We start from the raw sequence: 182,952 nt of genomic DNA on the forward strand, positions 1-182,952 counted from the left end.
ATGCTCGTCTCCGTGGTTTCGCTGATCGCGGGTAGCCGGACACGCGCGTCCAGCTGGTGTCGCGCTGGCCAATCACCTGCTCGCGACTCACCCGCGACGCGCCGCCTCGCTCTACACACCGGCCGTGCGGCCGGCCGCCGATCAGCGGATCAGTTGCAATCGCCGGAAAGATACTGCCGGCCGTTGCAGTTGATTTCGACCCCACCACTGCCCGCTTCGGCAACCAGGTCGCATGCCAGCAACTCCGCCGCAACGGACTGCGCGACTTCGGGCGCCGTCTGTCCGACACCGACGTCGTTCAGACGCCGCAACGCTTCGACCGCTTCAGGACTCAAGGACTTCGACATGGCCGTCTCCGTCGGAATGCTCAATTCATCGTAGCAAGTTTCATCGGCGGATGCAGGTGTGCGCGCCTGACGAGCCGCTCCCCGGAGCGTCGAGCCTGGCAATCGGCGTCTGAAACCGGCGTGACCGTTAGGAGCACGCCTCAACGCGCCCGCAGCGGCCCCGGAACGCGGCCTGCTACTAGCTAATCTTGCACACAGCCGCGTGTCTGCAGATGGCACGCGACATCGAAGGAGAACGACATGAAGCGAGGCAATTGGGCCACGTTGACGGCCACCGCCGCCGCGCTGGCGGCGCTCTTCGCGAGCGGCGCGAGCGCCGTCGCGCAGACGGCGCCCAGCGCGCCGCCGGACAGCCATGCGCCGATGGCCAAACCGCCCGAGGCGGCATCGGGCGCCGGCAGTTCGAGCAACCCGGACAACATGCCGATCAAGCGGCCGGCGAAGCCGACCAACGACCACATGTCGCACGAGCCGCCCGCCAGCGGCGCAAACGCGAAATAGCCGCTGCGCACGCCGCTCGCATTGGCGGAGCGTCATCAAAGCCGCGCGATCGACACCTCGGTCGACTTCACGAGCGCGACCACCTCCGAGCCGACTTTCAGTTCGAGTTCGTCGACCGAGCGCGTCGTGATCACCGACGTGACGATGCCGAACGGCGTCTCTACGTCGACCTCGGACACCACCGAGCCGCGGATGATTTCCTTGACCTTGCCTTTGAACTGATTGCGCACGTTGATGGCGGAAATGCTCATTTCAGATAACTCCACAGAAGCAGTTGATAACGGAATCGGATCGATTTGCCAGGAAAACTCAGACGGCCCAGCGCACCTCGGTCGGCCGCGTGAGACGACCGGGTTCGGGCAAGCCGTACGGGTCATAGGGCTGATACGCGCGATGCGCCAGCGTGTCGTCGTTCGGCGCGTTTCTCAGCACGCGCTGCAGCACGTGGTCTTCGAGTGCGGCGAAGCCCGCCGACGCCCGCGCGCGCGGACGTGCGAGCGCGACCGGCTGATCGAGCGCGATGCGGCCTTCCTCGATCAGCAGAATCCGGTCGCCGAGCGCGACGGCTTCGTGCACGTCGTGCGTGACGAGCAGCGCAGTGAAGCGATGCTCGCGCCACAGCCTTTCGATCAGCCTGTGCATTTCGATGCGCGTCAACGCATCGAGCGCGCCGAGCGGCTCGTCGAGCAGCAGCAATTGCGGACGATGCACGAGCGCCCGCGCGAGCGCGACGCGCTGCCGCTGACCGCCCGATAGTTGCGCGGGCCAGTCGTTCGCGCGTTCGAGCAGGCCGACTTCGGCGAGCACCGCGCGCGCATCGTCGCGCGCGCCGCGGCCGAGGCCGAGCATCACGTTTTGCAGCACGCTTTTCCACGGCAGCAGACGCGCATCCTGAAACATGATGCGGGTGTCGAGCGGACCGCCGTTCCCGGCGCGCTTTTCGAGCACACCCGAGCTGGCTTCTTCGAGACCCGCGACGAGCCGCAGCAAGGTCGACTTGCCGCAACCGCTGCGGCCGACGATCGCGACGAAGCTGCCCCGCTCGATCGACAGATCGAAGCCCGACAGCACCTCGCGCTCGCCATAGCGCTTGCCGACGCCGCGCAATTGCACCGCGTAGTCGTTCGCGGGGCGCGCGTCGCTGCGGGCCAGGGCGGTGGCGGGTTGCAAGCTCGGTTGGAAGCTCGGTTGCGAGCCGCAATGCGCCACCGCCGCCCCGTCCCGCTCAACCCCCGCAGCCTCGTTCGCGTCGTGATCCGCGAGCCGCGGCTGCGCGAGTTCGGTCTCGAGATCGCTGCCCGTGATACCGCCGAACGTCGTCGATAGCGTCGTTGCACTCATGCTTTTGCTCCTCGCTGATAGGCCGGATGCCAGCGCAGCGACACGCGCTCGAGGCTCTTCGCGAGCATGTCCGCGAGCTTGCCGAGCGCCGCGTACAGCAGAATGCCGACCACCACCACATCGGTTTGCAGGAATTCGCGCGCGTTCATCGTCATGTAGCCGATGCCCGATTGCGCGGAAATGGTCTCGGCGACGATCAGCGTGACCCACATCAGACCGAACGCGAAGCGCACGCCGACCAGAATCGACGGCAGCGCACCCGGCAGAATCACGTGGCGGTACAGCGCGAAACCTTTGACGCCATAGCTGCGCGCCATCTCGATCAGGTTCGCGTCGACCGAACGGATGCCGTGAAACGTGTTCACATAGACCGGGAAGAACACGCCGAGCGCGACGAGGAACACCTTCGCTCGTTCCTCGATGCCGAACCACAGGATCACGAGCGGAATCATCGCGAGCGCGGGAACGTTGCGGATCATCTGTACGGTCGAATCGAGCACGATTTCCGCGGGTTTGAAGAGACCCGTCGCCAGTCCGAGCACGAGACCGATGCCCCCGCCGATCGCGAAGCCCGACACCGCGCGCCAGGTGCTGACCTTCACGTCGGCCCACATTTCGCCGGACTGGATCAGCGACCATGCGGCCTTCACGACCGCGAGCGGCTCGGGCAGCACGCGCGTCGACAGCGCACCGCTGCGCGCGGCGATTTCCCACGCGAGCAGGATCGCGATCGGCGCGAGCCACGGCAGCAGGTGCGCGCCGAAACGGCGCAGCGCGGCAGCGCGCGCCGTGGACGCGGGCTGCGGGGTTGCCGCCGTTCCCGCGCTCAAAGTGGTGTCACTCATGTTGGCTTTTCTCCTTGCCTGTCGATCGTCGTGCGCGTGTCGCGCAAGCCGCGCGACCCACGCTATGCGCGCGCTCAACTCGCGCTCGCCGCCTTCGGCAGATGGCTGGTGCCGACGATTTCGCCGAACGGCCCCGACAACGGCCCGTTGGCAACCTTGCTGAAGCGTTGCGGCAGCAGCGGAAACACGAGTTCGGCGAAGCGGTAGGATTCCTCGAGATGCGGATAGCCCGACAGGATGAACGTCTCGATGCCGAGCGCCGCGTACTCCTTCATACGCGCGGCCACCTGCTCCGGACTGCCGACCAGCGCGGTGCCCGCGCCGCCGCGCACGAGCCCCACGCCCGCCCACAGGTTCGGATAGATCTCGAGCTGCTCGCGCCCGCCGCGCTTGCCGCCGTGCAGCGCGGCCATACGGCGCTGCCCTTCCGAATCCATCTTCGCGAACGACGCCTGCGCACGCGCGACCGTGTCGTCGTCGAGCTTGCTGATCAGCTGCTCGGCCGCGGCCCACGCTTCCTCCCCGGTCTCGCGCACGATCACGTGCAGACGGATGCCGAAGCGGATCTGCCGGCCGCGCGCCGCGGCGCGTGCGCGAATGTCGGCGATCTTCTTCGCGACCGCTTCGGGCGGCTCGCCCCACGTCAGATAGGTGTCGATGTGCTCGGCCGCGATAGCGTGCGCGGCCGCCGACGAGCCGCCGAACCACAGCGGCGGATGCGGGTTTTGCACCGGCGGATATAGCGCCTTGCCGCCCTTCGACCGCAAATGCTTGCCGTCGAAATCGATCGCTTCGTTGCTGTGCGACGCGGCGAGCAGCTTGCGCCAGATATGCAGGAATTCGTCGGTGATTTCGTAGCGCGTGTCGTGATCGACGAACACGCCGTCGCCGGCCAGTTCGGCCGCGTCGCCGCCCGTCACCACGTTGATCAACAGACGCCCGTTCGACAGCCGGTCGAACGTCGCCGCCATACGCGCGGCGAGTCCCGGCGACGACAGCCCCGGGCGAATCGCGACGAGGAACTTCAGCCGCTGCGTCACGGGAATCAGGCTCGACGCGACGACCCAGGCGTCCTCGCACGAGCGGCCGGTCGGCAGCAGCACGCCCTCGTAGCCGAGCGTGTCGGCGGCGACGGCGATCTGCCGGAAGTAGTCGTAGTCGGCTGCGCGTGCGCCTTGGGACGTACCGAGATAGCGGCTGTCGCCGTGAGTCGGAATGAACCAGAACACATTCATGTTGTTACTCCTGCCTGTTCCTGACGTAATGAAAACGGTGAGCGCGAGCGCCGGCCGCGCGCATCGAGCCGGCAACCGGCAAGGCGCTGCGACGCGTTGAAGGATTGAGAAACGGACGATGGACTCAGGCCATCGGCAACTGCGTCAAATCGATGAAGGCTATGCGCCTGGCGGACGACACCGCGAACACGACCGCGCGCGGGCCCTGCGACCACGGAGATTCGGCGTGAGGCTCGACATTGCGACGGCTTTCCTCGACCAACGTGCGCGTGATGCGCTCGATTTATCGGACGACGGCGACACCCGAGCCGTCTGCATGAGGAAACAGTCTATGGAGCGGTCCGCGGCTTTTGAACGATTTTATTGAGCTTAGGATTTCCGCTTTCGTGATTAGCCCGGTTCTACCGCATACGGTTGTTGCGCTTTATACACGCGGCCCCGGCCGCCCAACCCCGGTCGATATAATGGCGCTCGTTTCCAATCACCCGGTACAGGTCTTGCGAGTCGCCTGTACGTTGCCGGTGCAATGCATGCAAAAAATTATTCTGCCGTTCGTCGCCGGTTTTCTGGCTTCTTTGTTCTTTCGCGAATCGACGCTGGCGCTGATGCACGCTGCCGGCATGATCGACCCCAGCGGTTTTTCGACCGCGCCGTTTTTGCCGCTCGGCCTGCCTGAGTTCATCGCGAACGCAATCTGGAGCGCGTGCTGGGCCGTGCTGATGGCCTGGCTGCTGCGCGTCGCGCCGCATCGGCGCGCGCCGTGGGTACCCGCGTTCGTGTTCGGCGGCATCGTGCTGACGGCGGCTAGCGTGTTCGTCGTCGATCCGCTGCGCGGCATCTGGCCGAGCGGCAACATGCTGCCGCGCCTCGCGGTGGGCTTCACGGCGAACGCGATGTGGGGCTGGGGTGCGCTCGTGTTCATGCGCGCGTTCATGGCGAGCGAGGCAGAGGAATAAGCGCGGCGAACATGAATTCGCGCAACGCGTAGATTCGCGCGAGCGGGTTCGCGAGGCCGCGCGTTCAGCCGCGCAGAGCGCGCAGCGGGTGCTCGTTCGCCGGCCACGGGCTGTCGAACATCTGCTCCAAATCGGCCCGGTTGACGTCCTCGATGCGCGCGAAACGCCAGCGCGGCGCGTTGTCCTTATCGATGATGCGTGCGCGAATGCCTTCCACCGTATCGCCGCGCAGAAAGCTCGAGCGCGTCAGATCGAGATCAGTGCGCAGCACGTCGGCCATCGACCCTTCCGCGCGCGTGACCACTTCGAGCGAGACCGCCATCGACAGCGGCGAGCGCTCGCGCAGCACCGCGATCGTCTGCTCGGCCCACTCCGCGGCGTCGCCACCGCGCTCGCGTTCCTGTTCGAGCGACTTGAGGATCCGCGCGACGTCGGGCAGCGCGAAATGCCGGTCGATCAACGTCCGCGCCTTCGCGAGCGCGCTCTCCTCGGGCCGCGGCGCGACCTGATACGCGAGCGTCTCACGCTCGACGCACGCAACCACATCAGCACCGCGCTCGAACGGTTCGCGGCTCAATGTATCGACGAGCGCGGGCAACGCCGCGTCGTCGATGTAGGCATCGGCGAGGCCCGCGTACAGCGCGTCGGCCGCGCCGATCGTCTCGCCGGTCACCGCCAGATAGCGGCCGATCGCGCCGGGCGTGCGCGCGAGAAACCAGCTCGCGCCGACATCCGGAAAGAGGCCGATACGGGTTTCGGGCATCGCCATCTTCGTCGATTGCGTGACGACGCGCAGGCCGCCGGTGCGATGTGCGCCCTGCGAAATGCCCATGCCGCCGCCCATCACGATGCCGTTCATCAACGCGATATACGGCTTCGGATACACGAAGATCGCGTGATTGAGCCGGTATTCCTCGCTGAAGAACGTATCGCGCGCCTCCCGGTCGCCGGTTTGCGCCGCTTCGTACATGAAGCGGATGTCGCCGCCCGCGCAGAACGCGCGCTCGTGCCGGCTGCGCACGACGACGGCCAGCACCTCGGGGTCTTCGCGCCACTGGTCGAGCGCCGCGTGGATCGCGCGGATCATGCCGGTCGACAGCGCGTTCAGCGCTTTCGGCCGCTCCAGTTCGAGGAGACCGATGCGGTTGGCTACGTGGGTCGCGATTTCGTCGCTAGTGGCGGGCGAGGCGGACGTGGACATGGAGAACTGGGCGCGGCGGCGCGGCATGAGGTGGAACTGAACGTTATCACGGGCCTGCCGCTTTGCGTTTGGTGGGGAGCTCGGGGGCCGGGTGCGTGGAGCCGGCCGACTTGGCGTGGCGCCGCGCGACGGTTTTCTTGCCGCGGACTGCGGCGCTGTTCGATGCGCCCGCCGCCACGGCCTGCGGCACACCGAGCCATGCGTCCAGCGTCACGCCGACGAGCGTCTCGAGCGGCACGCTCGGAAACACCGGGCACGTGAGATTCAGCGCGACGATGCCATGCAGACTCGCCCACAACGCCTCGGCCCAGATGGCCGGCTCCATCGATGCGACCGACGCCGACAGACGCCCCGCTGCTCGCAACTCGTCGAGCGCGTCGATCATGATGTGCAGCGCGGCCTCGTCGGGATCGTCGTCGGCAACGCCGCCGGCGGCGTTGCCCAGCGAGGCGGTCGAACCACCGGTCCCGGCGTTCGCGCTTGTGTCGCCCGTGTTGCCGTCGTGTTTGCCAGTGCCAACCCCGCCACTGAGCGCCGCGCCGGTATAGCTCGGGTCCTCCATGAAAATCAGCCGGTACGTTTCAGGATGCTCGACGCCAAACGCGACGTACGCGCGCCCGAGCGCCTTCAGCCGTTCGGCGGGATCCGCGATCTGCACGAGTGGCACGAAGGTCGCGAGCAACCGCGCGTAGCCTTCGGCGCACAAGGCCCGCGCGATGTCGTCGCGACTCGCGAAATGCAGATACAACGTGGCGGGCGAATATTCGATCGCGTCAGCGATCTTGCGCATCGACAGCGCGGCAAAGCCCTCGCCCACGACGATGCGCCGCGCGGCATCGAGGATGCGTTCGCGCAGTGCCTGCTTCTGGCGGTTTTTTCGTTCGGCGATTCCCATGACTCGCAATTTTCAGATTGACAAACTGAAAAGTCAATTTAAACTGAACATCGTTTACTGAACAATGTTCAGTAAATTTTCATCTGTCAAATCGAGCAGCCACGAGCGCGCGACGATGTCGTGCCGCCATCTGAGGGGTCGTCATGCAAGCCACGGGAAAGGTCGGTTTATTCGGTGCAGCGGGCGCTGCGGGTCAAAGCATCGCGACGGCGCTTGGCGCGGCGGGCCGCGATTACCGGGTGGTCGGCCGCTCGCGCGAGGTATTGCAACGGACTTTCGGTGACGACCCGCACGCGGAGATCGTCACCTGGAACCCCGACGACCCCGCCTCGATCCGCGCCGCGGCCGCCGGTCTGCAGACCGTGATCTACCTCGTCGGCGTGCCCTACGACCAGTTCGCGCAGCACCCGCCGTTGATGGAGAAAACGCTGGCTGGCGTGACGGCCGCCGGTGTCGAGCGCTTCATTCTGATCGGCACCGTGTATCCGTATGGCCGCGCGCGCGGCAACCCGGTCCGAGAAGATCATCCGCGCGAGCCGCACACGTTCAAGGGCCGCATGCGGCTTGAACAGGAAAAGCTCGTGCTGGCTGCGCATGGCCGGAAAGGTCTCGAAACGCTGGTATTGCGACTGCCCGATTTCTACGGACCGGGGGTCGAGCGCAGCCTGTTGCACGGTGTCTTCGTTGGCGCCGCTACCGGCAAGCGCGCGCAGGTGCTCGGTCCCGTCGACGTACCGCACGAATTCATCTATCTGCCGGATGTCGGTCCCGTGGTCGAACGACTCACGCGCACGCCCGAAGCCTACGGCCGCTGGTGGCATCTCGCGGGCGCCGGCACGATCACGCAGCGCGAGGTGGCTCGCGAGGCCTACGCGCTCGCGGGCTCCGGGCCGAAGCTGATGGTGGCCGGCAAGGGCATGCTGCGCGTGCTCGGGCTATTCAATCCGCTGATGCGCGAGTTGGTCGAGATGAACTATCTGATGACCGAGCCGGTCGTGCTCGATGATTCGGCGCTGGCGACGTTGATCGGGCCGCTCAGGAAGACGTCGTATCAGGAAGGGATCAGGCGGTGCTTCGAAGCGGCGCGCGAGGTAGTGCCGGCACGCGACATGAATTAGCGGCAAGGCGTTGGCGATGCGTAGGTGAAGTGAAAACCGCAGAGATGGACCTGCACCCGGCCTCTGGCGCCGACGGTCCGTAGGCAGGTCCGCTTAGCCTGCCATCTGCCCCGGCGGAAAGTGGCCACTCTTGAGCAGCACGGGTGTGCCGTTACTGATCTGCAGATGCTCACGCGCAACGGCCTCGATGCGCGGCCGGCCCGCATCGAACGCGCGCAGCCAGCCGTCGAGGTCCTCGCTGTAAGCGCCGAAATGATCCTCGAGCGCTTCCACCGAGATCGCGCACGGCACCGGCTCACCGTCCACCAACGCAGAAAACACGACGGTCAGGTTGGAGTCGCGGTAAGCAGGCGCGTCTTCGGGAAAACGGATTTTCATGGTCGCCTCGTCAGAAGTTGGCCGCGGGAACATAGCTTGCGCGGAAGGCCCTGCGCGCCACCGATCCTCGCAAGTCCCGCTATGGTACTCGCGCCGCCGGATCACGGTCCAGCGCGCGCGGGCGCCTGATTCAGGGCATCGCGCGCTGCCTTGGCGAGCCCATCGGCGGGCCCTTTGCACGGAAATCGCCGACACGCTCACGGCCCATCCAGCAATCGGTCGACATACTCGCGGGCCGCCCGTTCGACGAACGCGAGCGCCTCTTCTTCACTGTCGAAGCGTTGCCGGTCGCCGAGCTCGAGCAGCGTTTCCATCCGGTGCGGATCGTCCGGGCCGAGCTCGGCGAGGCTGACCGTGCCGACGTAGGTACCGTCCGCTTTGGTGTGCGCGTCGCCCGACGGGCCCGACGTGCCGCCCCCTGGCACGAGGCGCGCGGCGGCGCTGATGTAATAGCCGCGATAAGGGCCACTGACCCGTTCAGCCATCTTCGTCCTCCTGTTGCGGTTGCAGAACTGGCGCCAGTCGCAACGGCGCCGCCCTGATGCTTCAGCATGCGGCGCGCCGCTGCACGGGGTGTGTGCGGGCAGCCGTCCCATAACGATAAGGCGCGTTGCAGCGCGATAAGTTCTGCTCGCGAGACGCGCCCCCGCGCCGCGCCAAAAGATCCGCGCCGCACTTCAGCCGCGCGCGCTGGTCGAACGGTCCATACCGGCATGCTCCATGCTGTGGCACGGTACCTGTTACGACGCCATTTCGAGGCCAGCGAGCGCAATATGGGAAAATATTTTCTGCAGGATCATGAACTGCCCGAGCCGGATGCGGCGAACCGCTGGTTCGAGTACGCCGAAAGTCACGGCATCGACATCCCGAGAGCGATCGGCATCTGGGAAGACGCAGCCACTGAAGAAGGCGCGGAAGCCCGGCGGCTGCTCAACGCGGCGGGCATCACGGTCGAAATGACCTGAGCCGTAGCGCACGCCCTCGCGCTCCACAGCGGCCGACCCGGCCCGGCAGACCCCCTCTATCTGAATGAAAGGACACAACACGATGCAATTCACGACGCAACCGCGACGCGCCGGCCGATTCCACCGCCTCCGATCCAGCGCCGCGCTTGCCCTCGTGCGTCGCGCGTCGCTGTCGGCCGCCTTGCCCGCCGCGCTGCTGCTCGCCGCGGGACTGGGCGGCTGCGCGTCGTCGAACACGACCACGCTGATCAATCTGCCGAACGGCCAGACCGGCTTCGCGGTCAACTGCAGCGGCGCCGACGCCGGCTCGAGTTGGGCCTCGTGCTACGTGCAAGCGGGTAAGGCCTGCGGCGCGACCGGCTACGACATCGTGTCGAAGGACAACGACGAAGGCGGCACCGCCGGCGGCAGCGTCACGAACGTGGCGTCGGCGAACGTGAAGGGCCGCTCGATGATCGTGCGCTGCAAGTAAGCCGATTTACGTGCCTGGCGGCAATCGCGGCGGCTGGCGCGGGCGCTCAATGCGCCTGCATCTTCGAGAAGAGATTCAACACCGCGACGCCAGCGACGATCAATCCCAGCCCGATGATCGCCGGCACGTCGGGTACCTGCCGGTACAGCACTAGCGCGACCCGCGTGATCAGCACGATGCCCGCGCCGGACCAGATCGCGTAGACGATGCCAACTGGAATGCTTCGGAGCGTCAACGACAGGCAATAGAACGCGATGCCGTAGCCGAGCACGACGACCATCGACGGCAGCAGCCGTGAAAAGCCGTCCGAGGCCCGCATCGCGGAAGTCGCGATCACTTCGGCGACGATCGCGATCGCGAGCAGCGCATACGGGGGTACGCGCATCGCGTCAGTTTTTCGCGAGCGCGAGCTTGCCGTAGTCGTGACCGAGATGCGCGCACAGCGCTTCGACCACGAGTTCATGATCGGCGCGCTGCGGCAGACCGGACACCGTGATCGAACCGATCACGCCCGCCCCTTCCACCGCCAGCGGAAACGCGCCGCCGTGCGATGCGTACTCGGTGGCCGGCAGTCCGTGCTTGTCGGCGAGCGTCGCGCCCGCGAGCTGCATTTTCAGACCGATCGCGTACGAGCTACGGCGAAATTGCGCGACGGTGTTGCCCTTGCGGCGCGCCCAGTCGACGTTGTCGGGCGTCGCGCCGTCGAGCAGGCAGAAGAACAGCGGCTGGCCGAACGTGCGCAGGTCGATCGCAGCGGCAATGCCGCGCGCTTTCGCGACTTCGTGCAGATACGCACCGACTTGCCACGCGCGGTCGGCATCGAAGCGGGGAAACACGAGGGTCTTTTCCTGAATGGCGATGACCTGCAGGTCGTGAGCGATATCCATGGGGTTCAGAACGGGTCGGAGCATCAGAGTCAAAGGGGCCGCGGTCGTGAAGATCCGGCGAGCCGCGTGGAGAATCTGAATTCTAGCGCAGCGTCCGCGCACGGATTTCCAGAGCCTTTCCGATAGGCGACGTCGCGCGGGCAGAGCGAAGCGCAATGAAGCCAATTCTTACATGGCTATTGCGCTGGCCGTCTGGCTGGTCTATAATCTTTTCTTCGACGGACGCGGGGTGGAGCAGTCTGGCAGCTCGTCGGGCTCATAACCCGAAGGTCGTAGGTTCAAATCCTACCCCCGCAACCAACCGAAATCATTGAAGGGTTACAACGCATTGGCGTGTAACCCTTTTTTGTTTTTGTGGCCTTGCTCTGGCGATCCCCTTGACCGCCCCACCCTCAGGCGAAAAAAAAGCGCGTCAACTGAATGACGCGCCAAGCTACGAGGCAATGTACAAGAGAGAAAAGATGACCACGGTGGACGCGGTGGCCTCCATCGCAACCATCAGGACCGATGCTATCAGCGCATCCAAAAATCGACTGTCAATCAATGTCAGACGCGACGGCGCTCGCCGCCTTGGACGTCGTCTCGCGCAGCCCCTGTCGGCGCCTCAGTAATCCCCCGCCCCGGTGATAAACTCCTATCACCCTTTCTCGTCCCCTTTCCAATGAAATTCTGTTCTGTCTGCGGCCACGGCGTCAGTCTGAGCATTCCGCCGGGCGACAATCGCGAGCGCTTCGTATGCGGCAGTTGCGGCACCGTGCATTATCAGAATCCGCGTAACGTGGTCGGCACCGTTCCCGTGTGGGACGACAAGGTGCTGCTGTGCCGTCGCGCGATCGAGCCGCGCTACGGTTACTGGACACTGCCCGCCGGCTTCATGGAAATGGGAGAAACGACGGCCGAAGCCGCCTCGCGCGAAACGCTCGAGGAAGCCGGCGCCCGCGTCGAGGTGCAGAACCTGTTTTCGCTGCTGAATGTGCCGCACGTGCATCAGGTGCATCTGTTCTACATGGCGCGGCTGCTCGATCTCGACGTCGTCGCCGGCGAGGAAAGCCTCGAAGTGAAGCTGTTCGAGGAGCACGAGATTCCGTGGGACGAGATCGCGTTTCCGACCGTCGGCCAGACGCTGCGCTTTTTTTTCGCCGACCGCGCGGCCGGCAGTTTTGGCCTGCATACCGGCGACATCTTCCGCTCCCTGCGCGAAGGCTGAGCGGCGCGCATGGTTCCCTGGCTCGGAGCTGACGACCCGTTTCCGCCCGTCGAGCGCGCGCTCGGCGCCGCGAGCGGCGCGCCCGGTCTGCTGGCGGCAAGCGGCGATCTGCTGCCGTCGCGCCTCATCGACGCGTATCGGCGCGGCATCTTCCCGTGGTATTCGGACGGCCAGCCGGTGTTGTGGTGGAGCCCCGATCCGCGCATGATCCTGCGCCCCGCCGAGTTCAAGGTGTCGCCATCACTGCGCAAGACGCTCAAGCGCGTGTTGCGCGACGGCGCGTGGGAAATCCGCGTCGATCACGATTTCGCCGCCGTGATGCGCGCCTGCGCGCAGGCGCCGCGCCACGGTCAGCGCGGCACGTGGATCACCGCCGACGTCGTCGAAGCCTATTCGTCGCTGCACCGCCTGGGCGACGCGCACAGCATCGAAACCTGGCTCGAGGGCAAGCGTGTAGCGGGATTGTATGGCGTGTCGCTCGGGCGGATGTTCTTCGGCGAATCGATGTATACCGACGTCACCGACGGCTCGAAAATGGCGCTGGCCGCGCTGGTCGGCCACTTGCGACGTCACGAAATAGAAATGATAGACTGCCAGCAGAACACGTCGCATCTGGCGTCGCTCGGCGGCCGCGAGATAGCGCGCAAGGCGTTTGTCGCGCATGTTCGCGCGTCTGTCGGCGCGCCGGCCATCCCGTGGCGCTTCGACAAGACCGCCCTGCTCGACATCCTCGCGCGGGCGGCGTAGGAAAAATCAGGCCGAATCCGGTCCGCCGCCCATCGAATAGCGGCATCAACCGCCGGGCGTGCCGGGTTTGCATTACCAGAGACGCTTCGAGAGCTGCCAACGTGACTCATCCCAACGAGCTGCCTCTTTCTCCGCTTTCCGCGCTGCAATTTTATGCAACGGCGCCCTATCCCTGCAGTTACCTCGACGGCCGCATCGCGCGCTCGCAGGTCGCCACACCCAGTCACCTGATCAATTCGGACGTCTACACCGACCTCGTCAAGGCGGGCTTCCGGCGCTCGGGCGTGTTCACGTATCGCCCGTATTGCGACGGCTGCCGCGCGTGCGTGCCGGTGCGCGTGCCGGTCGAGCGTTTTCAGCCGAACCGCACGCAGCGGCGTGTATGGAGAAAGCACGGCGACCTGATTGCGACCGTCGCGCCGCTGCACTACGACGAGGAGCATTACGCGCTGTATATGCGCTACCAGTCGGCGCGCCACGCGGGCGGCGGCATGGATCGCGACAGCCGCGACCAGTACGAGCAGTTCCTGCTGCAAAGCCGGATCAACTCGCGGCTCGTCGAGTTTCGTGAGCCAGCGCCGCTGCAGCCCGATGGGCGACCTGACGGGCTACCTGACGCGCGGGGCGCGCTGCGCATGATCAGCATGATCGATATCCTCGGCGACGGGTTGTCGTCGGTGTACACGTTCTTCGAGCCGAGCCTGCCGCACGCGAGCTTCGGCACCTACAACATCTTCTGGCAGATCGAGCAGGCGCGCAGCCTGAACCTGCCGTACGTGTATCTCGGCTACTGGATTCGCGAAAGCCCGAAAATGGCGTACAAGGCGAATTTCCGGCCGCTCGAAGGCTTGATCGACGGCGCGTGGCGCGTGCTCGATCCGGCCAGCATCGACCTGCCGCCGGTCGATTTCGCGATGCATGGACGACGCGGGCCGCTCAGGCCGTAGTCGAGGCGCCGTCCGTCGAGTCGTTGCCGGGTCCTGCTCGTCGCCTGGCAACGCCCCACCAGTCTCATCAAAGCCCAAAGCCGGTAAAATGGCGGGTTCCCATTTTCCGGCCGTCCGGCTTCATCCCGTGCTCAGCTCCCTTTATCCGCTCGTTCGCGCCCAACTCTTTCGCATGGACGCGGAAGACGCTCACCATCTGACTTTGCGCATGCTCGGCGCCGCCGGTCGCACCGGCCTCGCCGGCGCGCTCGCGGCGCGCGTGCCGGATTCGCCGCGCACCCTGATGGGCCTGACGTTCCGAAACCCGGTCGGACTCGCGGCGGGCCTCGACAAAGACGGCGCGTGCATCGACGGTCTGGCGGCGCTCGGCTTCGGCTTCATCGAAGTGGGCACCGTGACACCGCGCGCGCAGCCGGGCAATCCGCGCCCGCGCATGTTCCGGCTGCCGCAGGCGAACGCGGTGATCAACCGGATGGGCTTCAACAACGCCGGCGTCGACCAGTTCGTGAAGAACGTCCAGGCCGCGCGCTATCGCGGCATCCTCGGTCTTAACATCGGCAAGAACGCCGACACGCCGATCGAGCGCGCCGCTGAAGACTATCTGTACTGCCTCGAGCGCGTGTACCCGTTCGCGAGCTACGTGACGGTCAACATCTCGTCGCCGAATACGAAGAACCTGCGCCAGCTGCAGGGCGCCGACGAACTCGACGCGCTGCTCGCCGCGCTGAAGGACAAGCAGCAAAGACTCGCCGACATGCACGGCAAGCTCGTGCCGCTCGCACTGAAGATCGCGCCCGACCTCGACGACGAGCAGGTCAAGTCGATCGCCGACACCTTGCTGCGCCACCAATTCGAAGGCGTCATCGCGACCAACACTACGCTGTCGCGCACCGCCGTCGCCGGCATGCAGCATGCTGACGAAGCCGGCGGCCTGTCGGGCAAGCCGATGTTCGACGCGTCGAACGAGGTGATCCGCAAGCTGCGCGCCGAAGTCGGCGAGGCCGTGCCGATCATCGGCGTCGGCGGCATTTTCTCGGGCGACGATGCGCGCGCGAAGCTCGCGGCCGGCGCGTCGCTGGTGCAGCTTTATACTGGTTTCATCTACCGCGGTCCGGCGCTCGTCGCCGAATGCGCGCAGGCGTTGCGCTAGGCATCCGCGCCGCCGCATATAGACATAAACAAACGGTATTTAGGTTGCGATAGGCTCGTTTGTTATGCTCTGGACCGTCAAAACATCAGACGTACAAGGAACACGATGAAATTCGGCCTGTTGAAGAAGCTCCTCGCCACCGCGCTGATCGGCGCGTCGCTGAGCGCCGTTACCGCGCACGCGGAAGACCTGCTCGACCAGGTCAAGCAGCGCGGCACGCTGCGTATCGGTCTCGAAGGCACCTTCCCGCCGTTCAACTCGAAAGCGCCGTCGGGCGAGCTGGTCGGCTACGACGTCGACATCGCCAAGGCGGTCGCGGCCAGGCTCGGCGTGAAGCCCGAGTTCGTCACGACCGAGTGGAGCGGCATCATCGCCGGTCTGCAGGCGGGCAAGTTCGATGTGATCGTCAACCAGGTCGGCATCACCGACGCGCGCAAGCAGACGCTCGACTTCTCGCCGGCGTACACGTACTCGGCGGCGCAACTGATCCAGCGCAAGAACGACACGCGCCAGTTCACCTCGCTCGAAGACCTGAAGGGCAAGAAGCTCGGCGTCGGTCTCGGCACGAACTACATGGACATGGCGAAGGCAGTGCCGGGCATCGACGTGAAGACCTACCCGGGCGCACCCGAATACCTGCGTGATCTGGCCGCCGGCCGGCTCGACGCGGCGTTGAACGACCGTCTGATGCTCGCGTACCTGCTGAAGAACTCGAACCTGCCGCTGCGCACCGGCGCGAACGTCGGCCCGGGCAACCCGTCGGGCATTCCGTTCAGAAAGGGCAACCCGAAGTTCGCGCAGGCGATCGACGACGCAATGACCCAGCTCGAAGCGGACGGCACCTTCACGAAGATCTCGGACAAGTGGTTCGGCATCGACGTCAGCAAGCCGATCAAGTAACACGCGTGGAGTCGAACGAAGGGCGGCATCGATCACGATGCCGCCCTTCGCGCTTTTGCGGCCCACGCGAGCTGCGGGAGCCGAGCCGCGCGTCGCGTATACCCCAAGCCGCATCGCGCGACCCGCGCCTGAACGCGCGCCAAAGTTTATGATGTGCGCTTTGTGCGTCAATAAGAACAATGCCCATGTCCATCACATCCCTGCTGCTCCAATCGCTGCCGGTGCTCGCACAAGGCGCGCTGCTGACGATCAAGTTCGCGATCCTGTCGATGATCTTCGGCCTGATCGGCGGCGCCATGCTCGCGCTGATGGGCATCAGCCACAGCCGTCCGCTGAACTGGATCGCGCGCGTCTATGTGAGCGTGATGCGCGGCACGCCGCTGCTCGTGCAGATCTTCGTGATTTATTACGGTCTGCCGAGCTTCGGCATTTCGCTCGATCCGACGCCGGCCGGCGTGATCGCGCTGTCGGCGAACGTCGCCGCGTATCTGTCCGAGAGCATGCGCGGCGCGATTCTGGGCATCCACCAGGGCCAGTGGCTCGCCTCGTACAGCCTCGGGCTGTCGCGGCGTCAGACGCTGCGCTACGTGATCGCGCCGCAGGCGCTGCGCATCGCGGTGCCGAGTCTGTCGAACAGCCTGATCAGCCTGATCAAGGACACCTCGCTCGTGTCCGTCATCACGGTGACCGAGTTGCTGCGCAGCGCGCAGGAAATCATTGCGTCGACCTACCAGCCGCTGCCGCTTTATCTTGCGGCCGCGGCCGTGTACTGGGTGCTGTGTCAGGTGCTCGAGTGGGCGCAGCGCTGGTACGAGCGGCGGCTGTCGCTGCCGACGCGGCACTGAGCGCCGCCCGCTCCTTTTCGTTGCCCCCAGCGGCTCATTCCCCAGCGAACTTGAGCCCCAACGCCGCGCGCGCCGCGTCGGCCATCGCGATCATCTGTCGCGACGTGTCGTGCGGCATCAGCGGACTCTCCAGCACACCCGCGCGGATCAGCTCGCAAAAGTGCGCGGTCTCGTAGTTCAAGCCGCCGCCTTCGAACGGTTCGTCGAGTTCGACGACGCGGCCATCCGCGTAACGGATCGTCGCGCGCGACGGGTTCCACCACGGCTCGTGCAGCGTCACGTGACCGCCTTGGGCCATCAGCAGCGCATCGCCCTTGCCATGCAGATCGAGCCCGCAGAATAGCTGCGCGATACCACCGCGCTCGTGCTGGCTGTTCAGACTCGCGAACGTATCGACGCCGGTCGCGCCAAGCCGGCCGAAGGTCTGCACGTCGCGTGGCGCGCCGAGCCAGTCGACCGCGAGAAACATCTCGTAGATGCCGATATCGAGCAGCGCGCCGCCCGCATGCTCGAACGACAGCGACGGATGATCGGCCGGCACGCCCGGCACCGAGCAGCCCGCGCGCACGAGCCCGACCTCGCCGATCGGCTCGGCCGCGAGGTGCTCGCGCAACCTGCTGTAGAGCGGATAGAACGGCGGCTTCATCGCTTCCATGAAGAGCCGTTGCGAAGCGCGCGCGGTGTCGAGCACGCGCTCGAGCTGCGGACGATTGATACACGCGGGTTTCTCGCACAGCACGTGCAGCCCCGCTTGCAACGCGGCGATCGCATAGTCGGCGTGACTGTCCTGCAGCGTCGCGATATAGAGCGCGTCGATGCCGCTCGCGAGCAGAGTGTCGAAACGGTCGCAGACGGCGCCGCCGAATTCATCGGCGAACGCCTGGGCCGGTTCCACGCGACGCGACCACAGCGCCGCGAGCCGCGTCCGCGGCACGAACGCGAGCCCTTGCGCGAAGCGGCGCGCAATCCGGCCGGTGCCGACGATCCCCCAGCGGATCTCGCGCGATGAAGTGGTGTCCTGCGCTGCCCGATCGGTCGGTTGGGTGCTGGCTGCGTGTGGTGCCGCTGTCGTATCTGTCATCGTGTGTGCAAAGGTCCATGCGGCTCGGAACAGCCGCTATTGTCACCGATGCCGCTTGCGAACGCGGCGAACCCGGCCAATCGAACCATGCGGCATCACTGCCGTGCACCGACCTTCGACACCCCACCCCGCCGCTCCCGCGGCCGGACGTTCACAGATACGCTCTGCCCGCGCTCGCAATCACGCTCAAACCCGCGCCGGCGGCTCCGAGGAAAACCGCCCGCCGACCTCCTCGGCCGCGTAATCGATCATCGCGAGCGCAGCGATCTCGGCCTCCTTCGGATCGCGCCGCTCGATCGCTTCGATGACGCGCTGATGCGATGCGATCGCACTCTCCCACAGCCCTTCCCGGTCGTGCACGATCGGATTGAGGGTCGACAGCGCGCCGCGAATGATCGCCGCCATCTGCTTGAAGAACTGGTTGCCGCTCGCGATCACGATGCGCGTATGGAACAGCTCGTCGGCTTCCTGATAGCCGGCCTCGCCCGGACGGATCATGCGAAACGCCTCGAACGCCTCGCGAATCGCCGCGACTTCCGCGGCACTGCCGCGCGCGGCCGCCTGCGCCGCCGCGCGCGGTTCGATCAGGATGCGAAACTCGATCACGTCACGCAGAAACATCGGATCGGGCTTTGCGCGGAAACGCCAATTGACGACGTCCTCGTCGATCATGCGCCAGTCGCTCATCGGCCGGATGCGCGTGCCGATCTTCGGCCGCACGTCGAGCATGTCGCGCGCGAGCAGCATCGATAGCGCCTCGCGCATCACGGTGCGGCTCACATCGAATTCCTTCGACAACACATCCTGCGGCGGCAGAATCGCGCCGTATTTTTCCTCGACGATGCCGCTGACGAGCCCGTCCATGACTTTGCTCACCAACGAGCGATCCTTGTTTGCGTGTTCCATGACATATCCCCGAAGCGGTGTTGACCCCGCGTGGCCTGTTGATTGAAGGGCCCGTACGTATCTGTTATGCCAATAGAATCGTTTTCCGATACGTTGCTAGCTTCGAAACGGATGCGCCAGCTGGGACACTTCCTGACAGGGTTATCCCTCTGAAGATTTGTTTCGTTCGTGTAACGCCATCTGTTTCGTCAGGCACAAAGCTCGCTCGTCAAGCGTGCCTGCGTTGCGGGGATTGATTTGTGCGCATTCGCACGTTGGCGTGATGAAATTGTCTGATTTGCACGGACGTGGTCGGACGCCTGCGTATTCCGGCGAACAAAGATGTCGTGCGAAGCGCAAGCGGCGCAGGTGGTTCCGCGCCGCGCTGACGCCGAACAGCTCGGTGTCCATCAGCCGTGCAAGCGCACGATGTCGTCTTCGCCGGGATCGCCGTCCGAATGCACCTCGATGATTTCCAGCGGCGGCTTGCCAGCATTTTCGAGCCGATGCCTGACGCCCAGCGGAATCAACGTCGACTGATTCTCCGACAGCAGGAAGCGCTCGTCGCCGTCCTTGCTCGACGCGTCCCATACCGAGTCCCAGGCGCCGAGGTCCGACCAGCCCGCGTCGAGCGGCACCGTCACGCCGACGAGACGCGCGTCGCTGCCCATGCGCTCCATCACCGCATAGTCGACTGAGTCGGACGGACACGCGGCGAACGCGTCGCGCGCGAGATGCAGCGCGCCGGCATCGTCGATGCTCGCGCCTGCGAATGCGTCCTTGCAGGCCGCCGCGATCAGCGGACGGCACAGGCCGATCGCGTCGAGCCACACCGACGCGCGCACCACGAACATGCCGCTGTTCCACCAGTACTCGCCCGACGCGAAGTAGCGCTCGGCCAGCTCGGCATCGGGCTTCTCGACGAAGCGCTCGATCGTCCGCGCGCCCCGGTTTCCCAAGGCCGCGGCGGTGCGGATATAGCTGTAGCCGGTCGCCGCGCGCTGCGGCGGCACGCCGAGCGTGACGATCGCGTCCCGCGAAGCATGCGCGAGCGCTTCGTTGAGCGCCGCGCCGAACGCCGCTTGATCGACGATCGGATGATCGGCGGGCAGCGCGACCAGGATCGGATCGTCGCCGGCCGCGGCCGACGCGCGCGCGGCGAGCGCCGCGACGGTCAGCGCCGGAGCGGTGTTGCGCGCCATCGGTTCGAGCAGTATGCGCACCGGCTTGCGGTACTGCTCGACGCGCTCGAGCGTCGGCAGCCGCAGTTCCTCGCAGCAGACCACCAGCGGCGCGGCGGGCGGCGTGGTGCGGGCCGCGTCGGGCGCGGCCGGGACGAACGCGTCGTCGAGCCGGCGCAGCGTCGCTTCGAGCAGCGACTGGTCGCCCATCAGCCCGATCCGCTGCTTCGGATTGCGTTCGCGCGACAGCGGCCACAGCCTCGCACCGGAGCCGCTCGCGAGAATCACCGGTTGCACGGTCAGTTCGCGCAGCGCGGCGGCGGTCCCAGCCTGCGGCGCGAGCGGATTACCTGGTTCTACCATTCGATTCATTTGCGATCCTGTCGAATCCAGATCCTGTTCACGGGCCGGCATGACGCCAGCAAGTGCCTCGTGGTCGCACGCGCGTTCAGTCGTATGCGCGCGACACACACTGCGGCCTGGGCGGCCCTGTCTGTCCGCGTGCTCCCTATGCTTCTCCGAACGGACGCAACGCCCCCGCGGCGCGATGTTCATCGTGCCTGTGCAGCTCGCCGTCGAGCGCCGCGCTGTCGGGCTGACGCAGCTTCGCGAAGCCGCCGCGATAGACGTTCTCGACGTACGACATGATGTTTTCCTGCGCCACCGACGACAGGATCGCGTGATCGGTGTGCTTGCAGAAGGCCACGTGAATGCGCGTGAAGCGCGCGAGCCGCGCGCCGCGCACGCCGAAGTAGCGCTCGAGCTCCTCGACGCCTTCGTCCAGCACACCGAACACCAGGTGCGTGTCGACGCCCCGTGCTTCGAGGTTCGCGAACAGATGCCGCTCGTCACGCGCGCCGAATTCGAGGCCACACAGTTGCTCGATCCGGTCGGCCAGCGTTTCGCCGGTCCGCGCGAGCTGGCGTACCACCAGCTCGCGCACGAGGCCCCAGCCGCCCGTCTCGCCCTTGAGCACGCGCAGCCATTTGCCCGGCTGCTTCATCGAGCGCATGTAGTTGCGCGTCGAGCCGAACGCGGACACCGGGATCATCGGCTTGCCGTGTTCGTCGCAGACGTTATGCCATCTGAACTTCTGCACGTTGACGATCACCGCGCCCACCACCGCCGCTTCGCGCGTCGCCGCATGCAGGCCGGTGTAGGCGCCCGAGCAGATGCCGAGCAGCAGCGCGCCCGCATGACCGCGCGCGGCAAGCCAGCGCGCCGCGTACGCGGCGTCGCCGGCACTCGACTGAGAGTACAGCGCGTCGAGGCTCAACGTGTCGCACGACGGCATGCTGTCGCCGACACCTCGGACGTCGATGCGCAGCGACGCGATCCCCTGGCGTGCGAGACGCCGCGCGAAATGTACGCCGAAACGCCCATTGCCGATCCGCGACACCGCGCCGGTATTGAGCAGCAGCACCGCCGGGGCGCGCGCCGCCGCGGCGCCGTCGGGCCGGCAGTAGATGCCGAACACCTTGCCCTCGTTCAGCCACACCGGCGTCTCGTGCAGCCTCGGCGCGACATAGTGGCCGCCCGCCGGCTCTTCGCCTCGCTCGGGCACGCGCGCCACCGTTTGGGCCGTTTGGGCCGTTTGCGCGCTCCCCGCCAGCAGCCAGTTCTCGATGGTTTCGAACGCGGCGTGCGGTATTTCGCTTTCGAGCGGTTCCATCATGAAGCGGCTGTATTCGTCGAACGGGTGCCGCTCGAGTTCGACACCATGTTCGCTGTAATGCGCGGCGAGCGCACCGGCGCGCGCCGGGTTCAGTGAATCGAGCAGCAGCACGCGCGCGGCCGGCCGGCTCGTCTCGCGATACAGATCCGCCGCGAGCAGGCTTTGCAGCGTGTCGCGAAACATGCGAAAGCCATACGCTTCGACGAACTCGTCGGTATCGGGCTCGACCACGCAATCCATCGCGGCCGGATCGTTCAACCACTGCCGGTAATGCGCGCGCAATTCGCGCTGGTAAGTCTTGCCCGACAGCACCGGCGACATCAGCACGAGACCGTGCACATCCCCAAGTTCCTGCGCGGCAAGCGCGGCCAGCATGCCGCCGAGACGCAGACCGCACACGCTGACACGCTCGACGCCGGTCGCCTCGCGCAGTTGCGCGACCGCCTGCTTCACGCTGTCGATCCATGCGCGCCACAGGCCGGCGTCGGTCGGGTCGCCGGCTGAATCGCCGGTCGCCGGGTAGTCGAAGCGCAGCACCGGCATGCCGCGCGCGGCGAGGCGCTCGGCGAGCCGGCGCATGCCGCGATACGTGCACAGCGTGTCGTAGCCAAACGGGGAACACATCACAACGCCATCCGGGCCGTTGGCTGGATGCAACCAGCCGAATTTGCCGTCAAAGACGATGGGTCTCACGGTCCGCTCCTTACTCTTCCTTTTCAAATGATTACAACAAAGGTGCTCTCGCGCATATGTGCGTCGCGCCACATTAGTTTGGGTTCCGAATCGCGCTGCGCTGGCGTGTGTCGATGAGCGTGCTGTGCAGTGCAGCATGCCCCGCACGTGGACCGACGCGCGGCGGATCGCGTCGGTCATGCGCTATGGTCGATGCCCGCGACTGCGTGCAGCGTGCCGCGAGCATTACGTGATGGAGACGGCGCGGGCGCGCTTAGGAATGCTCCGCAATGCGGTGCGCGCGGCCGGCTCGGGCCGACCACCGCGCTACCCTATGACCTTTGCCATTTAACCCCCTCCCGATCGCGGCTATCTGTACGGCCACCCACACAGTCACGCGGCGCCCGGGGGCAAGATGCAAGACCTGCGAAAAGTTGATGCCGCCGCGTGTTTCCGCGCGGCCCTTCTCACCGGCCCGGCAATGGAACATGGAACGAAGCATCGTCAGGAACATCTTCATCAACTTTGCCGGCGCCGTCGCGCCGACCTTCGTTTCCCTCGTGACCGTGCCCACCTACATTCATCTGCTGGGCGCCGAGCGTTACGGGGTGATCAATCTGGTGTGGGCGCTGATCGGCTACTTCAGCGTCCTCGATCTGGGCACCAGTCTGGCGACCGAAAACCAGATCGCCAAAGCTCGCGCGGCCAGCGACGATTCGATCGAACCGATCTTCTGGAGTGCGTGGTTCATGAATCTCGGTACCGGCATCATCGGCGGCGCGCTGATTTATGCCGCAGCCATCGTCTACATCACCTACGGCGTGAAAATCGAGCCGACGTTCCAGCATGAAGTGATGGCGAGCCTGCCGTGGATCGCGCTCGCTGTGCCGATCGCGAACGTGACCTGGGTGTTCGCGGGCGCGATTACCGGCGTCGAGTGCTTCACGAGCTACAACATCAACCAGACGCTCGGCACCGCGCTGTTCCAGTTGCTGCCGATCGCGGCGGTCCTCTGCTTTTCGCCGTCACTCGCGATCGCGATTCCAGCCGCCGTGATCGCGCGTTTCGTCGGCGGCCTGATGCTGGGCGTGGCCGCCATTCGCGCGCTCGGCATTCGCCGTATGCGGATGCCGCAATGGCGCTTGATGATCGGGCTGTTCCGCAACGGCCGCTGGCTGCTGATGTTTTCCGGCGCCAACATGATCGCCTCGACGCTCGACCGCGTGTTCATCGGCGGACTGCTCGGCGCGCGCTTCGTCACTTACTACGCGACGCCGCAAAACCTGATCAATCGATTGAACCTGCTGCCGCTCGCGATGGTGCGCACCCTGTTTCCGCGACTGTCGGCGGCGTCGCGCGAGGATGCGGATGCGCTCGCGCACAACGCGCTCGCGTTTCTCAATGGAGCATTTACGCCATGCGTGATCATCGCGCTGTTCGCCCTGAAGCCGTTTTTGCTGCTGTGGCTCGGACCGCAGCTCGCCGCCGCGGCGCCGGTCGCGAGCGTGCTGATTCTCGGCGTGTGGCTGAGCGGCCAGTCGAGCATCCTCGGCAGCCTGTTGCAGGCGCAGACCCATCCCGTGGCAGTGGCGAGCGTCAGCTGGCTTCAGTTGCCGTTCTTTACCGGCGCGTTGTGGTGCGGCATCCACTGGTTCGGCATCATGGGCGCGGCGGTCGTCGTCGTGCTGAAGGCGCTGCTCGATTACTCGGTGCTGCTCGCGTTCTCACGGCTGCATGCATGGACGATCGTGCGCAACATGCTCGCGCATCTCGCGTTTCTGCTCGTCGCGCTCGCGCTCGCGGATTCGATCAGCGGGTTGCTGCTGGCGATCGTCGTCGCGCTCGCGTTGAGCGCGGCGAACTTCGGCATGTCGCTGCGCGGGTCGAGCGAGTTGCGCGACGCGCTTTACAGGCTCTGGCTGCGTTGCGCGCCGTCGTCCGGACGGGCACAAGGCTGAGTCCCGGCGCGCGCAATCAATGGCGCCGGTCCACCGCTGGTTCACGGTCGGCGGACCTGAATGCCAAGGCTGAAAACACGTACCCAGCCGACGCGGCATCACAACAGTTCGAACGTATTGACGAACGATGCGCCGTCGCGCTCGCGGCGCCTCAGACCGAAGCGCGCCTGAGCGCCGCGCACCTGACGCGTGAGACCGATGAACGGCATACCGTGTTCGAGGTACGGTCCCTCCGTCTTGCGAAAGCCGAACTGCTCGTAGAACCCGCGCAAGCCAAGCGGTGCGCTCACGCGCGTGGCGCGGCCCGGCCAGCGTTGGGCGACCGCTTCGAGCACACGCTCGATCAGCATCTCGGCGGTGCCGTCGCCGCGCCGCAGCGGACTCGTCAGCACCTTGTCGATCGTCACTTCCGGATCTTCGGAATCGCCGGGCTGCACCCGCGCATAGGCGAGCACCGGCATCGGCCGCGCCATGTCTTCGACCGCGAACACATGCAAGGCCTGCTCGTCGCGACCGTCCGCGTCGAGGCATACATGCGACTGCTCGACGACGAATACCGCACTGCGCGCACGCAGCACGACATACAACTCACGTGCAGATAGCTGATCGAACTCCAGCGTTTTCCAGTTCATCACGCCCCCGGCTGTCAAAATTTTCGGCGGGTCCGGCGATGCCTGCCGTGCGCGACGGCGGGCCGATCCATGACGGTCCCTCATCATCGACTACACGGTAACGTGCGCGAAAGATGTGCTTCCGTGCGCCATCGCACTGACGCTCGGGGTTGACGAATCTTAAATACGAGCCAACGAAGCGCAGCCTTGCCACGTTCGCCCGGTAGCGCGGATGGCATCACGCAGGCCCGCCTGCAACACCGCACTGCACCATCGCGAACGCACGCCGCGGTCTTCGCACCGCACGAACCTGCACACGCAAATCAGGTGCCGACGTCATTCGACCTCGGCACCCATCGGCAGACCTTTGACCATAAGGGGAGCACTGCATGAAAACTGCATTGAGACGCATCCTTTCTGAATCCGCACGCCTGGATGTCCCGGTGGAAAGCCTCGCCGACGACGCCGACCTCTATGCTGCCGGACTCTCATCGCTCGCGACCGTGCATCTGATGCTTGCCATGGAAGACGAATTCAACGTCGAAATTCCTGACCGTATGCTGACGCGCCGCCTGTTCTCGAGCATCGACTCGATGGCCGCCGCGATGACGGAGTTGCAGCAGGCCAAGGCGGCGGCATGAGTGCGCCGCTGCTGGGTCAGGCCGCCGCAGCGGCCTGCGGGGCGGCCTCGAACTCGACTACCGACGCCCGGACCGGCGACGGCCAGGGCGCTGCCATCGGGGCGCTGAGCGCGCTCGATACCGGTCCCGAATGGCGTGCTGCAGCGCATCGTTGCGCGGCGATCGCCTCGCAGTACGCGGACGCCGTGGACCGCGAGGCGCGCTTTCCGGTCGAGGCGTTCGACGCGCTCAAGGCCGAGCGTTTGCTGTCGGCGATGGTGCCGACCGCTTTCGGCGGCGCGGGCCTGTCGCTTGCCGATATCGGTGCGATCTGCGAAACGCTCGCGCAGGGCTGCGCATCGACCGCGATGATCTATGCGATGCATCAGATCCAGGTCGCGTGCATCGACTCTCATCGCGGCGCCTCCGCCTGGCAAGCGAGCCTGCTTGCACAACTGGCCGAGCAGCAATGGCTGCTCGCGTCGGCGACGTCGGAAGAGACGATCGGCGGCAACATGCGCACGAGCGCGTGCTCGGTGGAGCTCGATGGCGCGCGTTTTCGGATCGAAAAGCTCGCCCCGACGATCTCGTACGGCGCGCACGCCGACGGCATCCTCGTGACCGCGCGGCGCACCGCCGACGCGGCCGCGTCCGACCAGGTGCTGATCGTCGCGCTGCGCGCCGATACGCAGCTCGAGCGGCGTGGCGGCTGGGACGCGATGGGCATGCGCGGCACCTGCAGCGAGGGCTTCCGGCTCGTCGCGACGGGACTGGCCGAACAGATCCTCGCGACGCCGTTCGCCGACATCGCCGATCAGACCATGCTGCCCGTGTCGCACACGCTGTGGGCGTCGGTATGGACCGGCATCGCCGTCGACGCGGTCAATCGCGCGAAAGCGTTCTTCCGCGCGCAGGCGCGCGCGAAGCCCGGCACGATGCCGCCGGCGGGCCTGCGGCTCGCCGAAGCGGTCGGGCTGCTGCAGATGATGCAGGCGCGTCTATCGGTCGCGCTGGAAGCCGCGCGCGCCGCGCATCAGGCACGCGAGGGCGCGACCCCGGCGGACGCCCCGCTCGCGGCGATGCTCGGTTTCGCGTCGGACATGAACACGCTGAAGACCAGCATTTCGACCACCGCGCTGCAGGTCGTACAGGAAGTGCTGATGATCTGCGGCATGGCGGGCTACAAGAACGGCACGCCCTATAGCGTCGGCCGCCATCTGCGCGACCTGCACTCGGCGCCCTTGATGATCAATAACGACCGTATCGCGCAGAACACCGCGAGTCTGCTGCTCGCGCAACGTCCTGCCGCGCCGGGGAGACCCTGAATGAAGCTGATGACCGATACCGCCGCTATCGCCGCGGCCGCCGCCGCCGCGGACGTGGGGCCTTCGCTCACGCTGCGCGACGAGATGCTGGCCGCCGGCCTGCTGATCGATACCGGCGAAAACGGACTGTATGGCCGCAGCCAGGTTTTCGAGGACGTGATCGACCGGCTGAACCTCGTGATTACGCAACTGGGTAAAGATCAGCAAGCCGAAGTATTGCGTTTTCCGCCCGCGATGCGCCGCACCGACTTCGAGGATAGCGAATACCTGAAGAGCTTTCCGAATCTCGCGGGCACCATCCATTCGTTTTGCGGCGACGACATGGGCCACCACCGTCTGCTGCGCGCGCTCGACGATGCGATGGCCGACAGCGACGACGACCGCGGCGACGCGTGGCTCGCGCAACAGAAACCGACGCGCGTCGTGCTGACGCCGGCCGCCTGCTATCCGATCTATCCGGTGATGGCGCGGCGCGGCGCACTGCCCGCCGACGGCCGCACCGTCGACGTGCTGTCGTACTGCTTCCGTCATGAGCCGTCGCTCGATCCGGGCCGCATGCAGATGTTCCGTCAACGGGAATACGTGCGTCTCGGCAGCCCCGAGCAGGTGATGGCGTTCCGGCAGATGTGGATCGAGCGCGGCTCGCTGCTTGTGAAGCTGCTAGGCTTGCCGGTCGAAGTCGATCTCGCGAACGATCCGTTCTTCGGCCGCGGCGGCAAGATCGTCGCCGATAGTCAGCGCGCGCAGGCGCTCAAGTTCGAGTTGCTGATCGCGGTCGCCGATCCGCGCGGCAAGACGGCCTGCCTGTCGTTCAACTATCACATGGACCACTTCGGCGCGATCTGGAAGATCGCCTGCGAAGACGGCGCGACCGCGCATACGGGCTGTGTCGGCTTCGGCATGGAACGCATCACGCTCGCGCTGTTCCGTCATCATGGGCTCGACGTCGACGCGTGGCCCGACGACGTGCGCGCGCTGCTGTGGGGCGATACCGAGACCCGCGTCGCGGATGCGCTGCAGGCAACGCGAGCGACGCCAACGGCGACCGTCGCCGAGGAGCGCGCATGAATCCATCGCCGACTTCGGCGCTTGCCGCCGCGCTCGCCAACTCGTCGCTGCCGCGACGCGCAGGCGATCTGCCAACGCATCAGCAGACCCACGCGTTGCCCGGTGCCGGCACGCAGTTGCGCGAGCACGTAGCGCACGCGCTGCATCAGGGCGAACGCGTGTGGCAGGAGACCAACTGCTATGTCGATCTGTGGATCGAGCTGCTGCACGGCTTCGGGCTCGATCCGCGCGCGGCGCTCGCGTTCACGGTCACGCAGGATTTCGAAGGCGATCAGTTCACGTTCTTCAAATTTCCGCTCGACGATCTCGAACGTCTGTATGGCACCCAGGTGCAGGAGCTCGCGATCTACGACTCGCTCGAAGAACGCGTGCTCGCGCAGACGCTGCGCGGCCACACCGTGCTCGTCGAGGTCGACGGCTACTACCTCCCCGATACGCGCGCGACCTCGTATCGCCGCGAGCATCCGAAGACCACGATCGGCATCGACTTCGTCGATACCGCCGCGCGCCGCCTCGGCTATTTCCACAACACCGGCTACCACCGGCTCGAGGGCGACGACTACGACGGCGTGTTTCGCAAGCTGCCGCATTTCACCGCGCAGCCCGATCTGCTGTTTCCCTACGTCGAGTTCGCCAAGCAGGCGCGGCCCGCGCTCGAAGGCACCGCGCTCGCGGAGGCGTCGGCGGAACTGCTGTGCGCGCATCTGGAACGGCGTCCGTTGACCAATCCGATTTCGCAATGGCGTGCCGCGTTTCCCGCGCATCTCGATACGCTGTTCGAGCGCGACGAGGCGTACTTCCATCTGTACTCGTTCAATCTGATGCGGCAGCTCGGCGCGAACTTCGAGTTCCTGTCGAAGTATCTGCAGTGGCTGTTCGCGCAAGGCTTCGAGATCCCGCCGACGATACCGGCCGCCGCGCAACGCATCGCGTCGGAGTCGATGGTGATGCAGTTCCGGCTCATTCGCGCGATCGCGCGGGGCCGTCGCGATACCTGCGAAGACTGCTTCGACGTGCTTGAAAGCGCTTATGAAAAAACGCTGCCACCGCTGGCCGCTCTGGTGCGCTAATACGGTGATGCGTTGTTGCGCGCACTTCGTGCCGCGCGGTTTTTCCGGGAATTGACCGTGGATGTGTCGACCCTCGATCCGCCCGCTGACGAGGGCGATGCTGGCCGTGCGCGCGCGACCGGCGCGATCGCGCAAGCGCATGATGCAGGCACTGCCCGCGCCGCGCCCTCGCTATGGCCGCAACGGCTCGACACCGGCTGGGCCTGTCTGAGCACCCCGCCGCACGCCTATGCGTCGCCGGCCGATCTGCCCGCGCAAGGCTGGCTCGCCGCGCAGGTGCCCGGCACCGTCGCGAGCGCGCGGCTCGCCGCCGGTCTGCTCGATGTCGATCACCCGCCACCGCTCGCATTTGACGATCACTGGTATCGCGTCACGCTGATCGGTACGGGGCGGCGCCGCTTGCGTTTTCATGGACTCGCGACGCTCGCGCAAGTGTGGCTCGACGATGTGAAGCGGCTCGATTCGGCATCGATGTTCGTCGCCCATGATCTGGATATCGACCTGGACGGCCGCGCGACGCTCGTGCTGTGCTTTCGCTCACTGACGCCAGCGTTGGCGGCCAAACGCTCGCGTGCGCGCTGGCGGCCGCGGCTCGTGTCGCCGCCGACGCTTCGCAGCGTGCGCACCACGCTGCTCGGCCATATGCCCGGCTGGTGTCCGTCGATTCAGACGGTCGGCCCGTGGCGTCCGATCGAAATGCTCGGCGACGCGCCGCACGCATTCGACACGGTTGATCTGACCAGCCGGCTCGAGCAAGAGGATGGGGTTGTTTCGTTGACTTTACGTTTCGTACGCCCCCACGACGTCGCGGCCTGCCGCGCGACACTTTCCTGCGGCGACCATGTTTCGTCTTTGCAATGGCACGATGCATATACACTCACCGGCGACGTGCGCGTGCCCCACGCGAAACGCTGGTGGCCGCATACGCATGGAGAGCCCACTTTATATCCTCTGACGTTGCAGCTCGTCGACGGCAACGTGATCTCTCAGTCTCTGGGCTCGATCGGCTTTCGTCGTATCGAAGTGGACCGCGGCGCCGATGCTGCGGGTTTCGCCTTGCGCGTGAACGAAGTGCCCGTATTCTGTCGCGGCGCGTGCTGGACCAGCGCCGATCTCGTCACGCTAGCAGGCACCGAAACGCAATTGCGCCATACGTTCGAGCTCGCGCGCGCCGCCGGCATGAACATGCTGCGCGTCGGCGGTACGATGCTCTATGAGTCCGATCTGTTTTATGCGCTCGCCGACGAGTACGGCCTGTTGATCTGGCAGGACTTCGCGCTGGCGAATTTCGACTACCCGAACGATGCCGCGTTCAGCGCATTGATCGAGCGCGAAGCGAGCCAGTTCCTGAGCCGCACGCGTCGCTTTGCCTCGCTCGCGGTGCTGTGCGGCGGCAGCGAGGTCGACCAGCAGGCGGCGATGTTCGGACTGCCCGCGGCGCAGCGAGCGCAAGCGTTGTTTACCGAGCTGCTGCCCGCGCTCGTCGCGCGCGATCGCGAGGACGTGCCCTATGTCAGCAATTCGCCATCGGGCGGCGCGTGGCCGTTTTCGACTAACGAGGGCGTCACGCATTACTACGGCGTCGGCGCGTATCAGCGCCCGCTTGCCGACGTGCGCCGCGCGCAGGTGCGCTTCGCGGCCGAATGCCTGGCATTCGCCAACGTCCCCGACGAGGCGACGCTGCACGACGCGCTCGGCACGATCCACACGCACGATCCGCGCTGGAAAGCCGCCGTGCCGCGCGATCCTGGCGCAGGCTGGGATTTCGACGACGTGCGCGATCATTATTTGCAGGCGCTTTACGGCGTCGAGCCGGCGCGCTTGCGCTATGAAGATGCGGTGCGTTATCTGGATCTGTCGCGCGCGGTGGTTGCCGAGCTGATCGGCGACGTGTTCGCCGAGTGGCGGCGCGCGGGCTCGTCGTGCGGCGGCGGCCTCGTGTGGCAGTTGCAGGATCTGCGCGCGGGCGCGGGCTGGGGCGTGATCGACGCGACGGGACGGCCGAAAAGCGCGCTGCACGGCTTCGCGCAGACACTGCAGCCGTTGCAGATCACGCTCACCGACGAAGGCCTGAACGGCCTCGATATTCATCTGATCAACGAGCGCGCGCAAACGTTTTGCGGCGAACTCGAGCTGGTCTGTTTGCGCGACGGCAGCGTGAAGGTCACCTCCGCGCGACGCGCGCTGACGCTTGCCCCGCGCAGCCTGCAACGCATCAGTGCGGCCGCGCATCTGGGCCAGTTCTTCGATTTCACGCATGCGTACCGCTTCGGCCCACGCGCGCACGATGTCACGATTGCAACGCTCTACGATGCCGCGAGTGGCGAGATCGTGTCCGAAGCGTTTCATCTGCCCGAGCGTAGCGTGCACGCGCGTGATGACCTCGGTATGACCGTCGAGGTCGAACGTCGTGGCGAGCGCAGCGGCTGGCAGCTTGCGATCGAAACGAAGCGCTTTGCGCGCTTCGTTCATATCGTTGACCCCCGTTATCGCGCGGCGCGCGACTGGTTCCATCTCGCGCCGAACCGGCGCTGTATCGTGCCGCTGCATGCGCTCGAACCGCTGCCGAGCGCCTTCGCGGCGTCGCCGCAAGAACTCGTTGCTCCCGCATCAAACGCGGCCTTTAAAGTGGATGAAACATGCGGGGCACCCCAGGGGGAAGTCCGCGCGATCAATGCGCTATCCGCCATCTTCTACGGCTAGTGGTCATTCCGAACTAGTCGCACGGACGCGAAGCGCCCCAAAGCTCGTTTCGCAGGTCTCGAACTGTCTGCCCGGCTCGCTCACTGTTGGCTCGAACGCAACTGTTGCCTGCTTTGAAAGGCCTTACGTGCGACAGCGCACGCACTCCATTTAACACTTCTGAATCATTTCCGGCACTTCACGAGGAGCGCTTCAAAACGTGCATGCGGCGCCAGGTTCAAATCTGAGACAACTTCGACAGCACCCCCGTTTTTGGTTGTGAAGCCTTTGATATCAAGGGATTCGCCCAAACCCAAAGCTTTCATACGATGCATTCCCCGTCCGGCGGGGGTGTGCAGAACTGAAACAAAAAGCCGCTTTTACTCTCCCGACGCGCTCCGGGTTTCTTCGCTGCGCCGCATCAGCAGGCGTTTTCCCTAACGTTGGCACGGTCCTCGCTACTACCTCTACGCAACAGAGTGCCACCGCACACGAGCGCAACAACAGAGGCGGTGGCAGACAGGCCTAAAACGGGGCCGATGCTGTTCATCCAGGCTGCTCGCCGGGCAGCCCACTCCCGGGGATGCGGGCATCGGATCAAATAAACGGAGAGAGTCGCGCGAGGCGCGACTTTCATGCGAGGACCGATCATGTTGACGCTTCAATCCGATTTGCACGGTAACCATCTGCTGGGCGCAATGCCGTCGCACGAATGGCAGGCACTAGCTCCCCACCTCGAACTGGTTCATCTGCGCACCGAGCAACTGCTATGCGACTCGGGTCAACGGATCCATCATGTGTATTTCCCCACCACCGCGATCATCTCGATGCTCTCGACGATGGAAGACGGCAGCTCCGTCGAGATCGCCGCGGTCGGCCGCGAAGGCATGACCGGCGTGCCGGTCCTCACGGGCGGCGAAACCATGCCCAACCGCGTACAGGTGCAATGCGCGGGCTTCGCCTACCGGATGAGCGCACAGGCGCTCAAGCAGCAGTTCGCGCGGTCCGACTTTCTGCGCCGCCTGATGCTGCTGTATATGCACGCTCTTCTGACCCAGGTCGCGCAGACCGCCGCGTGCAATCGCCATCACGCGCTCAACAAGCAACTGTGCCGCTGGCTGCTGATCGAGGTGGACCGCGTGGCGTCGAACGATCTGAACGTCACGCAGCAGCTGATTGCCGACATGCTCGGCGTGCGCCGCGAAGGCATCACCGAAGCGGCCGGCAAGCTGCACGACGAAGGCCTGATTCATCATAGCCGCGGTCATATCAAGGTGCTCGACCGCAAGGGCCTCGAAGCCCGCGCGTGCGAATGCTACGGCCTCGTGAAACGCGAATTCGATCGCCTGCTGCCGCGACTGCGCCAGGCCGAGACCGTCGAATAAGCGGCACGCGGCTCGATGACCGGGGTCGATTTTCCGATGTTCAGGATTACTGCTCGATGTCTCGACGCACTGTTCGTGATTGCAGGCGGTCTGCTCGCCCACTGGATGCGCTTTTCCGCACCGATCGCGCTCGCCGATACCGAGCGTCTTCTGATCGCGTTCAAGTGTGTGCTGGTTCTGTTGCTGTTTCCGGGCTTCGGGGTCTATGAGACGTGGCGCGGCAAGGCGCTCGCGCCGGTGCTCGCGCGAATCGCCGCCGCGTGGCTCATGGTGGTCGCGACCGCGCTCCTGCTCGCGTTCACGCTGCATCGGACGGATGCGGTGTCGCGCCTGTGGCTCGGCTACTCGACGCTGATCTCCGGCGCGTTGATCATCGCGACACGCTGCATCATGCACATGGTGCTGCGCTTCGTACGTCGCCGCGGCATGAACGCGCGAACCGTCGCGCTCGTCGGCGCACCGGGGTTTGCGCGCACGCTGCTCGCGCATCTCGAGCATGCGCCGCAAGCGGGCTTCAAACCGGTGTGCGTGTTCGACACCAGCGTGCAAGGCCACGACGCGTATGGCGCGCGTCTGACCCGCCTACCCGTGCTGACGGATCTGGAAGCGTTCGCGACGAAGGTACGCAATGACCGCGTGAACGAAGTGTGGCTCGCGTTGCCGCTTTCCGAGGAACACACGATCTACCGCTTCACGCGCACCTTCAGACACGACTTCGTCAATCTGCGCTTCATTCCCGACGTGCGCAGTCTGTCGCTGTTCAATCATGCGATCGTCGATGTCGTCGGTTTGCCGACGCTGAATCTGAGCGCGACGCCATTCTCGTCGCCGCAGATGTGGCCCAAGCTGATGTTCGACCGCCTGTTCGCCGTGCTCGCGCTCATCGTGCTCGCACCGGTGTTCGCCGTCCTCGCGATCGGCATCAAGCTCACCTCGCCGGGACCGGTGTTTTTCCGGCAGATCCGCAAGGGCGTCGACGGCCAGCCGTTCGGCATCTACAAGTTCCGCTCGATGACCGTGCACGAGGAAGAGCGCGGCCAGATCACGCAGGCGACCCGCAACGACTTGCGCGTGACGAAGCTCGGCAGCTTCATGCGCCGCACGAGTCTCGACGAGCTGCCGCAGTTTCTGAACGTGCTGCTCGGTCAGATGTCGGTGGTGGGTCCGCGTCCGCATGCGGTCGAACACGATGATCTGTACAAGGACCAGGTATACGGCTACATGCACCGTTACCGCATCAAGCCCGGCATCACCGGCTGGGCCCAGGTCAACGGCTATCGCGGCGCGACCACCAAGGTCGAGAAGATGGAAGCGCGCGTGAAGTTCGATCTCTTCTATATCCAGAACTGGTCGTTCTGGTTCGACATGAAGATCGTCTTCATCACGATTTTCAAGGGCTTTGTCGGCCGCAACGCGTTCTGACCACGCCATCGAGGGAATCGCATCCGGGAGTGTCGGTCATCGTGCCGGCACTGCGGCGCATGCGAAGTGCGGGTACTGAAGGCGGTGCGCTGAAGGATCGCCGGAATGCGCCTGCGTTCCATTCGAGAAAAACACCCAACCGGGCAACAACGCGTACACGCCGCTGCGAATAGAAGCGCCAACGCCGGCGGCCCGATCGACAGCTGCCGTGGTTGACGCAAGATGAGCCGTCGCGACGGAGCACGTCATGGACGGGTCCGCCGCGCGACACCGCCTCTACAGGAACGCGCTGACATCGGTCTGAAACCGTACCGCGAGCGCCTTGGCGACTTTCTTGCTGATCGCGCGGCGCCCCGCGAGAATATCGCTGACCACAGTCGGCGACGCGATGCCGGCCAGATCCTTCTGCTTGAGACCATGCGTGATCAGCAGATGGCGCAGGACCTCGCGCGGCTCCGCTTTTGGCATCGTCAGGTTGCGCGCTTGCCAGTGACCGACCAGTTCCGTCACGATCGCGTGCAGATCGGCGAGCGGATCGTTGTCGTTGCCGCTGAGATGATCGGACAGCGAATTGGCGACTCGGACCATCTGGTGATAATCCTCTTCGGTGCGAATCGGCGTGATCGGCAACTGGCTCTTCAGCGCAGCCCACGTTGCGGAGATGTCGGGAAAGGGTCCCGGAAGGCGATCGGCATTCATGAGTTTAAATTCGTCCTCGTCCAAAAGCCGTCGGCGCGTTAATCGGTGACGCGCGAATGACGACTGCCTGTTGTAGTGAATCGCCGTGACACGCCGAATTGCCGGCACGGCGAACTTCGCAGTGAGGAAATTCAGCGATCACGATAGCGAACGTCTGCTTCAGGTCGTTATGGCCACGCGAGGCATGCCGCGCCGGCGAATATCTCGCCCACAGCGCGTGGCGCGCACCCCGATGTCGTTTTTTGAAGTCCAATACTGCTTGCTTGACGACGGCCCGCCGCGGCTGGCCTTGCACGCGCGGCGCCTATCGCGCGATACGCGATACGCGCTGCCGACACAAAGCGCGAAGCGGACGCGCCCACACCAAGAGCCGCCCGGACGCGTTGGTCAGAACGGCTCGTTACTGCCCGTTGCGAAATCACTGCATGACGACGAAAACCTCTTTCTCTCCTATCGAAAACTCCACGAGGCGAGAACAGCGAAAGACCCTTACCTCATTGCCTCCACCTGCTTTTCGGCGCCGTGTCGCTGGCGATGCCGAGTTCCCGGGTCGCGAGATCGGGCTGCGCCCACCTCACCTGCTCCCCCAGTTCCATCGCCGGCAGACCCTGAGCGACCGCCGCAATCGTGCGCGTGACCTCGGCCATGAACGCCCGCCGGAACACCTGAGCCGAAAACCGCTCGGCATTCGCGCGACAGGCCGCCGGCGTGATGTATGCGCTCAACCGCTCGAAGCGGTCGATCGCGTCGAGCATTGACACCGCCGTCTGACGCGCGAAGAAAACGCCGGTCGGGTGCGGGTCGCCGACCGGCACTACCGTTTCGAGCGCCCCGCCCCTGGCGAACGCAATGACCGGCGTGCCGCAGGCCTGCGCTTCGAGCGGCACGATGCCGAAATCTTCCTCGGCGGCGCACACGAAGGCTCGCGCGCGCGCCAGATACTCCTTCAGTACGCCGAATGGCTGATAGCCGAGGACCGTCACGTTCGGTCCTGCCTTCGCGCGGATCGACGCCATCTGCGGCCCGTCGCCGATCGCGATCAGCTTGCGCTGCGGCGTGGCGTTGAACGTCTCGACGATCAGATCGATGCGTTGGTGCGGTACCATCCGCGACACGGTCAGATAGAAATCGTCTTTTTCGGTGCGCAGTTCGAATTCGTTCACGTCGACGGGCGGCGGAATCACCGCGGCATCGCGCCGATAGGTTTTCATCATGCGCCGCGCGACCGATTGCGAATTCGCGATCAGACGATCGACACCATTCGTCGACTGCGCGTCCCAGCCGCGCAGATAATGCAGCAATACCCGCGCAGCCCACGACTTCGGCCCGCGCAGCAGATTCGCTTCGCGCAGATACTGATGCTGCAGATCCCACGCATATCGCATCAGCGAGTGCACGTAACTGATGTGCGTCTGATGAGGGCCGACCAATACGCCCTTCGCGACTGCGCAAGAACTGGTGATGATCAGGTCATAGCTCGACAGATCGAACCGTTCGACGGCGAACGGCATCAAGGGCAAATAGGCGCGATAACGGCTGCGCGCAAACGGCAGGCCTTGAATGAACGACGTGGTGACCGGCTTACCGGCAAGCGGCGTGCGATCTTCGAGGAAATCGACGACGCTGAAAACGTCGGCGTCGGGAAAGCACTCGATGATCTGCCCGAGCACTTTCTCGGCGCCGCCGGGAGCGACCAGCCAATCGTGCACGATCGCCACTTTCATATCCCGTCCTGTCTGTCACGAATCGCCACCTGGCCTCAGAGAAGAGTGTATGTGCCACGTTCCTGACCGTGCGTGCGCGTGCCCACATTCGACGTGCGACAGTACGCGAGTAATTCGGAGAGTCCATTCGCGTCTGCAAAAACACGGCTTCATTCCGGCGCTTTCGTATGTGCACTACGCCTGACGTATCGCCCCACGCCTGCTCGCCAGTCCAGCCCACACCTTTACGATCGGAGCGCTGCGCGAGCGACGGGCGAGCGACCTCGACGGCCGTCGTGCCTCGCGTGCCGTCTGGCGATCGGAGCAGTCAGTTGGGAGGGCCGGGTTCGGCCCTGGGGGAATTCGCCGTGCGCTGCACGGCGCGCGACGCAGTGGTGCTGCTGTCGGACGGTCCGTTGCGCGTGCGCTTCGAAGCGCTTGGCGCGCGGATGATCGGCGACGCGCGCGTGTCGGACATCGCGCGGCGGACATCGGCGGCTAATTGTCTTCGCACGGTGCAAGGCATTTTCCGCCAGGTGCGCGCGATTGCCGCCGCGGCGGGTGGTACAAGCGGGATCGTGCGGCACGACCGCAACAAAAAACGCGTGTGAACCGTTGGAGCGGCTCACACGCGTCAGAGCGAACAGAAACGCAATTCGCTCAATTCTGGCCGTACGTGATCGTTTGCACGCCGGCGTCCGTGCCGAGCAGGCACAGGTTCGCGCCGCGGCCCGCGAACAGGCCGACCGTGACGACGCCGGGCCATGCGTTGATATGCGCCTCGAGCGTGCGCGGGTCGCTGATGCTCAAGCCCTTCACGTCGATGATCTCGTTGCCGTTGTCGGTGATAAACGGCACACCCTCTTTCGTCACACGCACGACGGGCACGCCGCCGAGCGCCGTCACGCGCCGGCCGATCGCGGTGCGCGCCATCGGCACGACTTCGATCGGCAGCGGGAAATGGCCCAGCGTCTCGACGACCTTGCTCGCATCCGCGATGCAGACGAATACTTCCGACACCGACGCGACGATCTTCTCGCGCGTGAGCGCGCCGCCGCCGCCCTTGATCATCGCGCCGCTGTGATCGATTTCGTCGGCGCCGTCGACGTACACCGGCAGCGAGTCGATCTCATTCAGGTCGAGCACCTTGAAGCCGTGCGATTGCAGACGCGCGGTGGTGGCGAGCGAACTCGACACCGCGCCGCGATAGCGGGATTTGGTGGCGGCCAGCGCGTCGATGAAGCAGTTCGCGGTGGAGCCCGTGCCGACGCCGATCACCGAGCCTTGCGGCACGTTGGCATTCACGTAATCGGCGGCGGCCTGGCCGACCAGTTGCTTGAGTTCGTCTTGAGTCATGGGAGAGGCGGAAAAGGCGTGAAAAACCCGTAGTTTACCGGAGTGGCGCGGAGAAGGCGCTCAAAGCAAAACGCCCGGAACCACCACCGCGTTCCGGGCGCCCACAATCGGCCAACAACAAGAACGACGACAGAAAACTACTTCTTCACCGCCCGCTGCCGCACCGCCTCGAACAGACACACTCCGCTAGCCACGGATACATTCAAACTCTCCACCGTCCCCGCCATCGGAATGTTCATGACGACATCGCAGGTTTCACGCGTCAGGCGTCGCATGCCCTCGCCTTCGGCCCCCATCACGAGCGCCACCGGCCCGTCGAGTTCCGTTTCGTAGACACTCTTCTGCGCGTCGTCGGCCGTGCCGACCACCCAGACACCCGCGTCCTTCAGTTCGCGCAGCGCGCGCGCCAGATTCGTGACCGTGATGTACGGGACCGTGTCGGCCGCGCCGCTCGCCACTTTCGCGGCGGTCGCGTTCAGTCCCACCGCGCGATCGCGCGGCGCGATCACCGCGTGGGCGCCGGCCGCGTCGGCGACGCGCAGGCAGGCGCCGAGATTGTGCGGATCGGTCACGCCGTCGAGCACGAGGATCAGCGGCGAGCCGCTGATGCCGTCGAGCAGTTCGGCGAGATTCTGCGCAAGCGGCAGATCGCCCGCGCGCGCGACCACGCCCTGATGACGTTCCGTGCGCGCGAGGCCCCACAGACGCGTTTCGTCGGCGGCGATCAGACGCACGCCCGCGTCCTTCGCCGCATGCAGGAATTCGGTCATACGACGGTCCTTGCGCGTCGCGTCGTAATAGACATCCTCGACCGTCGACGCATCGTGCCGGATACGCGCGGTCACTGCGTGGAAACCGTATAAGACCTTATGACGTGCCATGACTGAACAACCTTTGATGGGGCGCGCATTCAACGCGCGCCACTGTGATGAATATGAAACCAAAAGGCAGACCGCGCGCAACCGGCACGTGCTCACGTGCCCGCTGCGCGCGGTCCCGGCGCTGTGAAAGCCTCAGCGCTTCTTGCGTGCCTGCTTCGACGCCGCCTTGATCGCGACACCGTGCTTCCTCGCCACGCGCGCTTCCTTGAGCGCCGCGCTCTGCGCGGGCGCGGCCTTCTTGCGCCGCGGACCCGGCACCGACGCGCCACTTTCCACCGGCGGCATCACGCGCACGCGCGGGCCAGCGCCTTCTCCCTTGTCCGCCGCGATGCCACGTGCCGCAGGCGGCTTGATCGGCGTATCGCGCACAAGGCGGAAGTCGATCTTGCGCGCGTCGAGATCGACGCGGCTCACCTGCACGCGCACGCGATCCGACAGCCGGTAGCGAATGCCGGTGCGCTCGCCGCGCAGCTCGTTCTTGATCTCGTCGTACTGGAAGTAGTCGGAGCCGAGTTCGGTCACATGCACGAGGCCTTCGATGAACAGCGAATCGAGCTGCACGAAAATACCAAACGACGTGACGCCGTTGACCATGCCGCCATACTCTTCGCCGAGCTTGTCGCGCATGAAATAGCACTTGAGCCACGCTTCGACATCGCGCGATGCTTCGTCCGCGCGGCGCTCGTTCGCCGAGCAGTGCAGCCCAAGTTCTTCCCAGATCGCCACGTTGTTCGCGCGCCCGCGGGCGCCCCGCTTTTCCTCGTCGGCCTGTTGCATCGCGCGGGCGCGCGGCGACAGTGCGGTATTGAGCTCGACGCCGTGCGGCGGCTGCGGCTGATACTTACGGCCCTGCAGGATCGCGTAGATCGCGCGATGCGTGAGCAGGTCGGGGTAACGGCGGATCGGGCTCGTGAAGTGCGCGTAGGCCTCGTAGGCGAGGCCAAAGTGGCCGATGTTGTCGGGGCTGTAGACCGCCTGCTGCATCGAGCGCAGTAGCATCGTCTGCAGCATCGAGGCGTCGGGCCGGTCGCGGATCTGCGCCATCAGTGCGGCGTAGTCGCTCGCGTGCGGCGTGTCGCCGCCGCCGAGCGTCAGGCCCATGCCGCGCAGGAAGGTACGCAGGTTCTCGAGCTTTTCCGCGGTCGGGCCCGCATGCACGCGGAACAGGCCCGGATGCTTGTTGCGCTTGAGGAAGTCCGCCGCGCACACGTTCGCGGCCAGCATGCATTCCTCGATCAGCTTGTGCGCATCGTTGCGCGTGCGCGGCACGATCTGCTCGATCTTGCCCTGCGCGTTGCAGACGATGTACGTCTCCGTCGTATCGAAGTCGATCGCGCCGCGCTTCTGACGCGCCGCGAACAGCGCCTTGTAGACGCCATACAGATTCTGCAGTTGCGGCAGCAACGCGGCGCGGCGGGTCGCTTCCGGGCCTTTGGTGTTTTTCAGCACCGCGGCGACTTCGGTGTAGGTGAGCCGCGCGGCCGAATGCATGACGCCCGGATAGAACTGATACGCCTTCACGTCGCCACGCGCGGTGACGATCATGTCGCACACGAGCACACAGCGGTCGAGTTGCGGATTCAGCGAGCACAGTCCGTTCGACAGCTTCTCCGGCAGCATCGGGATCACGCGGCGCGGGAAATACACCGACGTGCTGCGCTCGATCGCGTCGGTATCGAGCCCGCTTTGCGGAAGCACGTAATGCGATACGTCCGCGATCGCGACGATCAGGCGGAAGCCGTCGCCGCGGCCCACCTGCACCGGCTCGCAATAGACGGCGTCGTCGAAGTCGCGCGCGTCCTCGCCGTCGATCGTGACGAGCGGCACGTCGCGCAGATCGACGCGATGGCGAATGTCGGCCGGGCGCACTTCGTCGGGCAGCTTCGCCGCTTCTGCCAGCGCGGCCTCGCCGAACTCGTGCGGCACGCCGTATTTGCGCACCGCGATTTCGATTTCCATGCCGGGGTCGTCGATATCGCCCAGCACTTCGACCACGCGGCCGAGCGGCTGCGAATGACGGCTCGGAAAATCGGTCAGCTCGACCACCACGACCTGGCCAACCTTCGCCTTGCGGGTGTTCTGCGTGATCAGGATGTCGTGGCCGATGCGCTTGTCTTCGGGCGCGACGATCAGCGCGCCGTTCTCGTTGAGCAGACGGCCGATCACGCGCTTGTTCGCGCGGTCGGTGACCTCGACGATGTGCCCTTCGGGCCGCCCACGCCGGTCATAGCCGACGATGCGCGCGAGCACGCGGTCGTTGTGCATGACCTTCTGCATCTCGCCGTTGGGCAGGAACAGGTCGTCCTGGCCGTCGTCGCGAATCAGGAAACCGTAGCCGTCGCGATGGCCCTGGACGCGGCCCGCGACGAAGTTCGACGGATGGGTCAGTTGATAGAGATTGCGCTGATCGAGCCGGATCTGGCCGTCGCGCTCCATTGCGCCGAGACGCTTGAAAAATCCTTCGCGCTCCTGGCGCTTGATCGACAGGGCTTCGGCGATGTCGTTCGCGGCAAGCGGCATTTCACTCGTGCGCAGCACGCCGAGGATTTCTTCGCGGCTTGGAATCGGATACGGAAATTTGCTCAAGGGCTTGTCGATGATTTTTTCTCGTTGCATGGACGTCGGTCGGCGATGTGATCCGGCCTGGAAGGCGTTTGCGTAATACGCGCAGTCGCGCTCGGCTGCATCTGCACGGCGGCTGCGCTGGCTCGGTCATTGCACCTGCTGCTTTCTGCTCTTCTGCTCCACTGCGATTTGCACCGGAAACTGCCTGGGTCCGGCTCGTTCGACGCCAGCCGACGCGCGTCTGCCTGATCGCATGTCGACACTCGCGTCGGGACGCCGGATGTGCATCGAGCCAACGAACTACTGCGAGGCATTCTAACACCCGTGTCGGGCGCCACGCGGGCCTGCGGCGGTGGTTGGGACGCATAGTGCGCCGGGCTCGCCGCGAGGTTGAATCGCGTTCGGCAAATCGCTTGACAGGTCGGAATCTGTCGCTATAATTGCGGTCTTTGCTGTTCATCACCTGCCCAGGTGGCGAAATTGGTAGACGCACTAGGTTCAGGTCCTAGCGGTGGCAACACTGTGGAGGTTCGAGTCCTCTCCTGGGCACCAACAGTTGTTCCGGCGTAAGCCGAAGTAGTCCGAGAAACCCCGTAAGATCAATGACTTACGGGGTTTTTTGTGCTCTACAGATCTCTTGCGTTCCACTAACATCGACGATTTTTGCGTATACTGTTGCGTATACCAGATTCGGGGGCAAACCCATGCCCAGACGCGTCGAACCGAAGTCCGAGTTGGTGTTCCGTGCCGCCAAAGCGCGCGCCCGTTCCTACCTTCTCGCAGATGGAAATGGGCTCGCCCTGAGGGTCCAGCCCAACGGCACCAAGACCTGGCTATTCCGCTACCGACGACCAAGCACGGGCAAGGAGAACTTCCTAAGCCTCGGCCCCTACCCCGATATCACGCTCGTTGATGCACGACGATCGGCCGCTACCGCACGCAATCTTGTACGCGAAGGTGCCGACCCGGTCGAACATCGCCGGGCGGAGTCCACGGCCCGCAAACGCGCAGCCGAGGGAGCCTTCCATCTCGTTGCTCAACGCTGGCTCGACTTCAAACGCAAAGAATGGGCAGATGAAACTTACCGGAATGCAGAGTTTGTTGTCCGCGAATATCTAAATCCCGCGCTCCGCAACAAGCCCATCTCGACGCTTGCGACGCCAGAGGTCAAGCAGGTACTCGAAGCGATCGCCTCTCACGCGCCCAACCTCGCGACCAAAGCACGGCAGTATGTCGGCGGCATCGTGACGTACGCCGTCCAGAACGGACTGCGAGAAGATGGCGCCGCCTTGACACTCCGAGGTGTTGTGCCACGCCACAAGAAAGGCCACATACCAGCGATTACCAAGCCTGCGGATATAGCCCCGCTCGCCCTGGCTATCGATGCCTACAAGTCGCCCATTACCCGCGCCGCCCTCAAGCTCACCATGTTGACTGGCCTTCGCCCCGGCGTAGTTGCCGCAGTGCCGTGGGACGAGGTGAACCTCAAAACAGCTGAGTGGCATGTTGCAGCCGAGCGGATGAAAATGCGGCACGATCACATCGTGCCATTGCCAAAGCAGGCGATCGCCGTCCTGAATGAGTTGCAGTCACTTACCGGCAAGGGGCACTTCGTCTTTCCGTCCCCTGCTCGCCAAAAGACGCCTCATTTACATCGAGATGCATTGAGCAAAGCACTGCGGGAGATGGGCTTTCAGGGAAAACACGCGACGCACGGTTTCCGGGGCATGCTTCGTACGGTCGGACGAGAACGACTCGGTATGGATATCGACGTACTCGAAGCGCAACTGGCACACGCTAAACGTGGCGATGTGCAAAAGGCATACGACAGAACAACGTTTGATGATGATCGTCGCAGGGTCATGCAGGAGTGGGCCGACTATATCGATCGGCTAAGCATGCAAACGACAGAAGCTGAATCAAGCAAGCGGACCTAAGCGGCATATCCACTCGAATAGCAACCGCCTGCCGCCAACCCAACGCTGGGCGTCGCTCCGGTTCCATCGCGCCTGCCGATACCGTCAGCGATACCGGCATTCCCTCCCGGCACTCAGCGGCTTGAGGTGGGCCGCATTGGAAAATCACCGCTGCTCGCCTAAAGAATTTCGCTTAAACCACGCATCTGAAGATGACTTGGGAGGTTGGTACCGTCAGCGATACCATCGGGTCACGGCCTTTTCAACGCGATCAACGCCGAGCCATCGTTCGAGCTTCTCTGATCAACGACGACTTGCAAGGTATAACCGCCACTTGCCTAACTGAGTCGGCCGGCGGGTGATCGACCAATGCCGACGTTGGAGAGGACGGGGTTCTACGTCGGCAGTGCGACGATTGCCGACGGTGCCGGCGTCGAGCAGCCGGGCGGCAGCTTCCTGTAGCAGCGAACTCACACTCACGACCCACTTCGGCCGTTGGACGCCTCATCATGTAGACGGCAGCTTCCGAGGCGCAACGGTCATCCCTGCCTCCGCGGCTGCCGGTACGCTCTCGGCCTTTACCTACGGTCGCGGATCGCAAAGAGCGGGTCTCACGGCTTTGTCCGGTGGCGTGGGCGAGCCGGAAAATTGTCGAGAGATGGGCCACGCTGACGGTACCCGCATGAAGTCTGATGGAGGGGCGGAGGGTCACGAACCAGGAGCGCCTCTGCAGCGAACCTCCGCGGCACGCTTCGGGTCGGCCTTGGCCACGGCGCCGAAGCCGCGTCGGTGGCGCGCCAGGCCCCACCCATTCGACGGCACAGTCCGAGTAGCGTGCAGGTTCTCATCGCGGCCCTCCGACCCAATCCCGATGGTGCCAGGTCGCCGAGGTGTATCCTGATGAGACGCTTGCGGCTGTAGAACGTTGCAGCCCATGCGATGCCGTCGCACCACCTGCTTTTCGAGCGCACTCGGCCCGTTCAGGCGGACGGATGTTAACGTCCTCTTAACTCAATAATAGGCGGCAGTCTGACGGCCGAGTGCCGACAGATAGACGCGTACGTATGGTTCCGGCGCGATGCGTAACAGCTTTCAAATCTTATGGGACGATGGCGAGCGCGTCTTCTCTCGAGGGCGGCGCCCGGGCGAGGGCGACAACGTCCTGATTGCGCGGTCCGCCGCCGAACATTCACCACCCGCCAGCTTCGATCGCCTCGCGCACGAATTCGGATTGAAGGACGAACTCGATGGCGGGTGGGCAGTGCGGCCACTGGAGCTGGTGCGCGAAGGCGGCCGGACTCTGCTGGTGCTCGAGGATCCGGGCGGTGAACCGCTCGCGCAGTTGCTCGGCGCGCCCATGGGGGTGGCCAGTGTTTTGCACCTTGCCGTGGGCATCGCCGCGGCGCTCGGCAAGCTCCATCAGCGCGGCCTCGTCCATAAGGACCTCAAGCCGGCCCATATCCTGGTGAACTGCGCGGACGGCCAGGCGCGGCTCACCGGCTTCGGCCTCGCCTCGCGGCTGCCGCGCGAACGACAGGCGCCCGCGCCGCCCGAGACCATCGCCGGCACGCTCGCCTACATGGCGCCCGAGCAGACCGGCCGGATGAACCGCTCGATCGATTCGCGCAGCGACCTCTATTCGTTTGGCGTCACGCTCTATCAGATGCTCACCGGCGCGCTGCCGTTTACGGCCGCCGACCCCATGGAATGGGTGCACTGCCATATCGCCAGAAAGCCCGTGCCGCCCAGTGAGCGGTCGGAGACGGTCCCTGCTGCGGTCTCCCAGATCGTCATGAAGCTGCTCGCCAAGACGGCCGAGGCGCGCTACCAGACTGCGGCCGGCGTCGAGCGCGACCTGCAGCACTGCCTGGCCGATTGGGAGCGTCAGCACCGCATCGATGACTTCCCGCTGGGCGAACACGACACCCCCGACCGGCTGCTGATCCCCGAGAAACTGTACGGGCGGGCGCGCGAGGTCGAAACCCTGCTCGCGTCCTTCGACCGCGTCGTCAAAGGCGGCGCCCCGGAGTTGATACTGGTGTCCGGCTATTCCGGGATCGGCAAATCCGCGCTCGTCAATGAGCTGCACAAGGTGCTGGTGCCGTCGCGCGGGCTCTTCGCCTCGGGCAAGTTCGACCAGTACAAGCGCGACATTCCCTATTCGACGCTGGTGCAGGCGTTTCAGAGTCTCGTAAGGCCTCTTCTCGGCAAGAGCGACACGGAGCTGGCGATATGGCGCAACGCGTTTCTGGAGGCGCTGGACCCGAATGCGCGGCTCATGACCGACCTCATCCCCGAACTGAAGCTCATTATCGGTGACCCGCCGCCGGTCCCGGAGCTTGAGCCGCAGCGGGCGCAACGCCGTTTTCAGCTGGTGTTCCGGCGCTTCATCGGCGTCTTTGCCCGACCAGACCATCCGCTCGCGCTCTTTCTCGACGATCTGCAGTGGCTCGACGCGGCGACGCTCGACCTGCTCGAGGATCTACTGACCCGGTCGGATCTGCAACACCTGATGCTGATCGGCGCTTATCGGGACAATGAGGTCGATGCCCAGCATCCGCTGATGCGCAAGCTTGAAGCAATCAAAAACGCAGGCGCGAAGATCGACGAAATCGCACTGGCGCCGCTCGCCCGTGCGCACATAGAGCAGTTGATCGCGGATGCCCTTCACTGCGAACCTGACCGCGCCGCGCCGCTGGCGCAACTGGTGCATGAGAAGACCGCGGGCAACCCGTTCTTCGTGATTCAGTTTCTGCACGCACTTGCGGATGAGGATTTGCTCACTTTCGATTATGACGCGGCGTGCTGGTCCTGGAATCTCGATCGCATTTACGCCAAGGGTTACACCGACAATGTCGTCGACCTCATGGTTGGCAACGTGACCCGCCTGCCGGCCGACACGCAGCAGGCGTTGCAGCTACTGGCCTGCCTCGGCAACACCGCCGCGATCGCGATGCTTGCGATCGTTCTCGGGACTTCGGAGGAGCAGGTGCATGCGGCGCTGTGGCCGGCAGTCCGTCAGCAATTGGTCGAGCGCCTGGAGGGCTCCTACAAGTTTGTTCACGACCGGATTCAGGAAGCCGCCTATTCGCTGATCCCGAAAGCCTCGCGCGCCGCGGCGCATTTGCTGATCGGCCGGTTGCTGCTGACGCACACGCCGCCGGAACAGCGGGAGGAGGCGATCTTCGAGATCGTGGGTCAGCTCAACCGAGGCGCGGCCTTGATCACGTCGCGCGGCGAGCGGGAGCAACTGGCCGAGTTCAACCTGCTCGCCGCCCGGCGCGCCAAAAGGTCGACAGCCTATGCCTCGGCGCTCACCTATCTCAACACCGGTGCGGCGCTGTTGGCGGAGGATAGCTGGGAGCGCCGGCGCGATCTGACCTTTGCGCTGGAGCTGAACCGGGCCGAATGCGAATTTTTGACCGGCCAGTTGCCGGTCGCAGAGGAGCGATTGGCGGCGCTGTCCAATCGCGCCACGACAACGGTCGAACAAGCCAGCGTCGCGTGCTTGCACATCGACGTCTTCACGACCCTCGATCAGAGCGGCCGGGCGGCCGCCGTTGGTCTCAACTACCTCCGGCAGGTCGGTATCAATTGGTCACACCATCCGACGGACGAGGAAACACAACACGAATATGAGCTGATCTGGTCGCAACTTGGTAGCCGCCCGATTGAGGCGCTCCTCGACTTGCCCTTGATGAGCGACCCGGCATCGCTGGCCACCGTCGATGTATTAATCAAGTTCTGGGTGGCAGCCATGTTGACGGATGCAAACCTGGCTTCCCTGTCGATTTGCAAGGCGGTCAGTTTGAGCCTCGAGCGCGGCAACTGTGATGCTTCATGTTTCGCCTATGTCGTACTGGGCAGGATCGCGGGACCGCGTTTCAACGACGATAGAGCCGGATTTCAATTCGGTCAACTCGGCTACGAGCTCGTCGAACGACGCGAGCTCAGGCGCTTCGAGGCGAGCACGTATGTTTGCTTCGCGGGCTTCGTCCTGCGCTGGATGAAACACGTGCGGGCTTGCTTTGATCTACTGCGTCGCGCTTTCGAAGCAGCAAACCGGAACGGCGATCTCACATACGCGGCTTACGCAAGGAACCATCTGAACACGAACCTTCTGTTCGCTGGCGAGCCGCTATCTGAGGTGCAAGCCGAAGTCGAAGATGGCCTCGCCTTCGCCGAGAAGGCGCGGTTCGGCCTCGTCATTGACATCATCGCAGCGCAGCTCGCATTGATCCGGATGCTGCGCGGCTCGAAGTTGAAATTCGGCTGCTTTGATAACGAGCATTTCAATGAGCTTGAGTTCGAGCGCCATCTGGCGGCTAACGAGGCGCTGGCGCTTCCCGAATGCTGGTATTGGGTTCGAAAACTGCAGGCTCGCTTCTTTGCGGGCGACTATGCGACCGCCATGGCCGCCGCAGAGAAAGCGCAGGGGCTGCTCTGGACTTCATCCTCGTACTTCGAGGAAGTCGAATATCACTTTTACGCCGCGCTGACTCGAGCCGCCGCTAACGATTCCGCAGAAGCGGACGAACGACAGCAGCAACTCGCCGCCCTCGCCGCGCATCACACGCAACTGCTGCTTTGGGCGAAGAATTGTCCGGACAATTTCGAGAACCGCGCGGCACTGGTGGGCGCAGAGATCGCTCGCATCAAGGGCCGCGACGCCGATGCGATGCGTCTCTACGAAGAGGCGACTCGCTCCGCGCGAGCGAACGGTTTCGTAAACAACGAAGCGCTCGCCAATGAGCTTGCGTCCCGCTTCTACGCAACGAGAGGATTCGAGAGGTTCGCGGACGTTTGTCTGCGGGCCGCCCACTCCTGCTACCTGCGTTGGGGCGCCGACGGCAAAGTGCGGCAACTTGAGGAGATGCATCCGCGCCTTAGGACGGAAACCCTCGCGCCCGGCCCAACGAGCACGATCGCGACCCCAGTCGAACACCTCGACCTTGCGACCGTAACCAAGGTATCGCAGGCCGTCTCGGGTGACATCGTCCTGGAAAACCTGATCCATACGCTAATGCGCACGGCGATTGAGCAGGCGGGTGCCGAGCGCGGCCTGTTGATTTTGTCGGACGGCGGCGGACAGCGGATAGCAGCGCAAGCGTCGACCGGCGGCGAGACTGTCCTCGTGCAGCTGCGCGACGAGCCCGTGAGCGCGGCGTCACTGCCGGAGTCGGTCCTCTACTATGTCGTGCGCACCCGGGAGAGCGTCATTCTCGACGATGCCGTGGCCGAGCCCCCGTTTGCGACCGATCCTTACATCCGTCAGCATCGTGCCCGTTCGATTCTCTGCCTGCCCCTGATGAATCAGGCCAAGCTGACCGGCGCGCTCTACCTCGAAAACAGTCTGACTGTCCGCGTGTTCAGCCCGGCCCGGATCGCCGTGCTGAAGCTGGTGGCCTCGCAGGCCGCGATCTCGCTGGAGAATGCCCGTTTGTACCGCGACCTCGCGGAACGCGAAGCGAAGATCCGGCGCCTCGTCGACGCCAATATCATCGGCATCGTCGTCTGGAATGCCGGAGGTGACATTCTTGAGGCCAATGACGCATTTCTTCGCATCGTGGAATACGACCGCGAGGATCTCGCCTCAGGTCGCGTGCGCTGGACGGACTTGACACCGCCGGAATGGCGTGAAAGCACCGAACGAGCCCTGGCAGCGGTCGGGGAAACGGGGCGCGCCCAGCCTTACGAGAAGGAGTACATCAGGAAGGACGGCAGCCGCGTGCCCGTCATGATCGGTGGGGCCAGTATCGAAGCAGGTGGCAAGGAAGGTGTCTCGTTCGTGCTCGACCTGACCGAGCGCAAGCGCGCCGAGGAAGAAGCGCACGAAAGCGAACGGCGCTACCGCGAAGTGCAGACGGAGCTGGCGCACGCAAACCGCGTGGCCACAATGGGCCAGCTCACGGCCTCGATCGCCCATGAGGTCAACCAGCCGATCGCCGCGATGGTCACCAGCGCCCAGGCGGCGCTGCGCTGGCTCGCCGCCCAGCCTCCTGACATGGAGAAAGTCCGGCAGGGCCTCGGCCGTATCGTCAACGACGGCAATCGGGCGGGGGACGTAATCGGCCGGATTCGTGAGCTGATCAGGAAGGCGCCACCACGGAAGGAACGGATGGACCTCAACGAGGCGATCCGCGAGGTGATCGAGCTCACGCGTGGCGAAGCAATGAAGCGCGGCGCCTCGGTGCAGACGCAACTCGCGGGGGGCTTGCCGCATATCGAAGGCGACCGAGTGCAACTGCAACAAGTCCTCCTCAATCTGCTTATCAACGCGATCGAGGCGATGAGCGGGGTCAACGATGGCGCACGAGAATTGATAGTCACCACTGGGACAGCCGACGCTGGCTGCGTGCTCGTGGCAGTGCTCGATTCGGGGCCGGGCTTTGCCGCGGACAGAGCCGAACACGTTTTCGCCCCGTTCTACACCACGAAGTCCGCCGGTTTGGGGATGGGACTGTCAATCTGCCGTTCGATCATCGAAGCACACGGCGGCCGATTGTGGGCGAGCGCGAACGTGCCGCGCGGCGCTGTCTTTCAGTTCACCGTGCCGGTTTATCCAGAACTTTCATCGTGATTGCACGCAGCACGAGCACTTTTCTGGCGGTTGCGGTCCGCGAGCCGGCTGAGCCGGCGATGCGGCAGCTATGGTCGATCGGCCAGCGTCCGCTGTCTGGCTCGAAGCCGACGTTGCAATGTCCGCCGCGGCGCGCCTACGAGTGTCTCAAGATGGCCGCCTGCTGCCCGACGCGCGGCCGTAGCCGACCCGCTTCTGACATTCAACGTGACGCCGCCCCGACGGCAGCTTTGAAAAGGCGGATTCATTCGGTCGATCACGTCGGCGGTATCTCCCGCCAATGTGACAGTGCTATGAAAACTTCCACTATTGAATTTCCATCTGCCTTTGCGACAGCAGCGACCAATCTCCAATTGGCGGAGCACCGTCAATGCATCGGTTGCCGTGAGTACGCTGTTCGGCCCGGACTGTTTGACCAAGGCTGAACGCTTGCGAAAATTGGCAAAACCGCTCACTAACGAACCGCACGGTGCGGGCAGTGCCATAGGCGTTGACCACTGAATTGTGGTCAATCCAGCCCATCAAAACGCGACTTGGTCCAGTTCACTCTTTTCCCTGCACGAAATCGGGCGACGCATCCAATCCGCCTCCGCCATGGCGCGCCGTTCGAAGCCATCAATGTGCGCAATCGCACACTAACGCCCGGTTTCGTCTTCGGGCTTTGCGCCCGGAGCACTACTTTTAACGCACGCCGATTGACTGACAAAACCGGTGCGGAACACGCAGGCCTGAACGGCCCGCTGATTCCACCGCGTCGGACCGCATCCAGCCGCTACGACGAAAAGCCATCCGATCACGTGATGGCAGCCGTTGCACGTGGTGCAAATGGAGGTAAGTCATGAAGGGAATCCGTGCCGCATTCCTTGCCGCAGTCCTGATCGCCACGGTTGCATCGGAGTGTCATGGACAGTACACCACCGACTGGGTGGCGAACACTTTTGGAACCAACGCCATGCGCGTGGGTAACGTCGCGCGTTCCATGTGGGTAGCGCCCGAGGGCGTCATCTATACGGCTTCCATGTGGGACGAAAACGAAGGTGGTATTGCGATATACCAGAACCGTCAAAGCGTGGGGTCCATAGGGGCTCACGGTGAGTTTCAGGGTGGCGCTCTTACTGGGAATAGCACCTACATTTTCGCAGCGCTACAGTTCAATAAGGCCTACGGCAGCGGGGTCGTCGGCCGCTACAACCGCGCAACCCATGCCCGTGACCTGATGGTCACGGTCAGCGCGGACACGACCGAACGGCGGGCGGACGTGATCACCGGGCTCGCGACGTGGGGTCAATTTCTTTACGCGAGTGACTTCCCCGGAAACCGAGTCCGGATCTATACCACTGCGGGAACCTGGGTGCGAGACCTCGTCGTCACGGGTCCTGGTGCACTCGCTATCGATAGGCATGGCAATTTGTGGATCGCACAGGAGGCTGCTGGTACGTTGCTCCACCTAAGCCCCACCGGTACGATGCTGGGCACCATCGACCTTGGCACTGCGGCGCGTCCGTCAGCGCTCTACTTCGACCCCACGAACCAGCACCTCATGATCGGTGACGAAGGGCCGGACATGAACGTCAAGTCCTACGACGTGTCGGCTGCGCCTGTCCTGACAGGAACGTTCGGGGTCACGGGCGGATACCTTGACACTACGACGGGAACGAAGGGCCAGGTGGGACCGAAGCGGTTCACGCGCGTGACGGGCCTCGGCAGGGACGCCGCTGGCAACCTCTATGTACTGAATAACCCGTGGGGCGGGACTTGGGATCTCGGCCGGAATGGTGGCACGGACCTACACGTCTACGACTACGCAGGTAATTTCCGCTACGCGCTGCAGTCACTGAACTTCGAGGGGATCGCTGCGCCCGACCCGCTGACTGACGGCACGTACTTCTTCGGCGGAACCAACATCTACACTGGCACCGCCGGGGGAACCTTCGTAGCGAACACCGTCGACCCTCTTGCCTACCCGTCCGATCCACGTATCAACATGAGCGATCCGGGCCGCGGTGAGCACTTCGGTCAACTCGTTGCGGTCGGTGCAAACCGGATCCTTGTCGCAGCCGGTCAGAATCCGGACTTCGTCTACTTCTTCCACTTCAACGCTGCGAATGGCTACATCGCCATACCGGACGCCACGATTCCTGGTCCTTCGTTCAATACGACAGCAAGGATCAGGAATGGGTTCTGCCTTGACAGCAAGGGCGACGTCTGGGCCGGTTTGGACAAGACGAACGCCATCTGGCACTACCGGCTGACCGGCTTTGATGCCGACGCCAAGCCAACATGGGGAGCAGGAACTCCAACTCCCATTCCGAGTACTATTGCACCACTGACGCGAATCATCTACCTGCCGGAAAGCGACACCATGATTCTCGCGCAAGGCATTGTTGGAAGCACGGACTGGACGGCGATCGGAACGAGGGTCGAGGTGTATCACGGCTGGCTCGCAGGCAACACCTCCGCTCCTAATCGGGTGATCAACATCAACAGCGCCAATCCCAAGTCGATCACGGCAGTGGGCAACTACCTCTTCGTTGGATACGTGCACACCGTACCCAACATCGACGCCTTCAATCTCAACTCAGGTAGTCTGGACACCACGTTGATCAACAGCAGCCCAGATACCGTGTACGTCGGCAATGACGTGGATTCGATGTACGGGCTTCGATCGTATCGTCGGTTGACCGGGGAGTACGTGATTACGAAGGATAACTACAACGGCTCCAGCATCATTGTCTATCGTTGGACTCCCTGATCGCCCGGGCTCGCCGCGCCTCCGCTGCCTGCGTCGTACTGGCTGTCGCGTTGCCCGATTCTTCCAGACATGGTCAGGGGACGGTTAATTCCGGGCGGTAAGGGCCCTGTCGGCGGAAGGAGAGAAGCGCTGGTGCCGGCGAACTGTTCCGAAAACGATCAGCCCGGGTTGGTCTGTCGATGCAGATCGCGTTGCCTGTGATGCGACGCTGTTACTGACGCCGCTCATGCGACGTTCATTGTGTTGCATCGACCGGTTGAATCCGCCAATCGAACGGCCGTTGATGGCCGACCGCTGCCTGATGCATCTGATGCATCCCGACCCAAACCCGTCCTCTACGACGCCACCAACGAATGACCACTCGTCATCATTCAGGCGCGCAGTGGACGTCGAATTTGATGAGCTTCGTCGGACCGAATGTGTTGCTGATCGCAACGTCGGCGGCATCGCGGCCGCGCGCCATCAGCACACGACCGATACGCGGCACGTTGTTGCGCGGATCGAAGGTCTGCCAGGAGCCGCCCACATAGGCTTCGAACCATGCCGCGAAATCCATCGTGCTCCACGGCGGCGGCACACCGACGTCACTGATGTAGCCCGTGCAGTAGCGAGCCGGAATATTCATCGCGCGGCATAGCGCCACGGCCAGATGAGCGAAGTCGCGACACACGCCCTTGCGTTCCTGCCACGCCTGAAACGCGGTCTTGGTCGGCCGTGCAAATTCGTATCCGAACGTGACATGGCGATGCACGTAGTCGCAAATCGCCTGCACCCGGTGGCGGCCCGGAGGCGTATTGGAAAACAGTTTCCAGGCAATGTCGGACAGCAGATCGGTTTCGCAATAGCGGCTGCCGAGCAGGAACACCAGACATTCATCCGGAAGAGTTTCGACGGCATGCTGATAGTCGAACGGCTCGCGCGTCTCGGGTTGATCGGAGACGTTGAGCAGCGCGGTGGTGGAGAGCGAAATCAGCCCCTGCGGCGCGACGATGCGGCTGCACAGATTGCCGAAGCTATCGCGATACTGGGTGATCGCCACCGGCGGATCGACCACCAGCAGATCGGCAGACAGGACATCCTGCACGCGGGAAAAATGCGTGTTCAACATCAACATCATTGGCGTCGGCTGCGCGCACTCGTAGATCAGTTCATAGCCCACGCGAAGTTTCATCTGACCATCCTTCCATTGATAAAGTCGTAACGCGCTGAGCGCTCAGGCGTCTTCGGTCACGCTCACGTCGACCTCAAGACTGCGGAACGAATGCATCGCGCCGTGCCATGTGCCCCAGAGCGGCAGCGCCTGATCGTAATTCCACGCTACCGCCACACGAATCAGATGCCGGTTGCCGACGATGCTGTTGGTCGGATCGAAATCGACCCAGCCTGCACCGGGAAGATAGATCTGCAGCCATGCGTGGGTCGCGCCGCCGCCCAGGGTGGTGTCGTGGTCCGGCACGAAGATATAGCCGCTGACAAACCGGGCCGCGAGGCCAAGCGAGCGGACGGCATCCATCATCAGCACCGCGAAATCGCGGCAACTGCCGCTGCGCAGACGTAGCGTGTCGGCAGGACGATTGACGCCCTTCTCGACGCGCCGCACGTACATGAAGTTGTTCTTGATCTCGAGCGTCATGCTGCGCAACAACGTCATCGTGCCCGTCGTGCCGCCGGGGTCGATAAAGCGTCGCGCCCACAGGTCGACATCCTCGTTCGGAAACTGTCGGCTTCGCGCGTTCACCAGATCAGAGGCTTCCTCGCTCGTATACGCGAAGGGCCAGGTCGACGCATAGGCTTCCAGCGAATAGTCAGGCAGCGGCGCCTCGTAATGTTCGAGCGTCACCTCGCTTCTGAAGAGCAGCTCGGATGCTTCGACCGAAAACGTGGCGACTGCGACCGAGTTGTCGAAGACATCGTGCAACCAATACAGCCGTTCAGGTGTGGGCGTGATCAGCAACTGCGCGGTGAGAAGCCGCAGATCATGACTCGCACGCGGGCGGAACATCATGCGATGCTCGCCGAAGCGCACTGGCTCCCAGTAGTGGTAGACGCTCTGGTGCCGCACGGTTAGACGTTGCGGCGCGCTCATTGCGTTTCGCCGCGAACAAACTTGCTCACCATTTCGCCCCCAAAAGGAAAGCCCACCGCGACAGCACGAACCGGGGCGGCAATCGGTCACGACTCAGACACGCGCTGAAAACGATCAGCAATGAGAGGCAACAAGGTGCAGCCCGAATTGCAATGACGCTCTTTCTACCGGGCCGCTGCTACACCTTCGTCGAAAGTGCGCACAAGCAAAGTGAAACGACCGCGCGTCACATGCGCGTGTCGGTTACTTCTTCGTCACGCCGCTCGACACAGAAGTCTTCGGGGTAGACGTCTTGAACAGACCTGCTCCGGGAGATGGTAACTTTTTAGGTTGTTTGGGCTTCTTTGCCTCGCGATTACTACGCAGTTGACCTTTTGCCATTTCGCTCCCCATTTAGGCGCCCACGGAAGGGGCCGCTCTTCGACTCATTCTGGGCGCATTTTTAATTACTGTCGCGATCTATTTAAAAGACCCGATCACACACCTTAAGGGGTAAGTGCACAAGTTTGCTGATAGTGCGCAAGTTTGCTGATAGTGCGTGCTCTCTTCATGCACCCAGCCGCCGGTTTGCCGATTGTGATTGTTCTTGCTTTGTCGCGCCATGCGGCGCACTCTCGGATAGCCAACTTGAGTGCGCAAGCGGCTTTCATCGACTCGCCACTCGTGTCCGGCTCGCCAGTACCGGCGGGAATACGCGTTGAATCTCGCACGCGAATGAGCATTGCGACCTTGATGTGGCGCGTCGCCGTGCTCAAGCGTGCTTTCTGGCCTCAGGCCACTGCCTTGAAGTTGCACGCTCTTTTTGCAGGCGTCCAGATGCTGAAGCGAACCCCAATGAGCCCGATCATGTCGGGCAGACCGCAAGACTATGTGGCGACCCAGAAAGCTCGCGTCGAAGCCTTGCGGCAGGCGGAGTCCGACCGCGCCCAGAAGCGGCTCGACGATGATGCGCGCATCGATATCAACGCCGCGAAGTGGCGCTACGTCTCTTCGAGAGATTAGATGGCAAAAAGCAAGATCGTGCTCAGCTTCCCAAATCCCAGTCGCTCTTACGACACCTCTTAGGCATCGTGTATGTTTCTGGGGCTACGACAATTCTCGCGAGATCGCGTTTCTCGTCGATGGTCAAATGCTGACGAAGCTCAACCCCGGAATCCGTAGCGAGGAAACCGACCTGCTCGCGGCGTTCGATCGTAATCGCGACCGGATACTGGAACTGGCCAAAACGTGATATAAGGGTGGCCCGCAGATCAGGTACACGATCTCCTGAATCGAAGATCGGGCGCGATCACTTTTTAGTTGCGGGGATGCGAGGCGCGAGCAGGGTTCGAACACGCAGCCAATATTACTCGGCCCGAACGCCCCCATACGTTCAATATGAAGCAGGCAGCAGATCGCCCAGCGCCTGATACACCGCTTCACGAAAAAGCGCAACCGCTGAAGACTGGCCAAACTCCACGGTGCGATCGACAATCTTGCCTGTCGCCTGATCCGGGCCGAGCGACACTCGCGATGTCGTGGACAATACATAGGCGGTCGGCACCCTGGGGTAAAAAGCTCACCTGAGTAGCAGTCCCGCCACGCGGCCGCGACGTGGAAGCGGTGTTCGGAGCGACCTGGCTACATTTGCGGGAGCGCCACGAGCACGCTCACACGCACGAGACACCGGAACCAAACCACCGAGGTCGCCATGACGAGCACCATCAGCACGTTCATGACTTCCCGTGGGACGGGCAGGAACCACATACCCCCACATAAGCGTGAACCCGTAACACACAAGCATCGCCACCATCGTCATTGACTTCGCGTGATTTCAATGTCCGCAGCAGCGCGATTATCGGTCGCTCACTCTATCGCTTTGATCGACTCCTAAATGGCCGACTGTACTCGCTCACAGAGGCCGCCCCTAAGCCGCCGTTGAAGTTTTCAACGGCAGTTCTTCGGAACGTTCATTGAACTGGTGCTATCGGCCATAAGCTGACTCCCACATCTCGAGCATGAATGGCCGCTCGGCCCGCCGAATACGGACGTTCGCAATTCGGTGCAGCAGCAATGTCGGCGCTCTCCAACGTCGGTCCCAATGGGCACTTGGCCAGCACCGCGCGCAATTGCTGCTGTACTACACAGAGGATGGCCTGTCGGCGTCAACTTCGCCTGAATGATTTGCAGGCGTTTCGAGCCGTCGTATAGTTGGGCGGCTCCCGAAAGGCCGCCGAGGCGGTCAACATCTTGTGGCCGGCTCTGAGCCGCCCCATCGACAAGCTCGAGCAGGCAACCCGCGTGCGGCATTTCGAGCGAACTTTGTCTTCCGAACGATCAATGTCCGCTGGTTATCAATGGACGCGGGAAAGCCCGCAACTGGCCCAAAGCGCAGCAGCCACGTGGTTGCCTTGCTCCCGCGCCGGTAAGACTTGTGCTCAGGCCACGAAGCGGCACTGGGACGCGGGCGTGCGCGTGTCCATATTGCGTCCGCGGTTGAGGTGATCGTCGATCTCCGCCGCGCAGCCGAGCATGCGCGGATAAAGGAAGGTCGTGAACGCGGCAGTCTCCAGATCGGACTCGCTGAATTCACCGCGTCGCAGCGGCTGCCACAGCATCTTCAGCAGCAATGCGGCGATCACCGCATCGACATTGACGCAATAGACGTTGCGCGAGACGCCTGCCTCGAACAATGCTTGCACCAGCTCGCGGTAGTAAGCATGGAACACGTTGTATTCACCGCGCTTCCCGCTCAAGTCGGCGATGAACACTTCGCGCGGGTCGTGGTTGACCGGTCTGTCCTTGAACACCGGATGATTCACGCCCGGAAGCTTCGCGATGTCGAGGCTGCCCGCATGCTTCTGCCGCGCCTTGTACTGCGCGTATCGCTCGACGGAGCGCTCGGCGAGCGAGCGCAGGTCCACGCCGTGGCCGGGCTTCGACGGATCGTCCAGCGCGGTTTCCTTGAAAGCATCAATCAGGAACGCGATGCCCTCGTACCCGTTCCCGCCGTGCGTGTAGCCGGTATGCGAGAGAAAGCCGACAAGCGCCTTGTTGAGCTGCACGCGCTCGGGGCCTTCCGGACCGTCGGCGGATACCGCGCCCTTCGCGCCCTGCGCCGAGATCGCACCCGGACCGTTGGTGAGCAGCAGGCCGACGAGCGTTTTGAAGGCGAACAGGTCGTCGGGGCCGGGCTTCAGGTTGAGCAGCGCGGCGAAGCCGATTTCGGTGAGACTGCGCTCGTTCAGCAATTCGTCGGTGGAGAAGCCGCAGAAACCGTCCGGGCCATGCCGCGACGCATCGGCCGATGCACCGATGAGCGTCCCAAATAGCATGCTCCACCAGGGCAGGCTTTCGGCGGTCACGCGCGAGATACGCTTGCGCATGAGCGGGCCCCACGCCAGCGTCGTCGTGATCGCGGCCAGCACCGCGTCGCCAGTCGGGTGAGCGGGCTGCGACGTCAGCCAGCGGACGAACGCCGATTTCGCGCCGCGCGCGGCGAGTCCCGCGAGCATTGCTTCGGCGAGCGGATCGTGAGAGTCGGCGAAGAACTGTTCACAGCCGCTTGCGTCGATGCGTGCGACGTCGAAGGTTTCATTCAGCGCGTCGGCAAGACCAGCGGCCGCAAAACGATCGATCAGCCACTTGGTGACGTCCCGCGCCGCGCGCTGACGTTTCGGCCCGACGATCGACGCCGCAGCCGCGAGAATTGCATTCGGGGCGTTGTCCGCTTCGCGTGCTGCCTGCGCCGCCGCGAGTTCCGGCCTGCCGTGCAGATTGACGAATGCGGCGATCGCCACATCGATGAGTTTTTCGTCATTCTCCCCGCCGAATTCGTGCAGCAGGGCAAGGCCGACGTTCGCTTCGAGCGAACGTGTCGCGGCCTCCAGCATCGACGCGCCGTGCAGGCTGCTCACTTGCGTCTTCGCGTCCATCTGCGACGCGCCCGATGCGTCCTTGAGCGTCTGGCGCGGAGCGATCACACCGATCTGTCGATTGACCTGATGGACCTGCTCGTTATACGGCGCAACAGCTTCCACGACCGGAATCGCGAGGCCGTCCGGCAGCGCGATGCCCTGATCGGAGCCGAACCACGGCTTGAGTGCGAGACTGCCCTCCGACTCGAAATCAGGCATCGTCGCGTTGGCGCGCATCACGGCGCTCAGCGCGGCCGGGATGTGCGCGATGTTCGTCACCACGGCACCCTTCGTCGAGCAGCATGGATCATCCGGCGTGAAGAGGCGCTCGACGCCGAACTTCTGCATGAACCAGCGTTCCTTGGCTTGCGCATCGTCGTTGCCGCCGGCCATCGCGCCGGCGTGGCCGACTGCCCGCGTGAGGCGGCTCTTCCACCGTCCCACCACGCACGCGACGACCGGCTTCGTGAAGACCGCATCGGCCTCGTAGTAGCCACCCGGTTCGCAGTAAAGCACCGCAGCCTTGCTGCGTGCATCGTTGGCGAGCGCGAACGCGAATTCCGGCGCGGCATAGTGGATATAGACGTCCTTGCCGCTCGAGATGACCGTCGACGTGCCCCAGCCACCCATGCGCAGGTATTGCGCAATCGTCGTGCTGAAGCCACCGGAGTTGGAGAAGATCGCGATCGAGCCCTTGCGCAACGAATCGTCGGGATTGTCGCCGCCGAGCGCTCCGCCGATCCTCACGCGATTCCACGAATCGGCGACGCCGAGGCCGTTCGCGCCGAAGATGTCGATGCCCGCCTGCTGGCCCATCGCGCGGATTTCGCGGGCGTCGTGGACTGCGATCTTCTCGGTGACGATGAAAATCTTCCGCAACTCGGGATTCACACGAATCAGTTCAGCGACGCCGTCGCGGGCCGCGGACGGCGGCAGATAGACGACGCCGCAGTTGAACCGGTGTCCCGCCTCCAGCCCCTCACGAACGTTGTTGTACACGGGTATATCGCCGGCCGGCGTCGCGAGCACTTGCCCGCCCTTGCCCGGCGCCGTGCCGAATACGACGTTACCGCCCGAGAATGCGTGACTCACGGGCGTCACGTCCGACGACTCACCGCCCAGGATGTTGAGCACGCACACGCGATCCTCGCGCGTGGCGATCTGTGCGAGTGAGTTGACGCCAACGAAATACTTGAACGTATTGCTGCCTTGCTTGTACATGTCGATCTCCTCAGGCACGAGCCGTTCCGGTTTGCCTCGGTGACGCGCCAATCCTTGCTTCGATCTGGGTGCGGCCGCCGGCGCGCATCCAGGCATCCGCCTGGCGTGCGTACTGAATCACTTCGCTGATGTCAGAGTCGAAGCCGAACAGCCGATAAGGCAGGCCCAGCGAGTCGCAGGTGTCCCTCAGCGCCGACATGCCGCGCACGAGGTTCGGACCTCCACGGCCCAGCACGACATAGAGCGGCGTCGGGCCGTGCTCGCTGAAGTGCTCGCGCAGGGCGTCGGCCATGGCGCGCAGCGTCTCGTAGATGTCCGTGTTATTGGACTTGCCGCCAATGATGAAGAGTACGTTCGCCTGTCCGAGCCAGTGCCTGAAACAGATTCGCGCCACTTCCTTCATCTTCGCGTAAGGCGGATTGCCGCCGAAGTCCGACGAGATGATCGCGGCGTCGCCCAGCATTTCGGTGACGAGCGAGTTGGCGCCGCCGCCGAAGGTCGGGGCGAGGATCGTCCCCTTCTCGTTGATGACATACACGTCGCTCTGGCCCTGATGGGTGCGAAGCTGGTTGATTTCCTGCTCAAAATCCGAGTAATCGGCGGCAAACAGATGAGGCGGCAGGCCAAGACGCGCCCACCGCGGATCGTCGCGATCGAAGCCGCACTTGAAGTCGCACGCAACCGGCGTAAGGCGACCGCTCCTGTCCTCGCGCATGCGGATCGGGTTCAACTCGAGCGTCGTCATGCCGAAGTCGTGAAAGAGTTCCCAGAGTTTCGGCAACTGCTGCACGAGCGGCGAGATGATCTCCTTCGGCGCGCCGATCTCGCTCAGTGCATTCGCTACGACGAACGCCTTCAGCCCGGTCAGCGCGTCGAACGGCACCATCGCCACCTGCTTCGGGTCGACTTCCTCGATGTCCATGCCGCCCACGTGCGAAAGCGTCATCGTCGGCGCACGAAAGCGGGTGGAATCCGTGATCGAGAAGTAGACTTCGTGCGTGGCCGGCACACCGGCTTCAAACGTCACGCCATTCGCCTTCGCCTTGATGTGGCCGACGGTATGCTCGGCGAAGTAGAGCCGCTCCTTTTCCGCGAGCGCGGTCTTCAGGTCGGTCGCGCGGCCAAGCAAACCTGCCTTGCCCTTCTTGCCGACTCCGCCCTTGAAGACGGGCTTAATGAAGATCTGGCGATGACGGTCGATCAGCGCCTTGACTTCTTCTTCGCTGGCGCTCGGACCCAGGATTTCGCTGGCCGGAAATCCGACGAATTGCAGCAGGCGCGCGCCGTGCAACATACCGGTGATTTGCATGGAAATGTCTCCTGAAGTTTAAGCAATGCATTTCGCTTGCTTACAAAACAGCACGTTGCGGGCGGACAGCGGTGAACTCAGTCGTGAGATGCCGGTTCGCCGGGACGCGGCGATCCGCGAGCAAGGGTTGTTGGAACCGAATCTTTGGGAGCGGGGCGCATATGCATTTTCATCCCGCCGCTCTGCGGGCCAGGCGACGAGACGCGTGCCTTGCGCGACTCGTCAAGCGACGGTCGCCGATCGCTCCGCTGCACCGCCTCGTCGATAGAGCACAAGCGTCGCGACGAGGCTGCATACGGCTGCGAAACTCAACCAATAACCGGGCGCCGCCTTGTCGCCGGTCACTTGAATGAGATAGGTCGACACGGCGGGAGTAAATCCGCCAAAGACGGCGGTTGCAAGGCTGAAAGCGAGCGAGAAACCAGCGACGCGAACGTTGACCGGCATGACTTCAGTCAGAGCCGCGACCATTGCGCCGTTATACATCCCGAAAAAGAACGACAACCACAGAAGCACCGCGAGCATTCGGCCAAAGCTTGGCGCGGCCGCCAACCAGGAAAGAGCGGGGTATGACGAGCATATGGCAAGCAGTGTGATCGCGATCAGGATCGGCCGGCGCCCAATACGATCCGACAGCGCACCGCCGATCGGCAGCCAGATAAAGTTGGATATGCCAACACAAATAGTGACCAGCAGGCTGTCCGCCGTCGTGAGCTTCAACACCGCCTTGCCGAAAGTCGGGGTGTACACGGTGATCAGGTAGAACGTGGTGGTCGTCATCGCGACGAGCAGCATGCCTGCAAAGACGGTGCGCCAGTTCGCCAGCATCGTTCGAAACACCTCGCCGACGCGCGGATGATGGCGCTGCTTCTTGAACTCCTCCGTCTCCTGCAATGAGCGCCGCAGGACGAAAATGAACGGCACGATCGCACAGCCGATAAAGAACGGAATACGCCAACCCCACGCGCCGATCTCGTGTGCCGTCATCCAGCTATTCAGCAAGTAGCCGAGCGCTGCTGCGACCACGATGGCGACCTGCTGGCTCGCCGATTGCCAGCTCGTATAAAAGCCCTTGCGGCCAGGGGACGCCATTTCAGCAAGGTACACCGAGACGCCGCCGAGTTCGGCGCCGGCCGAAAAGCCCTGCAGAAGTCGTCCCGCCAGAACCAGTGCAGGCGCGAGCATCCCGATCGTCGCATACCCCGGCACGCATGCAATGAGGATCGTGCCGCTCGCCATGATCGACAACGTCACGATGAGGCCCTTGCGGCGGCCGACTTCGTCGATGTACGCCCCAAGCACAATGGCGCCGAGTGGGCGCATCAGGAACCCCGCCCCAAAGGCCGAAAACGTCAACATCAGCGATGCGAACTCGCTGCTGGACGGGAAGAACACCCTCGCGATCTGCGTAGCGTAAAAGCCGAAAAGAAAAAAGTCGAACTGTTCCAGGAAGTTGCCGCTGGTGACGCGCAGGACTGCGCTGAACTTTGATGTGCGAGCGCCAAGCGGGTCTTGCACCGCCAACGATGAGGGATTCATGATTTGTCTCCATGGATGTATTTTTATGGCATGACGGCCGGTCGACAGCGTTCGACCGGTTTGCGGTCAGTCGGACCCGGTTTGCAGGGTATTAGCTTGTCGCTTTTCTATCGACGACTTCAGGAGTGCGGCCGATCGATAGACTCCGTGGGCAAATTTGCCGTACGGCAGCGTGGCGAAGAGGGCCATGACGACGCCCAGGTGTGCCGCGAGCAACCATGCCATTTGAGCGGTGTCGCGCCAGGCCAGAAGCGCCAGCCCGGTTGCACTGGCGAGCAGGAGCAGCGCAATGAAGCCTCTGTCCATGGGTCGCTGCTTCGGATCGCCGTGATTCGGGTGGCGGCGCAGGTTGAGCCATAGCAGCCCCGCCGGGCCAATGAGCAGGCCAATCCCGCCCGCGGTGCCGAGGAGCACAGGCAGGGTGAACAATGCGTAGGGAGCGTGTAGTCCGAGCGCGTAGTGATAGAAGGTCGCGACGACGGTGGCCGCGAAGCACAGCATGAAGCCGTAGAACGTGAAATGGTGAAAGCGGCGACGTGCGAGTGTGAACGCGTCGTTCGATTCATTGCAGCCGTCTCCATGCCCGCCGTCGAGGTAAGTGAGTCCAAGCACATGCTTCGTCGCCTCGGCGACGGCGGGAACCGAGGCCGCCGTCCCGGCGGACACATCACGCCAGAATCGCGTCACGCCGGCTCCGAGTGCAAGGATCGCAAAGCCGAATACCGCTCCAAAAAGCGCAGCCAGCAGGTTGTGCGGGAACACAGCATAGAAGTTTCCGCCCATGCGCTCGCCGGTGAGTGACCCTTTCAGCCAGACACCGAGAATGAGGAAAAACGCGAGACCGGCTGCAAGCGCGAGCGAGACGGTCAGGCCGTTGCGCTTGTAAAGCGCGCCCATAAAGGACGGCCATGCGTATTCGGCGTAGGTCTCTATCCGAACCTGAGCCATCGCCTTTGGTACATTGACCGCGAACTCATGCGGCGGAGCGTACTGGCATGCGTGGTAACACGCGCCGCAGTTGTGGCAGAGGTTCGCCAGATAGTTGACGTCGGCCTTTCCAAACTCAAGTCGACGTGTCATGGCCGGAAAGACGGCGCAGAACCCTTCGCAATAGCGACAGGCATTGCATATCTGCATCTGTCTTGCGACTTCAGCTTCGTTGTCGGTCAACGGAAGAACGCGAATGACCGGAGACGGCAGCTCGCTCATGGAGCGATGGATACCGGAGGGAGCCGACGCGAGTTCCTGAGCCTCGCGAGCCAGTGCTTCAAGCTTGTGCACGGTGAACTCCATTGTGTTGGGTAGCGGCCTCTGCCGCTTCAGCGCCCGCAATGCGTCCAAAAGCGGTGCCGATTGACATGCCGACGCCCGCCGTATAACCCTTGCCGAGCACATTGCCGGCCATCATTTCGCCTGCTACGAAAAGGTTGTCGCTTGGCCGGCCGCCGAAATGCACCTGCGCTTTGTCGTTGACCTTGAGCCCGAGGTACGTGAACGTGATGCCGGGCCGCAATGCATAGCCATAGAAGGGTGGCGTATCGATCGGACGTGCCCAGTGAGTCTTCGGTGGCTGCAGGTTTTCGGTGTGACAGTCATCGAGCGCAGTATGGTCAAACGTTCCGATCCTGCACGCGGCGTTGTATGCGTCGATCGTCTTGACGAAGGTTGACTCGGGCAGCTTCAGTTTTCGGGCGAGTTCTGGAAGCGTGTCGGATCTTTCACCCGGGAAGACCGGCGGCATGAATCGCCCGATGGCCTTGGCATCGATAATCGAGTAGCCGATCTGGTCGGGCTGCTGCGCCACAAGGCGGCCCCAGATCGCGTACCGCTTTGGCCAGAAGTCTTCGCCCTCGTCATAGAAGCGCTTCGCGTCGCGGTTAAGGACTACGCCGAGCGATACACAATCGATCCGGGTGCAGATTCCACCGTCATACAAAGGCGCGCGCGCGTCGATTGCCACACAATGCGATTGCGAGGGGTCGCCGATTGCATCCGCGCCCGCATCGATCATGAATTTCAGCAAGACGCCCTTGTTGAAGCGGGTGCCGCGAATCAGGAAGTTGTCCGCGGGCCACTCGCCGCGTTCATTCTGGCCCCAGGCCTCTCGCAACCATTCGCGATTGGATTCGAAGCCGCCGGCTGCCAGCACGCACGCGCGTGCTTCAAAACGTTGTTTGCCGCTTCTCGCTGCGACGAACCGGTCGCCATCGAGCTCGATCGCGTCGACCGGGGTGTCATAGCGAATCTGGACGCCTCGCGCTTCAGCGCCGCGGTAATACGCATTGACCAGCGCCTTGCCGCCGCCCATGAAAAACGCGTTGGTGCGGGCCACATGCAACGCACCTGACAGGGGTGGCTGGAACCGCACGCCGTGCTTCCGCATCCACGGCCGGCAACTGGACGACGCACGGATGACGAGACGCGCCAGATGCTCGTTCGTCAGCCCGCCAGTGACCTTGAGCAGGTCCTGCCAGTATTCTTCTTCGGGATAGGCGTCGACCAGCACATCCTGGGGCGCATCGTGCATGCAGCGCAGATTGCGTGTGTGCTGGGAGTTGCCGCCGCGCCATTCTCGGGGTGCCGATTCGAGCAGTTGCACGGAGGCGCCGGCTTCGCGTGCCATGAGGGCGGCGCATAGCGCTGCATTGCCGCCGCCTATGATGAGAACGTCGATCATCTCAGTTGTCTCCTTTGAGACGAACTGTAGGAGGCAACGACACCCGCCGCCATCAGCAAAGCGGCAAGGGGGCTTCAGGTTTCGTGAAGGGTGTCTAGCGGAGCGTCGCGCCAGGCCAGCGGTCTTCGGCTACGACCGCCCGGGCGACATCGGCAAGCACGACCCGCGCAGCGAGCCCAGCGGGAGACAACTCGTCATCGGACACGCTGACGATCAAATTCGGTCTTCTCGCGTCGGCATCCGCGATCTGGACGCTCGCGAGAGCCGCGTTCTCGGGGCGCGCCAGCGCCGCGCCGGGTTGGATCGTTGCCCCCAGCCCGGCGCGTACCGCGTCCATCAGCATGGCAAGGCCATCGACTTCGGCGACGATACGCGGCTCGTACCTTGCGCGCTTGAATGAGGCGGCTAGCAGCGCGCGCAGGCCGTGTGATCCGCTCGGCAGAATGAGCGGCAGTTCGCCGAGCTTCGCGATGTGGACTTGTGATCCGGCAGGCATGCCGTGAAGCGTGCTGGCTCCGATGACGAACAGCCGCTCGTCAAGCAACGGTATGACGCTCCAATGCTGGGCCGGCTCCTCGTGGAACAGAATCGCGAGATCGATCTGTCGCGCGCCAAGCATGGAAGCAAGATACCCCGACAAACTCTCGACCATGCGCAGCCGGACGTCGGGGTAGCGCTTGCGCATCGCCTGCATGAAGGCTAGGCCCAGTACGCCCGTCGTGCTCGGTGCGAGGCCTACGCTCACATGGCCCGAAAGACGGGCCTGGCGGGCGGCGAGCGCTGCATCGTCGACATGACGCAGTGCAAGCTGCGCTTGCCGCCAGAACGCGAGCCCAGCGTCGGTTGGGACAACGCCGCTAGACGTGCGCTGCAGCAGACGGGTCGATAGCTCACTCTCCAGCCGGCTGATCTGCTGGCTCAGCGCGGATGTGACCACGCCGAGTTCGAGCGCCGCCTTGCCCATGCTTCCGTGCTCCACGACGCTGACGAAATATCGTAACTGTCGCAATTCCATGCGATCTCCGGAGCCTGTGCATGGGCTGCATTCTCGCAGGGCAACGGGAAAAGGCAAAATATGGGGGTCCCGGAGCGTAACTTTCTGATTGTTAGGGCGCCGCAACCTCAGAATCTTGACTGTTCCTGGCGTCGAGCTTCTGCCTGTCCTCATCAATGGGTCGAAGGTTCGACTGAGATCGTCAATCCGCCGGCGCCTGTTGGACCCATTGCCTGCTTTTGACTAGCTTTCGGACACTGGCTGGCTTAGCGCGAGCGTCCGTTTGGGGTCGTGAGTACGCGTTCGCCCGCAGAGAGTGCGACATTCGCAAACGTCGACATGCGAGAGTCGGGAATGGGACTGAGAGCTGCCTTGCATACGCCGGCAGCCGAACGTCGGGTATGGCCGACTTTGAGACGGTCGCACAACGCCGCCAAAAGCTCGGGAACCAATGAAACATCTGCGCTCCTGCGCCGATCGATCCGCTCGGCGCCGGTTCCGGCGTTCCCTTTCCTTGCTTCCGACGTATCCCTTTCTCCCGCGAGCCGGATCCGGACTGACGACCATGATGAGCGCTGTCTATCACGATTCGGATTGCAAGGAGCCTCCCGAGCATATCCCTGCGCCGTTGGATCGGCTTTCGCGCATCCGTTAAGCCTCATCGGGCGTCTCGACTCTGCAGAGCGTCAATCCCCGAAAGAGACCTACCCCTCAAAGACTAGTCAGGTGAAGGCCGTACGCGGCCTCCACATTCGCGCTCGCCGCGCGGCGTTTCATTCCGCTCAACTGCGCAGTTTCGCCGCCACCAGTCTCCACCGTTCCCGCCCTAACCCGCGACCGTAGCCGACACCAGACAGCCGTCAAGGCGTTCGGGGCCGTGTCCTGCGCTTCGCTCCGTCCCGCACCCACCCCTCACTTCTTTCCTTGACGGCCGCCCGGCGCCGGCTCCTTGAGTCGCACGGGCACGAACTCAGGAGACTGGCGGCAGCAAAGCCAACCTCCAGCTTCGACCAGGATGAAACCAACCCCTACGACGGGGCGGAATCTTGGAGCCCGGTCAGCGCAACACCGATCAACTTCTTGATGTGGAGATTGCCATGCAACTCGCTTCCTCTTTCCGCTACGGCTCCCCGATGCTTCGTTCCGACTCGCCCCTCTCCGATGACCAGATCCGTCGCATCGCGCCGTCCATCTTCGCCGAAGGCAAGCATCAAAGCCGCTCGGAACGCTTCACCTATATTCCGACCATCGATGTACTGAAGGGCCTGCGCAACGAAGGCTTCCAGCCCTTCATGGTGTGCCAGACACGTGTGCACGATCAGGACAAACGCGAATTCACGAAACACATGATCCGCATGCGCCACGCCGACGAAATTACTGGCGAGGAAGCCAACGAGATCATCCTCCTCAACTCGCACGATGGCACCAGCAGCTATCAGATGCTCGCTGGCGCGTTCAGGTTCGTCTGTCAAAACGGCATGGTCGCGGGCGACACAGTGGGTGAGGTGCGCGTGCCGCACAAGGGCGACATCGTGCAGAACGTCATCAATGGTGCATTCGACGTGCTCGACGGCTTCGACCTGATCCGCGAGCAGAAGGACGGCATGCGCGCCGCCAAACTCACCCGTGACGAACAGCACGCGTTTGCCCGCTCCGCCGTCGCCCTGCGCTACGACCCGACTGACGCCAACACACCGGCTCCGATCACCGGGAGCCAGTTGCTCAACGTGCGCCGCTTCGAAGATCACCGTGATGACCTCTGGACCGTCTTCAACCGCGTTCAGGAAAACATGACCAAGGGAGGTCTGCACGGCCGCTCGCGCACTGGTCGGGCCATGTCCACGCGCCCAGTCGTCGGCATCGATCAGAACGTGAAGCTGAACCGCGCGCTCTGGATGCTTGCCGATGCAATGCGCCAGATGAAGGCGTAAGGACCGGAGGGGCGACCGTGCATCGCCGCCCTCCCAGCAGATTGGCGATCAGGATACCTACCGGGGTCCAGTCCTGACGTGATCCGTAACACCGTGTCCCGGACGATCTCTGTCAGTCATTCTGGAGTCGATCATGCAAATCCGAAGTCATCGCACAGACCAGTACAACGCCTTCCGACGGAGCAACAGCGGAAGCCACTGCCGTATCCCTGCTCGAAACGAATTTCGGTAACGAGCAACCGGTCGCGACCGTGCCCTATTCGAGTCTGTGTACCTCACCCCATAACGCCCGCACCAAACCCCTGTCGGTCATTCCAGCGCTCGCGGACAACATCCGCGCGAAGGGCCTGTTACAGAACCTTGTTGTACACGAAATGAAGGGGTCACGTGGCAAGGCGCGCAGACACGGCGTACGCGCGGGTCAGCGCCGTCATGCAGCGCTCGACCTGCTGTACGCGAACGGCCATATCACCGCCGACTATCCTGTGCCGGTACGCCATCAGCACCGCGCTGCAACTCGATATGACGCGATACTGGACGCCCACGCGCGCTTCGTATTTCGATCATGTCAGCAAAGCGCGCATCGCCGAAGTGGTGACCACTGCCCTGTCGCCCAAGGTTGCCTCCGACCTCAGTAAGATGAAGAAGGTCGACGCCGCAGCGGCAGCCGAACTGCGACTTGCGAAGTCTGCATGGCTCCCGGAAATACTCACCGATCGCGAAGTCCCGGCCACGCCCTCCTGGGCTGTCCACGAGGACGAGGACGAAGGCGACCCGGATGCTGTAGGCAACACCGGTGATACACGGGACGGCGAAGACGCCAGCAATGGTCCTGATGCGGAGAGCGCCGGCGAGCACACCAGCAGCGCGCCGCGGGACGCGCAAGTACCTCCCGCCACCGACAGTAATCAGCCGCCGTGGCCTTTCCCGACTGATTACATGCATTGACCCCGCGCAACCTGACTCGCGGGCGGCGTAAGCTCCAGCTCGTCCGGTAACCAGGCAAGGCAGTCGGCACAGTCCATTCAGGGCCTGCCGTCTGCCGACCGGAACTGAACTGCGCGACAGTCCGTGGCCGACGGTTGGCATCCCGTCCGCCGGCCAACCAGACCGCCTGCGGCGAGAAGGCAGAGGACGGCACCGCCCACCAGCAGCAGGCGATACATCGAGCGCGCGAAACGCCTTTCCACCCTTGTAGCCATCGCCTCTACCCGCTCCGTCGCTGCTTCAACCGCCCGAACGAACGTGTGGATTGTGCTTTCCAGCCGCTGGCGCTGCTCCCGCGCCGAAAGCGCCGCCGCACCGATCAGCCGGTTACCCGCCGTACGCGCGACCTGATTTGCCATACCCTCGGTCAACGCCATCATGGCAGTCTCATTGAGGGCTGCCAGTGCTGCCCGGTACCGTTCCTCATGCTCCCGCATCAGGTTTTCCGCCAACTGGATCGTCGCCTTGCATCGCTCAAGCGCGTCCCGGTGCTGCTGCATCAGCGCATCGGTCGCGCCGCCGACCTCGCGACGCGCGGCTTCGAGGCTACCCTCGCTCGCCCACCGGATTCGCTCCGGCATGGCCTCATACAGGCGCGCGTAGTATTCGAGCACCGCAATGATCGACCATAGCGCGTCATTGTCATGCAGGTTCGATGCGTTCGAGACCCGGTGCATGCGGGCGAGACTGGCTCTGTCCGGGACGTCGCCGGACACCTCGCGAAACAGGTGAATGATCGGATCGACCTTTTTCGACCGCCTATTGGTCATGGGGCGTCCTCTCGCTGCTGACGACTTTTGAGAACATGGCGTCGCACAACTCCCGCCAGCGAAACAACTCCGCCCGCTGTCCAATGTGCATGGTTTCTGCCGCCCTGCGGATCGAGTCACGTTGACTGCGTAGTTCGTCCGCAACGCGATCCGCCAGATCAGGAAAATCGAGTGAGCGGCCCTTCGTCTCGATCGTTTTGCGAACCTGAGACTCCTCATACAAAGCGAATTTGTCGGGTGCACCGAAGTAGCCGTTGCGAACGACATGCGTCACGGTATCCGGAAACGTCTGCCCGAAAATATGCAGCAACTCCAGGCTGTCGCGCTGCCGGTTGATCACCCATAGCACGACAAGTTCTCGCCCCAGTTCATCCAGTGTCCGTGCGAGTGTGCTGCCATATCGTGTCACGCCCGTCTGATTACGTGCCGCGGTATTGACAATCACTGCCGCACCCCGATGCATATCGCAGAAGTTGACGAATCCAATCCAGCCGTCCGCATCATCAAGGTCATAAGCCGCGCATGTGAACTCGTCTCTAAGCGCTTTCATGACGTCGGGATTCGACGTATCGGTTTCGACCAGAACAGCGTGAATGTCCTGCCGCTGCAGGTAATGAGCCAGCGCGAGCGTTACCATGCTTTTCCCAACACCGCCCTTACTGCCACCGACCAGATAAATGGGATGAGTTATATCCATGACCGACCTCCTAAAGGTTTTCGATATCAGGCCGGATCTCGAACGAGAACCTGTCCTGAATCTCCATTGATCCCGGCTCGCTTACTTCCCTTCCCCTTGGTTGTCGTGCATCGTCATGCCGGTCACCCGCGCGCGTGCCCTTTCGCTTTACAGTCCGCTTCTGACGGGACAACGGCCCCGCCTCGTTCTTCCCTTGCGGATTGGCCGATCTGGAGGCCGCACCGGAAGGTTCCGGACGATACAGCGCATACTTAACAGCGCCAATGCTGACATCGAGCCCGTTGCGCCCGGCTTCCTGGACGATTTCATCAAGCGTGTACCCTTTCGCCTGGGTGGCGGTGATATGCGCCCGAATCTCTTTCATCGCATCGCTCACCGTGACGCGCTGTTCGCTCCGGGGCTTCTCAGGTAGCGCATCAAGCGCACCAACAAACCCATCCCACTGCGCCCGTGTGTAGCTTTTTGCGCCCGGCACGATTCGCTCCCATGGATCATCTTCGTCACCATCATGAGAACCGGGAAAAGGCTCGTCAATACCCCTTCCAATGGCTAGGCCGCACGATCGGAACAAGTCGGAATACACAGGGAGCCGACGGAACGGAAAAATATTTTCGTTGTGCTGCGCAGATCAACCGCTTACAAGAGGCCTCGTCACAAACGCGGGTTGATGGGTAAGCAAACTGGTGCGCAATGGCATGCTGCCTTAGGACCAAAAGCTTGCGAACTCGGGGCCAAGTAGTGAGGAACTCCGAATGGAGCGCCTGAAAAGTAGAGCGACCAAACCGGCAAACATGGTCGTATAGTTCGGCGGGCCGTTTGAGCGCACATCGCAAACTTGGAAACTTGATCTGGCCGACGTTGAGCAGCGACCCGTCAGACTCATGCTATGCGTTGATACGACCCGCAGCATTGCCGTGTTCGTACTCGCATCGACAACCTCGTGATATTTACGCAGGGAGTCGACACACGGACACCGTCGGTCTCACCGACGCGCTAGACTCCATGATCAGAATCGCCCCGACACGCCGACAGAATTCTGCAAAGGGTCAACGGAATCACAGTGGTGACTTCACAAACTCAGCGGATCAGTCTCGCAGAAAATGGCGAACTGCACGCCTGAAAAACAAGATTCAAAAAGTGATGGCAGGATAGGCTTTCGCCGGTTTTGGGCGCCAACGGCTTGGTGAGTGAGATTGATCGAAACACGCGCCTAGCTAAAGCCGTTGCCCTCCATTTCACCAAGATATTCCATCATCGGCTTAGCCCAAACGTGTCCACCCGCAAATCGAAAGTCGTCTACGCCTTGTCGCCCTTTGTCGACACTCGTCCATCGACGCCGATTCGCCCGCTCACTGCTGCAGGCCGGCCATTCGTCGAGGACAGCGTCGGTCCGAAATCGGCCGAGCGTTCGCGGATGATCGAAAGCGCCCGATCGGCTTTCGACGCGTCCGACCAGTTGTTGTTGGGCTTCGAGCGCCAACGCGACACGAGACCTTCGGATCCATGGTCGCACAATCGACCGACCAGGCGCTGATCCGTGGCCGACTCCGAAATCTCGCAACGGGCCGACCAGCATGCCAGCGTTCAGAACCACGACATTTCTATCTGGCTAAAAGCGGACATTACAACTTAGCCTCTACAGCGCATGCCTCAGAGAGCGTTCAGCGATTCCTGCGGGACGCGCTCCGGGTGATCCGGGCGGCAACGGACATTTCGGGGGACGTCTGTCAGGCATTGTTCTGGTACCGGAATGAACCGTTACCTGTGTTCGATTACAAGACGGCCGAGCAGTTGGTATCGGACGGCCGGACTGACGATCTGCTTCGCTACGTTTCGTCCTTCGAGGCAGGCGCCGCAGGATGATCCTCAAAGCCCTATCCGGGGTCACGGCGTACCGGATGCATGTACCGAAGTGGGCCGTTGCCCCGACGAGCGGCGCAGGCGCTGGCAGGCACGGTGGTCGCGCCAACCGCATCGGACTCAATGCCCTCTATCTCGCGCTGGGCGTCAACACCGCGGTCCGGGAATATCAGCAGATCTCTCCCTTGATGCCGCCCGGGACGCTCGTCAGTTACCAGCTGACCGTCGACCCCGTCGTCGATTTCACGAGCGGGTATCACGGCGGCAAGTGGTCGGCCCTGTGGGAAGATTTCCACTGCGACTGGCGTGGTTACTGGTTTAATCAACGCATCGAGCCGCCAAGCTGGATTATTGGTGACGAAGTTATTGCGACTGGTGCGAAAGGGATCCTGTTCAGGTCACGTCTGTTGCCGGAAGGAGTGAACCTGCTCCTTGACGTGGATGAATTGGAGCCGGCGGATCGACTTGAAATGCACGATCCACAGGGTTCGCTTCCCCGGGACCAGCGGTCCTGGACGTAGAAACCCCTGCCCCTGCTCATCATCGATGAACTTCGCCCTCAAACCGCTGCATCCGCCTCACGATGAAGAACTTCCACGACCTGATCGCCGCCAAGTACGAGCGAGCGGCGTCGATCCTGACATCGAATCTCGACTTCAGCGAAATGGGGCGCCGCGTTCCCCGACAACCGCATCCTCGGTGCCGCCACCCTCGACCGGCTACGCCACGGTGCCTATCGCATCGTGATCGAGGGCGACAGCTTCCGCAAGCCTAAACCCATGCCGGAAAACGGCGAAAATGCGGTTGCCAAATCGGGCAAAAAACCGCATTCTTGAAGCCGTTCGAATCTGCGCATTCTGCGCGTTTGTCCTGGCTCCTTTACGCCACCCCGTGACACCCGGCGTGAAGCGGGCACAGCCCGCACGCGAAGGCGGCATCGAAGCCAGGTTGCCGCTCGACAGCGCTTCGCGCCGGTCGGGTGCCGGGAGACGGCAGCTCAAGAGCGCTCCGGGCTTCCCTCGGGAGCGTCTGAAGTAACAGAATTTTGGACGACTGCGCATCGGAGTTCCTGCATGGCTCACGATCTGATTCCTTCGAACGCGACGATCAGGGCGATCACGCGCGGATATGCTCCGCAGCGCCTTTCGGAGACAGGCCCGCAAGCGGAAACCCACCACGACCTCGCGCGCTATTCTTCAGGCGTCACCTGGCATCGGAAAGGCAGGGCCTGATGGACGGCAAGTTGATGGGCCTGGCGCTCAATGCCCCGCGAAAGAGGCCGCAGACGCTCAAGCGCTATGGCCTTGCCCTGGCGTTGGCGGGCCTGGCGCTCGTCATCCGCGGGGCGCTTCCAGCGCCGGAAGGCACGGCCATCTACCAGCTTCCGCTCGCGGCGGTGGTCCTGAGCGGATGGTTCGGCGGTCGCGGGCCTGGGCTGGTCGCGTTGCTGGCCTGCGTGGCGGGCATCCTGTACTGGTTCATCCCGCCTGCCGATTCGTTCCACCTGCCGCCGGAATACACGCTGGGCTTCGTCATATTCATCGGCCTGGGTGCGTTGCTCGTCGAATTCAGCGGCGCACGGCGGCGCGTCGAGCTCGCTCTCCAGGCGAGCGATGAGCGATTCCGCGTGCTGGCGGAATCATCGCTGACCGGCATCTACCTTACGTACATGGAGCGCTTCTCGTACGTGAACCCGGCCTTTGCGAAGATGTTCGGGTACACGGCCGATGAAATCGTGAACGGGCTCGGTACACGCGATCTGGCCTGCCCCACCGACCGCCCGCTCGTGGAGGAGAACATGCGTCGGCGCCTGGATGGCGAGGTCGACGAGCTTCGCTACGAGTTCTGCGGGTTGCGCAAGGACGGCTCGGAATTTCCGGTCGAAGTTTATGGCCGCCGCATCACTTACGGCGGCAGGATCGGTGTGCTGGGTACGCTCATTGACAATACCGAGCGCAAGCACGCGGAACACGAGTTGCGCGAAAGCGAGCAACGCTACCGAACCCTGTTCGAGAAGGCCTACGACCCGATATTCCTCGAGAACGATCGCGACGAGATCCTCGAGGTCAACGAGCGAGCCTGCACGCTCCTCGGCTACTCGCGCGACGAATTGCTGAAGATGACGGTATCCGACCTGCAGGCACCGGAAGTCCGCGGCCTCTCCGGGCAGGTCGTTCGCGATGAGATCGCCCAGCATGGCAACGCGACCTTCCAGGCTGTCGACCTGCACCGCAGCGGACGCCGGATCCCGGTCGAGGTGACGAATTCCGGCATATCCGATCGCGGCGAGAACCTCATCCTCTCCGTTGTGCGCGACATCACCGAACGCAAGCGCGCCGAGGAAAACCTGCGCGCGAGCGAAGCGCGCTTTCGCACGTTCGTCGACCATGCGACCGACGCGTTCTTCCTCCACGATGAGCGGCTGACGGTGGTCGACGTCAACCGCCAGGCGTGCTTGAGCCTCGGCTACAGCCGGGACGAGCTGATCGGGATGCAGCCGAGCGCTTTCGACGTCGGTCTCGACGAGACCTCGATCATCCGCTTGGGGGAGCGCGTCGCCGCCGGCGAAACCGTCACCTTCGAGACGCTGCACCGACGCAAGGACGGTGTCGCGTTCCCGGTCGAAATCCGCGTCCGCCGGTTCCAGCAGGGCGACGACCTCTATCGCCTGTCGCTCGCCCGCGACATCAGCGAGCGCAAGCTGGCAGAGAAGGCGCTGCGGGCAAAGGACGACGCGCTGCAGGCGGCGCGCACCGAGCTCGCTCGAGTGTCGCGGCTGACGACGCTCGGCGAGCTGACGGCGTCGATCGCTCACGAGGTCAACCAGCCGCTGGGAGCGATGGCCATGAGCGCCGGCGCATGCGCGCGCTGGCTCGCGGCCGAGCCGCCCGCCACGGCGAGGGCGCGGGCGTCGTTGGACAACATCGTCGCCGACGCCAAGCGGGCGGGCGAGGTCATCGCGCGGATTCGCGCGCTCACGAAGCGTGAGGATCCACACAAGGATCGGCTGGACGTCAACCAGAACGTCCTGGAGGTGCTCGCGCTCACGGCACAGGAGTTGCGCAGCCGCGACGTCGTCGTTCGCACCCGGCTCGAGGCAGAGCTGCCTCCGGTCGTCGGTGACCAGGTTCAGCTGCAGCAGGTGCTTCTCAATCTGATCGTGAACTCGATCGACGCGATGAGCGACATTCACGACCGTCCGCGCCGGTTGACCATTGTTTCGCGGCGAGACGGCGACAAGGCCGTGGTGGTCGAGGTCCGCGATGCGGGTACCGGGCTCGACCCCGGAAGCGCCGAACACGTCTTCGAGGCGTTCTACACGACGAAGACGGAAGGCCTGGGCATCGGCTTGTCGATCAGCCGCTCGATCGTGGAGGCGCACGGCGGGCGGCTGTGCGCGAGCGCGAACAAGCCTCACGGCGCGGTTTTCCAGTTCTGGCTGCCGGTAACCGAGGATGGATACTCATGAACGCCATGTCGAACGCTCTACCCGAATACGTGCGAGCCTCGGTCCCGAGGCCGCCCGGCGATCGCGAGCCTTGGTACAAGAACACGGCGCCGTCGTACGCGGGCATCTTCCTGTGGGTCGGGTTCTACCTGCAGCTCGCAAATGGAACGATCAGCCAGATGGCCCTGGGCCTTGCGGTTGTCGCACTGATCGCCGCGGGCTTGCTTTGCTTCGGCCTTTACTACTACGCGCCGGCAATGCTGGGCATGCAGACCGGGCGGCCGTTGTACATCGTCGGCACTTCTACGTTCGGGACACGCGGCGGGTACCTGGTGCCCGGTCTGCTGATGGGTCTGTTGCAGCTTGGCTGGTTTGCCGTCGCTACCTACGTGGCGACCGATTTCATCATGAAGGGCCTGCACCAGACGTCCGCGGTCCTGTTCACCGTCGTGGCCGTGCTGTGGGCCTATGGCTTCGCGTTCGTCGCGATCAAAGGGATTTCCTACGTGGCGCGAGCGGCGCAGTTCCTGAACTGGGTGCCACTCGTCATGATCGTCATCGTCGCCGTCGCCACCGTCGGCGGCGTGCCGAACTTCCATCCGAAGGAGCATCATCCCTGGCGCGGGTTTGCTGCCGTGCTCGAAATCGTGATCGGCTTTTCCGCCGCCGCCGGAGCTGCAGGGGCAGACTTCGGAATGAACAACCGCGATCGACGGGATATCGTGCGCGGCGGGCTCGTCGGAATCGCACTCGCGATCGTCGTCGCCGGCGCATTGCCTTTGCTGTCGATTGCGGGAATGCATGGCAGAGGCGGCACCAGCTATGACTACGCTGACGCAATCGCCAGCGTGGGAGACGTCGCACCGATCATGTTCTTCCTTTTCGCGGCCGCGACCGTCGTGCCCACGTGCTTCTGCGCGTTCATCGCTTCCAACAGCTTCGCGACGATGCTGCCGCGAATCCCGAAGACGGCCTCGACGCTGGTCGGTGTCACGATCGGCGCGCTGCTGGCCGTCACGCACGCAGCGCAGAATCTCATCGGCTTTTTCGTCATCGTGGGCGCTTCGTTCGGGCCGATTTGCGGCGCGATGGCCGCCGACTACCTGCTCGCGGGCAAGCGCTGGTCCGGTCCGCGTGCGGGCATCAACTGGGCCGGGTACATCGCCTGGGCGCTCGGGTTCATCGTCGGAATTCTCAACCACATCCCCGGCGTGCCCGCAGCCTTGGTCGCTGCCAATCATCCCGCGGGGCTCTACGCCTTCGTCGTCGGTTTCGCGGTCTATTGGGCGTTGGCCAAGGCCGGGCTTCGGCCTGCGGTGGTACCCGAGTTTCAATGCGCCGGAAACGTGGAAAGCGCAGCTCTTGTGGCCGAGAAGGGACCGTCATGACCGAGGAGCGCGCAGTCGTCTTCGTCGAATATTTCAGCCAGGCTGCCAGGCTGGCGCAGCTATACCAAGGTACGGCCACGTGCCGCCGGAATTGGACTTGCGTAGTGATCCTGCACCTTGCGCTGCCTGCAGCAAGGTTCGCGCGGCAGGTCCACGGCAGACAGGTCGGCATACAAGGCCAACGGCACGCCGGTGCGCGACGTGCTGCAGCGCTGCACCCGAAGCATGGTCACGCCAGCCTCGACGCTCTCCGCCCCGCGTATCAGTGAGAGCACCCCATCGGACTCACCTGATGAACTCGCCGCTCCACCGGTCACGGCCGCTCCAGAACGGACACTGCGGACAGATTTCGCCTTCCGGATAGTCGATGCCTTCCTCCTGCGGGGGCACCCGATGATGCGATCGACGGCGACGACCGAGCGCGCACCATGCTGTTCAATGAACCGGACGACTGCTTCGGTGCTTTCCGGATCGGTTCTCGCATCGGACGTTTCACAGAACCACCGCTCAACAGGATCAGAATCCGCGCCTTCGTACGCGACGACGCCGACCGCAACCTTTGTCGCCCGCCTGTCATCGGGCCCATAGAAGGCCACCGTTGCGACCGGGTAGCCGCAGAAGCCCTTGCGGCTTTTTTTCGCGAGCCTGTCCCGGTACCACTGCGCTTTCAATGTCATGTCGCCTCCGTGCCTCCGCGCGACTGGCCGATGCGACTACGGCATCAGCGGTAATCGGGGGCGCTTCAGAAAACGGAAAATAAAGCACGTTAGCGACGGACGAACGTCGCCAGACGACCCACTTCGGACCTCGGAGCCGGCGGGAAGTCAACGGCAGCTTTGAAGGGTACTACGGCCATGTGCGCGGTCTCGTCGCACGGCAAGTGCTCGGCGCGCTCATGACGCTAAAGTACCTCGCCGCCGCTCCATCCATCAACCATTAGAAATGCCGTCTCATACCTGCGTACGACGCGCTTACCGTGACGGCTCCCGTCACATCGCCGCCAAGACTCGAACACTCGCCCATGGACGCCTCTATGCATCCGAAAGTATGAGCGCGTTTTGCCCACGGAGGACTGCAGCGACCGTTCGTACGATGGTTTTATTTTCGTCGTCCGTCTACCTTGATTCCATGGAGTTTGAGATTTCATTTCGCGTCTGTATCCAGTGGAGTTCACGATGAGAGCGGAAGGAGAGTTGGTACAGCTGCGTCGAGACGATCGGATGTCGGCGGTAGCGACCAGCGTCTTCTACGCGGCCGGCGTCGAATGTGGCTACCTAATCCGTAGCACTACTGCACAAGGAATTCCTCGCTACTTACTCAGGTAAACGAACAACAGAGTCTGACACAACGCACCCAATGGAATCAGTTGCTTAGCGATGCCGTAATCACGTCCCGATGAAATACAGTTTCCACACAAAACCCAGCTCGACCCGATTCGCGCAGAGATCTTGCGACAGGAGGGTTTGACACAAGCGGTGGCGCTACAAGGGGGGACATGGGCGCCGACACTTTCACCCACTGCCGATCCCGCACGCCACTCAACAAGCAGGAAATCCTTACAACCGCAAACCTTCAGAAACGTAACAATGTGCCGTAAGCACATATGCAAACGTTTGCTTAACGCTTCACCGAACCTTGGAGCGTTCCTTGGAGTTCCATCCGGTTATATGCGGCTTCCCTGGCGCCGCGCTCGGAAATCGCCTTGCGGCGATGAGCAAAGCGAGGTGTCATTCAGCGATCTGCGCACCATCGCCGCACCGGTGCATGAGTTTACGTCGCTTTGCGAACGTTGGCCGTCGTGCCCACGACCGTATGCGCCAGCTCCAAGTCGGCGTCCACGTCAATACGGCACGTCGCGCCGAAGCGCCAGGTCTTGGTCTGATGCATCTCAGGGCCGCGCTCGCCGCCCTTGTTCGTCGTCGAACACGGCGTGGCAATCAGCATCGCATCAACCGCCGTGCCTTCTTTAAGCGTATAGGCGTCAGGGCTCAGTGGCGTGTGCTCATTTATGCGCATCAACGCTCCGACGGCAAACGGCGGGGTGGCCCTTCGCCCAGGCTTGCGCGTGCGGTGCAATCAGCGCCATCAATTCTTTCCACGCGCGAGGTGCGCCTTATCTCGTCGAGAAGCGCGCTTGTGCGTGCTGTGCGTCGATTGGTCAGGTCAGCATTCGGGTCGGTTTGTCTCACACGTCCTTTCGTGCCCGGCATGCGCCGGCTCCAACATCAAAGTCCAGGCGAGCTTTGGACTCTATCTATCGCTGTCCCACTGCATCACCAAAAAGGAAGGTGTCTATGAAAAAACCGAATCAAGACGCGACTCAAACGATAACGGAATACGCAGCGGCAGAAATCGGTCGGGGCGACGAGGGAGGCGCCCTGTTCGACGTGTTGTCGTCCCTAAAAAGCAACATGTCGCGCCGCAACTTCCTGCAGGGACTCGGAGCGCTTGCTCTGACGGGATGCGGCGCCGGCTCGGGGTCCGACAGCGATACGGGAGCAGCGAGTGCAGCGCGCAGCCAGCAGGCAGTCGCAAACGCACAGGCAATCGTAAACGGACCGTCTGGAAGCAGTTCATTCGTCCATCCCGGGCTGCTCCATACGCAAGCCGATCTGAACCGGATGGCCCAGAAGGTGGCAGCCAAGGCTTCGCCGTGGATCGACACCTGGAACCTGATGCTCACAAGCCCTTACGCCAGCACGTCATGGAAGCCCAGTCCCCAAGCGGTCATTTATAATGCCATGCCCGGCTACGCGGACAATTGCGGGTATCTGTACAACGACGTCGCCGCCGCCTATGCCAACGCGTTGCGCTGGAAGATTGCCGGAGACACGACGGCCGCCAATACGGCGGTGGCCATCATGAACGCCTGGGCGTCGACGCTGACGCAAATCGCCGTGTCCAACGGTAACTACGGCGGCTTCTTGCGGGCGGGGCTCCAGGGTTACGAGTTCGCCAACGCCGCAGAATTGATGCGTGACTACCCGGGCTGGGCGCCGGCGGACTTCGCGGCGTTCCAGAACATGATGCTCAACGTGTTTTATCCGTTGAACGGAGGTGTCGCCAGCGGGACTGGCGCGGCCCTCGCCGTCTACGCAAGCTGGGATCTCCTCGCCACCGCAATGGTTCTAGCGGTAGGTGTCCTCTGCGACAACCAGACGATCTTCAACCAGGCGATCAGCTACTTCCAGCAAGGCGTTGGCAACGGCGCTATCGAGAATCTGGTCGTTCACCTTCATCCTGGCTATCTGGGCCAGACCCAGGAGGCTGGGCGCGACCAGGGACACGATACACTCAGCATTGCCATGTTGGGTTCCATCTGCGAAATGGCGTGGAACCAGGGCACCGACCTGTACGGCTACGACAACAACCGGGCCTTGGCCGCCAGCGAATACGTCGCGAAGGGCAACCTCATCCAGTCAGGCACGACCTACTATTCCGTGCCGTTCGCCCCCTATTACTGCCCTACCAACAGTGCGTACGACACCGTCTTTTCGACCGCAGCTCAGGGCAGCACCCGGCCGGAATGGGCGCTGATTTACAACCATTACGTCAACCGGAAAGGCATTGCCGCTCCATACTGTCAGAAGTTTGCGACCTCGCACTCACCGGAAGGCGGACTCGGCACTGGCGGCAATTCTGATCAGTTGGGCTATGGCACCTTGACCTTCCAGCGCGACCCCATTGCTCAAGGGACTCCGCCCTCGGGCCTGACCGCGCCGACGATAGCCGGCCAGATCGTCCTGTCCTGGTGGGGAACCGCCTATGCGACCAGCTACAACGTCTACCGGAGCACGACGTCCGGCGGCCCCTACACGCTTGCCGCGAGCGGTATTTCCGATCTTCTGACGTATACCGACGCCAACCTGCCCGCAGGCGCTTACTACTATGTGGTGACCGCGATCACGCCGTCCGGCGAAACGACGCAGTCAAGCGAAGCGATGGGCGTGAGTGGCACGCTGCTATACACCAACCTGACTTTCGACCAGGGGAGCGGCACCACCGCCTCCGATGCGACGGGCAATGGCAATAACGGCACGCTGCTCGGCGGCGCAACATGGGCGGCCGGCAAGCACAACACCGCCGTGCAGCTCAACGGGAGCGGCGCCTATGTCACCCTGCCGGCCGGCTTCATCTCAGGCATCAACGACTTCACCATCGCGGCCTGGGTGTACTGGAATGGCTCCTCGAATTGGCAGCGTATTTTCGACTTTGGCAACAACAGCACTCGTTACATGTTTTTGACACCGCGAAGCGATAGCGGCAAGGTGCGGTTTGCGATTACGGACAGCGGCGGTGGGAATGCCGAGCAACGTATCGACGGCACTGCGGCGCTGCCGATGTCGCAATGGGTGCATGTCGCGGTGACGCTGTCCGGTGCGACTGGCACGTTGTACGTCAATGGAGCCGTTGTCGGAACCAATACCTCGATGTCACTTTCGCCGTTCCAATTGCGAGGTACGACGAACAACTGGCTGGGACGTTCACAATTTAATGACCCGTATTTCAGCGGTCTGATCGACGACTTCCGTGTCTATAACGGCGCCATGAGCGCCAGCGACATCGCCACGCTCGCCTCGTCCTGAGGTAGGTAGCATCGCACCGGCTTTTCGCGAGCCGGTGCGATCGGCTTCAGGAAAATGGCCAATTGGGGCAGACCACGGGCGCCAGTGTCGGCGTGGTGTACGGACCGCGAGTGCCTGATGCCAACGGGCTCAGCACAGCACAGATGAGCGCTGCGTCGTCGTTCGTTGGCTATGACTGCGGCCGGAACAGGGGTGTGCGCGCTGCGCGCAGTGCAACGCATGCTGCGCTGCGCTGGCAGATCACGCCGTGGAACCGGCAGACGCGGCAGGCGGCTTTGCCAGCCGGGTGAGTTGTGGCCGTCGCCACGCTCGCCGCATACCGGCAATGGGCCGCTTTCGAGGGGTAGCGGCCGTACGAATGTCCTCGTGCGAGACCGGGCGAACGGCGCTTGCTGGCCGGTTCCTGCCGATTGACGCCTCGGCTATACCCCGCACAACGTGACTTCGAAAGTCGCAGCCGAGTAGCGACCACGTGTTCAACGTTCTTGCGCGCGTTTATCTGGAAGATCCCACGGGCCATACCCGTGCAAGTCCCGCGGCGCCACATCAAAGGCGCGACGGAATGCACGCGTAAAGCTCGACGCACTATTGAAACCAAGCCCCGCGGCGATGTCCCGCACTTCGAGATGCGGAAAGCGGACCAGTTCATCCGCCGCCATTCGCAGCCTGCGACCGGTGATATAAGCGGCCAGGCCGCCTTCATGCTCAAATAGGCGCTACACGCTGGCGCGCGAAAAATGGAGCGACGCCAACACGCTGTCAGGCGACAAATCCGGGTCGTGCAGCTTGGCCTGGACGTAGCGTCGCACTTGTCCGTACGCAGCTGCCCGCACCGCAGCGTGGGCGTTGCCGGAAAGGCCCGCTTGTCGGCTGAAAGCCGCAGCCAGCGGGCCGACTGCGCTGAGAAGGGACTGACGTGCCTCGTCTTTGCTCAGGCCGACGATTTGTCGATTGAGCGCCACTAGATGTGCTATCAGCATGCGCGTCACGGGGATTGTGGCGTGGACCTGGCGGCCATGCAGGGCCGCGGCGTCGGGGAACGCCCTTTTCGAGCAGGGCGCGTGGCACAAAGAGCAACAGTATCCGGCCATGAAAACTCCGGATAGTACATGGCTGATCCATGTCCAGCGCGAGGATGGTTGGGACGGACAGTACCTGCGGTGCGTCGAACCGTTGCTTGCCGCCCAGGAATTGTCCGGGCGGACCTTCCAGGTATACGCTGAAGCTAACGTCGCGAATGCTTTCCGTCGATACGCGCCCCAGCGACCGCACGGCCAGTTGGGGCTGAACACTCGCTTCCGGGGCCACTCGAAGATACTCACGTATGAATGCGGCAACCGTTCGTAGAATTGTTTTCTTTCAGTCGTCAGCCTACCTTGATGCCCTGGGCGGTAGATTCATTTGAGTGGCAGCCATGTTAAGAGTTCTACATAGCTGGATTTATATCGGTAGCAGTGCGTACGACGAGTACACGTTCGTTCCCTGGCTGAATAAGAACGTGTATCGCAGGACTGTTGACCTTAGCCGCATCTGTATCCAGTCAGGGCCACGATGAGCACGAACGCAAGAGATTTGGTCGAGCTTCGCCGAGATGATCCGACGTCGGCAGAACTGCGGAAGATGGACGCGAACATCATCGCCGTCGGAGATCAATGCGGGGGCTGCTGACATGAACGCGCTCGAACAATGGCGCTCCCGACCAATGCAGGTCCGTGTGCTTCGCCAAAATGACCGGCGAATGAGCGGAATTGCAGCCTGCTAACGGTCCACAAGCGCTCGGACGTTCGCGAGGCGGACTGAGCACCAAACTGCACCTGGCGGTAGATGCTCCACTCATACGGAAATGAAAATGTCAGGAACCCAGCTCCTTCGTTCCGAGCGCAAGACGCTCCCCCTGCTGCCGTTGCGGGATGTTGTGGTTTTCCCGCATATGGTCATCCCGCTGTTCGTGGGCCGGCCGAAGTCGATCAAGGCGCTCGAGGTGGCGATGGAGGGCGGCAAGCAGATCATGCTTGTCGCACAAAAGACGGGGGCGCAAGACGAGCCGACCGAAAAGGACATGTATGACGTGGGATGTATCGCTAACATCCTGCAGATGCGGAAGCTGCCCGACGGCACGGTGAAAGTGCTCGTCGAGGGGCTGAAGCGCGCCAAGGCGTTGTCGATCGAAGAGCAGGAAACGCAGTTTTCGTGCGAAGCCATGCCGCTCGAGCCCGACCACGCGGACAGTGCCGAAACCGAGGCGCTGCGCCGTGCGATCGTTTCGCAGTTCGATCAGTACGTGAAGCTGAACAAGATCCCGCCGGAGATTCTGACGTCGTTGGCGGGCATCGATGAAGCGGGCCGGCTCGCCGATACGATTGCCGCGCACCTGCCGCTCAAGCTCGACCAGAAACAGCACATCCTCGAAATGTTCCCGGTCGTCGAACGTATCGAGCATCTGCTCGCGCAGCTCGAAGCGGAGACCGACATCTTGCAGGTCGAAAAGCGCATCCGCGGGCGCGTGAAGCATCAGATGGAAAAGAGCCAGCGCGAGTACTACCTGAACGAACAGGTCAAGGCGATCCAGAAGGAACTCGGCGAAGGCGAAGAAGGCGCGGATCTCGAGGAGTTCGAAAAGCGGATCGAAGCCGCGCGCATGCCGAAGGAAGCCAGGAAGAAGGCCGATGCCGAGCTGAAGAAGCTCAAGCTGATGTCGCCGATGTCGGCGGAAGCGACGGTCGTGCGCAACTACATCGACACGCTGATCGGCTTGCCGTGGCGCAAGAAGAGCAAGGTCAACAACGACCTGTCGAATGCGGAGCGCGTGCTCGACGAAGACCACTTCGGTCTCGAGAAAGTGAAGGAACGCATTCTCGAGTATCTCGCGGTCCAGCAACGTGTCGACAAGGTCAAGGCGCCGATCCTGTGCCTCGTGGGGCCTCCGGGCGTCGGTAAGACTTCGCTCGGTCAGTCGATCGCGCGCGCGACGAACCGCAAGTTCGTGCGCATGGCATTGGGCGGCGTGCGTGACGAAGCCGAGATCCGTGGTCACCGCCGCACCTATATCGGCTCGATGCCGGGCAAGATTCTGCAGAGCCTGACGAAAGTCGGCGTGCGCAATCCGCTTTTCCTGCTCGACGAAGTCGACAAGATGGGGATGGATTTCGGCGGCGATCCCTCTTCGGCATTGCTTGAGGTACTCGACCCGGAGCAGAACCACACGTTCGCCGATCACTACGTCGAGGTCGACTTCGACCTGTCGGACGTGATGTTCGTCGCCACGTCGAACGCGCTGAACATTCCGCCGCCGTTGCTCGACCGGATGGAAGTGATCCGTCTGTCGGGCTACACCGAGGACGAGAAGGTCAGCATCGCGCAGCGTTACCTGGTGCCGAAGCAGAAGAAGAACAGCGGCCTGAAGGAAGGCGAGATCGAGGTCGCCGAAGTGGCGATCCGCGACATCATTCGCTACTACACGCGCGAAGCGGGCGTGCGTTCGCTCGAGCGGGAAGTGTCGAAGATCTGCCGCAAAGTCGTGAAGATGCTGCTGCTGAAGAAGGCCGAAGGCCATTTGCTGGAGCTGTACGGACTGCAAGTCTCGCCCGACCTGATTTCCACCGTCACCGACGAAGTGCTGGCTGAAGTTGAGCAATGGCAGCAACGCCCGCTCGAGGCGATGTACCCGATCGTGTATTTCGACGCCCTGCGGCTGAAGATTCGCGACGAAGGCACGGTCAGGAACAAGGCGGTGTACCTGGCGCTGGGCAACGGGCACAAGCATGAGCCGGCTCGCCAACGTCCGCGTTGACCGTCCCGCCTGCTCAACGATCGGAACTGGGACGACTATAATTTTTAGTTCAGGGGTCCGCACCATTGGCAACGAGGCGAAGCTTGGCGCACTTGCACCTGGACTTGCAAAGTCGCTCACCGATTCTGCGCTACGGCTTATCCGTCGTCTGCGTTGGGGCTGCACTTGGACTGGCGCTCGTGTTCGAGACTTACGGGTTCCACGACATCTACGGGTCTGCTTTTAACTTCGCCATCGGCGTTGTTTGCTGGTACGGAGGGGTAGGACCTTCCGTGCTGGCAGTCGTGCTATCGGTGGCATCCTACGATTATTTTCTTTCTGAGCCGCTGTACACCATCGATCTTCAAAGCAAAGATTTTCCGCGTTTTTTAGTTTTCACGGCATGGGCCTTGATCTTTGCCGGTTTCGTCGCTGCGCGACGGCGAATCGAAACTGAGCTTCGTCACACCAGCGATCGCCTTCAGGCCGAATTGCAACAGAGTCAGCATAAAGAAAGCGAGATTCACAGGCTCAATCAGGAAGTCACCGCGCGGGCTGAGCAGCTTGAAACGAGTAACAAGGAACTGCAATCCTTCGCCTATTCCGTCTCGCACGATCTACGCGCGCCACTTCGCCATGTGATCGGATACTCCGAGCTACTGCAAAAACAGGCGGCTTCTTCGCTCGATGATAAGAGTCGTCGCTACATACAGACGATTGTCGAGGCGGCAAAAAGAATGAGTAACCTGATCGACGATTTGCTGGCCTTTTCCAGGGTCGGACAGGTGGAGACCACCAAGACGCCGGTGAGCCTCGATCAGCTCGTCAAGGAGGTCGTTGCGGAGATCGGGCAAGACACGAGAGGGCGAGACATTGTATGGACAATCAACGCTCTTCCGGTCTGCTACGGGGATCGTCCCATGCTCCGACTGGTTATCGCCAACCTTGTCGCCAATGCGGTCAAATTCACACGCATGCGAACGCGGGCCGAAATCGAGATTGGTTGCGTGGACCCGAATAAAGGCGTGGTGGAGGTGTTCGTGAAAGATAATGGTGCAGGCTTTGACATGCGGTATGCGCATAAGCTGTTCGGCGTTTTTCAACGTCTGCATCTCCCGGAGCAGTTTGAAGGTACTGGCATCGGACTCGCTATCGTTCAACGCATCATCGTCCGCCACGGAGGCAAGGTCCGTGCAGAGGGGGTGGTGGATCAGGGCGCTACTTTCTATTTCTCACTGCCTAAAGCACACGGTGCAACGGCAAAGACTGCGAGGACACCATGGACCAACTAGGACGCATTCTGCTCGTCGAGGATGACCCGAGAGACGTCGAACTCACTCTCGCCGCGCTGTCAGACTGTAACCTGGCAAACGAGGTAGTGGTTGCCCGGGACGGAAAGCAAGCGTTGGATTACCTGCAGGGAGGAATTTGTCGATCGCTACAACGAGAACCCTTCAGTCATGTTACTGGATCTGAAACTCCCCAAGGTCGATGGCCTGGAAGTCCTGGACACAGTGAAGTCGGACGAACGTTTGAAGCTCATTCCCGTGGTGGTGCTCACATCGTCTCACGAAGAGAAAGATATGATGCGAAGCTATAAACTCGGGGTAAACGCGTACGTCGTAAAGCCGGTCGACTTTCATGAATTTGTAAATGCCATCAAGGAGCTCGGCGTCTTCTGGGCAGTCATCAATGAGCCACCGCCGGGCAGCATGAGGAAGGGGCAATAATGTCGGGGCTTCGCATTGTGTTGCTGGAAGATGACGCGAATGACGCCGAACTCATTCAAGAGCTCCTTCAAGCCGATCATCTCTGCTGCGAAATCGTTCGCGTGCAATCGCGTGCGGACTTCGAGGCTGCGTTGAAAACCGTTGGAATCGACCTGATTCTTTCGGATTACCAACTTCCGGCGTTCGACGGCCTCTCGGCACTAGAGATCGCTCAAAGCGAACGTCCCGAGGTGCCCTTTATCCTGGTTTCCGGCACGCTTGGCGAAGAACTGGCGGTAGAGGCGCTAAAGAGTGGCGCTACCGATTTTGTTCTGAAGACGCGGCTGTCGAGGCTCGTGCCCGCAGTGCGGCGCGCGCTGCGCGAAGCAGGTGAGCGAGCCGAACGCAAGAACGTCGAGCAGGCGCTACACCGGAGCGAGATGTATCTGGCGGAAGCCCAACGACTGAGCCACACAGGGAGTTTTGGCTGGAACCTATCGAGCGGCGACATCTATTGGTCAGATGAGACTTATCGAATATTCGAGCTCGACGCTGCCATCAAGCCCACCGTGCAGGCCATCATCGACCGGACGCATCCGGACGATCGTGTCCGTCTGCAGCAAATCATTGACCGCGCCGCAAGCGAAAGGAAGGCATTTACGGTCGAGCATCGTCTGCTGATGGCTGATGCTTCTATCAAGTATGTTCGAGCTGTGGCGCATGGCGTGAGCGACTCTGATCCGGATCGCTTCCGTTTCGTGGGCGCGGTCATGGATATCACCGAGCGCAAACGCACCGAACAAACACTGCTCGAACGCGAGTCGAAGATCCGGCGCCTCGTGGATGCCAACATCATCGGGATCATTGTCTGGAATTTCGATGGTGAGATTCTCGAGGCCAATGACGCATTTCTGCGCATCGTGGGATACGAGCGTGAAGATATAGGCTCAGGTCGCGTAGGCTGGAGGGATCTGACGCCGCAGGAATGGCTCCCGCGCAGCGAACGGGCCCTGGTGGAGGCCGGGCAGACGGGGCGCGCCCAGCCTTACGAGAAGGAGTACATCAGGAGGGACGGTAGCCGTGTGCCCGTTATGGTCGGTTTGGCCACGTTTGACGCAAGCGGGACGGAAGGTGTTGCATTCGTGCTTGATCTGACCGAGCGCAAGCGTGCCGAAACCGAAGCCCACGAGAGCGAGCGGCGTTACCGGGAGGTGCAAAGGGAGCTGGCGCACGCGAACCGTGTCGCAACCATGGGCCAACTCACGGCCTCGATCGCTCATGAAGTCAACCAGCCGATCGCCGCGACGGTCACCAACGCCCAGGCGGCGCTGCGATGGCTGAACGCCCAGCCTCCTGAAGTCGAGAAGGCCCGGCAGGCGCTCGGCCGTATCGTCAACGACGGCAATTGGGCGGCGGACGTGATCGGCCGGATCCGGGAACTGATCAGGAAGACACCGCCACGGAAGGAACCGGTGGACATCAACAAGGCAATCCGCGAGGTGATTGAGCTCACCCGTGGCGAAGCGTGGAAGCACGGCGCCTCGGTGCAGACGCATCTCGCGGACCGATTACCGCTAATTGAAGGAGATCGGGTCCAGTTGCAACAAGTCCTCCTTAACTTGCTCATCAACGCGATGGAGGTGATGAGCGGTGTCAGCGATGGCGTGCGGGAATTGCTCATCAGCACGGCAAGAGCCGACTCGGGCTGTGTACTCGTGACGGTGCTCGATTCGGGGCCTGGCTTTGCCGCGGACAGTGCCGAGCGCCTTTTCGCTCCTTTCTACACGACGAAGCCGACCGGTTTGGGGATGGGGCTGCCGATCTGCCGTTCGATCGTCGAGGCACACGGCGGCCGATTGTGGGCAAGCGCAAACGTGCCGCGCGGCGCGATCTTTCAATTCACGGTGCCCGCCCATCCAGACACTTCATCGTAACTGCGAGCAGCACGAGAACTTCCTCGCGCTGCTGTCCGTCCGTTGGCGAAGGCAGAGATGCTATGTGGGACTACCCAAGCCAGACCCGTTTAGCTAAAACGGAATTTCCAACCCTGTGCAAAGGAGACGGAAATGTCGACGACCCCGACAGTCCCACAAGGCAAGGATACGGCGATCCAAGGCCAGCTCTACATGAGCTTCGAACTCGGCGACAAGTCGTGGAAGTTGACGGCCAGCGATGGCCGGCGCGGCCCGAGCCGTTTCAGCGTGCACGCCGGCGACACGGCTGCGGTGCTCGACTGCGTGCGCCGCGCCAAGGAGCGCTGCCAGCTCGAACCGCAGGCCCCGGTGCATTCGTGCTATGAGGCCGGCCGCGATGGCTGGTGGCTGCATCGCTGGTTGAGCGGGCAAGCATTGACAACCTCGTGGTCGACCCGGCGAGCATCGAAGTGAACCGACGCGCCAGGCGGGCCAAGACCGACCGGCTCGACGGCGACAAGCTGCTGGTGATGCTCAGGCGCCACCACGCCGGCGAGCGCGTCTGGTCGGCGGTGCACGCGCCCACGCCCGAACAGGAAGACGCGCGCCGCACGCACCGTGAACTGGCCCGGCTGACCCAGGAGCGTACCGCCCACACGAACCGCATCCGCTCCCTGCTGGTGCTGCACGACCTGCGTGTGCCGGTCATCGTCGGCGGGCGCGACTGGGCGGCGTGGTGGGAGCGCCATCGCGGGCAGGTGCCGCCGGTGTTGCGCGGCGAGATCGAGCGCGAGAGCGCGCGGCTGGCGCCGGTCAGGCAGCAGCTCAAGGTGCTGGAAGCGGCGCGGCGCCAGGAACTGGCCGAGGGCAAGCATCCGCTGGTGGCGCAACTGGCACGGCTGCGCGCGATCGGCCCCAAGGGCGCCTGGGTGCTGGTCAAGGAAGTGTTTGGCTGGCGACGTTTCGCCAACCGGCGCGAGCTGGCCGGCAGCCTGGGGCTCACGCCGACACCCTACGACAGTGGCGGCAGTCAGATCGAGCAAGGCATCAGCAAGGCGGGCAACAAGCGAGCGCGCACGATGCTGGTCGAACTCGCCTGGCGCTGGCTCGGCGCTCACGCAACGTGTGCAACAACGCAGCCGCGACGCCTGTCGGAAAAACCAACGCGCTAACCGCGCTCGAGCAAAGAATCCCGATCGTCACCTCGGCCGCGCGTGTCAGTGCAGCGAGGAACAAGCCATTGGGATCAGTCGCCATGGGAACGCCGATCAGCACCGCGGTGTATCCGGCAAGCACGAAGGCATACCAACGGAAATGACGGAAATGGCGGGCAAGCGCGGTGCAGGCCGCCACCCAGCAGGCGAGGCCGGCTATGTACAGCCCGGACTGCTGCGGAAAAAGCGCGCCGAGCACGATAGCCGCTACCATGCCGGCCGCTGTCCCGAGGACACGGTAAAAGCTCTTTGCGAGCACCATGCCGGTTGTCGGCTGCATCAGGACAAAGACAGTCACCATCGCCGTGCGCGGCTGTGGCAGTTCCAGCGTCATTGCAATACCCAGCGCAAGCAGAGCTGCGGTAACTGCCTTGGCGAGATGAAGCCACATCAGGCCGTCGCGCGCACCCCACTCTAACGTGTGCAGCCTGGCATTGCGTAGTACGCGTTTCCACCGCTGCTGCTGCAGCGGTGCCGGGTCGGAGCTCTATTGATACGTCACGGTTGCAGATTCCAATTTTGTTTGTCGACGACGGCAGTCGTCACGCACGACAGGAATATTCGGCACCTCGGGTTGCAGGCGAATTTCGAAAAACCGCTCGTTTGTTACGTCTGAAATCGTTGCCCAACGCGTTTGAGCAATACCGGTACGCGATCTCAGTGAGAGGACGCCGGTTGGAACGCGCGCGCGAGCGCCTCCGCAATATCGGCCTGCCGTAACGGCTTCCGCAGCACGGCGAGTACGCCCTCCTCTCGCGCGTCGCGCTCCAGTGTCGTATTGCTGAACCCGCTATACAGAATGACCGGCAACCCAGGACGCAGTGTGCGAATCCGGGCCGCCAGGGCGAGGCCTGTGGGCTCCGGCATCGTTTGGTCGGTAATTACCACGTCGAATCGGTTAGGCTCCGTCAGGAGCGCCTCCCAGGCTGCGATGCTCGAACGGAACCCGACCGGTTCATAGCCGAGTTCCGCAAGTACCTCCTCCCCCAAAGTCACGAGCGTGTCCTCGTCATCGACCAGCAGAACCACTTGTCCGTCGCCATGAGGCAACGATTCGCGCCCATGTTCGTGCGATGCCGGCGGAGCATCCGTGACGGGCAAATACACATCGAAGCGAGTGCCCTCACCCGGCGCGGTCTGTACATCGATGCCGCCGCCGTACTCGCGAACGATGCCGTCGACGAGCGAAAGTCCGAGGCCCGTGCCCTCGCCGGCTCTTCGTGTCGTGAAAAAAGGGTTGAAGATGCGCTCAAGCACATCGGCGGGAATGCCGATGCCGGTATCTTTCACCGTCAGCCGGACAAAGTCGCCGTTGCCCAACGCGCCATGCGAAAACGCGACCGGGGCGCCAAAGCGCACGCGAACAAGCGCGATGCCAAGCACGCCACCTTGGGGCATCGCATGAACCGCATTGCTGCAGAGGTTCATGATGATCTGGTGCATGCGTGGCGTCGCCCATGGCGAACGCGTCGTCTGCATCGAGACGGACATCGAGTTTGATCGTCGCGGGCAGCGTCCCTTTCAACAGTTCGATCGCTTCGGCAACAACCGGCTGCAAATGAACGTGCACCCGCGCTGTCATGCCGCTTCGACTGAATGTGAGAATACGTTCCACCAGTAAGCGCGCGCGGTCGCCTGCCCGCGTCATCTGGTCGACATACCGTCGCTCCGGAGTGCCTTCGCCCAGCACCGATAACGCCCGTTCTCCATAGCCGAGAATCGCACCCAGAATGTTGTTGAAATCGTGGGCGACGCCTCCAGCGAATGTCCCGAGCGCTTCAAGCTTTTGCGATTGTCTTAGTTGATCCTCGAGCCTGCGCCGCTTATCCTCGTCGTCGAGGCGTTGCGTGATGTCCTCCGCAGTTGCAATCAGCATGTGCTCCGTCGGGCGACCGCTCTGCGCGGCCGGCCCGTGGATAGCAAACACGCGCGCAATGCTCATGTCGGTCCAGACGACGTGTCCGTCCCGGTGCAAGTAGCGTTTTTGAAAACGAACACTGTCGCATCTTCCGGTAACGAGATCGTCGATGTTCGACTTCGTCACCTCGATGTCGTCTGGATGGGTAATGTCGATTGCGCGCAACTGGGCCAACTCCTCGCGCGAATAGCCCAGCATCCGCTCAAAGGCCGGATTGGCCATCAGATAGTTACTGTGCGCGTGCAAAACCAGAACGCCGATTGGGGCATGCTCGAACACCGCGCGCCAGCGCTGCTCGCTAGACCGCAACTGCTCGATTACGCCCTGCAGGCTGCGCAACAGCTTGATCAGCAAGAACGCGAGCATCGCTATCACAGTTGCAATCAATGCAGTTCGCACCAGGACATTGATCGAAAAGGCACGCCAATGCGCCAGGACAAAGGAATCATCGCGCAAAACCTGGATCGCCAATGGGAAGCCTTGGACGAAATGAGTCTCCGACTGGATGCGTTTTCCCATCGGCGCACTGGCGGGCTGCAGATAGGTGATGACCGGCTCGCCGTTCGTGCGCAACCATTTGCGCAGCAGCCGGTCGATCTTCCTGTCGTCCAGCCCATCGCAGATGCGCTGCAGGGCCTTGGGGTCCTCGCAGGAAAGAATGCCGTTGTCCAGCGCCTCGAAGGCGATGCCGCGCTTGCGCAACTGGCACTTGGCGTACTCGTTACCGTTGATGCACAGCTTCGCGGTGTACGGAAAGTAGGAGCAGAATTTAAGGAAGAACGGGCCGAAGTCTTCGTCCATGCAGTAGAAGTAATAGTGGTTCACCATCGCGCTGCCGTCGACCACCCACGGATAGCTCATGCCGGTGCGTGCACAACGGCGCCGCTCGGTGCGCACCACACGCGCCTTCTCCTGGGCCCGGCCGACGTACAGGATCCCTTCGTCGGCGTCGAACCGCTGCAGATACTGCTGGGTGACGTCGTCCTTGCGCTGGTGCTTGCCAAAGCTCACCAGATCCACACCCTGCCCGGCTACAAACCTCTCGATGTTAGCCACGAACGCCTCGGTCTTGGGCGCCACCGTCGCGGTCGAGGCAAAGCGCTGACCGAGATGCCCACGCAGGTACCACACCACGCCACCTACGCGCTGCAACTGCGGCACGTATACGTTCAGGTACATCCGGTCGACGCACTCGCTCTCGAGCACGACGTGGTCCCGTAGAACATCGCACACACTCTGTGATAGCGTCATGTCTGGCTCCGGTCGTCCACGGGGTCTTCGGACCCCATTGAGCTTCGAGCTCGTACATCGCTGGGCTTGTCCCAGCCGGCTCGACCGGAGCCACCCTACGTCACGCAGTCACCAATACCACTCGTCGGTCTGAGGCGCAGCCTCCTTAGTGATCGGTTCGCTAACCGCTATGGCGTCGCCTTTGGCGTGTTCGAGGTACTGAAAATACGGACGAGCGGAAATATTGATGGCCGAACCGTCAGCCGCTGCCGAGCTTGCGATCAATTTTCCGCTTGCATCGGCCACCGTAAGCTCGCGAATCTGCGGCACCCCGCCCGTTTGTCCACGTAGAAATTCTGTCGAACTGGACGACGACGTTCCCACCCGCTCCACATCCGTCAAGACGGCAGCGCGTCGCAGGAGCAGCTCGACGCCCTGCAACGATCGCGTGGTCTGCTCGGCAATCGCACTCGAGATGCTCGAAAGCTCTCGCTCGTTTTTGGCAAGCGTGTCGTTGCGCAAGCGCCAAAGACTCCAGCCCGATGTCAAGGACAAGAGCGTTACGATCAGACATGCGCCTACTACGATGACCCGATGCCAGTAGGGCCACGTAACCGTCCGCTTCGTCCGTTCTGCTTCAAACATGATATAGCCCGCGCGAATGCGACCGTTGTCTGGTAGTTTTTATATCGCTTCATGTACTACGGAAATCAATCCATCGCAACTGAACGACTCGACCGCAACACCCGCCGCTCCGAACGATTGCATGTAGGCCCCTTCGTAAAACTGAATTCGCCGAAGCTATCCCCGAGCGGTATCGCCGACAAGTTGCACAGTCGGTTTTCGGCTGCCGCGACGATTGATATCTCCGGCTACTTCCCGGCTAGCGTCGTCTCTTCGCGGGTGCGGCTTCGTCGTTGTCGAGCGCCGCAGCCTCGCCGAGACCTTCGGCAGGCATCGCACCGCTCCCCGCCCATTGCGCCGCCGTGTTCAATTTCTCGACTGGCGCAGCAAAGATGTACCCGGCGCCACATTCCGTCTTGATGTACTGCGGCCGCGAAGGGTCTTCCTCGATTTTCCGCCGCAAACGCAGAATCTGGACGTCGATCGAGCGATCGTATACGTCGTCATAGAGACGGCTGGCCTCGAGCAGTTGGTCTCGTGTCAAAATTCGCGCCGGCGACGAGAGAAAAGCATTCAGCAAACAAAACTCGCCATTCGTGAGCTCGACACGCTCGCCGGCTGGCGACGTCAGTTTGCGTGTGCCAAGAACCAGTTCCCATCCTGCAAAACGGTATGCGCGTGCATCCACCTGGCGACCCGCCTCTCCGGCCATCGCGGTTGCACGCCGTAGAAGCGCACGGATCCGTGCGAGCAGTTCCCGTGAACTGAATGGCTTCGTGATGTAATCGTCCGCCCCTAGTTCCAGCGCCATCACGCGATCGGCCTCGTCGCGCCGCCCTGACACAATGATGATAGGAAGCGACGACTGCTCGCGAAGGCGTTGCGCGATCTGCATGCCATCTTCGCCTGGCATGCGCAGGTCGAGAATGATCAGATCAATTGCGTGTTCCGCGAGCGCCGTCGTCATCTCCTTGCCGTTCGTCGCCACCGTGACGCGAATGTCGTTCTGGTTCAGGTATTCGGCGATCAGCTCGCGGGATGGCGGGGTCATCGTCGACCGCAAGTACGTGGGGGAGATTGACCATGGCTTGAGGATGAATATCTGAATGCGTCGGTTATAGTGAACCATTTCACTGGGCGGACGGACGTCAGCCCGCACGCGTGTGTACATCGCCGTCATGCGACTGCAATTCTCGCCTTTGACGATCTGCCATCGCGCTCGGCGCTCTCGCGTAGCGTCTCAACCCCCGAGGAAATTCGCTGCAACGCGTGTCGCATCGAGAGCGTGATCGAGTCATCAAGCAGCGGCGGCGGTCCACGTTTACCGGAGTTGTCCGTAGCAGAGCTTTCTCCCCGCAGTAACGCAGCACTCCATGCCATCTCATCCTCAACCCATTGGGCAAACGCACCCATCGTCTGCGCCGATGAAGACAGGCCCGCCGGATCAACTGACAGCTCGAGCAATGTCGCCGCCCCGATCGTGCGTCTGAGTGCGGCGACCACGGTCTTATCGTCCATGTCCCATCGCACACCGGCATTCGGCTCTATGCGCATACGCCCCATTGAAGCCTCCATCTGGTCGGTCGCAATGCAAGCCTGACGGCGCAATCCGGCGAGCAGGACGTCTGAGTCTGCGCCGGCCGCCGCAGCCCACAGCGCTTGAGTGACGTAGCGTGCGCTCGTCTCGATAGCCGTTGCGACAACATGGGCGATTCGATGTCTTTCCCAATGCGGCCAGACGAGAAGCGAGATGGCAACTCCCAGAGCCGCGCCGGCAACGCTATTCGCCATGCGCATTAGCGCGAGGGTCAGTTCCGAGCCGCCTGGCTGACCCAGCTCTGCCACCAGGATGAAGTGCGGTGTCAGGAAAAGCGTATAGACGATGTAGTTGACCGCCCTCCCCGCGAGCGTCCCCACGGAGAGCGGGAAGACCAGTATCGCCAGCCACAAGGGCGAATGGATGAAAAAGCCCAGCGCAGCCGCGAGCATTGCTCCGATGACGGTTCCGCCGACACGATGGGCCGATATCTTCAAGGTCGAAGCGAAATTCGGCTGCATGGTGAAAAACGTGGTGAGGATCAGCCAATAGCCGTGACCAGGCCTGAAATACAGCACCAGACACACCGAGGTTGCGCTTGCAAGCGCGACGCGCAACGCGTATCGAAACCAGCTTGAGTCGGCATTCAGGTTAGCCGACAGTTGCCTGCTGAACGAACGCCAGGAAGACTGCTCATTGCCATCCGTAAGCGTTACGGCCGAGCCATCTGCCCCGCTTGCCCGCAGCAGCGCCTGCGCCCGGCCGATGGCGCTGCGCACACGCGAAACAACCGCGGCTAGCGTCGCGACGTCGAATTGCTCATGAGGAACAGCAAAAAGCCCCGAAGTGCGCGCCTGAAGCCGGCCAATCGCCGCGTCGAGGGACACAAGCCGCTGCCTGATTTCGCCCCGAAGTGTCGGGCACGCAGACTTGCAACACAGTGCGATCTCCTTCAACAACTCCGCTGTTTCGGCGAACACGGTTGAAACCAACGCGCGCGCTCGATGCGGCATGACGGGAACCACGTCGGGCGCAAGCAGATGGTCCAATGCGACAAGTGCGACAAACGTCTGTTCGGCGGTCGTTGCCAGTTCGATCGCCTGCGAGGCGCAAGCCCGTGCCGAAGGTTGTCCTTGCGATACGATGAGGACCGTATCGCGAACGGCCTCCAGCCTCGTTCGCACGCGCGCCCGTGTTGCGCCGCGCGCATCGGCTGACGTGACTCCATCAGCGCGACTGGTCGCCGTGCACTGCGACAATTCGAAGGCGAGGTCGGCCATCTCGGCAAAGCACGCTGCGACCCCGCGTCGCACTGGGGCATAGTGGTCCCCGCGCCATAGCAGCACGCCAAATCCGATCGCCCAAAGGTTGCCATACAGGAAGTAAGCTGCGTACCGCGTCGCGTGAACGAAGTCGTGCCCGGGGAACGCGGTCGACACGCCGAATGCGGTCGCGACCAGCAATCCCGACAACCCGATCCTGGGGCCGCCGACCCTCGCAAACGCGCCCGCGAATCCGACTGCGGCAGCAAGCACAACCGCGAGCACTGGCCACTCGCCCGACCACGATGCAACGCCCGAAGCCAGCGAGCCGGCGAGGCCGAAAGACATCGCAAATGCGAGTCTTGTCCGTCGCCGGCCGCCGGAATCGGCAAAGCAGGTCCAGAAGGCCGCGATCGCCGACCAGCTCAACAGCGGCGCATGCAGAATCGCGGCCAGCACCGCGGGCACGGTGCAAATAATTCCGCCACGCAACGCGTCGGTTAGCGGGACGTGACGCAGCGCGCGCGAGGCTGCCAGCCAACGCAGGGTGTTCTGCACGAACGGGACAGAAACCATGGCAAGTCGCTTCGTTGACCCGCTATCCGACGATGGGTACGCGAGGCACCGGAATCACGGTCAACGAGCGGATCCCTTGCGCGCCGCGAATCAACACACCCTCGATGTCCGCCGTTGCCGACGGCCCACTCATCAGCACCGAATAGTTCGCCTCGAAGAATTCCCGCCGGTGATACGCATGATGCAAATTTCCCACGATGTCGGCCGGGTCCAGCAGGGCGACGAGATGCTGGGACAGGTAGCCAAGCGAATTGACCAGGTACTCGGCCTCGCTTAGCCAGATCGAGCCGGTTTCGGCAACCGCGAACGACGGCCGAACGATGCCGACGTCGACGTCGTAAAGATCATGCGGGTCGGCCACGTCACGAACACGCCGTGCCCCCGCCACTTCGGGAACCGCCGAGCAGAACACCTGCGCTTCGGGAAACCGCGAGCGGACGAAGGCCTCGATATCTCCATTTGCCGGCGCGTCGACCCAGGTGCCACCGAGGAGCGCGAGCGATTTCTTGAACGTTTCCAGTGCGGGCGGCAGCTTCTCGTCGTATAGCGGCACGTCGGGAAGCGGACGCGGAGCGGGTTGGACTGCGCGCAGCTTCGCGAGGATCATGTTTCGGTTGCTCATTTCGCTTTCCTCTTTTTCAGGTACCAGTCACGGAACGTCTGCTTCGGCGCCTCGGGCACCTCACGCTGTTTGCCCCACGCATTAAACGGGTTGTAAAGGAACGCACGCGGCAACGTGCTGACAGCGCCATTCGCTGCCTTTGTGGCAGCGCGGTAGAGTTTCGGCTCCGACAGCACCTTGCCCGCCACCTTCATCGCCTCTTTTTTGACGAACGGCAACTCGTGCTTCTCCGCGATAATCTGCCGCCACTTATAGATCTGCTCGTGGATGTTGATACGCACCGGGCAGACGTTGGTGCAACTCCCGTTCATGGTCGAGGCAAACGGCAAGGCACTGTATTTCTTGAGGTCGTAGGTCGGATTGATAATTGCGCCGATGGGACCGGAATACACGCCGCCATAGCTGAGCCCTCCGCTGCGCCGATAGACGGGACACGTGTTCATGCATGCGCCGCAGCGGATGCATTTGAGCGAGTACCAGAAGTCATCCATCGCAAGGCGCTCGGAGCGGCCATTATCGACCAGCACGAAGTGCATTTCGCCGCCTGCGCGCGGCCCCCTGAAATGCGACGTGTACTGGGTGATCGGCGAACCGAGTGCACTACGCGACAACATCCGGATAAACACGCCAAGGTGCTCGAGCTTCGGAATCAGCTTCTCGATGCCGATCGACGCAATGTGCAGCGGTGGCACGTTCGCACTCAGGTCAGCGTTACCCTCATTGGTACACACTGTGATCCCGCCCGTCTCCGCAACGGCGAAATTACAGCCCGTCATGCCTGCGTCGGCGTTCAGGATCAGCGGACGCGTCGCCTGGCGCTGCGCTTCGGCGAGGTAATAAACATCGTGATTCTTCGGATCGGTGCCGATTGTCTTTGAGAACACGTCCGCAACGTCCGCGGCGAGCTTATGGACCGCGGGTACGACGATATGGGACGGCATCTGTTCATCGAGCTGCTGGATCTGCTCGCCGAGATCGGTCTCGACGACGGCGATGCCACGCGCTTCCAGGTACTCGCGCATCTCGCACTCTTCAGTCAGCATTGACTTGCTCTTGACGAGCGTCTTCGCGTTGTGGCTGCTTAGAATCTCATGGACGATGCGGTTATGTTCTTCCGCATCCGCGGCCCAATGCACAATCACCCCGTTATTCGTCGCATTGCGCTCGAACTCCTCCAGATAATCGGCAAGGTGAGTCAGCGTGTGCTCCTTGATTCCGGATGCGAGCGTGCGAAGCTCTTCCCACTCGTCGATATCGTGCACAGCCTGATCGCGCGATGTGCGCAAGCCCCAGAGACGCTTGTCGTGGAACTGGATGTGTTTTTCGTCCGCAATGAACTCGCGGGAAGACGTGACGTGATCGACGCGCTTCATGAACTTGCTCCGTTAAGAATCTGGGCGATGTGGATGAACTTCAGTCCGAGGCCGAGCCGGTCCGAACATCCTTTTTGATGCATTAGACACGACGAGTCGGCGGAAATGATGTACTCGGCCCCCGCCTGCTTGTGGTCACGGACCTTGTCCTGCCCCATCCGCGCCGACACGGGCTCTTCGCTCACGCAGAAAGTGCCGCCAAAGCCGCAGCATTCGTCCGGGCGCTCCGGTTTCACGAACTCGATGCCTCGAACCTTGCTCAACAGCGCAAGAGGCTTCGAGAAAGGCGTTTCCTTCACTTCGGACATGCTCGCAGTGCGCAAAGCCCGCAACGTCCCACAACTGTTGTGCAGGCCAACCTTGTGCGGAAAAGACGCCCACGGAAACGAATCGACTTTCAGCACATCGTGCAGGAACTCGACGAGCTCATAAGTGTTGGCACGCACCGCCTTGCTCTCCGTCGAAGGTGCTACAGCGGTAAGGTGATCGCGTACATGGTGCACGCAGCTCCCGCTCGGGGAGACGATGTAGTCGTATCCCGAGAAATTCCTCACGAACAGCGCTTCGGTCGCGGCGGCTTCCTTCTCGCAGCCGCTGTTACCCATCGGCTGGCCGCAGCATGTCTGGTCGAGCGGATAGTCGACCTCGCAGCCGACACGCTCGAGCAACTCCAGCGTTGCGATACCCACATCCGGAAAGAAGGAATCGATAAAGCAGGGAATGAACAAGGCAACTTTCATGACACTTCCTAAAAAATGACTTCGATATCGAGGATCAGTGGTATGTATGCGCTGCATCGACCTTTCCACGGAACACCCGATACGCGACCCACGTGTAGCCGACGACCATGGGCATCACGAACAACCCAGCCCCCCAGAACATGAACGTCTGACTCGACGCAGGTGCTGCAGCCTCTCGCAACGTCACCGAGAAAGGGACGATATACGGCAGAAACGACGCGGCGAGCGCGAGGAACGACACGGCAAAGAGCAACACGGTCATGCAGAACGAAAGCCGCAGCGCGTGGTTGCGATGGCCGTAAGCGATTCCAAGCGATGCGAGCAGACCGGCCACAGGCAGTACATACAGCGCACGATGTTCGTGCCATCGCGCTGCGACCTGAGGATGCGACACGATGGTTGTCGCGAAGACCACGGCTTCCGCAAGCAGCGTCATCCAGAGGAGACGCCCGATTGCGACGTATCCGAACGCCTGCACATCGCCCTCCGTTTTGAGTGCCAGCCAGCCGGCGCCGAGCAACCCGTAGCCGAGCACGAGACTCAGTCCGCACCAGAGCGAGAACGGAGTCGCCCATTCAAGTCCAGTGCCGACAAACTCCATGTTCTGCACCGGCAGGCCTTGCGCATACGCGCCGACAGCAGCGCCCTGCATGAACGCTGCAAGCAGCGAGCCGGCAAAGAAACACACGTTCCAGATCCACCGGCCGCGGACCGTCTTGTGGCGAAATTCAATGGCCACCCCGCGCGCGATCAGTCCGATCAGCATTCCAGCGAGCGGTAAATAAAACGCCGGCAACAGCAGCGCGTAGACGTCAGGGAACGCGCCGAACAGCGTTGCACCAGCGATCACCAGCCAGGTGCCGTTGCCATCCCATACCGGCGAGATGGAGGCGACCATGACGTCGCGTCGCTGTGTGTCGCCGGCGAAGCCACTCAGTACGCCGACACCCAGGTCAAAGCCGTCCAGCACGACGTACATCAGCAACGAAAATGCAAGTTCAGCCAGCCAGAAACAGGTCATCTTGAGTTCCTGATCAGTGTAATGATGAGAACTGCCGGGCAGTCATTCGTGCTTGGCAGCGTTGGGTTCCGCAGCAAGGTCGCTGTCCTCCCGGAACGTTTTGGCAATAGCATGGCCGCCCCAGTACGCGACCACAGGACGCGCATCGGGGCCTTTACGTACGATCCGATAGATATAGAAGACCCCGCAGCAGAAGACGAACCCGTAGACCGCAACGTACGCAGCAAGCGAGAGAGCGGCGAACTGGCCGGACAGATGTGGCGTCACGGCATCGGCTGTGCGCAAAACACCCCAGATCGTCCAGGGCTGGCGGCCAACTTCGGCGGTAAACCAACCGGTCAACACCGCAATGAAGCCGAGCGGGAAACTCCAGGCGACTGGCACCAACAGCCATCGGCGCTCATGCAGCTTCTTTTTCCGGGCGACGTAGCTGCCGACCCATGCGAGCAGCAGCATCAGCATTGCGCAACCCACCATCACGCGAAACGCGAAGAATGGAATGAGCACGGGCGGGCGGTCCGATCGCGGGAAATCCTTCAGACCGATTTCTTTCGCAGTGAGCGAGCTCGATCCGATAAGGCTGCCCAGAACCGGTATCTTCCATTCGAAGCGGTTGCTCTCGGTCGCCTCGTCCGGTAAAGCGATAATCACCTCGGCCGCTGGCTGTTCGTCCGACCAGCGACCTTCGATGGCGGCAAATTTAACGGGTTGCAAATCGTGGACATATTCGCCAGCCAGGTGGCCAAAGAGTATCTGCACCGGGATCAGCACGGCGGCAAGGCCCAGCCCCATGCGCAACATGACGGTGCCCTCGGACTTGTAGCGCCCCTGCAGCAAATAACGCGCCCCCACTGAGGCGACGCAAAACGCAGTGGTCAGGTATGCGCCGATCAGCATGTGCGGGAAGCGGACCCAAACCACGGAATTGAAGATGATCGCGGCCCAGTCCGTCGGGACGTATAAACCGTTCTCAATCCTGAAGCCCACCGGATGCTGCATCCAGCTGTTATTGACGAGAATCCAGAATGCCGACAGGGTGGTCCCTAGCGCTACCAGCATGCATGCGACGAGATACAGCCACTTCGGTACCCGATTGCGGCCAAACAGCATCATGCCGAAAAACGAGGCCTCCAGAGCAAACGCGGTGAAAGACTCATAGGCTAGCAGTGGCCCTTGAATCGGACCACTCGCGCGCGACAGCACGCTCCAGTTGGTGCCGAACTGAAATGCCATCACGACACCGGACACGACGCCCATTCCGAAGGCAACCCCGAATACCTTCAGCCAGAACTCGAAGACGCGTCGGTAAGTCGGATTCTGCGTAGCCAGTGACATCGCCTCCAGCAATGCAAGCCACGCGGCCAGGCCGATCGTGAAAGCAGGAAAGATAATATGAAACGAAATGGTCGCCGCGAACTGAATGCGCGACAGGGTCAGAGCGAGCGGTTGCATGCGCGGCCTCCGTGAAGTTGGGCCTTGGTAAGGAGTGTCGCGGCCTGCAGTTGCCCGCTCGTTTCAAGTCGGCCGCACTGCGTTACATCGGTAATGTAGAAAACCGTCGACTGATATGATTTCGCGTGTCAATCGGATCGGTTTTCAGTTTCTCGAGTACACCTCCACTGAATCTCCCGAGGGCGACGTAGCAGTAAGTCTCGACGGTGGATCGAACTGATATCCGCGGGCTGGCTACCGCCCAGTGAGCCTGCCGCGATCAAGGGAAACACTGATTTATCTGGCTCGGTTGTCATCGCTGACATAGCCGACGGCCTTGTAGCGAGCCGTACTACCCAAAGGGCGAGCGAGGCCGACCACCGGTTGATCTTGAACGGATGCTGCGGATTTACTTCCTGCAACAGTGGTACGGGTTGTCGGATGAAGGACTTGAAGACGCGCTGCCCCCCCAAGGGGGACTTCTTCCTGCGGGGCGTATGACAGCATTGCGATGCGCGCCATTTCAGCCATCGCTGACCCCTGATAGGGCTGAAAATCCGCTGTGTTCGCCGGTCATTTCGGTGAAGCACTTCCCACAGCAGACGGCAGTAATATTCGGCCAATAGTTCACACGCTTCTGAACGTCTTCCTTCATCTCGCCGCATTCATCGCAGCGATCCAGGACACTGACCTGCAGCGGTCGGGAGCGCCACTGTTCGAGCGCCTTCATGTCAGCAGCCCTCGTGTTGATCTGCGACGCCGACGGCGATGATGTTCTCGGCCATCTTCCGCAGTTCTGCCGACGTTGGATCATCTCGGCGCAGCTCAAGCAAATCTTTTGCGTTCGTGCTCATCGTGGCCCTCACTGGATACCGAAGGTGGCTAAGGTCAACAGTCCGGCGATACGCGTTCTTGTTCAGCCAGGGGACGAACGTGTAGCGTCGTACGCGTTGCTACCGATATGAATCCGGTTATGGAGAACGTTTAACATGGCGCCCCTCAAATGAAATCGCAAAGTCCATGGAATCAAGATAAATGAACAACCCGAAGAAAGCCATTCTACGAACGGTCGCAGCAATCCTCCGTTGGCATGGCGCGCTCATACGTTTGGATACTCGAGGCATCCAGCAAGTGAGTGTTCAAGTACGACAGAGTGCCTGGCCTCGAGTAATACGGCCGGTCCTAAGGGCTACCCGGCACTTGCGACTGGAACTCGGAGCAGAACTTACCCGATCGCTTGCTGTCCGAGCAGCGCCTTGACCGCCTCAACCAGTTCGCTACATCCGAACGACTTCGCAAGTGCCCGGTCCACACCGAGTTGTCGAGCCACTGAGCCAGCCATCGCGGGCCCCGCATGGAAGTAACCAGAGATGGCGACGATTGACGCCGCAGGAAAACGTGCGCGCAATGCGTCGATTATCTTCATTGAGCCGCTCTTCGGATCGCTCACATCGACCATGACAACCCTGGCCGCGAAGGCTGCAGGACCATGCGAACGATAACCTGCCACCCATTTGCGTAGCGACGTAACCTCCACATCATGGCGGCGAGCAACGACTTTGAGATCCGCTGTTCCCGAAACATAATCCTTGACGACCGCGAGCTTCGTCTCTTCCGAATACTTGCCCACAATACTCCCTGCAGAAGTGTCCAACTTCTGGGGGTCGGTCCAAAATTAGGTGGACACGATCGTCGCTTTCATCCCCTGCCGGTTCAAGGTGCCTTTGCCGGGCGCTTACGATGCCTCGAGGTATCCAAAAGTATGAGCGCGCTTTGCCAGAGGAGGATTGCAGCGACCGTTCGTAGAATGGTTTTCTTTGACTCGTCCGTTTATCTTGATTCCATGGACGACGATGACCTCCTGAGACTTCAGAAAGGGACACGCCGTTTCCGGACCCAGTCTTCGAATTTCTACCCGAGAGGTGATCCCATCATGCAGACCCCGACTTCCCAGCCCACCAACACGCTGCGCGGCCTCGCACTGTTGAACGATCCGGCACGCAACAAGGGAACGGCCTTTTCCGAAGATGAACGCCGGCGGCTCGGACTCGAAGGTCTTCTGCCGTCGTCGCCGGAAAGCCTCGACCGGCAGGTTGAGCGGGTGCTCGAACATCTTCAGTTCAAGCCAAACGATCTTGACCGGTACATCTATCTCATCGGTCTGGCGGATCGGAACGAGACAGTGTTCTACGCCACAGTGATGTCCGATCCAGCTCGCTTTATCCCGATCCTCTATGACCCGACCGTCGCAGAGGCCTGCCTCACGTTCGGCCATACCTACCGGCGCGCGCGCGGCATGTACATCACCCGGCACATGAAGGGGCGGATCGCCGAGGTCCTGAGCAACTGGCCGGAGCGCGACATCCGCTTCGTCTGCGTGTCGACCGGCGGGCGCATCCTCGGCCTGGGCGACATCGGCGCCAACGGCATGGGCATCCCGATCGGCAAGCTTCAGCTCTATACGGCCTGTGCCGCGCTACCGCCATCATGCCTCCTGCCGGTGCTGCTCGACATCGGCACGACCAACGACGTTCTGCGCGCCGATCCGCTCTATCTCGGCCTGCGCCAGAAGCCCCCCTCAGCTGCGGAGCTCGACGAGCTGACCGAGGAATTCGTCCAGGCGGTGCAGACTGTTTTTCCCGACTGCTGCATCCACTTCGAGGACTGGAAGGGCACCGACGCCATCCGGATGCTGAATCGGTATAGAGACAAGGTGCTGTGCTACAACGACGACATTCAGGGCACGGCAAGCGTCGTTCTCGCAGGCCTGACAACGGCGCTACAGATCATCGATGCGCCCTTGACCGAGCAGCGGATCCTGTTCCTCGGCGCTGGCTCTGCCGGGATCGGCATCGCCAACCTGGTTGTATCGGCCATGCAGATGAAGGGCCTGTCGCAGGACGCTGCACGCAGCCGCATCTCTATGTTCGACATCAACGGGCTGCTGGAGCCGTCCCGCACCGACCTCTCGGACGCGCAGAAGCCGTTCGCGCACAAGGGGCAACCATCGCAGGACCTTGTCAAGACCATCGAGACGCTGAAGCCGACGATCCTGGTCGGCGTCAGCACCAAAGGTGGTGCTTTCAACCAGCGAGTGGTCGAGACGATGAGCCGACTCAATGAGCGGCCGATCATCTTCGCGCTGTCTAACCCGACCTACAAGGCCGAATGCACGGCAGAGCAGGCCTACAACTGGTCAAACGGCAAGGCGCTATTTGCGGCGGGCGTGCAGTTCCCGGACGTGACACTCGGTGACAAGGTCTTCCACCCCGGTCAGGCCAATAATTTCTACATTTACCCGGCAATCGGGTTGGCAACGTACGTGGCACGCCCACGGCGGCTCACCGACGCATGCTTCATCGCTGCTGCCCGGGCGACGGCCGATCAGGTAGACGCGAATCTCCGTGCGGAGGGCATGCTGTATCCGAGCCAGGCGAACATCGTGGAGACGGAAGTGACGACGGCGACGCGGATTGCGGAATTCATGTTCGACGAGGGTCTGGCACAGGTCGAACGCCCGCGCGACATCCGCGCCTGGATTGAAGGGCAGCTCTACAAGCCGGAGTACTGAGCCAGTCATTCCGATAACCGCCTATGCGTAATCCGCCGCCACGCCGTGCGGCGGATCACTAGAGATTGTCATGCACATTCTTGTCGATATCCTCCGGCACCACCCGGAAATTGCCCTGTTCCTTGCCCTGGCGTTCGGATTCTGGTTCGGCAGCTTGAAATTCGGTTCCTTCAGCCTTGGTTCCGTCACGAGCACCCTGATCGCCGGTCTGCTGATCGGGCAACTGGACATAACCGTCGCTCCGGTCCTTCAGGACACGTTTTTTACGATGTTTCTTTTTGCCATCGGGTACAGTGTCGGGCCGCAATTCATTCCCGCCTTGAAGAAAGACGGGCTGCCGCAAGTTGTCTTTGCTCTGATCGTCTGTGCGGTTGGCGTGGCCACTTCTTATCTGGCTGCCAAGGTATTGGGATATAACGCGGGCCTCGCGGCGGGGCTGCTCGCAGGGGGTATGACCAACTCCGGAACGCTCGGCGTCGCGACAGCCAACGTCCATCAGCTCGGCCTGGATCCCGGCCAGACGCGCGCCATGGCAAGCCTCATCGCGATCGGGTATGCGGTGACCTATCCCTTCGGTACAGCCGGTGCCGCATGGTTTGTGTCGTCATTGGCACCGAAACTCCTGGGATTCGATTTGCAGAAGGGATGCAAGGAGTACGAAGCCACCAGGTTAGGTCATGATGCCGAGTCGGGTGGGGAGATGGCGAACCTTCCGCGGATGGCGCGCGCTTTTCGCGTGGAGAACGGGGATCTGGTCGGGCGCACCCCCAGGGAGTTCAATACCGAATTCGGGGATACGCTAGGGGGGGCATTCATCACCCGCTACCGCGCGGGCAGCGCAATCCTGGAAGCGGACACATCAACCTCCATTCACAGCGGAGCCACGGTCGCGATGGCGGGGTCGCCACAAGCGCTCTTTCACGCCGAAAAGATGGTTGGGCCAGAGGTCGACGACGGCGAACTGCTGGCATACACGGTAGAGAAGATCGACATCGTCGTGACCAGGAAGGCAGCCGCGAACCGGACGGTCCGCGACCTGGAACGCGACGAACTGGCCCGGTACGGCCGCCCCATTTTTATCCTTGGCCTGACGCGTCGCGGCCAACCCGTTGCATTAAGTCCAGACCTCAAGATCGAACACCGGGACGTTCTGACGGTACGAGGAGTGCACTCCCATGTGGAGGACCTTATCAAGTCGCTGGGTTCCGCCGATCGGCCCACCACCAAGTCGGACATCGCCTTCATGGGCGCGGGCATCGTGATCGGCAGCCTCGTTGGCACGATAACAGTTCACGCTGCCGGTGTACCGTTGAGCCTCAGTCCGAGCGTCGGGACGCTGCTGGCCGGTCTGATATTCGGCTATCTGCGGTCGATTTACCGAACGTTCGGAGGCATTCCAAAGGCCGGGCTCTGGGTGTTCAACAATGTTGGACTTAATGGATTCATTGCCGCCGTCGGGTTGAACGCAGGCCCCGGACTCGTTTCAGGTCTTGCGCATTACGGGGTCGGCCTGTTCGTCGCAGGCATGGTGGTCTCGCTGCTACCGATTGTTGTCGGTCTCTATGTCGGAAAATACGTTTTCAAATTCCATCCCGCCATCCTGCTGGGCGCCTGTGCAGGCGCCCGCACGTGCACCGCGTCCCTGGGTGCACTGCAGGAAGCGGCCCGGAGCACGGTCCCGACGCTCGGTTATACCGTCCCGTACGCTGTCAGCCGGATTGCCCTCGCGATCTCGGGGATTGTGATTCTTCTGCTCATGAAGTGATCGGCAAGGGCGATGCGAAACCTTGTACTTTGCCCCTGCGGTGGCGACTAATGGTTAGGCCATCACGCGAGCCGAGTAATTGGCTGCGCTTGGTGCGGGATGCTACGCATGTGCTCGACGGTTTGCTGTATCACGAGTCCGAGTTGAGCATCGACCAGCAAGCGAATTGAATTGACGACTGCTTCGGCCGCCGACTACGCGACAAGCATGAGCGACGACGAACGTCCGTTGTCTGGGTGTCTTTCCTGCCGTTCGACAGTCAACTGTGATCCGTTTGCTGGCAGCCTCTTACGGGTCGCTCACAACTCCATCGCTGCGCATGTCAGCTTTAGGGCTGAGGCGAACGCGTACTAGCTGGTCAGACTCGGCCCTTCGCGGTCCGTGCTTGCCGCGACGGCAAGACCTTAAATTCCACCCGCGGCCTTGGCGCGCGTCTGACGCCGACTGCTGGGACGTGGGCGGCGTTATCGCTCTTCGCGTTCGTTACCGGAGGCGGGCAATTACGGGGGAGGCCACGCCGAACCGACGCCGCCTGGGTTCTGAGTCAAGTTGGCGCGATATATACCAAAGTCCAATTGTCTTCACTCCCGATGGCGCCGATACTGCTTGAAGGAAATTCCGCACGCTGCACGCAGACCTTGCGGAATCGCCGAGTCGGTCAGTTCCGTTGTTCTTTCTGAGGGTCATCAATAGCGGGTGACCTTTTTTGCCGTCCCCCGCATGAGTCTGGGAGTGTTACATGAAGCGCTTTGTGGCTGCCACCTGTCTTCTGGGAGCTGTTATCGTGATGCCGGCATGGGCGCAAGCCCCGACAAAAATGAATCCGCTGAAAATGAAATGCGAGGACTTCGTGGCGGTAGATGAAGCTTACCGACCCGCTGTCGTCTACTACGTGGCGGGAGTGGACAAGCTCGGCGTAACGGAAACTGACACGATGGTGGAGGATACTGCGACACCAATCGGCGCGCTTGTTGCCGAGTGCCAGAAGTCGCCGAAGGCGTCGTTTCGTACGAAGGTCCGGCAGATGTACAAGAGCGGTCAACTCGCGCTTTTCGACCATCACTGAGCGGGCCGGTCGTGTCCATGTCAGTGCACGTGAGAGGACGAGGCGACCAGGCGGCCGCGCCGACTGCGGATGCCCGCGGTTGCGTGGATGAGGTCGGCGCGCGAACGGGCCGCTTGCTGGTGCAAAATGCTCACCCGAGAGTCTGTCTGGCGATACAGGCGACCGGCGCTTCCTGGCCGGTCCCTGCCTGAGGGCAATTGGCGGCACGCGACCCGCAACTGCACTTGAAAATTACCCGACGCGGTCGTTCGCAGAGTGAGTTATGGCAGACCGGTTCGTAGTCGCCGATCCGCAACAGCGTTCCTTCTACGTTCTTTTTGTATTTGCCACCTGGGGCTCCCAACTTACCACCGCACTGAGGGCACGGTTGGTTGAGCGTCAAGGATTAGCGCAGGAATGCGATGATTGCTGCCTCCGTAACGATGCCGAGAATGGTGCTGATGAGGATGGTCGCAGTAGCGTCGGCAGTGTACGTCTTGCTTTTCAGGGCAAACATAGCTGCGGCGGTTGCCGTCGGAACTGCACCTGTGATGATTGCCTGATGCGCGGGAGCTCCGCCGAGTCCTGACGTCAATGCCGCGACACCCATGACCACCGGTTGAGCGAAGTTTTTCAGAAGCAGATTAACTGCGACGTTCGCATTGATGCGGAACGGTTCTCCGTACAGCATGAGCCCCAAGGCGAACAGTGATGTTCCTCCCGCCGATTTCGCAACCATCGAGACAGACGCCATCACCGGGTGCGGCAGATGGACATGCAGAAAGGACAGGATTGCGCCGGACACAGGAAGCCAAACCATCGGATTGGTGACCGCCGCTCCAATGCTGTGCAGGAAAATCGATGCTATGCCTCGAGTCCCGTTTGCTGCGCTGCTGGTGTCGGCCACCTGGATTAGCACAATCGTCAGCGGCAACATGAGCAGGCTCGTTACAAGGTTGCCCAGTAATACCGGGATGAAGCCTGCGGGACCAAAGACGGCCAGTAGTATCGGCGCGCCGAAGTACGCCATGTCGGGGAAGGCGCAAACAAGCGCCTGATTGGAAGCCGTTTTGAGGTCGTGCCTGAATGCAAACTTGCCGACCATGAGTGCCAGCAGGAATATACCCATCAGGCCAACTGCGAGTGTCACCACCAACGGAATGTTTTCCAGCTTGGAAGGCGTTGTTTCGACGGCACCTTCAAACAGCGCTAGCGGTAGTGCAAAGCGAATGACAAACACAGCGAGGACTCGCGCGTCGTCGTGAGCGAGCACTCGCAATCTGCCTGCGAGCCAGCCCAGGCACATGGCGACTGCGACGGGCAGCAATGCATCAAGTATGGTCGATATCATGATGGGGTATGGGCGAGCCGACATTGCCGTCGACGTTCGAGGCGGAGCGAAGGTCCTGATACACGGGCTGCCAAATCTTGGCCGCGATGAGAGTCCGTCATCGCGCGCCTGTTTGGGCCACCTGATAAGCAACCTGCGTAACCACTCGGGCAGAATTGACATGCGTTCCGGTGCAAGTTGTGATCTCCGTTTGCTCTGTCAGACTCCGGGCGTAAGCCAAAGGGCGCAGCCTGGACGAACCCGACCAGATGAATCGATTGACAGCCTTCGCCCCGTTGCGTTTGGAGACCAAGTCCAGCACAACGGTCTCCGACCGAAGGACCGAAGAAACCGTTGACCAAAGAAGACGGTGCCCTTGCAGCTGCGCGAAGGCAGCGACCATGGAATCAAAATAAGCTGCCAAGACAGAAAAGACCATTCTACGAACGGCACGAATTGCTTCTGCTTAGGAATTGCTGTCTCATACATGCGTATGACTGTCTGATGGGCAACGGCTGACGTTACATCACCGTCAAGGGGCCAAGGCTCGAACACACGATTCACGGATGCCTCGAGGTATCCAAACGTATGAGTGCGCTATGCCAACGGAGGATTGCAGCGACCGTTCGTAGAATGGCTTTCTTCGGGTCGTCCATTTATCTTGATTCCATGGACTTTGCGATTTCATTTGAGGGGCGCCATGTTAAACGTTCTGCATAACTGGATTCATATCGGTAGCAATGCGTACGACGAGTACACGTTCGTCCCCTGGCTGAACAAGAACGTGTATCGCCGGACAGTTGACCTTAGCCGCATCTGTGTCCAGTGACGGCCACGATGAGCACGAACGCAAGAGATTTGCTCGAGCTGCGCCGAGATGATCCGACGTCGGCAGAACTGCGGAAGATGGCCGCGAACATCATCGCCGTCGGCGTCGCAGCTCAACACGAGGGTTGCTGACATGAACGCGCTCGAACAGTGGCGCTCCCGACCGCTGCAGGTCAGTGTCCTGGATCGCTGCGATGAATGCGGCGAGATGAAGGAAGACGTTCAAAAGCGTGTGAACTATTGGCCGAATATTACTGCCGTCTGCTGTGGGAAGTGCTTCACTGAAATGACCGTCAGCGATGACGACCGAGCCGGATAAACCAGTGTTTCCCAGGCATCCTGTTGTTTACTGAAAGATATCGAAATCACCACTTTCAATATATTGGACTTCAGCATGCATTGCCAGGTCCTGCTCCAAGCGTCAACCGACAATAGGGAAACATCATGGCGAAAACTACCGTAGCGGACCAACTGGCAAAGACGTTGGAACAGGCCGGCGTGAAGCGTATCTGGGGCGTAACTGGTGACAGTCTCAATGGTCTGAGCGACGCGCTGCGCCGCATGGACAGCATTCAGTGGCTGCACGTTCGCCACGAGGAAGTCGCGGCATTCGCCGCTGGCGCGGACGCCGCAGCCACCGGCGAACTCGCGGTCTGCGCGGGCAGTTGCGGGCCGGGCAACCTCCATCTGATCAACGGCCTGTTCGATGCGCACCGCAACCACGTACCGGTATTGGCCATCGCAGCGCATATTCCATCATCGGAAATCGGCCTGAACTACTTCCAGGAAACGCATCCACAGGAACTGTTCAAGGAATGCAGCCACTTCGTCGAGCTGGTCACCAATCCCGCGCAGATGCCGCAGGTCCTGCACCGCGCAATGCGCGCGGCGATCCTCAAGCGCGGTGTGGCCGTGATCGTGATTCCCGGCGACGTCGCGTTGCAGGAGGCAGCGGCTGCCGCCGCGCACTGGGCGCCGCCGATGCGTGCCCGCGTGATGCCCGACGAAGCAGGACTGGAGCGCCTCGCAGATGTGCTCGACCGGCACGAGGCGATCACGCTGTTGTGCGGCAGCGGCTGCGCGGACGCCCACGACCAGGTTGTCGCACTAGCCGATAAACTCGGGGCGCCCGTGGTACACGCGTTGCGCGGCAAGGAGCACGTGGAATGGGACAACCCGTTCGATGTCGGGATGACCGGGTTCATCGGCTTCAGTTCGGGCTATCAGGCGATGCTGAACTGCGATGTGCTGGTGATGCTCGGTACCGATTTTCCGTACCGCCACTTCTACCCGAGCCAGGCGAAAATCGTGCAGATCGACGTGAATCCGGAGGCACTCGGCCGCCGCGCGCAACTCGATCTGGGTATCGTCGGCGGCGTTGCAGAGACGCTCGACGCGTTGCTGCCCAAACTGCAGCCGAAGACGAACCGACGTTTCCTCGACGCAACGCTTAAGCACTACGCGAATGCGCGCCAGGACCTTGACGATCTCGCCGTGCCGTCGGCGGCGGGGCGGCCGATTCATCCGCAGTACCTGACCCGGCTCATCAGCGAACTGGCCACCCAGGATGCGATCTTTACCGCCGACGTGGGCACGCCCACGGTCTGGGCCGCACGCTATCTCGGCATGAATGGCAAGCGCCGCCTGATCGGCTCGTTCAACCACGGATCGATGGCCAATGCGATGCCGCAAGCGCTTGGCGCACAAGCCGCGTTTCCGGGGCGCCAGGTCATCTCATTGTCTGGTGACGGCGGCTTCTCAATGCTGATGGGCGATTTCATTTCGCTCGTTCAGCTCGGCCTGCCGGTAAAAGTCATTGTCTATGACAACGCGTCATTAGGCTTTGTCGCGATGGAAATGAAGGCGAGCGGCTATCTGGATACGGCCACCGACCTGAGGAACCCCGACTTCGCAGCGATGGCCAATGCGATGGGCGTGCTCGGTCTGCGTGTCGAGCAGTCCGAGGATGTCGAGCCGGCGCTGCGCAAGGCATTTGCGCACAATGGTCCGGTGCTCGTCGACGTTGTGACCGCCAAACAGGAACTGGTGATGCCGCCGGCGATCAAGCTCGAACAGGCCAAAGGCTTTAGCCTCTACATGCTCAAGGCCATCATCAACGGCCGCGGCGACGAAGTGATCGAGCTCGCCAAGACCAACCTGCGGCGTTGAGAGGGTTTCGGTCGTGTCCCTGCGCGACATTGCGAGGCGGCTGCCTTTCGCGGGGCGTTGTGCGGCCACTGGCGCATTGGCCTATCTGCTGGCCACGGCTGTCGGCCTGCCGTATCCAGTATGGGCTTCGATGTCCAGCCTGGTCGTCTCTCAGGAGAGCCTCGACGAGACCCGCCATACGATCGTCGGGCGGATCGTCGGCACGATCGCCGGCGCTGTGGTCGCCGTCCTGGTGGGCGAGGTGGCGAACCAGACCGGTGTCGGGACCGCACTTCAGATCGCAGCAGCGGTTGGCCTCTGCGCACTGTTCGTGAAAGGCAGACCGTCCATTCGCGTCTGCCTGTGGACTTGCCCGGTCGTGCTGTTGACTATTTCTCCGGGGTCATCGGTCGCTCACACAGGATTGATGCGGGGCAGCGAAGTGATCCTCGGTGCACTCGCCGGCGGTCTGATCCATTGGCTCATGCACTGGATGACGGCGGGGCGCTCTCGGTGTCCGTCAACGACGGCGTAGCGCAGCTCGCCAACGTCCAACGCTCCTCACCAGCCTCGACGTCAACCGCGCGTCAACGCTCGCGGCTCCGGCAAGATGTGCAACGACCGCTTTTGACAGTCAACCTTTCCGTTTATTTTCTAGTCCCGAAGGATACATATTATGACCTCCTCCTTGTCTCAAGCCTCAACCGACCTTTGCGCCGTTCGCGCCGCTGAGAATCTACGTGGCGTAGCGCTGCTGCATAATCCGCATGCCAACAAATCCACCGCATTCACGGTCGCCGAGCGCGAACAGTTGGGGCTGGTTGGCCTGCTACCGGAGCAGGTTGAAACTGAAGAAGCGCACGCGCCGCATACCGTTTCCCTATTGATATCCGCGCAAGTATAAAGCGGCAAATTTCCGCATCCACTGCGATGTGATGTGTGAATCACCGTCAGGCCCGCGACCCTGGTCTTCGTGTTGAAACTGGAGCGTTCATGTCCAACCGCGCAGGAATTTGAAAGACGAGGTCAGACTTTCCAGCAGAGACGTCTGAAATCAGAATAGCTGCGCGCCAACCTCGCGCAGGCTGTCCCATTTGACGGTGCTGACGAAGGTCTGGCCTGTGGTGTCGAGCAATTCGATCATGGCGCGCTGAATCCGCGCTTCGGCGACAACCCGCACGATGCACGCCTGGTAGCGCAGCAGCGTCCCGGTGCGCCATGGCATTTTCGCCGCTCATGCTACCAGGTCGACTGCGACCGGTCTAGGCGGCTGGCCGCGCGTTGCCCGTCTCAACGATAGTCGCCGGTAGCAACAACAGCCTTTGTGCAGACGGCAAGCCCTCTGGCATTGCCGCCTCCGGCGACGCGGGCAACGTGATCCTGCTGTCAGGCGCCGTTCACCGCATCCTTGAACGCCTTGCCGGCCGTGAACTTCACGGTGTTCGCGGCGGGGATCTGGATTTCGGCGCCGGTAGCGGGGTTGCGGCCCACGCGCGCGGCGCGGGCACCGGTCGAAAACGAACCGAAACCGATCAGCTGCACGGTCTCGCCTTCCGTGATCGCCGCCGTCACGGTGCCGATGAAGGCGTCGATCATTTCCGCCGTTGTCGTCTTGCTGTCACCCGTCGCTGCAGCGACGGCGTCGACCAGTTCCTGCTTGTTCATGAGTCATTCCTCGTTGTGGTTGTTGATCGCGCCACCCTACCCCATCGGCGCGCGTTTGCGCAATCGCCGCTGGTAACTGGGTCCGGTCCGCCGCGCCACGCCCATCGCCGTGTGACGTCGAAGCGCGATGCTTCCCGCGCCGGCGGCGGGCGCCGCAGCCGCGCCTGCATGTTCTTGCTTATTATCAGGGCCGCATTGCAATGGCGATAGCTGCTATTACCTCCATTGATTTTAATGGCCGAAATATGGGGCGGTGAGGTCGAACAGCGAGGCTCGGTGGACCAGCCGTACGGAAACTTGGCTCGAAGTGGCGCGAGGAATAAACACGTAGCAACGATGGTTTTGTCCGACACGAATTGACTCCACCAGCGGCCGCTTCACTCAGAGGTCGACGAAGGTTGATGCCACGTTTTTACTTCCGTATTCCTGCTACTTTTCCGTCAATGCATCGTACGGGCTGGCTCCCGCCGGCGGCGGACTCATTACCGTCGCTGTCTTCCGTGAAGTAGAGGCGCGCGATCGTTGCAGGCATCCTTTTCCGATCCATGGCCAACCGGTCCCTGCCCGTCACCCTGTCACGCGCCTATAGCCTGACTGACTTCGCCGCGCTACGCGCGTTTGTCCAGCATGCTCGTCAGACGTAGCGCTCTAGCGTGACGCTGCAGGCAGTCGCCACGCAAGGCTGCCCATGCAGGCACCTAAAGCCTGTCAGCATGGCCAGATAGGAAGCACCAGCACAATTTGAAGGCCGGTAAACGCTCGGAGATCGAAACCTCGACCAAGAGATCCCGAATCTACGAATTGGCATCGGCAACCCTGCTGCAGGTCATTGATGGTATTTGTCGCGTCGATTATCGAAAGCTGGCGATGCCCCTTCAAGTACGTCCATTACCACCCGGTTGACATCCGCACTCTCTATAGCCCCAGCCTTGTACTTCAATACAAACTGATTCGACCGGTCAAATCCGGCATGAATAACTTGCTCAGCGTCACAGCAGACTGCAAGGTTGGCATTGTGATGGCCATGACGATCTGCCGATGCTCTTTGGCATATTGAATGATTGGAACCGACATCGGGCAAACTGGCTCGTTGTCCAGATTCTCCTTAGGGCTACGCTGAAAAAGGTCAACGCCGTTGGGCAGTAAGACGTTAAATGCGGATGAAACAACAGACCCTTGCGATGGCGGCCGATCAAGGCGCCGGATTCGAACAGTACCGTCGACCAACCAAACGTGATGTATTCCTAGAGACGATGGAGCAGATCGTACCGTGGACGCAGTTGTGCGAGGTTGTCGAGCCGCACTATCCGAAGGGGCAAGGCGGCCGCCCGCCAGTTGGCCTGGAGCGCATGCTGCGCATGCACTTTGTGCAGCACTGGTTCAACCTGGCGGATGAAGCCTGCGAGGAAGCACTGCTGGACAGCACCGCATTGCGGCGATTCGTTGGGATTGACCTGGGGCGCGAGCGCGTTCCTGATGGCACGACGCTGTTGAAGTTTCGCCGGCTGCTGGAGCGCAACAAGCTCGGCGAGCAGTTGTTCGCCAAGGTCGGCGAGGTACTGCAAGGGCACGGCCTGAAGGTTGGCACCGGCACCATCGTGGATGCCACCATCATCGGTGCGCCCAGTTCCACGAAGAACGCGGACAAGACGCGAGACCCCGAAATGCATCAGACGAGGAAGGGCCAGCAGTGGTACTTCGGCATGAAGCTGCACATCGGCGTGGATAGTCAGACGGGGCTGGCACACAGCGCGGTAGTGACGGCTGCGAACGTGCATGACAAGCATCCGCTGCCGGCTCTGCTGCATGGCGCCGAGCGGCGTGTGTACGGTGACAGCGCGTATGCGAGCCAGAAGGAACTCATCGCCAGCAAGGCACCGCAAGCGAAGGACTTTACCAACCAGCGTGTGCGCAGGCGAAGTGGTGAGGTCGATGACACCAGACGCTCGAAGAACCGCAACAAGTCGAAGATACGTGCGCGGGTCGAGCACGTCTTTGCGGTGGTCAAGCGGCTGTGGGGTTTCGTCAAGGTGCGCTATCGCGGCCTGGCGAAGAACGCCACGCGCGCCTTCACGCACTGGCGTTGCGCAACATTTACATGAGCCGCGAGCGGCTCATGGCACAGGTGCGTCCATGAGGGGCCAAAGTGGGTTGAGAGACCCGCTTGCAAGGCCCTTCAGGGCAAGAAAATCGAACCAATCGCGTCGCTGATCTCGCATTCCGAAATTCAGCAGCAAACCGTCGCCGAAAACGGCGGCTTCTTCAGCGTAGCCTTAGATGCACTGACTGCGACTACCCGGTTATTGAGCTGGGTTCGTCAGCGACGCAAGCAGCTTCAGCAGGCTGTCGATATTGACCGGTTTGACGAAGTGATAGTCGAAGCCCGCCGATTGCGCGCGCAGCCTGTCTTCCGTCTGACCGTACCCGGTAATCGCGATGAGCAATGGCGTGGTATCGCCTTTGCGGCGAAGCTGCTTCGCCAGTTCGTATCCGTCGATATCCGGCAACCCGATATCGAGCAACGCGACGTCCGGCATGAATGCCGGCGCGGCTTCGCGCGCCTCGGCGGACGAATAGGCGACACGGACAGCATGCCCCTCGGATTCACACAGCATCGCGAGCGAATCGGCCGCGTCGCGATTGTCGTCGACGACCAGCACGCGAAACGCGATGGGCGCACGCCCCGGCGCGGGCTCCAAAAGCGCTACGGCCGAATGGCGTTCATGGTGATGCAGACGTGGCAGCCTGACCGTTACGGTCGTGCCGAGATTGGGGCCGTCGCTGTGCAGCGCGATCGTTCCGTTGTGCATCTCGACGAGCTTCTTGACCAGGGACAGTCCGATTCCCAGTCCGCCACTCGAGCGATCGAGTGTGCGCTCGCCTTGCGAGAAAAGCTCGAACACCTTCGGCAGAAGCTCGGCCGAAATGCCCGTTCCGGTGTCTTGCGTGACGATCAGAACCGATTCGCCGTCGGCCTCGACAGTCACCGTGATATGGCCGTTCTCCGGCGTGTACTTGCTCGCATTGTTCAGGATGTTGACGAAGATCTGCGAAATCCGCGTGATGTCGCCGCTTACCCAGGTGGTCGGGTCGCTGACGTTCACGTGCAACTGCTGATGGCGCCCCTCCGCCATCGCCGCGATTGCCTCGACCGCGTGATAGACGGCCGTGCCGACCAGCACGGGCTCGAGTTGCAGCACGATGCGCCCATGTGTGATGCGCGAGACTTCGAGCAGATCGTCGACGATGCGCGTCATGTGCTCGACCTGCCGGCGCATCAGGTCGATCAGCTCCAGCGAGCGAACAGCCGGGTTGGGCTGCTTGTCGAGCAGCGCGATGGCCGTGCGCAGCGGCGCCAGCGGATTGCGCAGCTCGTGCGCGAGCATCGCGAGAAACTCATCCTTGCGGCGGTCCGTATCGCGCAACATCAGTTCGAGCTGCTTACGCTCGGTGATATCGATCACGCTGGCGATGATACGCAACGGCTTGCCGTCCGTGCCTCGCTGAAGCAGCGCGCTGCCTTGCATCCATTGTTCGCCGCCCGCGTTTGGCACACGAAATTCGAAGTTCGCGCGCGGGTCGTCGCCTTCGGCCAGCCTGTGCACATAACGTTCGAGAGTCGTGCGATCGTCCGGGTGCACACGGCTAAGTGCTTCGTCGTAGGTGAGCCCGTCGTCTATCGGCAGTTCGACGCCTGCTTCGAACGATAGCGTGCTCGACGCAAGGTCGAGCGTGACGATGTTGAGCCGCGCCGCCTGGATCGCGACGGACAGACGCAGGCTGCGCGCTTCGATCGCCGCTTGCGCTTCATACTGAGCCGTCACGTCGGTTGTCGTGCCGAACCACTCCTGCAGTTTGCCGTGGCTGTCGAAGAGAGGCGCCGCCTGCGCCAGCACCATCCTGTACTGGCCGTCGTAACGCCGCAGGCGGAATACGATCGATCCGGGCGTGCCTCGCTGCAGCACGTCGAGCCAGACCTGCCGTGCGGTCTCGCGGTCGTCCGGGTGAACATAGTCAAGCCATCCCCAGTCGGAGAGACGGACTACCTCGTCGCCGGTGAAACGGCTCCAGTCGTCTCCAGCGGGCCGGATGTCGCCGTCCGGTCCGGCCGACCACACCAGTGCGCCTGTCGATTCGACGAGCGCCCGGTAACGCCGCTCGCTGAGACTGAGCTGTTCTTCGGCTGCGCGCTGCTTGCTGATATCGAAGCTCACGCCATAGACGCGCGCGAGCGTGCCCTGCTCGTCGAATTCCGCATGGCCGCGCATGCGCAGCCAGCGTGGTGAACTCGATCCGCCGTCCAATACGAAATCGAATTCGAATGGTCCGCCATGTTGCAGCGCCTCATCGAGCTTCTGCTGGAACAGGTCGCGATACTCGGGCTCGACCCGGTCCCACAGATCGGACAGTGCGATCGCATCGGTGCCCGGTGGAAATCCGTACAGATCCGCGAGCTGCGAGGTCATCCGCACGACGCGGTTCTTCATGTCCCATTCCCAAGCACCCATGCGGGCACCCTGGAAGGCGGCCTTCAGGCGGCGCTCGCTGGCTTCGTACATCGCCCATGCGTGGCGGGCCTCGTGGACGTCGGTCGCGACGCCCATCGTGTCGCCGATGCGGCCATTCGCGTCGAGCTCCGCCTGGAGATGCAACACGTGCCAGCGATACTCGCCGTCGGCGCGCAGCAGACGCACCTCGACATTGCCGAGCAGCGTGCCGTCTCGCATCTGCCGCACAGCGTCGAGCACGCGATCGATGTCGTCGGGATGAACGAACGTTTTCCAGTGCAGCCCGACGAGCTCACCGGCGGGAAAGCCGAGATACCGCGAGGTCCACGGGTTGGCGTAGCGGACGACACCGTCGCGATCGGCACGCCAGACGAATGAAGGAAGAAAGTGAGCAGGATCGTGCATGGCGTTCTTGCGTCGGCCTCCGTGCAGACATGCCGCCGAAGATTCGCTGGCACTGCCGGCATGGCGTGGCTGGTCTCGTTAGTTAGGTTTAAGCGTCGTAAGCCGTTTTACCGTGCCCATGTTGATGCGGCAAGCATAACGCGAACCCATTGATCCGACTCGACGGAAACGCAACGCGCGCTGCTTCGTGGCAGTTTCTCCGAGCAGACGCACATCGTCTGCAACATCAATTTCGAGGACCTGGTGCAGCCCTAGAGTGGGCGGTCGCGGCTCCGGCACAGGGATTTTCGGCATTACAGCCCACCCCATTTCGCGGGAGACAAACCGGTCGACGTCAACATTAAGGACGGGTTGTACGGCATCGTCGCTGCATTGGAGTTGACGATGGTGGCTAATAAAGCGCACATCATCAACGTCTCGTCGGCGACGGGGCAGAAGTTCGGTCCACGCATTGGACCGACATACAAGAAGGTCCGCCAGAATCCGGCTATGACTTGACGGTCGTTGTGTAGGTCGCGCAAAAACGAAACCCGGCAAGGCCCAGACTCTGCGGGGTTTGCCGCCGTTTCTGGCCGAGAGGGAGTGACTCGAGGAGTGACTCGAACAGCGCAGTGCTCTGCGGAGTGATGAACCTATCGGAGCCTGATCGATGTTTCGATTTGAGCCGCGATCCACCTTGCAGTGTCCTGTTCGACCCATAAGCTGCAACCGCATCCGCTCATAGAGATTCCCTCGGGCAGGTATCGATAGGCCGCGCCAGTATCCAGCACGCATCCCTGGTTTTCCTAAGCGAACGAACTGCTGCTCCGCCGACCGACATTTGCACGGCTGGCAGCCCCCAAGCCGTCAGAAATGGGACTGCCTTACCGGTAAACAGGTTGTCGCTGGCACAGTTCGCGCATTGATATACGAGCCTCAAGCTCGTGAGCAACGAACGCGGCCGGCCCCTCAACGCTACCCAAAATTCCATTCCGTTCCCGCGAGAGCCGGTCGTCGTGTGGGGGCAAACGTGGGGGCAAAATCGGCCACAAACGAAAAAGGCTCTCAGAGCCGAAGCCATGAGAGCCTTATATCTATTGGTCGGGGCGAGAGGATTTGAACCTCCGACTACCTGCACCCCATGCAGAACCACCCACACGCCTCGTGCAATAGCGAACCCGTGGAAAAAATCGCGGCCCTCTGACGACCGGCACGCTAGTGCACCGGGGTTACGAGGCACAGCCAAGAGCACGGCGCAGATATCGAAATTCGTTGGACTATTAGTAGCGCCATTGAGCGCACGCACGGGCGCCGCAGCCAAACCAGTCCCGCGTTCGTCTCCAGCCAACTGAGCGCTGTTCCAGCTTGCTCCCTTTCGCCGTAATATCGGATCCTGCCGAAGTGATCCATTTCTTTTGCGTATACGCCAACGTATACATATCGGACGTTCGAACAGAAGTTGCCTTGAAATCAGTAAGTTATGTTGTCTGTTCGAGTCCTCTCTTGGCACCAGATTCAAAAGTAGAGCCGCCTTTTGGCGGCTCTCTTTTTTTATAAGGCCTGGTAGTCGAAATCGTTGTTCGTGTTTCGATTGCCGGATCAGCAGGACGGTGGTTCAGTAGCGATTGCATTACTTCGCTGCGCGTTCAACCGAGCGGATGAGAAAAGCAAGTTTGTTTGAAGCAGGAATTGACAAACTTAATCATCTTGCTAAAATAGCGGTCTAGCTTGAAGACGTGCCCAGGTGGCGGAATTGGTAGACGCACTAGGTTCAGGTCCTAGCGGTGGCAACACCGTGGAGGTTCGAGTCCTCTCCTGGGCACCACAAGTTCTTCCGGCGTAAGCCGATGTAGTTCGAGAAACCCCGTAAGATCAACGTCTTACGGGGTTTTTTGTTCTCTACGGACCCCTTGCGTTCCACTGACATCGACGTGTCGTGTATCTGGCCGCCGGTTCCTGTCGACGTGAACGTGCCCGCGGCCGACGTGCTCTGCAAGGACGTCACGGGCGAAGGACCAAAGTCGAGCCACGCCCCGCCCACGCTGGTGACGAAACTGCCCGCACTCTGCGCGAAAGCGGTGGTACATCTCGCGCCCGGTATCAGGGCAAGGCATGCGATTTTTTCATCATTTTTCTCCCCTTCTTCGTATAGCGAATTGATAGTTGTAAATCGATCTGTTCCTATAAGTCGCACCGCTCAGAATTGCTCGGCCGCGAGATTCGACGCGCCGGACATGCCGCTGCGGATGGCTTCCGTCAGCGCACCGGTTTTCGGCAGGATCTTGTCGGCGTAAAAGCGCGCGGTCGCGAGCTTGGCCTGGTGAAAGTCCGGATCGTCGCCCGCCGCGCATTGTTTCGATGCGGCGAGCGCCGCGCGCGCCATCTGCCAGCCGCCGCACACGTAACCGGCCAGCATCAGATAGTCGACGGAACTTGCGAGTGCTTCGTCGACCTGCGTCGCAAGCGTGCGCAGCATCCAGCCGGTCGCGTCCTCGAGCGCCTGTACGCCGGTAGCCAGCGCCGTGCCGATCGGCGCGAGCTGCGCATCAGGGCTGCGCGTCAGCTCCAGCGCGACCTCGCGCATCTGCGCGACGAGTTCGGCCATTGCGGCGCCGCGATCCGACGCGAGCTTGCGGCCAACGAGGTCCGCCGCCTGGATGCCCGTCGTGCCCTCGTAAATCGTCGCGATCCGTGAGTCGCGCAGGAACTGGCAAGCGCCCGTTTCTTCGATGTAGCCCATCCCGCCATGCACCTGTACGCCGAGCGAGGCGATCTCCACGCCGAGCTCCGTGCACCATGCCTTCAGCACGGGAATCAGCAGGTCGACGCGCGCTTGATGGCGTACGCGCTCACCGGCGTCCGGATGGCGGTGAGCGTGATCCATGTCGGCGGCCATCACGTACGCGAACGCGCGCATCGCTTCGATCTGCGCCCTCATCGTCATCAACATGCGCCGGACATCCGGGTGATGCACGATCGCGACGGCACTGGCGGATTTGCTCGCCGCCAGCCGTCCCTGAACGCGCTCCTTCGCATATTCGCGAGCCTGCTGATACGCACGCTCCGCGATCGCCAGCCCCTGAATGCCGACCTTCTGGCGCGCTTCGTTCATCATCGTGAACATGTGCGCAAGGCCCTTGTTCTCCTGCCCGACCAGATAGCCGATTGCACCGCCCTCGTCGCCGAAGCTCATCACACAGGTCGGGCTCGCGTGAATGCCGAGCTTGTGCTCGATCGATACGCAGCGCACATCGTTGCGTTGCCCGGCCGAGCCGTCTTCGTTCAGCAGAAACTTGGGCACGAGGAAGAGCGAGATGCCCCGCACGCCCTCGGGTGCGTCGGGCGTACGCGCCAGGACGAGGTGCATCACATTGCTCGTCATGTCGTGGTCGCCCCACGTAATGAAGATCTTCTGGCCATGAAGGCGATAGTGATCGCCTTCGGGCACGGCCTTCGTGCGCACGGCGGCGAGGTCCGAGCCGGCCTGCGGCTCGGTCAGGTTCATCGTGCCCGTCCACTCGCCGCTGACGAGGTTGGGCAGATAGCGACCCTTCAGTTCTTCCGAACCATGCTGCCGCAACGCCTCGGTGGCACCCGCCGTCAACAGCGGACACAGCGCGAACGCCATGTTGGATGCGTTCCACATTTCCACCGTGGCCGCATGCAGTAGTTCGGGCAATCCCTGCCCGCCGAATTCGGGGTCGCCGGAAAGACCGCTCCAGCCGCCGGCGGTGAATTGCCGGTAGGCCGCGGCAAAGCCGTCCGCCGCCACGACGCCGTCGTGCGTCAAACGCGCGCCCTGCTCGTCGCCAGGCTTGTTGAGCGGCGCCAGCACTTCGGTCGCCAGCCTCGCGGCCTCCTCGAGTACGGCCTCGGCAAGTTCGGGCGTGGCCTCCTCGAAACCCGGCAGCGACGATACTGCGTCGAGCCCAGCCAGTTTCGTCATCACGAAGCGCATGTCGCGCAGCGGTGCGATGTAGATGCTCATCATGTGCTCCGGTATCAACGCTGTTGCAGTTTGTCCAGTTCACCGGATAACTCCGGCAACACCTTGAAGAGATCGCCGACGATCCAGTAATCGGCGACCTGGAAAATCGGCGCCTCCTCGTCCTTGTTGATGGCGACAATCACCTTCGAGTCCTTCATGCCGGCCAGATGCTGGATCGCGCCGGAGATGCCCACCGCGATGTAAAGCTGCGGCGCGATGATCTTGCCCGTCTGACCCACCTGATAGTCGTTGGGGACGAACCCGGCATCCACCGCTGCCCGCGATGCGCCGACCGCCGCGCCGAGCTTGTTGGCGATGTCCTCCAGCAGCGCGAAGTTTTCGCCGGAGCCCATGCCGCGGCCGCCGGAGATCACGCGCTGCGCAGATGTCAGTTCAGGGCGCTCCGAGCGCGTCAACTGCTGGCTCAGGAAGCGTGAGCCGGAGACATCAGAGGCGGGCGCGAGCGGTTCGATCGTCGCCGCGCCGCCTTCGGCCGGCGCCGCGGCGAACGCTGTCGTTCGCACGGTGACGACCTTGATACGGTCCGCGCTGCGCACCGTCGCGAGCACGTTGCCCGCGTAGATGGGGCGCACGAACGTATCGGCGGACTCGACCGCGACGATGTCAGAGACTTGTGCCACATCGAGCAGCGCGGCGACACGCGGCATCGCGTTCTTCGCGGTCGTGGTGGCGGGCGCGAGCACATGGCTGTACTCCTCGGCCACCGTGACGATGAGCGCGGCAAGATTCTCGGCCAGCGAATGGCCGTAATGCGCGGCATCGGCAATGCGCACGCGGGTCACGCCGGCGATGCGCGCCGCCTGTTCAGCAACTTTCGCGCATTGCGATCCGGCCACGAGGACATGAATATCGTCGCCAAGACGGGCCGCGGCGGTGACGGCGTTCAGAGTCGCACTCTTCAGCGCCTCGTTGTCGTGCTCTGCAATAACGAGTACGGGCATTTTGCTTTCCTCCGGTCAGATGACTTGCGCAACGTTTTTCAGTTTGTCCAGCAACTCCGCGGCGTCGGCCACGCGAATGCCCGCCTCGCGTTTCTGCGGCTCCGCGAGCTTCAGCGTCGTCAGCCTCGGTGCGATGTCGACGCCGAGCGTGTCCGGCGTCACGACATCGAGCGGCTTCTTCTTCGCCTTCATGATGTTGGGCAGCGTCGCGTAGCGCGGCGTGTTGAGCCGCAGATCGGCGGTGATCACCGCCGGCAAATCGACCTCGATCGTCTCAAGGCCGCCGTCGATCTCGCGCGTCACCGTGGCCTTCCCCGCTTCGACGGTCACTTTCGACGCGAACGTCGCCTGCGGCCAGCCGAGCAGCGCCGCGAGCATCTGGCCGACCTGGTTCGCGTCGTCGTCGATCGCCTGCTTGCCGAGGATCACGAGCTGCGGCTGCTCCTTGTCCACCAGCGCCTTCAGCAGCTTCGCGACCGCCAGCGGTTGCAGCTCGGCGTCGGTCTCGACGAGGATGCCGCGGTCCGCGCCCGCCGCCATCGCGGTGCGCAGCGTTTCCTGGCAGCCCTGCACGCCGCACGACGCGACGACCACCTCGGACGCCGCGCCGGCCTCCTTCAGGCGCACGGCCTCTTCCACGCCGATTTCGTCGAAAGGGTTCATCGACAGCTTCACGTTGGCGATGTCGACGGCGCTGCCGTCGGCCTTCACGCGGACCCTCACATTCGCGTCGACGACGCGTTTGACAGGAACAAGTACTTTCATTGCCTACTCCGTTTTTCGAAAAAAAGCGCTCCACCCGGCCGGCCCTGTAAGCAGGCGGGCCCGGATGTCGCATCGTTCGTCTGGAGCACGCGCGGCCTGCTCGCTTGCGGCAGCGCATGCGGGAAGGTCGATCAGGTCACCGAGGCTTGCCCCCCTCCTCGGTGAACACGTTGTCGCGCCGCGCTTCGAACATCTCGACGAGAAAGCGCTCAAGCGGTTTTTCCGACGCGGTCTTCGGGATTTCCGGCACCACCTGCAGCCACGTGATGAGGGAGCTCGCTTCGAGCTTCGCGCGGCAGGCGCGGAACACTTGCTGCGGGTCGAAGCCGGCCGCGTGCCTGGGCACGACGGCAGCGACGACATCCTTCTCGCCGGGCGCGCCGGACGCGGCTTTCACGCCATAGACGTAGACGTCCTCGGCCGCGCCCGACTCGGCAATCACCCTCTCGATCGGCGCCGGATCGATAAACTCGCCGTTGTGGCGAATGCCGCCGCCTTTGCGGTACTCGAAGAAGAGCCAGCCGTTCTCGTCCTCGCGCACAACGTCGCCCATGTACAGCCAACCGTCCTTGCACTTCTTCGCTGAGGCTTCCGGATTGCCGAAGTACTCGACCTTGAACGGCGAGCCGTCCGCCGGCCGGAACAGCAGTTCGCCGGGCACGCCGGGGGCACAGTCGTTGCCGTCGTCGTCGACGATGCGGTGTGTCAGGATCGGTACCGGCTTGCCGATGCTGCCGACCGGACCGGTCCCGAGCGGCTTCACGGTGATCCCGCCTTCCGCCGCGCCGTAGAACTCGACGATCCGCACGCCGAAGCGCGTCTCGAACGCATTCCAGATGGCCGCCGGCATGCCCGCCGAAATCACGAAGCGCACGGGGTTATCCGCATCGTCGGGCTTGTTCGGCTCGCTGTAGATCGCCGTGGTCATGCCGCCCAGCAACGTGAACGAGGTGCACCGGTATTTGCGTGCGATGTCCCACAGGCGCGACTTCGTGAAGCGGCGTGACAGCACCGCGCGCATGCCCGCCATCAGCGACGCGCCGAGCGTCACGATCTGCGCGTTCGCGTGCGTCAGCGACAATCCCGAGTAAGGCCGGTCGTCGGGCGCGTAGCCGAACAGCGCCGATACCGCCGCCGACGTCCCGCAATAACGCTGATGCGTCATCACGATGCCCTTCGGGTCGCCGGTGGTGCCGGACGTGAAGATCAGCTGCATCGCGGACTCGGGGCTGCCGGTGTCGATGGCTAGTTCGGGAACATGCGCCGGCAGCAGCGCGCGGTACGACGCCACGCCCGTGAAATCGGCAAGCGGCTTCGCTCCCTCGTCGGTTTCGAGCCCGATCACCCACTGCAACCGCGCGCGCGAATCCTTGACGGCCATCAGATTGCCGAGCGCGTAGTCGGCGGCGATCACGCCCTTGCACCTGGCGTTCTCGAGCATGTACGCGAGCTTGTCGCCCTTCGCGCGCGGATCGATCGGCACGAACACCGTGCCCGAGATCGAGGCCGCGACCATCGCGTCGACGAACTCCGCGTGATTGGCCATCAGGAGCGCGAAGTGCTCGCCGGGACGCATGCCCTGATCGATCAGCACCTGGGCAAGGCGCTGACCGTTCTCCCAAAGCTGCCGGTAGGTGCGTACTTCATCAGGCCGCACGCCGCCGCCTTCGACAGTCAGCACGTCGAGATCGGGCATCGTCTCGACGCGGTTGGCGATCAGCGCCGCCAGTGTGGTATCGGGTCGGGTGCTCATGACGCTTCATCTCCTTGCAGATGCGGTTCGGTTCGCGGTTCTCACGGCTGCGCCTCAACGTCCGAGAATCGTGATGCTGGCAACGGCCTCTTCCACGCCGCACAACCCGCCGCCGTTCTCCGCGATCGCGATGCGCGCGCCTTCCACCTGGCGTGCGCCCGCTTCGCCGCGTAGCTGCATCACGAGTTCGTAGAGCTGGCCCAGTCCTGTCGCGCCGATCGGATGCCCCTTCGATTCGAGGCCGCCGGACGGATTGATCGGAATCCGTCCGCCGATCGTGGTGTCTCCGCGTTCCGCCGCGACGCCGCCCAAGCCGGGCTCGCATAGCCCGAGCACTTCGGACTGGATGATTTCGCCGATCGCCGTCGCATCGTGCACTTCGGCGACCGACACATCCTGCGGGCCGACGCCGGCCTGCTCATACGCGCTCTGCGAACCGAGCCGGACCAGATGCCGGTCGAGCGCGGTGGCCGGCCTGTCGCTGCCGGTCTGCAGCACGGACGCCAGCACGCGAATCGCTCGCGAGCGAGATCCGTTGAGCAGTTCGAGGCCGGCGGCGCTGCACACGATCGCGGCAGCCGCGCCATCGCTCACGGGCGAGCACATCGGCAGCGTCAGCGGATAGGTGATCGGCGGCGCACTGAGAATCTCGTCGATCGAATACGCCTGGCGGTACTGGGCGAGCGGATTGTGAACCGAGTGCCCGTGGTTCTTCGCGGACACCGCGGCGAACTGGCGCTGCGTCGTGCCGAACTCGCGCATATGCATGCGGCCCATCGAGGCGTAGATATCCATGAACACGCTATAGGGCTTCGGCGATACGCTTGCGGCAGGCGGCTCGACACCGCTGCCCATCTCGAGCAGCCGGCGCGTGCCGTTCTCCGTGTCGTGCACGTCCCACGCGCCGTCGAACGCGCTGAACGTGCGCGCCTTGTCGGTCGAGAACATCTTCTCCGCACCCACCGCAAGCACAATGTCGGCAGCCCCGACCCTCACGTAGTTCACCGCGAGATGGAACGCCGTGCTTGCGCTCGCACAGGCGTTCTCGACGTTGATCACGGCAATCCTGTCCACGCCCATTGCGCGCAGCGCAAGCTGGCCGCGGATCATGTGCTGGCCCTCCATGTGCCCCTGTGTGGAATTGCCGAAAAACGCACCCTGCAATTGCGCGCGGTCGCAGCCGGCGTCGGCGAGCGCGCCTTCCACCGCAGCGCGCGTCAGCGCTTTGACGCTCGTGTCCAGATGCTTGCCGAAGGGCGTCATTCCGACACCCGCGATATACACTTCGTTGGCCATCTCTACTCTCCATCGGTGAAATGTCCGCGCCACGCGTGCGCGACGCAGACGGTCCGGTTCGCGGTCAGACGTGCTTCACTTCGTAGGCCAGATAGCCTTCTTCGGCCAGGGCGGCAACGAGGTTGCGCGCGCCGAACGCTTGCGAGGGCGAAACGAAGCCGGTCGCATGCAGCTGCCCGCGCAGTACGCGGCGTACCGCTTCCGCGCCGAGCACGCCGGTTTGCGCATAAGGGGAGTTGCCGCGCAGCACCACGCTGACGGAGTTCGTATTGCCGCGCCCCTGGCATGACAACGTGCAGCGGTTGACATCCGGGTTCTCGCGCGCAGGTTCGACCTGCGTCACGGCCTTGCCCCACTCGTTGGTGACTTCTTCCTGCCTCGCCGCATCGAGCTGCCGGCACTCTTGCTCGAACTTCTTCAGGAGGCCGACCACGCCGTTGAAGCGCTCCTGATTCCTGAACGACACGAGCGTCTGGCAGTTGCGCACGCGCGGATCGTCTTCGTACCAGATCGGCTCGCCGCCGCCGCTCCAGGGCAATGCATTCAGCAGTACGTGCTCGCCCGGCACGCGCACCTGGTACGACGTCGCCCACGGCCACTGCACCAGTTCGTTGTTGCGCAGATAGAACTGCGGCTGCGTGCACATCCGCAGGAACGACATCGTCGATGCGACGCTCACCTCCGAATCGCCGAGATAGAGCATGTCGAGCGTGTCGATGCCCGGCGTCTGAAGCGCGATCTCCGCGGCGAGATTGCCTTCCGTCCACATGTACGAGTTGGCCGGACACAGCGCGAGATCCTTCGCGGCGAAGGATGGTCCGTAGGTGCGCTTGAGCAGCGACATCCAGTCGGTTTCGCCGGTCGTGTCGAAGTAGTGGCAGCCGGCCGCAAGGCTCGCCTCGACGACAGGACGGCCAAGCTGCATGAACGGCCCGACGATGTTGATCACCGCCTTCTTGCCCTTGAACAGCTCGGTGAGCGCGCCGGTTTCATGCTCGAGCGCCACACACTGATAGTCGTGTCCGGCAAGCTCGGGCACCTTCGCCATTTCCTCCGCCAGCCGCTCCTTGTTACGACCCGCGGCAATGAACGGGATCCCGCGTTCGGCGAGCTTCCATGCCGTGAGCTTGCCCGTGTAGCCGCTTGCTCCGTAGAGCACCACTTCGTAAGCCGTTGCCATTTCCTTGTCTCCGTCCTTTAGTCATCCATTCAGTTGTGCAGTCGTCCGCCGCCGTTCAGAGCAGTTCCGGATCGATCAGGTAGTAGCCGCCCTTGATCGCAAGAATTTCGTTGCAGCCGTCCTCGATCAGCGACGCACGGGCATCGCGCCAGATCTTTTCGATCGGGTACTCGCGCGTGAGTCCGTTGCCGCAGAAGATCTGCAGCGCATCGTTGGCGACTTCGAATGCAGTCTGGGTCGCGGTGATCTTTGCCGTCATCGCCGCATGCAGCGATGGCTGCGGCGCGGTGAAGTTGTAGTGGACGACGCGATGCGCGAGTGCGCGGGACGCCTCCACTTTGCGGAACATGTGAAAGAGCCGCGACGCGACCGACTGATGCCGGATGATCGGCAGGCCACCCTGCTTGCGTTCGTGCGCGTAGGCGAGCGCAAGCTCGAACGCGGCGCGGGCGGTGCCGGTAAATACCGTCGCCATCACCGCGTTGGCGAGCGAGTGGATCGCGTAGACCGCGTCGAGATACTGATCGGGACCGGCGAGAAGGTGGTCCTTCGAGAGCGTGACGTTCTCGAAAAACAGTTCGCCCTGATTGAGCGCGCGCTGACCGATCTTGTCGAGCGGCTTGCCGCGCGACACGCCTTTGGCATCCAGCGGCACGATGACCACCACGCCGCGCTTCGTGTCGACGCCGAAGCCGCTGTCCGCCGCGCAGTAGAGAATGCACACGTCCGCGGAGATACCGTTGGACACCCATGCGGACTTCTGCCCATTGATGATCACTTCGTCGCCGCGCAGTGTCGCGACGCAGTTGGGCCGGCCGTACGTGCCCTGCGAATGGAAGATCATGCCGTTTGCGTCGAGCATGTCGGAGCCGTGATCGGGCTCCGTGATCGCCCAGCAGCCGAGCTTCTCGTCCGGCGTCAACGCGCGGCAAAACGGGTTGTTGAACATGGCTGACATCAACGCGGGAAGAAGACCCGCGCCATACGTAATCGCCAGTCCCGAATCACCCCAACCGAGTTCCTCGAACAGAATGCACATCGTCTTCGCCCGTTCGGCGGGTTCGAGCTCGAGCAGCCCGTCGACACCGAATCCCAGCTCGACGAATTTTGCGCGTGCGTCCCAATACGGCGAACCCTGCGCAATCACCTGTTCAGGCGTCATGCGATCGAGCTTGACGCCTGTCGGGCGCAACACTTCTTTCGCATAGCGATGGACCGTCTGCTGGACCATCTGACCCATCTCCGACAATTCGGGCTCCGCACCGAGCGGTCCGAGTTTGTGCACTGCAATGTGACTGGATGTGGCTGACATGTCTCCTCCTTCGAGGTGGTTGGGCGTATCATTTCGTGAGCAGCGCACTGGCTTCCGTGTTGCCCGGCAAACCATCCGGGCATGATCGGCCGGCGCACACCGAGGTCCGGCTGGCTCAACTTCGATCTCCTCTATGGAATCCATGATGTCCCAGCGCCGCGCCGAGCCATATCCCCCTTACAGGGGGCGCGGGAGCAGGAATGGGCGATGCAGCCAGCGTCAATCCGAACACCCGGAGCAGCCGATGCACGTACCTGAAGCAGCGCCCCTCAAGAGGCCGCCTCCCTTTCTTGCCACGAAGGTTTTTCCGCCGCGCCTGCCCGCGGGATTGATTGATCGGCCCCGGCTCGTCAGTCTTGCCGAGCAGACCGAAAACAGTCGGCTGACAGTCATCAAGGCACCCGCCGGCTATGGCAAGACGTCGCTCGCGCTCACCTGGCTCAGCCGGCTGCGGGCGAGCGGCGCGCAGATCGCATGGCTCGCGCTCGACAGCGAGGACGACGAACCGGCGCGCTTCTTCCATCATGTGGCGCGGGCGCTGCACAACGCCTGCTGCAATGTCGGCGCTTCGGCAATCGGCCTCACGACAGAGGCGTCGCTGGTTCCCGCGCACGCCGTCGTATCGACGCTGATCAACGAGCTCGTCGACGTCGACGACGATGTCTATCTCTTCCTCGACGACTATCACCTGATCAGCCTTCCCGCGATTCACGAAGCGATGTCGTTCTTCATCGCGAACGCGCCATCCAATGTGCACGTGGTGGTGTGTACGCGCACGGACCCCGCGCTGCCGCTCGCGAGGCTGAGGGCGCAAAACGATCTGATGGAAATCGACGCGTCGGCGCTGCGTTTTAACTTCGACGAAACGTGCAGCTTTGTCGAACACGCATGCCCGGGCAAGCTGCGCGCCACGGGCGTCAAGTCGCTGTTCGCGAACACCGAAGGGTGGGCCGCGGCGTTGCGCATTTCGGCGTCGGTGCTATTGCGGGAGGAAGCCAAACTCGGCTGGGAACCGGCTGTGCCATCCGGCGCGTCCCGGCCGTTTGCGGCCTACCTCCAGGACATACTCGAACGCCTGCCGCCCAGGATGGTCGAGTTCATGCTGCGCACAGCGATACTCGAGCGGCTAACCGCGTCGTTGTGCGAAGCGCTGACCGGCGCCGAATCCGGCCAGGCGATGCTGGAGACGATCGCCGCGCGCCAGTTGCTGCTGGAGCCGATGGATCTGGAGGGACACTGCTTCCGCTACCACCACCTGATGGGCGAGTACTTGCGCCAGCGGCTGGAAACGCAGTATCGCGATGAGGTGGCGGACCTGCATCGCCGCGCGTGCCAGTGGTATGCGGAGCAGGAACAGTGGACCGACGCCGTCAGGCACGCGATCGCCGCGGGCGCGACCGACGAGGCGATCTCGTTGATGGGCCACTGCGCGATGGCGCTCGTCAAGAAAGGCGATCTGCTCACGCTGCTCGGCTGGCAACGGCGGTTTCCGGCACATCTCATGCGCGGACAGGTCAAGGTCACGCTTGCGATCGCGTGGGGCATGGCGCTCGCGATACGTTCCGACGAGGCGCTCGCGATGCTGGACGCGGTCGAGCGCGACGCCGACGCGAACGCCGACCCCGGCAACATCCGCTGGGAATGCCAGGTGATCCGCGCGGTCGTAGCGGCGCTGCAGGACGATCCGCAACGGGCGCTCGCGATCGCACAGCCGTGCCTCGAGCGGCCGTCGAACGACCTCTGGACCACGAATGTCGCGTCCAACGTCGTGCGCTTCGGGCACTGGAAAGCGGGCAACCTCGACGCGCTCCATGCGACGCCGTGGATCCCCTATTCGCTCGAAGAAGACCAGCGTAATGTGTTCGCTTCGGCCTACCGGCTCTGCCTGCTCGGCCATGCGGAGATGCAGCAGATGCACTTCGGGTTGGCGGAGCGGTATTTCATGGAGGCGCTGCAACTGGCCGAGCTTCATGCCGGTCCGCAATCCATCTCCACCGCGTTGTGCGCGCCGATGATCGCGCAGATCAGATACGAGCAGGGCCGGCTCGACGAGGCCGAAGCATTGCTTGCCGATCTTATGCCGGTGATCGAGCTGGCTGTCCTGCTGCTCGACAGCACGTTGATCGCCTACCGGTTGCTCGTCCGGATCGCAGCCGCGCGGTCCAATACCGCGCAAGCCTACGCGTTGCTCGATCAGGGACAGGCGCTGGGACACGCGCGCCGCTGGGACCGGCTGGTCGCGGCCGCCCTCGTCGAGCGCACGCGGCTCTATCTGGTGGAAGGAAGAACGGCGCAAGCCGCGGGATGTGTCGCGCAACTGAAGCAGTTCGCGGCCGCCGGCTCCGCCCCTTCGGGCACCGTCTCGTCAGAGACGCAGACCTATCACGCACTCGGCGCGGCTTATGTCGCGATGGCCGGGAAGCGACCGCAAGACGCTGTCGAGGCACTGACCGTCGCGCTGCAGGGCGCCAATGCACGGCATGCCGACTATCTCGCGCTGCGGCTACGAACCGTGCTTGCGCTTGTCTGGCTGAGTGCGAACGAACGGGCCCGCGCCGTCGAAATCTTTCGCGAAGTCCTGAAGGACGCCGCGGCAGCCGGTATCTACCAGTCGATCATTGACCTGTGTCCGGAAATCGGCTCGCTGCTGCAGGCTGTTCGCGACGACACGCACCCGAGCGCGCAGTCGCAGGACATGCTGCGCTATATCGATCATTTGCTCGACGGCTGGCGCGCACTGTACCAGCGGGACAGGAAACCCGAACTCGACACCGAGCGGGCGTCTCTGAGCGCACGGGAACGCAATATCGTCGGCCTGATCGCAGAGGGGCAGTCGAACAAGGAAATCGCGCGCACCCTCGGCATTGCGCCGGAAACCGTCAAGTCGCACGTGAAGAGTATCTTCGTGAAGCTGTCGGTCGACAAACGCGCACAGGCGGTTGCGCGCGCGCAGGCGCTGGGGCTCGTCGGGAGCGGCTAGCCCTGACGGCTGAAACCACGCACGCAAAGAGCAGCGCGATCATGACCACGAGCAGACATGTCGCGCTCCGCCGCATCTGCTTCAAACGCAGGGCTTTCCGATACGCCGGCGCATCGGCCGCAGCGCGCCGCGGACCTTCTCCGCCGTTCGCGAGAAAGCTCAACTCGCCTCCCGCCGCAGGAACTGGCGCACCACCGGCGCGACGTCGTTCGCGCGCGTGATGAGAAACAGGTGGCCGTCGTCGATGACATGAAGGCTCGCGTGGCGGATGCGAGCCGCAAGAATCTTCGCGTTGGCAAGCGGTACGATCGGGTCGTCGTTGCCGTGCATCACGAGCGTGGTCTGGCGCAACGCGCCAAGCCAGGGCAGGCTGCTCCAGCCCGAAGCAGCCAGCAACTGGTAGAGGTAGCCGCGGCCGCGCGGCGCCTGGATGTGGCGGCCATGTTCCTTCAGCAGCGACGGATCCCGCCGGTACGCGCCGCCATAGATTTCCGCGCCCACCTGCTGGAGGTAGTCCGGATCGGTATAGCGGCGTGGCCCGATCAGCTTCGTCAACACCGAAAGCTTCGCCGGCACCATGATGACGCCCGGCGAGGTCGCCGCGAGAATCAGCCTGCGGCAGCGCACCGGATAGAGACGCGCGAATTGCTGCGCGAGCGCGCCGCCCCACGATACGCCGAGCACATCGACAGGCCCGTCGTAGCCGAGCCGCGACAGCAGCCTGTCGGTCAGCACCGACAGCGTCGAGAAGCGGTACGGCACGAGGGGCGCGGGCGAGCCGCCCACACCGGGGATGTCGAAGATGATGACGCTCACATCCTCCAACGCGGCGACGAACGGCTCCACCAGTTCAAGGTTGGCGCCGATGCCGTTGAAAATGAGGAGCGGCGGCGAAGCGTCGCTGCCCTTGCACGTCGCGACACGCAGGACCTGGCCGTCCAGATCGACCATCTGGACCTGCATACCGCAGAAAGACTCAGGGGTGAGTTGCATCTCTGTCATCCGGACGACCTTTTGGCGGAACACTTCATCGGGGGTTCGGCATGCCATATCACCATACCGAGTTACTTCTTCGGTTGCAGGAGCGTTTTCAACTCCTTGTGCAAGGCCTGTTGAACCACTTCGCCGGCGTTCGCGGGCTGGCTTGTCGATGCGGCGAGCCGCGCGCCGAACGACTGGAGTTCGGTGAACATCGCGCGCATGATTTCCGCCTGCTTCCGGGCGAGTGACTGCACGCCCACGAACGCGGCCGTGTTGGCTTCGGCGAGCGCCTCGATATCCTTGCGACGCGACTCGAGGATCTTCCCGACGTCGACGCCAGGCAATTTGAACTGTCCGAAGACCTTGGTGTACTCAGCGAAAATACTATTCGGGTTGGTTGAATCCATGATTCGAATCTCCACAAAATTGCATCTGGAAAATAATGGCCATAACCCGGCCAATCAGGGTGTGTGTCAAGCTTCCATTACGTAGGTCCCGGGCGCCTTGATGCCCGCCGGATGCCGCTCGCTGCCGAGCGCCGTCGGTGCCGCACGACTTTCGCCGGAACGCTCGCGCAGCCAGTCCGCCCAGTTTTTCCACCACGAATCCTTTTCGGCCTGTGCGCCGGCCAGCCATGTTTCGGCATTCGCCGGCAGTTCGGGATTGAGGAAGAACTTCGCCTTCGGATTGCCGGGCGGGTTGACCAGGCTCTGAATGTGCCCGCTCGAACTCAGCACGAACCGCGTGTCGCCGCCGAAGGTACGCGCCGTGTTGTACACGCCTTTCCACGGCGTGATGTGATCCGTCATACCGGCCACCACGTACTTGTCGCACGTGACGCCGGCAAGGTCGATCGGCGTGCCGAGCACCGTCAGCGCGCCAGGCTTGCTGAACAGGTTGCCCGCGAAGATGTCGAGCAACTGGCCATGCAGCCGCGCGGGCAGCCGGGTCGCGTCGTTATTCCAGTAGAGGATGTCGAACGCGGGCGGCGCCTTGCCCAGCAGATAGTTGTTAACCCAGTAATTCCACACCAGATCGTTGGGCCGAAGCCATGCGAACACGCGTCCCATCTCCTCGCCGGCGAGCACGCCCTTCGATATGCTGTTCTGCTTCGCCGCCGCGATGGCTTCGGGCGTCGCGAAGAGACCGAGCTGCGAGTCGGCCGAGCTGTCCAGCACGGCGACCATCAGCGTCGCGGCGTTGACGGTCTTTTCACCGCGGCTCGCGAGGTGGCCGAGCAGCGCCGAAATCGTCATCGCGCCGGAGCACGCGCCGTGCAGGTTCACATCGTCGCTGCCGGTGATATCGCGCACCGCCGCGATCGCGTCGATAAGCGCGCTGACATAAGTGTCGAGATCCCAGTGGCTCTGTGCCGCGGTGGGGTTGCGCCAGCTCACCGCAAACACCTGGAACTCGCTCTTCACCAGATGGTCGACGATGCTCTTGCCTTCGGACAAATCGAACACATAGAACTTGTTGATCTGCGGCGGCACGATCAATTGCGGGCGGCTATAGACCTTCGCGGTCGCCGGCGCATACTGGATCAGCTCGAGCACCTCGTTGCGAAACACCACCGCGCCCGGCGACGTGCCGAGATTCTTGCCCACCTCGAACGCGCTCCTGTCGACCTGCGCGGGCATGCCCTGGTTCTGCAGCATGTCCGTCACGAGGTTCTTCGCGCCGCCAATGAAGCTCGCGCCGCCGGAATCGACAAGCTTCTTCACCGCCGCGGGATTGCCGAGCAGCGTGTTCGTCGGCGACAGTGCGTCCGTGACCAGCGACATCACGAACTGCGCGCGCTCCTTGCTCTTCGGGTCCAGCGCGGAACGCTCGACGAATCCGGTCATCGCGTTGCGCCATGCAAGATAGCTCTGCAGCGTGAGGCGGTAGAACGAATTGTCGCGCCACGCGGGGTCGGCAAAACGCTTGTCGCCCGGCGGCGGCGTAACTTCCGCACTGCCATACAGCGCGGCGATCAGCTCGCGCACGAGCGCCGCTTCCTGCTCCATGAGCAGCGCGGGTTGCCGCAGCGCCTGGGTGCCGATCTGTTGCGCGGTCGCCAGAAAGTCGCGTGGACGCAGCCCGACAAACGGGTTGGGGCCCAGCATGCCTTCGGTGGCGGACGCCGAGAGATCGTCCGTCTGGTCGATTCGCGACGGTTTGTCAGTTGTTGCTGCCATCTTGATGCTCCTCAAACAACGCATTCAGCTTTGTCAACGGGTAAGGGTCAAGCCACCAGCATCGCCAGCGACTCGGCAATCAGGGCCGGCTTGTCCTCGCCCTCGATCTGCAACTCGTTCATCGTCTTGACGATGATCCGTGCGCTGCCCTTCTTCTCCACGGATACGAGGGTCACGCGGTTGCGCACCCGCGCGCCGGCCTTCACCGGCGTCATGAAGCGCACCTTGTCCAGCCCGTAGTTGAGACCGGCCGACGCATCCTCGGGGATGAGACCGATCTCGATCGCGAGCGCCGCCAGCAGCGAGAGCGTCAGATAGCCGTGCGCGATCGTGCCGCCGAACGGGCTCTCGCGCTTCGCGCGCTCCACGTCCACGTGAATCCACTGCCGGTCCCCCGTGCACGCCGCAAATGCGTCGATGCGCGCCTGATCAACGACAACCCAGTCCGACAGGCCCAGCTCGCGGCCAACGAAGTCGTCAATTTTTGCAATGCTGTATTCCTTGATGCTCATCGTGTCTGCTCCTGGTCACCGGTTACGCGAACTGCTCGCGCAGCCACTTCTTGTTCATCTTGCCGACGCTCGTCTTTTCCAGTGCGTCGACGAATTTGACGGTCTGCGGCACCGCGTACTTCGAGATCTGCCCTGTGTGGCTGAACTGGAGAACGTGCTGCCTGATTTCGTCCTCGGTGATCCTGCCGTTCTCCTTGAGCACCACCAGCGCCACCGGACGTTCGCCCCACTTCTCGTCCTTGATCCCGATCACCGCGACTTCCGACACGTCCGGGTGCAGCGAGATCAGGCTTTCGATCTCGAGCGACGAGATCCATTCGCCGCCCGACTTGATCACGTCCTTGATGCGGTCGGTGATCTGCAGATTGCCGGTGGTATCGATGTTCGCGATGTCTTGTGTATGCAGGTAGCCGCCGGCCCAGAGCTGTTCGGACGCTTCCGGATTGTTCAGGTACCCCTGGGTGAGCCACGGCGCACGCGCGACGATCTCGCCGTATGCCTTGCCGTCGTGCACGACGTCCTCCATGTTGTCGTTGACGATGCGCAGATCGACGAGCGGAACCGGCAGTCCGGTCTTGCAACGCAGGCGGACTTCTTCGTCGAGGTCGAGCGGCTCGCTGCGCGGCTGCAGTTGCGCGAGACTCAGCACCGGGCAGGTCTCGGACATCCCGTAGCCTGCGAACACGTCGATGCCGCGCTCGAGTGCGGCGCGCGCAATGCCGTGCGGCAACGCGCCGCCGCCGATGACGATCTTCCACTTGCTGAAGTCCACCGACTTTCCTTCGGGACAGTTGAGCAGCATGTGCAGGATCGTGCTCACACAGTGCGAAAACGTGACGCCCTCGTCTCGCACCAGCTGCACCAGACGATCCGGCATATAGCGGCCAGGATAGACCTGCTTCGCGCCCAGCACCGTCGCGATGTACGGCATGCCCCATGCGTGCACGTGGAACATCGGCGTGAGCGGCATATAGACGTCGCCACGGTGAAAGCGCTGACCCGACACCGGGCTCGCCAGCGCGGCCATCAGCGTGATCGTGTGCAGAACCAGTTGACGATGCGAGAAGTACACGCCCTTCGGCAGGCCGGTCGTGCCCGTCGTATAGAACGTGGTGGCCCTGGTGTTTTCGTCGAAATCCGGGAAGTCGTAGTGCGTCGCACTCGCCGCCAGCATCGCTTCATATTCCGTCGCGAACGGGATGGCGTGCGCGCATGCGTCGCTGTCCGGCTCGTCGATCCGCACAAAGATGCGTACCTTTTCCAGCTGATCCTTGATCGTTTCCAGCACCGGCAGAAAATCGGTGTGAACGAGCAGGACTTCCGCTCCCGCGTGGTTGATCGTGTAGACGATCTCGGCCGGCGACAGTCGCACGTTGACCGTCTGCAGCACCGCGCCCATCATCGGCACCGCGAAGTAACACTCGAGATAGCGGTGGCTGTCCCAGTCCATCACGGCGACCGTGCTGCCGTGCCGCACGCCGAGCCCGTCGAGGCCATTGGCGAGCCGCGCGATACGTTCCTGCAGCGTGGTGTAGGTCATCCGCAGCTGCCCGCGGTAGACGATTTCCTGGTCCGGCGCCTGAGCGAACGGCGTGTGCAACAGATGCTTGATCAGCAGCGGATAGGCATGGTTGGATGGCGTCGAGTCTTGCACTGCGTCCTGCATCAACATCTCCTTGAGTCGAGAAAATAGACTGCGGGCTGACACAGGTTCGTCGTTATATGTCGCGTACGCTGGCATCCCGAGTGACGCCATCATCGGCGCGATTGCGATCCGGAAATATCCCTCGAACGGGGGAGCGGTAGGGGCGACGCGGGGGATGCCAGTCACGGCGGCGCTGCGGTCTGATCTGAACAAACTCGCGGACCGCCCCTGTGGCGGCCCGCGCGGGAGTTACGGCGCAGCGGCAACCGGCTGCCAACTCACGACAGAACATTGATCAGGGCAGCCGCCCGGCAGTTCGATCTGCGTACCAGGCTGACGATCAGTTGAGACGGAATAACTACGGGGCATTAGCTGTTGTCCGTTTGATGCCGCGCGCTCGTTGGACGCGCCCTGTCGTTGTAGTCTCAGCGCCCTTCCTTTTTCGCCAGCCAATCATGACGCCATTCGATCCAGATCACCTGCTCCGCCCCATCGATGACAGCACGCCGACAGGCGAAAACCTCGAATACGATCCAGAGTTCATCGCGCTGGAGCGCCTCGCCACACCGACATCCGAGCGGGCGATGGGCGACAGCCTGAAGGCCGCCGTAGAACCGGACTGGGATAAGGTGGCAACCGCCGCCGAGGCTTTGTTCAACCGTACCAACGACCTGCGTGTGGCCATCCATCTGACCGCCGCTTCGACCCGCATTCATGGCATTGCAGGCTGGAGCGCCGGTCTGGGGCTGGTTCGCGGTCTGCTGGAACGTTACTGGGAAGCGGCGCATCCGCAATTGGACGCCGCCGACGACAACGACGCTACCGCGCGCACCAACGCGATCATGCCGCTCGGCGATCCCCGGAGCGTACTCGCCTATTTCCGCAACGCGCCCTTCGTGAGCTCACCGCGACTCGGCCGCTTTTCGTTGCGTGATCTGCGTATCGCGACAGGCGCAATCACCCCGCCACCCTCTGCGGAGGGCCTGCCTGCGCCCACGCTGATCGACCTCGAAGCGTGCTGCATGGATTGCCCCGAACACCAGTTGCCCGATGCGGCCGCAGCACTCGCGATGGCGCTAGAGCACGCGCGCGCCATTGATGCAATTGCGAGCGAAAAGCTGGGTACCGCTGGACCCGATCTGGCCCACCTGACCGACGATATCGAAGAGTTGAAGAAGTTCGTCGATGCACAGTTGGCGCGGCGCTTTCCAGAGCGCGGCGAAGCGCTCGCCGCCGGATTGGTGTCGACCGGCGAAGACGCGCCCACGAACCCTGCCCCTCGGCGCGATAACGGACGAATCCAGGGACCCGATGACGTCGTCCTGTGCATCGACGAAATCTGCGACTACTACGAACGTCACGAACCGTCCAGTCCGCTGCCGATCCTGCTCAAGCGAGCCAGACGTCTGGTCGGCAAGCGCTTCGCGGAGGTCCTTCAAAACATCGCGCCCGGCGGCCTCGCAGAACTGCAGACGCTATCCGGGCCGGACGAAGAATGATCCCTGCAGATCGGTGCAACATCGAGCGGCTGTTGCGCTCGGACTGGCTGCTTCGAAAACGCGGCTCAATATGCGAAGACAAACCAGCAAAACAGCATGACGCCCACCGCGGCCACGCCGAGCAGCACGGCGCCCCACGCGGCGAGCGGTCGCGCGCCGAGGTCCGTGCGCACTGCCCCCCCTTCAGCACTTGCCGCACTTCCGGCATCGTGACCTTCCGCCGACACGTCCGGCTGTTGCATGACGCCCGACAGCACGACCCGCCGCACGGTGTCGCCTGTACCCGCAGTGTCCCGCCCCAGCGATTCGAACAACATGCGTCGGCGGTACCGGTATTCGTTGCGCTGAATCCGCTGTAGTCGATGGGCTTCGTCGAGCGCGCGCAATGCGTCGTTGACCTGCTGCTCGTCCACACTCATGCCTGCTGCCTCCTCGGTCGCAGCCACTCGCACTGCACGACATCGCTGCGGACCGACAGCGCGGGCGGCACGATAGTCATGCCGTGGTTGCGGCGCACGGATGCCGATAACGCACCGGCCATCTGTGCGGACGATGAAGTGGTGGAACGCGCGCCAGTTCTCGCGGGTGCCGACCCGCTGCGAAGAACGTCGATCTGACGCTCACAACGTGTCCTGAAAGCGTCGGATAGCGCGGCCAGCTTCGGCGTGCGCCCGTGATAAGCGGAAGGGATGGGGTCCGGATGGTTCATGGCGGAAATTTCACGATGCTTCGAGCCGCACGATGACGGCGGAAATGTTGTCGCGCGCGCGACGCGCAAGGGCGAGCTCGAACAGGCGCTCGATCTGCCGGCGTGGACTGTGCTGCTCGCGACAGGCGGCGGTCAATTCGCCATCACTGAGCTCCTTGTTGACGCCATCCGAGCACAGCAGGAACTGCATGCCGGGACGGCTGCCGGCCATGGCCCAGTCGACGTAGAGCGTCTCGTCGACGCCGACCGCCCGGGTCAGCACGCCAGTGCCCACGCCTGCCGGCGCGCGTGGTCCGAAATGCGTGATGTCGACCGGTTGACCATGCACGTGGTCGCGAGTGAGTTGCGTCAGTGCGCCGTTTTCCTGAACGTACACGCGGCTATCGCCGACCCAGCCGCACAGCACGAACTGCTGGTCATGCACCAGCAGCGCGACGGTCGAACCGATCACGTCGGTTTGTCGCGCGACGGCGGCCTCGCGCAGTTCGGTGTTCACCTGCTGCAGGCTGTCTTCGATCGCAGCAATGAAGTCGAAGACGCTGCCTTCGCGCGTCAGCGCACCAAGGCGTTCGATGATCAGCGTGCTCGCGTAGTCGCCGGCCGAATGGCCGCCCAGACCGTCGGCCACAGCCCACAGTCCGAGGTCCTCGCGAACCAGAATCGCATCTTCATTGCGGCGGCGCACCTTGCCTGTCTCGGTGCGGCCGGCGGAGCAACAATGCGTCGTCATGAGCCGGCTTCGATCACGGCCAGCGGCCATTGCGCGGGCTGCGTGCCGAGGCCCGCGCACATCGCGAGATGCAGGCGGGCGTCCTCGTTCGTGGTCAATGCCAGCGCCTCGAGCAGACACGCGTGCGGAAGCTGGATGAGCGCGCGGCTGACGAGCAACAGCAGGCGATCGTCATCCTCGAGCGTGATGCACGCTTCGTCGCAATCCGGCTCTTCGGAGGCGCCGATGCCGGGCATCGCGAGCCATGCATCGCCGAACAGCAGATCGTCAAATTCGCCGCCCGCGCCTGCCGCCCGCTCGACGAACAGTGGTTGCAACTGGCCGCGCCGCCAGTGCCAGGCTGCTGCGGCGCCGATCCGCAGCAGTCGCACCTGCGCTGCGTCAAAGCGCGCGACGAGGGCAGCGCCGTTTGCTGCCGCTGCGTGGCGCGCATCGTGCGCATCGTGCCGGGCGCCGCGCAGTTGCGCGTGCAGCGCCAGCAGGCCGGTCCGCAGACTGGGCAGATCCGCCGCACTGCGCTGCGCCGTCTCGCGGATGGCGCGCGCTGCACGTTGGTGCGAGTGAGACGGGCCGTCATCGGCACTCAGCACCAGCGTGCGGCCGTCGTCGAGTAGCAGCAGCGCATCGCTGGCATCTGCAGCGTGACCGGCTGCCGATGAACCGACGGGCAACACTCGATCATCGTGACCATCCTCCGCGTGCAGACCGGATTGCCCGGCAGCGATCTCTTCATCGCCCGGCAACGCAACAGACTCCCACTGACGAGCGGATGCCGAGCCGAACTCGCGCAGCGCATCGCCCATGTCACCCATGTCACCCACGTCGCCCACCCTCGACACCACCGGCTCCAGTAGCGCTGCGTAGCTCGACGGCAAACCACGCGTCGCCAGCAGGCACGCAGCACGTTCGGTCCACCAGAGGCACCACGGCCCCGGCCGCTTGCCGAGTTGCGACCATGCCTCGGCCAGCACCATCCCATCGGCCGCGCCTTCGGGCATCGCCAGTCGCCATTGACCGCCGTCCCACGGCAGCGCGCGCCAGAACGCAGCCATGTCGGTCGCTGGTCGCACGTGCGTCAGCGGACCGGGCAACGCCGCCACGCGCACATCGAAGGTTTCGACACTCACGACCTCGTGCTGCGCACTGCGATAGACGCGCTCGAGCGCGTCGAACCACGCATGATTGCCGAGCACGGTCGCGACATCGCCGCCACAGGGCGCAGCCAGCACCATCGGAAAGGCACGGCCGAGCCGATCGACGGCCGGTCCGATCAGACCGCACCACGCGACGTTGCCGCACACCGGTGCGGGCAGCACGAAGCGCCACGCCGCGCCCTGTCGCCATGCGGCGTCCCAGTGCGCTCCGAGTTCGCGGCGCCCGGTTTCGACCGCGCGCTGGAAGTCACGGTCCCAGTCTTCGACGAACGCGGACGGCAGCCGTCGCTGAACAAAATCGCCCGCGCTGGGCAATTTCCCGAAGAAGCCGACTCCACCGTTCATCGCGGACACCTGAAACGACGGACTTCGTCGTTGAGGAACGGGTTCTTCAGACTCGCGGGCGCGATCGGCAGCTTCACTGCATGGCCGCCGAAGTCGAAGGTCGCGCGATAGCGCAGGTCGCTTTGCTTTTGCAGACGGGCCGCATCGAGCGCGTGGAAGAACGCCCAGTCGCCATTGAATTTCAGCGGCGTGCCGACCGGCTGGCCGGACGCATCGAACGCACTGACGACCACGTGTCCGGGCTGCGGTCCAGGCCACGTCATCGTCATGCTCGCGGGGCCGTTCGCCGCGTAGTCGTACTTCTGCCCGTCGATTTCGACGGTCAGCTTCGCGATTGCCGGATCGAGCTGCGGCGCGAGCAGCGTAAAGCCGACCTGCAGTTGCGCGCCGTTGCGGAAATAGATCTGGCGGATCGCGTCGGCACTCTGCGCTTCGCTCAGCACGGCGTCGGGGCCGGTAGGCGCGCCGGGCTTCCAGCGCCAGTTGCGGCCACTCGTGTCGACTGATTTCGCGAGCGTCGACTTGAAGAAACTGTCGAACCGTCCGCCATTGCCGAACAGCTCGGCGAAGTTCTGCACGGGGATGTCCGATGCACGGTTCGACGCAAACGGATAGCGGCCATCGACAAAGCTCGCGCAGTCGTTGCCCGCTGCCTCGCGAAACTGGCTGGCGAGCGCGGCGCTGCTTCCGCTCGCGACCAGATCCGCACTCTTGCCGGTGAGGCCGGAAATCAGCGAAGCCACCTGCGGCGGCAACTGGTCGCTCTCCTGGCGCGCCGCGAGCACGGCCGGATCGTTCTGCGCGCCGGGTGCGCTCAGGTCAGTCATCGTCAACAGGTTCTTGCCGAGCTGGTCGAGCACGGTGGACATCTGATCGAGCGGCGTCGAGCCCGGCGTGCCGACGCTCATCTGGTTCAACTGCGCGAAATGCGCCTCGATGGCGGCGCCCGCCCGGCTGGCCGGCGCTTCGCCCGAACCCGGTTTGGTGCTTGCGGTGCCGTTGGTCGTGGTGCCGTCCGGCAACGTTGCGCCCGCATCGCGCAATTCGCCGGCAAGGCGCGTGTTCGCGGCGCGTCTCGCGACCAGGTTCTCGCCTACAGACGCCGCCTGCGCGCCCACCGCCGAAGCCGACAAGGCCGATGAAGCCGAAGTTGCACCGTCAGCCGTGGCGCCGCGCAACATGTCACTGGTGTTGTCATGCACGAGATGCAGCAGCGCTTTCAGCGGCGAACTCGGACCCGACAGTTTCGCGGCCAGCGCACTCGCGGCCTGAATGTCGGACACCGGCTGAAGTTGCAGATCGGCGAGCAATGCGTCCCACGCCTTGATGTAGTCCTGCTCGTACAGTGCCAGCACCTGCTGTTCATAGCGCGAGCGCGCGAGCGGATCGATGCGGCTGGCGTTGAAGACCCAGTAGTCCTTCACGAAGCCGTCCACCGATCGATCGATTCCGCCGTTCACCTCGGCGGCGAAAACCGGCCTCGTGAACAGCGCGGGGAACGGTTGCGAAAGCGGCGCGCCACTCTTGCGGCGAAACACGCTGCCAAGCAGTCCGAGCGACTGGTCGAGTCGCACCGGCGGCGCCCCCGAACGCCCGGCGTCGAGCTGGACGCTGCCGTAGATCAGCGTCGCGAGATCGGCGGTCTTCAGCGTCGCGCGTGCCTGATCGATCAGCGCGTTGTCGAGCGTCAGCGCGCGCGGCTTCGCCGGATCGTCGACCAGCGCGGAAAAGTGTTTGTCGAGCGCGTTCTGGATCGCCGGGTCCTGCGGGAACATGCGTTGCCATTCGATGCGCGCGAGCGCGGCCAGCTCGCCGGGATCGAGATGCTGCGGCTGGCCGAGCATCAGATAGCCCTTCAGGTAGTCGTAGAGTGCCTGCGGAGCGTTGGCACTGGCGTTGAGTCCTTCCCGAAAGCGCACGCCGACGCCGGGCAGCAAGGTGCCGTCGAGTTCGCGCAGATACGCGGCATGCACCTGCCCGAACAACGCGTGTCCCTGGAACAGGCCGAAGCGCATCAGCCAGGGCACGTGGCCCTGATACTGGCCCGCGACGCCCTGCGCGCCGGAGATGACTTCGAGGCGCGCGAGCGCACGCGCGAAATACGTCTTGAGATCCGGTGCGCCGGCGAGGCTGCTGGCTGGCGGCAGGTCTTCCAGCGTGTCCTGCACCTGCGCGACGTAGAGACGGTTGCGCGTGTAACTGGTGGCGAAGCCGGTGATCAGCAGCGCCGTGACGAGCGCGATGCCGATATACATCCCGGCCTGCATCAGGAGCTTCTGCCGTTCCAGCCGTGGATTGGTGCCGGCGAGGCCCGACTCGCGGAACAGCACTTCCTTCAGCAGCCGTTCGACGAAAAAGGTCCGGCGTTGCGTGCCGCCGCCCTGCACGCGTGCCGCGTCGACGCCGAAGGTGCGCGCGACGGCGCTCAGCATGCGGTCGATCGGCGCGCCCTGCTGGGTGCCGGAGGTCAGATAGACGCCGCGCAACAGTGGCGATGCGCCGTACTGATGACGCCCGAACGCGCCTTCGACGAACTGCCGCGCAATTTCGCGAAACGCGCCGAGCTGCTGCGGAAAGCTGAGCACGGCGGCGCGTCGGCTGCGATCGCGCTCCCCGTGCAGACGCTCGATCACGCGCGTATTCAGACGCTCCAGCAACAGGTCGAACTCGCCCGCGAAGCGCGCGCAGGCGCTACCTTCGATACTCGCGTCGACGGGAAACGTCATGCCCCAGACCTGACTGCGCAGATCGGGCCCGAGATCGTCGAAGAACTCGGTGAAGCCCGCCACGAGATCGCACTTGGTGAACACGAGATACACGGGCACCGCCACCTTCAGGTGCTGCGCGAGTTCGTCGAGGCGCCGGCGCACGGTGCGGATGTGCTGCTGACGCGCGTCTTCGTCGAGCGTCAACAGATCGGACACGCTCATGGTCACGATCACGCCGTTCAACGGACGGCGCCGCCGATAGCGGCGCAATAGCGACAGAAACGCCTGCCATGCGGACGCGTCGGCGGCCGCATCGGAGTCCTGCGTCGTGTAGCGGCCCGCGGTGTCGAGAAACACCGCTTCGTCGGTGAACCACCAGTCGCAGTTGCGCGTGCCGCCGATGCCGCGCAGCGCCTCCTTGCCGAAGCGCTCCGAGAGCGGAAACTCGAGCCCGGAATTCTGCACCAGGGTGCTCTTGCCCGAGCCCGGCGGACCGATCACCACATACCACGGCAGCGCATAGAGATTGCTGCCATTCCTGCGGGTCTTGCGCAACATATCGATTGCTTCGCGAAAGCGACGCTGCAACTGCTCGCGTTCGGCGCTGCCGGGTTCGTCGAGCGGAAGCTGCGCGTCCTGTCCAGCCAGCTCGCCGGACAGTTGCGACGTCTTGCGCCGCGCGCGCCATTGCATGGCCTGTTCGACCAGCAGCCAGCCAAGCACGATCGCGAAGATCAGCGCCAGCCGGGCCGCGGCGCTCGCGAGCGGTTGCCGTTCTCCGATTCCGAGATAGGGGCCGCCCAGCCAGATCAGCGCAGCGATCAATAGCAATCCGATCGCGACGGTGAACCACCGGGACGTCACCCAGGTTTTCAGCGTGTTCATGGGTTCAGTGCTCCGGGATAAACAGGATTTCCACGCGACGGTTGCGCGTGCGGTTCGCCGGCAGATCGGCCGGCGTCGCGATCGGCTGCGACGAGCCAGCGCCGCTCGCTTCGAGACGACGCGGATCGTCGAGCCCCTGCGCGAGAATCTGCTGCGTGTTCTGCGCGCGCGCCGTCGACAGCGCGAAGTTGTCCTTGAAGGTCAGCGAACGCACGGGCTGGTCGTCGGTGTGGCCGACGACGATCACCCTGCCCTTCACCTGATTCAGCGCCGACGTGATCCGGTGCAGGAGCGACACCACGTCGGGCGCGATGTCGGCGCCGCCCGACGGGAACAGTTCGGCGGCGGCGAGACGCACCGTGGCGCGGCCATCGGTTTGTTCGTCGACGCTCAACTGGCCGGCCTGTTCCTGTGGCGCGAGCAGTTGCTTGAGCGTCACGCGCGCGGCCGTGGGCGCGGGCGTCGCGACGGTTTGCGGCGGCGGCGTGTTCTCGAGACCGATTGCGGCAAGCTGTGCGCCGACCGGCGCAGCGAGCGCGTTGAGCTTCGTGAAAAACACCAGGAATGCACCCAGCAGCACGACGGCCGCAGCCGACGCGGCGACCCACATCGGCACATGCCGCATCACCGGATTGCGGCGGTCTTCGACGCCGCGCCAATGCGGCGCCAGTTCCGCGGCGGGCGCTTCGCGCAGCCCGCGAATGCGTCGATAGAGATCATCCTGAATGTCGGCCAGGCGCGCGAGGCCGCCTGGTTCCACGAGATAGCGTCCGCCGAAGCCCAGCGCGAGACAGATGTACATCAGTTCGATCAGATCGAGATGGCGCGAGAAGTCGACGCTCAGGCGATCGAGGATCTGGAAGAACTTCGCGCCACCGTAGGCCTCGCCGTGGAATGTCACGAGCAGCGTCTTTTGCGCCCAGCCGCTCAGGTCGCCCCACGGCGCGTTGTTCACCGACTCGTCGAGCATCGTGCATAGCACGTAGCGCGCTGCCACGATGGTTTGCGTGTCGATGCCCGCGCCCTGTGCGTAGCGCTCGAAGCTGCGCACCTGTGCGACCGCCTGTTCGCGCAGACGGCCGACGTCGGTGGGCGGCGCAACGCTGTGCCGCAATTGCACCGTCAGCAGCAGCAGCGGATTGGCCGCACGGACGAGCGGATTGGCCGCACGGACGAGCGGATTGGCCGCACGGACGAGCGGATTGGCGACACCGCTCAGGAAGTCGCCCAGCTCGGCGCGCAGCGGCGGCGGGCCAGGCGGCTGCGACGGCCGGTTTGCCGGCATCACGCGCGAAGTGGGCGATGCCGGCCGCACGATGCGCGTGACGTCGCCGGCGTCGGTGTTGGGATCGGCGTTGGGATCGCCGTTGACGGCGCGCTGCGGGCGCACCATCGTCGCATCGCCGCGCCGGGTTGCGTCGGCGGAACGGTCATTGGTGGTATTCATGCGCGTACCGCCCACAGTTGCAGGTCGAGACCGGCGAAGCCGCTACCGAAGTGCATCGCGATGCCGCCGGACGTCTTCAACATGCGCCACATCGGCGAGTTTCTGTCGCACTCGAAATAGAGGAAGCCCGACATGTAGGGCAACTGGCGCGGCGCGACCGCCATCGGCGATACGCCGATGCCCGGCAGTTGCAGGTTCACCAGATCGCGGATCTTTTCCACGGGACCGATCTTCGATTGCGTCGGCAGTTGCCGGCGCATGTCTTCGGACTTCAGGTCGGCCTTCGCGGCGAGCACGAAGGTCGCCGTATCGAGCAGCGTGAGATCGGGCACCATGCCGACCCACACGCCATACTTGCGCTGCTGCAGCGGAATCGCCACAGCACTCTGTTCGAGCACCGCGCTCAACGCGATGCGCAGCGCCGCGATCACCGGCTCGAAGCTTTCGCGCAGCAGTTCGTGCCGATACGGCGGAAAAGCCTGCGCGCGCTTGCCCGGCGTCGTGAATGTAGCCAGCTCGCCGGCCAGTTCGAGCAGCAGCCGGTAAAGCGCTTCGGGGTGCAGCAGCGGCGCCTCGGCAAGATGCGCGACGAGCGGCTGATAGCGGTTGATCACCTGCAGCAGCAGAAAGTCCGCGATTTCCGCGGCACCGCCGCGATCGGTCTCGCTCACACGTCCTGCGAGCGCCTCGCCGCGCTGATGCAGCAGGCCTAGCAGCTCGGACAGGAAGGTGACAAGCCGCCCGGCCGCTTCAGTGCTCTGCGAGGTCGGCACGAAGCCATCGTCGAGGATCACCCGCCGATCGGCGCGGCATTCGACGACTCGTGCCAACGGAATCCGCATCAGGCCTTCCATCGGCTGCGATTCGGGTAAAAGACGTGTGCTCATGCCCGCGACTTCCAGCGCGGTGACGCCTTCCATGCTGCCCGACGCATCGCGCACTTCGGCTTCGCGCACGCGATAGCGGAACAGTTGATCGCTGCCGGCGCCGGGCCATGCGCTGTCCGGCTGCGTGGGCGAACGCAGCGGCAAGGTTAGATGAACGATCTGGTCGCGCCAGTTCGCATCGATATCGAGCGGCGGCGGCAGTGGATCATCGCCGGGCATTGCGAACGGCGTGCCGTCGGGAAACACGCCGCGTGCGCGCTTGATGCCGAGCTTGCCGATTGCGAGCAGATCGCTTTCCAGTTCGAGTTCGTGAAAGCCCCATGCGTGCGGACGCAGATTGCCCGCGCGCAGCTCGACGTAACGCTCGAAATAGCGTTCCTGCTGCTGCATGTGCTGCGGCCTGAGGAACAGGCCTTCGCTCCATACCACCTTGTTGCTCTGGGTCATGTCGGTGAACCGGATAGGGGTTGTCACACGTCGCGCGACGAGTGCGGGTCGCGACGGCCTCGGGCCTCGCCGCACCGCGTTACGCCGGCGGGTCGCGTTGGCTGGTTACGTTGGCTCGTTGCGCCGCCTTTTCAGGCGTCCGAGCTGTTCTTCGTAGGCGCGCGCGAATTCATCGCCGAACAGCCGCCTGAAGCATTCATCGGGATTTCTCGTGACTTCTTCAAACTGTTCCTTGTAGCGCTCCCAGTGACGCGGCCGGCCACCGAGCGGCAAACGGCGCACGCTGCCTTCGGCTTCCCGTTCGATCTTCGCCGGATCGAAATGCGCGAGCAGCGACTGGAACGCGGAACGCACGCCAGCAAGCATCGCCATCTGGTGATTGCGGATGTCGTCGGCGGCATCGTTCAGCGCGGCGTTGCCGCGGAGGAAGCCGCCATCGGGCGGCGCGAGCAGCCTCATGACGGCTTCCTGCGCGGTCGGCGCGAACTTCAACGGGTTGTTTTCAGAACGCTGGATCAACGTCGCGGGCAGCCGGAAGCTGTTCTTCAGTTCGGCGCGCGCGCGTAGCACGTCCATCATCGCGTCGACGGCAATGTGGAACATTTCCATCAATTCGGGAGCGTCTTCGCCGGCGGGCGACGGGGCGGCAGAGGCGAGCGGAGCGGTCGGAACCGCAGGCACTGCCGGCGCTGCAACTGCCGCAGCGATCACGACCGGTGTTGTGTCCGGCGAGTCCGGCGACGCGTGCGAATGCATCGGCGTTTCCGACTGCGTTTGATGTTGCGGCGGCACCTGCGTCGGCGTCGATGCGTGCGTTGGCGCAACCGCGAATGGTCCGGTCAGATCTCCCGACCAGCGTTGCTGTCGCGGCGACGGTGCGGGCACAAGCGCCGGGATCCCGCCAGTCGTCATGGACACATCTTCAGAAGGTTCGATCCGCCCCTGCCCGGAACGCGCGGCGACCAGGCTCGCGCTCGCGTCCCAGTCTTCCGGGAGGACGGGCCCGCCAAGCCGTGCTGCCTCGGCCTGCGGCGGCCGGAAGCGGTCGGCCGCCGCAGGCGTATGGTTCCAACCGGGCGCGGACGATACGCGAGGCAGCGGTTCGTCGGCGTAGGACGATGGCACATCGAACAACGCGAGTGGATCGAGACTCGCACCCGGCGCCGATCCATCGGCGACGCCCGGAATCAGGCCTTCGGCCTCGCCCGCATGCTCGTCCGCCGGGGTGGCGCGCCGTGGCGCGAGCAGCAGGCTCAGGTCCAGCGGACCCCTGTTTTGCGCAGGCGCAGGCGCCGGTGCGCAGGCAGGGGCCGGCGCGGCAGCACCGAAAGACGCGGTGCGCCCCGGATCGACCGCGCCGGCCCGCGGGTCCGGTTCGGTCGATCCGTTGCCGCTCAAGCGCACGCTGACATCGAACGTGTCGATCTGCAAGCGGTCGCCTTGCTTCAGCGCGGCCGGATCGCCTTTTCGCAGTGGCGCGCCGTTCAGCGACATGCCGTTCGTGCTGCGGTCCTCGATGAAATACATGCCGTTCAGGTAGCGCACCAGCGCGTGCAGACGCGACACGCCTTCCGTGCCCAGCACCCAGTCGCACTCGTCGGAACGGCCGATGCTGCCATCGCGGCAGTCGAACACCTGCTCGCGGCTTGCGTCGAAGCCGCCAGTCCCCTCGCCTTCTATCGAGAGAATCAGCCTCTGCGCGGCGCTCATTGCCTACCTCCATCGATACCTTCAGGAACACTCAGCAGGCCCAGCGCATCGCGCACGAACGCGGCACGGCGTGCATCGAACCGCGCGGGAACCAGCGCGGCCATGTAGCTCACCGCGGCCGTCGCCGCGATCGCCGTCAGATGCTCCGGCGGCGGCGTCGGCCGCTCGTGCTGCGGATTCAGGTTGCCGCCCGACCAACCTGCGGCGGCAGCCGTCCATGCGCCGATCGTCTGGTAGCGATGCGTCTTCGCGAACGCGAGCGCCGCGGCGCGTTGCGCTTCCATGGGATCGCGCACCCACGCTTCCGCCAGTTCGAGACCTGCGCGATCGTGTTCGTCGAGCGTCTGACGGCGGCCGCACTGGCACGCCCACGCCACTGCATAACGGCGCGGCAGAAGACGACCCAGCAGGCTCAACGCATCGGCTGAATGTCCGGCGTCGAGCAATGTCTGCACCGCCGAACGCGCCGCCATCGACGGCCGCAGGCACGCTTGCGCGCGCGTGGAAAGCCGCATCTGGCGCGCTGCTTCGAAAATCGACGGCGTGCTCATAAGATCATCGGAGCCGCGCCGCCCAGTACCGCCGTCGCGGTCCCGATCAACTGCAGGTTGGTGGACTGCACGAGGCAATCGGCCTCGGACAGGATTTCCATCGCCGCGATCGAACTCATGTTCAGATTCGCTTTCGAGTTGATTTCCATCGCAAGACCCGAAGCCATCGTCACGTTCATGTCTCCGTTAAGCGAGACGCTGGTGCCTTGAATCGCGATCTCGCCGGTGCTGTTCATCGTGATGCTGGCAAGTCCGGTGACCAGCCTGATCTGGTTGCCCGCCGTCAGCGTGTAGTTGCGCGCGACCTGGACATCGTGGTCGTGCTCCGACTCTTCGCGCAGATCCTTTTGCGCGTGAATCAGCACCTGCTCGCGGCCCACCCGGTCTTCGAAGCGGATCTCGTTGTAGTCGTCACTACCGCCACCTTCGTGGCTGCGGCTTTTCACACCGCTTTGGGTCTTGTTGTCCGGCAGGTTGTACGGCGGCATGTTGTCGGCGTTGTAGACACTGCCGATGATCAGCGGCCGGTCCGGATTGCCGTCGAGAAAGCTGACCACCACTTCCTGTCCGACGCGCGGGATGAACTGCGCGCCCCAGCGCTTGCCGGCCCACATCTGCGCGACCCGCACCGGGCACGAGTTCCGCGCGTTCGGTTTGCCCTGACGATTCCAGAAGAACGTGACCTGCACGCGGCCGTATTTGTCGACGGCGATGTCTTCGGGCGTATCGCCGTACACCACCGCCGTCTGCAGGCCAGCGATCACCGGACGCGGCGTCGTCGGCATCGTGCGAAACAGCTGGCGGCTGCGGATCGCCTTGAAGCCGCACCTGAACGGCGCCTCGCCATCGTCTCCACCGCCGCCCGCCGAGTAGTCCGGCTCGACGAGGCGCGTCACCGCGTCGATCACGAGGTATTCGTGATTCGCGTCGGCAAGCGGAAAGTCCTTGAGCCTGAACAGCGCACCCGTGGCGAGACCACAGGCGTCGGTGTGGCCGGCGCTCATCGCGAGCGGCACATTCAACGCATCCGCGCGCACCTGCGCGTAGCGCTGGCCGTCGGACAGACGCTCGTCGTAGCCAACGTAGTCGTACCCATAGTCGTAGATGTCGAGGCCGCTCACGTTGTGCGCGTCCTCCATGTCGGTCAGCTCTTCGGTGGCAAGCAGCGATGCTTTCGGTTTCAGATAGTCGTAGTCGTCGAGCTGCACCTTCGTCGCGTTGACCGCGCGAGAGGTCTCCCAGTCGCTGATCGACGCCTTCATGCGCTTGCCCCGCTCGATCGGCGGCGCATAGGGAATCTGCTCGAAGCCAGCCACGCTCGAGTGCGCGCCGAGCGCATCGGCGAGCACCATCGTGTGCGTGCTCTGCGTATGCGTGAAGAAGTAGTAGATGCCTTCCTGCTCCATCAGCCGGCTGACGAAGTCGAAGTCGCTTTCGCGGTACTGCACGCAATAGTCGCGCGGCGGATAGCTACCGCTGAGGCTCACCTTCAGATCGCTATAGCCGATGTCGCCAAGTACCGACTGGACGATCTGCGGCACACTCATGCTTCGATAGATGCGGCAGTCGCGTCTGCGCGTCGCTAACCACGGTTTCGGCACGAGCGTGAACGTGTAAACCGCATAGCGCACGTTGTCGATGTTGACGAAGCCGCCTTGCTCGCCTTCGCGGACAATCGCGTTGAAGTAACGCGTATAGCCTTGCGGCGTGACAAGCTTCACCGTCATCGGCGTACCCAGCAGCGAACGCAGGTCGACTTCCGCGTTCTTGCTGATCGCTTCGAGCCGATATGAAAACAGCCGACCGAGCGACTCGGTCGCGGTCATGTTTGCGAACAGGAGACTGCTGCCGAGACTGGAAGTGAGTGTGATTGCGTGGGCCATGACGTGATCTGCGAACCTTCTTTACGTTGCGGGTAAGTCGTACTGGACGGGAAGCCGCAGCGCGGTGATGGAACCGGTATCGGCACCGCTGTTGCGAACCGGACGCCTCCAGGTCGACGGTTTTTGCCTGCTGGCATCGCTCCATCTCCCGGCGCGATTAGTACGCCCTTTGGCAAACAGAACACCCGGCCCACGCGATCTATTCCTTCGCCATGGCGCAAATGAATTTGATATAGGTCTCCTTATAGGTCTCCTTATAGGTCTCCTGAGTGAGCGGATCCAAACCCTTATTGACCAGTCGGCGCGAACTGTCCACCGGGTCGTTCGCGACCGCGGGACGGTCGTCCTGCGTGTTATGGATCAACCCGATATTGACGTGATCCCGGATTCGCTCGAAGAACTCACACGCCAAGCCAATCGTGAAAGTAACTGTCCTTGACCTTGTGCATGGGGAAGTACCAGTTATCTCGCATGAATAGATTGTTCTGCAGTTTCTGATCCGAGGTCTCAGAGCGGACTTGCTCCTCGAACATTTTGTCCCGGACCTTTTTGAAGCCTGAACTCTCCGCTGCTGCCTTTGGTCCCGTCATTCTGATCGTGCTCGTGCGGACGTCATTCATATATTCTGTTCGCAGAGCATCGCTGTTCCTGATCGATCTGAAGTTGCTGTGTATGAGCGATTTGTAGGACTTCAAGCCACCGCTGCCAGCGTGACTCGCGATGATTGAGTTGCTGATCGATGGCGTCTGGTCGTCTCTGACGTGCTGTTCCCACCAGTTTGGATTCACCCAGTCGCTCTCGCTTATTCCGTGATGCCAGGCGGAATGCACGGCGGAGAATCGCAGGTAAGACTGGTGGCAGATGATTTCCCCCAAGGGACTGACGCAGCTGACGTCGGTATCGACATAGAGACCGCCATGCTGAAGAAGAATCTCGATTCGCAGAATATCGCTGGCCGAACCGAAGTTGGCTCCGCGATTGACCAATTCGCGTCGGTAAATCGTCGAGTTCTTACCCATCTTCAAATCATGCTGCACCTCGCGCAGCTTGATCCTGTTCTGCTCGCAGAAGTTTATGATCGAGTTGACCTGGCGGCCCCGCATTCCATGCAAATCCTCGCCGCGCATGTTCAGATACTGATTCAGATATCTCATCGTTGCCGAATCGCCCCCGTCCTTACCCAAACGTTGAGCCACCTCATCCCATTGGTTCGGCGTAGTGCTGGCATTGTGTTGTACGCTGATCTGGCGGCGACGTTCGCCTGTCAGCAACTGATTGGCGTCGATCCAGAGATTCACCTCCCAATCGGGGTTCAACCTTGGAAACGTTATGATGCAATCGCGGTTTCGTTGCGGGACATCGCCGCCAATCCAGATAATATGAATTATCTTTGGAATAGCTTTCACGTTTTGAACTCCTCGTAAAGGTCAATTTCTTTCGACCGCCTCAGCGTTCGGCGCCCCGGTCACACTAATCAGGAATGCCGGGAATCGCGGTGATGAGCGGCGCACACTCGTCGAAGCGATACGCAAAATCGCCGTCCTCGACGCTCACGCCAACCCGCTCGATCGCGACGCCGTCGATCATGCGTGCGAGAAACTCGCGGCTGATCGCAGGCAACATCGTGTTGGTCAGAATCGCATCGATCATCCGGCCACCCGATTCGCTCTCCGTGCAGCGACTCACGACCAGTTGCGCCACGGCCTCGTCATAGTCGAGCGGCACGCGATAGCGATCCTCGATACGCCGCTTGATGCGGTCCAGTTGCAGTCTCACGATCTTCGCGAGCATCGCGCCACTGAGCGGGAAGTAAGGGATCGGCACGAGCCGGCCTAGCAGCGCGGGGGGAAACACCTCGAGCAACGGTTCGCGCAGCGCTTTGGCGAGGCCCTGCGCATCCGGCATCAGCTCCGGGTCCTGGCACAGGCCGGCGATCAGATCCGTGCCGACGTTCGTGGTCAGCAGGATCAAGGTGTTCCTGAAGTTGATCGAGCGGCCTTCACCGTCATCCATCACGCCCTTGTCGAACACCTGAAAGAAGATTTCGTGGACATCGGGATGCGCTTTCTCCACTTCGTCGAGCAGCACCACCGAATACGGCTTACGCCGCACGGCCTCGGTCAGCACTCCGCCTTCGCCATAACCGACATAGCCTGGCGGCGCGCCCTTCAGCGTCGAAACCGTGTGCGCTTCCTGAAACTCGCTCATGTTGATCGTGATCAGGTTGTGCTCGCCGCCGTACAGCGCCTCGGCGAGCGCCAGCGCGGTCTCGGTCTTGCCGACGCCCGACGTGCCGGCGAGCATGAACACGCCGATCGGACGGTTGGGGTTGTCGAGACCGGCGCGCGATGTCTGGATGCGCCTGGCGATCATCTCCATCGCGTGGTCCTGACCGACGACGCGCTCGCACATCAGGTCGGCGAGATTCATCACGGTCCGCAGTTCGCCACGGACCATGCGTCCGACCGGAATGCCGGTCCAGTCAGCGACAACCGACGCGACCGCCTGGTAGTCGACATTCGCCAGGATCAGCGGGTTTTCGCCCTGCCGCACGGCGAGCTGCGCCTGCAGTTGTTTCAACTCGGCAAGCACCTCTGCCCTCGTGTCATCGTCGAGCGCCGGCGGCGCGAACGAGTTTGTCGATGCGTCGGACTTCGCGTCGCCGTGCGCGGTCGGTTCCCGCGCACTACCGGCGCGTTCGCCCGGCGCGGCCTCGCCTCCTAGCCGCGCGCGCAACGCCAGAATCTGCTGGACCAGCGATTTCTCGTTGTCCCACGCGGCTTCGAACTGCTGCAAACGCAGCCGTTCCGCTTCGAGCGTCGCTGCAGCCAGCGACTCGCGAGCCTCCACCTCCATGCCGACGCTTTTCTCGCGCGCGATGATCGTCTGCTCGGTCTCCAGCGCCTCGATCCGCTTGAGTGTGTCGTCGATTTTCGCCGGCACCGCGTGCTGGCTGATCGCGACACGCGCGCACGCGGTATCGAGCAGGCTCACGGCCTTGTCCGGCAACTGACGCGCGGGAATATAGCGATGCGACAACTTGACGGCTGCTTCGAGCGCTTCGTCGAGAATCTGCACACGATGATGCTGCTCCATCACGCTCGCGGTACCGCGCATCATCAGGATGGTCTTCTCTTCGCTCGGTTCGTCCACCTGCACGGGCTGGAAACGTCGCGTCAGCGCCGGATCCTTCTCGATGTGCTTGCGGTATTCGGCCCAGGTGGTCGCGCCGATCGTGCGCAGATTGCCGCGCGCGAGCGCGGGCTTGAGCAGGTTCGCCGCGTCGCCGGTGCCCGCCGTACCGCCCGCGCCCACCAGCGTATGCGCTTCGTCGATGAACAGGACGATCGGCTTGCGCGAAGACTGCACTTCGTCGATCACCTGACGCAGGCGGTTTTCGAACTCGCCCTTCATGCTCGCGCCGGCCTGCAACAGGCCGATATCGAGCGCACGTACCTGCACGTTGCGCAATGGCGGCGGCACGTCGGCACGCGCAATGCGCAGTGCGAACCCCTCCACCACAGCCGTCTTGCCGACACCCGCTTCGCCGACCAGCATGGGGTTGTTCTGGCGCCGGCGCATCAGTACGTCGACCAATTGGCGAATCTCGGCGTCGCGGCCGACCACCGGGTCGATCTTGCCGTCGCGCGCCTGCGCGGTCAGATCGACCGTGAACTGCTGCAACGCCTGTTGCCTGCCCATCTGCGCGGGCGCCATCGCACCGTTGCTCTCGCCCGGCGCAACCTCGCCGGACGCAACCGCGCCGGCACGAAACCCGTCGGTGGCATGCTGGCCGTCTTCCGGCGAGCCTTCGACGATGCCGGCGAAGTCGTCGGCCAACGTCTCGGCGCGTAGCTTGTCGAATTCCCCCGAGACATCGAGCAATGCGTGGCGCAAGTGTCGCGTACGCAACAGGCCGACGATCAGATAGCCGGTGCGCACCTGGGATTCGCCGAACAGCAGCGTAGCGAATACCCAGCCGCGCTCGACCGCTTCTTCCACCTCGGCCGACAGATCGGAGATGCTCGTACTGCCGCGCGGCAAACGTTCGAGTGCGACCGTGACGTCGCGTGCAAGGTGCGACGGATCCAGGCCGAAATGCCTGACGATGCGATGCAGATCCGAATCCTGCAGCTGCAGGATCTGATGAATCCAGTGCGCCAGTTCGACGTACGGGTTGCCGCGTAGCCTGCAGAACACGGTAGCGCTTTCGATACCCCGATAGGCCAGCGCGTTGAGCTTGCCGAACAAGGCGCCACGACTTATTTCAGCCATGATTCCAATCCTGTATGACCAGAGGCGGCCGCGAAGCGGTCGCCAGTTCAGTTGAAAGATGCCCGGACATGCGTACGCCGGACTTCACTCGGCCGGGCTCAACACGACCTGGTCGGCATCGTTGTGCTGCGGATAGCGGCCCATCCACGTGTTGAAGCCCATGCGGGCCGCCTGACCCAGATGCGTCAGCGGCACTTCTTCTTTCTTCAGCACGAGCTGCACGTCCCAGCCCTTCTCTTCGCCCACATACAACTTGACCGCCGCCACCAGTTGCAGGAGCGTGTCGCCGCCCGGCAAAAAACGGTTGAACTCGTTGCGGGTCAGCGGCCCCACGCGCAGCCGGAAGCGCTGCTGCGCGCCGCGCACATGGGTGCCGAGCAATGCGTCGCGGCCCATCGAGGCCATGCTCTTGCCGATATGCAAACGCGCGTCCCGAGGCAATTGCATCCACCCGGCGACGAACTCGAGCACGCGCACCGGCACACCGAAGAAGTGCTCGAGAAAACGCCTGAGTCCTTCGGCATTGCGCGCTTGCGGCACCAGACGCCCGGCGAAAAAGCGCTTGTACTGATCGGGCAGCGCGTCGCGTGCGTCGAGGTGCGGCGTGGCGATGCCGATCAGCGCGCCGACGTAGGTGCGAAACCGATCCTGTTCCGGACGGTCCAGCTGCACGGTGGGCTGCGCATCGGCCCACGCGCGATAGAAGAGGCTCAGCATCCGGTGATGAAACACGTCGGCAAACGCGACGAACGTCGGGTCTTTCGCGTTCCGCTCCCGATCGACGGCGTATTCGGTGAGGTGCAACGGCAGCGGCCCGTTCGGTCCGAACAAACCGAGAAACAGCCCAACCAGCCGTGCCGGCCGGCCGGCCTTTCCCGCCTCGAAACGCGCGATGCTGCGCGACGGAAATTCCAGTGCCGCGGCATGGGCGAGACGCACAGGATCTTCGGCCGGCCTGGTCGAATGACCGAACCGCGGCCGTTGCGGATACGCGCATTCGAGACGGCGCATTGCCTCGAAGAACTCGAAATCTTCCGGGCTCGCGCGCAACGCGGCTTCGAGCACTACAGGATCGGGCGCTTGCCGGGATTCGCGGGCCATCGGGCCACCTCGTTTCGTTCGAGCGTGCGCAACACCGTCTCGGCGAACCAATTCAGCGAGACATAGCGCGCAAAGAAATGCTGCAATACCGACGCGAGCAGAAATGCGCCGCTGCCTTCAAAAGCGGCATCGTCGCAGCTCAGCGTAATCTCGAGCCCGCGGCCATACGTGATCGGCCCGGGCACCGGCACGCGACGCGTGATGGGCTTCGCCGCGACATGCTTGATGCCTTCGATCTGCCGTCGCGTCGCGGCGTCGAACTCGTCGTGATACAGGCCGAGCATTTCGCGCAGCGCCGCCGCGCCCGTTTCGCCTTCCTCGTCGAGCAGTGACAGATAGTTCAACTGCAGGTGGCTGATGAGCCGCCACGCGGATTCGCCGGTCGCGGTCGGCGCGCGTGGCCGGGTCGGTCCAGCCACACAGCGGATCGACGACACGGGCGCGTCGGTATCGAGCGTGAAATCGGTGTACGACTTGCCCACCGGCATATGCAGCGGCAAATCGCGATTCGTGCACAGCAGCCGCAGTCCTAACTGGCGCAGCGTGGTCGCATAGGGCGCGTCGTTGGCATCCACGAGCGAGATAAACGTTTCGCTGCCGACGTAGCTCGAGCGTGCGCCGCGTTGCTTCTGGCGGCTCGAGACCAGCCGCGCCTCGCGGCGCAGCGTGTAGAAGGCCGCCTGCCCGCCGTGCCATGTGCGAGCGGTGCTGTCATAGAACGGCAGGAAGCTTTGCTCCGGCTCCTGGCGATCGCCGTAGCCCTGCACTTCCAGCACGCTATGCACTTCGAAATCCATCGGCCGGGTGTGGTCGCCGAGCACGTGATACTCGGTGTCGCCCTGCTGCACATGAATACGGTCCGCGCGGCGCTCGAACAGATTGATTGCCGGCGCGCAGAACAGGCGGAAGTTGGCTGCATCGATCGCGTTGTGCAGGCGCGTCACGCTGCGCTCGAGCCACACCACGATCTCGAACTCGTTGCCCCGCGAACGTGCGAGCAGCGGGCGCAGCTCCGTGAACTCGGCAAACAGGAAACGCTCCGGACACGCGAAATACTCCTGCAACAGCCGGTAACCGCTGAACGAACGGCCACCGTAGGGCAGTATCGCGTCCTCTTCGTCGAAGCCTTTGGCGCGCAGCGCCGACGCGTCATGCTGTGTCTCGATGGTTTGCCCATCCGGCGCGGTTGCGCGCACCGTATAGCCGATGCGGTTGGCCATCAGTTGCTCGTAGAGCCATCGCGGCAGATCGTCGGCGCCGGCGAGATAAAGCGGCAGGCTGTCGAGCGCGAGCGTGTTCGCCGGCACGCCGCAAAGCGTTGCGAACTTCAGGCGCAAACCCGCGCGGACCTGCCCGGCTTTCGACGGCGGCGGCACGAGGTCAGCGGCGGCAAGCGCCGCGGGTGTGTCCAGGTATCTCGCCTCGGTGATCGCGAGCGGCCACAGCGTCACGTCGTGCGCGGTGCGGTATTCGCACGCCGTGCGCTCGCCGAAGCCGGTGAGACTGCGCAACACCGTGTGCCGCGCGACCGGGTGTCCGGTGGCAGGAAGGTCTTCGGCTTGATCCGGATACAACTGCACGACCGCCATCGACGGAATCGGCGTCAGGTAATGCGGGTAGATCATCTCCAGAAGATGCTGCGTGAACACCGGATACTGCGCATCAAGCTTCATTTGCACGCGCGCCGCCAGAAACGCGAAGCCTTCGAGCAACCGTTCGACGTACGGGTCAGCGCAATCGAGACCTTCCATCCCGAGACGGCCGGCAATTTTCGGATACTCGCTCGCAAACTCCGCGCCCATCTCGCGGACGTGTTGCAGCTCGCGGTTGTAGTAGCGCAAGTGTCGTGGGTCCATGATGATCAGCCGAAGTGTTGCGACACGTGAAACACGCCGGTCTCGAGATCGACGTCGGTGCGAAGATAGAGAGAAAGCGGCATCGGGTTCGCCCACATGTCGGCTTCGATCAGGAAACGCAGCGAACGGCTACCCATGCGCGCTTCGTCGACCTCGACGCTCACCTGAACAGTGCTGGCGATCAGACGGGGTTCGAAGTCGAGCAGCGCCGAACGGATCCGGTTCTGCAACAGCTCGACATCGATACCCGATAACGCCGCACCCGCAAGATCGGGGATGCCGAAATTCAGTACGGAATTACCCACCTGCGCGAATCCGGTCAGCTCGTCGCTGCTCCAGTGCCGCGTGCAGTTGAGCAGCCACGCGATATCGCGTGTCACGTATTCGCGCAAACGCGCGGCCGTAATGACGCGCTGCTCCCGGCTCTCCTCGCGCCGCGCAGGATCGAAATCGGTGAGACGATCGAGCAGCGACGGCTGCAGACGCTCCTGGGGCATCAGTTCTGCCATGACGTGCGCCCCCTCAAGCTGTTTCGAACGTGATCGAGCGCACGTCGAGCAAAGGATATTCGTCGACGTCGGTGATCAGCATGCGCTGACCAACGCCGACGAAACAGCCGTCGCCGAGATCGGTCCACGCCGTACGCTTTGCCAGCGCGAGCGCGACGTCTTCACCTCGCTCGCTGCCGCAATAGCGGCAAGGCACGAAGCCGATCGCCTCATCACCGCTCTTCCAGGTGATTCGCACCGGCGCCCAGATCTTGTCGCGCAGATCAGTGGGCGCATCGAAAGACAGCGCAGCGACGCGCGAGAACGGCACCCACGCATAGCTGTCCTTCAGGATCACTTCGAGGCACGGCCCGAAACGCGGGTCGGCGTCGGCGATCCATTCGAACGGCACGCCGTCGATGCTGCCGCGCACCGTTTCCGCTTCGTCGAAGGCTCGCGCGCGCAATGCGAGCGCTTCGGCGATCCGTCCGTCGCACAGTTGTTGCAGCGACTGCAACAGCAAGCGCTCCCATTCCGACCGCTCGCCGACCGTTGCCGGGTTACGCAGGGCGGCCAGCACGGCTTCGCGTTCGCGTTCGCCGACCAGTGCCGCGCGGTAGGCGGCGACCATCAACGCGTTTTGTCGTTCCAGTTCGCCCGCCACGGTCAACTGGGTTCCGGCACGCTCCCAGTCACCCCGCAACGCAAGCAACTGAAACAGAAACACGCGCAGCGTCGCGTCCGCCGGCGAGTTTTTCACTTTCGCGGCCAACGCTTGCAACGCGTCGTTCAAATGACCGTCCGCGAGCAGCTTTTCAGGTTTGACATCGACTGAAGAAAGTGTCACTGGATGTGCTCCATTCAATGAAAGAAAGCGGGCGAAAAGACCGGTATCGCCGCCTGCTTACTGCTTGGTGACCTGCTGGATATCGAATGTAAAATCCTTGGTGCCGCCGTTTGCCTTGCCTTCATCGTCCTGCGGCTGGAACGAGTACTTGAACTTCCCGAAATGCAACGTGATGTTCTCGGTGAGTCGTTCGTCGCCACCGCTGCCGCCCGTGGATACCGACGTGACCAGCACCCCTTCGCTCAGCTCGATGGTCAGGAAGTCGGTCTGCTGACCCGTTGCGTTGGTGACGTACAGATAGGCGTTGTCGACGCGCGCGCCAGTGCAGCAAGCGTTTAGCAACGCGTTCGAGCAACTGTCGATGTACTTCGTGACGGTGATGTCCTGAATGTTGGCCTTGCCGCCCGATGCATAGCCCGCACCCGTGTGCAGATTGCCGGTATTGCTGGCGCCCCACGACCACGCGATGATCGGAACCTGGTTCTTGTGCTTCGAGTGATTGGAAGCGCCCTGGATCGTGACCGCTCCGGAGCCGAATTTCAGATGCATGTCGAATGCCATAGTGACCTCTATTTGTGAGCCAAAGAGTGCGCTCGCCGTAGCGGCGAACGATCAGGACCGGAACGCTGCCGCTCCGGACGATTACCTGCAAGGTGAGATGCAGCAGAAAGCCTCAGGCCGCCTGCGCGGAAGGCAGTCGCGAGACGAGCCGCAGCGATACGGTGAGTCCTTCGAGCTGGTAGTGCGGCTTCAGGAAGAACTTCGACGTGTAGTAGCCGGGATTGCCTTCGACGTCCTCGACGACGACTTGCGCGGCAGCGAGCGGCTTGCGGGCCTTGGTTTCCTCGCTGGAATTCACCGGATCGCCATCGACATAATTCATGACCCAGTTCGACAGCCAGCTCTCCATCTGCTCGCGCGTGCTGAATGAGCCGATCTTGTCGCGCACGATGCATTTGAGGTAGTGCGCGAAACGGCAGCACGCGAACATGTATGGCAAACGTGCCGACAGATTCGAATTCGCCGTGGCGGCCGGATCGTCGTACTCTTCCGGCTTCGCGACCGATTGCGCGCCGATGAATGCCGCGATGTCCGAATTCTTGCGATGCACGAGCGGCATCAACCCCATCTTGTCGAGTTCGGCCGAGCGCCGATCGGTGATCGCGATCTCGGTCGGGCACTTCATGTCGACGCCACCGTCGTCGCTCGGGAAGGTATGCACCGGCAGACTGTCGACCGCTCCTCCCGACTCGACGCCGCGAATCCGCGTGCACCATCCGTAGTACTTGAACGAACGGTTGATGTTTACCGCCATCGCATACGCGGCGTTCTGCCATGTGTACTTCGATGAATCCGCGCCTTCGGTGTCTTCTTCGAAGTCGAACCCGTCGACTGGGTCGGTCTTCGCGCCGTACGGCAGGCGTGCAAGCGTGCGCGGCATCGTCAGCGCGAGATAGCGGGCGTCGTCCATTTCGCGAAGCGAACGCCAGCCCGCGTAGTCCGGCGTCGTGAAGATCATCGACAGATCGCGCGGATTGGCCAGCTCGTTCCAGCCTTCCATGCCGAGCAACGTCGAATCCGCCGCCGAGATGAACGGCGCATGCGCGGCGGCGGCGACCTGCGAAATTCCGCGTAGCAGTTCGACGTCCTGCGGACCGTGATCGAAGTAGTAATCGCCGATGAGGCAGCCATATGGTTCGCCGCCCAGCTGACCATATTCTTCTTCATAGATGCGCTTGAATACAGGGCTCTGGTCCCATGCAACGCCTTTGAAGCGCTTGAGATTTTTTGCGAGTTCCTTCTTCGATATGTTCACCACCCGGATCTTCAGCATCGGATCCGTTTCGGTGTTGGTAACGAGATGGTGCAGCCCTCGCCACGCGCCTTCCAGCTTCTGAAAGTCCGCGTGGTGCATGATCTGGTTCAACTGCTCGCTGAGCTTGCGGTCGATCTCGGCGACATACGCGTTGATGGTTTGCGTCAAGTCATCCGAAACGATGTGCGAATCCTGCAGCACCTGTGCAGCGAGCGTGCGCACGGCCGATTCGACTTCCTGCTTCGCGCGCTCGTTCTTCGGCTTGAACTCCCTGTTGAGCAGCGCGGCGAAATCGTCGGTGCCGCTCAATGCACCCTCGACGTCTTGCTCGATCTGATTCTGGCTTTCCATGATCGCGCTCACTCCTGTGCGGGTTCGGTGTCGGCGGCTTTCGGCGCCGCGCCCAGCGATTGCAGCAAGGCGGGATCCTTGATCGCCTGCGCGATCAGCTTCTCTGCGCCCGACTTGCCATCGAGATAAGTGCCGAGGTTGGCGAGCTGCGTGCGCGCCTCGAGCAGCTTCGCGAGCGAGTCGACCTTGCGCGCCACTTCGGCGGGCGAAAAATCGTCCATGCCTTCGAAGGTGATATCGACCGCCAGATTGCCTTCGCCCGTCAGCGTGTTGGGCACGCTGAAGTTCACCCGCGGCTTCATCGACTGCATGCGGCTGTCGAAGTTATCGACGTCCACTTCCACTGCCTTGCGCGCTTCGAGCGGCGGAAGATCGCCGGCATTGGCGCCTGACAGATCCGACATCACACCCATCACGAACGGGATCTGCACTTTTTTCTGCGCGCCGTACAGCTCCACGTCGTACTCGATCTGTACGCGTGGCGCGCGATTGCGCGCGATGAATTTCTGACTGCTCTGTCTCGTTGCCATGCGCTGATTTCCTCTGGTATCCGTAGGGTTTCGTGAATCCGGCGATGCGTCTTACGAGCCTGCACTCGACTTGCCGCGTTGCAGACGCGTCGTCCATGCACCCAGAACAGCGCAGCATCGCGATCTATTCCACGTCTGTCGAAACTGTTGCGTTCATGTTCCAGATCACACTCGCCGCCGTCTGCGCAAATCAGAACAGCCCAGCCGGGCAGATATTCCGTTGTGTCGTGGACTGGATCTTTTCGTGCGTGCGTCACGCAGAGACAGGCTCACCATATGGGACACGCGAAGGCGAGTTTGTGATCATCGAAACCCTGGAATAAACCCGCGAGCCGGCTGTTCTGTTGATACTCGCGCGATATAACGCGCCGTATTCACCGCGCTTCGCCAATTGAAACGCTCAACCAGGCTCATCCGGATGATCTTCGGACTTTTCAAGCGGTCTGTACCGTTCGCCTTGCTGCTGCTTGCACCCTATGCCAATGCGGCGTGGACGCTCGTGCAGGCCGATGCGCCCGTCACCGTCATTCATGAGACGGGGCGTTATAAGGCAGATGTCGGGCAGCGCTTTGCGCTTGACGATATGGTCGAAACGCCGACGAGCGCAGGCGTGCAGATCCAGGACGACGCGGGCAATAGCGTGGCGCTGGGTCATGGCACTCGCGTGATGCTGATGCGCGACGCGCATATCGCGGTGCTCGGCGGCTGGCTGAAGGTGCTGCACGCGTGCGACGCAGACACGGCGAATTGCGCCGCGCCTGTGATCGACACCGCGCGCACGCGATTCACGCCCTCGAACGATACCGTGCTGGTCATCGCGGCAACGGCAACGAATTATCGGAGTGCCAATGAGCAGATCGCGCACGCGCAAGACCGCGACGCAGTGTTCTGTGAGAGCGGCGCGGCCAGCATTCTCGGCATCGGCGCTTCGCACGGCAATGTTGCGCCGCTCAAGCTCGATGCGCATCGCTTCGCCATGCATCCCGCGGCGAGCGACACGATTGCCGTGACAGCAGGCCCTGATCCCGCTTTCGTCGCCGCGATGCCCGTTACATTCCGCGACGCGTTGCGTGTGCTGCCGATGCCGGCCCATCCACGCAACGAGCCGCCGGGCAGCATCCGACCGGTCGCTTACGACGACGTATCGGACTGGCTCGACAGCGAACTCGCGGTGCGCAGGGATCCATCGACGCGTTTCTCTTCACGCTTTCGCGCGCGCCTGACCGATTCCGCGTTTCGCCGCGCAGTCGTGCAGCGCATTCGCGATTTGCCGGACTGGCATGCGCTGGTCTTTCCGCCGCCACCGCGTGCCGTGATACGGAGCCCCGCAATCCAGACCGGTTCCGTCTACGGTTCCGCTTACCGTTCCGCTTACCGTTCCCCTTACCCATCCGCTCCGGTTCGCCCATGAAGCTGTCACTCGCCATCAAGTTCAATCTCGTGTTCATCGCGATCTTCGCGATCGGACTGACCGCCATCGGATTCGTCGCGGATCGTGTGTTGCAACAGCAGGCGCTCGACGAAACGCGTCACGATGCGGACGTGCTTCTGAACGCCGCCAGCGCGATGCAGAACTACACGGCGCAACACATCACGCCGCTGCTCGCGACGCAGATCAAATATTCGTTCGTGCCCGAGTCGGTGCCGGCGTACTCGGCGATCGAAATGCTGAACTCGTTGCAGAGCGCGTTTCCGAACTTCTCGTACAAGTCGGCGATGCTCAATCCGACCAACCCGCGCGACCGGCCAAGCGACTGGGAAAGCGAAGTGATCGCTCATCTGCACGACCATCCGGAATTGAAACAGGCCACCGGACAGCGTCATACGCCGGGCGGCGAGCAGTTGCTGTTTCTCGCCCATCCAAGCCGCATTACCGACGCCGCGTGCATGCAATGTCACAGCACGCCGTCCGCGGCGCCGCACACGATGATCGACAAGTACGGGCCGGCCAATGGTTTCGGCTGGACCATGAACGACGTGATCGGCGCAGAGTTCGTGTCGGTGCCGATGTCGGAGTCGATCGCGCGCGGCCGTGCGGTATGGCGCAGCCTGATGGTCTCACTGACCGCTGTATTCGCGGTGGTGCTCGTCGTGCTGAACGCGATGGTGCACTTCCTCGTCACGCGGCGTTTGCAGATGTTGTCGCGCGCCGCGGACGAGGTGAGTCTCGGCAAACTCGGCGACGTCGAACTGCCGGCCGGCGGCAGCGATGAAATAGCGTCGCTCGCGGTGTCGTTCGGACGGATGCGCACGAGCCTCGTCGCAGCGTTCGAGATGATCGAAGAGCGCCAGGCGTAAGCGTGCCGCACACATCGTGGACGACTCCATGACTTCCCGAACCGGCGCGACTCCGCGACAGATCGGCCGCTATCGGGTCGAACGGGTGCTCGGTCGCGGCGCGATGGGCACGGTCTATCTCGCGACCGATCCGCATATCCAGCGCGAGGTGGCGCTAAAAACGATTCGCACCCCGTCACTGAACGACGGACAAGGCACGGCGGAGCCATCCGGTGCGGAGCTGACCGCACGCTTTCTCAACGAAGCGCGCGCTGCCGGCCGTCTCGTGCATCCGCATATCGTCGGCGTGTTCGACTATGGCGAGGCGCAAGGCGTCGCGTTCATCGCGCTCGAATACGTACGCGGCGAGAACCTCGCGCAACGGCTCGCGCAGCACGCCCGCGATGGCAGCATGATGCCGTTGCTCGATGCGCTCACGTGGTTCGCGCAACTGCTCGATGCACTCGCTTATGCGCACGAACTCGGCGTGATCCATCGCGACATCAAGCCCGCCAACCTGCTGATCGCGCCGCGCGGCGAATGCAAGGTGACCGACTTCGGCATCGCACAGCTCGATACAGGACGCCTGACGCAGGCCGGCATGATGATCGGCACGCCAAGCTACATGTCGCCGGAGCAGTATGCAGGCGCGGAGATCGACGCACGCAGCGACCTGTTTTCCGCCGGCGTCGTTCTGTACGAGATGCTGAGCGGGCAATGCCCGTTTAGCGGCGCGCCAGCCGCCGTGATGCATCAGGTGATGAACGAGATGCCGCCGCCCCCATCGACGCATGTCACAAGCCTGCCCGCCGAACTCGATGCCATGGTGCTGAAGGCGCTCGCCAAACGGCCGGACGACCGCTATGCGTCCGCGCAAAGCTGGCGCAACGCGTTGTTGACGCTGCACGACTCGTTCATGGCGCGGCTCGATCCCGACCATACCGTCGTGCGCGCGCAACCGTTGCGCCAGGCGCTTGCGCCAGCGGCAGGGGCTGCCAGACCAGACTGGCCACCCGAGTTTCTGGCCCAGCTGGAGCAACGGCTCGCCAGCCACGTCGGCCCCATTGCCTCGCTGCTCGTGCGGCGCGCCGCATCGCATGCGACCGACTCGCAAACACTGGCGGCTCAGCTTGCGCGCCATTTGTCCAACGACGCCGCTCGTCGTGAGTTCGATACGCTGCTCAAGCAGCACGTGATCGCTTCGGGCGATGACTCGAAGCGCGGTACGCTGCCCATCGAATCGACATCCGCGGCGTGCATGCCGCTCGATGCCGAGCACGTCGAGGCCGCTGCGCGGCGGCTCGCATCGCACGTCGGACCGTTCGCACACGTGATCGCGGAGCGGGCCGCGCGTGGCGCGGACGCAGCGACCTTCCGTGCGCGACTGGCCGACGCGCTGCCGGCGTCGGTGGATCGCGAGGCTTTTTTGCGTGCCTTCGACGACCCGCCACCCTGAATCTCCCGGCTCGCGCCGCCGATCGATCGTCAGGCGGCCGCGATCAGGCGATCGATCCGTAACCGCAGCGCTACGGGCAATGCGGGCAAGCTTTGCCGGCCAACGATCTCAGTGTATGGAAACTTCGATGCCATCAGCCATATCACGCGATTCGCAATATCGACGGACTCGTGCATCGCTCGCTCTATGTCGGCCGCGCGTGCGTGAGCCAACGTACGATCGACATAAGCAAGCAGGTCGGCGTCGTCGATCGTCATCGCCCGACTTCGACCCGAGGCGGAGCCGAACGTGCGGCCGGTCCCGCGCCGCTGTCGAAGCGCGCGCCAATGCTTTGCCGCGCGCGCGACAGGCGGCTCATGATCGTGCCGATCGGAACATCGAGCACCTGCGCGGCTTCGGCGTAACTCAATCCTTCGAACGCGACGAGCAGCATCACCACGCGCTGAGCCTCGGGCAAGCGCCCGACGGCGGCGATGATCTCACGGCTCAGCAGCACATCTTCGGGAGAACGCGCGGCAGGATCGGAGACGGCTAGCAATGCGTCATCCCACTCGACACTCGCCCGGCCTCGTACGCTGCGTGCCCGCAATTCGTTGAGCCACGTGGAATGGATGATCGAGAACATCCAGCTGAGCGGCGCCGTGCCGGGCTGCAGTTGATGCGCCCGTTCGAGTCCGCGTACGCACGAACGTTGCAGCAGGTCTTCGGCGTCGTGCTGATTGCCGGACAGGCGCAACGAGAAAGCCCACAATCTGGGCAGCATTCCGGGTAAAAGATCCGACAAACTCTCAACGACAGTGGTGGACATGGTTGAGTGGCCAATTTCGAGTAGAGCCCTTGAACGACGGCTCGACGTGCCGCTTGAGGATCACGTCGTAACACCGGTCACATCAGGAACAAGGCCAGACAGAATTTCTCTGGACCGGTTGATTGGTCTCTTCGCCGAGCAGAGGTTTGGCGGATCTGACGCCACCTCTTTATCTGGGACCGTTGCATGGAGTTCGTCAACGGCTTGAACGCGGATACTTGCAGAATTGCCAAAGGCAGCGCCGCTCCATTTCGATTTTGTCCTAACGCGTGCGCAGGGCATCTTTATCCAAAAACCACTGTTGCGACCAATCGTTTGTGGCTATGACCTCGATTACGAATCACGGCTCACGGCTCGCCGTTTACTGAATAGAGCGAAACAACGACCAGCGAGGTCATCGTTTCGTTTCACTACGACTCTCCTGTCATACCCCGTCACGCAAAAACCGGCAGATCTTGACTCCGGACGCCGTCACGCGGAATGGCCCGCACTGCGATCAGATCGCGCCGCGCTTATGTACGCGCATCCCTCGGCTTCGCATCAGGCGCATCGTTAAGCGCGAACAACGCGTCCACGCTCCTGTTCGAGATCCGCTGTGCGATCGACTGGAGATCGGTTGAGTCCGGTTTGCCGATCAGCGCATAGACAAGATCGTTCTGCCGCCACGATACGACGGTCATGCCGTTCAACTGCTGTTGCGCGATCGCCTGGTCCGGTCGCGCGTCCTTCATCACACACAGCGCAACCGGCGCGCCGTGGTCGGGCAGATAGACGATCTGGACCAGCGGCTTGTCGTTGAAGCGCAGGCGCGCGACTGCCTTGAACGACAGCCCCGCCTCCCGCAAATCCGGCACACGCAATGCAATGCCGTCGACGTACCGGATCGCCGTGACGGTCTTCGCCGACGCGCCGAGGTCGGGCGTGATGTCGGCAACGGTATCGCGTGTATAGAGCCGTTGATAGCCCACCGCTGCATGGATCCACGACGTCGCGTCGTTCGACGCGACAATCGCGCCGCCACTGCCGGGCACGCCCAGCCATGCAGGTCCGAGCCGCATCGCGAGGCCCGCGCAAAACGCGCCGGCGACAAATGCCGCGGCAAGCCACAGCCGCGCCTGCGGCTTTCTTGCGGGTATCGGCTGATGGGATGCGTGATTCGATTCGTCGCGCCGTGCGGCGCTCGCCATTGCTTCGATACGGCGCTGCAATTCGCCCGGTAAAGGCGGTAGCTTCTGCGTTGCAAACGCCTCGCGATAAGGGAGCTGCGACGCGCGCAGCAAATCGACGCTTTCCTGCAACTCAGGCGAAACGGCGAGTTCCTTTTCGATCGATGCCGCCTCGGACGGGTCGAGTTCGCCATCGACATACGCGATCAATTTACTGTCGTCGGGTCTCATAGGACGATAGGCTTAAAGGAGGTTGAGCGCGATCAGCATTCGCCTGCAAGGCGCAGGCGGGCACCGCCCGTTCGTCATCAAATTCTATGATAACCGTAGTTGCGCGTTGTTCGCAGGTCGTACGCAGCGCGCGGATGCAGCGTGGATCACTGGCCAGGACTTGCTATTGCCAACCGTTTTCTCAGGCGTCGCTCCCGAAACCTCGCGGTAGAGACGACATTCAATGACCATTCGATCCGGCAACGGCCTCCTCCCGAGTTCGGCGATTGAACGATACGCTATACGTCGACGACCGCGCGGCCAGCAACGGATCGGCGGATGGCGCGATGCCATCGGGCAGGATGGTCGGATTGAACGCGATGTCGCGACAGGGACCATCGATCTGCGCCTGCGCGCGATCGATGACGATCGTGCCCACGTCGACCCGCTCGCGTTGCGGTGAGTCGATCCATTGCCGCGTCGAGTCGTCGATCGGATCGCCGGGCATCGCGACGTTCAGCACCAGATGCCAGCGCAATGGCCCCTTCGCGAGTTGCGTCATCAGAGCGTGCGACAGAAAGTCTGGATCGCTTTGCGCGCGTGCTTCGACAGGACGCCAGGGACTGTCCGGCACCACCTCCCAACGCACGAAACGCTTCGCGCCCTGCGCATCCGTAGTCTGGAACGAACTGATACCGAAATAGGCCGCGTTGTCGAAGCGGGACGATGGCGGGTGCAAGCGGACCCATTCGAGAAACGCGCGGGCCTCAGGATGGCCGTCGAGAAACGCCTGCATTTTTGCGGGGTTCGCCTGACCGGTGTGCGGATCCAGCGCTTCCGCCTGAAGCTGTTCGAATAGCGCCTGCGGCGTGCGCACCGCGAAAATCGGCGTCGAATTCATCGCGAGACGCCATTGCTCGCCGCGCGGCAGCGCGATCAGCAACGCGAAGCTGCGCACCAGGGCTTCGCCGTCGTCTTGTTGCGGATTGCCGCCGGGCCTCGACAGTCGCCCGACGACGGCGTAGCTGCCGCGTTCGAACACGCTTGCGCGCGATACCGACGCGCCGTTGCCGTTGCTGTCGAAGTGTCCGGTGATGCAGATGCCCTTCGCGTGGTTGCGCCGGAAGCCCGGGTGCGGCGTCGTCGTCGCTTCGAATGCATCGACGATCCGCTGCGAAGTCAGGCGCGGCGGGAACCATCCGGCGCACCAGACGAACAGCGCCAGCAGTAACATAGGCGCCGCGAAAACCGCGAGCCAGCGCAGCAGCAAGCCATGGCCTCGCTGGTGATCAGCCCGACCGGGCATCGTCATGCGCGTCCGTGCGGCCGATGGTGGTCGACACCTGGCCGTCGTAAAGGCGTTTGCCGAGTGCTTCGAGATCGACGCCGCCGTGCTCGCCGATCAGCGCATAACCGAGTTGGCCGCGCCGCCACGCCACCACGTCCATGCCGCCGACGCGATCGCGCGCGGGCGCCGCGTCGGCCTTCGCTTCTTTCAGCACGCATAACGCGACGGGGCCGCCATGCTCCGGCAAGTAGACGATCTGCACGAGCGGTTTGCCACGAAATCTCAGGCGCTGCACGCGCTTGAACGAGAGCCCTTGACTGCGCAGGTCGGGAATCTGCAACGCCAGATTGTCGTATTGACGAATATTGGCGGCGGTGGCGGCGGTCGCGCGCATGTCGGGTTGCAACGAGGCGACGGTGTCGCGTGTGTAAAGCTGCTGATAGCCGGCCGCCGCCGCGATCCACGGCGACACGCCCGGATCATTCGATGCCGTCGTGATGGCGCCGCCACCGGTCAGTTGCGGCAACAGACGGAACGCGATGCCGCAGGAGAACACGCCCGCGACGAACGCCACCGCCAGCCACGGCAATGATGCGCGCGGCTTCAGCCGATGCACATTGCCACCGGACGGGATCGATGACTCACCGCTGGTCGCGGTATCGATTGCGTCGGCGGCATTGACCGCGCCTTGTGCCGACGCACCTGCCAGATGCTGTCGAATCAGTTCGTCGACTTTGCGGCGCAACGTCTCCGGTACCGGCGGCAAAGCCTGCTGGCTGAACGCTTCCGCGTACGGCAATTGCGAGGCCCGCAGCATCGACAGGCGCGATGCCACGTCGTCCGACTTGCCGATCGCGCTCTCGACATGTGCGCGTTCGTCGGGCGGCAATTCTCCGTCGACGTACGCTAACAGGGTGGTGTCGTCGATCGTCATCACACTTCTCGCTCGCTGCTGGATGAGCGCGCCGCCGTGGCTTCACGATTACCGAATTGCGCCCCAAGGGTCTGCCGCGCGCGGGACAGGCGGCTCATGATCGTGCCGATCGGCACGTCGAGCGCCTTGGCGGCCTCGGCGTAACTCAGGCCCTCGACGGCCACGAGCAGCATGACGGTCCGTTGTGCCTCGGGCAGACGGTTGACGGCCGCGATGATCTCGCCATTCAGCAGGTTCTCTTCCGGCGTGCGCGCATCGGGATCAGCAACGGTCTGCAGAAAATCGTCGTCCCATTCCATGCTCGAGCGGTTGCGCACGTTGCGCGCTCTCAGCTCGTTGATCCAGGTGGAATGAACGATCGAAAACATCCAGCTCAGAGGAGAAGTGCCTGGCTGCAATTGATGGGCGCGTTCGAGTCCGCGGACACAGGCACGCTGGACGAGATCCTCGGCGTCGTGATGGTTGCCGCACAGGCGCAGCGAGAACGCCCATAATCGCGGCAGCATTCCCGGCAGTTGACTGGGCAGACTCTCAACCTCTGCTGTTGGCATGATTGACTGGCTAATGGCGGCTTGATGGCGGCCGGGCGTGGCGGCTAACGACTGGCCAATTCCGGCTGGTGTCCCCAAGCCGTATTGTGCAACGTTCGCAAAATGTTTGCTGACGCGCGGCAATCGGCTCGCAAACATCATCCGCGGGCAATGAGCGTCAGATCGGCGAAGCACGCGCGCCGTCTTTGACGGTCGCGTCGGCATTCGACGCGCCTTCCTCCGCTTACTTCATGATCCATGGTCGCCGGTGTCCTCACCGGCGCCAATGTGTTGTGGAAATTGCCCTACCAGCGAGGGTTTTTTGTTTTGCGCGGTCCGATCTATACCGCTGGCATCGGCGATTTTTGCGTGGCGGCCTCGATGCTGGGCTTAAACGACATTTTCTGGCTATCGGCGGTGATCTTTATCGCGATCATTCCGCTGATCTGGCTGACCAAACCGCCAGGCACGGCAGGACCGGGATGGTCGTGGGCCAAGTCAGTCCAGCCAGCCGCGCAGCCGCGCGTGATCGAGAAAGCGGTAGACGTCGGGTGCAAGTTCGGACGTGCCGAAAAGCCGTTCGAGTTCGCCGATGATGTCGTCGAGCTCGTGTTCTCCGTCGCAACGCGCGAGGATCGCGCCGGCGCTAGTGTTGAGCTTCACCATCCCTTCGGGATAGAGCAGCACGTAGGCGTCCTGCGCCACTTCCCACTGCAGGCGGAAGACGCTCCGCAGGCGGGGGCGCAGCGGCACGCCGCTATCCGCGTCACGCGTGTTCATAGGGGCCAGGCCTTTTCGAGCGCATCGAGGATCGACCAGAGAATATCGAGTTTGAACCGCAGGAGATCGAGCGCGCGCTGCTGCGCCTCGGGCGTGCCCGGCGAGGCGAGCGCCGCCCGCGGCGCCACTACGGCACTGCGGGCGGTACGCCGCAGCCCGCTCAGCGATTGGCGATATACATCGTGACTTCAAAGCCGAAACGCACCTCGGCGTACGACGGGGTAATCCATTGCATGGCATGTCTCCTTGTTTGCGATGGGACGGAAGAACCGCACTCGATGCGCGGCCGTTCCCTTCAAAGCAAAGGACATGCCGATGTCGCCACGCGAGGCTCGTTTGGCTCACGCACAAGCCTTCGCCTGGATATGGGCACCGACATCGTCAATTCGCTGACGTAAGCGGGACAAACGCGTCGCCATACGACGCGTTCGGGAGATGGGCAGTGTTGATTTTTGGAGCACCACTGCTGCGGGATGCAACAACGGTGTGACAGCACGTGGGCGAAACAGAAGTGCTGATGAAAGCGGCGCGGTGGGGTTCAGAAGTCGTCCACCTCACGATCCGGCTCGACCGCGGGCATCTTGCGATAGATCGTGTTGCGCGACACGCCGAGCTCGCGCGCGGCCGCCGAAACGTTGCCGCCATGCCGCGCGAGCGCGGCGGCAATCACCGACACGGTCACGTCCTGCAGGCGCGCGCACTCCGGCGCGAACGCATTGCCCGAGCCCGGCGTATCCGCCGCGCCGCTCGACGAAACGCCGCAGCGCAGATCATCGAAGAAGTCATCGGGCAAATGCTCGCGCCGGATCTCGCCGTCCGCGTCGACCATGGCCGCCGCGGTGCGCAGCAGGTTGCCAAGCTGCCTGAAGTTGCCCGGCCATGGACAGCGCTCGAACATCGCCATGACATCGGGTGCGACGTGAAGCGGCCGTCCCCTCGCGCTGGCGATCGATTCGCGCAGCAACATCTTCTGGATCACGACCGCGAGGTCGGTACGGTCGCGCAGCCGCGGCAGACGCACCACGAGGCCATTGAGCCGGTAGTAGAGATCCTCGCGGAAGCGGTTTTGCGCGATCATCTCGCGCAAGTCCCGGTGCGTCGCGCAGATGATCGCGACGTCCACCGCAATGCTCCTCGTCGAGCCGAGCGGGTTGACGACGCGTTCCTGCAGCACGCGCAGCAGCCGCACTTGCAGCGAGTACGGCATGTCGCCGATCTCGTCGAGAAACAGCGTGCCGCCGTTTGCCTGCAGCAGCTTGCCGATCGCGCCTTTGCGCCGCGCCCCGGTGAATGCGCCCTCCTCGTAGCCGAACAGTTCGGATTCGATCAGCGTCTCGGGAATCGAAGCACAGTTGACCGCCATGAACGGCCCGGCGCAGCGCGGCGAATCGTTGTGGATCGCCTGCGCGAGCAGTTCCTTGCCCGTGCCGGTCTCCCCATTGATCAGGATCGGAATGTCCTTGCCGATCACCCTCCTGAGCTTCGCAATGACCGCGGCGACCTGCGGGTCACCCGTGTCGAGATAGCTCAGACGCGAGAGTCCGGCGGCCGCCTGCGGCGGCTCCTCGCGCGCCACCGCGCGGGCGCCGTCGTGCACGGCGACCGGGCGGCTGCCCTCGGCAAGCGACGCCCGCCTGAACTGCACGCGCGCGCAGACGACCGCGCCGCTGCTCAGGTTGAGCATCAGGTGCGGCTCGAGGCTCACGCGCGCGCGATCGATCAGTTGCGCGCTCGTGGCCTGGAACAGCGACGACAGCGTATGCGCGCGCAGCCCGGCGAGCGACATACCGAGCTGGAACTGGGCACTGCGGTTGGCCGACAGAAAGCGTCCGTCGCTCGTGAACGCCACGATGCCTTCCATCAGCGTGCCCAGAAACTCCGGACGACTATGGAAGGACACTTGCAGCGTTTCGTGAAAGGTGGTCGTAAAGAGATGATTCTCGATCATCTGCACCGACATTTTGGCGAGCGCCATCGTGTGCTGATGGTAGCTGCGGTAGTCGCCCGTCACGTCGAGCACCCCGATCGCGTCGCCATACGGATCGAGAATCGGCACGCTCGAGCAGGTCAGGAAGCGGTTTGCCGCCAGGTAGTGCTGGTCGCCGTGCACGACCATCGCGCAGCGCTCGGCCAGCGCCGTACCGATCGCATTGGTGCCCTGGCGGTCCTCGGCCCAGTTCGCGCCGGGCCGCAGCGCGACTTTCTCCGCGCGCGCGAGGAAGTCGTCGTCGCCGATCGAATGCAGGATCAGCCCTTCGGCATTGGTCAGCACGATCATGCTTTGCGTGTCGGCGATCTGCTCGTGCAGCGACTCCATCACCGGCATCGCATGCGCGCACAACACCCGGTTCTGCTCGCGTTTGAGCACGAGACCCGCGTTCGAAAGAACCTCGTATTCCGGCCGCGCCGACGCGCACAGACCAAACGTTTCGGAGCGTTCGTGCGCTTTCTGAATTGCCGGCACGGGAAAGTCATTGGACCGTATGGCAGTCTGAGCCACGGCCCGGTGAACGTCATCGCGCATTGTCTCCCTCCTGGAAAGCCTGGTACCTTGCCGGACTTTTCTCCGTCCTCTTAAGCAAGCTCCGGGCCATCCATTTCAGCGACAGCTTCGCCCGCGATCCTGGCGTCGCCCTCGACCCGAGCGATGCGCGCCAGCGCTGCAACTGTCCTGTTTCTCAACACTCCATCGCCCGGCGTTGTACCGGGACGCAACACATGGAGCGCCCTGCGCGCGATATGTGCCGCCGCACGTTTCAGGCGTGCCACCCTTTCGGACTCGCCCACAAAAATGGCATGTGACTTGCAGTAACGGCACCGCAACCGGATCGACACGGAACAAAGGGGCGACGCCTCTCCCGGCACTGCATCGACAAACACTCAGGAGACGACCATGAAGAACCGTTCGCCCGCCGCAGGCCGGCTGGCTGTCCTTGGAGCGAGCATCGCGATCGCGATGGCACTGAACGTGGCTGCGGTGCACGCCGCCCCGGACTACCCCGCCGTGACCTACGAGCGCCTCGCTCAAGCACAGAGCGACCCGGGCTGGCTCACCTACTACCGCAGCTATAGCGGCCAGTCACATTCGCCACTGAAGCAGATCGATGCATCGAATGTCGCCAGGCTCAAGGAGGCCTGGAGCTATCAGTTCCCCGCGGAACTCAAGCAAGGCTTCGAAGCAACCCCGATCGTCAACGGCGGCTACCTTTTCGTCAGCACGCCGAAAGACAACGTCTACGCATTCGATGTCAAGAGCGGCACGAAGCTCTGGAAATACGAGCCGAAGCTCGGCGCGGAATCGTTCAAGACCGCATGCTGCGACGTAGTGAATCGCGGCGTCGCGCTGTATGGCAAGAACGTCTACGTGGCCATGCTGAGCGGCGAGGTAGCCGCGATCGACGCGCAGAGCGGCAATGTCGTGTGGAAGAAGCAGATGTTCGAACCGGGTCTCGGCTACGCGTTCTCGCTCGCGCCGCTCGCGCTCGACGGCGCGATCGTGGTCGGTACATCAGGCGGCGAGTATGGGATTCGCGGCTATATCGCCGCACTCGATCCCGACGACGGCTCGATCATCTGGAAGCGCTATACGATCCCGAATGCCGGCGACAAGGGCGGCGATACGTGGCCCGACGGCATGCAGGAACATGGCGGCGGCGCGGCGTGGCTGACCGGCACCTACGACGCCGCCACGCGGACGCTGTACTGGGGCGTCGGCAATCCGGGACCGTGGCTCGCCGCGCTGCGTCCCGGCGACAATCTGTACTCCGATTCCCTGCTCGCGCTCGATCCGAAGAACGGCGACCTGAAGTGGCACTATCAGTACACGAGTAACGACACGTGGGACTACGACGGCGTCAACACGCCGGTTCTTGCCAACATCAGCTACAAGGGCAAGCAGTATGACGCCATCATCCATGCCGACCGCAACGGTTTCTTCCACGCGATCGACCGCAAGACCGGCAAGCTGATCTACGCGGAGCCGTTCGTCAAGGCGCTGTCGGTGACGGGCTATACCGCCGACGGCAAACCAGTTCAGGACGCCAGCCGGTTTCCCAAGGCCGGCACGACGATCAACACCTGTCCGAGCTTTCTCGGCGGCAAGAACTGGTGGTCGACTTCCTACGATCCCGAGCGGCACATCGCGGTGGTGCCCTCGCTGCATGCGTGCATGAGCCTGTCCGGCAAGTCGGTCAGCTACATGGAGGGTCTGCCCTACCTCGGCGAAGGCTTCGAGATCCAGCCTGAACCGGGCAGCCAGGGTTATGGCGAGCTTCAGGCCATCGATGTCAATACGGGCAAGAAGCTGTGGGGTCACTGGACCAGGATGCCCTGGAACGGTGGCGTCGCCACCACGGCCAGCGGCCTCGCCTTCAGCGGCTCGCTCGACGGCCATCTGTACGCGTTCGACGTGACGACGGGCAAGGTGCTGTGGGAGAGCCCGCAACTCGCGAGCGGCATCGTCGCGCAACCTTCCGTGTTCGAAGTCGACGGCAAGGAATACGTGGCCGTGCTCGCGGGCTACGGCGGTGCGAATCCGATCTGGGGCGGCCCGATGGCCGACGTCGCGAAGGACGTTCCGCGCGGCGGCACGCTGTACGTGTTCGCGCTCGATCGCAGCTAGGCGCAGCCACCGCACCCGCATCGTTCTGCCCATCCGACCTTCGCAGCTGTATCTTTCCGTGCCCGCACGCAGCCCATGCGGGCGCGGTGTTCCCGCCATCACAGGAACGCACCATCATGAACATTCGATTCACTCACCTTGCTCTCGCCAGCGCGCTCGTCGCCGGCGCCGCACATGTTGCCGCCCAGGCGGCCGCGCGGACGTCTTCCAGCGTCCGCGTGTGCACGATGCCCAGCAGCCCTTCGGCCGAGCTGGACAAGTCCGTTGCACGCGCGGTGTTGAGCGCGGCGGGCATTACCGCGACATTCGCGCCGCGCGGCATCGACGACGACGGCGGCGACGACGGCATCTCCGCTCGCGAGCTCTCGACATCGCTGCAGCGCAACTGCGACGTGATCGCGGGCTTTCCGCGTTCGAGCGTGGCCGACGGCTCCGACTCGCACCTGCTCTTTTCCGACAGCTATCTGCACTCCGGTTACGTCAGCGTCACGCTGCGCGGCGCCCATGCGGCCAACACCCCCGTCGCGGCGCCGGACGGCAAGATCACCATTGCCGCCACCTGGTCGAGCCCGTCGCAACTGATCGCGGTCCAGCAGAAAAACGCGCGCTTCGATCTGGAAACCACCTCCGAGCTGACCGTCGACGCCCTCGCGAAAGGGCGCGCCCAGCGCGCGATCGTCTGGTACCCGGCCGTGGTGGCGTATCGGCATGCGCACCCGCAGCAGCACTTCGAGGTTGCCGTCGCCGAGTCGCCCTATGCCGACTGGAATCTGGTGTTCGCGTCGGGGCCCGACACGCAGCCGCTGCAAAAGCGCATCGATGACGCGCTCACGCGTCTGCGCAGCGATGGCCGGCTCGCAGCGCTCACGCGCAACTGGGCGCTGCCAACCACCCTCGCGAGCGGTTCGGCGACCGCGGCCAGCACTCACGCGAATCTCGCGCGCTATCTCGACGGCCCGACCCAGGCGCCGCCGCGTGCGGACCTATGGCGCGTGGGCGGCATGCCCGCCGCCGGCGGCTTCATCAAGGTTGCGGCGACGACCGAGACACCGTCGTTCGATCACGATCAGGTCACCCACGGTGAACATCTGTATGCGGATTCGTGTGCGAAATGCCACGGCGAGAAGCTCGAAGGCAACACCGCGCCGTCGTTGATCGGACCGGCCTTCGCGCCAGCGGCGAACTCGCATCTGACGATCGGCGGCATTTACCAGTACATGTCGACCAACATGCCCGCGGACCATCCCGGCAAGATGAGCGACGAGGAGTACGCCGATCTGATGGCCTTCCTGCTCTATACGAATGGCTACGACACCGGCAGCGCGAAGCTGACCGCGCAAGCCGCGCAATCCTCGACCACACCGCTGAACGCCGGACCGCGCCACTAACACGTTGCTTCGCACCGCATTACGACGCCACGCCGCTTCAAGCGAATGCGGCATGGACGACCCATTTCTTTTCTCAGGGCATCATCATGGTCTCTCACAACCGCAGACACTTCATTCTCCAGGCCGCGGGCCTGTGTGCCGCGCTCGCCAGCGCCGACCTCGCGTTAGCCGCGCCGCCCGCCGTCGATGAAAACGACGCCACGCCCAACTCGCTCGGCTATCGTGCGAAAGCGAGCAGCGTCGACGCCGCGAAGTTCCCCAAGTACCACGCGGGCCAGAACTGCGCGAACTGTCGTTTCTACACTGGCGCAGCGGGCGACTCCGCCGGACCGTGCCCGATGTTCCCGGGCAAATCCGTTTCGGCCGACGGCTGGTGCAACGTCTATGCGCCACGCGTTTGAGCGCTGGTCCGTGGGTGCGCCGCCAGGCGGCGCACGCACGATGGCCGCGGCCGATGCCGTGATCGGTCCGTCGGACGGGGACGCGTCGGCCCCCCTTCAGGCGCTGATCGAACTCGGCCTCACGCGTGGCTTCCTCACCCGCGGCGACATCGTCGACGCCCTCCCGCAGCATGCAGCCGACGACGCTCCAATCGCAGCGGCAACGGTGACGCTGCGCGAGTTGGGCATCGCCGTGCGCGAAGCCGCCGCTACGCAAGCGGCATGGGCGCCCGAACGGCATTTTGCGAACGCTGACGCCGTGCCGGGCGCGCCCGTCGATCCGCTCATGGGCCACACGAGCGATCGGGTGAAACCGTACCTGCGCGAAATGGGAACGAGACCGCTGCTCGAGCGCCTCGAACGCGCGGTACAGTAAGCGCGAACGTCGTCGGGATCCATCACACGTTCTGACGCCGTCTCCGGTCGGATGATGCTGCGTCGCAGCCGCGGCGGTGTCGTTCATCGGTCTCGCCGCTTCGCTTGCCCTCGCGCCAGAGACGTGCTCGCTGAGCCGGCAAGAGGCGGCATCGCTGAATCACTAACCCGCTCACCGGCGTGGGGGGGGGGGGGGGGGGCCCCCCCCCCCCCCCCCCCACCCCCCCCACCCCACCCCCCCCCCCCCCCCCCAAAAAATCGAAGGCACCAACAAACCCCCACAACACCCCGGGCCCCCCCCCCCGCCCAA

At 63.1% G+C, this 182,952-nt stretch carries 147 protein-coding genes, 4 tRNA genes and 10 pseudogenes (1 of these 161 running past the window's edge); 63 read left to right on the forward strand and 98 right to left on the reverse strand.

Annotated elements, in window-relative coordinates; all coding sequences use genetic code 11:
* Positions 1-2 carry a 2-nt sliver of a DUF6566 family protein gene (locus tag HDG32_RS04820; RefSeq protein ID WP_184063854.1) on the reverse strand. Its footprint begins 241 nt before the window's first position, so just 2 of its 243 coding nucleotides fall inside the window; the start codon is cut by the window's left edge — 2 of its three bases fall inside, at positions 1-2; its stop codon lies off the left edge, out of view.
* A gap of 147 nt (positions 3-149) precedes the next feature.
* Complete coding sequence (locus HDG32_RS04825) at positions 150-347, reverse strand: hypothetical protein (protein WP_013089281.1); 198 nt, start codon at positions 345-347, stop codon at positions 150-152.
* 240 nt (positions 348-587) lie between these two features.
* On the opposite strand from HDG32_RS04825, the gene HDG32_RS36165 reads away from it, so the two are divergent.
* Positions 588-848, forward strand: a complete 261-nt coding sequence (locus HDG32_RS36165) for a hypothetical protein (protein ID WP_090804375.1) — start codon at positions 588-590, stop codon at positions 846-848.
* A gap of 35 nt (positions 849-883) precedes the next feature.
* Here the strand turns inward: HDG32_RS36165 and HDG32_RS04835 are convergent, their stop codons facing one another.
* From HDG32_RS04835 to ssuD, 4 genes are all read right to left on the reverse strand, one after another.
* Positions 884-1,099, reverse strand: a complete 216-nt coding sequence (locus HDG32_RS04835) for a molybdopterin-binding protein (protein WP_008922916.1) — start codon at positions 1,097-1,099, stop codon at positions 884-886.
* Positions 1,100-1,157: 58 nt separating this feature from the next.
* Positions 1,158-2,189, reverse strand: coding sequence for an ATP-binding cassette domain-containing protein (locus HDG32_RS04840; RefSeq protein WP_184063860.1), 1,032 nt, complete (start codon positions 2,187-2,189; stop codon positions 1,158-1,160).
* Positions 2,186-3,034: an aliphatic sulfonate ABC transporter permease SsuC gene (gene ssuC / locus HDG32_RS04845; protein ID WP_184063863.1), complete on the reverse strand. Its 849-nt coding sequence runs from the start codon at positions 3,032-3,034 to the stop codon at positions 2,186-2,188. The genes HDG32_RS04840 and ssuC overlap by 4 nt, the downstream gene beginning before the upstream one ends.
* A gap of 74 nt (positions 3,035-3,108) precedes the next feature.
* Complete coding sequence (ssuD, locus tag HDG32_RS04850) at positions 3,109-4,269, reverse strand: FMNH2-dependent alkanesulfonate monooxygenase (RefSeq protein WP_184063867.1); 1,161 nt, start codon at positions 4,267-4,269, stop codon at positions 3,109-3,111.
* A gap of 530 nt (positions 4,270-4,799) precedes the next feature.
* On the opposite strand from ssuD, the gene HDG32_RS04855 reads away from it, so the two are divergent.
* A complete protein-coding gene (locus tag HDG32_RS04855) occupies positions 4,800-5,225 on the forward strand; it encodes a hypothetical protein (RefSeq protein ID WP_090805723.1) in 426 nt (141 codons plus the stop codon).
* A 64-nt stretch (positions 5,226-5,289) separates the two neighbouring features.
* Here the strand turns inward: HDG32_RS04855 and HDG32_RS04860 are convergent, their stop codons facing one another.
* Both HDG32_RS04860 and HDG32_RS04865 read right to left on the reverse strand, forming a co-directional pair.
* Positions 5,290-6,426, reverse strand: a complete 1,137-nt coding sequence (locus HDG32_RS04860) for an enoyl-CoA hydratase/isomerase family protein (RefSeq protein ID WP_184063870.1) — start codon at positions 6,424-6,426, stop codon at positions 5,290-5,292.
* A gap of 46 nt (positions 6,427-6,472) precedes the next feature.
* A complete protein-coding gene (locus tag HDG32_RS04865) occupies positions 6,473-7,321 on the reverse strand; it encodes a TetR/AcrR family transcriptional regulator (protein ID WP_184063873.1) in 849 nt (282 codons plus the stop codon).
* A gap of 143 nt (positions 7,322-7,464) precedes the next feature.
* On the opposite strand from HDG32_RS04865, the gene HDG32_RS04870 reads away from it, so the two are divergent.
* Positions 7,465-8,439: an NAD-dependent epimerase/dehydratase family protein gene (locus tag HDG32_RS04870; RefSeq protein WP_184063876.1), complete on the forward strand. Its 975-nt coding sequence runs from the start codon at positions 7,465-7,467 to the stop codon at positions 8,437-8,439.
* 93 nt (positions 8,440-8,532) lie between these two features.
* On the opposite strand, the gene HDG32_RS04875 is transcribed toward HDG32_RS04870, so the two are convergent.
* On the reverse strand, positions 8,533-8,817 hold the full coding sequence (locus HDG32_RS04875; RefSeq protein WP_184029285.1) for a DUF1488 domain-containing protein: 285 nt from the start codon (positions 8,815-8,817) through the stop codon (positions 8,533-8,535).
* Between the two features lie 197 nt (positions 8,818-9,014).
* Positions 9,015-9,302, reverse strand: a complete 288-nt coding sequence (locus tag HDG32_RS04880; protein ID WP_184063879.1) for a hypothetical protein — start codon at positions 9,300-9,302, stop codon at positions 9,015-9,017.
* Positions 9,303-9,590: 288 nt separating this feature from the next.
* On the opposite strand from HDG32_RS04880, the gene HDG32_RS04885 reads away from it, so the two are divergent.
* Entirely contained in the window at positions 9,591-9,782 is a 192-nt protein-coding gene (locus tag HDG32_RS04885) for a hypothetical protein (protein WP_184063882.1), read from the forward strand.
* An 82-nt stretch (positions 9,783-9,864) separates the two neighbouring features.
* The gene (locus HDG32_RS04890) at positions 9,865-10,254 is read left to right on the forward strand and encodes a hypothetical protein (protein ID WP_090805720.1); all 390 of its coding nucleotides are present in this window, start codon (positions 9,865-9,867) and stop codon (positions 10,252-10,254) included.
* A 46-nt stretch (positions 10,255-10,300) separates the two neighbouring features.
* Here the strand turns inward: HDG32_RS04890 and HDG32_RS04895 are convergent, their stop codons facing one another.
* Together HDG32_RS04895 and HDG32_RS04900 are read right to left on the reverse strand one after the other, a co-directional pair.
* On the reverse strand, positions 10,301-10,639 hold the full coding sequence (locus HDG32_RS04895) for a multidrug efflux SMR transporter (protein WP_184063884.1): 339 nt from the start codon (positions 10,637-10,639) through the stop codon (positions 10,301-10,303).
* Positions 10,640-10,643: 4 nt separating this feature from the next.
* Positions 10,644-11,141 (reverse strand): heme-degrading domain-containing protein, encoded by a 498-nt coding sequence (locus tag HDG32_RS04900; RefSeq protein ID WP_184063886.1) that lies wholly within the window; start codon positions 11,139-11,141, stop codon positions 10,644-10,646.
* 223 nt (positions 11,142-11,364) lie between these two features.
* On the opposite strand from HDG32_RS04900, the gene HDG32_RS04905 reads away from it, so the two are divergent.
* The 7 genes from HDG32_RS04905 (at position 11,365) to HDG32_RS04935 (ending at position 16,937) form a co-directional block, all read left to right on the forward strand.
* Positions 11,365-11,441, forward strand: a tRNA-Met gene (locus tag HDG32_RS04905).
* 361 nt (positions 11,442-11,802) lie between these two features.
* Entirely contained in the window at positions 11,803-12,348 is a 546-nt protein-coding gene (locus HDG32_RS04910; RefSeq protein ID WP_090804352.1) for an NUDIX hydrolase, read from the forward strand.
* A 9-nt stretch (positions 12,349-12,357) separates the two neighbouring features.
* Positions 12,358-13,095, forward strand: coding sequence for a leucyl/phenylalanyl-tRNA--protein transferase (gene aat / locus HDG32_RS04915; protein WP_184063888.1), 738 nt, complete (start codon positions 12,358-12,360; stop codon positions 13,093-13,095).
* Between the two features lie 101 nt (positions 13,096-13,196).
* Positions 13,197-14,042, forward strand: coding sequence for an arginyltransferase (locus tag HDG32_RS04920; protein WP_184063890.1), 846 nt, complete (start codon positions 13,197-13,199; stop codon positions 14,040-14,042).
* 88 nt (positions 14,043-14,130) lie between these two features.
* Positions 14,131-15,192, forward strand: coding sequence for a quinone-dependent dihydroorotate dehydrogenase (locus HDG32_RS04925; protein WP_184063892.1), 1,062 nt, complete (start codon positions 14,131-14,133; stop codon positions 15,190-15,192).
* Between the two features lie 105 nt (positions 15,193-15,297).
* A complete protein-coding gene (locus tag HDG32_RS04930; RefSeq protein WP_090805719.1) occupies positions 15,298-16,092 on the forward strand; it encodes a cystine ABC transporter substrate-binding protein in 795 nt (264 codons plus the stop codon).
* 185 nt (positions 16,093-16,277) lie between these two features.
* The gene (locus tag HDG32_RS04935) at positions 16,278-16,937 is read left to right on the forward strand and encodes an amino acid ABC transporter permease (protein WP_184029308.1); all 660 of its coding nucleotides are present in this window, start codon (positions 16,278-16,280) and stop codon (positions 16,935-16,937) included.
* A gap of 34 nt (positions 16,938-16,971) precedes the next feature.
* Here the strand turns inward: HDG32_RS04935 and HDG32_RS04940 are convergent, their stop codons facing one another.
* From HDG32_RS04940 to HDG32_RS04955, 4 genes are all read right to left on the reverse strand, one after another.
* Positions 16,972-18,018, reverse strand: a complete 1,047-nt coding sequence (locus HDG32_RS04940; protein ID WP_221307628.1) for a Gfo/Idh/MocA family protein — start codon at positions 18,016-18,018, stop codon at positions 16,972-16,974.
* 186 nt (positions 18,019-18,204) lie between these two features.
* A complete protein-coding gene (locus tag HDG32_RS04945) occupies positions 18,205-18,924 on the reverse strand; it encodes a FadR/GntR family transcriptional regulator (RefSeq protein ID WP_184063894.1) in 720 nt (239 codons plus the stop codon).
* 389 nt (positions 18,925-19,313) lie between these two features.
* Positions 19,314-20,456, reverse strand: a complete 1,143-nt coding sequence (locus HDG32_RS04950; RefSeq protein ID WP_184063897.1) for a sugar phosphate nucleotidyltransferase — start codon at positions 20,454-20,456, stop codon at positions 19,314-19,316.
* 136 nt (positions 20,457-20,592) lie between these two features.
* A complete protein-coding gene (locus HDG32_RS04955; protein WP_184063899.1) occupies positions 20,593-22,452 on the reverse strand; it encodes an alpha/beta fold hydrolase in 1,860 nt (619 codons plus the stop codon).
* Between the two features lie 467 nt (positions 22,453-22,919).
* On the opposite strand from HDG32_RS04955, the gene HDG32_RS04960 reads away from it, so the two are divergent.
* Entirely contained in the window at positions 22,920-24,389 is a 1,470-nt protein-coding gene (locus HDG32_RS04960) for an oligosaccharide flippase family protein (protein WP_184063901.1), read from the forward strand.
* Positions 24,390-24,487: 98 nt separating this feature from the next.
* Here HDG32_RS04960 and HDG32_RS04965 read toward each other — a convergent pair whose 3' ends face one another.
* On the reverse strand, positions 24,488-25,021 hold the full coding sequence (locus HDG32_RS04965) for a GNAT family N-acetyltransferase (protein WP_184029325.1): 534 nt from the start codon (positions 25,019-25,021) through the stop codon (positions 24,488-24,490).
* Positions 25,022-25,389: 368 nt separating this feature from the next.
* Here HDG32_RS04965 and HDG32_RS04970 point away from each other — a divergent pair, with 368 nt between their 5' ends.
* From HDG32_RS04970 to HDG32_RS05000, 7 genes are all read left to right on the forward strand, one after another.
* Positions 25,390-25,641 carry an acyl carrier protein gene (locus tag HDG32_RS04970; RefSeq protein ID WP_013089253.1) on the forward strand — a complete coding sequence of 84 codons (252 nt, stop codon included), beginning with the start codon at positions 25,390-25,392 and terminating at the stop codon, positions 25,639-25,641.
* Positions 25,638-26,945: an acyl-CoA dehydrogenase family protein gene (locus tag HDG32_RS04975; RefSeq protein WP_184063903.1), complete on the forward strand. Its 1,308-nt coding sequence runs from the start codon at positions 25,638-25,640 to the stop codon at positions 26,943-26,945. Before HDG32_RS04970 ends, HDG32_RS04975 begins: the two co-directional genes overlap by 4 nt.
* Entirely contained in the window at positions 26,946-28,013 is a 1,068-nt protein-coding gene (locus tag HDG32_RS04980) for an amino acid--[acyl-carrier-protein] ligase (protein ID WP_184063905.1), read from the forward strand.
* Positions 28,010-29,083 carry a DUF1839 family protein gene (locus HDG32_RS04985; RefSeq protein ID WP_184063907.1) on the forward strand — a complete coding sequence of 358 codons (1,074 nt, stop codon included), beginning with the start codon at positions 28,010-28,012 and terminating at the stop codon, positions 29,081-29,083. The genes HDG32_RS04980 and HDG32_RS04985 overlap by 4 nt, the downstream gene beginning before the upstream one ends.
* Positions 29,084-29,098: 15 nt before the next feature.
* On the forward strand, positions 29,099-31,786 hold the full coding sequence (locus HDG32_RS04990; protein ID WP_184063909.1) for a glycoside hydrolase family 2 protein: 2,688 nt from the start codon (positions 29,099-29,101) through the stop codon (positions 31,784-31,786).
* A gap of 629 nt (positions 31,787-32,415) precedes the next feature.
* A complete protein-coding gene (locus HDG32_RS04995) occupies positions 32,416-33,150 on the forward strand; it encodes a Crp/Fnr family transcriptional regulator (protein WP_090804319.1) in 735 nt (244 codons plus the stop codon).
* 36 nt (positions 33,151-33,186) lie between these two features.
* On the forward strand, positions 33,187-34,572 hold the full coding sequence (locus tag HDG32_RS05000) for an undecaprenyl-phosphate glucose phosphotransferase (protein WP_184064184.1): 1,386 nt from the start codon (positions 33,187-33,189) through the stop codon (positions 34,570-34,572).
* A 276-nt stretch (positions 34,573-34,848) separates the two neighbouring features.
* Here HDG32_RS05000 and HDG32_RS05005 read toward each other — a convergent pair whose 3' ends face one another.
* Complete coding sequence (locus tag HDG32_RS05005) at positions 34,849-35,271, reverse strand: type II toxin-antitoxin system HigA family antitoxin (protein WP_184063912.1); 423 nt, start codon at positions 35,269-35,271, stop codon at positions 34,849-34,851.
* A 494-nt stretch (positions 35,272-35,765) separates the two neighbouring features.
* Positions 35,766-36,995: a glycosyltransferase family 4 protein gene (locus HDG32_RS05010; RefSeq protein WP_184063915.1), complete on the reverse strand. Its 1,230-nt coding sequence runs from the start codon at positions 36,993-36,995 to the stop codon at positions 35,766-35,768.
* 311 nt (positions 36,996-37,306) lie between these two features.
* Between HDG32_RS05010 and HDG32_RS36170 the strand changes: the two genes are divergently transcribed.
* Positions 37,307-37,585 (forward strand): hypothetical protein, encoded by a 279-nt coding sequence (locus HDG32_RS36170; RefSeq protein WP_260335697.1) that lies wholly within the window; start codon positions 37,307-37,309, stop codon positions 37,583-37,585.
* A gap of 49 nt (positions 37,586-37,634) precedes the next feature.
* On the opposite strand, the gene rpiA is transcribed toward HDG32_RS36170, so the two are convergent.
* From rpiA to rnr, 3 genes are all read right to left on the reverse strand, one after another.
* Positions 37,635-38,330 (reverse strand): ribose-5-phosphate isomerase RpiA, encoded by a 696-nt coding sequence (rpiA, locus tag HDG32_RS05020; RefSeq protein ID WP_184063918.1) that lies wholly within the window; start codon positions 38,328-38,330, stop codon positions 37,635-37,637.
* Positions 38,331-38,467: 137 nt separating this feature from the next.
* A complete protein-coding gene (gene rlmB / locus HDG32_RS05025; protein ID WP_184029367.1) occupies positions 38,468-39,211 on the reverse strand; it encodes a 23S rRNA (guanosine(2251)-2'-O)-methyltransferase RlmB in 744 nt (247 codons plus the stop codon).
* Between the two features lie 132 nt (positions 39,212-39,343).
* Positions 39,344-41,827 carry a ribonuclease R gene (gene rnr / locus HDG32_RS05030; RefSeq protein ID WP_184063921.1) on the reverse strand — a complete coding sequence of 828 codons (2,484 nt, stop codon included), beginning with the start codon at positions 41,825-41,827 and terminating at the stop codon, positions 39,344-39,346.
* A gap of 414 nt (positions 41,828-42,241) precedes the next feature.
* Between rnr and HDG32_RS05035 the strand changes: the two genes are divergently transcribed.
* From HDG32_RS05035 to HDG32_RS05050, 4 genes are all read left to right on the forward strand, one after another.
* Positions 42,242-42,328 (forward strand) — tRNA-Leu (locus tag HDG32_RS05035).
* 152 nt (positions 42,329-42,480) lie between these two features.
* Positions 42,481-43,713 (forward strand): integrase arm-type DNA-binding domain-containing protein, encoded by a 1,233-nt coding sequence (locus tag HDG32_RS05040; RefSeq protein WP_184063924.1) that lies wholly within the window; start codon positions 42,481-42,483, stop codon positions 43,711-43,713.
* Positions 43,714-44,770: 1,057 nt separating this feature from the next.
* Positions 44,771-50,272, forward strand: coding sequence for an AAA family ATPase (locus tag HDG32_RS05045; protein ID WP_184063927.1), 5,502 nt, complete (start codon positions 44,771-44,773; stop codon positions 50,270-50,272).
* Between the two features lie 838 nt (positions 50,273-51,110).
* Positions 51,111-53,024 carry an SMP-30/gluconolaconase/LRE-like region family protein gene (locus HDG32_RS05050; protein ID WP_184063930.1) on the forward strand — a complete coding sequence of 638 codons (1,914 nt, stop codon included), beginning with the start codon at positions 51,111-51,113 and terminating at the stop codon, positions 53,022-53,024.
* Positions 53,025-53,391: 367 nt separating this feature from the next.
* Here HDG32_RS05050 and HDG32_RS05055 read toward each other — a convergent pair whose 3' ends face one another.
* Both HDG32_RS05055 and HDG32_RS05060 read right to left on the reverse strand, forming a co-directional pair.
* Entirely contained in the window at positions 53,392-54,195 is an 804-nt protein-coding gene (locus HDG32_RS05055) for a transglutaminase family protein (RefSeq protein ID WP_090812139.1), read from the reverse strand.
* A 42-nt stretch (positions 54,196-54,237) separates the two neighbouring features.
* Entirely contained in the window at positions 54,238-55,110 is an 873-nt protein-coding gene (locus HDG32_RS05060; RefSeq protein ID WP_184063933.1) for a transglutaminase family protein, read from the reverse strand.
* Positions 55,111-55,824: 714 nt separating this feature from the next.
* Here HDG32_RS05060 and HDG32_RS05065 point away from each other — a divergent pair.
* Positions 55,825-56,112, forward strand: a complete 288-nt coding sequence (locus HDG32_RS05065; protein ID WP_184050798.1) for a hypothetical protein — start codon at positions 55,825-55,827, stop codon at positions 56,110-56,112.
* Positions 56,113-56,341, forward strand: a pseudogene (locus HDG32_RS05070) (DUF1488 domain-containing protein). It abuts the gene before it with no gap.
* Positions 56,342-56,482: 141 nt separating this feature from the next.
* On the opposite strand, the gene HDG32_RS36175 reads toward HDG32_RS05070, so the two are convergent.
* Positions 56,483-56,617 (reverse strand): hypothetical protein, encoded by a 135-nt coding sequence (locus HDG32_RS36175; protein ID WP_260335711.1) that lies wholly within the window; start codon positions 56,615-56,617, stop codon positions 56,483-56,485.
* Positions 56,618-56,727: 110 nt separating this feature from the next.
* Here HDG32_RS36175 and HDG32_RS05075 point away from each other — a divergent pair.
* Together HDG32_RS05075 and HDG32_RS36180 are read left to right on the forward strand one after the other, a co-directional pair.
* Positions 56,728-56,911 (forward strand): annotated as a pseudogene (locus HDG32_RS05075) (EamA family transporter); the annotation flags it as partial.
* 279 nt (positions 56,912-57,190) lie between these two features.
* Positions 57,191-57,471: pseudogene (locus tag HDG32_RS36180) on the forward strand (LysR family transcriptional regulator); the annotation flags it as partial.
* Positions 57,472-57,527: 56 nt separating this feature from the next.
* Here HDG32_RS36180 and HDG32_RS05080 read toward each other — a convergent pair.
* From HDG32_RS05080 to HDG32_RS05105, 6 genes are all read right to left on the reverse strand, one after another.
* Positions 57,528-60,227, reverse strand: coding sequence for a CoA-binding protein (locus HDG32_RS05080; protein WP_184063936.1), 2,700 nt, complete (start codon positions 60,225-60,227; stop codon positions 57,528-57,530).
* A 10-nt stretch (positions 60,228-60,237) separates the two neighbouring features.
* The gene (locus tag HDG32_RS05085) at positions 60,238-61,536 is read right to left on the reverse strand and encodes an ATP-grasp domain-containing protein (protein WP_184063939.1); all 1,299 of its coding nucleotides are present in this window, start codon (positions 61,534-61,536) and stop codon (positions 60,238-60,240) included.
* A gap of 222 nt (positions 61,537-61,758) precedes the next feature.
* Complete coding sequence (locus HDG32_RS05090; RefSeq protein WP_120294168.1) at positions 61,759-63,075, reverse strand: MFS transporter; 1,317 nt, start codon at positions 63,073-63,075, stop codon at positions 61,759-61,761.
* A gap of 66 nt (positions 63,076-63,141) precedes the next feature.
* Positions 63,142-64,356, reverse strand: coding sequence for a tricarballylate utilization 4Fe-4S protein TcuB (tcuB, locus tag HDG32_RS05095; RefSeq protein WP_311539596.1), 1,215 nt, complete (start codon positions 64,354-64,356; stop codon positions 63,142-63,144).
* Entirely contained in the window at positions 64,343-65,752 is a 1,410-nt protein-coding gene (tcuA, locus tag HDG32_RS05100; RefSeq protein WP_184063945.1) for an FAD-dependent tricarballylate dehydrogenase TcuA, read from the reverse strand. Before tcuA ends, tcuB begins: the two co-directional genes overlap by 14 nt.
* A 94-nt stretch (positions 65,753-65,846) precedes the next feature.
* Entirely contained in the window at positions 65,847-66,767 is a 921-nt protein-coding gene (locus tag HDG32_RS05105) for a LysR family transcriptional regulator (protein WP_120294171.1), read from the reverse strand.
* Positions 66,768-67,843: 1,076 nt separating this feature from the next.
* On the opposite strand from HDG32_RS05105, the gene HDG32_RS05110 reads away from it, so the two are divergent.
* The 3 genes from HDG32_RS05110 to HDG32_RS37170 all read left to right on the forward strand — a co-directional run bounded on the left by HDG32_RS05110 (position 67,844) and on the right by HDG32_RS37170 (position 69,625).
* Positions 67,844-68,677 (forward strand): DUF932 domain-containing protein, encoded by an 834-nt coding sequence (locus HDG32_RS05110; protein ID WP_184063948.1) that lies wholly within the window; start codon positions 67,844-67,846, stop codon positions 68,675-68,677.
* 251 nt (positions 68,678-68,928) lie between these two features.
* Complete coding sequence (locus HDG32_RS37165; protein WP_184063951.1) at positions 68,929-69,315, forward strand: ParB/Srx family N-terminal domain-containing protein; 387 nt, start codon at positions 68,929-68,931, stop codon at positions 69,313-69,315.
* A 1-nt stretch (position 69,316) separates the two neighbouring features.
* Entirely contained in the window at positions 69,317-69,625 is a 309-nt protein-coding gene (locus HDG32_RS37170) for a hypothetical protein (RefSeq protein WP_184063954.1), read from the forward strand.
* Between the two features lie 77 nt (positions 69,626-69,702).
* Here the strand turns inward: HDG32_RS37170 and HDG32_RS05125 are convergent, their stop codons facing one another.
* Genes HDG32_RS05125 through HDG32_RS05135 form a run of 3 tightly spaced genes read right to left on the reverse strand, consistent with a single transcriptional unit; the run spans position 69,703 to position 71,606 of the window.
* Positions 69,703-70,434 carry a hypothetical protein gene (locus HDG32_RS05125; RefSeq protein ID WP_184063956.1) on the reverse strand — a complete coding sequence of 244 codons (732 nt, stop codon included), beginning with the start codon at positions 70,432-70,434 and terminating at the stop codon, positions 69,703-69,705.
* Positions 70,424-71,131, reverse strand: a complete 708-nt coding sequence (locus HDG32_RS05130; RefSeq protein WP_184063959.1) for a P-loop NTPase — start codon at positions 71,129-71,131, stop codon at positions 70,424-70,426. The genes HDG32_RS05125 and HDG32_RS05130 overlap by 11 nt, the downstream gene beginning before the upstream one ends.
* 10 nt (positions 71,132-71,141) lie before the next feature.
* A complete protein-coding gene (locus HDG32_RS05135) occupies positions 71,142-71,606 on the reverse strand; it encodes a hypothetical protein (protein ID WP_184063961.1) in 465 nt (154 codons plus the stop codon).
* Between the two features lie 1,169 nt (positions 71,607-72,775).
* Between HDG32_RS05135 and HDG32_RS36190 the strand changes: the two are divergent.
* The 5 genes and pseudogenes from HDG32_RS36190 to HDG32_RS05150 form a co-directional block, all read left to right on the forward strand.
* Positions 72,776-72,994, forward strand: a pseudogene (locus HDG32_RS36190) (DUF2384 domain-containing protein); the annotation flags it as partial.
* Complete coding sequence (locus HDG32_RS05140; protein WP_184063963.1) at positions 72,991-73,512, forward strand: RES family NAD+ phosphorylase; 522 nt, start codon at positions 72,991-72,993, stop codon at positions 73,510-73,512. The pseudogene HDG32_RS36190 and the gene HDG32_RS05140, both read left to right, overlap by 4 nt.
* Before the next feature lie 6 nt (positions 73,513-73,518).
* A pseudogene (locus HDG32_RS37175) lies at positions 73,519-73,827 on the forward strand (ATP-binding protein); the annotation flags it as partial.
* Between the two features lie 395 nt (positions 73,828-74,222).
* Positions 74,223-76,460 carry a PAS domain S-box protein gene (locus tag HDG32_RS05145; protein WP_184063966.1) on the forward strand — a complete coding sequence of 746 codons (2,238 nt, stop codon included), beginning with the start codon at positions 74,223-74,225 and terminating at the stop codon, positions 76,458-76,460.
* Positions 76,457-77,827 carry a cytosine permease gene (locus tag HDG32_RS05150; protein WP_184063969.1) on the forward strand — a complete coding sequence of 457 codons (1,371 nt, stop codon included), beginning with the start codon at positions 76,457-76,459 and terminating at the stop codon, positions 77,825-77,827. Before HDG32_RS05145 ends, HDG32_RS05150 begins: the two co-directional genes overlap by 4 nt.
* 59 nt (positions 77,828-77,886) lie before the next feature.
* On the opposite strand, the gene HDG32_RS36195 is transcribed toward HDG32_RS05150, so the two are convergent.
* Positions 77,887-78,504: a hypothetical protein gene (locus HDG32_RS36195; protein ID WP_260335729.1), complete on the reverse strand. Its 618-nt coding sequence runs from the start codon at positions 78,502-78,504 to the stop codon at positions 77,887-77,889.
* Positions 78,505-79,597: 1,093 nt separating this feature from the next.
* Positions 79,598-79,843 (reverse strand): hypothetical protein, encoded by a 246-nt coding sequence (locus HDG32_RS36200; protein ID WP_409340002.1) that lies wholly within the window; start codon positions 79,841-79,843, stop codon positions 79,598-79,600.
* 278 nt (positions 79,844-80,121) lie between these two features.
* On the opposite strand from HDG32_RS36200, the gene HDG32_RS05165 reads away from it, so the two are divergent.
* Positions 80,122-82,413 carry a LamG-like jellyroll fold domain-containing protein gene (locus HDG32_RS05165; protein ID WP_260335733.1) on the forward strand — a complete coding sequence of 764 codons (2,292 nt, stop codon included), beginning with the start codon at positions 80,122-80,124 and terminating at the stop codon, positions 82,411-82,413.
* Between the two features lie 476 nt (positions 82,414-82,889).
* Here the strand turns inward: HDG32_RS05165 and HDG32_RS36205 are convergent, their stop codons facing one another.
* Both HDG32_RS36205 and HDG32_RS36210 read right to left on the reverse strand, forming a co-directional pair.
* Positions 82,890-83,072 (reverse strand): helix-turn-helix domain-containing protein, encoded by a 183-nt coding sequence (locus HDG32_RS36205; protein ID WP_260335738.1) that lies wholly within the window; start codon positions 83,070-83,072, stop codon positions 82,890-82,892.
* A gap of 57 nt (positions 83,073-83,129) precedes the next feature.
* Positions 83,130-83,393: a hypothetical protein gene (locus HDG32_RS36210; RefSeq protein WP_260335740.1), complete on the reverse strand. Its 264-nt coding sequence runs from the start codon at positions 83,391-83,393 to the stop codon at positions 83,130-83,132.
* An 869-nt stretch (positions 83,394-84,262) separates the two neighbouring features.
* Between HDG32_RS36210 and lon the strand changes: the two are divergent.
* From lon to HDG32_RS05200, 6 genes and pseudogenes are all read left to right on the forward strand, one after another.
* A pseudogene (gene lon / locus HDG32_RS05175) lies at positions 84,263-86,161 on the forward strand (endopeptidase La); the annotation flags it as partial.
* Between the two features lie 125 nt (positions 86,162-86,286).
* A complete protein-coding gene (locus tag HDG32_RS05185; protein WP_184063972.1) occupies positions 86,287-87,474 on the forward strand; it encodes a PAS domain-containing sensor histidine kinase in 1,188 nt (395 codons plus the stop codon).
* Positions 87,462-87,912, forward strand: a pseudogene (locus HDG32_RS05190) (response regulator). The gene HDG32_RS05185 and the pseudogene HDG32_RS05190 overlap by 13 nt, the downstream one beginning before the upstream one ends.
* On the forward strand, positions 87,912-89,825 hold the full coding sequence (locus HDG32_RS36965; protein ID WP_184063975.1) for an ATP-binding protein: 1,914 nt from the start codon (positions 87,912-87,914) through the stop codon (positions 89,823-89,825). Before HDG32_RS05190 ends, HDG32_RS36965 begins: the two are co-directional and overlap by 1 nt.
* A gap of 132 nt (positions 89,826-89,957) precedes the next feature.
* Complete coding sequence (locus tag HDG32_RS36225; RefSeq protein WP_260335744.1) at positions 89,958-90,278, forward strand: hypothetical protein; 321 nt, start codon at positions 89,958-89,960, stop codon at positions 90,276-90,278.
* Positions 90,251-90,976 (forward strand): IS110 family transposase, encoded by a 726-nt coding sequence (locus HDG32_RS05200; RefSeq protein WP_311539607.1) that lies wholly within the window; start codon positions 90,251-90,253, stop codon positions 90,974-90,976. The genes HDG32_RS36225 and HDG32_RS05200 overlap by 28 nt, the downstream gene beginning before the upstream one ends.
* Here HDG32_RS05200 and HDG32_RS05205 read toward each other — a convergent pair.
* The 11 genes and pseudogenes from HDG32_RS05205 to HDG32_RS05255 form a co-directional block, all read right to left on the reverse strand.
* Positions 90,909-91,487: pseudogene (locus HDG32_RS05205) on the reverse strand (FUSC family protein); the annotation flags it as partial. The gene HDG32_RS05200 and the pseudogene HDG32_RS05205 overlap by 68 nt on opposite strands.
* A 188-nt stretch (positions 91,488-91,675) precedes the next feature.
* Complete coding sequence (locus HDG32_RS36230) at positions 91,676-92,509, reverse strand: ATP-binding protein (RefSeq protein WP_311539601.1); 834 nt, start codon at positions 92,507-92,509, stop codon at positions 91,676-91,678.
* 106 nt (positions 92,510-92,615) lie between these two features.
* A pseudogene (locus HDG32_RS36970) lies at positions 92,616-94,187 on the reverse strand (PAS domain S-box protein); the annotation flags it as partial.
* Positions 94,188-94,295: 108 nt separating this feature from the next.
* Positions 94,296-94,688 carry a hypothetical protein gene (locus HDG32_RS05220; RefSeq protein WP_184063984.1) on the reverse strand — a complete coding sequence of 131 codons (393 nt, stop codon included), beginning with the start codon at positions 94,686-94,688 and terminating at the stop codon, positions 94,296-94,298.
* A 361-nt stretch (positions 94,689-95,049) separates the two neighbouring features.
* Positions 95,050-95,841, reverse strand: a complete 792-nt coding sequence (locus HDG32_RS05225; RefSeq protein WP_311539602.1) for a response regulator — start codon at positions 95,839-95,841, stop codon at positions 95,050-95,052.
* 125 nt (positions 95,842-95,966) lie between these two features.
* Positions 95,967-98,165 carry an FUSC family protein gene (locus HDG32_RS05230; protein ID WP_184063987.1) on the reverse strand — a complete coding sequence of 733 codons (2,199 nt, stop codon included), beginning with the start codon at positions 98,163-98,165 and terminating at the stop codon, positions 95,967-95,969.
* Between the two features lie 22 nt (positions 98,166-98,187).
* Positions 98,188-98,787 carry an LUD domain-containing protein gene (locus HDG32_RS05235; RefSeq protein WP_184063990.1) on the reverse strand — a complete coding sequence of 200 codons (600 nt, stop codon included), beginning with the start codon at positions 98,785-98,787 and terminating at the stop codon, positions 98,188-98,190.
* Positions 98,784-100,160, reverse strand: coding sequence for a lactate utilization protein B (locus HDG32_RS05240; RefSeq protein ID WP_184063993.1), 1,377 nt, complete (start codon positions 100,158-100,160; stop codon positions 98,784-98,786). Before HDG32_RS05240 ends, HDG32_RS05235 begins: the two co-directional genes overlap by 4 nt.
* Positions 100,157-100,900, reverse strand: coding sequence for a (Fe-S)-binding protein (locus HDG32_RS05245; RefSeq protein WP_184064196.1), 744 nt, complete (start codon positions 100,898-100,900; stop codon positions 100,157-100,159). The genes HDG32_RS05240 and HDG32_RS05245 overlap by 4 nt, the downstream gene beginning before the upstream one ends.
* 34 nt (positions 100,901-100,934) lie before the next feature.
* Entirely contained in the window at positions 100,935-101,921 is a 987-nt protein-coding gene (gene cydB / locus HDG32_RS05250; RefSeq protein ID WP_184063996.1) for a cytochrome d ubiquinol oxidase subunit II, read from the reverse strand.
* A 42-nt stretch (positions 101,922-101,963) separates the two neighbouring features.
* Positions 101,964-103,373, reverse strand: coding sequence for a cytochrome ubiquinol oxidase subunit I (locus tag HDG32_RS05255; protein ID WP_184063998.1), 1,410 nt, complete (start codon positions 103,371-103,373; stop codon positions 101,964-101,966).
* A gap of 323 nt (positions 103,374-103,696) precedes the next feature.
* Between HDG32_RS05255 and HDG32_RS05260 the strand changes: the two are divergent.
* Positions 103,697-103,816: pseudogene (locus tag HDG32_RS05260) on the forward strand (transposase); the annotation flags it as partial.
* A gap of 59 nt (positions 103,817-103,875) precedes the next feature.
* On the opposite strand, the gene HDG32_RS05265 reads toward HDG32_RS05260, so the two are convergent.
* The 3 genes from HDG32_RS05265 to HDG32_RS05270 all read right to left on the reverse strand — a co-directional run bounded on the left by HDG32_RS05265 (position 103,876) and on the right by HDG32_RS05270 (position 104,982).
* Positions 103,876-104,082, reverse strand: coding sequence for a hypothetical protein (locus tag HDG32_RS05265; RefSeq protein ID WP_184064000.1), 207 nt, complete (start codon positions 104,080-104,082; stop codon positions 103,876-103,878).
* Between the two features lies 1 nt (position 104,083).
* Positions 104,084-104,206, reverse strand: a complete 123-nt coding sequence (locus HDG32_RS36240) for a hypothetical protein (protein ID WP_260335760.1) — start codon at positions 104,204-104,206, stop codon at positions 104,084-104,086.
* Positions 104,207-104,577: 371 nt separating this feature from the next.
* Positions 104,578-104,982 carry a transposase gene (locus HDG32_RS05270; RefSeq protein ID WP_184064003.1) on the reverse strand — a complete coding sequence of 135 codons (405 nt, stop codon included), beginning with the start codon at positions 104,980-104,982 and terminating at the stop codon, positions 104,578-104,580.
* A gap of 303 nt (positions 104,983-105,285) precedes the next feature.
* Between HDG32_RS05270 and HDG32_RS05275 the strand changes: the two genes are divergently transcribed.
* From HDG32_RS05275 to HDG32_RS05285, 3 genes are all read left to right on the forward strand, one after another.
* Complete coding sequence (locus tag HDG32_RS05275; RefSeq protein WP_184064005.1) at positions 105,286-106,923, forward strand: NAD-dependent malic enzyme; 1,638 nt, start codon at positions 105,286-105,288, stop codon at positions 106,921-106,923.
* Between the two features lie 70 nt (positions 106,924-106,993).
* Positions 106,994-108,688: an aspartate-alanine antiporter gene (gene aspT / locus HDG32_RS05280; RefSeq protein ID WP_184064008.1), complete on the forward strand. Its 1,695-nt coding sequence runs from the start codon at positions 106,994-106,996 to the stop codon at positions 108,686-108,688.
* A 739-nt stretch (positions 108,689-109,427) separates the two neighbouring features.
* Positions 109,428-109,754, forward strand: a complete 327-nt coding sequence (locus HDG32_RS05285; protein ID WP_184064011.1) for an HdeA/HdeB family chaperone — start codon at positions 109,428-109,430, stop codon at positions 109,752-109,754.
* A gap of 385 nt (positions 109,755-110,139) precedes the next feature.
* Here HDG32_RS05285 and HDG32_RS05290 read toward each other — a convergent pair whose 3' ends face one another.
* Complete coding sequence (locus HDG32_RS05290) at positions 110,140-111,108, reverse strand: AEC family transporter (RefSeq protein ID WP_311539603.1); 969 nt, start codon at positions 111,106-111,108, stop codon at positions 110,140-110,142.
* A gap of 916 nt (positions 111,109-112,024) precedes the next feature.
* On the opposite strand from HDG32_RS05290, the gene HDG32_RS05295 reads away from it, so the two are divergent.
* The 4 genes from HDG32_RS05295 to HDG32_RS05310 all read left to right on the forward strand — a co-directional run bounded on the left by HDG32_RS05295 (position 112,025) and on the right by HDG32_RS05310 (position 114,943).
* Positions 112,025-112,210 (forward strand): hypothetical protein, encoded by a 186-nt coding sequence (locus HDG32_RS05295; protein ID WP_184064014.1) that lies wholly within the window; start codon positions 112,025-112,027, stop codon positions 112,208-112,210.
* 125 nt (positions 112,211-112,335) lie between these two features.
* Positions 112,336-114,060 (forward strand): ubiquinone-dependent pyruvate dehydrogenase, encoded by a 1,725-nt coding sequence (poxB, locus tag HDG32_RS05300; RefSeq protein ID WP_184064016.1) that lies wholly within the window; start codon positions 112,336-112,338, stop codon positions 114,058-114,060.
* Between the two features lie 13 nt (positions 114,061-114,073).
* Positions 114,074-114,574, forward strand: coding sequence for an FUSC family protein (locus HDG32_RS05305; RefSeq protein WP_311539604.1), 501 nt, complete (start codon positions 114,074-114,076; stop codon positions 114,572-114,574).
* A gap of 141 nt (positions 114,575-114,715) precedes the next feature.
* Complete coding sequence (locus HDG32_RS05310) at positions 114,716-114,943, forward strand: hypothetical protein (protein WP_184064022.1); 228 nt, start codon at positions 114,716-114,718, stop codon at positions 114,941-114,943.
* Between the two features lie 150 nt (positions 114,944-115,093).
* Here the strand turns inward: HDG32_RS05310 and HDG32_RS05315 are convergent, their stop codons facing one another.
* Both HDG32_RS05315 and HDG32_RS05320 read right to left on the reverse strand, forming a co-directional pair.
* Entirely contained in the window at positions 115,094-115,264 is a 171-nt protein-coding gene (locus HDG32_RS05315) for a hypothetical protein (protein ID WP_184064025.1), read from the reverse strand.
* 161 nt (positions 115,265-115,425) lie between these two features.
* Positions 115,426-115,704 carry an HU family DNA-binding protein gene (locus HDG32_RS05320; RefSeq protein ID WP_184064028.1) on the reverse strand — a complete coding sequence of 93 codons (279 nt, stop codon included), beginning with the start codon at positions 115,702-115,704 and terminating at the stop codon, positions 115,426-115,428.
* 1,160 nt (positions 115,705-116,864) lie between these two features.
* Between HDG32_RS05320 and HDG32_RS05325 the strand changes: the two genes are divergently transcribed.
* Positions 116,865-117,841, forward strand: a protein-coding gene (locus HDG32_RS05325) for an IS5 family transposase (RefSeq protein WP_260335767.1) whose coding sequence is annotated in 2 segments (ribosomal slippage) — positions 116,865-117,780 and positions 117,780-117,841 — 978 coding nt in all. Because the reading frame shifts where the segments join, the coding sequence is not laid out codon by codon here.
* 163 nt (positions 117,842-118,004) lie between these two features.
* Here HDG32_RS05325 and HDG32_RS05330 read toward each other — a convergent pair.
* Together HDG32_RS05330 and HDG32_RS05335 are read right to left on the reverse strand one after the other, a co-directional pair.
* Entirely contained in the window at positions 118,005-120,617 is a 2,613-nt protein-coding gene (locus HDG32_RS05330; RefSeq protein WP_184064031.1) for a PAS domain-containing protein, read from the reverse strand.
* A gap of 1,077 nt (positions 120,618-121,694) precedes the next feature.
* A tRNA-Leu gene (locus HDG32_RS05335) sits at positions 121,695-121,761 on the reverse strand.
* 573 nt (positions 121,762-122,334) lie between these two features.
* Here HDG32_RS05335 and HDG32_RS05340 point away from each other — a divergent pair.
* A tRNA-Leu gene (locus tag HDG32_RS05340) sits at positions 122,335-122,421 on the forward strand.
* A 372-nt stretch (positions 122,422-122,793) separates the two neighbouring features.
* Here HDG32_RS05340 and HDG32_RS05345 read toward each other — a convergent pair.
* From HDG32_RS05345 to HDG32_RS05375, 7 genes are all read right to left on the reverse strand, one after another.
* Positions 122,794-124,584 (reverse strand): acyl-CoA dehydrogenase C-terminal domain-containing protein, encoded by a 1,791-nt coding sequence (locus HDG32_RS05345; protein ID WP_184064034.1) that lies wholly within the window; start codon positions 124,582-124,584, stop codon positions 122,794-122,796.
* A gap of 14 nt (positions 124,585-124,598) precedes the next feature.
* Complete coding sequence (locus tag HDG32_RS05350) at positions 124,599-125,546, reverse strand: electron transfer flavoprotein subunit alpha/FixB family protein (protein ID WP_184064037.1); 948 nt, start codon at positions 125,544-125,546, stop codon at positions 124,599-124,601.
* Between the two features lie 15 nt (positions 125,547-125,561).
* Complete coding sequence (locus HDG32_RS05355) at positions 125,562-126,311, reverse strand: electron transfer flavoprotein subunit beta/FixA family protein (RefSeq protein WP_184064040.1); 750 nt, start codon at positions 126,309-126,311, stop codon at positions 125,562-125,564.
* A 136-nt stretch (positions 126,312-126,447) separates the two neighbouring features.
* Entirely contained in the window at positions 126,448-128,064 is a 1,617-nt protein-coding gene (locus tag HDG32_RS05360) for an AMP-binding protein (RefSeq protein ID WP_184064043.1), read from the reverse strand.
* 54 nt (positions 128,065-128,118) lie between these two features.
* On the reverse strand, positions 128,119-129,360 hold the full coding sequence (locus HDG32_RS05365) for a thiolase family protein (RefSeq protein WP_184064046.1): 1,242 nt from the start codon (positions 129,358-129,360) through the stop codon (positions 128,119-128,121).
* Positions 129,361-129,424: 64 nt separating this feature from the next.
* Entirely contained in the window at positions 129,425-130,540 is a 1,116-nt protein-coding gene (locus HDG32_RS05370; RefSeq protein WP_184064049.1) for a trans-acting enoyl reductase family protein, read from the reverse strand.
* 55 nt (positions 130,541-130,595) lie between these two features.
* A complete protein-coding gene (locus HDG32_RS05375) occupies positions 130,596-131,852 on the reverse strand; it encodes an acyl-CoA dehydrogenase family protein (RefSeq protein ID WP_184064052.1) in 1,257 nt (418 codons plus the stop codon).
* A 328-nt stretch (positions 131,853-132,180) separates the two neighbouring features.
* Between HDG32_RS05375 and HDG32_RS05380 the strand changes: the two genes are divergently transcribed.
* Positions 132,181-134,832 carry a LuxR C-terminal-related transcriptional regulator gene (locus HDG32_RS05380; RefSeq protein ID WP_260335789.1) on the forward strand — a complete coding sequence of 884 codons (2,652 nt, stop codon included), beginning with the start codon at positions 132,181-132,183 and terminating at the stop codon, positions 134,830-134,832.
* Between the two features lie 159 nt (positions 134,833-134,991).
* Here the strand turns inward: HDG32_RS05380 and phaZ are convergent, their stop codons facing one another.
* From phaZ to HDG32_RS05405, 5 genes are all read right to left on the reverse strand, one after another.
* Positions 134,992-135,825, reverse strand: coding sequence for a poly(3-hydroxyalkanoate) depolymerase (gene phaZ / locus HDG32_RS05385; RefSeq protein ID WP_184064058.1), 834 nt, complete (start codon positions 135,823-135,825; stop codon positions 134,992-134,994).
* Positions 135,826-135,896: 71 nt separating this feature from the next.
* Positions 135,897-136,220 (reverse strand): phasin family protein, encoded by a 324-nt coding sequence (locus HDG32_RS05390; RefSeq protein ID WP_184064061.1) that lies wholly within the window; start codon positions 136,218-136,220, stop codon positions 135,897-135,899.
* 66 nt (positions 136,221-136,286) lie between these two features.
* A complete protein-coding gene (locus HDG32_RS05395) occupies positions 136,287-137,993 on the reverse strand; it encodes an alpha/beta fold hydrolase (protein ID WP_184064065.1) in 1,707 nt (568 codons plus the stop codon).
* Between the two features lie 47 nt (positions 137,994-138,040).
* Complete coding sequence (locus HDG32_RS05400) at positions 138,041-138,505, reverse strand: MaoC family dehydratase (protein WP_184064068.1); 465 nt, start codon at positions 138,503-138,505, stop codon at positions 138,041-138,043.
* Between the two features lie 22 nt (positions 138,506-138,527).
* Entirely contained in the window at positions 138,528-140,171 is a 1,644-nt protein-coding gene (locus HDG32_RS05405) for a fatty acid--CoA ligase (protein WP_184064071.1), read from the reverse strand.
* A gap of 434 nt (positions 140,172-140,605) precedes the next feature.
* Here HDG32_RS05405 and tssA point away from each other — a divergent pair, with 434 nt between their 5' ends.
* Positions 140,606-141,649 (forward strand): type VI secretion system protein TssA, encoded by a 1,044-nt coding sequence (gene tssA / locus HDG32_RS05410; RefSeq protein ID WP_184064074.1) that lies wholly within the window; start codon positions 140,606-140,608, stop codon positions 141,647-141,649.
* A gap of 65 nt (positions 141,650-141,714) precedes the next feature.
* On the opposite strand, the gene HDG32_RS05415 is transcribed toward tssA, so the two are convergent.
* From HDG32_RS05415 to tssB, 18 genes are all read right to left on the reverse strand, one after another.
* Positions 141,715-142,068, reverse strand: a complete 354-nt coding sequence (locus HDG32_RS05415; protein WP_184064077.1) for a hypothetical protein — start codon at positions 142,066-142,068, stop codon at positions 141,715-141,717.
* 300 nt (positions 142,069-142,368) lie between these two features.
* Positions 142,369-143,088 (reverse strand): PP2C family serine/threonine-protein phosphatase, encoded by a 720-nt coding sequence (locus tag HDG32_RS05420; protein WP_184064080.1) that lies wholly within the window; start codon positions 143,086-143,088, stop codon positions 142,369-142,371.
* The gene (gene tagF, locus HDG32_RS05425) at positions 143,085-144,587 is read right to left on the reverse strand and encodes a type VI secretion system-associated protein TagF (RefSeq protein ID WP_184064083.1); all 1,503 of its coding nucleotides are present in this window, start codon (positions 144,585-144,587) and stop codon (positions 143,085-143,087) included. The genes HDG32_RS05420 and tagF overlap by 4 nt, the downstream gene beginning before the upstream one ends.
* On the reverse strand, positions 144,584-148,180 hold the full coding sequence (gene tssM, locus HDG32_RS05430; protein ID WP_184064085.1) for a type VI secretion system membrane subunit TssM: 3,597 nt from the start codon (positions 148,178-148,180) through the stop codon (positions 144,584-144,586). Before tssM ends, tagF begins: the two co-directional genes overlap by 4 nt.
* Positions 148,181-148,184: 4 nt before the next feature.
* Positions 148,185-149,627, reverse strand: coding sequence for a type IVB secretion system protein IcmH/DotU (gene icmH, locus HDG32_RS05435; RefSeq protein ID WP_184064087.1), 1,443 nt, complete (start codon positions 149,625-149,627; stop codon positions 148,185-148,187).
* Entirely contained in the window at positions 149,624-150,961 is a 1,338-nt protein-coding gene (tssK, locus tag HDG32_RS05440; protein ID WP_184064090.1) for a type VI secretion system baseplate subunit TssK, read from the reverse strand. Before tssK ends, icmH begins: the two co-directional genes overlap by 4 nt.
* A gap of 105 nt (positions 150,962-151,066) precedes the next feature.
* Positions 151,067-152,671: a type VI secretion system-associated FHA domain protein TagH gene (gene tagH, locus HDG32_RS05445; RefSeq protein WP_184064093.1), complete on the reverse strand. Its 1,605-nt coding sequence runs from the start codon at positions 152,669-152,671 to the stop codon at positions 151,067-151,069.
* Complete coding sequence (locus HDG32_RS05450) at positions 152,668-153,222, reverse strand: DUF6931 family protein (RefSeq protein WP_184064096.1); 555 nt, start codon at positions 153,220-153,222, stop codon at positions 152,668-152,670. The genes tagH and HDG32_RS05450 overlap by 4 nt, the downstream gene beginning before the upstream one ends.
* Positions 153,219-155,105: a type VI secretion system tip protein TssI/VgrG gene (tssI, locus tag HDG32_RS05455; RefSeq protein WP_260335817.1), complete on the reverse strand. Its 1,887-nt coding sequence runs from the start codon at positions 155,103-155,105 to the stop codon at positions 153,219-153,221. Before tssI ends, HDG32_RS05450 begins: the two co-directional genes overlap by 4 nt.
* A 401-nt stretch (positions 155,106-155,506) precedes the next feature.
* Positions 155,507-156,511 (reverse strand): TcdA/TcdB catalytic glycosyltransferase domain-containing protein, encoded by a 1,005-nt coding sequence (locus HDG32_RS05460; protein WP_184064099.1) that lies wholly within the window; start codon positions 156,509-156,511, stop codon positions 155,507-155,509.
* Positions 156,512-156,575: 64 nt separating this feature from the next.
* Entirely contained in the window at positions 156,576-159,380 is a 2,805-nt protein-coding gene (gene tssH, locus HDG32_RS05465; protein ID WP_184064102.1) for a type VI secretion system ATPase TssH, read from the reverse strand.
* 84 nt (positions 159,381-159,464) lie between these two features.
* The gene (gene tssG, locus HDG32_RS05470; RefSeq protein ID WP_184064105.1) at positions 159,465-160,481 is read right to left on the reverse strand and encodes a type VI secretion system baseplate subunit TssG; all 1,017 of its coding nucleotides are present in this window, start codon (positions 160,479-160,481) and stop codon (positions 159,465-159,467) included.
* Positions 160,445-162,337, reverse strand: a complete 1,893-nt coding sequence (gene tssF, locus HDG32_RS05475) for a type VI secretion system baseplate subunit TssF (protein WP_184064109.1) — start codon at positions 162,335-162,337, stop codon at positions 160,445-160,447. Before tssF ends, tssG begins: the two co-directional genes overlap by 37 nt.
* 5 nt (positions 162,338-162,342) lie before the next feature.
* The gene (gene tssE, locus HDG32_RS05480) at positions 162,343-162,846 is read right to left on the reverse strand and encodes a type VI secretion system baseplate subunit TssE (RefSeq protein ID WP_184064112.1); all 504 of its coding nucleotides are present in this window, start codon (positions 162,844-162,846) and stop codon (positions 162,343-162,345) included.
* 13 nt (positions 162,847-162,859) lie between these two features.
* Positions 162,860-163,672, reverse strand: coding sequence for a type VI secretion system accessory protein TagJ (locus tag HDG32_RS05485; RefSeq protein ID WP_184064115.1), 813 nt, complete (start codon positions 163,670-163,672; stop codon positions 162,860-162,862).
* Between the two features lie 57 nt (positions 163,673-163,729).
* Entirely contained in the window at positions 163,730-164,233 is a 504-nt protein-coding gene (locus tag HDG32_RS05490; RefSeq protein WP_090804249.1) for a type VI secretion system tube protein Hcp, read from the reverse strand.
* A gap of 112 nt (positions 164,234-164,345) precedes the next feature.
* Positions 164,346-165,839, reverse strand: coding sequence for a type VI secretion system contractile sheath large subunit (gene tssC, locus HDG32_RS05495; RefSeq protein ID WP_184064118.1), 1,494 nt, complete (start codon positions 165,837-165,839; stop codon positions 164,346-164,348).
* 8 nt (positions 165,840-165,847) lie between these two features.
* Positions 165,848-166,369 (reverse strand): type VI secretion system contractile sheath small subunit, encoded by a 522-nt coding sequence (tssB, locus tag HDG32_RS05500; protein ID WP_184064122.1) that lies wholly within the window; start codon positions 166,367-166,369, stop codon positions 165,848-165,850.
* Between the two features lie 418 nt (positions 166,370-166,787).
* On the opposite strand from tssB, the gene HDG32_RS05505 reads away from it, so the two are divergent.
* The 3 genes from HDG32_RS05505 to HDG32_RS05515 are packed head-to-tail and all read left to right on the forward strand — an operon-like array spanning position 166,788 to position 170,102.
* On the forward strand, positions 166,788-167,780 hold the full coding sequence (locus tag HDG32_RS05505) for a hypothetical protein (RefSeq protein ID WP_184064125.1): 993 nt from the start codon (positions 166,788-166,790) through the stop codon (positions 167,778-167,780).
* Positions 167,777-168,667: a DUF3365 domain-containing protein gene (locus HDG32_RS05510; protein WP_184064128.1), complete on the forward strand. Its 891-nt coding sequence runs from the start codon at positions 167,777-167,779 to the stop codon at positions 168,665-168,667. Before HDG32_RS05505 ends, HDG32_RS05510 begins: the two co-directional genes overlap by 4 nt.
* Before the next feature lie 28 nt (positions 168,668-168,695).
* Positions 168,696-170,102, forward strand: coding sequence for a serine/threonine-protein kinase (locus HDG32_RS05515; RefSeq protein WP_184064130.1), 1,407 nt, complete (start codon positions 168,696-168,698; stop codon positions 170,100-170,102).
* Between the two features lie 29 nt (positions 170,103-170,131).
* Here HDG32_RS05515 and HDG32_RS05520 read toward each other — a convergent pair whose 3' ends face one another.
* From HDG32_RS05520 to HDG32_RS05570, 11 genes are all read right to left on the reverse strand, one after another.
* Positions 170,132-170,359, reverse strand: a complete 228-nt coding sequence (locus HDG32_RS05520) for a hypothetical protein (protein WP_184064133.1) — start codon at positions 170,357-170,359, stop codon at positions 170,132-170,134.
* Entirely contained in the window at positions 170,356-170,910 is a 555-nt protein-coding gene (locus tag HDG32_RS05525) for an RNA polymerase sigma factor (RefSeq protein WP_184064137.1), read from the reverse strand. The genes HDG32_RS05520 and HDG32_RS05525 overlap by 4 nt, the downstream gene beginning before the upstream one ends.
* Before the next feature lie 512 nt (positions 170,911-171,422).
* Complete coding sequence (locus HDG32_RS05530) at positions 171,423-172,307, reverse strand: anti-sigma factor (protein ID WP_184064140.1); 885 nt, start codon at positions 172,305-172,307, stop codon at positions 171,423-171,425.
* 220 nt (positions 172,308-172,527) lie between these two features.
* A complete protein-coding gene (locus HDG32_RS05535) occupies positions 172,528-173,592 on the reverse strand; it encodes a catalase family peroxidase (RefSeq protein ID WP_184064202.1) in 1,065 nt (354 codons plus the stop codon).
* Entirely contained in the window at positions 173,576-174,508 is a 933-nt protein-coding gene (locus HDG32_RS05540) for an anti-sigma factor (protein ID WP_184064143.1), read from the reverse strand. The genes HDG32_RS05535 and HDG32_RS05540 overlap by 17 nt, the downstream gene beginning before the upstream one ends.
* Entirely contained in the window at positions 174,508-175,059 is a 552-nt protein-coding gene (locus HDG32_RS05545) for an RNA polymerase sigma factor (RefSeq protein ID WP_184064146.1), read from the reverse strand. Before HDG32_RS05545 ends, HDG32_RS05540 begins: the two co-directional genes overlap by 1 nt.
* 320 nt (positions 175,060-175,379) lie before the next feature.
* Positions 175,380-175,535: a hypothetical protein gene (locus HDG32_RS05550; protein ID WP_184064149.1), complete on the reverse strand. Its 156-nt coding sequence runs from the start codon at positions 175,533-175,535 to the stop codon at positions 175,380-175,382.
* A 1-nt stretch (position 175,536) separates the two neighbouring features.
* Positions 175,537-175,818 (reverse strand): pyrroloquinoline quinone biosynthesis peptide chaperone PqqD, encoded by a 282-nt coding sequence (gene pqqD / locus HDG32_RS05555; protein WP_184064152.1) that lies wholly within the window; start codon positions 175,816-175,818, stop codon positions 175,537-175,539.
* The gene (locus tag HDG32_RS05560; RefSeq protein WP_409340003.1) at positions 175,815-175,946 is read right to left on the reverse strand and encodes a hypothetical protein; all 132 of its coding nucleotides are present in this window, start codon (positions 175,944-175,946) and stop codon (positions 175,815-175,817) included. Before HDG32_RS05560 ends, pqqD begins: the two co-directional genes overlap by 4 nt.
* 32 nt (positions 175,947-175,978) lie before the next feature.
* A complete protein-coding gene (gene pqqA, locus HDG32_RS37180; protein WP_090805708.1) occupies positions 175,979-176,053 on the reverse strand; it encodes a pyrroloquinoline quinone precursor peptide PqqA in 75 nt (24 codons plus the stop codon).
* Between the two features lie 303 nt (positions 176,054-176,356).
* Positions 176,357-178,342, reverse strand: coding sequence for a sigma-54-dependent Fis family transcriptional regulator (locus HDG32_RS05570; protein WP_184064155.1), 1,986 nt, complete (start codon positions 178,340-178,342; stop codon positions 176,357-176,359).
* A 369-nt stretch (positions 178,343-178,711) separates the two neighbouring features.
* Between HDG32_RS05570 and HDG32_RS05575 the strand changes: the two genes are divergently transcribed.
* The 4 genes from HDG32_RS05575 (at position 178,712) to HDG32_RS05590 (ending at position 182,643) form a co-directional block, all read left to right on the forward strand.
* Positions 178,712-180,439 carry a methanol/ethanol family PQQ-dependent dehydrogenase gene (locus tag HDG32_RS05575; protein ID WP_184064158.1) on the forward strand — a complete coding sequence of 576 codons (1,728 nt, stop codon included), beginning with the start codon at positions 178,712-178,714 and terminating at the stop codon, positions 180,437-180,439.
* A gap of 116 nt (positions 180,440-180,555) precedes the next feature.
* Positions 180,556-181,827 carry a c-type cytochrome gene (locus HDG32_RS05580; RefSeq protein WP_184064161.1) on the forward strand — a complete coding sequence of 424 codons (1,272 nt, stop codon included), beginning with the start codon at positions 180,556-180,558 and terminating at the stop codon, positions 181,825-181,827.
* Positions 181,828-181,913: 86 nt separating this feature from the next.
* A complete protein-coding gene (locus HDG32_RS05585; protein WP_184064164.1) occupies positions 181,914-182,228 on the forward strand; it encodes a high-potential iron-sulfur protein in 315 nt (104 codons plus the stop codon).
* The gene (locus HDG32_RS05590) at positions 182,212-182,643 is read left to right on the forward strand and encodes an RNA polymerase sigma factor region1.1 domain-containing protein (RefSeq protein WP_184064167.1); all 432 of its coding nucleotides are present in this window, start codon (positions 182,212-182,214) and stop codon (positions 182,641-182,643) included. The genes HDG32_RS05585 and HDG32_RS05590 overlap by 17 nt, the downstream gene beginning before the upstream one ends.
* The last annotated feature ends 309 nt before the right edge of the window (positions 182,644-182,952 follow it).

The organism is Paraburkholderia sp. CI2, assembly GCF_014201055.1.
Lineage (GTDB): Bacteria > Pseudomonadota > Gammaproteobacteria > Burkholderiales > Burkholderiaceae > Paraburkholderia > Paraburkholderia tuberum.

Coding starts and splice junctions, on each gene's coding strand:
- HDG32_RS04825 (WP_013089281.1), bottom strand. CDS start 347: ATGTCGAAGTCCTTGAGTCCTGAAGCGGTCGAAGCGTTGCGGCGTCTG.
- HDG32_RS36165 (WP_090804375.1), top strand. CDS start 588: ATGAAGCGAGGCAATTGGGCCACGTTGACGGCCACCGCCGCCGCGCTG.
- HDG32_RS04835 (WP_008922916.1), bottom strand. CDS start 1,099: ATGAGCATTTCCGCCATCAACGTGCGCAATCAGTTCAAAGGCAAGGTC.
- HDG32_RS04840 (WP_184063860.1), bottom strand. CDS start 2,189: ATGAGTGCAACGACGCTATCGACGACGTTCGGCGGTATCACGGGCAGC.
- ssuC (WP_184063863.1), bottom strand. CDS start 3,034: ATGAGTGACACCACTTTGAGCGCGGGAACGGCGGCAACCCCGCAGCCC.
- ssuD (WP_184063867.1), bottom strand. CDS start 4,269: ATGAATGTGTTCTGGTTCATTCCGACTCACGGCGACAGCCGCTATCTC.
- HDG32_RS04855 (WP_090805723.1), top strand. CDS start 4,800: ATGCAAAAAATTATTCTGCCGTTCGTCGCCGGTTTTCTGGCTTCTTTG.
- HDG32_RS04860 (WP_184063870.1), bottom strand. CDS start 6,426: ATGTCCACGTCCGCCTCGCCCGCCACTAGCGACGAAATCGCGACCCAC.
- HDG32_RS04865 (WP_184063873.1), bottom strand. CDS start 7,321: ATGGGAATCGCCGAACGAAAAAACCGCCAGAAGCAGGCACTGCGCGAA.
- HDG32_RS04870 (WP_184063876.1), top strand. CDS start 7,465: ATGCAAGCCACGGGAAAGGTCGGTTTATTCGGTGCAGCGGGCGCTGCG.
- HDG32_RS04875 (WP_184029285.1), bottom strand. CDS start 8,817: ATGAAAATCCGTTTTCCCGAAGACGCGCCTGCTTACCGCGACTCCAAC.
- HDG32_RS04880 (WP_184063879.1), bottom strand. CDS start 9,302: ATGGCTGAACGGGTCAGTGGCCCTTATCGCGGCTATTACATCAGCGCC.
- HDG32_RS04885 (WP_184063882.1), top strand. CDS start 9,591: ATGGGAAAATATTTTCTGCAGGATCATGAACTGCCCGAGCCGGATGCG.
- HDG32_RS04890 (WP_090805720.1), top strand. CDS start 9,865: ATGCAATTCACGACGCAACCGCGACGCGCCGGCCGATTCCACCGCCTC.
- HDG32_RS04895 (WP_184063884.1), bottom strand. CDS start 10,639: ATGCGCGTACCCCCGTATGCGCTGCTCGCGATCGCGATCGTCGCCGAA.
- HDG32_RS04900 (WP_184063886.1), bottom strand. CDS start 11,141: ATGGATATCGCTCACGACCTGCAGGTCATCGCCATTCAGGAAAAGACC.
- HDG32_RS04910 (WP_090804352.1), top strand. CDS start 11,803: ATGAAATTCTGTTCTGTCTGCGGCCACGGCGTCAGTCTGAGCATTCCG.
- aat (WP_184063888.1), top strand. CDS start 12,358: ATGGTTCCCTGGCTCGGAGCTGACGACCCGTTTCCGCCCGTCGAGCGC.
- HDG32_RS04925 (WP_184063892.1), top strand. CDS start 14,131: ATGGCGGGTTCCCATTTTCCGGCCGTCCGGCTTCATCCCGTGCTCAGC.
- HDG32_RS04930 (WP_090805719.1), top strand. CDS start 15,298: ATGAAATTCGGCCTGTTGAAGAAGCTCCTCGCCACCGCGCTGATCGGC.
- HDG32_RS04935 (WP_184029308.1), top strand. CDS start 16,278: ATGTCCATCACATCCCTGCTGCTCCAATCGCTGCCGGTGCTCGCACAA.
- HDG32_RS04940 (WP_221307628.1), bottom strand. CDS start 18,018: ATGACAGATACGACAGCGGCACCACACGCAGCCAGCACCCAACCGACC.
- HDG32_RS04945 (WP_184063894.1), bottom strand. CDS start 18,924: ATGGAACACGCAAACAAGGATCGCTCGTTGGTGAGCAAAGTCATGGAC.
- HDG32_RS04950 (WP_184063897.1), bottom strand. CDS start 20,456: ATGAATCGAATGGTAGAACCAGGTAATCCGCTCGCGCCGCAGGCTGGG.
- HDG32_RS04960 (WP_184063901.1), top strand. CDS start 22,920: ATGGAACGAAGCATCGTCAGGAACATCTTCATCAACTTTGCCGGCGCC.
- HDG32_RS04965 (WP_184029325.1), bottom strand. CDS start 25,021: ATGAACTGGAAAACGCTGGAGTTCGATCAGCTATCTGCACGTGAGTTG.
- HDG32_RS04970 (WP_013089253.1), top strand. CDS start 25,390: ATGAAAACTGCATTGAGACGCATCCTTTCTGAATCCGCACGCCTGGAT.
- HDG32_RS04975 (WP_184063903.1), top strand. CDS start 25,638: ATGAGTGCGCCGCTGCTGGGTCAGGCCGCCGCAGCGGCCTGCGGGGCG.
- HDG32_RS04980 (WP_184063905.1), top strand. CDS start 26,946: ATGAAGCTGATGACCGATACCGCCGCTATCGCCGCGGCCGCCGCCGCC.
- HDG32_RS04985 (WP_184063907.1), top strand. CDS start 28,010: ATGAATCCATCGCCGACTTCGGCGCTTGCCGCCGCGCTCGCCAACTCG.
- HDG32_RS04995 (WP_090804319.1), top strand. CDS start 32,416: ATGTTGACGCTTCAATCCGATTTGCACGGTAACCATCTGCTGGGCGCA.
- HDG32_RS05000 (WP_184064184.1), top strand. CDS start 33,187: ATGTTCAGGATTACTGCTCGATGTCTCGACGCACTGTTCGTGATTGCA.
- HDG32_RS05005 (WP_184063912.1), bottom strand. CDS start 35,271: ATGAATGCCGATCGCCTTCCGGGACCCTTTCCCGACATCTCCGCAACG.
- HDG32_RS05010 (WP_184063915.1), bottom strand. CDS start 36,995: ATGAAAGTGGCGATCGTGCACGATTGGCTGGTCGCTCCCGGCGGCGCC.
- rpiA (WP_184063918.1), bottom strand. CDS start 38,330: ATGACTCAAGACGAACTCAAGCAACTGGTCGGCCAGGCCGCCGCCGAT.
- rlmB (WP_184029367.1), bottom strand. CDS start 39,211: ATGGCACGTCATAAGGTCTTATACGGTTTCCACGCAGTGACCGCGCGT.
- rnr (WP_184063921.1), bottom strand. CDS start 41,827: ATGCAACGAGAAAAAATCATCGACAAGCCCTTGAGCAAATTTCCGTAT.
- HDG32_RS05040 (WP_184063924.1), top strand. CDS start 42,481: ATGCCCAGACGCGTCGAACCGAAGTCCGAGTTGGTGTTCCGTGCCGCC.
- HDG32_RS05045 (WP_184063927.1), top strand. CDS start 44,771: ATGCGTAACAGCTTTCAAATCTTATGGGACGATGGCGAGCGCGTCTTC.
- HDG32_RS05050 (WP_184063930.1), top strand. CDS start 51,111: ATGAAGGGAATCCGTGCCGCATTCCTTGCCGCAGTCCTGATCGCCACG.
- HDG32_RS05055 (WP_090812139.1), bottom strand. CDS start 54,195: ATGAAACTTCGCGTGGGCTATGAACTGATCTACGAGTGCGCGCAGCCG.
- HDG32_RS05060 (WP_184063933.1), bottom strand. CDS start 55,110: ATGAGCGCGCCGCAACGTCTAACCGTGCGGCACCAGAGCGTCTACCAC.
- HDG32_RS05065 (WP_184050798.1), top strand. CDS start 55,825: ATGAGCATTGCGACCTTGATGTGGCGCGTCGCCGTGCTCAAGCGTGCT.
- HDG32_RS05080 (WP_184063936.1), bottom strand. CDS start 60,227: ATGTACAAGCAAGGCAGCAATACGTTCAAGTATTTCGTTGGCGTCAAC.
- HDG32_RS05085 (WP_184063939.1), bottom strand. CDS start 61,536: ATGCAAATCACCGGTATGTTGCACGGCGCGCGCCTGCTGCAATTCGTC.
- HDG32_RS05090 (WP_120294168.1), bottom strand. CDS start 63,075: ATGAATCCCTCATCGTTGGCGGTGCAAGACCCGCTTGGCGCTCGCACA.
- tcuA (WP_184063945.1), bottom strand. CDS start 65,752: ATGATCGACGTTCTCATCATAGGCGGCGGCAATGCAGCGCTATGCGCC.
- HDG32_RS05105 (WP_120294171.1), bottom strand. CDS start 66,767: ATGGAATTGCGACAGTTACGATATTTCGTCAGCGTCGTGGAGCACGGA.
- HDG32_RS05110 (WP_184063948.1), top strand. CDS start 67,844: ATGCAACTCGCTTCCTCTTTCCGCTACGGCTCCCCGATGCTTCGTTCC.
- HDG32_RS37170 (WP_184063954.1), top strand. CDS start 69,317: ATGAAGAAGGTCGACGCCGCAGCGGCAGCCGAACTGCGACTTGCGAAG.
- HDG32_RS05125 (WP_184063956.1), bottom strand. CDS start 70,434: ATGACCAATAGGCGGTCGAAAAAGGTCGATCCGATCATTCACCTGTTT.
- HDG32_RS05130 (WP_184063959.1), bottom strand. CDS start 71,131: ATGGATATAACTCATCCCATTTATCTGGTCGGTGGCAGTAAGGGCGGT.
- HDG32_RS05140 (WP_184063963.1), top strand. CDS start 72,991: ATGATCCTCAAAGCCCTATCCGGGGTCACGGCGTACCGGATGCATGTA.
- HDG32_RS05145 (WP_184063966.1), top strand. CDS start 74,223: ATGGACGGCAAGTTGATGGGCCTGGCGCTCAATGCCCCGCGAAAGAGG.
- HDG32_RS05150 (WP_184063969.1), top strand. CDS start 76,457: ATGAACGCCATGTCGAACGCTCTACCCGAATACGTGCGAGCCTCGGTC.
- HDG32_RS36195 (WP_260335729.1), bottom strand. CDS start 78,504: ATGACATTGAAAGCGCAGTGGTACCGGGACAGGCTCGCGAAAAAAAGC.
- HDG32_RS36200 (WP_409340002.1), bottom strand. CDS start 79,843: ATGCGCATAAATGAGCACACGCCACTGAGCCCTGACGCCTATACGCTT.
- HDG32_RS05165 (WP_260335733.1), top strand. CDS start 80,122: ATGAAAAAACCGAATCAAGACGCGACTCAAACGATAACGGAATACGCA.
- HDG32_RS36205 (WP_260335738.1), bottom strand. CDS start 83,072: ATGGCGGCGGATGAACTGGTCCGCTTTCCGCATCTCGAAGTGCGGGAC.
- HDG32_RS36210 (WP_260335740.1), bottom strand. CDS start 83,393: ATGCTGATAGCACATCTAGTGGCGCTCAATCGACAAATCGTCGGCCTG.
- HDG32_RS36965 (WP_184063975.1), top strand. CDS start 87,912: ATGTCGGGGCTTCGCATTGTGTTGCTGGAAGATGACGCGAATGACGCC.
- HDG32_RS36225 (WP_260335744.1), top strand. CDS start 89,958: ATGTCGACGACCCCGACAGTCCCACAAGGCAAGGATACGGCGATCCAA.
- HDG32_RS36230 (WP_311539601.1), bottom strand. CDS start 92,509: ATGTCCGTCTCGATGCAGACGACGCGTTCGCCATGGGCGACGCCACGC.
- HDG32_RS05225 (WP_311539602.1), bottom strand. CDS start 95,841: ATGACCCCGCCATCCCGCGAGCTGATCGCCGAATACCTGAACCAGAAC.
- HDG32_RS05230 (WP_184063987.1), bottom strand. CDS start 98,165: ATGGTTTCTGTCCCGTTCGTGCAGAACACCCTGCGTTGGCTGGCAGCC.
- HDG32_RS05235 (WP_184063990.1), bottom strand. CDS start 98,787: ATGAGCAACCGAAACATGATCCTCGCGAAGCTGCGCGCAGTCCAACCC.
- HDG32_RS05240 (WP_184063993.1), bottom strand. CDS start 100,160: ATGAAGCGCGTCGATCACGTCACGTCTTCCCGCGAGTTCATTGCGGAC.
- HDG32_RS05245 (WP_184064196.1), bottom strand. CDS start 100,900: ATGAAAGTTGCCTTGTTCATTCCCTGCTTTATCGATTCCTTCTTTCCG.
- cydB (WP_184063996.1), bottom strand. CDS start 101,921: ATGACCTGTTTCTGGCTGGCTGAACTTGCATTTTCGTTGCTGATGTAC.
- HDG32_RS05255 (WP_184063998.1), bottom strand. CDS start 103,373: ATGCAACCGCTCGCTCTGACCCTGTCGCGCATTCAGTTCGCGGCGACC.
- HDG32_RS05265 (WP_184064000.1), bottom strand. CDS start 104,082: ATGAAGGCGCTCGAACAGTGGCGCTCCCGACCGCTGCAGGTCAGTGTC.
- HDG32_RS36240 (WP_260335760.1), bottom strand. CDS start 104,206: ATGAGCACGAACGCAAAAGATTTGCTTGAGCTGCGCCGAGATGATCCA.
- HDG32_RS05275 (WP_184064005.1), top strand. CDS start 105,286: ATGCAGACCCCGACTTCCCAGCCCACCAACACGCTGCGCGGCCTCGCA.
- aspT (WP_184064008.1), top strand. CDS start 106,994: ATGCACATTCTTGTCGATATCCTCCGGCACCACCCGGAAATTGCCCTG.
- HDG32_RS05285 (WP_184064011.1), top strand. CDS start 109,428: ATGAAGCGCTTTGTGGCTGCCACCTGTCTTCTGGGAGCTGTTATCGTG.
- HDG32_RS05290 (WP_311539603.1), bottom strand. CDS start 111,108: ATGTCGGCTCGCCCATACCCCATCATGATATCGACCATACTTGATGCA.
- HDG32_RS05295 (WP_184064014.1), top strand. CDS start 112,025: ATGAACGCGCTCGAACAGTGGCGCTCCCGACCGCTGCAGGTCAGTGTC.
- poxB (WP_184064016.1), top strand. CDS start 112,336: ATGGCGAAAACTACCGTAGCGGACCAACTGGCAAAGACGTTGGAACAG.
- HDG32_RS05310 (WP_184064022.1), top strand. CDS start 114,716: ATGACCTCCTCCTTGTCTCAAGCCTCAACCGACCTTTGCGCCGTTCGC.
- HDG32_RS05315 (WP_184064025.1), bottom strand. CDS start 115,264: ATGCCATGGCGCACCGGGACGCTGCTGCGCTACCAGGCGTGCATCGTG.
- HDG32_RS05320 (WP_184064028.1), bottom strand. CDS start 115,704: ATGAACAAGCAGGAACTGGTCGACGCCGTCGCTGCAGCGACGGGTGAC.
- HDG32_RS05330 (WP_184064031.1), bottom strand. CDS start 120,617: ATGCACGATCCTGCTCACTTTCTTCCTTCATTCGTCTGGCGTGCCGAT.
- HDG32_RS05345 (WP_184064034.1), bottom strand. CDS start 124,584: ATGAGCATCTACATCGCACCGCTGCGCGACATGCGCTTCGTGATGACG.
- HDG32_RS05350 (WP_184064037.1), bottom strand. CDS start 125,546: ATGCCCGTACTCGTTATTGCAGAGCACGACAACGAGGCGCTGAAGAGT.
- HDG32_RS05355 (WP_184064040.1), bottom strand. CDS start 126,311: ATGAAAGTACTTGTTCCTGTCAAACGCGTCGTCGACGCGAATGTGAGG.
- HDG32_RS05360 (WP_184064043.1), bottom strand. CDS start 128,064: ATGAGCACCCGACCCGATACCACACTGGCGGCGCTGATCGCCAACCGC.
- HDG32_RS05365 (WP_184064046.1), bottom strand. CDS start 129,360: ATGGCCAACGAAGTGTATATCGCGGGTGTCGGAATGACGCCCTTCGGC.
- HDG32_RS05370 (WP_184064049.1), bottom strand. CDS start 130,540: ATGGCAACGGCTTACGAAGTGGTGCTCTACGGAGCAAGCGGCTACACG.
- HDG32_RS05375 (WP_184064052.1), bottom strand. CDS start 131,852: ATGTCAGCCACATCCAGTCACATTGCAGTGCACAAACTCGGACCGCTC.
- phaZ (WP_184064058.1), bottom strand. CDS start 135,825: ATGCAACTCACCCCTGAGTCTTTCTGCGGTATGCAGGTCCAGATGGTC.
- HDG32_RS05390 (WP_184064061.1), bottom strand. CDS start 136,220: ATGGATTCAACCAACCCGAATAGTATTTTCGCTGAGTACACCAAGGTC.
- HDG32_RS05395 (WP_184064065.1), bottom strand. CDS start 137,993: ATGGCAGCAACAACTGACAAACCGTCGCGAATCGACCAGACGGACGAT.
- HDG32_RS05400 (WP_184064068.1), bottom strand. CDS start 138,505: ATGAGCATCAAGGAATACAGCATTGCAAAAATTGACGACTTCGTTGGC.
- HDG32_RS05405 (WP_184064071.1), bottom strand. CDS start 140,171: ATGCAGGACGCAGTGCAAGACTCGACGCCATCCAACCATGCCTATCCG.
- tssA (WP_184064074.1), top strand. CDS start 140,606: ATGACGCCATTCGATCCAGATCACCTGCTCCGCCCCATCGATGACAGC.
- HDG32_RS05415 (WP_184064077.1), bottom strand. CDS start 142,068: ATGAGTGTGGACGAGCAGCAGGTCAACGACGCATTGCGCGCGCTCGAC.
- HDG32_RS05420 (WP_184064080.1), bottom strand. CDS start 143,088: ATGACGACGCATTGTTGCTCCGCCGGCCGCACCGAGACAGGCAAGGTG.
- tagF (WP_184064083.1), bottom strand. CDS start 144,587: ATGAACGGTGGAGTCGGCTTCTTCGGGAAATTGCCCAGCGCGGGCGAT.
- tssM (WP_184064085.1), bottom strand. CDS start 148,180: ATGAACACGCTGAAAACCTGGGTGACGTCCCGGTGGTTCACCGTCGCG.
- icmH (WP_184064087.1), bottom strand. CDS start 149,627: ATGAATACCACCAATGACCGTTCCGCCGACGCAACCCGGCGCGGCGAT.
- tssK (WP_184064090.1), bottom strand. CDS start 150,961: ATGACCCAGAGCAACAAGGTGGTATGGAGCGAAGGCCTGTTCCTCAGG.
- tagH (WP_184064093.1), bottom strand. CDS start 152,671: ATGAGCGCCGCGCAGAGGCTGATTCTCTCGATAGAAGGCGAGGGGACT.
- HDG32_RS05450 (WP_184064096.1), bottom strand. CDS start 153,222: ATGAGCACGCCGTCGATTTTCGAAGCAGCGCGCCAGATGCGGCTTTCC.
- tssI (WP_260335817.1), bottom strand. CDS start 155,105: ATGGCCCACGCAATCACACTCACTTCCAGTCTCGGCAGCAGTCTCCTG.
- tssH (WP_184064102.1), bottom strand. CDS start 159,380: ATGGCTGAAATAAGTCGTGGCGCCTTGTTCGGCAAGCTCAACGCGCTG.
- tssG (WP_184064105.1), bottom strand. CDS start 160,481: ATGGCCCGCGAATCCCGGCAAGCGCCCGATCCTGTAGTGCTCGAAGCC.
- tssF (WP_184064109.1), bottom strand. CDS start 162,337: ATGGACCCACGACACTTGCGCTACTACAACCGCGAGCTGCAACACGTC.
- tssE (WP_184064112.1), bottom strand. CDS start 162,846: ATGGCAGAACTGATGCCCCAGGAGCGTCTGCAGCCGTCGCTGCTCGAT.
- HDG32_RS05490 (WP_090804249.1), bottom strand. CDS start 164,233: ATGGCATTCGACATGCATCTGAAATTCGGCTCCGGAGCGGTCACGATC.
- tssC (WP_184064118.1), bottom strand. CDS start 165,839: ATGGAAAGCCAGAATCAGATCGAGCAAGACGTCGAGGGTGCATTGAGC.
- tssB (WP_184064122.1), bottom strand. CDS start 166,369: ATGGCAACGAGACAGAGCAGTCAGAAATTCATCGCGCGCAATCGCGCG.
- HDG32_RS05505 (WP_184064125.1), top strand. CDS start 166,788: ATGATCTTCGGACTTTTCAAGCGGTCTGTACCGTTCGCCTTGCTGCTG.
- HDG32_RS05510 (WP_184064128.1), top strand. CDS start 167,777: ATGAAGCTGTCACTCGCCATCAAGTTCAATCTCGTGTTCATCGCGATC.
- HDG32_RS05515 (WP_184064130.1), top strand. CDS start 168,696: ATGACTTCCCGAACCGGCGCGACTCCGCGACAGATCGGCCGCTATCGG.
- HDG32_RS05520 (WP_184064133.1), bottom strand. CDS start 170,359: ATGACGATCGACGACGCCGACCTGCTTGCTTATGTCGATCGTACGTTG.
- HDG32_RS05525 (WP_184064137.1), bottom strand. CDS start 170,910: ATGTCCACCACTGTCGTTGAGAGTTTGTCGGATCTTTTACCCGGAATG.
- HDG32_RS05530 (WP_184064140.1), bottom strand. CDS start 172,307: ATGAGACCCGACGACAGTAAATTGATCGCGTATGTCGATGGCGAACTC.
- HDG32_RS05535 (WP_184064202.1), bottom strand. CDS start 173,592: ATGCCCGGTCGGGCTGATCACCAGCGAGGCCATGGCTTGCTGCTGCGC.
- HDG32_RS05540 (WP_184064143.1), bottom strand. CDS start 174,508: ATGACGATCGACGACACCACCCTGTTAGCGTACGTCGACGGAGAATTG.
- HDG32_RS05545 (WP_184064146.1), bottom strand. CDS start 175,059: ATGCCAACAGCAGAGGTTGAGAGTCTGCCCAGTCAACTGCCGGGAATG.
- pqqD (WP_184064152.1), bottom strand. CDS start 175,818: ATGAACACGCGTGACGCGGATAGCGGCGTGCCGCTGCGCCCCCGCCTG.
- HDG32_RS05570 (WP_184064155.1), bottom strand. CDS start 178,342: ATGCGCGATGACGTTCACCGGGCCGTGGCTCAGACTGCCATACGGTCC.
- HDG32_RS05575 (WP_184064158.1), top strand. CDS start 178,712: ATGAAGAACCGTTCGCCCGCCGCAGGCCGGCTGGCTGTCCTTGGAGCG.
- HDG32_RS05580 (WP_184064161.1), top strand. CDS start 180,556: ATGAACATTCGATTCACTCACCTTGCTCTCGCCAGCGCGCTCGTCGCC.
- HDG32_RS05585 (WP_184064164.1), top strand. CDS start 181,914: ATGGTCTCTCACAACCGCAGACACTTCATTCTCCAGGCCGCGGGCCTG.
- HDG32_RS05590 (WP_184064167.1), top strand. CDS start 182,212: ATGCGCCACGCGTTTGAGCGCTGGTCCGTGGGTGCGCCGCCAGGCGGC.